General features: G+C 34.1%; 154 protein-coding genes, 10 tRNA genes, 1 rRNA gene and 1 pseudogene (1 of these 166 running past the window's edge). 67 read left to right on the top strand and 99 right to left on the bottom strand.

Features of this window, described 5'->3' with window-relative positions:
* Positions 1-738: 738 nt before the first annotated feature.
* The gene (locus tag EXC55_RS03160) at positions 739-2,052 is read right to left on the bottom strand and encodes a hypothetical protein (protein WP_129623217.1); all 1,314 of its coding nucleotides are present in this window, start codon (positions 2,050-2,052) and stop codon (positions 739-741) included.
* Positions 2,053-2,128: 76 nt separating this feature from the next.
* Between EXC55_RS03160 and EXC55_RS03155 the strand changes: the two genes are divergently transcribed.
* Both EXC55_RS03155 and EXC55_RS03150 read left to right on the top strand, forming a co-directional pair.
* A complete protein-coding gene (locus EXC55_RS03155) occupies positions 2,129-3,502 on the top strand; it encodes a DnaB-like helicase C-terminal domain-containing protein (RefSeq protein WP_129623216.1) in 1,374 nt (457 codons plus the stop codon).
* A gap of 53 nt (positions 3,503-3,555) precedes the next feature.
* Positions 3,556-4,881, top strand: coding sequence for a DnaB-like helicase C-terminal domain-containing protein (locus EXC55_RS03150; protein ID WP_129623215.1), 1,326 nt, complete (start codon positions 3,556-3,558; stop codon positions 4,879-4,881).
* A 412-nt stretch (positions 4,882-5,293) separates the two neighbouring features.
* Here EXC55_RS03150 and EXC55_RS03145 read toward each other — a convergent pair whose 3' ends face one another.
* From EXC55_RS03145 to EXC55_RS03080, 14 genes are all read right to left on the bottom strand, one after another.
* A complete protein-coding gene (locus EXC55_RS03145; protein WP_129623214.1) occupies positions 5,294-9,280 on the bottom strand; it encodes an Mbov_0399 family ICE element protein in 3,987 nt (1,328 codons plus the stop codon).
* Between the two features lie 142 nt (positions 9,281-9,422).
* Positions 9,423-10,184, bottom strand: coding sequence for a hypothetical protein (locus tag EXC55_RS03140; RefSeq protein ID WP_129623213.1), 762 nt, complete (start codon positions 10,182-10,184; stop codon positions 9,423-9,425).
* A 93-nt stretch (positions 10,185-10,277) separates the two neighbouring features.
* Entirely contained in the window at positions 10,278-11,744 is a 1,467-nt protein-coding gene (locus EXC55_RS03135; RefSeq protein WP_129623212.1) for a hypothetical protein, read from the bottom strand.
* Between the two features lie 223 nt (positions 11,745-11,967).
* On the bottom strand, positions 11,968-14,871 hold the full coding sequence (locus tag EXC55_RS03130) for an Mbov_0397 family ICE element conjugal transfer ATPase (protein ID WP_129623211.1): 2,904 nt from the start codon (positions 14,869-14,871) through the stop codon (positions 11,968-11,970).
* A 2-nt stretch (positions 14,872-14,873) separates the two neighbouring features.
* The gene (locus EXC55_RS03125) at positions 14,874-15,404 is read right to left on the bottom strand and encodes a hypothetical protein (RefSeq protein ID WP_129623210.1); all 531 of its coding nucleotides are present in this window, start codon (positions 15,402-15,404) and stop codon (positions 14,874-14,876) included.
* Positions 15,397-15,777 (bottom strand): hypothetical protein, encoded by a 381-nt coding sequence (locus EXC55_RS03120; protein WP_129623209.1) that lies wholly within the window; start codon positions 15,775-15,777, stop codon positions 15,397-15,399. Before EXC55_RS03120 ends, EXC55_RS03125 begins: the two co-directional genes overlap by 8 nt.
* Positions 15,778-15,862: 85 nt before the next feature.
* The gene (locus tag EXC55_RS03115; protein WP_129623208.1) at positions 15,863-16,144 is read right to left on the bottom strand and encodes a hypothetical protein; all 282 of its coding nucleotides are present in this window, start codon (positions 16,142-16,144) and stop codon (positions 15,863-15,865) included.
* Positions 16,145-16,155: 11 nt separating this feature from the next.
* Complete coding sequence (locus EXC55_RS03110; RefSeq protein WP_129623207.1) at positions 16,156-17,163, bottom strand: hypothetical protein; 1,008 nt, start codon at positions 17,161-17,163, stop codon at positions 16,156-16,158.
* Between the two features lie 136 nt (positions 17,164-17,299).
* Positions 17,300-17,980, bottom strand: a complete 681-nt coding sequence (locus EXC55_RS03105; protein ID WP_129623206.1) for an Mbov_0396 family ICE element transmembrane protein — start codon at positions 17,978-17,980, stop codon at positions 17,300-17,302.
* A 36-nt stretch (positions 17,981-18,016) separates the two neighbouring features.
* Positions 18,017-18,490, bottom strand: a complete 474-nt coding sequence (locus EXC55_RS03100) for a hypothetical protein (protein WP_129623205.1) — start codon at positions 18,488-18,490, stop codon at positions 18,017-18,019.
* Positions 18,491-18,524: 34 nt separating this feature from the next.
* Complete coding sequence (locus EXC55_RS03095) at positions 18,525-18,887, bottom strand: Mbov_0395 family pilin-like conjugal transfer protein (RefSeq protein ID WP_129623204.1); 363 nt, start codon at positions 18,885-18,887, stop codon at positions 18,525-18,527.
* Between the two features lie 127 nt (positions 18,888-19,014).
* Positions 19,015-20,673: a hypothetical protein gene (locus EXC55_RS03090; RefSeq protein WP_220096551.1), complete on the bottom strand. Its 1,659-nt coding sequence runs from the start codon at positions 20,671-20,673 to the stop codon at positions 19,015-19,017.
* Positions 20,645-21,745, bottom strand: a complete 1,101-nt coding sequence (locus tag EXC55_RS03085; protein ID WP_129623202.1) for a hypothetical protein — start codon at positions 21,743-21,745, stop codon at positions 20,645-20,647. The genes EXC55_RS03090 and EXC55_RS03085 overlap by 29 nt, the downstream gene beginning before the upstream one ends.
* Positions 21,746-21,768: 23 nt before the next feature.
* A complete protein-coding gene (locus tag EXC55_RS03080; protein ID WP_129623201.1) occupies positions 21,769-22,023 on the bottom strand; it encodes a hypothetical protein in 255 nt (84 codons plus the stop codon).
* Positions 22,024-22,278: 255 nt separating this feature from the next.
* Here EXC55_RS03080 and EXC55_RS03075 point away from each other — a divergent pair, with 255 nt between their 5' ends.
* The 4 genes from EXC55_RS03075 (at position 22,279) to EXC55_RS03060 (ending at position 27,244) form a co-directional block, all read left to right on the top strand.
* Complete coding sequence (locus tag EXC55_RS03075) at positions 22,279-22,647, top strand: PTS sugar transporter subunit IIA (RefSeq protein ID WP_129623200.1); 369 nt, start codon at positions 22,279-22,281, stop codon at positions 22,645-22,647.
* Positions 22,648-22,731: 84 nt separating this feature from the next.
* Positions 22,732-24,063 carry a YitT family protein gene (locus EXC55_RS03070; protein ID WP_129623199.1) on the top strand — a complete coding sequence of 444 codons (1,332 nt, stop codon included), beginning with the start codon at positions 22,732-22,734 and terminating at the stop codon, positions 24,061-24,063.
* 179 nt (positions 24,064-24,242) lie between these two features.
* On the top strand, positions 24,243-25,532 hold the full coding sequence (locus tag EXC55_RS03065; protein ID WP_129623198.1) for a trigger factor-related chaperone: 1,290 nt from the start codon (positions 24,243-24,245) through the stop codon (positions 25,530-25,532).
* Positions 25,533-25,630: 98 nt separating this feature from the next.
* A complete protein-coding gene (locus EXC55_RS03060) occupies positions 25,631-27,244 on the top strand; it encodes an ABC-F family ATP-binding cassette domain-containing protein (protein ID WP_129623197.1) in 1,614 nt (537 codons plus the stop codon).
* 43 nt (positions 27,245-27,287) lie between these two features.
* Here the strand turns inward: EXC55_RS03060 and EXC55_RS03055 are convergent, their stop codons facing one another.
* The gene (locus tag EXC55_RS03055) at positions 27,288-28,982 is read right to left on the bottom strand and encodes a lipoprotein 17-related variable surface protein (RefSeq protein ID WP_129623196.1); all 1,695 of its coding nucleotides are present in this window, start codon (positions 28,980-28,982) and stop codon (positions 27,288-27,290) included.
* 315 nt (positions 28,983-29,297) lie between these two features.
* Here EXC55_RS03055 and trpS point away from each other — a divergent pair, with 315 nt between their 5' ends.
* From trpS to EXC55_RS03010, 9 genes are all read left to right on the top strand, one after another.
* Positions 29,298-30,293 carry a tryptophan--tRNA ligase gene (gene trpS, locus EXC55_RS03050; protein ID WP_129623195.1) on the top strand — a complete coding sequence of 332 codons (996 nt, stop codon included), beginning with the start codon at positions 29,298-29,300 and terminating at the stop codon, positions 30,291-30,293.
* A 54-nt stretch (positions 30,294-30,347) separates the two neighbouring features.
* Entirely contained in the window at positions 30,348-32,093 is a 1,746-nt protein-coding gene (gene thrS / locus EXC55_RS03045) for a threonine--tRNA ligase (protein ID WP_129623194.1), read from the top strand.
* Entirely contained in the window at positions 32,086-32,505 is a 420-nt protein-coding gene (locus EXC55_RS03040) for an MAG3450 family membrane protein (RefSeq protein ID WP_129623193.1), read from the top strand. Before thrS ends, EXC55_RS03040 begins: the two co-directional genes overlap by 8 nt.
* 48 nt (positions 32,506-32,553) lie before the next feature.
* Positions 32,554-35,451, top strand: coding sequence for a hypothetical protein (locus EXC55_RS03035; RefSeq protein WP_129623192.1), 2,898 nt, complete (start codon positions 32,554-32,556; stop codon positions 35,449-35,451).
* Between the two features lie 121 nt (positions 35,452-35,572).
* Positions 35,573-36,292 (top strand): phosphotransferase family protein, encoded by a 720-nt coding sequence (locus EXC55_RS03030; RefSeq protein ID WP_129623191.1) that lies wholly within the window; start codon positions 35,573-35,575, stop codon positions 36,290-36,292.
* A 64-nt stretch (positions 36,293-36,356) separates the two neighbouring features.
* Positions 36,357-36,620: a hypothetical protein gene (locus EXC55_RS03025; protein ID WP_129623190.1), complete on the top strand. Its 264-nt coding sequence runs from the start codon at positions 36,357-36,359 to the stop codon at positions 36,618-36,620.
* 19 nt (positions 36,621-36,639) lie between these two features.
* Positions 36,640-36,957 carry a hypothetical protein gene (locus tag EXC55_RS03020; protein ID WP_129623189.1) on the top strand — a complete coding sequence of 106 codons (318 nt, stop codon included), beginning with the start codon at positions 36,640-36,642 and terminating at the stop codon, positions 36,955-36,957.
* 79 nt (positions 36,958-37,036) lie between these two features.
* Complete coding sequence (locus EXC55_RS03015) at positions 37,037-38,176, top strand: site-specific integrase (protein WP_129623188.1); 1,140 nt, start codon at positions 37,037-37,039, stop codon at positions 38,174-38,176.
* 247 nt (positions 38,177-38,423) lie between these two features.
* Entirely contained in the window at positions 38,424-41,051 is a 2,628-nt protein-coding gene (locus EXC55_RS03010) for a hypothetical protein (RefSeq protein WP_129623187.1), read from the top strand.
* Positions 41,052-41,100: 49 nt separating this feature from the next.
* Here the strand turns inward: EXC55_RS03010 and lepA are convergent.
* The 8 genes and pseudogenes from lepA to EXC55_RS02970 form a co-directional block, all read right to left on the bottom strand.
* Positions 41,101-42,901: pseudogene (gene lepA / locus EXC55_RS03005) on the bottom strand (translation elongation factor 4).
* Between the two features lie 152 nt (positions 42,902-43,053).
* Positions 43,054-44,076, bottom strand: coding sequence for a hypothetical protein (locus tag EXC55_RS03000; RefSeq protein ID WP_129623186.1), 1,023 nt, complete (start codon positions 44,074-44,076; stop codon positions 43,054-43,056).
* A gap of 107 nt (positions 44,077-44,183) precedes the next feature.
* Positions 44,184-50,894 (bottom strand): hypothetical protein, encoded by a 6,711-nt coding sequence (locus EXC55_RS02995; protein WP_129623185.1) that lies wholly within the window; start codon positions 50,892-50,894, stop codon positions 44,184-44,186.
* Positions 50,864-59,332 carry an MICOS complex subunit MIC60 gene (locus EXC55_RS02990; protein WP_129623184.1) on the bottom strand — a complete coding sequence of 2,823 codons (8,469 nt, stop codon included), beginning with the start codon at positions 59,330-59,332 and terminating at the stop codon, positions 50,864-50,866. Before EXC55_RS02990 ends, EXC55_RS02995 begins: the two co-directional genes overlap by 31 nt.
* 106 nt (positions 59,333-59,438) lie before the next feature.
* Positions 59,439-62,912 carry a hypothetical protein gene (locus tag EXC55_RS02985; protein ID WP_129623183.1) on the bottom strand — a complete coding sequence of 1,158 codons (3,474 nt, stop codon included), beginning with the start codon at positions 62,910-62,912 and terminating at the stop codon, positions 59,439-59,441.
* A gap of 369 nt (positions 62,913-63,281) precedes the next feature.
* Positions 63,282-67,130 (bottom strand): hypothetical protein, encoded by a 3,849-nt coding sequence (locus tag EXC55_RS02980; protein ID WP_129623182.1) that lies wholly within the window; start codon positions 67,128-67,130, stop codon positions 63,282-63,284.
* A complete protein-coding gene (locus tag EXC55_RS02975; protein ID WP_129623181.1) occupies positions 67,131-76,358 on the bottom strand; it encodes a hypothetical protein in 9,228 nt (3,075 codons plus the stop codon). It abuts the gene before it with no gap.
* A 385-nt stretch (positions 76,359-76,743) separates the two neighbouring features.
* Positions 76,744-78,231 (bottom strand): phosphotransferase, encoded by a 1,488-nt coding sequence (locus EXC55_RS02970; protein WP_165001870.1) that lies wholly within the window; start codon positions 78,229-78,231, stop codon positions 76,744-76,746.
* A 220-nt stretch (positions 78,232-78,451) separates the two neighbouring features.
* Here EXC55_RS02970 and EXC55_RS02965 point away from each other — a divergent pair, with 220 nt between their 5' ends.
* The 5 genes from EXC55_RS02965 to EXC55_RS02945 all read left to right on the top strand — a co-directional run bounded on the left by EXC55_RS02965 (position 78,452) and on the right by EXC55_RS02945 (position 79,750).
* The gene (locus EXC55_RS02965; RefSeq protein WP_129623179.1) at positions 78,452-78,781 is read left to right on the top strand and encodes a cupin domain-containing protein; all 330 of its coding nucleotides are present in this window, start codon (positions 78,452-78,454) and stop codon (positions 78,779-78,781) included.
* A 233-nt stretch (positions 78,782-79,014) separates the two neighbouring features.
* Positions 79,015-79,089 (top strand) — tRNA-Asn (locus tag EXC55_RS02960).
* Between the two features lie 7 nt (positions 79,090-79,096).
* Positions 79,097-79,172: transfer RNA gene (locus tag EXC55_RS02955), tRNA-Glu, on the top strand.
* Between the two features lie 3 nt (positions 79,173-79,175).
* A tRNA-Val gene (locus EXC55_RS02950) sits at positions 79,176-79,251 on the top strand.
* A gap of 61 nt (positions 79,252-79,312) precedes the next feature.
* On the top strand, positions 79,313-79,750 hold the full coding sequence (locus EXC55_RS02945; RefSeq protein ID WP_129623178.1) for a large conductance mechanosensitive channel protein MscL: 438 nt from the start codon (positions 79,313-79,315) through the stop codon (positions 79,748-79,750).
* Between the two features lie 52 nt (positions 79,751-79,802).
* Here EXC55_RS02945 and EXC55_RS02940 read toward each other — a convergent pair whose 3' ends face one another.
* From EXC55_RS02940 to EXC55_RS02925, 4 genes are all read right to left on the bottom strand, one after another.
* Positions 79,803-81,485 (bottom strand): APC family permease, encoded by a 1,683-nt coding sequence (locus EXC55_RS02940; protein ID WP_129623177.1) that lies wholly within the window; start codon positions 81,483-81,485, stop codon positions 79,803-79,805.
* 225 nt (positions 81,486-81,710) lie between these two features.
* The gene (gene arcC / locus EXC55_RS02935; protein WP_129623176.1) at positions 81,711-82,652 is read right to left on the bottom strand and encodes a carbamate kinase; all 942 of its coding nucleotides are present in this window, start codon (positions 82,650-82,652) and stop codon (positions 81,711-81,713) included.
* A gap of 63 nt (positions 82,653-82,715) precedes the next feature.
* Positions 82,716-83,759, bottom strand: a complete 1,044-nt coding sequence (argF, locus tag EXC55_RS02930; RefSeq protein WP_129623175.1) for an ornithine carbamoyltransferase — start codon at positions 83,757-83,759, stop codon at positions 82,716-82,718.
* A 256-nt stretch (positions 83,760-84,015) separates the two neighbouring features.
* The gene (locus EXC55_RS02925; protein WP_129623174.1) at positions 84,016-85,224 is read right to left on the bottom strand and encodes an arginine deiminase family protein; all 1,209 of its coding nucleotides are present in this window, start codon (positions 85,222-85,224) and stop codon (positions 84,016-84,018) included.
* Between the two features lie 257 nt (positions 85,225-85,481).
* Here EXC55_RS02925 and argS point away from each other — a divergent pair, with 257 nt between their 5' ends.
* On the top strand, positions 85,482-87,110 hold the full coding sequence (gene argS, locus EXC55_RS02920; RefSeq protein ID WP_129623173.1) for an arginine--tRNA ligase: 1,629 nt from the start codon (positions 85,482-85,484) through the stop codon (positions 87,108-87,110).
* A 378-nt stretch (positions 87,111-87,488) separates the two neighbouring features.
* Here the strand turns inward: argS and EXC55_RS02915 are convergent.
* Positions 87,489-87,573, bottom strand: a tRNA-Leu gene (locus EXC55_RS02915).
* 86 nt (positions 87,574-87,659) lie between these two features.
* The gene (locus EXC55_RS02910) at positions 87,660-89,150 is read right to left on the bottom strand and encodes a TrkH family potassium uptake protein (RefSeq protein WP_223211683.1); all 1,491 of its coding nucleotides are present in this window, start codon (positions 89,148-89,150) and stop codon (positions 87,660-87,662) included.
* Positions 89,151-89,420: 270 nt separating this feature from the next.
* Here EXC55_RS02910 and EXC55_RS02905 point away from each other — a divergent pair, with 270 nt between their 5' ends.
* Both EXC55_RS02905 and rrf read left to right on the top strand, forming a co-directional pair.
* Positions 89,421-90,104 (top strand): potassium channel family protein, encoded by a 684-nt coding sequence (locus EXC55_RS02905; RefSeq protein WP_129623171.1) that lies wholly within the window; start codon positions 89,421-89,423, stop codon positions 90,102-90,104.
* Positions 90,105-90,151: 47 nt separating this feature from the next.
* A 5S ribosomal RNA gene (gene rrf, locus EXC55_RS02900) occupies positions 90,152-90,257 on the top strand.
* A gap of 181 nt (positions 90,258-90,438) precedes the next feature.
* On the opposite strand, the gene EXC55_RS02895 is transcribed toward rrf, so the two are convergent.
* Entirely contained in the window at positions 90,439-91,221 is a 783-nt protein-coding gene (locus EXC55_RS02895) for a hypothetical protein (RefSeq protein ID WP_129623170.1), read from the bottom strand.
* 216 nt (positions 91,222-91,437) lie between these two features.
* Here EXC55_RS02895 and EXC55_RS02890 point away from each other — a divergent pair, with 216 nt between their 5' ends.
* The 4 genes from EXC55_RS02890 to EXC55_RS02875 all read left to right on the top strand — a co-directional run bounded on the left by EXC55_RS02890 (position 91,438) and on the right by EXC55_RS02875 (position 95,587).
* A complete protein-coding gene (locus EXC55_RS02890) occupies positions 91,438-92,634 on the top strand; it encodes a phosphoglycerate kinase (protein ID WP_129623169.1) in 1,197 nt (398 codons plus the stop codon).
* A 341-nt stretch (positions 92,635-92,975) separates the two neighbouring features.
* Entirely contained in the window at positions 92,976-93,905 is a 930-nt protein-coding gene (locus EXC55_RS02885) for an RluA family pseudouridine synthase (protein WP_129623168.1), read from the top strand.
* Positions 93,905-94,912: a hypothetical protein gene (locus EXC55_RS02880; protein WP_129623167.1), complete on the top strand. Its 1,008-nt coding sequence runs from the start codon at positions 93,905-93,907 to the stop codon at positions 94,910-94,912. Before EXC55_RS02885 ends, EXC55_RS02880 begins: the two co-directional genes overlap by 1 nt.
* Before the next feature lie 78 nt (positions 94,913-94,990).
* Positions 94,991-95,587, top strand: coding sequence for a ribonuclease HII (locus EXC55_RS02875; protein ID WP_129623166.1), 597 nt, complete (start codon positions 94,991-94,993; stop codon positions 95,585-95,587).
* A gap of 59 nt (positions 95,588-95,646) precedes the next feature.
* Here the strand turns inward: EXC55_RS02875 and EXC55_RS02870 are convergent, their stop codons facing one another.
* From EXC55_RS02870 to EXC55_RS02845, 6 genes are all read right to left on the bottom strand, one after another.
* Positions 95,647-96,807, bottom strand: a complete 1,161-nt coding sequence (locus EXC55_RS02870; protein ID WP_129623165.1) for an MSC_0882 family membrane protein — start codon at positions 96,805-96,807, stop codon at positions 95,647-95,649.
* A gap of 91 nt (positions 96,808-96,898) precedes the next feature.
* Positions 96,899-97,993 (bottom strand): hypothetical protein, encoded by a 1,095-nt coding sequence (locus tag EXC55_RS02865; RefSeq protein WP_129623164.1) that lies wholly within the window; start codon positions 97,991-97,993, stop codon positions 96,899-96,901.
* Positions 97,994-98,004: 11 nt separating this feature from the next.
* Positions 98,005-98,922, bottom strand: coding sequence for a hypothetical protein (locus tag EXC55_RS02860; RefSeq protein WP_129623163.1), 918 nt, complete (start codon positions 98,920-98,922; stop codon positions 98,005-98,007).
* 43 nt (positions 98,923-98,965) lie between these two features.
* Positions 98,966-99,538 (bottom strand): dephospho-CoA kinase, encoded by a 573-nt coding sequence (gene coaE / locus EXC55_RS02855; RefSeq protein WP_129623162.1) that lies wholly within the window; start codon positions 99,536-99,538, stop codon positions 98,966-98,968.
* A gap of 23 nt (positions 99,539-99,561) precedes the next feature.
* Complete coding sequence (locus EXC55_RS02850; RefSeq protein ID WP_129623161.1) at positions 99,562-99,918, bottom strand: YigZ family protein; 357 nt, start codon at positions 99,916-99,918, stop codon at positions 99,562-99,564.
* Between the two features lie 52 nt (positions 99,919-99,970).
* A tRNA-His gene (locus tag EXC55_RS02845) sits at positions 99,971-100,046 on the bottom strand.
* Positions 100,047-100,160: 114 nt separating this feature from the next.
* Here EXC55_RS02845 and mnmG point away from each other — a divergent pair.
* Entirely contained in the window at positions 100,161-102,005 is a 1,845-nt protein-coding gene (gene mnmG / locus EXC55_RS02840) for a tRNA uridine-5-carboxymethylaminomethyl(34) synthesis enzyme MnmG (RefSeq protein WP_129623160.1), read from the top strand.
* Entirely contained in the window at positions 101,992-102,447 is a 456-nt protein-coding gene (locus tag EXC55_RS02835) for a 23S rRNA (pseudouridine(1915)-N(3))-methyltransferase RlmH (protein WP_129623159.1), read from the top strand. Before mnmG ends, EXC55_RS02835 begins: the two co-directional genes overlap by 14 nt.
* Before the next feature lie 91 nt (positions 102,448-102,538).
* On the opposite strand, the gene EXC55_RS02830 is transcribed toward EXC55_RS02835, so the two are convergent.
* From EXC55_RS02830 to EXC55_RS02800, 7 genes are all read right to left on the bottom strand, one after another.
* Positions 102,539-103,513 (bottom strand): hypothetical protein, encoded by a 975-nt coding sequence (locus tag EXC55_RS02830; protein WP_129623158.1) that lies wholly within the window; start codon positions 103,511-103,513, stop codon positions 102,539-102,541.
* Entirely contained in the window at positions 103,453-104,667 is a 1,215-nt protein-coding gene (locus EXC55_RS02825) for an ECF transporter S component (RefSeq protein WP_129623157.1), read from the bottom strand. Before EXC55_RS02825 ends, EXC55_RS02830 begins: the two co-directional genes overlap by 61 nt.
* Positions 104,668-104,838: 171 nt before the next feature.
* Complete coding sequence (locus tag EXC55_RS02820) at positions 104,839-105,357, bottom strand: adenine phosphoribosyltransferase (protein WP_129623156.1); 519 nt, start codon at positions 105,355-105,357, stop codon at positions 104,839-104,841.
* Between the two features lie 178 nt (positions 105,358-105,535).
* On the bottom strand, positions 105,536-107,365 hold the full coding sequence (gene infB, locus EXC55_RS02815; protein ID WP_129623155.1) for a translation initiation factor IF-2: 1,830 nt from the start codon (positions 107,363-107,365) through the stop codon (positions 105,536-105,538).
* Positions 107,344-107,634 (bottom strand): YlxR family protein, encoded by a 291-nt coding sequence (locus tag EXC55_RS02810; protein ID WP_223211682.1) that lies wholly within the window; start codon positions 107,632-107,634, stop codon positions 107,344-107,346. Before EXC55_RS02810 ends, infB begins: the two co-directional genes overlap by 22 nt.
* Entirely contained in the window at positions 107,615-109,228 is a 1,614-nt protein-coding gene (gene nusA / locus EXC55_RS02805; RefSeq protein ID WP_165001868.1) for a transcription termination/antitermination protein NusA, read from the bottom strand. The genes EXC55_RS02810 and nusA overlap by 20 nt, the downstream gene beginning before the upstream one ends.
* Positions 109,229-109,244: 16 nt before the next feature.
* On the bottom strand, positions 109,245-109,721 hold the full coding sequence (locus EXC55_RS02800; protein WP_129623153.1) for an LSm family protein: 477 nt from the start codon (positions 109,719-109,721) through the stop codon (positions 109,245-109,247).
* A gap of 227 nt (positions 109,722-109,948) precedes the next feature.
* Here EXC55_RS02800 and EXC55_RS02795 point away from each other — a divergent pair, with 227 nt between their 5' ends.
* Positions 109,949-110,848 carry a nucleotidyltransferase gene (locus EXC55_RS02795; protein WP_129623152.1) on the top strand — a complete coding sequence of 300 codons (900 nt, stop codon included), beginning with the start codon at positions 109,949-109,951 and terminating at the stop codon, positions 110,846-110,848.
* Positions 110,849-110,973: 125 nt separating this feature from the next.
* On the opposite strand, the gene EXC55_RS02790 is transcribed toward EXC55_RS02795, so the two are convergent.
* Both EXC55_RS02790 and EXC55_RS02785 read right to left on the bottom strand, forming a co-directional pair.
* On the bottom strand, positions 110,974-112,437 hold the full coding sequence (locus tag EXC55_RS02790; RefSeq protein WP_129623151.1) for a cation:proton antiporter family protein: 1,464 nt from the start codon (positions 112,435-112,437) through the stop codon (positions 110,974-110,976).
* A 1-nt stretch (position 112,438) separates the two neighbouring features.
* A complete protein-coding gene (locus EXC55_RS02785; protein ID WP_129623150.1) occupies positions 112,439-113,026 on the bottom strand; it encodes a peptide deformylase in 588 nt (195 codons plus the stop codon).
* A gap of 57 nt (positions 113,027-113,083) precedes the next feature.
* On the opposite strand from EXC55_RS02785, the gene rsmD reads away from it, so the two are divergent.
* Entirely contained in the window at positions 113,084-113,629 is a 546-nt protein-coding gene (gene rsmD, locus EXC55_RS02780) for a 16S rRNA (guanine(966)-N(2))-methyltransferase RsmD (RefSeq protein WP_129623149.1), read from the top strand.
* Between the two features lie 122 nt (positions 113,630-113,751).
* Positions 113,752-114,255 carry a redoxin family protein gene (locus EXC55_RS02775; protein WP_129623148.1) on the top strand — a complete coding sequence of 168 codons (504 nt, stop codon included), beginning with the start codon at positions 113,752-113,754 and terminating at the stop codon, positions 114,253-114,255.
* 143 nt (positions 114,256-114,398) lie between these two features.
* On the opposite strand, the gene EXC55_RS03355 is transcribed toward EXC55_RS02775, so the two are convergent.
* From EXC55_RS03355 to EXC55_RS02730, 10 genes are all read right to left on the bottom strand, one after another.
* Positions 114,399-114,521, bottom strand: coding sequence for a hypothetical protein (locus EXC55_RS03355; protein ID WP_268809116.1), 123 nt, complete (start codon positions 114,519-114,521; stop codon positions 114,399-114,401).
* 479 nt (positions 114,522-115,000) lie between these two features.
* Complete coding sequence (locus EXC55_RS02770; RefSeq protein ID WP_129623147.1) at positions 115,001-116,785, bottom strand: MATE family efflux transporter; 1,785 nt, start codon at positions 116,783-116,785, stop codon at positions 115,001-115,003.
* A gap of 60 nt (positions 116,786-116,845) precedes the next feature.
* Positions 116,846-116,921 (bottom strand) — tRNA-Thr (locus EXC55_RS02765).
* Positions 116,922-117,254: 333 nt separating this feature from the next.
* On the bottom strand, positions 117,255-123,542 hold the full coding sequence (locus EXC55_RS02760; protein WP_129623146.1) for a lipoprotein 17-related variable surface protein: 6,288 nt from the start codon (positions 123,540-123,542) through the stop codon (positions 117,255-117,257).
* A 439-nt stretch (positions 123,543-123,981) separates the two neighbouring features.
* Positions 123,982-125,829 (bottom strand): ABC transporter ATP-binding protein, encoded by a 1,848-nt coding sequence (locus EXC55_RS02755; protein WP_129623145.1) that lies wholly within the window; start codon positions 125,827-125,829, stop codon positions 123,982-123,984.
* Positions 125,830-125,840: 11 nt separating this feature from the next.
* Entirely contained in the window at positions 125,841-127,625 is a 1,785-nt protein-coding gene (locus EXC55_RS02750; RefSeq protein WP_129623144.1) for an ABC transporter ATP-binding protein, read from the bottom strand.
* Positions 127,626-127,628: 3 nt separating this feature from the next.
* Positions 127,629-129,482, bottom strand: a complete 1,854-nt coding sequence (locus EXC55_RS02745) for a M3 family oligoendopeptidase (protein WP_129623143.1) — start codon at positions 129,480-129,482, stop codon at positions 127,629-127,631.
* Positions 129,483-129,686: 204 nt separating this feature from the next.
* The gene (locus EXC55_RS02740; RefSeq protein ID WP_129623142.1) at positions 129,687-130,388 is read right to left on the bottom strand and encodes a phosphate signaling complex PhoU family protein; all 702 of its coding nucleotides are present in this window, start codon (positions 130,386-130,388) and stop codon (positions 129,687-129,689) included.
* Positions 130,389-130,391: 3 nt separating this feature from the next.
* Entirely contained in the window at positions 130,392-131,219 is an 828-nt protein-coding gene (locus EXC55_RS02735; RefSeq protein ID WP_223211681.1) for a phosphate ABC transporter ATP-binding protein, read from the bottom strand.
* The gene (locus tag EXC55_RS02730) at positions 131,204-133,039 is read right to left on the bottom strand and encodes an ABC transporter permease subunit (protein ID WP_129623141.1); all 1,836 of its coding nucleotides are present in this window, start codon (positions 133,037-133,039) and stop codon (positions 131,204-131,206) included. The genes EXC55_RS02735 and EXC55_RS02730 overlap by 16 nt, the downstream gene beginning before the upstream one ends.
* A gap of 88 nt (positions 133,040-133,127) precedes the next feature.
* Here EXC55_RS02730 and EXC55_RS02725 point away from each other — a divergent pair, with 88 nt between their 5' ends.
* Complete coding sequence (locus tag EXC55_RS02725; protein WP_129623140.1) at positions 133,128-134,228, top strand: type 2 periplasmic-binding domain-containing protein; 1,101 nt, start codon at positions 133,128-133,130, stop codon at positions 134,226-134,228.
* A gap of 128 nt (positions 134,229-134,356) precedes the next feature.
* Here EXC55_RS02725 and EXC55_RS02720 read toward each other — a convergent pair whose 3' ends face one another.
* From EXC55_RS02720 to EXC55_RS02685, 8 genes are all read right to left on the bottom strand, one after another.
* Positions 134,357-135,346 (bottom strand): NAD(P)-dependent oxidoreductase, encoded by a 990-nt coding sequence (locus EXC55_RS02720; protein WP_129623139.1) that lies wholly within the window; start codon positions 135,344-135,346, stop codon positions 134,357-134,359.
* Positions 135,347-135,371: 25 nt separating this feature from the next.
* The gene (locus EXC55_RS02715) at positions 135,372-136,496 is read right to left on the bottom strand and encodes an AEC family transporter (RefSeq protein ID WP_129623138.1); all 1,125 of its coding nucleotides are present in this window, start codon (positions 136,494-136,496) and stop codon (positions 135,372-135,374) included.
* Between the two features lie 309 nt (positions 136,497-136,805).
* Positions 136,806-136,889 (bottom strand) — tRNA-Leu (locus EXC55_RS02710).
* A gap of 640 nt (positions 136,890-137,529) precedes the next feature.
* Entirely contained in the window at positions 137,530-139,005 is a 1,476-nt protein-coding gene (gene lysS, locus EXC55_RS02705; protein WP_129623137.1) for a lysine--tRNA ligase, read from the bottom strand.
* A gap of 122 nt (positions 139,006-139,127) precedes the next feature.
* A complete protein-coding gene (locus tag EXC55_RS02700; protein WP_129623136.1) occupies positions 139,128-140,057 on the bottom strand; it encodes a hypothetical protein in 930 nt (309 codons plus the stop codon).
* A gap of 469 nt (positions 140,058-140,526) precedes the next feature.
* A complete protein-coding gene (locus tag EXC55_RS02695; protein ID WP_129623135.1) occupies positions 140,527-145,005 on the bottom strand; it encodes a PolC-type DNA polymerase III in 4,479 nt (1,492 codons plus the stop codon).
* A 177-nt stretch (positions 145,006-145,182) separates the two neighbouring features.
* The gene (locus EXC55_RS02690; protein ID WP_129623134.1) at positions 145,183-146,370 is read right to left on the bottom strand and encodes an acetate/propionate family kinase; all 1,188 of its coding nucleotides are present in this window, start codon (positions 146,368-146,370) and stop codon (positions 145,183-145,185) included.
* Between the two features lie 58 nt (positions 146,371-146,428).
* A complete protein-coding gene (locus tag EXC55_RS02685) occupies positions 146,429-147,400 on the bottom strand; it encodes a phosphate acyltransferase (RefSeq protein WP_129623133.1) in 972 nt (323 codons plus the stop codon).
* A 362-nt stretch (positions 147,401-147,762) separates the two neighbouring features.
* Here EXC55_RS02685 and EXC55_RS02680 point away from each other — a divergent pair, with 362 nt between their 5' ends.
* Complete coding sequence (locus tag EXC55_RS02680) at positions 147,763-148,869, top strand: thiamine pyrophosphate-dependent enzyme (protein WP_129623132.1); 1,107 nt, start codon at positions 147,763-147,765, stop codon at positions 148,867-148,869.
* A 69-nt stretch (positions 148,870-148,938) separates the two neighbouring features.
* Positions 148,939-149,934 carry an alpha-ketoacid dehydrogenase subunit beta gene (locus EXC55_RS02675; RefSeq protein ID WP_129623131.1) on the top strand — a complete coding sequence of 332 codons (996 nt, stop codon included), beginning with the start codon at positions 148,939-148,941 and terminating at the stop codon, positions 149,932-149,934.
* A gap of 485 nt (positions 149,935-150,419) precedes the next feature.
* Here the strand turns inward: EXC55_RS02675 and EXC55_RS02670 are convergent, their stop codons facing one another.
* The 5 genes from EXC55_RS02670 to secY all read right to left on the bottom strand — a co-directional run bounded on the left by EXC55_RS02670 (position 150,420) and on the right by secY (position 156,588).
* A complete protein-coding gene (locus EXC55_RS02670) occupies positions 150,420-151,121 on the bottom strand; it encodes a LemA family protein (RefSeq protein WP_223211680.1) in 702 nt (233 codons plus the stop codon).
* 209 nt (positions 151,122-151,330) lie between these two features.
* The gene (locus EXC55_RS02665) at positions 151,331-154,093 is read right to left on the bottom strand and encodes a cation-translocating P-type ATPase (protein ID WP_129623130.1); all 2,763 of its coding nucleotides are present in this window, start codon (positions 154,091-154,093) and stop codon (positions 151,331-151,333) included.
* A 118-nt stretch (positions 154,094-154,211) separates the two neighbouring features.
* Positions 154,212-154,302: transfer RNA gene (locus tag EXC55_RS02660), tRNA-Ser, on the bottom strand.
* 136 nt (positions 154,303-154,438) lie between these two features.
* Entirely contained in the window at positions 154,439-155,152 is a 714-nt protein-coding gene (locus EXC55_RS02655) for a nucleoside monophosphate kinase (protein WP_318024541.1), read from the bottom strand.
* Positions 155,146-156,588 (bottom strand): preprotein translocase subunit SecY, encoded by a 1,443-nt coding sequence (secY, locus tag EXC55_RS02650; protein WP_129623129.1) that lies wholly within the window; start codon positions 156,586-156,588, stop codon positions 155,146-155,148. Before secY ends, EXC55_RS02655 begins: the two co-directional genes overlap by 7 nt.
* A 380-nt stretch (positions 156,589-156,968) precedes the next feature.
* Here secY and topA point away from each other — a divergent pair, with 380 nt between their 5' ends.
* The 8 genes from topA to EXC55_RS02610 all read left to right on the top strand — a co-directional run bounded on the left by topA (position 156,969) and on the right by EXC55_RS02610 (position 168,596).
* On the top strand, positions 156,969-158,843 hold the full coding sequence (gene topA, locus EXC55_RS02645; RefSeq protein ID WP_129623128.1) for a type I DNA topoisomerase: 1,875 nt from the start codon (positions 156,969-156,971) through the stop codon (positions 158,841-158,843).
* Positions 158,844-159,102: 259 nt separating this feature from the next.
* Entirely contained in the window at positions 159,103-160,110 is a 1,008-nt protein-coding gene (locus EXC55_RS02640) for a nicotinate phosphoribosyltransferase (protein WP_129623127.1), read from the top strand.
* A complete protein-coding gene (plsY, locus tag EXC55_RS02635) occupies positions 160,110-160,853 on the top strand; it encodes a glycerol-3-phosphate 1-O-acyltransferase PlsY (protein ID WP_129623126.1) in 744 nt (247 codons plus the stop codon). The genes EXC55_RS02640 and plsY overlap by 1 nt, the downstream gene beginning before the upstream one ends.
* Positions 160,854-161,003: 150 nt before the next feature.
* Positions 161,004-161,837 carry a DNA adenine methylase gene (locus tag EXC55_RS02630; protein ID WP_129623125.1) on the top strand — a complete coding sequence of 278 codons (834 nt, stop codon included), beginning with the start codon at positions 161,004-161,006 and terminating at the stop codon, positions 161,835-161,837.
* Positions 161,838-162,239: 402 nt separating this feature from the next.
* Positions 162,240-164,654: a phosphoketolase family protein gene (locus EXC55_RS02625; RefSeq protein WP_129623124.1), complete on the top strand. Its 2,415-nt coding sequence runs from the start codon at positions 162,240-162,242 to the stop codon at positions 164,652-164,654.
* Between the two features lie 220 nt (positions 164,655-164,874).
* On the top strand, positions 164,875-165,702 hold the full coding sequence (locus EXC55_RS02620; protein ID WP_129623123.1) for an HAD-IIB family hydrolase: 828 nt from the start codon (positions 164,875-164,877) through the stop codon (positions 165,700-165,702).
* 362 nt (positions 165,703-166,064) lie between these two features.
* Complete coding sequence (locus tag EXC55_RS02615) at positions 166,065-167,546, top strand: hypothetical protein (protein WP_129623122.1); 1,482 nt, start codon at positions 166,065-166,067, stop codon at positions 167,544-167,546.
* A 15-nt stretch (positions 167,547-167,561) separates the two neighbouring features.
* Positions 167,562-168,596: an ABC transporter ATP-binding protein gene (locus tag EXC55_RS02610; RefSeq protein WP_129623121.1), complete on the top strand. Its 1,035-nt coding sequence runs from the start codon at positions 167,562-167,564 to the stop codon at positions 168,594-168,596.
* A 46-nt stretch (positions 168,597-168,642) separates the two neighbouring features.
* Here EXC55_RS02610 and EXC55_RS02605 read toward each other — a convergent pair whose 3' ends face one another.
* The 6 genes from EXC55_RS02605 to EXC55_RS02580 form a co-directional block, all read right to left on the bottom strand.
* Positions 168,643-168,948, bottom strand: a complete 306-nt coding sequence (locus tag EXC55_RS02605) for an MMB_0454 family protein (protein WP_129623120.1) — start codon at positions 168,946-168,948, stop codon at positions 168,643-168,645.
* A gap of 5 nt (positions 168,949-168,953) precedes the next feature.
* Positions 168,954-169,520, bottom strand: coding sequence for an elongation factor P (gene efp / locus EXC55_RS02600; RefSeq protein ID WP_129623119.1), 567 nt, complete (start codon positions 169,518-169,520; stop codon positions 168,954-168,956).
* Between the two features lie 208 nt (positions 169,521-169,728).
* The gene (metK, locus tag EXC55_RS02595; RefSeq protein WP_165001867.1) at positions 169,729-170,901 is read right to left on the bottom strand and encodes a methionine adenosyltransferase; all 1,173 of its coding nucleotides are present in this window, start codon (positions 170,899-170,901) and stop codon (positions 169,729-169,731) included.
* 418 nt (positions 170,902-171,319) lie between these two features.
* On the bottom strand, positions 171,320-171,658 hold the full coding sequence (hinT, locus tag EXC55_RS02590) for a histidine triad protein HinT (RefSeq protein WP_129623117.1): 339 nt from the start codon (positions 171,656-171,658) through the stop codon (positions 171,320-171,322).
* A 2-nt stretch (positions 171,659-171,660) separates the two neighbouring features.
* Positions 171,661-173,022, bottom strand: a complete 1,362-nt coding sequence (locus EXC55_RS02585) for a HinT-interacting membrane complex lipoprotein P60 (protein WP_129623116.1) — start codon at positions 173,020-173,022, stop codon at positions 171,661-171,663.
* An 18-nt stretch (positions 173,023-173,040) separates the two neighbouring features.
* Positions 173,041-175,371 (bottom strand): HinT-interacting membrane complex protein P80, encoded by a 2,331-nt coding sequence (locus EXC55_RS02580; RefSeq protein WP_129623115.1) that lies wholly within the window; start codon positions 175,369-175,371, stop codon positions 173,041-173,043.
* A gap of 254 nt (positions 175,372-175,625) precedes the next feature.
* On the opposite strand from EXC55_RS02580, the gene recU reads away from it, so the two are divergent.
* Positions 175,626-176,123 carry a Holliday junction resolvase RecU gene (recU, locus tag EXC55_RS02575; protein ID WP_129623114.1) on the top strand — a complete coding sequence of 166 codons (498 nt, stop codon included), beginning with the start codon at positions 175,626-175,628 and terminating at the stop codon, positions 176,121-176,123.
* Here recU and EXC55_RS02570 read toward each other — a convergent pair.
* Complete coding sequence (locus tag EXC55_RS02570; RefSeq protein ID WP_129623113.1) at positions 176,113-176,388, bottom strand: HU family DNA-binding protein; 276 nt, start codon at positions 176,386-176,388, stop codon at positions 176,113-176,115. The two genes, recU and EXC55_RS02570, sit on opposite strands and share 11 nt — an antisense overlap.
* A 596-nt stretch (positions 176,389-176,984) precedes the next feature.
* On the opposite strand from EXC55_RS02570, the gene EXC55_RS03350 reads away from it, so the two are divergent.
* Together EXC55_RS03350 and EXC55_RS02560 are read left to right on the top strand one after the other, a co-directional pair.
* Positions 176,985-177,404, top strand: coding sequence for a hypothetical protein (locus EXC55_RS03350; protein ID WP_129623112.1), 420 nt, complete (start codon positions 176,985-176,987; stop codon positions 177,402-177,404).
* Between the two features lie 83 nt (positions 177,405-177,487).
* A complete protein-coding gene (locus tag EXC55_RS02560) occupies positions 177,488-178,921 on the top strand; it encodes an amino acid permease (protein WP_129623111.1) in 1,434 nt (477 codons plus the stop codon).
* Here EXC55_RS02560 and EXC55_RS03390 read toward each other — a convergent pair.
* Positions 178,890-179,222, bottom strand: a complete 333-nt coding sequence (locus EXC55_RS03390) for a DNA polymerase (protein ID WP_223211692.1) — start codon at positions 179,220-179,222, stop codon at positions 178,890-178,892. The two genes, EXC55_RS02560 and EXC55_RS03390, sit on opposite strands and share 32 nt — an antisense overlap.
* A gap of 17 nt (positions 179,223-179,239) precedes the next feature.
* Entirely contained in the window at positions 179,240-179,827 is a 588-nt protein-coding gene (locus EXC55_RS02550; RefSeq protein WP_129623110.1) for a hypothetical protein, read from the bottom strand.
* A gap of 524 nt (positions 179,828-180,351) precedes the next feature.
* On the opposite strand from EXC55_RS02550, the gene EXC55_RS02545 reads away from it, so the two are divergent.
* The 7 genes from EXC55_RS02545 to EXC55_RS02515 all read left to right on the top strand — a co-directional run bounded on the left by EXC55_RS02545 (position 180,352) and on the right by EXC55_RS02515 (position 188,301).
* The gene (locus EXC55_RS02545; RefSeq protein ID WP_129623109.1) at positions 180,352-181,164 is read left to right on the top strand and encodes a Cof-type HAD-IIB family hydrolase; all 813 of its coding nucleotides are present in this window, start codon (positions 180,352-180,354) and stop codon (positions 181,162-181,164) included.
* Positions 181,165-181,172: 8 nt separating this feature from the next.
* Complete coding sequence (gene obgE / locus EXC55_RS02540) at positions 181,173-182,441, top strand: GTPase ObgE (protein ID WP_129623108.1); 1,269 nt, start codon at positions 181,173-181,175, stop codon at positions 182,439-182,441.
* A gap of 237 nt (positions 182,442-182,678) precedes the next feature.
* Positions 182,679-182,752 (top strand) — tRNA-Gly (locus EXC55_RS02535).
* Between the two features lie 120 nt (positions 182,753-182,872).
* Complete coding sequence (gene secDF / locus EXC55_RS02530; protein WP_129623107.1) at positions 182,873-185,455, top strand: protein translocase subunit SecDF; 2,583 nt, start codon at positions 182,873-182,875, stop codon at positions 185,453-185,455.
* Positions 185,456-185,539: 84 nt separating this feature from the next.
* On the top strand, positions 185,540-186,403 hold the full coding sequence (locus tag EXC55_RS02525) for an FAD synthase (RefSeq protein ID WP_129623106.1): 864 nt from the start codon (positions 185,540-185,542) through the stop codon (positions 186,401-186,403).
* A gap of 95 nt (positions 186,404-186,498) precedes the next feature.
* Positions 186,499-186,765, top strand: a complete 267-nt coding sequence (gene rpsO / locus EXC55_RS02520) for a 30S ribosomal protein S15 (RefSeq protein WP_129623105.1) — start codon at positions 186,499-186,501, stop codon at positions 186,763-186,765.
* A 129-nt stretch (positions 186,766-186,894) separates the two neighbouring features.
* Complete coding sequence (locus tag EXC55_RS02515) at positions 186,895-188,301, top strand: HAD family acid phosphatase (RefSeq protein WP_129623104.1); 1,407 nt, start codon at positions 186,895-186,897, stop codon at positions 188,299-188,301.
* 39 nt (positions 188,302-188,340) lie between these two features.
* On the opposite strand, the gene EXC55_RS02510 is transcribed toward EXC55_RS02515, so the two are convergent.
* From EXC55_RS02510 to EXC55_RS02490, 5 genes are all read right to left on the bottom strand, one after another.
* A complete protein-coding gene (locus EXC55_RS02510) occupies positions 188,341-190,047 on the bottom strand; it encodes a type 2 periplasmic-binding domain-containing protein (RefSeq protein ID WP_129623103.1) in 1,707 nt (568 codons plus the stop codon).
* On the bottom strand, positions 190,040-190,879 hold the full coding sequence (locus tag EXC55_RS02505) for an ABC transporter permease (protein ID WP_129623102.1): 840 nt from the start codon (positions 190,877-190,879) through the stop codon (positions 190,040-190,042). Before EXC55_RS02505 ends, EXC55_RS02510 begins: the two co-directional genes overlap by 8 nt.
* The gene (locus tag EXC55_RS02500; RefSeq protein ID WP_129623101.1) at positions 190,872-191,711 is read right to left on the bottom strand and encodes an ABC transporter permease; all 840 of its coding nucleotides are present in this window, start codon (positions 191,709-191,711) and stop codon (positions 190,872-190,874) included. The genes EXC55_RS02505 and EXC55_RS02500 overlap by 8 nt, the downstream gene beginning before the upstream one ends.
* Positions 191,686-193,071: an ABC transporter ATP-binding protein gene (locus tag EXC55_RS02495; protein WP_129623100.1), complete on the bottom strand. Its 1,386-nt coding sequence runs from the start codon at positions 193,069-193,071 to the stop codon at positions 191,686-191,688. Before EXC55_RS02495 ends, EXC55_RS02500 begins: the two co-directional genes overlap by 26 nt.
* 387 nt (positions 193,072-193,458) lie before the next feature.
* Positions 193,459-193,533: transfer RNA gene (locus EXC55_RS02490), tRNA-Trp, on the bottom strand.
* Between the two features lie 379 nt (positions 193,534-193,912).
* Here EXC55_RS02490 and EXC55_RS02485 point away from each other — a divergent pair.
* On the top strand, positions 193,913-194,152 hold the full coding sequence (locus EXC55_RS02485) for a TM2 domain-containing protein (RefSeq protein ID WP_129623099.1): 240 nt from the start codon (positions 193,913-193,915) through the stop codon (positions 194,150-194,152).
* Positions 194,153-194,200: 48 nt separating this feature from the next.
* Here EXC55_RS02485 and EXC55_RS02480 read toward each other — a convergent pair whose 3' ends face one another.
* The 5 genes from EXC55_RS02480 to rpmF all read right to left on the bottom strand — a co-directional run bounded on the left by EXC55_RS02480 (position 194,201) and on the right by rpmF (position 197,025).
* Positions 194,201-194,416 carry a phosphopantetheine-binding protein gene (locus tag EXC55_RS02480; RefSeq protein WP_129623098.1) on the bottom strand — a complete coding sequence of 72 codons (216 nt, stop codon included), beginning with the start codon at positions 194,414-194,416 and terminating at the stop codon, positions 194,201-194,203.
* Positions 194,417-194,430: 14 nt separating this feature from the next.
* Positions 194,431-195,171 (bottom strand): peptide chain release factor N(5)-glutamine methyltransferase, encoded by a 741-nt coding sequence (gene prmC / locus EXC55_RS02475; RefSeq protein WP_268809122.1) that lies wholly within the window; start codon positions 195,169-195,171, stop codon positions 194,431-194,433.
* A 1-nt stretch (position 195,172) separates the two neighbouring features.
* Entirely contained in the window at positions 195,173-196,252 is a 1,080-nt protein-coding gene (gene prfA, locus EXC55_RS02470; protein WP_129623096.1) for a peptide chain release factor 1, read from the bottom strand.
* A 43-nt stretch (positions 196,253-196,295) separates the two neighbouring features.
* Entirely contained in the window at positions 196,296-196,757 is a 462-nt protein-coding gene (locus EXC55_RS02465; protein ID WP_129623095.1) for an L-threonylcarbamoyladenylate synthase, read from the bottom strand.
* Positions 196,758-196,818: 61 nt separating this feature from the next.
* Positions 196,819-197,025, bottom strand: a complete 207-nt coding sequence (gene rpmF / locus EXC55_RS02460) for a 50S ribosomal protein L32 (RefSeq protein ID WP_129623094.1) — start codon at positions 197,023-197,025, stop codon at positions 196,819-196,821.
* 302 nt (positions 197,026-197,327) lie between these two features.
* On the opposite strand from rpmF, the gene EXC55_RS02455 reads away from it, so the two are divergent.
* The 11 genes from EXC55_RS02455 (at position 197,328) to EXC55_RS02410 (ending at position 213,616) form a co-directional block, all read left to right on the top strand.
* A complete protein-coding gene (locus tag EXC55_RS02455) occupies positions 197,328-199,556 on the top strand; it encodes an MYPU_1760 family metalloprotease (protein WP_129623093.1) in 2,229 nt (742 codons plus the stop codon).
* Positions 199,557-199,672: 116 nt separating this feature from the next.
* Positions 199,673-201,868 carry an MYPU_1760 family metalloprotease gene (locus EXC55_RS02450; protein WP_129623092.1) on the top strand — a complete coding sequence of 732 codons (2,196 nt, stop codon included), beginning with the start codon at positions 199,673-199,675 and terminating at the stop codon, positions 201,866-201,868.
* 86 nt (positions 201,869-201,954) lie between these two features.
* Positions 201,955-202,623 carry a DUF402 domain-containing protein gene (locus EXC55_RS02445; RefSeq protein ID WP_129623091.1) on the top strand — a complete coding sequence of 223 codons (669 nt, stop codon included), beginning with the start codon at positions 201,955-201,957 and terminating at the stop codon, positions 202,621-202,623.
* Positions 202,624-202,790: 167 nt separating this feature from the next.
* On the top strand, positions 202,791-204,173 hold the full coding sequence (locus EXC55_RS02440) for an MAG3960 family lipoprotein (RefSeq protein WP_129623090.1): 1,383 nt from the start codon (positions 202,791-202,793) through the stop codon (positions 204,171-204,173).
* Positions 204,174-204,188: 15 nt separating this feature from the next.
* A complete protein-coding gene (locus tag EXC55_RS02435) occupies positions 204,189-204,656 on the top strand; it encodes a single-stranded DNA-binding protein (RefSeq protein WP_129623089.1) in 468 nt (155 codons plus the stop codon).
* Positions 204,657-204,989: an Mbov_0395 family pilin-like conjugal transfer protein gene (locus EXC55_RS02430; RefSeq protein ID WP_129623088.1), complete on the top strand. Its 333-nt coding sequence runs from the start codon at positions 204,657-204,659 to the stop codon at positions 204,987-204,989.
* A 4-nt stretch (positions 204,990-204,993) separates the two neighbouring features.
* Positions 204,994-206,652, top strand: coding sequence for an Mbov_0396 family ICE element transmembrane protein (locus tag EXC55_RS02425; protein ID WP_129623087.1), 1,659 nt, complete (start codon positions 204,994-204,996; stop codon positions 206,650-206,652).
* 1 nt (position 206,653) lies between these two features.
* Complete coding sequence (locus tag EXC55_RS03345) at positions 206,654-207,364, top strand: hypothetical protein (RefSeq protein WP_223211679.1); 711 nt, start codon at positions 206,654-206,656, stop codon at positions 207,362-207,364.
* Between the two features lie 3 nt (positions 207,365-207,367).
* Positions 207,368-209,479, top strand: coding sequence for an Mbov_0397 family ICE element conjugal transfer ATPase (locus EXC55_RS02420; protein WP_408634042.1), 2,112 nt, complete (start codon positions 207,368-207,370; stop codon positions 209,477-209,479).
* 7 nt (positions 209,480-209,486) lie between these two features.
* Positions 209,487-213,158: an Mbov_0399 family ICE element protein gene (locus EXC55_RS02415; protein WP_129623086.1), complete on the top strand. Its 3,672-nt coding sequence runs from the start codon at positions 209,487-209,489 to the stop codon at positions 213,156-213,158.
* Positions 213,107-213,616 (top strand): hypothetical protein, encoded by a 510-nt coding sequence (locus tag EXC55_RS02410; RefSeq protein WP_129623085.1) that lies wholly within the window; start codon positions 213,107-213,109, stop codon positions 213,614-213,616. Before EXC55_RS02415 ends, EXC55_RS02410 begins: the two co-directional genes overlap by 52 nt.
* A gap of 93 nt (positions 213,617-213,709) precedes the next feature.
* Here EXC55_RS02410 and EXC55_RS02405 read toward each other — a convergent pair whose 3' ends face one another.
* Complete coding sequence (locus EXC55_RS02405) at positions 213,710-215,248, bottom strand: lipoprotein 17-related variable surface protein (RefSeq protein ID WP_129623084.1); 1,539 nt, start codon at positions 215,246-215,248, stop codon at positions 213,710-213,712.
* Positions 215,249-215,492: 244 nt separating this feature from the next.
* Between EXC55_RS02405 and EXC55_RS02400 the strand changes: the two genes are divergently transcribed.
* Positions 215,493-217,649, top strand: coding sequence for a helix-hairpin-helix domain-containing protein (locus EXC55_RS02400; protein ID WP_129623083.1), 2,157 nt, complete (start codon positions 215,493-215,495; stop codon positions 217,647-217,649).
* A gap of 72 nt (positions 217,650-217,721) precedes the next feature.
* Here the strand turns inward: EXC55_RS02400 and EXC55_RS02395 are convergent, their stop codons facing one another.
* The 10 genes from EXC55_RS02395 to EXC55_RS02350 all read right to left on the bottom strand — a co-directional run bounded on the left by EXC55_RS02395 (position 217,722) and on the right by EXC55_RS02350 (position 230,563).
* Complete coding sequence (locus EXC55_RS02395) at positions 217,722-219,167, bottom strand: MAG1430 family protein (protein ID WP_129623082.1); 1,446 nt, start codon at positions 219,165-219,167, stop codon at positions 217,722-217,724.
* 2 nt (positions 219,168-219,169) lie between these two features.
* Positions 219,170-219,760: a ribosome biogenesis GTP-binding protein YihA/YsxC gene (gene yihA / locus EXC55_RS02390; protein ID WP_129623081.1), complete on the bottom strand. Its 591-nt coding sequence runs from the start codon at positions 219,758-219,760 to the stop codon at positions 219,170-219,172.
* Positions 219,760-220,191 carry a pantetheine-phosphate adenylyltransferase gene (coaD, locus tag EXC55_RS02385; protein WP_129623080.1) on the bottom strand — a complete coding sequence of 144 codons (432 nt, stop codon included), beginning with the start codon at positions 220,189-220,191 and terminating at the stop codon, positions 219,760-219,762. The genes yihA and coaD overlap by 1 nt, the downstream gene beginning before the upstream one ends.
* Positions 220,192-220,205: 14 nt before the next feature.
* Positions 220,206-221,402: an acetate/propionate family kinase gene (locus EXC55_RS02380; protein ID WP_129623079.1), complete on the bottom strand. Its 1,197-nt coding sequence runs from the start codon at positions 221,400-221,402 to the stop codon at positions 220,206-220,208.
* An 83-nt stretch (positions 221,403-221,485) separates the two neighbouring features.
* The gene (locus EXC55_RS02375) at positions 221,486-222,460 is read right to left on the bottom strand and encodes a phosphotransacetylase (protein ID WP_129623078.1); all 975 of its coding nucleotides are present in this window, start codon (positions 222,458-222,460) and stop codon (positions 221,486-221,488) included.
* Between the two features lie 225 nt (positions 222,461-222,685).
* Entirely contained in the window at positions 222,686-223,126 is a 441-nt protein-coding gene (locus EXC55_RS03385) for an MAG0920 family protein (RefSeq protein WP_408634038.1), read from the bottom strand.
* 288 nt (positions 223,127-223,414) lie between these two features.
* A complete protein-coding gene (locus EXC55_RS03380; RefSeq protein ID WP_408634037.1) occupies positions 223,415-224,140 on the bottom strand; it encodes an MAG0920 family protein in 726 nt (241 codons plus the stop codon).
* A 397-nt stretch (positions 224,141-224,537) separates the two neighbouring features.
* Positions 224,538-225,395, bottom strand: a complete 858-nt coding sequence (locus tag EXC55_RS02360) for a bifunctional 5,10-methylenetetrahydrofolate dehydrogenase/5,10-methenyltetrahydrofolate cyclohydrolase (RefSeq protein WP_129623075.1) — start codon at positions 225,393-225,395, stop codon at positions 224,538-224,540.
* 2 nt (positions 225,396-225,397) lie between these two features.
* Positions 225,398-228,007 carry a valine--tRNA ligase gene (locus EXC55_RS02355; protein ID WP_129623074.1) on the bottom strand — a complete coding sequence of 870 codons (2,610 nt, stop codon included), beginning with the start codon at positions 228,005-228,007 and terminating at the stop codon, positions 225,398-225,400.
* A gap of 102 nt (positions 228,008-228,109) precedes the next feature.
* On the bottom strand, positions 228,110-230,563 hold the full coding sequence (locus EXC55_RS02350) for an MAG1360 family OppF-related protein (protein WP_129623073.1): 2,454 nt from the start codon (positions 230,561-230,563) through the stop codon (positions 228,110-228,112).
* Positions 230,564-230,671: 108 nt separating this feature from the next.
* On the opposite strand from EXC55_RS02350, the gene cmk reads away from it, so the two are divergent.
* On the top strand, positions 230,672-230,686 hold the start of the coding sequence (gene cmk / locus EXC55_RS02345; protein WP_129623072.1) for a (d)CMP kinase. 669 nt of this gene lie beyond the right edge of the window; only the first 15 of its 684 coding nucleotides appear in the window; it begins with the start codon at positions 230,672-230,674; the stop codon falls past the right edge of the window.

Here is a 230,686-nt window from a genome sequence, read left to right as displayed (position 1 = left end):
CAGTTGTTTGTTACATTGAATCAAACAACTGTAGTAACAAACAACCGTAGTAACAAACAACAGTACAAACAGTTGTTTGTTACATTGAATCAAACAACAGTAGTAACAAACAACCGTAGTAACAAACAACAGTACAAACAGTTGTTTGTTACATTGAATCAAACAACAGTAGTAACAAATAACCGTAGTAATAAACAACAGTACAAACAGTTGTTTGTTACATTGAATCAAACAAGCGTAATTGATATATACATAAAAAAAGAATGTTCCAAATACATTCTTTTTTTATGTAGTGTATATATTTATAGAACATAAATATATACACATATTTTACTAATAGCACTATAATAAAGTGCTATTAGTAAAATAATTACATAACAAAAAATATAAATTTTTTGTTATGTATACCAATAAATGTGTTCATACACATTTATTGGTTGCTGACTCAATAAATTGAATCAATTATTGTTATAGTAACAAACAATTTCACTAAAAATTGTTTGTTACATTGAACCAAACAACCGTAGCAAGAACAAATTTTAATTACTGTAACGGTTGTTTCATATATGTATTATTGCTTTTGATTTCTTGTAACATTTATGTTACCTGGTTTCCCTATTGTTTCATTATTGGCAGTTCTAATTTGCGGGCGAAAAATTACCTTGGCGGCATTTTTCGCTGCTTTTTATTAATATTTCTTCACTAACCGCAAAAAAGTTTGAGTTAACTTTTTGCTCGCTAAAGAAAAATAATATTAATGGTTCGATTCGTACTTAGTACTTTTTGGCAAATTGTTTCTCAACTATAGGTGCAAAACGCACTTTTGGTATTTGCCTTAAAATAGTGACTAATGGCGCTTTCGGCATAAGGCGTAACTGCCGGGTTTAATTTAAAAGTATGTTCGATTAACTTAAAATTTTTTAAAAAATACTTTTGCAATGCTTGAATTTTGGTTCGCACTTTCGCACTAAAGCGGTGGTTGCTTAGTGCAAAATTCGTAAAATTGGTAATTTCTTTTAGTAATAAGTTTGCATCTCGCGCCTCAAAGGCGGCGATGATGCGGTGGTAAAAACACAGCGCTGGGCGCATACTAAAAAGTCCGGCAAAAGTTTTTACAATTTTGTCACGAATATGAAAAAGGTCGCACAAACGCACGCCTTGTAAAGACTTGGCAATTTTAGTCACAAATTTGGCGCCATCACCGCAAATTAGTAAATTTACTAATTTGCAATTGTTTTTCAGTTGCAATTGATTAATTAAAAAACGCACCAAAACATTCACATTTTTGGTGCTTTTTGTTAGTTTTTGCACGAAAATTAATTTTTCGTTTGTTTCATTGGTAATATGCGCAATGCGCACAGCCTGGTTGTAAACTTTGCCCTTGCTCTGCACGCGCTGATAAGCGTCGTCAATATCAATTTGAATTGTGGCGCTCTGGTGAAATTTGGTAAGGTAAGCATCAAAATTTGCTTGCTGCGTTTGATAAAACTTACTTTTTTGGGCGTAAGCTCACACATAGTGCGGAAGGCGGTTGTCGCCTGGTTTTGGTTTTCGGCGGGCGATTGGCTGGGTGTGTAAAGGTTGGTGCAAAGTTAGTGCTAAATACTTTTTGCGTTTCAAATTAACCAAAGCTTGCGTGTGGTAATACATAAATTTGCCTTGTTGGGGCTTACTATACATAGTTAAGTTATAAGTTAATTCAAAACCATTGATACTAATGGTACGTACATAACGTTCCCGCACAATGAAAGTGCGGGTGTTTGCATCTTCAAAGCGGCCTTTGGTGCGAAAGTGTTCTTCTAAGACATTAAATTTGGCCACAATTTCAACACCTTGACGGCATAACTGCCAAAGCTCGCTTTGGTTTGTCTTCAATGTGTCATTGTGTTTAACCTCTAAATTGCCCAGCGGTTTAAAATTGGTAGGCTGCTGCGCTAAAGTTTGGCGTGTTAATGCATCTATGTAAGCTGCCCAGGTTGTTTGGTGCTTAGCTAAAAATTCGTCCGCGTAAGTGTGGAAAATGTGGTCTTCGGCAAAGGTAAAAATTGACATAACTTAACTCTTTCTCGTTTAAAATTATTGTAACTTTGAACTTAAAACTTTGGCTTTGGTAACGATTTTATTTGTTATGGCTTCCCTCCGTCCCAAAACTCGAACTTTAAGTTCGCCAACACCGCCACCATTCACCAAAACAGAAGCAAATGCGGCACAAATTCAAATTTTGGCACAGCTCGTGCAAAATTGGCGCTGAACTAAGACCAAAATTTTCACTTTATTAAGTGAAAATGATTTTAGCGACCCGCTCTGCCGTGAATTGTTTGGTGTGTTTAAACAAATTATGGATGCAAATTTAAAAATTAATAGTTCAATCATCACAGAATTTTTGCAAAGAAGCAATAAACCAGAAGCAAAATTTGCGCCTTTGTTGCAAATTATAGAGAATGCGCACGCCCTTAGCGGCAACGTAGACTATGACCTCCAAGCTTTGTTTGAAAACGAATTAACCTTAGCTTTTGAAGAAACCTATCAACATTTCCTTGCTAACACCACTAGTTTGGACTTTGACCAAGCACACAAAAAATTCTCCGCGTTATGAAACCGTTTACAACAATTACAAAACAAAATGACAAAAACCCAAATGGAACTTAGTGCTGAATTAAAAACTTTTAAGGAAAATTTAAACACAGCGCAAGAGCCATTATTAACTGGTTTTAGTTTGTTTGATGCTTATAACCAGGGCTTAGCGAAAGGTTCTTTAATTGTGTTGGGCGCCCGCCCGGGCGTTGGTAAAACCGCCTTTGCCTTAAATTTAATTGCGGCCGTTGCTCACAAAGCCAAAGGGCGCTTAAAAAGGCCTTTGAATGTGTTGTTAATTTCTTTGGAAATGCATCGAAAGGAAATTATGGCGCGTTTGTTTGCACACTTAGCCCAAATTCCTATTACAAATTTTAGCGAGCAAACGTGAAAAAACACTGCAGAAAACAAAGCGAGAATGGAATTTGCGCTTAATTTTATTAATTTGAACTTAAATTTACTCATTGCAGAGCAATCACTGCACGAACAAAGTGATATTGATGCTTTTGTTAAATTCATTCCCTTAATTAACCTAAAACACCCTTTAGACTTAGTGATTGTCGACCACTTACAACATTTACATTATCCAAACGAAACATTGCGTACTTACGAAGTCGGTAAAGCGGTTGATACTTTTAAACAAATTGCCAAAGAAAACCAAATTCCTATCATTTTGCTTTCCCAACTCAACCGGGAAAGCGTGCAGGAACAAACCTTGCCGACTTTAAAACACTTAAAAGATTCAGCCAGCATTGAAGCAGCCGCCGACCAATTTATTTTGCTTTCAAAAAGCAAACATAAATTATCAAATGGTAACTTTGTCGACATTTGCTTTTTTAATATGGCAAAAAACCGCGCCAACGCCTTAACAGATAGTTATATGGTTTTCAATGGTGAAACTTTAACTTTTAAGGAATTAAAAAAATAATTAATTTACGAATAATGCAATGTTATAGATATATACGCAAATAAGGACTAACAATGCCTTTCTTTAGAGATTTATTTCGTTATAAAGTTGAGCGCGCCGTGTTGAGCGTTGTACTTAACAACTATGATTACAATCACTACGCTGCAGAGTTTTCGCCTGCGAATTTTAAAGTTCCAGAGTACCAAGTGCTTTTTGAAATTTTGGAAAAATTATTTGACAATTGCCAAGTATATTCAACCCAAAATATAGTCGATTGCGCGCGCAAACATAATTTCACGAAATTTTATTTTAATATTTATGGCGAAGTAGTTTTGACATCAATTGAGAATGAAGACTATTTTTTGCAAGAATTTGCAAAATTCGTCGTCATTGATAAAATTACAGCTTTGTTTCAAACCTGACGGGAAACTAAGTTTAGTTTTGACTTTAGCCGCAATGTACTAAAACAAACTTTAAATTTGTTAGCCGAAAATCTAAGCCAAGACAAAATTGCCGCCTGTAGCATTGATGAATATTTAGATAATTTTCGTCTTACTTTTCAGAACCAAGAAAAGACAATTAGCACCCAGTGAGCATTGTTTGATACTAACAACCAGGGCTTACGACCAGGTGAATTAATCGTAATTGGCGCCCGTCCGGGCATTGGCAAAACGGCTTTAGCGACTAACCTTATTTTAAACGCCCGCAAAGCAAACAAAACTAAATTAAACATTTTATTTGTTTCGTTAGAAATGACAAAACAAGAAATTTTAAGCCGTTTAGTTGCTAATTTAACGCAATTACCGCTCTGAATGTTAAATAGTAAGAATTGACAAGCAACTCCAACTAACGAACAAGCCATCGATAAAGCTATAGCGTACATTGAAAAACACCTAAATTTGCGTATTTTAGAGCCCACAGCCCAACATCTTATCGACAGTGACTATTTAACTAATGAAATTTTAGAATTAAAAACACAATGAGATATCGACTTAATCATTTTAGACCACTTACAAATTATGAAATTTGATGAGAAAACCATTCGCACTTATGCTTTAAGCGACACGGTGAACAAACTTAAACTTATTGCCAAAAGCTTAGAAATTCCTTTTGTCTTACTTTCACAATTAAACCGGGAAAGTGACACCCAACAAATGCGCCCAACAAGCGCAAATTTAAAAGATTCCGGCGCTATTGAACAAATCGCCGACCAAATTGTGCTAATGTACAAAGAGTTTGAACCTAAGCTAATTAATCAATTACAGCGCAATAAAAAGTCGCAACTCCTTTGTTGCGACTTAATCAAAAATCGAAATGGCACGCTTAGACGTGCCTATATGGAATTTCGCGGTGAAACAATGACTTTTAATGAAGTAGGAATTATGAATGAGATAGAGTAAGTATAGTATAAATTATAACAAATTTTTGGTTTGAAGCAGCGTCCTATACCAATCCTATACTAATACTATACTAATCCTATACCAATCCTATATGAATCCTATACTAATCCTATATGAATCCTATACTAATCCTATATGAATCCTATATGAATCCTATACCAATCCTATATGAATCCTATATGAATCCTATACCAATCCTATATGAATCCTATACCAATAGTATTGCATTCCTATCTTAATACTATATAAATACTATTTTAATCATTTTTTTATCAAAAAAACATTTAAAATAAAACTAATAATAGCAAATAACGCTATTTTATAGTATTAAAAGTAAATAGTTCTAATAGAAATGATGCTTATGATACGGTAATTTAACATAGAAAAAGCTCCTTTTCGCGGAGCTTTTTTGTTATCTAATTTTTCTTACACGTTTTTTACGTCAAATTACAAATAATACAAACGCTGTCACGAATGCAACTGTGCCGCCCACTGAATAACTTACTTTTTTAATAAAGACTTTTTTCGCTATTTCTTCGGGGTCTTCGCCAATGTCTGGTAAGTCATCATTTACTGGTTTTGTGTTAGTGTTAGTGATGTTTACTTTACCGTTATTTTCACTAATATTTTCGATAGGTTCAATTAAAAATGCTTTAGTTTTTACTTTGGCATTTGGATCGAAAATTTCACGAATAAGTTTGTGTAACTTATGACGATTAATTGCATATTGCGTTTCGTTCAATTGGTAAGCATTTGTCATTTTTGCTTTAATATCGGCAATAATTTGTGCTTCTAACTTACTTAAAACATTTTCATCATAAGTTAAGTCAAAATTTACAATGCTTAAGTCAATAAGAAATTGATTATTATCAATTGGTTTTTGATTTAAAGTGTTAGTGATAGTAACTTTTCCTTGATTTTGTCCAAAAGGTTCATTAGGTTTAATGAAAAATTCCTTAGTGATAGTTACTGGCAATTCTGCATCATCGGGTGTAAGCTCATTTACTAATAAAGCAATTAAACCCTTACTAATTGGAATATAAGCTTTTGTTTCAATACCTTTTTCATTTAAGGTTTTAACAATTTCATTATAGATAGCGTTAGTTAATTTTGCTCTGTCATTTTCGGCATAAGTTAACTTAAGATCAATTTCGGAAAGGTCGGTGTAAGTTTTGTCATAGTGGCCGTGATATTGCACGGCAAAACGATTGCTATTTTTCACTTTCGAATTAGTACGGCCTTGAAATTCGATGTTAAAGTTAGCTGGCATATTTTGTTGTGATGCTTGCACTAAAGCGTTTTGTAACTGATTAAAGTTAGTATAAACTATGTCATTAATATCAAAGTAATTAAGGCCGGTGGTGTCCAAAATATGTGTATTTAAGTATGTTTTTAAAATTTCTGTATTTAAAGTGGAAACATTATATTTGGCATTAATGTCTAATGCCGGGAAACTAACTTTGCTTAAGTCATAGATGGTGTTAATTACTGGTAAGGTGATTCTGCACAATGTTTTGCCAAAATTAGCTTCTGTTTCCTTTTCTTCTAAGCTTAAGTCTTCACTGCGGGCGTTAGCATCGCGAATGTTTGCTTCGGGTTCATTTAAGATTGCTTTAATACGCTCTAAAGTGTCTGGGACTATGCGATAGTCTCGTTCGTAAACTAAATGCGGCATTTGTTGTGCTAAAACTCATTTAATTCTTGCTTCGATTTGGTCTTGGCTTACACCAATTAAGTTAATTGTAAAAATGTCAATGTCGGCAAAAATACCGGTTGCGCCTGAACCAAATAAGTCATAACTAATGGTTGTGTGCAATTCTTGATTTATTAATTGCTTCTTAAGTGCAATAGCACTTGGTTTTAATTCTGCCTTTAAGGTAATATTTACGCTTTGGGATTCGTCATTTTTAGTAATTGTTAGATTTTCAAAATTGATATGTTCATAGCTGCGGCGAGAAAGGTTTTTTAGTCATAACCGTTTCGGTTCTTTATTATTAAAAGTTTTAATAAAGCTTTTCACATTATATTTTGGCGCTTCAATTGTTCTGATGTATTCATCGTCAAATTCTAAATAAATAATGTCGGGGTCGGTGTCAATATTTTCCTCATCTTCATTGCCAATATTGCTATCGGTAAAAATAATAGGGAAATTAACACGGTTGGCAATTAACTGATACTTAAGGTTGGGATTAGTCACAATTAAGTCTAAAATTACATTATTTTTACGATAATTGTCAATTGTAAAGCTTTGAATTGCTATTTTATCTTTATGCGCAAAGTCGGCAAAGATATCTTTTGCTAAAGTATTTAAATTGCCTTCATATTTAGCTTTAAATTCATTTCTTGAATATAAATTATCTAAATTGTGATTAAATAGCGGACGAATTCAAACGCGGTCGTTTTCGTTATTTTTAGTTTGTTCTTCTGTATATTGTAAAAATTTCTGAAAATAAACTAAACATTGCTCATAACTTAGGGTTTTTAATTGGTATTCAACTTTTAGTACATTTTTTAAATATGCAAAGAACTTTTTGCCAATTTCTGATTCAAATAATGGCTGCACTTGTTTTGATTTAATGTTATCGGTGAATGATGAACCTATAAGATTTTGGTTCTTTTCATCGTCTCTTTCTTGAATTAAAACGAATTTAAAGGAACTAATAGTGTCTTCGCCTCTACTAACAAATAAGTAAATGCCATTTTGAGAAAAGAATTCATCATTTGATGAAATAAGAAAACTATTTTCATCGCTTGGTATTTTTACTATTCGAGAGTCGTCATTTATTCATTTTTTGGCATAGTCTAAATATAATTCGGTTGAATTATTGATTGAAATTTCATTTAATTTATAAATTTCTATTTCTTTTGTGTCACCGCCATAAACAAAACTACCACCTTTTCCAATTACGGTCGCTTCGGCGATAACTCCTGCTCACTCTGTTTGTGGTGTGTCCACTTTTTTATTATTAAAAATAAATTTTGAACCATATGGTAAACCCGTTTTTTTCATATAAAGTAATTGGCTGGAATTGTGAGCTTTCCCGATATAAGTTGCGTGAAGTAAATTGTTTTTTAGTCGTAAAAATGAGTTATTTAGTGGCTTATCAATATATAAATTTGTTTTGAACCAAATTAATTGTTTTTTAGTTCCAGTTAAAGGATCGATTGTTTCATCATAGTTTGGGTTCTTTAGTGCCGCACCATTTCCATCGCGTTTCACTTCACCGTTTTCGTCTACGAGATAGCGTGATATAAGATTTTTCTGATCAGGATTTTTGTCTGGATTCCAACCAAATCATTTAATATCAACTTTAAATGGTTTAGGTTTATATATTATTGTTTTTCTTGTGATACTTTCCAGGTCTTGAGGAAAGTTTCTTGAACCATTAACATATTTTCTAACTTCCAAAACATATTTGCTTTCTTTTCCAATTTTATCTTTATCTTTTTCGGCTAGGTCAACAAAGAAAATATTGTTGTAAACTTCTGCTTGAACACCATTTACATACAAAACAAAATTATCGTTTTTTGCAGTAAATTTAACTGAAACAGGTGAATATACCTTGTATGTTCCATTATCTAACAATAGATAACTATGATTTGTTTTTTCGTCTGTAATTGTTTCTGCTTTTTTAGGAATTTCTATAACTTTAGGTAATTCTTTTGCTATTTTAATATCGCTTTTGTCGTAAAAATTTGCATAAGGTCCATAAATTATTTCAAACGAATTCGCTATATCTACTATAATGCCTGCGTTATTGGTTTGAAATGCAATAGTTTTTTCCCTTGTTTCAATTGTTGTTGAGTTAGTTTTTTCTTTCAAATATAAGTAAATATTGTTTGCGCTATTTTCTTTTTGCGCAAAAACGACTTCAAAAAAATTGTATTGTGTATTCAAATTTTTAATGTGTTTCTCTAATTTTGTGAGATTGTTTTCTAAACCAAATTGGGCTAATTCTTTTTTTTCATTTTCTGTTTTTTTCGTATTCAAATTTCCGCCTGTATCACTAAATAAACTAATGTCTGCATTCATTTCACTTTTTATACGAAAATATTCTTCTCCTTTTGCATTTCTTTTGAATTTTAAAGGAAAGTTTTTTACTAAATCTATTGATCCGACAGAATATCAGTCACTACCGGGTTCGTTGTCTCGTGTTTCTTTTTTTATTTTTAAATTAACTGTATTGTCAGAGTTTTTTTCAATTACTAACTCTCTGCGTATGTTTTTACCTTCACTTAAAGTTAAATTCTCTTTTCATTTACTAATTCATTTGTTAAAAATCTCTTCGTTAGTTGGTTCGTTAGCAAATTGAATGGGTAAATTTCAATTTCTTGTTGAAATGTTTCCACCTAAAAAACTTTCAAATTTAGAATTGTTTGCTATTAGTTCATTTTTCAATTTTCGGTAATTTTCAACAAAAGAATCAAGGTGGTTCTTGGTGCTTGTTGTATATTTTCAAAAAAGTTCTATTTTTACCAATTCAAGATCTTTAACATTATAAGTATGTGATAAAGGAACAAATTCTATATACGGTTCTGATTTATTTTGTAAGGTTAAAAAAAGTTATTCCTGTTTCGATTTTTTCTGCATTTCGTACCGTATTTTGTCATTCTTGATTTTCAAATAAAAAAGCGTAAACACTAGCTAATACTCTAACATTCCACGCTGTGGTAACAAAATGAGGCGCGCCTCAAGTGTTTGATAGTGTAAGAATTTTGACATCTCTCTCTAAAAATGTTAAATTTTCCAAATTTTGAAAAATATTTTTTATTCTTTGAATTTTTTGATCATAATCTAATTCTCCGACATTGACATCTTTTTCAAGAATATATGTGAATTTTGGAAAAACTATATTTTTCTCGCTTAAAGGAAAAGGTTCTGCTTTTAATATTTTTGCTGTATCACTATTTAAACTTTTGTATCTAACATTAAATTGATTCGAATTTTCAAAGTTATAAATGTTTTTGTAATCATAAGCTGGCGCGTCTTCACCGACTGCATAAGCGGTTTCACCGTTTGAACTATTTACAAACACTCAAATTTTTCCATCTTTAGGTTTTCAGTCACCTCCTCCAATTTTTTCGTCACTAGTTGATTGTGTCAAACCTTCAATTCGTTTTTCTCAAACTTCTTCTCTTTTTAATTTTCAAAATTCATAGTCATTCACCGTTTTTTCTTCGTCAGCTCAAATCGTGCGGTTTTGTTGATTTCCAGTATCTAAAAAATTAGCGGACAAAAAAAACGGAACAAAAGCAGCGCTTGGTGTTAATTTTAAAAAAGTCATAAATTTGTGTTTTTTCATTTATCTCCTTAAAATGACAAAACACAAAAAGCAAACATTTTTTATGTCTGCCACTTGAAGTTTTAATAACGGTACTTAAATTTTACCATTTTTTTAAATTGAATACAAAATTTTAATTTTTGTATTATCACTAATTTTTAATAAAATTTCAAAAACTTTTTGGTTTTTATTGTAAGTTAATTTTTCTATGTTTTGAGAGAAATTGTCTGGTAAGGTAAAATTGAACTTTGTTTCTAAGAATTTTTTTAATAAAACATATTTTTTACTATTTTCTAAACTTGAAAAAATTTTTGCAATATTTTTAATTTCAAATTTGCTTTTTAAAGTTTCAAAATTATATTTTGAAATTTGTTCTTCTTCTTTACTTCCCAAGTATTTTATATCGAGAATATTTGATAAAGTTTCATATCAAAATTCATCTGGTTTTTCAGAAAAATCGTTTATTTTTTCTAATTCTTCAAAATCATTTTCCGAAAAAATTCATGTTTCTGTTTTTAAATCCAAATATCAAGAAAAATTTGTTTCAGGCAATAATTTCAAAATAGAAGACTTTACTTCTTTTGTGCCATATTTTTCGACATATTCATTTTCATAATTTTTATTTAATGAAAAAGTAAATTTTAATAATGTATCATTAATTTTTTGTAAATTTGTTAATTTAAAAACACGATAAAACTTATAAGTATTTGCTCCTTCTGTTACTACATAGGGAAAGTTATAGTAACTAAACAATTTTGAACTTTCATTATATTTTCTTCAAATTGAGTCATATTCCATAATTTTGTGAGTAATTGAGTCATTTGTAAAAAAATAAATTCTATATTTTTTTAAAAATTCTTCTTTTTTTTCTAAAGTTAAAAACTCATTTCAATTAGTTTTAAAAATTTGAATTATTTTTTTGAAACTATCTATTTTTTGTAAGTCTAGTGTTTCTTCTGAAGGAGCATCATTTACTGACAATTCAAATCAATATTCATTAAAGATTTTTTTATAATTTTTTTCTCAGTTACTTACCAATTCCTTTTTAGCGTTTTTGTTTTTCCAAAACTCAAAAGCTGGAATCTCAATATCTTTCAACTCAATATTCTTTTTTTTGAGTTTTTCTTTTACAACCGGAGTTTCGTCGTATTCGTCTTTTCATCTCTCTAACATTTCATTATAACCAGATACTTCGCGTATTCGAATCGATGCTGTTTTGTCTAAGTTTTCGGAACCATATAAATAGTTTGTATCTCAGAATAATGAATACGGTTTAAAAGAAACGAATTTTTTGTGTATTGTGATTATTTGGTTATTATCCGCGTCTACTTCAACAGTTGGTTTTAAGTTTGTTTCAGTTTTTTCTTCTGTTTCGTTTTCATTTAAATTTTCATCACTATTATTCGTATCTAAAGTACCGGTATGATTATTTTCTGTTTCGTTTCCAGTTGTGTTTGTTTCATTGTTATTTAAGGTGTTTGTGTTTTCATTGCTTTTACCGCAAGAAACTGCAAGTAAAGGCAAAGCGCTTATTAGTGTTAAGGGAGTACTAAATAAGGTTCATTTTAGTTTCTTTTTCATTCTTTCTCCTTTTTGTTTTGTGTTGTTCCTTTTTTTAATATTTTTTATTAATGTGTAAAAATTTTTAGTTTTTTGCACATTTTACGCATTAAACTATCAATAACTTAATTATATTTAAGAAAATGCGGCTTTTTTTTTTTTTTTTTTTTTTTTTTTTTTTTTTTTTTTTTTTTTTTTGTATGAAAAAAGCAAATTTCAAAATTGAAACTGCTTTTAGTAATTGTTATGAATTAGTATTGAAATTGCCCTGTTTGAAGAGCAATTTCATTTCGAAGTCATTATAGTAAATTTCGGCTTGAATTTTACTATAGGCGTGGAGTGAAATTAGTGCATTACCAATATCACTATCACTAAGAAACGCCCTGGTGCTTTGGTTTAAACCGCCAGTGTCTTTAAATAGTTCATTAACAGCATTAAGGTCGTTTTGGCGCAAACCAAAAATGAATGAATACTGGCAATTTTGTAAAATGGCTTCGGCTTTTTTGCTTTTTGTTTCGGTAGCTAAAAAGTCGGAAGGATTCTGGGTGCAAAGGAGCATTCCGGCTTGAAATTTCCGCACCGTTTTCGTCATTAAGTACACAAAGTCAAGCGTTGTTTGGTTCTGTGTATTAATGTATTGGTGTAATTCATCAATTACTAATAAGGTGTTTTTGTTCTTATCAATAATTCAATTACTATAAATTTTATTTTGAATAAAAGAAAGCAAAGTATAAAGTCCCAGGGCGGCATCGATGTTGCCGCTGCCGACTAAATATTGGGTGTTAAAAACAATAAAGTCATTGTTTAAGTCAATGTTAGTTTGGCCATTATACATTTTGGCAAATTTACCATTCTTAGTAAAAAGATATTCGAAAGTATCAATGATAGCTAACTTTTTCAATTTTTTGCGGCGCTGGTCGATACCTTCAGGAAAAGTTAAAGTTTTTAGTTTAGCAATTAAGTCACTTAAAATTGGAAACTTAAAGTTGGCGAATTCATCTATTTTTAAGGCATAAACGCCTTGTTCTTCATACAATTCCTTCACGCATTGCGAAATAATCATAATTTGTTCGGTGTCAAATTCATTATTAGCTAACTGAAAGAAGCCTTCTAACCAAATGATATGTTTATTAATAATAGTATTTAAGTCAATTTTCTCACTATCATTATCATAGAATTGAATTTTCACTTGTAAAGGGTTGATAGTGGTGTTTTTGCCGGCGCCTAAGTCAATTAAAGAACCACCAAATTCTAACGCTAAATTTTGGTACTCATTTTGTAAATCTAAAACATAAACGCGGTTGTTTTCACTAAGAGTGTTCAAAATTCATTTGCCGACAAAGGTGCTTTTGCCTTTGCCGCTTGAACCTAAAACATAGCCATTATAGTTAGTTCTGCGGACGTTGCCTTTAAAGAAATTATTGATAATTAAAGGTTCCCCGGAGGTTTTAGAAAAACCAATTAAATTAGTATTATGGTCGTTATTAACTTCGTTTTCTAAAGCTCAACCATTAGTAAAATTCTGGGTTGTGATTTGAATAGAGTCTTTTAAGAAACGATTATTAAAAATTTGGAACTGCGCAAAAGCTTCGAATTGGCGATAGTATAACGGTGTTAGTTGGATCTTCGCACGTCTTGCATTCTTTTTAATTTCGTTCATTTTGACCTTTAATTCTTTTAAATTGTCGGCTTGGGAAAGCAATAAGAACTTCATATTCAATAAAGCATTACCTTGGAGTTGCATTTGCGTTTCAATGTGTTCAACTGCTTCCATTTCTAAATTCATTTTCTTTTGTTCATAGCGTGATTTGTGGGTGTCGGCATTAATTTCCAAATTGCGCATGCTGCGGTCTAATAACCTCGCTTTGCCTTCTTCGGCAACAAAGTCATTATTGATATTAATAATTGCTTCGTTATCTAATAACGGGTCTCACCAGGCTTGCGCTAATTGCACTGGGAGTTCATTCACCATTTGCAAAGCGTAATATTTGTTATCGGCATAAAAATATCACTTTTTGAAAATTACTTTGTCAAAAGCTAAAAAACTTTGGAGTGATTCATACTCTTTGGCTTTGTCGGCCTGCATTTGTTTATGTTCTTTTAACGCCTTATTTGGCGTTAAAGCTTGTTTTGTGCTTAATTTCGCCTTAATGCGGGCTAACTTAGCTTCTTTTCGGCGTGAAACTAAACGTTCACGCTCATAGACTTTTTCGCCCTTAGCGGCTTTTGCTAATTCAATTTTGTTTTGATAGTCTAAAAATTCTAAAATTTCTTTGTCACTGCGCGGTTTTAAATTATGCTGCGCTAAAAAGGCCACTAAGTTTTGGTCTTGCAACACTTCGGCTTCCATATTCAAATTTAAAAAGTAATTTTTGGTTTGTTCTAATTGCAATTCTAACTCGCTAATAGAATTGGCGTGCACAACTATAAAATAGCTGTCAACATAAAGTCCCATATCTAATTTGTTATAGTCATCTAAGCGGTAAGCATAATAATCATTGTAATTATCAATAACGCTTTCGCCTTGAAACCAAAAGATACCATTCTGGTCGTCTCATTCCCTGGCAATGTTTTTAATTTTCCGGTTTTGGTGTTTTAAAAGTTTCGTTTTGTTAGTTGCATAGTCTAACAAAGTCCGGTGGCGAATTAAATTAAAACTTTCACTCTGGGCGTCAAAAAAGTCGGTGATGCGGTTTAAAAAGGTGTTTTGTTCGCTTTCGTCCAGTTCCCAGGGACTTTTGGCTTGGAGTGCTAACACGCCAAAGAAACGGCGTTTGGTGCCAAAAGCGCCTTTGTAATATTCCACATACTTACCGTGGCGAAAGTCACTATAAACTACTAAATGCTTTGCTGTGCCGTTCGTTTTTAAATATTTTTTGCGGTTAAGCATATATTTTAGAGCAATTCACAACACCTTATACAAACGAGCATTGTAATTATTAACTCAAATTAAAGTAAAAGATAACAAAATTCACACACCAAGCAAAACTAAGCCTTTGTAATTTTTGTTAAGTTCCTTTGGCAAAGCAAAAAAAGCAACGATAAAACCAATTAACATAAAAAGCACAAACATTCCAAAGTCGACTAAAGTAAAGTTCCGTCAGATGCGTAAGGCATTATTACTTAATTTTTTTGGTTGTAATTGCATAATTAAAATTCAAAAATTTCGAATAAGTTCTTACATACTTTGGGTTGTCGGCTTGGTAATTTTGTGTTTGTGCCTATATTATAGATGTCAAAGCGTTCGATGGCGGGGTCGATATGGCTGCTATAAGTTGTATTTAAATATTCAAGGCGATTTGTTAAAGTCTGAAAGCGGGGCGCAAACATATCTCAAATTTGGACTTTTGCTTTGGGTGCAATTTGCTTACGCTTATTGATTTCATCGTCATTTAAAGCAATTCAATTTTTGAAAGTCTGTTGGTCAATACGATAAACTAAGTCGTGCAAAAGGTGATATTTAAGGCGTCCGTGCTGGACGGTAAGGGCGTAAAAGCTCGCTTGTGGCGTACGGGGCATTACTAAAGGTACAAAGTAAAAATTGTGTTTATTTTTATCTTGCGCAATAATAAGTACATTGTGGCGATAGTTAGTTTTTTCATAGGTGGTACTTTCTCAAAAGTCACTTTTAAGTGGCAAAATTTTGAATAAGTAAGTTGTTTGGTTTGGCGGTCTAAACATTTGCTGCTTCCTTGTTGTTATTTTTAGCTGCTTCTCGTTGCTCTCGCGCTAATTTTCGCTGCGCACGCGCTAATTTTCGTTGCTCTCGCGCTATGACTTCGTTAATTTCTTCAATAAGAAGTAATTCATTCTTTTCTGAATTTCTTAAATGATAAATTAAAAGGTTTCTCTTTGCGACTGCATCCGTGGTGTCTGCAAAACGTCGTCAATTTGCGTATTCAATGGTTATGATTTTGTGTCTAAATCAGTTATATTCTTCGTTGTTGAGTTGGCGTAAAGGTTCTAACGCTGCTCTTGCTTTAGCGTAACTAAAGTCTGAAATTTTAATGTCTGAAAATTTAATATCTGAAAAATTAATGTTTGAAAAATCCATAAGTTCCCTTTCTGACTATTTTTGTCTTGATAATGCAAAATAAAGCGTTTGTTAGCTTCGGCAAAAGTGTTGCCAAAAGGTTTAGTTAAGTCGAAACGTTTGCTGCTTCCTTGTTGTTGTTTTTAGCTGCTTCTCGCTTCTGTCGCGTTAAGACTTTGTTAATTTCTTCAATAAGCAATAATTCTTTCTTTTGCAAAAATAAAGGTTTTCCGTTTTGGTATCAACCCATGCGCTCTGCTAAGACTTGAGTTTTGTCTTCTATGGTTAAGATTTTGTGTCTAAGCCGGTTGTATTCTTTGTTGTTGAGTTGGCGTAAAGGTTCTAATGCTGCTCTTGCTTTAGTTAAATTTAAGTGTGAAAATTCCATAAATTCTCTTTCTAACTATTTTTGTCTTGACAATGCAAAATAAGGCATTTGTTAGCTGCAACAAAAGCGTTGCCAAAAGGTTTAGTTAAGTCGAAACATTGACGATACTGGCGGTTGGTGTGGGGGTTGATGCTTTGTTCTAAACCGTTAATTAAGCTGTGAATATAAAGGTTGTTGGTATTACGGCGTAAGTAAGGAATGTAATGCTTTTGAATAAAAGGTAACATTTGGACAATTTTGTCACCGTGCACTAAACGATACTTAGAGAGTAATTGGTGCTTGTGGCGTTTGATGAAACTAAGGAAGGTGTCGAGTTTATGGTGCAAGTTAGCATTAATTAACAAACTATAAGCCATCGTGGTTAGAAAAAGTCATTTGTTAGTATTAAGTTTGCATTCTAACTGCTCACTTAAAAAGCGAAAAATATCGCGGTAGAGTCAATGTTTGAGTTCATAAGTCAAAAAACTTTGGCACAAACTTGCTAACACGGCTGCATCAATTGTCGTGTCTAACACAAAATTTTTGCCGGTTTTATCGCTTGGTTGCAAACTCACAAACGCATCACGATTTAACTTTGTTAATTGGTCGTAAAGTAAAATGTTTTGGTCGCTTACCTTGCAAAGAAAAAAGCTATCGCATAGGTATTTACGAAAAGTGGCGGGTGTAAAAATTTGCTTGGCTGCGCACTCCTTTTGCTCTTGGTTAGTTGCATTTTTTCCCAAAAAATTCCCATTTTGAACAATTTGCTTGCTTGCGGGTTTCAATAGTTGTGTGGTGCCGGTGGTTAAGTCAATGGTGAAAGTTTGGTTGGCATCGTAATTAGCATTAAGAAAATGTGCACTAACCTTTAAAATAGCGTCGTTTTTACCTTTGGGGTTAAAAACGTCGTGCAAAAGTTGTTTTGCCTGTGGCACAGTGAAAATAGCGTACGTATTTAAAAAATTAAGAAAGGAGGGTTGTTGTGCGGTCTTTAATTCAGCATCAAAAGCAATTAGAAAAGTGGTTGTTAATGGATTCATTTGCGGTTCCTTGTTTGGTGAATACATCTAAAAAATAGGTCTAAACAAAAAATTTGTGTGATGATAAACACAAAATTCGTGCTCTTAAGGTGGAATAGTGTGTAAGTTTAAAATTGTCTGCATAGTTCCTTTGTATTTAAATGTTAGGTTTAGTGGCTTGTTGGGCGGCGTTAGCCTTAGCTAACGCTTGCTTTAAACGCTCGCGCATTGATTGGGTTTTATTTGCCTGTCCGCGTTGCATTAGTTGTTGCGGTTTGAATGCTTGATTTCGTTTCATTAGGGTTTTTTGGTTGCGTTGTAAGACCGGTTTGGTACCTGGTTTAGCTTTAGTGGTTTTAGTTGCTTTCGGACTTTTAAGGACTTTAAATGACGCAGCTTTGGCTTTCAAATTCGCCACGTTCTTACGCACGGAAATTTCTTCGCCGATTAAGTTAGCTACAATGGAGGTAAACGATAAACACGCAAAGCAACTGCCGATGGTGATTAAAGCTAAAAAGACAATTTTGACTACTCAATATAAATTTAAAGTGTTTAAAAAATCAACTGCCATTTCGACAACAAAGCCAAAAATAATTAAGCTTAGTAACATCGAATAAATAACAATGTTTTTCGACCAAAACTTACGGTTTCACTTTTTGATACTTAAACCATCATCTAATAACGAACCAGCTGCCGAAAACGGCGCGACAAAGAATAAAATCACCAGGTGAAAAATAAATTCCACCAGACGAATAAAGCTCATTATCACCGCGTAAGCGGCACCAATAATTAAGATGTAACCGCTAATGTTTGTTTTGACACCATCACCGGAATTCATCGCGTTAAAAACGTTTTTTGTAATTCAAAAGTTATTTTAGTTTACTTCCGTAATTCACCGTTCGAGTGTAAGCCCATTAGCTTCCCATTCTTTCATATACATTGCTTTAAGTAAAGTGTCTGTTAGCGCCGGCTGGCCGTTACTAAACAAAAAGGCGTTAATTAGTTGTATCGCGAAAGATGAAATTAAATAGAACGCAATGGGAATAGTTATAAGCCAAATGGTGGATAAGAACGCATATTTTAGAGTACTAATAATGGCGGGCTTTTTGCCTGATTCAGTGTCGTGGTTGATAGAACGAAAATAACCTACTAACACAAAACCAATGAAAGAAACAACAACAATAAACGAAAAGACGATAAAAAGCCGCGGGAGACTAATATCACTTAAGGGTTGGGTGGAGGAAATTCCTAGAATAACGCGAAAGGGAAATTCCACGGCCACCTGGTGAAAAAGTCACAAAATTCCTTTTAAAATGTTGAACGCAAAGAAATTAAAGGTTCAAAACATTTGGAAAATGGCATAGTATATTCAATTAAACAACTTAACTCACTTTATCGCTTTTGTTCAAAGCACTTAAGGGGTCTGATTTTGAAAATAACTCAATTACGGTCGGTACAATAAAGGAAACAATTAAGAGCACGCCCACAACAATGCCAAGGGCAAGCACGGAAATTTTGATTTTACGCATATATTTTTCCGTATGCTCCTGGTCGTTAGACATAATTAGTTTTAAGGCAAAATAGATAATAAAACCAATTGCAATTACTAAGCCAATTCCTAAGAACGCGGCACCAAATTTTCAGATTTGTGAGCCTATGCTATAAGCTTGTTTGTTAATTGTTTCAATTCCGATTTTTTGAGTTTCGGTTGGCGATGTTTCTGCTAATTGTGTTATGAAATTCATTTCATCCTTTCTAAAGTGAGTTTGGTGTTAATTTGCTAATGTTTTTCCCAAAAAATTCCCATTTTGGCAAAATTTGTGAATTTGTTTGTTTGCTTAGTTGGAGTGTGTAAATGAAAGCGCACCAAAATTAATGGAATGCTAAAGAATTTAAAAGCGTTTTCACTTTACTCTCTGCTTGTGTTGTAAGCTCGTCAAAATTAGCAATTGTTATCTCTAAACCATCACTTTGCGCTAACGCTTGGTTGAAAATGTTGTATTTGCGCTTTAGACTAAGGCCTTGGCTGTCTTGAAAAAAAGTTTGGTGGTACTTAGTCTTAAGTTCATTTTGCTCTTCCTGTGTGTTTAAAAGCACGTAAAGCAAAGGTAAAGCGACTTCTTGAATTTGGTCTAAGACTCACGCATAAGTGCCTGCAAACGCCAATTGTGGGCTCGTGGGGAAAAGCAATAAGTTAGGTTTAGTTTCATTACTAAGCATTAGACCAATAGTTCAATTTAACTGCGCAAAAGTTAACAATGCATCTAAGTAAGCTTCGATTTTGGCTTTGATGTGTACATCAGTACGTAAATCCTCTAAGTCATAATTAGTTCCTTGGTGTAAAATGTGTTGCATTAAAGCAATTCACTTTTGGGCGATGGCACATTGTAAAAACTGGGCATAAAAGATACTTCACCCTTGCTTTTTGGCGCCATCTTCGTCGTTAAAGTTAACTAACGCATTTTGCGGTGTCTGTGTGGCTAGAAAAAGGTCGGATTCGCTTCAGGAATTTGCAAAAGGTGCATTAAGCACCTGTTCCTTGGCAAACTGCGTCACAATATTTTGCTCATTTACGCGGTAAGTGCCGTTGGAGTCAAAGTCATCTAACGTATACGCGTTGCTATGGTTGGCCTTAAGCACCGCGTAAGGGGCAAAAGCTGCCGGATTTGCTTTGTCAAAGTCTTGTTTAATTTTGCTTAAGGCTTCAATGGTGGCAATACCGGTAAAACCTTGGGAAACAATGTCAAAAAAGTCCATATCGGCAAAGAATTTAATTAAAGGTTCATTGGCAAAAGGATTTTTAACATCGCTGGGGTTGTCGACTTGGTCGGGTAAAGTGTTCTGGGCACTTAAATTAAGATAAAAACTTATACTTTGGTAATAGTCTTGGAATTGCGCCTCTGTGGGTTCATTGGGGTTGTCTTCTGCTTGAGTGTCACAATAAGTTTGCGGTTCATTTTGCGCTGCATTTTCTGCAGCATGTTCGGAATTTTGGTTTGGTTCATTGTTGTCTCCTTGGCGAAAAAAGTTCACAGTGGCTTTAATTTCGTTTTTTTGTTCGCTGGTAAAGTGTTGGTTAAAAACGTGCTCTAAATTTGTTACTATGGACTTAAAGTTGATGCGGTATTGCGCATTTACTCCGTGTTGGTTTCAGATTGTTTCAATTAATGTAAACAAAGGCGTTAGCGCTTGGGTGCTAAGTTGGTTATCTGTTAGCGTAATTGTTGTAACGCGGGGAATTAATTGTGCTAATTCTTCGCTTGAATGCTGCGCTGCCTCGATTCACACTGGCGAAAGCACATAATTGTCTTGCTGTGCAATTCAAAAGTTTTGGTTTTGTACTGTCACTTGGCGCACGATCGGTTGGTTTTGCGTGTTGGCGGATGTGCTGATTGTGTCGCTGCTGCGTCGGGGTGCTAATGCCGCCCCGGCTCCTTCTCTAACGCTAAAACAACTTGTGGCAATAAGTGGCGTAAAACACAAAGGCGTTAACACGAAATGTTTAAGTTTTCGCTTGTTCACTTTGTTCACTGCGGGGCTGCGCAAAGTTAGCAAATAAACGTGCACTTAGCAAATTCTTCACTTGGCTTTGTGCCTCGGCTGGCAAAGTCGCCAAATAGTTATTCACAACTTGTTGGGGTGAAAGCAAAGTTTGAATGCGGTTGTTGGTATCGAATTGGGCGTATAAAACTTTGTTTTGTGTGTGAATATTGTTGCTTTGGAAAAATTCGCTTAGACTTGTAATTGGCTCGACGTCTTTGTTTGCATCGTTTAGCTTGTTTACAATTGCTTCAACCAGGTCGACTAAATGTTCGTTTGGTTTAGCTGCTGGTTTTGCTTTTTTAGCTTTCGGTGGTGTTTGCACAATGTTTAGTTGGGCGGCATAAAGTTTGCTTAGTGCCGCGTGGGCTTTCGGGTTTAGTGTTTTTAAGTGTTCGAAACAAACTTTAAGTTGGGCGCTGTCTAAACTATCACAAAAGATACGAATTACACTTCATTCCGCACAAAGATTAAAACCAAGAGGATTAGTTGTCTGCGGCAAAATTTGCAAATAAAGATAGTTAGTACTAAAGTTGTCTTGCACTCAAAACATTTGCTTTAAAAGTCAAAAGTGCTTGTTGGTGTGGTCTAACTTAACACCGTTTTGTGTGATTTGCGCAAACAAAGTGTCAAAGTGGTGCAAATTGGAACTTGTTAAATATTCTGTAAAGTTTGGTAACGCTTCGTTGTTGTCACAAATAGTTACAAAGTCTGCGCTAAGGTTGGCAAATTCGGGGTCGTTTGTTAGTTTTGGCTTAATTTGTTGTGCGTGTAAGTAAGACAAAATTGCGTTTTGTTCTAAGGGTGGTAAAGCGGCAAAATATTCCTGAATAATTGTGTGCTCCTGCACAAAATTTTGCTTGATGGTGCTATCTTTGCTTTTGGTTTTCCAAAACGTTAAGGAAACTTCGTTACTTGGTAAGTAAGTCAAAATTTCATTTGCAAACAAAAAGTCTTGAATTGATGGCGTGGTGTTTAAGTGGGAATTGATTTGGCTCATTTGTTCGACACTTAAATGCTTAAGTTCGGCAAAAGCGTTAGTTTTTTTAGTTTTTGCTGACATTTTTTAACTTTTTCGCCTTCTTGTTAAACTTCATCACGTTTTTGTTTCACAATTTGGAGTAAATTGACAAAACAAAGAATAAATAAACTAAACATAAATGCTCCGCTTGCTCCTAACACGGTATAAACAGCATACACAATTCCAATGTGTGGACTTGAACCAAAAAGCACAAACATTAAGGAGGCAACAAAACCAATTGCGGTAAGAAAGAACAAAGCAAGCATAACAATGAGTCAGTGTGATTTTTTGAAAGTTTTGTTGGTCTTGAATTTTGTCATAGCATTTCCTTTTGAGCAAGTTATCAAATGTGAGTGCTTAACTAACAAGCATTACGAAAAACCGTTACTTCAAGTGTTGTGTTTTGTATGCTAAATTTGTGAATAAGAGCTTGTTAGTTAAGCACCCGGTAATTAGAGTGCTAAGTAAAGGCTTGGGTCTAACTTTGAACTTAACCCTTTGTTTGATAACTGCTCCTTTCTGTAAAATTTCAAAGTCTGCTTATTCAGACGGTACAAAACTCATATAATTACTTTATGAAATTTAAAGATAAGTTTTTAATTGGTTTGTTAACCGTAGTAACTTTTGGTTTTTGCTGAGTTTATTGAAAAAAACAGCATAAAAAAAAGAACATCCAACAAGTTTCAACAATGGCTTTGCCTGGGTATGTTAATCTCAATGAATTAATTACTTTGCTTGGCGAAAAAGCCAATATTACAGAGGTGGATGCAACATTATCTAATTTAAAATTAGCGATTCAAGATAGACAAAAAGTGAACCTTGAAGCTTTAAAAAATCTGAAATATGTCTCGGGAATAATGGCGGGTGAAACTAAAATCACACTTGTTGTTGGCGATATTGCTCAAAGTCTCAAAAATGAGCTTGCAAAATTGCTCACAGCTTAAAATCAACTATTTCTTTGTAATGACTAGTAAATACTAGTCATTTTTTACTTTTAATTTTTAATATATATTAAAATTCTTTGCATTATGAAAGAGAATCAACAAAAACAAGCTAAGTTTGAACGGATTACAGAAGTCCAACGAGCAAAAATTAAACAGTCATTATTGACTTTTGGCACATTTTATCGTGTTAAAAGTTTGAGATGACAAATTGTTTTTACAGTTCTAATTGGAGCTTTGTTTGGTTTAACTCAGTATTTTGTTATCCAAATTACCGGACTTTATGAAATGGGTGTAGCTGCAATTAGTCAAGCAACAGCACGCCTTATGTATCAGGTTTTACCTTTTAATGAAGTTACACGTTTTATTATCTACAACACAATTTTCTGGTTGCTTAACTTTTTTGCTAATGTGCCGCTGTTTATTTTGGCTTACAAAAAAATAGGAAAGCGTTTTACACTTTTAAATCTAATTTTTATGATTTCAGTTACTGTTGTAGGTTTGATTATTTCAAACTCAATCTACGATTCGCAACATTTATATTTGTTTGGAAAATTAGACGAACATAATTTAATCAAATGAACTAGCGACAACATCGGTGACTTATCAATTTTAATTTATGGTTTATTGTGAGGTGGTTTACAAGCAATCTTTACAGCAATTTTATTAATTATTGATAGTTCTTCAGCTGGTTTTGATATTTTAAGTGTTTACTTATCAAGAAAAAAATTCCGTGATGTTGGTAGCTTTCTAATGTTTTTACACTTTGTATCATTCTTATTTGCTTACTTTTTTGGTAGTTATTTAACTAACGGACTAAAAGAAAATCAATGAGATATGCAACTATTATTTAGTCCTGCTTTTGTTGCGGGATTAATTATGGTGTTATTCAATGGTTGAATTTTGAATATGTTGTTTCCAAAGTTCAAAATGGTCAAAGTTGAAGTCATCACTTCGAAACCATGAGAAATCGTTGACAAAGTTAACGAACTTAAAGAGTATCGTTTTTCAACTAGCGTTAAAGAAATGGTTGGTGGCTTTACACGTACACCACAAAATGTTGTAATGACAACTTGTCTTTACATTGATGCAGCGCAAATTCTAGAAGTAGCTAACAAAGTTGATCCAAATGCTTTTATTATGATTTCTGACTTGAAAAAAGTTGACGGATATATGTATATTACACATTCAGAATACAAATATATTTTGAAAAAGAATCGTAAAAACAACACACAAAAACCACTTGGCGAACCAACAAGTAACACTACTTTAACAGCGACTTTACTAAATCCTGAGTTACCTAAACTCGAAACGAATTTAACTAATGTCGAAACTCAACTTGAGAATTTAAAAGCTGAACTCGAATTAGTTAAACAAGAAGTCCAAAAGACCGACACCGAAACAAAAACAAGCGACTAAATCGCTTGTTTTTAAATTTCTTAACTTATCGTGCAGAAATCACTTTACTTAAGTTTTTTTTCTTATCTTATATAATATAAAAATATCTTACAGACAGACTCTAAACTGAATCTGCAAAAATTTTATGAATATCCTTTTGTCATAGAAGTATTCGCAAAATTTGTATGAAAGGAAGTGTAATGTTAGATCTCAAAGAACCAGAATTTACCAAAAAAATACCAGTTCAACAAGATAGTTTTCAATGAACATATGAACAAACAGCTTGACAAAAAACCCAAACTGATGTCATCACCGAATTAATTAAACACAAACAAAAAGTTACTTCAGAGCAACCATTCCGTTTAGCAGCTAAAGCTGCATCTCTTACCTTTCAGGATGCATTTGTAAGAGAGGTTGTTAAACCGAGTGCAAACGAGTTTAGTATTTTGAATTTTAGAGTAATTGATCCAATTAAAATTACCAAAGAAGAATATACAAACGCATTAATGTATGGCAAAATTAGTTTTAAAGATTGAGAAAAATATTTTGACTGAAAAAACATCAATGTGCCTTTTAAAGTTAGACCTCACGAACCATACGATTTTGTAGTGGACTCGGCAGAAAAATTCTTAAAAAATTATCCGCTTTTCCTTGACATTAAACCTGAAGACGAAATTCAACTCGAAGATAATGTTGAATTACTTTTAAATGTGTTTTCCCCTAAAAAAGAAGTTTTGGAAGAAAATAAATTAATTAAAATTGTTGCTCAAAAATTTCCTAATCCATCGCTTAATGAAACAGTGATTGGCAAAAAAGTAGGACAAGAATATTCAGTAAATGATCCCGACAATAATCACCTTAAAATTGTGATTGTTAACGCCAAGAGAAAACAAAATGTTGAACTTACTGAAACATTATGTCAACAACACTTTCCTGAATTTGGCAGTTTAGAAAACTACAAAAATACTTTGGTAAATGACTTTTTAACAGAAAATGCCGTTAATTTATTAACAGAACACTGAGTTAATCTTTTAGACTACCTTGGCGGACAAGTTTATTTTGATATAGCAGATACGCCATATCGTAAAATTTTGTTCGAAAATGAAATTCAGTGACACAAAGACCATGTTCCTTTAGTTGGAGAATTGCTTAAAGATTATGAAACTTTAAGTTTTGTTGACAAAAGTGATGAAAAAAGTCAACAACTTAAATTTATGTTAGCAACTTTTAACAAACCAATAATTAAACACTTATTATTCGATCTTATTGAAAAAGACACACCAGAATTCGAATTAAGTGATGAGGAAAAAGAAAATTTCTTGCAATGATTCGTCCGTGTTTCACAAGATGATCCTTTTTCACCTGAAATGCAAGCCAGATTAGAAGATACTTTAAGATTCGTTCGTGTCGCTATGTATTCAGCAAAATACAATGAACCTGAACTTTACTACGAACTTAAACACTATCTTAAATGAAAAGCTTTTCAATAACATTTAAGCAAACAACATCCTGTGTGTTGTTTTTGCATTTTTTAAATTGATTTTTAATTTAATCCTACAAAATAGTAAGATTCGTAAAAGGAGTAAAAATGATTGAAGTTCAATCCTTAAGTAAAGTCTTTGTTGACAAAAAACTTTTTGAAAACGTGAATCTCAAATTTACAGCTGGAAATACATATGGAATTATCGGCGCCAACGGAGCTGGTAAAAGTACGTTTTTAAAAATTTTAGCTAAAGAAATCGAACCAACCAGTGGTCAAATCATTATTGAAAAAGGGCGCAGATTAAGTGTACTTAGTCAGGATCAAAATGCCTTTGATGATCTAGTTGTTACTGATGTAGTTATTATGGGTAACACTGACTTACACAAAATCAAAGAAGAAAAAGATGCTATCTACGCCAATCCTGACGCCACAATGGAAGATTACACCAGAGCAGGTGAACTAGAAGAAAAATACGGCGAACTTGGTGGTTGAACTGCAGAAAATGATGCTCAAGAATTACTTTCAGGACTACAAATTCCAAAAGACAAGTGAAATGTTTTAATGAAAGAATTAACAGCTAACCAAAAAATTAAAGTGTTATTGGCCAAAGCACTTTTTGGTAACCCTGATATCTTAATAATGGACGAACCTACTAACCACCTCGACTTGCGCGCTATTAAATGACTAGAAAACTTTTTAGCTGAATATGAAAATGTTGTGATTGTTGTTTCCCACGATAGTGACTTCTTAGACAACATTTGCACACACATTGTCGATATTGATTTTAATGAGGCAAAAGTTTACACTGGTAACTATTCATTCTGAAAAGAAAGTAGTGAACTAGCTCGTGAATTAATGAAACAATCAAACGCCAAAAAAGAACAACAAATTGAAAAACTTAAACAATTCATCGCTCGTTTCTCAGCTAACGCTTCTAAGTCACGGCAAGCTACGAGTCGGAAAAAATCACTTGAAAAAATTACTTTGGATGAAATTAAACCTTCTAATCGTAAGTACCCTTACATTGCCTGAGATCTTAATCGTGAACCTGGTAAAGATATTTTGAGTGTTGAAAACTTAACTTACGTAGATGAAAAAGGTAAAACTCTCTTTGAAAATGTTTCTTTCACCCTTTCTAAAGGTGAAAAAATGGTGTTGATTGGTGAAGATGACATTGCTAAAACTCGCTTTTTAGAATGTTTAATTGGTAAAATTCAACCAACTAGTGGCACAATCAAATGAGGACAAACCATTAAATTTACTTACTATCCAAACGAAAACAAAGAATACTTCCAAGAAGATATCACCATTTTAGAATGAATTTCCAAATGGCCTTTACTCAATTCAACCGAAGAAACTAAAGATGTTAGTGACCAGAGAATGAGGGGTTTTTTAGGTAGAATGTTATTCTCTAACGACTCTGTCTTTAAGAAGGTTAATGTTACTTCCGGTGGTGAAAAAGCTCGGTTAATGTTTTCAAGAATGATGTTACTAGAAGCTAACTTTTTAATTTTTGACCAACCACTAGACCACTTAGACGCCGAAAGCATTGATAGTGTGATTGAAGGACTTAAAAAATACAAAGGTGGTGCAATTTTTACTACTTACAACCGTGCTTTTGTAAATAATGTAGCGAACGTTATTCTTGAAATTGCTCCTGATAAAAGCTTTACCTATCACGGTACTTTAGACGAATACGAAAAAATTATGAATTATTAAATAAAAAAATCGCTTACTAAAGCGATTTTTTGTTTTCTAGAAATTAATTATGTTTATAACCAGTAATTGTAAATTGTCTAGCAGTGCTAGTAATATTGGTAGCTGAATCATAGAGAGCAAGTTCTAGTTCAATTTTGCCAGACATATCATTTGCTGTTTTTCTTAGCACTTTAATTACTTTGCCTGTACCAAAATCAAGCGTTTCACCACTTCGTGCGTACAAAACAACACCTTGATCAAAGTTAGCTTGCGCTATTACAGCAGAAGGGAATAATTCACTTTTGTTTTCAGGAGTGGTAGTTTCACCATCAAAATGTAAGTGATCAGCGTAATAAGCTTTTGCTAATAAGTTGTCTAATTCTTCTCTTTGAGTTTGCACATATGATGTTGTATAGAAGCCATCAAGAGTGTAAACTTGCGAAGAAAATGTTTCTCCATTAGCATCTTGTGCTTGAATTTGAAACGAATAAGTGCCTGTTTGTGTAGATTGCTCACTTGGAGTTGCACCGCGATCATCTTTTTTAACATTAATTAAGGTATAAGTATATTGTGAAAAGGGAACAAACTCACCTGCATTAAGCGTTAAATCAGCAAAGGTTAGATTCAATTCACTTGGTAATAATTGCTTGTTTTTAGTATAAATAACTGCTGCAATTCGTTCAAGATCTTTTTTCAAGTATGACTGTGGTAAGTTTAGGCAATTTTTCAAAACAATGGTTTTACTTTTACTACTTAACTCATTTTCTTTTAAAGTTAAGGTGAGTTCTAAATTGCCGTCACGATCAAAAGGAGTTTTCGTGGTAATAATTACTTTAACACCATCAGGCAAAGTGATTTTTGTGGCTTCTGTGTGTGTAGAATCTCGATAAAAAGTGAACTCCTCCGTTTGCGCTTGCGTAGCAATTTCTGAAGGTAAAAATACACTTTGTGTTGGTGCTGTGGCACCACTTTTTGTTCAAGTCACACTAGCAAAAGTATCAAGCAGACTGTTTAAAGTTGCAATTTTGTTGTGTGTTTCCAAAGTCATTAAGTTAGTAATTGGAGTAGGTAACACACGTTTACTGGTGTCATTGGTGTTCTTAAGAGCGATGCTTACTTCGACTTTCAATGTACCTTTTTGGTCATCTGGGATTAAATTAAGATCGTAAACAAATTGGTCTTTTTGTTGATACGGAGAACCTTTAAGATTGAGTAATTGAATGTCCGCAGGTTTAATTTCACTTGGTAAGTAGTCTGCCGTATTCTTTTGTGCAATTAATTTAGCACTACCAATGCTAAGCAATTCATCTGAAATCAATTTTGCCACAGTTTCGTCTTGAGTTGCTTCTTTTAAAAAACCTGACATTGTAAAAGTGCGTACTGTTGTACTTGTGTTTTTTGTAAATGTAACTTGTACTACTGCAATTCCTTGAATCATATCTGTATTGCTACTAATAATTTTATAAGTAGTTGTAACAGCAGGGTTTTTTAAAACAAAAGGAATGGGTGTAGTTTGACCTTCAGTTTGAACATTAAGTGAAAAATCAGCAACATTAAGTGCGCTTACTTTCGTTGTTGCTTTTTGCGCCTCTTGTGCGTAAGCAAGAGTTAAAGGCGTTGTTTTAATTTCTTCGACAAAAGTTGCTTGTTCAACTCTTTGTTCATTTTTCTTAGTTAATAGCACCGCAGGAACTGCACAAGTAGTTCCAACTAAAATCGCACCTAATGCTGTGGTGAGAAAGACTTTTCCTGGTTTCATAAAGTACTCCTTTAAATTGGTAAATGAATACTATATAAATAAGTAAATATTGATTTATTATATATTAATAAGTATTTTTTAAGAATTTTGCTAAATAAAGCTTAAAAAAATGAAAAACTAACATTTTTTCACATATTTGACTCGAAAAGATGTTTGGAAAAGTTTTCCATAAAATTTTATTTTTCTTTGTTTGTTATTTTAGGTTTTGTTGTCTTTCTAACCTTCTTCCTGGCTGCGAAAAGAGCGAAAAACAAACAAAAACATATTTTTGTATTATTATATTTATTTATTAGCTTATTTTTAAATAGAGGTAGTATGCAAAAACGTTTAGTAAGTGGGATTAAACCAACCGGTAATTTGACTCTGGGCAATTACATTGGTGCTCTGAAAAATTTCGTGAAATTGCAAGATCAATATGATTCGTATTTTTTTGTGGCTGACTTACACGCCTTAACTACAGGCACAATCAACTCTAAAGAGCTTTACCAAGCTCGCTATGAAATTGTTGCTATGTATTTAGCTTGCGGACTCGATCCAAACAAAGCTACAATTTTCTTTCAGTCTGACTTGGTTGAACACGCCGAAACACAATGACTTTTTGTAAGTGAAGTCGCCATTGGCGAACTATACCGTATGACTCAATTTAAAGACAAGAGCCAAAAGTTAGCAAAACAAGACAATGGGACAGAAAAAATTCCAGTTGGCTTATTGATGTATCCAGTGCTAATGGCTGCTGATATTTTAATTTATAACGCAGATGTAGTGCCTGTTGGTGAAGATCAAAAGCAACACCTTGAACTCACACGCCAAATTGCACAACGTTTTAACAAAAATTACAAAACTAAATTCACAATTCCTAATGGTATTGTTCCACCTGTTGGTGCAAGAATTAAATCTTTAACTAATCCAGAAAGTAAAATGTCGAAGAGCGAAGCAAGTTCAAAAGCAACAATTTACTTACACGATGATCCTGATGTAGCTTACAACAAAATTATGAAAGCTGTCACAGATAGTGAAAACAAAGTTTACATTGCCGACCACAAACCTGGTGTAGTTAATCTTCTACACATTTATGCCGCCTTGACAGACATTTCACTTGAAGCTGCTGCTGATCGTTTCAAAGATGCTAATTATGTTGAATTTAAACAAGCAGTCGCACAAGTGGTAAAAGATGAATTAATTAAAATTCAAACTAATTATGCAAAAGTTAAAAACCAAGTCCACGCAGTCGTAACTGCTGGCGCTACTAAAGCTAAGCAAATTTGCGCCCCAATTGTAAGTGATCTCAAAGCTAAAATGGGTTTCAATTAACTAACAATACTAGCAAATAGTTATTTCCGCAACAAAACAAAGGAAGAAAAGAAAATGAAAATTCATGCAGATAAACAACTAAACCATACCACCAGTCACCTTTTAGGTGCTGCTGTTGAACAACTTTATCCTGGTGTTAAACTTGGGTTTGGCCCAGCTACCGAAGAAGGCTTTTACTATGACTTTGAGTTTCCAACGCCAATTAGTAATGAAGAGTTAGCCAAAATTGAAAAGCTGATGAAAAAATTAGTAGCTCGTAATTTAGTGACAATTCAAATTCCAGAAAGTCAATACAGTTTTGACAATAAACCCTATAAAAAAGAACTCTACGACGAATTAAAAGCAGCGGGTAAAGAAATTACTTTTTATGCTTTGCAAGATCCCTTGAATAAAGAAATTGTCTTCAAAGACCTTTGTGCTGGTAACCATACAGAAAGTACAAAAGTAATAAAAAACTTTAAATTGCTTTCGCTTGCGGGTGCCTACTGACGTGGAAATAGTGACAATATTCAACTCACTAGAATTTATGGTACCTCTTGACACAAAAAAGAAGAGCTAGATGCTTACTTAACTTTACTCCAAGAACGTAAAGAACGTGACCACCGTAAAATTGGTAAAGAACTTAAAATCTTTGCTTTTGACCAACTTACTGGTCAAGGTTTACCAATTTGACTAGAAAACGGAATGTATATTCATAACGAAATTCGTGATTTAGTTCTTAAGAAAGACCGTAAGTATGGTTTTACCGAAGTTTTAACACCACACTTTGGTAACGAAGAACTCTACAAAATTAGTGGTCACTTAGCTCACTATAAAGATGATATGTTTGCACCACTCATTGTTGAAAACGAACGTTTAATTCCAAGACCAATGACTTGCCCACACCACATTGTGTGTTACCAAATGGAAAAACGTTCTTACCGCGATTTACCAATTCGTTACTCGGAACAAAGTCAACTTTATCGTTATGAAAAATCAGGTGCACTTACTGGTCTTGAAAGAGTGCGTGGTATGCTTTTAACTGAAGGACACTTGTTTGTGCGTGAAGACCAAATTGACCAAGAAGTTAAAGCGATGTACGAATTAATCAAGGAAACACTTGAAATTTTCAAAATCGAAATTAGTTACATTTCACTTTCACTCCGTGATAATCAAAAAGATAAATACTTCAATGATGACAAGATGTGAAACTATGCTGAAAAGAAACTAAAACAAGCTTTAGATGATTTGGGTGTTCCTTACGAAGAAAAATATGGTGAAGCAGCCTTCTATGGTCCAAAAATCGACATTCAAATTGATACGGCTTTAGGCCATGAAATTACAGTGTCAACGATTCAACTTGACTTCTTACAACCAAAAAACTTTGACATTACTTATGTAGATCACAATGGTCAAGAAGTGCGACCAGTGATGATTCACCGCGGTTTAATCGGTACCTATGAACGTTTTGTGGCAATTTTACTCGAACAAACTAAGGGTAATTTACCATTCTGACTTGCACCAAGACAAATTTCAGTGATTCCGGTAAACAACCTTGAAAATCTTGCTTACGCACGTGAAGTTTATAATGAATTATTTGAACACAATTTCCGTGTAAAACTAGATGATAAGGATGAACGCTTACCAAAGAAAATTAGAGAAGCTCAAATTAATAAAGTTAAATACCAAGTTATTTTAGGTGCTAAAGAAACCGAAAGTAAGACTATTTCTTATCGTGAATACGGTAAAGAAGAAACTATCAACTTACCATTAACTGAATTTATTAGTTTACTAACTCACAAAAAACTAAAATATGAGTAAAAACGCTAAACAACCTAAACAACCAACAACTTACAGTTACAAAGCCTTAACTTCAACCTTATTTTTTATCATTTTCATTATCTTACCCTTAACAGCAATTTATATTACTGGGACAAACGACATCGGTAACAACAATTTAATTAAAAATTTTTGAATTGTTTTTGGCTGTACCTATGGTATAGGATTATTCGCAATTTTGTTAGATTTTCTCTTAGTTAAATTAAAAGTTTTAAACGCACGTTCATTTAACTTTTCCGTGCCGATGGTTGTCTTATTTTGTTTTATGACACCAACTGCCTATGTGTCAGGCTTCCCGTTGTATGCGCGTGTAATTGTGGTGTTTGTGCTTGTAGTTATTGTCACTTTACTAATGAACATTTTAATTACCAAAATCGAAGCTAAGAAAAACTAATTCAACTTGCCAAAAAAACAACTGCAAAGTTGTTTTTTTTATTTTGTTGTGCATGCAAAGTTATACGTTAGTCCTGGAAAAATAACCATACACGAATTCTATAATTTACAGGATGTTGGTGAATATTTAGATAATGAAGTTAATGTGATTAACAACCAAGCTAACAACATTACCTTCACCGCACACATTCTTAAAGACTTTAGAAATAGAGCGCAAATTTTCCTTAACTTGTTAAACATTGATCCAATTTATGGCAAGAGCGGTGAAGTCAAAAATTCACTAAAAGCTTCAACTGATTTGTTAAGAAAAGATCTTGCGTTGTCAGATTTAAGCCAATTCTATAGTTATCTACGTGAATTTGCTAGTGAGAAATTTAGCTTCGCAACACTCAAAGACAATGCAGTAGCTAAAACTGCTTTAGCAAACCTTCTTGCTACTGGCGATAACAATGCGCCAAGTGTGATCAGTGAATCTGTTCCTGAGTCTGGATTAACCTATAACTCAATTTTTGGGCTCAACCAAGTTGTTCACGGAGTAACGAATAATAACTTTAGAACTTACTTAACAAACATTCAAACTAACCTTAACACGCACAATGTGTTAGAAGATACAACGGAATTTGATTTAAGTTTAATTACTGGTTCAGGTTCGATTTCAACTAACACTAACACCAAGTTCCACTGGTTAGATGTAACTAATGACACTAACTTTAAAGATCTTTTCACTTTCTTCTATGGTCTAAAAAAATCACCGCAAGGTTCAGCTATTGAGTGAGAAGTTAATGGTCAAAAAGTTCTTGGTAGTGAATTAAATCCTGCTAACACCAGAATTAAGTTATTAGTAAGAAGTAAAGATAACGTGCTCAACTGGTGAAAATATGGTAGTTCGACTACTCCAGAAGGCACAACTTTTGAAAACGGAACTAACATTAGAACCATTTTAACTAAAGCAAGAGTTGAAAAATTAATTGGTAACCAGTGAGTGATAAGTCAAATCACACCAAACATTTTGATCAAACCACACCTTGCACACATTGACTTAACCAAATTATTTAGCAATTTAACTTCGAGAGTAACCTCAGCTAACACTGCCCAAGTACTCTTTGATTTAAATAACACTTATGACAATGTGAATTGAAGTTCAAGTGAAAACCAAAAAACTTATGCTAAGTATATAGTGCAATCACTTTATGATCGTCTTGTTGCCAGTGAACACAACGAAGGTGACCAAGGGGTCTACCTTAACAAGAATCCTGACTGAAGTAAGGATCCATATTTAGCTTACTCAGAAAGTTCTGTGGAAGTGAAAAATGCGTGAAAAACCTTCATGCCAAAATACCACAACAACTTCTTTAAATTAGAAGGTGAACGCATTATTCAAGGTAACTACCAAATCGGTGCTACCGGTAAATCATTTAGTTCACTTTACCTTGATTATGACAACCAAATTGTCAAAATGTCACCTGACTTCTCTAACAATGAGTTAAATGTGGTCATTACTGTCCCAACTTTCTTTAATTCGTTGCCAAAATACCCATATGCTGTCACCAATGATAGTTTGGCCGCGCTTGCTAAATTCCCAACCAAACCAAATTACGTAGAACCTTGAATGAAATATTTATATGACGATGCTGCCAATGGTGGTCGTTACAACACCGTCTATGCTGCGCAAAATGACAATTTATTGGAAGCCTTAGAATTAAGTAATAGTTCTTGATACTTACCAGACAGAATTGTGTCTGACAACAACTTGCCAAAAGAACAATTTTTATCAAAATTAGCTTTCTTGCACTCACCACTTGCTTCAGATATTAAATATCTTGAAGCGCAACAAAAAATTCTTTACTTAATGGCAAAGTGAACACAGGTAGCTGATGGAAATTCTAACTATGCAATGATGTTGATACCACAAATTTATACCGACACGAGTGAACAAAGTAATATCTATCGTCTCGGTAGTTTTAACACTTTAAGTTATCGTGATAGTTATAGTTACGATCAAGTTGCTGGTACTGGTCAATGAGGTACTGCTTTGTATGGTGCACAAGTGTTCTACTTTAACTTTAAATTCAATGTTAATGCTAACGGTCAACTGGCTGCTTATCCAAAAGCTACAGAAACTTACACCTACTTACCATCTGGTGTGTTCCAAGCTAACTCAATTAGTAACTTCGAACCTTACAAAGACCCTGCTAGTGGTAAATACTTGCGTAGTCGGATTATTGAAAACTCGGGCGCTACTAAAGTTAGTGATTACTTTGGTGTGACTTGAAAAGTGGATTCCCCAGAAACAAAAGGTGGTTTTGCCTTTGATGTTGATGATGGCGGCAAAACAGTAACAGCGAGTGACTTTGTGAAATTTATTAGTTACAACACCATTGTTAATTCAAATCGGCGTTTTGACTACAAAAACACCAATCGTGATGCTGTGTATGCCACTGCCACAACTTGAAACGCTTTTGGACATCAAAACTTTTATAACGATGTTGCTTTCAAACCAGGCGTTCGAAACCAAACACGTCGTCTTAAATTGGAACCAACTCACATGAAAATTATGCATTTAAACAACTCAGGTAATGCACTTATCTACTTAAATGCGCTTGGCGATGGTGTCATCTATCGTTCAACCTTAACAGTTAATAACCCTAACTTAATTAGTGAGAGCGACCTTTTAACTTCAAACACCTCAATTGGAAGTACTTTTGGTTGGTCAAAATACTGAAATGTTGGTAATAACACACCATATGACGGCTTTAATTCCACCACAGAAATTTGAGTCGATGGTGATCACATTTTTGCCGACAGTGTCTTTCCAGCTAATCGTGCTAGCTTCACTGATCAAGGTTACTACTGAAAATGATTACCTTACGAAAACAACACTACTGTAGTCACAGCGGCAAAAAATAGTTTTGTTAAAAGCATTAAATTCAACACTATTGATTATTAATTAACAAAAAACACAATGCTTAACTAAGCCTTGTGTTTTTTTCTGCAAAAATTCACAACTTTTTGCTTAAATTTTATTTAAATATGTTGATAATATATGTCTAACAATTAGAGAGGTATAAATGGAAAGAATTCAGCAAGGTTACACCAACAAATCTTTTCGTGATGGTAAATTTTTTTACCAAGAAAAAAATTACACTGGTTTTAACCATCACCTTGATTACAGTTTGCTTACTCAGTTTTCATTTGTGCCCCGTTTAATTGCTAATCAAAGGGAATTCTCCAAATGAGAATATATTGATGGTAGTGTACCGGAAATGTCGGAACAAAATTTAAAGCAAATTGCTCAACATTTAAATACTTTACATCTGAGCAAACTTAAGTTTCCGGCTAATAACTTAGTTGCTAGAATAAATCATTATTTAGCAATTATTAAGCAAAAACACTTGCCAAGGGCTGATTTACCGCACATTTTCCAACTCAAGACGCAAATTTTTGACTTTTTAGCACAAAACCAAAATATTTGGCCTTTGCACAATGACCTTTGACCTATTAATTTGGTTGAAGATTCACACCATCAAATTTACTTTGTGGATTGAGAATATGCCACAATGGGTGATATTCACTTTGAACTAGCCTATTTTATTGAAGCATCCAAGTTAAATTTACAACAAGAAACATTTTTACTTACACACTTTGACTCGATTAACCAACAAAGATTAATTCAAAATAAAATCATTGTAAATTATCTAGTTGTCTTATGAGCCTTAGCACAAATTCAGCTTCCTTTTGAAATCGAGCAATATCTAAAAAAAATAGATAAATTAAATGAATTGTTGTAAAATTTAAATATTAATTTTATATTTTATTCATATAAATAATCATACTAGTATTAGGAGTAAAAAAATGAGTAACAATTCAGTAAGTTCAGTAAACCAACTTCAATACAAAAAATTAAGATTTTCTTTATCAATTGTTTGACTCGCAGTTATTTTTACTGCTGTTATCACTTTATTTGCTGCTTTATTAGCTTTTGTAAATTTTGAGTCTATAGATAATAAGTTTGTAGCCTTCTTACTTACAACTGCTGTAATATTTTTTGGTTTTATACCAGATCAAGCAAAAAAACATTCCAACTTACTTTGGAGAAAACGCTGCTACAACAAGTAGTGTGGTATTAGCATTAGTTATGATCTTACTTGTGGTTTTAGCTGTTGCATGCTCGATTTTTGTAATAATTAAATATTTTGAAAAATCAAAAGGTAGAAGTATCTTTTCACTAGTGTTAGTTGTTCTCATATCTATTTTTCTAGTATTAGCTTTATTGTCATCAACTATAAATACTAAATTATCGTCAACCTTCTTATTTAGCTATGGTAATTTATTATGAAGTGGTTTATTATTTGTGGCATTACTAATTCAAGCAATTTTAATGGTATACGCAAGAATGAGCAACAAAGAAGAAGCTTACCAATTTGTATTAAGAAAAATTAAAGAACAAAGATAATTTATTCATACAAAAAAAGAAAACATTTACTTTGGTAGATGTTTTTTTTATATTTAAATCAACATACACGGAGAAAAAAATGCAAAGCAATATAACTCATCTTAAAAGATTTAAATTGATCGCAAAATCACTTTCATCACTTTATGTTAAGCAATGTGCTAAAAAAATGCAAGATGATGAGAAAAAGGGAATTCTTAAAGCAAGCACGATTTACAATTACATTAAGAAATTGCGTGTTTTTGACCAAATCGAAATTTATGAAAGTAACTCCCAGCTCCTTAAGTTTCTTAAAAATTTTTTTGCTAACATTAGCAAGGATCAACGTTTACAAGGCTTTAAACCAGTTTTTATTTACTTATACAAACGAATTTTAAAACGATACGATAACTTCAAAAAAATTGAAGTTGAAATTGAAAATATTCTGCGTTACAAAAGTGAACAAAGACTTGCAATCAAACGTTTAGGAGGATACACGGAGTTACAATTTAATATTTTGCAAAAGGAAGCCAAGCAACTTAGTGATAACTTTTGTTTTATTTTTTTTATTTATGCTTATAACGGGATCAGATTAAGCGAATGGGAAAACATTAACTTTCGTCAATTACTTGAGCACGGAGAAACTATTATTGGTACCCTCAAACACAATAACAAACGATATGTGCGAATGCCACAATTTACCAACAAAGCTGAAGCAGAACATTTTCGGCAAATTTTGAAAACGAATTTAACTTACTTCCAAAAACTCAGTGCTGAACAAATCGGCGATAAATTTAAAATGTTTAGTCGAAAAATTAAAAAACAATATGGTGACATTTTTGTCAACAAAACTATTTCTACACACGTGCTAAGACATCACGTTATCACAAACTGAGCTCAAGAGGGCGCCTCAAGTTCAGAAATTAAAGGGCTTTCTGGTCATAAAAACACTACTATTTTGGAAAGTACTTACATCAATTTAAGCCCTAACAAAGTTAAAACCATCTGAAACAAATTTTCTAAACCGTTTGCAGATATTAATGTGCAATTCAATAAATTTATCGAAACCGCCTATGGTATAAACCTAAACGTCGACAAGCATATGCAAACACAAACTAATTATCACAGTCAAGAAAGCACTAACGAAATTTTTACAACTAACAACAAAGATCTCCAGATCATCAAGAATTTGTTATTTAAAATTTACGAATTACTAACGAAAAAAGATTTTTTTGAATCGTAATTTGCAAAAGAAGCGCAATTTCTGCAATTAAAACAAAAACTATAATTTCCAGGACACTGGTGCTTATTTAGAAATTCCAACTAACGTTTTCGACAACGGCAAATTCACTGCTCATATTCTCAAAGACTTTAGAAACAGAGTACAAATCTTTCTTAATTTACTTAACATTGATCCAATTTATAGTCAAACAAGCGAGACAAAAAACTCGTTATTGGCTTCAACTGATTTGCTCCGAAAAAACCTTACAATGTCAGATTTAGCTCAATTCTATAGTTATCTACGTGAATTTGGCGGTGAAAAATTTGTTTCACAATTCCTTCAAGACAACACCATCACAAAGAATGCCTTAACAAACATTTTGGCTGCCGGTGATAACAACGCGCCAGCTGTAGTAACTCCAAGTTCACAAACAGCTTTGGCAACTTACAACTCAATGTTAGGTGGCAATAAAGTTGCTCCAGGCATCACTAACGATAACTTTGCAAACTATCTTAATGACGTAAAAGAAAATCTTGGCACAAAAAATCCTTTAGAAGACACAAGTGAATTTGATCTTAATTTAATTAGTGGTGCTGGTGTAATTTCGACTAACGAACACACTAAATTCCACTGAATTAATGTCACAGGTGATGATAAATTTAAACATCTGTTTTCATTCTTCTATGGTATTACCGGTACGCTAGACGGTACAGCTGTAACCTGAGAAGTTAATGGTACAAAAGTTGCTGGTAGTGAATTAAATCCTGCCAACACAAGAATTAAGTTATTAGTCAAGAGTAAAAACAATGTGTTAAGTTGATATCGTTACCAAAACGGTACAGCTGAAGGGGTTAAAACTAACAACAACACTGTTCGTGAAATTCTTACCAAAGTACGGGTAGAAAAATTAGTTGGTAACCAGTGAGTAGTTAGTCACATCGTACCAAATTTAATCATCAAACCAAACGCTGTTAACTTTGACTTATCAACCTTGTTCGCGAACTTGAATACGCGGGTAACTTCCTCAGCTAATCGTCATTACCTAGCTAATTTAAATGCAGAGTATGTCTTAGGAGAGAATGAAGAATGGACTAACCCACTGGTACAAAATAAATACATTCAAGCCTTTGTCTCAGCAATTTATGACAAATTACCAGTAAACCAAACTAATATTGGCGACCAAGGTGTTTACAAACAAACCGAAGAAAGTCTTGCGACTGGTCAAGATCCTTACCTTGAATTCACCACTACACCAACTGTCAAAGAAAAAGCAGCGTGAAAAACTTTCATGCCAAAATACCACAATAATTACTTTAAGATGGAAGGTGAGAGAGTTATCACAGGTAACTATAAAATAGGTTCAAACGGTCAATCATTCTCTTCATTATGACTTGACTATGACAACCAAATCGTGAAAATGGCTGTCGATAAATATCACGGTGAATTAAATGTGGTGGTGACAGTGCCAACTTACTTCCAAAGCTTACCGAAATTACCTTCTAACGTGCACAATAATGATGTTTACACAATCTTAAGGTTTGATAATGTTGGTGAGCAACCTAAGTTTGGTTCGCCTTGAATTAAAGCAATTAACGATCGCAACAACACCACATTTAATAACCACGCAAGATATAGTTCGCAAACTGATAACTTATTCGAAGCCTTTGAACTTAATAACTCAATTTACTACTTACCTACATGGGAAAGTGCCGAAGGTATTAAACAAAAACTTTCACAAGTTGCCTTTAGTTTGTCACCATTAAGTTCACGTACCAACCAACTTGATGTCAACAGACAACTTGTGTATAATGTTGGTAAATTTGGTTTCCACAACGATGGTTTGTGAAACTATGCTCAAGTGCTCTTACCGATGGTTTTAACAACTTCACACGTCGACTTAAGCGTGTACAACAATTTAGACTTAAGTACTGAATATCGCTTTGACGAATCCACTCGTCAACCACTACGTGGCTCAGCACTTTTTGGTTCTCAAGTGTTCTACTTCAATTTTAAATTTGAAGCTGACGCTCAAGGTAAAATTTATGCTTATCCAAAAGCAACTGAAACTTACACCTACTTGCCATCAGGTGCCTTCCAAGCTAACGCAATTAACAATTTCGATGGTTATAAAGATGCAGCAACTGGCAAATACTTAAGAAGTAAAATGATTGAAGCTTCTGGTGCCGGTAAAACAAGTGATTACTTTGGTGTAACCTGAAAAGTTGATTCACCAGAAACTAAAGGTGCTTTCGCTTTTGATGTTGATGATGGCAGCAAAACTGTCAGCGCGGAAGATTTCAACAAGTTCATTAGTTACAACACTATTGTTAACTCAACTACACGTTTTGATTACTTCAATACTGACCGTAACACAGTGTATGTATCTTCAAAAAATTTATCGGAATTACTTGAGCAAAACTACTTCTATAACTTGTCATTTACCCCTAGTGAATACAACCAAACACGTCGGCTTAAGTTAGAACCAACTCACATGAAGATTATGCACTTTAACAACTCAGGTAACTCGCTAATTTACCTTAATACTTTAGGTGATGGTGTCATCTATCGTTCAATGTTAACGGTGAACAACCCTAACTTAATTAGTAACACCACAACTTTAACTAATAGTACAGCGGCTAATAGTTGGTTTAACTGAGAACGATACTGAGATGTTGGTAATGGTACTGTGTACAATGGTTTCCCAGACGCTACTACAGAAATTTGAGTCGATGGTGATCACATTTTTGCTGATAGCATATTCCCAGACGATCGTTCTACCTACCGCAACCCTGGTTACTACTGAAAATGATTACCATACCAAAACAATACTAATGACATTAGTGCAACCAAGGCAAGATTTGTCAAAAGTATTAAGTTTACGCCAATTCAATACTAAACCAAAGAAACAAAAAATGACTCGTACGCACGAGTCATTTTTAAAACTTTTATTTTTTGTTATCCAAGTTGGTTTTGAGGATGTTAAGAAAAGCTTCTTGAGGCACTTCAACCGAGCCAAGCATTTTCATCCGTTTCTTACCTTCTTTTTGTTTTTTAAGTAACTTTTGCCGTCTAGTGACGTCACCACCATAAAGTTTTGCCGTTACGTCTTTCCGGTAGGCTTTAATTGTTTCCCGGGCAATAATTTTGCTGCCAATAACAGCTTGGACTGGTACTTCAAAGTTTTGGCGTGGAATTTCTTGTTTGAGACGCTCACACAAATCACGCGCTCGCGGATAGGCTTGGTCACGCTGCGTGATAATTGAAAAAGCATCAATTTTATCACCGTTAAGTAAAATATCGACTTTAACCAAATCACTTTCCTTGTAACCAATGACTTCGTATTCAAAAGATGCATAACCTTTCGACAAGCTCTTTAAGCGGTCAAAGAAATCCAACACAATTTCAGCTAAAGGCATTTCGTAAACTAAGCGCACACGGCTTTCGTCGATATAATCAAGGCTTTGGTAAATACCACGTTTGTTTTGACAAAGTTCCATAATGTTACCAATGTATGTGGTTGGCAAAATTAAAGTTGCTTCAATGTAAGGTTCTTCAATTTTTTGAATTTGCGTACGTTCTGGCAAAAGCGATGGGTTGGAAATGCTTTCCACGCTGCCATTAGTTAAATACACTTTGTATTCGACTGACGGTGAAGTAGCAATAATTCCAATTTTATACTCACGATTTAAACGTTCCTGCAAAATTTCCATGTGTAACATACCAAGAAAACCTACACGGAAACCAAAACCAAGGGCTTTTGAAGTTTCTTGTTCTCAAGTAATCGAACTATCACTTAAAGAAATTTTTTCCAAACTTTCTTTGAGTTCCATGTAGTCGCGTGTGTCAACTGGGTAAAAACCCGGTGAAAACCACTGGTTGTTTTTTCTTGTAACCTGGTAAGGGTTCTCAGGCTGGATTTTCTACAGTCGTAATAGTGTCCCCTACGTGAACTTCTTTCGCATCGCGAATAGTAGCAGCCACCCAACCAACTTCCCCTGCTTCTAAGAATGGTTTCTTAGTTTCTTTTGGATTGCGCACACCAAGTTCAGCTACGTTGTACTCAACACCATTTGACATAAATTTGAATTTTTCGCCGACATTTAGCTTGCCTTGAAAAATTCTCACTAGCAAAATCACACCACGATATTCATCAAAGTACGAGTCGAAAATCAAGGCACGTAATGGTTTAGAATCATCAGCATTAGGTGGCATCGGCACGTATTTTTCAATGGCTTCTAGTACGGCTTCACAATTTAAACCGGTTTTAGCTGAAATTGCCACTGCGTGGGAAGTATCAAGACCAATGACTTGTTCAATTTCTTGCTTGGTACGTTCCACATCGGCTGATGGTAAGTCAACTTTGTTAATAATTGGAATGATTTCAAGGTTGTTTTCAAGTGCCAAATAAACGTTTGCTAAAGTTTGCGCTTCGATGCCTTGGGTAGCATCAACAAGTAACAAAGCACCCTCTGAAGCTGCTAAAGAACGAGAAACTTCGTAAGTAAAATCAACGTGACCAGGCGTGTCGATTAAGTGAAAAATATAATCTTTGTATTTGATTTGCACGGCATTTAACTTAATGGTAATGCCTCGTTCACGTTCAAGATCCATTTGGTCAAGAAACTGGTCATCCATGTCGTGCGCACTCACTGTTTCAGTAAGTTCTAAGATTCTGTCAGCTAAAGTACTTTTGCCATGATCAATGTGAGCAATAATTGAAAAATTTCGAATTTTTGTTTTATCCATAGTGTGCGTCCATTTTTCTCTAATTAATCATTTAAATTTAAATTAAGAGTATAAATTAATGTTTATATATTATAAGGTATTCAGATATCTAACTATAAATTAGACCTAAAAGAAAAAAGCAACTAAATAAATTAGTTGCTTCTAGAACAGAATTAATCTGCAGTGACATTAAATTTAATGTTTTTCACAAACGCATTTTTGGTGTTAGCAATATCTTGCGTGTTGTTTTCGTAAGGCAAGTAAGTATAGTGTGAACCGATATTTTGAAAATAATCATCATTATTTCTATTTAATAAACCTAACAAGTGATTTTGTGAGTTTCACAACTCAGTTGTTTTACCAGGTATACCATAATCAGGAGTGCTTGTCGAAATATTGTAAGAATCACGGAAGACAGTTTCAGTATCGAGGTTAGTTGTGCCTGTGTAGAGTTGATTATCCGAAATTAAGTTTGAGTTATTAACACTTAACATCGAACGGTAGATGACACCATAACCATAAGGATTGTCGTAGATGAGTGAGTTACCTGAGTTGTGGAAGTGCATAATTTTCATATGCGTAGGTTCAAGCCGCAATCTTTGAATTCTGTTTTCTGTGCTTCAATTATCAATTACTGTTTGGTAAGGAATTTTAGCTCCACTAGAATTACCACCTGGGTTAAATTGACGGAAGGCGCCATTGTTTTCACTTGACATTTTATATTCGAAACGTTTAGTTGTATCAACTATTACGTTGTAACTAATGAATTTGGTGAATTCTTCTGGTGTCACGGTGCGTTTAGCATCGTTGACATCAAAGACGAAACCACCTTTTTGCGTTGCACTGTTAACTGCTCAGACTGTGTCGAATCATTCTGTACTTTTGGCATAACGACTTGCATCAAAGTTATTGCTCCGTAAAACTTGGCCGCCCATACCTGCGGGAGTTCAGTTGTCAAGGATATTAGCAAGGAAGGCTGCTGATGGTAAGTAAGTGTAAGTTTCAGCATTTTTCACATATGCTGAGAGGTTACCGTTGTTAGCGTCAACGTTGAACTTGAAGTTAAAGTAGAACACTTGTGCACCAAAGTTAGCAGTGGCAAGTTGTTGGTTTTCTGCGCTACCAACATGTCTGTAACTATCAGCATAAACAAGTGAGTTGTGGCCACTTAAGTCGACCATTGTTGAGTCAGTCATAAATGAGTGTGCACTGTCTGAATCAGGTGCGCTGGTATTGTATTCTTTGTGGTAATTAGGAAAGTTAAACTGGAAGTTTCGCAAGTAAGTTCAATCTGGATCAGAAATTACAGATGCACACTGTTAACATAAACTAATTTAACTGTGTCCGACACACGTGAAGCTAATGGCCCCATCATTGAAGCATATTTGCTTACGTAAGTATCTCAAGTTGAACCTTTGTCCAAGGTTGGTGTTGAGTTAAGTTCCGCAGCTTCATAAAGATTTGAAGTGTTCGTGGTGTAAGTGCTTGAACGAGCTAGCGCTGAGTTTGGTTGGTCATACATAAGGAGAGTTCAGTGGTCATTAGATGCTGCTGGCCGACCATTTTGCGCCAAGACTTTGGTAAGTGAATTATTACTTACAGCAGTAGGTCACACAGGGAAAGTATGGAATGTGAGTGGTACTGTTACAACCACACTAAGTTCATTCTCAGCAGCATTGTGTGCTAGTTTGACAATTTGGTTGTCGTAATCAAGATAAAGCGAACTAAACGATTTACCGTTTGCACCTACTTTATAGTTACCTTGGATGATTCTTTCACCATCCATTTTAAAGAAGTTGTTGTGATACTTAGGCATAAAAGTTTTTCAACCCACAGTACCGTTACTTGATTTAAAGTAAGGATCAACGCTAGCATTAAAAGTTGTGTTGGCATAAACTCCAGCATCACCTTCATCTTGACTGCTAAGATTTAGTCTGTCGTAAATTGATTTAATTGCGTAATTTGCATAGTTGGTACGACTTTCTAACGAAGTTCAGTTAATGTTGTCGTAGTCATTGTTTAAGTTAAACAATACTTGTGCACTGTTAGCAGAAGTAACTCTTGAAGTGAGATTACTAAATAACTTGGTTAAGTTAATCATTGATTGGTGTGGTTTAATCAAGACATTTGGTGAGATTTGACTTGTCACTCACTGATTACCAACTAATTTTTCAATTCTTAGCTTGGTAATAATGGTTTTTACTTCAGTTGCGTTTTGGAATTTTTCACCCTCATCTGTACTTGAACTACCATATTTTCACCACTCAAGTTTGCTGTTTTTACTTTTTACTAAGATCTTAATTCTAGTGTTAGCAAGATTAAGTTCGCCAGCAGTTATGTTTGTGCCGTTGGCACTCCAGTTGTATTCACTTTTTTCTGGAGTTTGTTTTAAACCATAGAAGAAAGTAAAGAGGTCTTTGAATTTCTTATCATCAGTAACATTAAGTCAGTGGAATTTGGTATTTGATGTGTCAGAAATTGAACCCGCACCCGAAATTAAGTTAAGGTCAAATTCTGAAGTATCTTCTAACACGTTATTAGTACTTAAGCTAGTACGCACATTTTCTAAATAGGATGTAAAGTTAGTGTTAGTTACACCTGGAGCAACTTTATTGGCCGCTAACATTGAGTTAGCAGTAGTGTCAGCTGCAGTTGAGGTTGGAGTTACTACGCTTGGTGCGTTGTTATCACCGGTAGCTAAAATGGTTGCAAGAGCGTTTTTAGCTGCAGCATTATCTTGAAGAAAGGCAACATTAAATTGTTCAGCAGCAAATTCACGTAGATAGCTATAGAATTGGCTTAGATCTGTCAAGGTAAGATCTTTTCTAAACAAGTCTGTTGATGCATTCAATGAATTTTTGACAGTTGCACTTTGACCATAAATTGGGTCAATATTCATCAAATTAAGGAAGATTTGTGCTCTGTTTCTAAAGTCTTTGAGAATATGAGCAGTGAATTTTTCGTTTTCGAAAACGTTAGTTGGAGTTTCTAAATAAGCACCAGTGTCCTGGAAATTATAGTTTCCAGTGTAACTAAAGTACTTAATAAAGTTCACAATGTCTTGGGCATTGAATTGACCAAAACCATTGGCTACATTTTTACGGTTTTGTAGTGGTGATTCTAAGTTAAATAACTGTGTCAACATGTAGAATGGTGCAAAAGTACTCAAGTTGTGTGGTGCTGTTGCGCCATCAAGTGCTTCTTGGTCACCACTATTAGGTGCTAGTGCATTTCAGACAAAGCCTTGATTTTCAACATCAAAGTTAATTAAACCATTAGTTACAGTTATGTTAGTTGGTACTAAAGCACGTTTAAGGGTACCAAAACCGTGTGCGAAGCCAGCAAAAAGATCCATGATGAATTTCAATGATGATTTCACACTAGTGTTTGCATTTGGCACGTTGTCGACGGCGTCTGTGCCAACCACATCACTTGCAATGTTGTTAAGGAAGGCATCGTGTGGGAAGGCAGCAAGGACTTTTTTGTCGTTAACCACTTTCGTCTTAGTAAAGGCACTAATGTAAGGGTTTAGTGGTGTGTAAGTCTTGTTACCGGCATCGTTTCAAACTTCGACGTTGTAAAGCGTTGTGCGTAAGGTTTTAAGACGTTCCACGTTAGCACGGTAAGCTACTTTAAAGGCGCTCCGAAGTGAACTGGTGAGTTCTTCAAAGTTTCTTCAAAGGTCTTTAATCTTGCTAAGGACTTCACTAATCATTTCCATTCTGGTTTTGAAGTTAGTGTTCATATAGTCACTTTGGTGGTTGATGTTCATCAACTCTTTCACAGCATCAATTGCTTTGTTAAGTGACTTGCCTTTCAGCATTGCGTGTTGGAAACCACCATCAACTAACAAGGCGTAAGTACCATAAAGCACTTTTTCTTGTAATCATTTTGCGTTAATAGTTTTAAGGTCGTTTGCTAACACAAAGTTTTTGAAGGCAGTGAGTGCATTAGCACTTGCTAAGGTTTCATAAACTCTAGTTCAAGCCTCACCATACTTAAGATTTGCTCTAAAGGTTGCATCCGAGGCAGTTGAGAAGTATTCAAGGAATCTTCTTCAGAAGAAGTCATAAGCTACGTTTAAGTAACCTAAGTTAATTGCATAGTTGTTGTCAGTTTTCGCAGTTGCTAACTCATCAAGATAGTTAGGAACTGCACTTTGTTCGCCATTTAAAAGAAGAGCGTGCAAGTCAACTTGCGAACCAGCATCATCATTAATGTTAGTTAAAGGATTCTTGATTGTATCACTTCGTTCGTCAGTTGCAAAACTAAGGAACACTGGGTTGTTCAAAATAGTTTGTGTGTGAACATAACGAGGACTCGAATCATTAGTAGCTGGCTCTTTAAACTTACCATCCATAGTATTACGTGATGATAAAACGTTTGAAAAGTCAAAGTAAAGCGAAGCATAACCACCAGTGTATCAACTTAAGTCTTCAAGGGCAACGTTGCTTGCGAAGTTAGTTAAGGCTGGTTGGGCAAAGACTAAGTTTGGAATGTAAGCATCAGTTGGGGTTCAGTATAAGTCGGTTGTACCTTGGATTGGACTATTTGTTGTTGCGTTTGTGACAGGAGCACCAGCTTTAAAGCTAAAGCCATAACTATCAACTGCTCACCAGTAGTTGTTACGGTTAGGTTGGTTGTTTTCCCCAGTAATTGGTGTGTAGTTAGTGCCTGGAGCAAACAAGGCTGAGTAAGCAGTTTTACCTCTGTGTTCAAGCGCTTCTTGGTTACTGCTGTAATTTTGACTATAAAGCACATCAGTGTAGTAACCATTCAAGTCACGGTGTTCATTACCACTATTAGGTGTTGGGTTTGGATTTTCACCAATACCACTCTTATTAGCACCCATTGGGAACACGTTTTGCAAGTAAAGGTTAGCTTGGTAAACATTAAGTCGTGCGTAAAGAGTTGATAACAACGATTTTCACGATTTCACTTGGGCAACGCTTTCTGGAGTTGCACCAGGAGTATTAGTTGATGGTTGCACCGGCGCAGTTGAACTTGAAAAGTCAGCTGTGCCACCAAAGAATTGAGCTGGGTTTGCAATTGGCGCATTGCTTGTTTCTTGGTCGGCAACTTGACTGTAGAGTTGTGCCAAGACACGGTAGTCATAAGCTAAAGCAGCTGGCAATGGTGAATTGGTTTCACCAAGGGTCACATTGCCATTAAGAGCCGCACTTTGGTCAGCATTAGAACTAAGTAATAAGTCAAGGACTTCAAGGTAACTCTTGTTTGGTACCGCTTCACTGCTGATAATAGCTTTTTTGACAAAGTTTTGAGCAATTTCTTTGGTGTATCTGAAGTAGTCTTCATTGACTTTCAGTGCCATGTGCAACATACGAGCAAAGGCAAAAGTAATTCTGTGAGCTTGTTCAGCTTTTAAGGTTGCAAAGTCGTAAGGTTTGATACTGTTGATGTCAAACATTGCGTTAACTAAACGTCAACCAAGGTAAACGCTTTCAGCGTTGCCACCTTTAACGCCAGCAGTAAAGCCATAGTTAGTTATGACTTCTTGGACATAAGCAAGTAAATTAGCATCATTGTGCAAGGTGGTATCACGACCAAAAAGTGCTTCTAAGACTTGCATATACATTGGTTTTTGCTGTGCGTCGTGGGCAAGCGTAAAGGTTTTGAAGGTGCCATCAGAAAGTTCGGTGGCACTTGTTACCGCAGTAACGCTAGCAAAAATATCATCAAAGTTATTTGCAGTAATACCAAATTTGTCTAACAAGTAGTTAAAGTAGTGGAAACGGTTGATAATCACTTCACCAGAAGTTGGTGTTTTTCACTGGTTAGCATCATCATAGAATTGACGGTACAAGTCACGACCAGTTGCTTGGTCACTAAGAGTAACACCAATCCGTGTGAAGTAACCATTTTCGCCAGTAGCTTCGGCTTTATCAAAACCATCAACATTATTGTCACTAAAGACACGTTTGCTATTGAAAGCAGGTAGTTGTGCGGAGGTTAAACCTTGCGCACTGTAATTAGTTGTAATCGCTTGCGCGTTATCATGCAACGCGTTGATAATAGGGTCAACTTTGTCAATGAGTTGACTTTGAATTTTAGCTTCAAAGTAAGCAGCATTAAGATGTTTGAATTCTACTAAGGTTTCTTTTCAGTTCACAAAGTATTGGTTCAAAGCACTTCTGTTACCTAGTACATTAGTAATGTATTGTTCAATTGCTTTGCCAGCGGCAAAGTTGTTGGCAAAGGTACCGTTGTTGCTGTAGTTCAAACCATTAATGAAGTTCAAGCTAACATCAAGGTAACCATTTTGTTGCACAGTATTGTAAGCTAGGAACATTGGCAACACATAAGTTGAAACTCATTTGGCCATAAAGGCACGCGCAGCAGCCATATTAACTGTTAGTTTACCGTTGAGATCTTGGTATGGAGTGAACTTAGTAAAGTTAGGATTGTCAAGTCAACCAGGTACTAGATTTGGTAAGTTGAGTGCTTTGAGAGCTTCAAGAAAGCGAGCATCTTTTTCAGCAGCTTGTTCTTCAGTTTGGTTAAAGTTTGGATCAATTGCAAAGAAAGCACTTAAAGCTTGGTCGTAAGTTAAACGACTATTTGCATTTAAAACAGTGTAGTTATTGTTGTCGTCAAGTTTGACAAATCTACGCATGAATAAATTGGTAAGGCTACTTTCCAAGTGTTGCATTGTGTACTCATAACCAGCAGGATCAGTCACACCATTAGTAAAGAGTGGTGCTAAGACTGGTTGTGCGGCAGCAACATTTTGCGTTGTTGCGAAGAAGAAGTGCAAGAAGGTTTTTAGTTGTTTTTGCAACTGACTTGCTGCAAAGTAACTACGCGCCGCTGGGTTGTTAAAGTCACCAGCTGCACCACCAATGGTAAGGTTGGCACTAGTTGCTATGGTATCTAACAAGTTTGGATTAGTGTTGATTCCTTGAGCTAAAGCGTCACTGAAGTTACTATTAACCATTCAACCATAAAGTTGTTTGATGGCTTTATTAGTAATTTGTTGTCAAAGTTTAGTTTTAGCATCTAAGGCACTCATGTTGCCAATGGTGGTTGGCACAGTTTCGTCAAAAGCATCCATTTGCACTAACACACTAAGTTTAGCTTGTAAAGCTTGGAGTTGCGCTTTGAGGGTTGGGTTGTTAGCTAAAGTAGTATCGTTAGCAAAATCGTGTTTCAAGAATTGCGCAAAGTTACGTTTCAAGCTGTTTTGGTTTTTAAGTAGTTGTCAGCTTGTCGCTTCCATTGTTTCACTTTGTGGTACTCATACGTAAGTGTCATCAGTAGCCATATCATTATTAGCGTCTGGTGCACCTCAGAATTTGTAGTACAAGAAACTTTGAAGCGCATTTTGAGCGGCAAAAGTTTTTGTTGCTAGGGCAGCAGGGTCAAGTAAATAGTCGCCACTAAAGTAACTAATTAAGTCATTTGCCTTATCTTTGAATGCCGCAAAGGAACTTGGGTCTAATTTTGTTTTATTGTCAACAAAGAATTGACTTGTGTCCGCGTTTTCAAACACATTGAGTGCGTTCTTCAAGTTGTCTTCTACACTGCGTGCATGTACTACTAGGTTATACAATTGGTCAATACTGTATGAGAACGCTGGCATTAAGTTGTAATTTCCTACAACATAAGGTTCATTGTAAGCACGAGCGCGACCGTCACTAAGCAACAACAAGTTGTTGCCGTTAGCAATGGTAGCGATAAGGTCGTTGCCATTGTTGTTAAGTCAACTTCACGCAGTGATGTTACCTAGGTCTAAGTTTGCTAAATTATCTGTAGTTAAAGCATCACTCTTGTGACCAAGGATCTCAAGAAATTTATCTGGACTATAGTTGCTAATGTAAAATTGTCCGTTAATTTCGACAGTTTGATCATTAGTCACATCACCAACAGAATCCGTAATAAAAATGTGTGTTGATTCACTAAAGGTAGCGTTGTATTTATCGAAATATCCTCTATATCTATAAGCTTGCGGAAGATAACTAAGTGCTACAGGGTGTAGTCTTCAAGCCTTAATCATAAAATCATAAACTTTGTTGAGTAAAACTTGATCTTCCTTCTTAAGCAGAGAGTTGAACGGTTGTTAATTAAGTCTTTTCAGAAGTAAATGGTTCTTCAAACTTGGAAGTTTTGCAAGAAGAAAGCAAATCTTTCGTGGTACACGCCCACAAGTCTTTCGGCATCATCAGGCATACGTTCAGGAGAGTTGCTACTTGTGAATAAACGTTCAATGTTTACATAAAATTCTTCAACTTGTTGTTCAAAATCACGATAAAGTGCCGCAACTTCATCTTTGAGTGACACTAAATGTTCATCAGTGAGCGTAGTAAGAGTAGTTGGTAAGTTAGCTTTAGCAACTAATATTGAGGCATCAAGGTTAGCTAAGTACTTGTGATAGTAAGCCTTAGTTTGGTCAATGAGACCTGCCAAGTTAGTTTTGAGAATTGTTTGGTCAGGTGTAACTTTGTAGTTGTTGATATCGAAAGCAAAAGTATTGGCTGGGTTAGTTATGTTAAATTTATTTTTATCTGCAGGTAGAACCAAATTCACTTCAGTCGGAACATCTGCACTTGGATCAAATTTATTCACAATTACTGGTGTGTTATCTGGCACATTGCTAATAAAGCTAGTTAAAAATGTGTTACCAAGTTGGGTAAGTTCTTGACCATTGTTTACAAATCAAAAAGTTTCAATTAAGCGTAAGAAAGCTGAGATTTTTTTGTAAGCAAAGTAATCTTGTTGTTGGTAAGTTTGATTTAAACTACTAAAACCATAACCAGTTGCTTTATTACGATAGAAAGTATCTGGCAACATATCCAATGGTTGTCCAGTCGCAATTGGATATTTAACCATAGCCGATCTTACAAAGTGTTCTTGCATCAAGTTTTCGAAACGAGTTGCATCTGTTTTAACGTTAGCAGGAGTAACATCGCCAATAAAGATATTATTGAGGTCGAAGTTAGCTTTGAATTGCGTAATAGCTTGTTGTATGTAATTCTTAAGTAGTACGACAACTCTTTGGTCAAGGTTAGCTGCAATTCTAGCGATAACTTCACGATTGTATCAACGAGCTGGTAAACCAGAAGTACCAAAGGCAAATAATGGTAGACCGTTCACATCAGTATTTAAGTAAATTTGTGCTAATTTGTCTACTTCAACAAAACTTTGGATGCGTACAAAAAGTGTCCTGATGATTTCTCCAGTAGTACTTTCGAATGAAGGGCCGCTTACGTTAGTAACAGTGTTATTTAAATTTGAAGCAAGAAGTCCATCATTGAAGGCAGGAGCTTTAAGTAGTCTAAAGTTAGTGTTTAAGTTGTTTAAAGCAGTTTGGAAAGCACTTCAGTTGTTGGTTGCTACACCAAATTCAGCTTCAAGGTTGTCAAATAAACCAAAGTAGAATTTTTTGATAAACGTAATGGTGTCAGCAAAATTACTCAAGTGGAAATCTGGCACAGTCACAGTAGCAAAAGTGTTTTCCCGCACCAAAATATCATTGCCTGCCGGAAGGTCGAAATAATCTAATAAATATCAGTATCAACTAGCTGAAGTTAAACGTGGGTTTTCGTTAACTTTAGTGTACTCGTAAGTGTTAGTAGTTGGATTGTAAGCTAAGCCAAAAACACTTTCAGTCACAGCCATAAAACCAGTACGAATTAAAGTAAGGAAACGGTATAAGTTAACAATAAAGTCACTAATTTCTGCCTTGGTAGCAGTTGGGTCATTAGTAGCTTGAGCTAATTTATCGTTAGCTAAAGTCGCTAACCCTTTGTACCAAAAATCAAGCATTTGAGTTGCAAAATTTTGCAATCTGGTAAGGTCGCTAGCACTTAACCAAGCTTGTTTGTCAACTAATGACACTGCATCTGCAAGCATTGCAGCTTGGTTAGCTTGCAAGATCGGTCCAATGTTAAATCATTGGTTCACCGCACGATCCATAGCAATTAAGTTAAGTGCTTGGGTATCGCCTAAAACTTCGTAAGGTTTAAAGTCTTGCGCAAAAATTGCATCTGGATGAATTTTGTGTGTGTTAGCAAGATGATAGTTATCAGCTTTAATAGTGAGTTTAAGGGTTGAACTCTGATCACCAAAGAGTGGTGCCATTGCTGACTGCAAGTTTTCATTGAGTGCCCGGAATTCATCAAGCCGATTGGTAATATATGTATTTGCTTGTTGGTCTGAACCACTAAGTGCGCTCACTAACGCTTCTAAGTCACGGTCAAAAGGGACTTGGTTGGCAACCAAGGCACGTGCTGCACCAGTAGCACCACGGAAGGCACTTAATAAGCGTGATGAGTTAGCCGCTGAAGAATTTGACGCACGGTCAAATTCAGCAAGGTCATAAGCTGCTTGCGCAAGATTAAAGACATACTTAAAGCTTGGACTGTAATTTTGATTAGCATTTAAGTCAAAATTATTCGTGCTATTAAGACCATAGAAAATGTTTTGGTAAAGCTTTAAGTACGCTGCATCGCTAAAGTTTGGATCAGTTGTTGCGGCTGCGTTGTTAACCTTGTTGGCATTACTTAACAATTGTGGTGTCAAGTTGCTTGCCACATTTAAATTCAACGGACCATAAAGTTGGTTTAGTGCTCGTTGCACGTTTTGGAACACAACTAAGTTTTTAGCTTCCGTAGTAGTTTCATTAACTAAAGCTTCTAAACGCGCAATGAGTGTGTGGTATGAATTGATTGAAGTTTGCATTGTCGCAAAGAAAGCTTGAAAGCGTTCTTCATTTCAAGGCGAACTAGCTGCGTTTCAAGTACCATCACTCAAACGCACAATTCCCTTGTCAACGGTTGTAGTAACAGTTTCACCTGTAGTGTAGGCAGCATTAGTCACTTGTGAGGTTGCTTGTTTGATTGCTAAATCAAAGTAAGTTTTGTAAGCAGTCAATAAGCTGAGTGTGGTTTGTTTTGCATTCACAACTTCATTGGTGTTTTGTGTGCTAGTATCACGACCTAAAAGGAGATAATCAATGTAAGTACCTTTAGCTACTTCAAGTGTGGCAAGGAAACCTTTAAGTTTAGCTACCATATCACTTGAGTTAAGTTGATCAGTATCTGCGGTTGTGAATTTTGTTTGTTCAAGAACAGTGAAAATATCTTGAATTTGATGGAACTGAGTTGCAAAAGTGCCATTTTCAAGTCCATTATTTCTTAAACCGCTTGTTAATAACTCGGCAGCACGAATGAATAATTGTTGACGCATTAAACTATATCTTGCGATATTGCTTAAGTAAGTGATGTAATCAGTGAGTTCTTGATTACTAAGTGGAACCTTGACAATTTCTCTAAGATATTCAGCTCGTACGTCTGTGTTGAGATCAACAACATTTCTTGTCATAAATTGCAATTCGCTAGCTGGCTTGCCTGTTTTTCTGAAAAGTTGTTTATCTACGAAAATAGCTAAATCATCAAAGCTAGAAGTTGCTTCTTTTTTGTATGCTGTTTCGAATTTTGCTAATCATAAGTACAACTGGTGTTTTAAAGTTTCTAATGGTGTTTGGCCATTAGTTGGTGGAGTTTGGAACCAATAATCACGATTAAGTAAATTCGTTACATTTGGAACTGATGCATCAGTGTGTGGCACCTGTAAATGATTAGTGTAGTATAAACTCAATAAATTTTCAGTCGGTGAATCAGAAGTGATTAAAAGTGGATCAGGTTTGTCCGTGTTGTAGGCAACGTTACCAATTTGTAACAACGAAAAGTACTTGAATAAAACTATTTTAAGGAATCAATTTTTCAGTAATTTTCCGTTTTCACTTTCTAGAAAACTATGATTTAAATAAGAATCGTAAAGTTCGTCGCCATGTTTAAATCATGACAAAAAGTCACGAAGGATGAGTCTAAAATTATCAGGATCAGGTCAAAAAATAAGTCATTCTTGTGAATTGGCTCATTCTTCTGTTGGCGTTCCATCGCTAAGCACGGTTTTGAATCCAATTTCAGGGTTATTGGTATAAACACTGCTGATGGCAGTCTCAGACATTTTAGAAAGATCAACAAAAATACCTTTTGTACTCTTAAAGTAATCAAGAGCGCTGGTGAATTTCGTATTGTCTTTCTTAGGCAACGCTTCAACGAAACCAACAAGAGAATTATTAAGTTCATTGATTCATGGCGCAAACTCAGAGTCTGGATTATTTGAAAAGTTATTTAATTCGCGGTTATATTCTGCTAAACGATCACGTTTAAATGCTAAGAATGGTTCTTTGACTAATTTTTCATAAGGGACATATAAGTCTGAATTAGTTGTGGCGTAGTACTCAGCTAGTTTTGAGAGTGTGTTAACGCCCATTGCTTCACCGAAAACTTGAGTAACAAGTTGTTTCATTGTTTCGTTCAAAGCAATAACTTTAGGATCAGGATTAGTGTCAAGAAAACGATCAATGTCAGTAGAATTATTAAAAATTCTTCTCTCACCATTAGTTGGAAGAAGATCGTCTGGTTTGTTGTATTTTAATAATTCTAGATTTTGATGTCCTGCTTCACCATAAAAATCTTCTAAGACATGGATGTGAAACTTAGCAAAAGCCGTTGCATTCTTCGAAAGATTCCCATATTGGAAGTTAGCTTTTGCTAACAATTGATTCAAACTTAGAGTTTCACCTGTGGCATTCAAGGCGTTTACATCATTAATTAAGGTGTAATTTCAAATGTATTTAATAAACAATTTGTTTATTAAACGTCAGGTTTGTCAATAGTAGAAACCAATTGTATTTGGTAAGTTAACCAAACGTGAATCATTTGCTCAGTTTTCACTTGCTGCCTTACCAAGTTGGTCTTTAATTTGAGCTCTTAAAATTCTACCTTGTTCAAGGTTTGCAACAAAACCTTGGTTGTAAGTTACAACTTTTTGGTTTGTGCTAATCTCTTGAATAAGTTGACTAATAGTACTACTTTGCTCAGGCGAAACCATTGCCGTAGCATTACTTAAAAGTTGCAATTGTGTTTGCAATTGTGCCTGTAATTTTTTGTAAGTTTGTCAGAAGCTAAATTGAGCGTTTGCAGCTGTTGGAACCTCTTGGTTGTAAGTTCCAATAGCTGTTTCATAAGTTGAAGCCAAAATTGTTTCACTACGTTCATCAAGTTGGCTTAAATTTTGCTCAGCAACATAACTATACAATGCAGATTGTTTATTGTCTAAAAAGACGCTTTCTCAATCAGTTTTGAGATATTGATTTTCACGTACTCAGTTGTGAAGAAAATCTTTGAACGCACTATTGTCAAAGTTGTTTTGTCTAATTTGTTGTGCATCAACAGTATCAACAAAGTATTTAACAAGTGAATCAAAACGTAATAAGTATCGTTTAAATTCGCTCTTAAGTTGGTTTTGGGCTTTTAAATTGTTATATTTGTTAATAAAGTCGTGTAATTGTGCAAAATTAGCATAACCACTAGCCTGGTCATCAGGTGTAATGCCTGCGGCAAAGTTTGACGCGAAGTTAGTACTTAAGTGTGCAAAGTCTCAGTCTTCCAAGTTGTCTAGTTTGTCTTTCAAACCATACTTTTGGTAGTCTGTGTTAAGCACAAGCACACTAATATTTGGTTGTACTTTTTTGTCGTTAGCAAGTTGAGTTGCTGTTTCAGTTCTTAAAGTTTGGTAACTCTTAATGTCACTAACGTGTTGCACAATGTAAATTAAGTATTCCTTCAACAAACCAATTTTGGCATTATCACTTGCCACTTCGGCTTGTTTTGCCTTAATTTGTTCTCATAATTTTCAAAGGTTTACACCAGCTTGTTTAGCAGCATCAGTGCTTCAAGTAGTTACACCTTCACTGGTGGTTTGAAACTCTGTGAGCGCACCAAACACGTTAGTAATTGCTTCCTTAGCAAGTTCAACTAAGTTGGTAAGCGAAGCCATATCGTTAGTAGCACTACTAATGTACTCACGAATTAATTTGTTGGCTTCCACTTTCAAGTTGCTATAAGTTTCCCCTAAAGGTGCCGTTGGCAGATTGTTAATAACTGCTCACACCTTTGTACTAAAGACGCTATAACTTGCGTCATAGTGTGGGTCAAAGTTAGCTGGATCGATGTTATTGTAGTAGTTTTCGACAGTTTTAGCTAAAGAAATTAATTCAGTCGCATTACTTAAACGAGTAAGGTAGTCAGTAATTTTTGTGCGTGTGTTGTCAAGTTTAAGGGTGAGATCAGTTAAAAACGCAGGGTCGTCAATGTAGTTATTTTGTTGCGTAATGTAGTCACCAAAATCACGACTAGCTGTAAGATAAAAGTCTTGAATGTGGTCATTGAATTGTTGGGTAAGTGCTGTGAGTAATTCGTGCTTACTAAGTTCACTTGGGTTGGTCACAGCTTTTGGTTTGAGCAAGTAATAGTAATTACTGGTTTGACCACTTTCACTAATTTGCAAGTGTCCTTGTGTTGAATCGGCGTTCACTAAGTTGCTTAAGAACTTGTGATTAATTAAATCTTGCGCAATTAAAGCACGATAATGTCGCTCAGTTTGCAAGGTTCTGTTGCTAAAGTTAATGAGCATTTGGTCACTAGCTTTCACCTGTGCATACTCATCGGTGAAGTTAGTAGTTACGGTAGTTGTGGTCGTGAAAGGTTTATTTTGGGTGAGTAATTGTTCCAAAATGTGGATTCAATTGTTTTTGTTAGTCTCAAAATTTGGGTGGTTATAAATTTTAACTAACAAGTCTGGATTCGAAAGTGGGTTTGGCAAACTAACATTGGCAGCAGCAACTTCCATTGTTAAAACATTTTTGATGTTAGTTAAGGCTGCATTAAGGGTACGTAAGTAACCCAAGGTAGTGTCCATCAAAGTATTGTTAAGTTGTTGGGCTAAAGCTTGTAAGTCACTCACACGTTGTTTGTTTTTGTCTACAAAGCTGGTGAGTTTTTTGTCACTTACTTGGTGCATTTGGTTAGCTTGCGCAAGTAAATCACCAAGTGTATTCTTAATACCACTTGACATTAATTGTGCTTGGTTAGTAGTGTTGAGTTGTTGGATCTTAGTTCTAATGTCAGCAAGTTGTGCTTGCACCACTAAGTCGTCTTTTAACACATCAGCAATGGCTTGGATTTCCACACCCATCGCGTGAGGGCTAAGTTTATACTTACGTGCTAAAGCCTTAACTTCAGCGTCGTAATAGTCATAAAGTTCTTTGGTAAGAAGGTTTTTTTGTAACCCAGCTTCGAGTTCAACACGGAGTTGGGCAAAGAGTTTGTCAACAGCACCAAGTTCGCTCAAGTCGCTAGTTAACTCACGAGCAAGGGTACTAAATTTAGCAATAGCTTCTGGACTTTCCGCATTACCAGGGTTATAGGCCGGTTTGAGACTATAACGCTCAAAGAGCGCATCTGGGTAATCTGGATTAAGGAATTTTAAGTTTGCTTTAATAGTAGCTAACAACTTAGCTAAAGCTGTTTTTTGGGTTGGAATATCTTGTGGTTGTGCCGTAGCAGTTCAGGCATCAAGATAAGTTTGGGTTTGAGTTTGGACTAAGGTTAATTGTTCATCGAGTAATGCCTGGTCAAGGGCAAGTTGCATTTGGTTCACGAATTGTGCCACCGCATTGCGGTCGCTGGCACTGAGGTCACTTAGGTTGTTGAGTTGTTCGAATAACTGACGGATCGCACTAACTTTAGTTTGTAAAGCCACCAAGCTGTTGGCATCATTGCCTTGGTAGGTAAGTGCTTGTTGGGCAAGAGTTTTGGCAGCAGCAGCAAGGTTTTCTTCGGTAAATGAGTAACTAAGCGCGTAGTTTTGGACAGCAATCACGCTATCGCCAACAAGTTTACGCATTGCTTGTGTTGGCAAGGTGAGTGCTAAGTTTTTGTAGGTGTTAAAGTCGTAGTTAATGTTGAGGGCAGCGTTGGTTTGTAAGTATTTGTCAAGAATAAGTTGTTGTTGACGAAGTTTGTCTTTAAGAATAACATCAAAAAGCGTAATGAATTGTTGGATGAATTTTTGGTTGGTTCAGTGTGCCGCATCATCAAAAAGCGCTGGCGCCACAGCGGTTTCGTTCATCATTGCCGCACGCACGTTGTCTTCACGCAAACGAGCCATTTGCAAGTATAAAAACTCTTGCAAAATAGCTGCCGTGTGGGCATCTAAGCTTTCCACACCTAAGAAGTAGGTTTTTACGTGGGTTCATAATTCATCTTCATACGCATTGACTTTGGCAAGGAAAGCAAGTGGGTCAAGTTGTAACACGCCAGGTGCATCACTATATTCCCTTTGTGTTCAGGTGTCAATAATGGCTTGTTCTTGACTTTGGAGCCCCTGGATGTGGGTGCTAGAAAGATCAAGCAGTGCTGCGTTAGCGGCAAACCACGACTTAAAGTCACTAAAGTTTTGGTAGAGTGAAGTATCACGCGCTGCTTGCTTAGCTTCTTGGTGTGTGGCTAAGACGGTTCCCACCGAAGCCACAGGGACACTCGCACCAAGACCCAAAAGTGTTAACAGTGATCTCTTTTTCATAAAAATCTCCTTTAAAGTTTGGCAAGTTAGTTAGTAGTTACATTTTGTTACAAAACTTTTAATAAGTATGTCTTATTAAAAGTTTGTGATCATTTCGTTATTCGTTTTAACTATTGTTGTCACCGAAGTAGTTACCTGCAGTGTCAATGTCGTTAAGTTTAATTGTTACATCAAAGGCTTTAAGGCCTTTAGCAAATTCGCTTGAACCAAGTGCGAATGGGTTGAACAAGTTCACGTGCGTACCTTCTGAAGCTGGCACAATGTATTGACCAAAGGATGCATTCAAGATAGAGTTAACATTGTTGAATCAACTATCACGTGAGTGTCCGTAACCTTCAGTACCTTGCAAGTTTTGCACCGTACGTGGCAAGGTGTCTCTGAAGGTGCTGTTGTAGTTTCTTGGGGTTAATTTGAAGTTAAGTAAGGTGTTAGTTTCGTAAGTGACAGGACCATCACCAAATTCATTACGACGATTAGGGTTGTTAATTCAACCACCTCATTTGTACCAGTCAGAGTAAACTGATGGTAAGAAGGTCATCGTGTTGTAACGACGGTCAACTAAGTTGAAGGCATAAACAGGATCGTATTGGTTTGCGCCTGTGTGTTTGTCAACACGCGCAGCAATGCTCATTGACCAGTCGAACATAGCTTGTAAGTAAGCCTTAATTAAGGCATTTCTTAAGGTCTTGATGGTACCTTCACTTAACTCGCCAGCATCAGTGATACCAAATAAGTGTTTAATTGCATCACTAAGTGTTTTGTTGGTGTAGCCAATAGCTTCAAACCAGGTACGACCATCTTTAGTTCTTGGGTTTTTGAAGCTCTCAAAGTCGCTTTGTGAACCAGCACGGTTAGCAATAATGAAGTTGACTACTCCGGCGTGGGTAAGACGCACAAAGTTTGGTGTACCAGGACCACCTGATGATAACCAGTTAGCACCTGATTTTCTAAAGCTATTAGCCGTACTTTCGGTCATAGCTACTAAGAATCTTTCGTTGACAGGAATATTACCGTTGTCTTCTTTTAAGTGGACAGTCTTCACAACATCATTGATGTTTACGGCCACACCATCTTTAAGGTATTGACTCATCAATTGGTAGAACCCAAGTGAGTCAGGTGCCAAGTAACGAATTTGGCTCTCACCATTCTTAGGTCTAAAGATGTTATCAAGTGTTGAGTTAGCTGGAGCGTGGTTAAGGTCGTAAAGTAAGGTTGAACCTGGGTTGTTTTGGTGTTTGATACTTAAGTTGTCAGTGATACCAACATAAGTTACCCGACTAATACCATCGACTGAACCTGAACGGTCAATGTTCCGGCCGCTAAGTGAGCTCGCAGCTGAAGTAATTTGGTTAGTAAAGTTGACTGTACCATAGTTATCACCAAAGACATTGTATCTATCTGATGGGATTTCAGTCTTGTTTCCAAGCACAGCACCTCAGAAGACACTACCTTGGTAAACACTATCAGCTGGCACATAACGGTCAATTGGACCAAAAATATCTTCAGTAAAGTTGTTTTCGTCAAGTAAGGTGTCAACAATCCGGTAACTACGGTCATAGTTATTCAAACCAGTTTGTCTTGCCATATCAAGCAAGGTTAAACCTTTTTGTGCACCACGCACTGTACCTGACACGGTGGCACCGGTGTTATCAATATATTGAATTGGCACATCACCAGTGGCTGAACCAAATGGTGCGTAAGGATTGTCACTTGAGTAACCTTGCATGTGGGCATCATACTTACCGTAACCATCATATCTAAACAAACCAGCACGTGTTAAGTAACGGTTAGCATAGAAGTAAGGTTTAAGTGCTTGGTCAAACAACTTAGTGTCTTTGTAACCAAGACCAATCGTATTAGCATAATATATTCAACTAGGAATATCTATACTAGGTCCTTGGTAATAAGGATCAATTGTACTTAAGTGATCTAAGTTGTTAATGTAGTTGTCAGCATCAGGGTTAGCGTCCTTAGATACATATGATCTCTTGAGTGCTAACACACGCAAGTTTTGGTTGTTGAAGCCCATGAAATCATTTTGGGTACCATCTGCTGATATTTCCTTGTAAAGTGCCGTGTAAGTTGGCCGGATAACAAGGTTGAAGTGCATCAAGAACGATGGCAACATTGTGTTCAAACCTGAGAATGAACGGTCAAAGAAGTTTTTAGCATCTGCTGCACTTTGGTAAAGTGAGTAGTCCACTACTGGCACAAAGACGTTGATGTTAAAGAAGTAATCAGTCACACGACCATGGCTATCACGGGTAACTGAAGCATCACCAGGTTTTCAGTAAACAACTTTCTTCCAGTTAGCAGTGTTAGTTGGGTCAAAGTTTTCGTCAAAACTAGTTGGCACTTCCATTTGTTTGAATTTATTTAACTCTTCATATGATGAAAGTCAGTCATTGTCTTTGTCGTGGGTGAATTTAAGTCATGGCGCACCAGCAACTCACAATGGAATACTATCATCAAAGTTCAAGTTAATGTTAAAGTCATTTGCCGAAGTAGTTTTAAGAATTTCGTTAAGAGTTAAACCACGACTCGCACCAGTTAAATCACCAGTAGCAAGGTGACCAGCTTTAGTACCAAGGGCAAATTTTTCTTCATCATTTAAGTCGTTAGTACGCGTGTTAGTACCGTTTTTGTCAACTAATTCGGTAAAGAAGCGTAAGTTACTACGTGTAAGTTCGGCATTCTTGTTTTCGAAAATAGTTTTCAAACGCTCAAACATTGCGTTAGTTTCGTAACCTGAGTTAGCAACATCAAGAATGATGTTCTTACTTTTGTCAGCTTCACGCAAGTTTTCTGCCTTAATTGATAGGGCATCTGGACGTGCTGAAACTTTTAAGTCTTGTAAGTAGAATGACACTGGCGCTTGGTAAATGTGTTGTGCCATTGCGTTGTTTTCCAAGAAGGCTTTGGTGTTATTAGCTAAGTTTGGATTGATGTAGTAATGCAAATCAAACTTCACATCAACGGTTTTACCATTTGGAATATAACGTGGTGTGTATGCATTTAAGTCATATGCGTCAGCGTTAGCAGTGTTTTCCCCGTTGACACCACGGTTGACAATTGAGATGTAAATTGGTAAGCCAGAAGCACGGTTAGTACTGCTTCAAGGTTGACTTTGGTCTTGGAATTGTGGTAACAAGGCGGTTGTAAGAATACCAGTGCTTTTGGCTTGGTTTGCAGTTGCAAGTTGTGAACCAACAAATGGTAACAAGGCAAACAAGTCATTCGAGTTAAGTCTTCTGGTGTAATCCGTACCATTTTGTGAGTTAGTGATAAGGATTTCTTTGGTGTTACCAACATTTTGCAATGAGTTTAAAGCAATCAAGTTAGGGTTGTTTTCCATATTGTCTTTAAACGACCAAAGTGTCATTGGGAATGCTCTATTCACGTAAGTGTCTGGTTCTACACTTGATCAGTCATACTCAGCAATACGTTGTTTTGAGTAATTGTAAATTTCTTTTAATCTTTTGGCCACAGCCGATGCTTTGACATTTGAATTTAACTGAGTGAAAATTTGATTTACGCTTTCACTTTGGTTGGCACTTAAAAGATAACCATAAAGTTTCATTTGGTTATTTTTGTCTTTGAAGAATTCTGAGGTCAAGTATCTTGCGTGACTAAAGGCTACTGATAACTTGTTAAGTAATTCAGGTAAGTCAGCATTACCAACACTGTCGATCCGGTTAAGGACATCATCAAGGTTAGCTAGTTGTTGGTAAATGGTGCTAAATCAAGCATTATAGAAGTCGTTGTAACGAACATCAGCTGGGTCAAGTACACTCGCACCATAAATATCTTTGATGAGATTTTCACCATATTTAATTAAGGTGTTTTGGAAGTAGTCTCTAAGGAAATTAATAGCACGTTGCGCTGTCTTGCTAAGCGCAAGTCTGTAAATTGCAAAGTTGACTAGTTTGTGGAGAGCAAGGTTGTTGTATTAAGTTTGTGGATTTTGTACACCTTCCGTAGTCACTTGATTACCATAGTAAGGGTTGTTGCCGCTAAATGAGTCGGCAGTACGTAAAGAGCTAAAGCTTTCACGGTTAACTTTTCATGAGTTGACATCATCAGTGTGAAGAGCACTAAAGATGGTGTTCAAGTACGCACCAATTTTTGAGGTGCGACCGTTGGCGCCTGAAAGGTACTTACCAGCTTTGAAGTCGGCAAAGACACTAGCTGCTTCGGCTTTACCAAGTAAGGCAGCGCTAAGGTCATTGTTTTCCTTAAGGTCAAAGTAAAGTGGTGAAAGTTTCAAGGCTTGAAGCAACATTGCATTTGTTTCGTTGTTTAAGGCTGTCACTAATGTCGCGTTGTTTAAGCCTGCCACTAACTCAGCAGCACTTTGTGCGTTTGGTAGGCTTCAGTTGAGACCAAGGTTAGAAATTGCTAGTTGGTATGCAGGTCAGTAGTAAATTGGTGAATTTTGGTCAAGGTTTTGGTTAAATCTTTGATTAGTTGTAGCCGTTAAACTTAAACCTTGCGCAAAGAGTGACATCACTTCATTAAGTGTTGGTGCATCTTGGCTTCATAAACGAATGTTCTTGATTTGGGCAAGTTTTTGTAAAGCGGCTAACACGTTTGGATTAGCTTGTGAGTTGTCAGGACTAAGGAAGGCTTGACTAAGGTCGTCTTGGTAAGCTAAAGCCATTCAGTCTCACACAAATGAGTAGTTAAAGCGTGCGGCACTTAAACCATTACGTGTGGTGGCACTAAAGGCTGCTTGCGCTGCTTGGGCAGCTGGATCACTAAGGTGTTCGTTGGTGCCATTAGCTACATAGGTATAGAACAATGGTGCTAAGACATCAAGACGTTCAAGGTCACCTGCTTTGTTGGTACCACTTGAAGTGATTTTGAACAAGTTTGGCTTGAGTTTACCAGTAGTGTGGTCAATTGCAATTGGGAACTTGTCAGTTAAGAATTCATTGTGTTCAAGGTCACTGGTACGGTAACCTTTAAAAGTACTTCAGTTGGCCACAAGGTAGTTGAATCATGGGTTAACTGGTAATTTGCTCACAATTTCGTCAGTTCACTGGTCAACTGGGAGGGTGTTAGTACCAACACCATTCATTGTTAAGCTTGGAATTGGCAATGATTGTGCCATTTTTTGCGCATTTAACATTCAGTTGAGTTCCGAGATTTGTGGTGTATTCACGTTGAACAGGTCACTTAAGGTTGTAGATGCACTCGCTACACCTTCAAATGGTAAGACTTGTTTGTTAACTTTACGCACAATTTCGTATTGGAATTGGTTAAGTTCGTTGTTAAGTTCAAGGAACTTGGTGAGTAAGTTTTGCGCATTACGAAGGGTGAAGTTAACGTTCTTAGTTGAAGCTAAGAAGGTTTGGACTTCTTCAAGTTTAGCACTAATGTTAGCAACATCACTTTGAGTAAAGCCAAAGATTTTAGCTAAGTTTGAAAGTTTTTGGGTGTTGTTAGCTTGGTCGTAAGTTCACATTCATTGGTACAAGTCGTCAAATAAATTCTTGATACCAAAGTTGAAGTCATCAAAAGCCTCTTTGTTGTCAGTTGGGTTAGCTGATGGGTGTTTACTATTAGCGTAAAGGTAGTCAATTGCACTCTTGAGTGTACCAAAACGTTCTTGGTCAGCTACACCCATATTTGCTAAGGAAGCATCAGTAGCTTTAACACCAAGGTAGTTGATTAAGTAGTTGGTAAATGATACCTGGGTGTTAAGTAAACGGTTGTAAGCTCAACGTTTAAGGTCTTGTAAGGCTTCATTAAGGTAAGTGTTAATGTAGTCAGTCACATCAAGTTGGTTGGTCCGGTTAAAGTTGTTTTCACTTGAAGTTTGAATTACTTTCGCTACATCACCAAGGATTCAGTAACCACTTAGATTTGACACGTTGGCTTGGCCTAAGTTAAGTTCTTTGCTATAAAGTTCACCTAAGTTTGCAACCGAAGTAGTGTCTTTGTGGAGCCATTTTTTGGCTGAAGAAGTATCGGCAGCTTTGTCAAGTACGCTGGCAAAGTTAGCAAAGGAACCAAAGGTGGTAAATTGTTTGAAGGCACTAAAGTTGAAAGCACCTTGTGGAGTGACGTTGTCGTAAGTTTTGTGACTTGAGTTTTCGTAGAAGGCATCATCTTGTAACAACTCGCCTTGGGCATTGAAGTTACCAGCATGCACATTAGTTCAACTAAAGTCTTTGTGTACCCGTGCGTATTGGGCATTGGCACCTGGTAAACCGTCTTGGAGACCTTGACCACTGAAGTACTTACTATAGTTCATCTTAAGGAGAATGTTTTGTAAGGCTCACTGGTCAGCACGTGAAAAGTTATAACGACTCGCATAATCGTTAAAGGCAGATTTGGCATCATCTTTTCTAAGCAATAAGTCTTTGTAAGTTGCTAAGTTGCTACCAAAGTTGTAACTGTAGAAACTCTTTGGTGCGTTGTCACCATAAGCAAAACCAGCTTCGGCAATTGCACTGCTCCGGTCAGCGGCAATGGTGTTGCCTAAGTTGATACCATAAAGTGAGTTGAGTAAGAAACTTTGAAGGTCAAAGTAGTTTTGGTTAATGTTATCACGGTCAGTCACAGTGACACTATTAGCAACACCAGGGACGTTGTAGTTAGCTGGTGGCGCAATTAATTTTTGGTAAGCTTGGACAAAACCAGCGAGTAAACGGTCAAGTTGGGTTTGAATGTCACGTTGGGTGGCCATTAACATTTGGAAGTCAACAATAGTCTTAGTTACTAAGTAGTTTGACTTCGCTAAGTTACCAGTCAAGGTTGAGTAAGGGTTCCGGGTCACATCACGGTAAGCGTTAAGTTCAGCTAGTAATTGGTCAAAGTAGTCAGCTGGTAAGTCAAGTAATTGACCAAAGGCTTTGTTCCGCGCAAGGAAGTTAACTTTAAGGTAATTAAGGAAGCTTACTAATTTTTCATCATTGTTAAAGACAATGTCGTTGCTTACGCCTTGCACCTTAATGGTTCAGTTTGACAAGGCAAATGGGTTAAAGGTTGAAATTAACTTGTAGACATTACCAGTGTAAGCATCACGAGTCGAAGCAAAGTATGAAGTTGCTGGGAATGGTAAGTAACCAAAATAAGGCACATTGGCTGCGTTAGTGTTAGTAGTTGAGGTGTGAATATTAGCTTCTACTGGTGTGGTTGGACGTAATGAACCATCAAGACGCATGGTGAAGAAGATGCGTTTGAAGGTGTTAGCTTCAATTTGGTAAGCTTGGGCGTCATTAAGCGCAGCGAGTTTGTCAAAGAGTGCGTAAGGTTTTTTAGCTCACGACGCAGGGTCGATGCCATTAAATCAGGCTGCACTTCAGTCACTAGTAGTGTGGCTGCCATCTTGGCTGCTATTAAGTCCATAACCACTAAAGACTGCATCGTCAAGAGCTATAATGGTTGTTGGGTTGTTAATGGTTGTTGGGTCACCCACCATGTATGCTAAGGTTGCAAGGTATGAGTGTCACATGTTGGCGCTGGCACTAATTGGTGTACCGTCGGCACTAAATTCGTTTCATAACTTCGCATCAAGGTAGTTTTCAAGGACGAAAAGTTTGAAGACAAAAGCGTAAGCATAGCGCAAGGCAGTTGCGCGGTCAACTAAACGTTTGAGTTCACCACGGTTTGGTAAGGTGTTAAGGTCTAATTGCGCACTTGTTCACTTGGTTGCGCTGTCAACTTGACGTTTGATTTCTTCGTTAACCTTAGTCAACTCTTGGTCAAGTTTTCACATGATACCGTAGTTTTCACCACGACCATCTGAGTATGATGGCGAAGCGTTTCACGCAAAAGCAGCTTGTTGCACTTAGTTGTAGAAGTCAGCAAAACTTGTTTGTGAAGTTGTACCATTAAAACCAACACCATACTTGGTGTTCATCAAGAACGAAGCATAAGGTAAGTCAAGTGTGTCGAGACTAGTAATGTTAGTTACACTCGCATCAAGTTTGTTGAGTACGCGTGCTCCAGCGGTACTAAAGACAGGGGTAAGGGCTGTGTCGTTGACACCTGGGTTCGCATAAACTTTTCACACTGGTTTGTAGAGTGTGTATTGGAACTTAAGGTTTTGAGCATAAACTCTAAGCAAGTCAAATAAACCTGGATTGTCAATTGCAGTATCGCCGCTAAGATATTCATCAAGACGTCTACGTGCATCAGTGTCAGCGGTACTATAAACTTCGTCATTAGCACCTGTGTTAAGCAGTTTGAGTGCACTTTGCAAGTCAAGACCATAAAGTTGGTTGTAGTAAGTGAGAGCAGTTGCATCAGTGCCAAAGGCATTAAGTTGGTTGCTAAAGTTTTGTTCACCTAAGTTGGCTGCCACCTTGGTAAGGAAGTTTTGTGCGAAAGCATCATAAGGTGACTTGGTAGCGCGGGTAGCAAGTAAGTCATCATAATCTGAGGATTCACTCACGTTAAAGTCATTCCAAAGACCAGCAAGCGCACTAGTGATAAAGTCTTGCAATTTATTTTGGCCTTGCAATTTAATTTGACGCACAAAAGTTGCTAGGTAAGTACGTGTGTCGACACCATTGAGGGCAATAGTTTTGTCAGCAATTTTGTTAAAAAGATCATTCGCTGGGAAATTACCGTGACTTCAGTAAAGTGAGTCAACACTTGTGTTAGTAAACACGTCAGCAGGTTTAAGTTGGTTAGTTAAAGTGTTGCTGGTAATGTTGAGTAATTTTTCAAGTAAGAACTTCGCAAAGGTAGTTTTGGCAGCATCGTTTTTGAAGCTTTGATGGTTAAGAAAAGCAAAGTTACCGTCAGCATTGGTGTAGAAGGTTTCGAGTAAGTAGATGGCCGCGTCAGCAAAAGCAGTTAAGTTAGCTTGGGCGTGGGTGTCACCGCTAAGGTTTTCCTTGGCGAGTTGACCAGTGTTGACATTGTCACGTGCACCTTCGAAGAAGGCTTCTGGACGATGGTTAGTGTTAAGTGAAGCACCATTAGTAAGTACGCTTGCTTTCGAAGGTCCAGCTTGTTTAGTTGCATAGACGTCTCAGTTGGTGAGTAAGTAGAGTGTTAAGAATAACTGTGTTTTACGGTCACTTGGGTTGATGCTGTTGATATAAGCACTTCACGAAGCACCTTGTGGCGCACTTTTGACATAACCAGCACTATAGAAGAGGTCAGTAATGCGTTTGAGCGCAGCATTTTGAGTTAAGGCTGGTGCAGTTTCGTTGTTTCAAGTATTCAAGTCTACACTGAAGTTGCTTGCGCCAACTAAATCAAGGCCAAAGAGGGTGTAGCTAAAGTCGTTGGCTACTTGGTAAAGTTTGCTTGTGAGCGCATCAACGGCACTAATGAATTGGTTAACTTTCTCAGCGTCTTGGTCAGCACGTTGTGAGTTAGGATTTCACACTTGGTCAGTTTCAAACTTAAGCACTTGGTCTTTGAAAGCAGACATAAGGTCGCTAAGTTTTTGACCATAACTATTGTAAAGCGCGTAAAGGAAGAAGCCGGCGCTAGTGTTAAGGGCACTCTGAGCTTGGTCAACATTGTAACCAAACATCATCCGAAGTAAGTTAAGAACTGCGCTCTTAGTAAAGGTAAGTGCACTTGCGGCGTTAATGTTAGTTTTAGCAAGGGTGTTGTCGTCGACTAATAATCTTGCTGCTAAGTTACTAAAGTTAGCAATCGAGGTGTACGCACGAGCGTATAAAGTCACATAACCATTGGCATTAGCAATTTCTTGGTTCCGCAAGGAAGCAAGAGTGGTACCTTCCACACTGTGTGGCACACCTGGGGTATTTTGACCAGCACTAAGTTTGCTGTAAAGGTGTTTGAACATGCTTTCTAAGAACGAAGCTGAGTTAGCACCATATAAACTTAAAAAGTCAGCGGCAATTTGTTTTTGAATACCATTGATGTAAGTAGTTGTAAGGTTAATTGGGTCGTTGGCTGTGCCGATGTGGTCAAGAGCAGCGTTAGCGCCGTGATAGTTGTTGAGTAAGTTTTGTTTCAAGGTGGTACCTTGTGACAAACTCTCAGCAATCGTAGCTAAACTAGTAGTAATGCTCCGTGTTTGGGCAGCTAAGGTGTTCTTATTCACAATGTAAGTACGCGCATCACGGTTGAAGTTTTGGAGTGCATTTAAGCTAGTTTGTAAGCTACTTAAGGTAAATAATGGGGTGTTAGCATCGAAGGCAAAGTATGAACCAACTCTTTGGGCAAGGTCAAATCAAGTTGAATAACTATAGTCATCAACTGCTGAAGCAACTGCCCCATCGGTACGAGTTTTAAGGTAGTTAAAGGCATTGAAACCAAGGGTCACTTTTGGTGAGGCAGGATTGATTGCTCGGTAGTAGTCGTTAAGTTTGTGTTTTGAAGCACTGTCAGCTGGGTTGTAGTACACACCCGCTGCGTTTCAGTTCGTAGCATTAACCACGGTTGCTTCAGCACCTTGAGCGTTTTTAAGTGCTAATGGTGCAACGTATAAACTTTCGCTTTGGACTAATTCAGGATAAACGTTTAACACGTTCATCAATTCGTGTTCAGCTTGCGCAAGTTGGTTGATGTACACTTTGGCTGCACTGTTAGCTGGTGCTAATGAGTATTGGTCAAGAGCAAAGACAGCAGCACTAAGCTTGTTGTAAACTGCGCTTCAGTCTGGTGTTTGTGGTAAGGCATCAATTTGCACTTTGAGTGCTAATACATAGGTTTGAAGTTGTTTGTAAGGTAAGGTGTTGACATCAAGCACACTACCATAGTGGCTTACCAAGAAGTTAGCTAGTGAAAGTTTTTGTAAGTAAGCTAAAGCTACCCGGTGAATTTGGTCGTTGGTAAGTTGTGCCTGTGCAAAGACAGTACGTACAAAGGTTTCGGCACTTGCATAATCGCTTAAGTAAAGTGCTTGGAGTACTAACTTCGCGTTAGCGTCTTGTTTGTTGGCACTAAAGACAAAGTTAGTGTTAGCTAACGCTGGAATTGCTAAGTCGTTAAGTACCGCTTGTTCACGGGCACTAAGGAGTGTTCACAAGTCCTCTGGCAAGGTGTTAACATAAGCTTGTTGGTAAGCTGCTAGTCACGCGTCAAGACGGTTGTTAAGTGCGACTACGGCTTGTTCAGGAGTTGAATTTGCGTGTGCTAAAGCAACCTTAGCAACTAGTTTGCTAAGTAGTTGGTTAGCTTGTTGGTAACGCGCAGTTAAGTCGGTAATGTCTTGTACTGTTGCTGAATCAATGTAACGATTAGCTTCAGCTTCACCTGGTAAGTCGTTTAAGAATTCACCTGCGGTGAAAAGTTGGGCCTTGAGCTCGTTCATAATCACACGTAACAATGGCACTACACTTTCATCAAAAGTACGCGCATTTGCCCGGTCAGGTTGGTTGGCGTGTTCACTTGAGTGGGTGACTACATAGTTACCAAGAGCTTGGATGAGTGAAGTAGTTTGTCTAAAGTAAGTAGCTTTAGCATCATAGTAAGCATCAAGTGCGTTTTGGAGTGCTGGTAAGTTACCTAAAATTGTTGGCAAGGTCGTAGTGAAAGTTGGTGGTAAGTTAAAGAAGGCACGACCAAACTTAGTCGCAGCTTGGGAAGTCATTTGGGTAATGACTTGCCCTTGAGCATCGGTGAAAGTAGCACCAGTATTCGCATCACTGTGTTGCACCGCGGCGTTAGCTCACATTTTGGCATAGAAGCCTCACAAGTCGTTGTCACTAAATTGGTCTTGTGAGTGGAGTAAGTAACTAAGGGTGTTGCTCCGCGCAATGTAGTCAATGTGGTTGAGTGCCACTGGCGATTGGGCACTGTAAGTAAAGTCAGTGACTAACACTGAAGCAACTTTTTGGTAACGTGCTACAAAGTCGTGAGTGAAGAATTCAAGTTGGTCAAGGAAACCTAACAATTGTTGTGGGTAAGCGTTACCAAGGGTTTCAAGGTTAAGGAAAGCATAAACTGCCGGTGCAGTAGCAGTTGCACTACTTACCTTAGTAAATAAGTCTATAAGTTTGTAAGCGTGTGTGTTAGCAGCATCAGCTGGGTCGCTAACTGTGAAACTAAGTTGGGTTGGTACGTATTCGTTGCTAAGACCTAAGTTAGCAAGGACCTCGTTGCGGTCGGCAGCATTAAGTCAACCACGACTTAATAAGTTGTCAAGTGAAGTAGTAGCTGTCACTTCGAAAATTTGACGCGCACGTTGCACAGCAGCATCAAGTGCCGCAGTGGCGTTGTTCCGTGCCACGGTGAAAGTGTCAATGCCACGGTGAATTTCACCAAGGAGATCGTTGATACTATCATCGCCTTGGTCGATAAGTTTAGCTAATGAGTTAAGTTTTGCTAACCAAGTGCGGTATTGCTTGAGATAAGCTTGGTAAGTTTGACCAAAGAACACTTGGAAACGTGGTAATTCACTTAGTTTTAGTTTCCGAGTGGTGTTAGCATCAGTGTTGGTGATAGTGAGTAAGTTGGTGTACTGGTCGTTTACCAAAGCAGCTTGGTCACTAAGTTCATTGTGCAAGTCGTAAATGTTAGCGTAAGTTTGGAGCGCTTGCACAATTTGTTTGAAGGTGTTGGCTTGAGCTTGTAAGGTGTTGTTTTGGTGCACTAAGGCTGCTAAAGCTTGGTCAAAGTTAGCATAAGGCACACTGTCAGTAAGATTCACAGTGGCAGTACCAAACAAACTAATTCCATCCACAGCGGTAGGTGGGGTGATGTAAGCATTTAGCAATATTTCAAAGTTAACAGCTAAAGCTCGGTTGAAAGCATTGTTGGCAAACGCAAAACGACGCACTGGTGCGTTGTCAAGTTCAGCAGTCATTGGTTGGAAGAGTGCCTCGGCATTTGTGCGGTCGAAAGTGAAAATTGCTCAGTTGGCAAAGTCCATTATGTTGGCACTAGTGAAAGTTTTGTTGTTGTTAGTAAAGTCAAGTTTGGCAGCTAAGTCTTTGTTTCACTTAGTTTGACGGACATCGTTGTTAGCATCAATTGAGTTGCCATCAATGAAACGACTTTGGTAAGCGTTGTCACCTTGGTCACTTAAAGCTGCGGTGAAACGGTCAAAGTTAAGTACGTAAGGTAAGAGCTTGTTGGTAAGAAATTCATTAACACTGTCGCTACTTTGGTACACATCACGAATCAATGAACCAGGCAAGTTAGCATAACGAGTAAGAATAAAGTGACCATAAACCTTGCCATCACGAGTACTGTTGCTGTAAGACTGAATGTTAAAGTAAGCTTTCACAAACTCACCAATGATGCGATCGTTTTGGGTTAGGGTTGTGAGTGAGTCAGTGTTGTAAAGACTAAGGTAAGGAGCAAATAACGGTGCTCACGCGCCGCCATTAGTGTCACTGGCAGCTTCGGCTTTTGCATTAAGCGCGTAGTCTTGAATACCACTAAGACCAAGTCTAAAGCGTATCAAAGTGTCAGTGAGTAATAATGAACGAGTGAAGTAATTGAAGTGTTGACGTTGTGAGTCAGGGTCACTAGTGTCATACTTACCTTCTTGTGGTAACTTGGTTCATTCGTAAGTTAAGGCTTTCTTAAGCACAATGAATTCACCGGCATGGTCAAAAAGATTGGCAAAGTCAATGGTGCTAGTGTCAGCGTTCACAAGGCTGCTTGCTGGTAAGGTGTGGAGTAAACGTAAAATGTTAGCAAAGTAATTGAAAGTTACTTGTGCACCTGAGAGCACAAAGTTTTGTTTTGCTAGTTTAATTTGTGATTCGGTGTTAAGAGTACGAATGGCGTTGTAGTCAATTGGTAAGCTAGTGTCGGCAAGCACAGTACCAGTGTGACCAAAGAGGTCATAGTAAGGGTTAAGTTCATCTTTTGACACTTTGCCATTGGCTACGGCAAAGCCAAGCGCTTGCGTAAGCGCAGAAGTTAAACGCGCATCAGCCACGCCACTTGGATTAACTAAGTCCACAGCCTCACTAAATCTTGTTTGTGAGCGGAAGTGGTCGGCAACTTGTTGTTGAGTTAAGTCAAGACGGTCAAAGTTTAAGAATTTTTCTGCTTGGTAAAGACGTGGTAACAAGTAATTCATTTGTCCGTAGTTAGCTTGTCAGTTTCGGTGGAACTTAAAGGCTTGGACTAACAAAGCAACATTTGACTGGATGTCAAGCATTTGGTTACGTAAGTCAGCAAGACGATCTACACTTTGAGTGTGTGCTTGTTCGTCGAGCGTAGCATCAGTTGCACGTGCACTTTCAAGGACAAAGTCAGCATTAAGTTTAAACAAACGAGTAAACAAGTTGTGAACAAAGACACTGTTAGTTAAATTCGCGTTGGTAAAAGCAGTTTCAAGAGCGGCAAAAACGCTAAAGAATGGGTTGTTGATTTGGACGGTAACTTCGGCGTCTTGGGTGTTAGTGGTTGCTGCTTGGAGTAAAAGTTGGTAGTCACGGTTGTTGGCGCTGGCAGCACTAAGACCATCAAGGGCATCTTGGTTGACACCAACAAAGTTAGCCACGTAACGTGGTGCAACTTCAATTACGTATTTTAAGAAGGCTAAACTTGGTTTGAGTGTTTTTCAAGCACTGTAAGCTTCTTGTTGGGTTGGGGTTGCGTTTGGTCCTGGGTCAGCAACTGGGTGGTTGTTCCGGTGGTAACGGTTCAACGCTTCGATGTACTTGTTAAGTGTCTCGAGAGTTGAATGCGCCATGTTCCGGTAGGCTGCGCTTACACTTTGGTCGTTAGCTTTGGCAATGTCACTGTAGTTATAAAGGTAGCTAAGTTGTTTGAATTGGTACAAAGCAGGTTGGTTCGAAGTTTCAAAAGCTGAGGTGAGTAAGTTAAAGTCAGCATCAAAAGCTGCTTTGTTAGTACGACGGACGTTGATAAGGGCGTTGTAGAAAGGATCGTTATCAACATTTGGATGTGCATCTGGTGAGGCAGGGTCAATGTTAGGATCAACAGCACCGCTGTAGTAAGCACTCTGTGCAAGTTGGTCTTTAATGTTGGCAAAAAGGTTGCTAAGGTTCGTGTGTACGTTGGTAAAGTTGGTTTGCGCGTTTGAAAGTTGTAAGGTTTGCGCGTAGTTAAACAACTGTGTGAGTTTGCTTTGTAACTCAGCACGTGAAGCTGCTGAAGTTAAAGCAGTGTAGTTACGTGCTTGGTTGAGCACTTCGGTGTAATCGTTTTTAGCTTCGTTGGTAGCATTAGTGAAACGATCCAAGAAGGCTTGTTGGTAGTCAAGTAAGTAACCAAGTTGTACACGGTTTAAGTTCCGTAGTTCATTAGCTTTAGTTTGGACTTCGTTTCGTAACCAGGTCACTGTTGCGTAAGCATTGGTGATTTCTTGTACATTTTTTGCTAAAGAGTTGCTGTAAACACGAAGGTTATTATCTCTTGATTCGGCTGCAGTTTCTACACGGTTAACGTTAGCGTTGTCTTGTTTAAGTAAGCCCACAAGGTTGTCGTAATTGGCTTGGCTAGTAGCAGTTTGAGTGCCAAGTTCACGTAAAGCATCTTGGTAAAGTGAATTAAGTAAAACTTGGTCAAAGTAAGTATTATTAAGGTCAAAAATAGCATTCGCTAATTCATCTACGTTGGTTACGCTTGCAACTAGTTTAGTGCTTGCTTGACGCAGAAATTCTGCTTGCGCAACAGTAGTAGTGTTAGTTTCAATTTCATTTGAGTTTAACTCATTAGTAGCATCACTTGCGGTGTTGTTAGCATTAGGAGCAGGAACAACGTGTTGGTTAAGTGAATATTTGTAAAGGTCATTAAGTAATAAGTAAAAACGACTGGCAACATTTAGTTTGACACCAGTGGTGAAAAGATGGGTGTAGGCGTTAGCATAGTCTTCAGAAGTTGAGCTAGGGTTGTTAAGTACCTTCGCTGGAGTAATTTGTTCGCTGTTGTAGAGTGCAATTAAGTCAGACGCAAGTTCTGGTTCATCAATATTTTTACGTGCAAATGCGTTTACTAAGTTTTTAAGTTGGTTTTGGACATCGTCTACGGCAAAGGTTTGCGCGTAAGCTTGGGCTTCAGCGGTAATTTGGGCAACAAGAGCACTAAGGAATTCAAAACCGTTTGCTGGTAGTTTTTCACCCTTAGTAGTGCTTTTTGTTTCAATGGTTTCTGGCGCAAATTTGTATGATAAGTTTCAGAATGCAAAGTTAGTTTTAGCTTGGGCAATAATGTGGTCAATTAAAGTAGTTAAAGTAGCGTTAGTAGCTGCATCTAAGTTTAAAACTTTGATGGTTGCTTGCGCTTGTTGAGCATTAGTGAGGAATTTTTCGTAATTACTGTAGATTTCGCTATTATCAGGTTGTAAGTTTGAAACATCTGTGGTGCCACTGAAAATATTTGCTGCTACGGTTGCATACAACTTGTCAAAAAGTTGTTCGTAAAGCAACACAAGATCACGTGTGAAGTTCTCATCGTTTTCCACAATTGCGGTTAAAGCATCGGTAATAATTGGAGTTAAGGTTTTCAAACTTTGTGCAGATAAAGTTGACTTTTCAAGTTGTTCAGCATAAAGTACATTGTAAAGTTTCACTTCAAGTGGCAGAATTGCTTCATCATTACGATCGATAAGCTCATTAGTTTCATTGATAAATGTGGCGAAATCAGCACTTTTGTCAAAGCGCGCAAACGCTTGTTGGAAAGCTACTTTAATATCACTAAGTTTGAACAAAGCACGATATTGATTTCACGCTTTGGTCAAGAAGGTTTGATTTGCCTGAGCATCTGAAGCGGTTTGATTTCTTACCGCAAGAGACAATTGAGTTGAAGCAACTAACTTATTAAGCGCGTTACGCTGTTTAAGTTTGTCAGTCACATCGCTGTCGCCATTAACAAGCACTTGTTGCGCAAAAGAAATTAACGCTGTAAGTGAACTTAGTTCATTAGTTGCTAATGAAGTTTTGTACGCATTCACAAACTCTTGAGCATTATCAATTGCTAATTTCAACTGCTCAAATTGAGCAACTGAAGTAACATTTTGGTCAAGTCTGGTGATTGAATTAACTTCTTTTTCTTTCGTCTTGAGCATTTGCGCTGCAATTACTCCACCTGCTGTTGCAGGAATAAGAAGTACTCCAGCTGTTGCTGTTACTATTGCTATTGGTTTTTTACTTTTAGCCATAATTTCCTTTCTTGATTCAAGGTCAGAGTAGCCATTTTTGCTACTTAATATTTAATATGTATATTTTAACAAAAAATAAAAAATACGCACCACTTCATACAAAATGAAGGAGCGTATCATAAAGTACTATTTTTAAGAGTTATTCGTTGAATTTACTATTTAATTTTTTAAAATTTTTAGCAAACTTTAGAGACAAAAACACTTATTGGTCATCGATTCTAAACAAACAAAAAAAGGTGAAAATTTCTTATTCAAAACCTCAAAAAATTACTTTCAAACAAGGAAAATACTCTAATTTTTATAAACTAATATTATTCTTGAGTTTAGAGTCTGCAAATTTTAATTTTTATGAATAAAATTTTTGTTTTAAGCCTATAAAATAGAATTATTCGTTAAATGGTACGTCAATATATTTTAAATATTTGTTTAAATTTTCAATATTTCTATCAAATGTTAAAAAATCCGTTTCAGGAAACAAAAACATCATTCAAAGGATGCCATAAAAATTTATGAGCAACTTAAATTGATAGTATAAATCAAAATTAATGTTTGAATCATACGTTAATAAAAATCATTTTTCTGTTTCATCATTCATAAAAACTGAAGAAGAAAAATAAGCTAAATCTATGTACGGATGGCCACTTGTTGTATATTCAAAATCGATAAACCAAATTTTTTTATTTTGATCTAAAAGTATATTTTTTTCATTTAAATCATTGTGTGAAACGCAAACGTTTGGAATATTTTTTAGCAAAAGCATGAGCTTTTCGTATTGCTTTTCTCCCAAATATTTTTTTAATTTTTGAGCTGCCAATTCATTGTTTGCTTTTGCGTAATAATTGCTTCTTTCATACAAATTATTTTTCGGCAAACGTCCTAATTTAGCGTTATGAAAGGCTTTGATATTAAGAACTATTTTTCTTAAAATGCCCTTATCTTCGAAATCTATTTTTTGCGAATCTATGTATTTTCTAATAATTTTCGTCGAATCTTCATATAAAACTTTTGGTACAAAATTCAGTTTATTAAATTTGCTATATTTCACTTTAAACGCTTGAAATTTCGGAACTTTTAATTGCAAAAAATAGTTACTAAAGCGATAATTTTCATTAGACAAGCCGCCAGTGATTTTGGTCATTTGTAATTTTTCAAAATCAAGTTTACTATATTTAATTTCGAATGCTTTTTCGCTTAGTTTTTGACACATATAACGCATTTTATTAAGATCAGAAAGCGACACTTTGAAAACTTTTTGAATATTTTCTAAAGAGAAAGAACAAGAATCTAGTAGTGAAATTAAATCAAAAGCAAAATGATTTAATCTAACTCATTCGAAATCGATGAATTTCACATTCAAGTTATCATCAATTAAAATATTTTGGTTATTTAAATCGCCATGCGTAATATTTCAGTTTTGTTTTTTAAAATAAGAAAGATACTTTTTAAAACGTTCGTCAGTTATCTCTCCATAAGTATTTCAATTTATCGCGCCAATGTTATTGATTTTTTGATTTTGAAATTTTTTTAACTCATTTAAAATTGCTAATTGTTTTTCATCAGTCAATTCAATTTCGTTCAATGTTTTTCCATTAAATCATTTTTTCACAAAAACGCCTTTGTGATAATAAAGATAATCCGGGTCATTTTTTAACACTAATTCTTCTGCGTCATGATTCACAAAATCATTATTTGGAATTCTTATTTGAACTAGTTGGTTATCAAGTTTGCCTTGAAAAGTAAAATTGTGAAAACCACTATAATATAGGCTTATTAACTGAATTTTATTTTCAAAGTGATTATTTAACTCGTAAAAAAGTTGTTGTGCTTTACTGTTTGTTGTTAAGTCAGTAATCAATATTGTTTTCGACGACATATGTCATAAATTATACGTAATGCTGAAACTTCTTTTAGTTAAAAAAATGATCATTTTGTATTATTTTCTTTAAGTGATTTAGAAAATCAATATTGTAACTGAAGTAAAAATAGATAATTTAGTTAAATAGTTTGAAAATGTTAATACTGCCTCTTTTATTTAATTTATGCATTTAAAAAAGTATTGACAGTAAACTTTCTATAATAATAAGGACATACGAATGCTTAAACTAAACAAAATAATTAATCTTGATGAATTTTTTAATGAAAATAAACCAGCTCAGAATTCGGAATGTTTTCTTCCGCTTTTTGAGTCAAAGCAAATAAAAATTGCTGCAATCGCTTCTAATTCTCTTGTTGAAACTGGCTGAATGATAAATCAAGGAATTGAATTTTGTTTACTATACAAAGGTACAGCTCTTTTAAGCGACAAACAAGGGCAGCTGATTCATATGAAAGCAGGTGATATACTTAAAATTGACGCTAAAGCTAAACACAAAATTGTGTCAACTTCACCAGAGGCTTTATGATTAGCGATTTATTTAAATTAAAAGTCAAAATTTTTCTCACAAGTAAACTTTTTTCTCTATAATTAAAAGACACTTATTTGTGTTTTTATTTACTAATCTATATATGTTATAGATATATACATCGTAATTAAAATTAAATTTGTTAATTAATTTAGACCAAATTTACAAGTGCAAAAACTCTTAAAAAAATTTTTAAAAAATATTTTTGTAAAAAAGTTTTTACTCTATAATTAATAAGCAACATTTAAACGAATGCCGATTTAGCTCAGCGGTAGAGCAGCTGGCTGTTAACCAGTTGGTCACAAGTTCGATCCTTGTAATCGGCGCCATATAATTGGTCTGTTGGTGAAGCGGTTAACACACATGGTTTTCATCCATGCATGCACGGGTTCGATCCCCGTACAGACTACCATTTGGAGAGTTAGCTCAGTTGGGAGAGCATCGCCCTTACAAGGCGAGGGTCATGGGTTCGAGCCCCTTACTCTCCACCATTTGATGATTATCACCAGAAATACCTTCAATGGTATTTTTTTATGCAAAAAAGGAGTACAAATGTTTAAAAAAGCAGGGAAAGATGCCTGAAACGTGGTTAAACGTGGAAATATGTTTATGTTAGCAATCGGATTGTTACTTGGAGCAGCTTTTAATGAAGTTGTTAAATCACTTGCTAATGATGTAATTATGGCAGCAATTGCGAACACTTTTAAAGTTGATAGTGTTGCTGATTTAAAGGTTGGTGCAGTTTTAATTGGTAAGTTTCTCGCAGCGTTAATTTCATTCTTAATTGTTGCCTTAATTGTTTTTATCACCTTGTGAGCCATCTTTTTAGTCCGGAACATTGTAGTAGCAAAAAAGGCAACGAAAAAATCGCAAACCCCTTCTGTTACACCACAACCTGATACACAAGAATTAATTCTCGCAGAACTTAGAAAACTTAACCAACACTGACAACAAACACAAACAATTCAACCAGACGCAGAAACAAAATAAAAACACAATCATTGTGCCTGATTGTGTTTTTTTATTAATCAAATAACATAGTTTAAACTTGCGCAGTTGCTAAAATTCTTGATTTTTCAGCTTCTCAATTTGCAAGCGAACCATATTTTTTAATGTGAAGTTTATCTTCAATGATTGATGGACCAAATGAAAGTCCAATGAAAATAAAGAGTACAACAATTGTCATTACACGTGAAACAACTGCAGAAGTGTAATTAGGGTTGCCTTCTTTTTGCAAGACTGCTAAACTAAAGATATTAGCAAAAGGTTCGATCACTTGCATTGAAAGTGCAAGCCAGATAAGAGCCACCGAAGTAGCGGCAAAGAATTTGAATCCTTTGACGGTTTGATTAATTTTAATTTTGTTTGTTTTTTTGTTCAACAACGCCCCGAAAATAGCGAAGGAAATAAATCCAAATGTGAACAAGGCCGTTCAGTTTGACATCAAATCAGCAAAACTATAAAGTTTATGCATTGTCACGCCACCATAAACATCGTAGTATGATACAGTAGGATAATAACCGTATGCACCTATAATAAAGAATAATACAACAATTGGAATTGAAATTGCTATGCTGTAAAGTGAACCAACTTTTGGTTTATTAGAATTTAGTTTACGGAAGAATTTTTGTCAGTATGGTAATTCACCTTGAGCGATTAGATCTTCAACAAAACGTGGTGCTCACATTGAAAAACCATTAATGATTCCAAGCACACCAATTGCAATAAAGATGTTAATTAAACCATAGATGGTGTTACCAGCTTTGACTGCTGCTTGGTTACCTGCACCACCAAACAAGCTAATCATTTGCTCACGCATATTTGTGAATGAACCACCGTTAATTGACATTGAAATTGCAATCACTACATAAATAATTGTAGTAACACCAAGGCCAAGGAAAATAGCAAGTGGAGTTTTTTTAGGTTGTTTCATTTCTGATGAAATACCAGCAGCAACATAGAAACCATCGTATGCAAAGAAAATTGCAGTTAATGAAAGAAAAATTCCAAAGAAAGCACCCATACCACTTACTTGTGAAAGTGTAGCACCTGCTACTGGAGTTAATTCTCCATCACTAGGAATAACAATTCCTGCTTTTACATCTTGTAAACCACCGTGACCAGAAAAAGCAAGTACAAAGCCAATTAAAGCCACGAAAAGTAAAGGAATAAATTTAATTGAAAGCACAATTTTGTTTTGCACATCACCAACTTTTGAGAAGAAAGCTGGAATAGTTAGAAAGTAAACTGTAAGCACTAACGCGATGATTAATCAAATTAATCAATCTACTTGTGTGCCAATTACAGCCGGACTTGCATCTGTGTTGATTAGAGCCCCAAGCCCATCTTGTAGTGGTAAAAACACATAAAGTGGCATAAAGAAGTAGGTTAATGGTAGATAGATGTAAGTCATAAAGTTCTTTGTCGCGTTGTACAAAGTTCGGTTAGTAAAAATTTTTGCTCAACTAATAAGAGATAAGTTGTCATTTTTTACGCTCGCAATTTCAATAAGCGCAAGCGCCATGCAAATAATTGCAAAAGAAGCTAAGATTCACGAAAAAATCGCAAGGATCAAGCTGCTTTGTGAATTACTAAGCACTGATTCTGACTTGAAGAAAATTCCCGCGCCAATTGATCCACCAACAACAATTAGCATGGCAGAAAAGAAGGAAATTTTCTTTTTTTGACTAATCTCAGGAGCATTTTTTGTTTCTTGATTACTCATAATGTTCCTTACTAGACGAAAGAGGGATAATGGTTGCAATTTTCGTCAACAGAGTTGCAACCATCTTTTTGTTAGTTTCTACTGCTAAAACAGTAAATGTAACAAAAAGGTAGAAGTTTAAGTATCGTATGTTTGCGAATAACTCTATGTTATAAAGTTAAACGCAAAATTATTAGTGTTAGCTAACGAGTTATTAGCTTTCTATTTATAAGTTAAGTTAATTGTTTAACCAAAAATAATTTTGGTACCACTATGACCAGCGAGTGCTTCTTCTACTTTATCAAGTGAAGCAATTAAAGCTACATTTGTTTTGTTTGCTTTTACAAAATCAATTGCAGCTTGCACTTTTGGTAGCATACTACCTGGAGCAAATTGATTTTGACCAATGTAAGTTTCTAATTCTGAAACTGTGACTGTTTCAAGTTTCTTTTGATCAGGTTTGTTGTAGTTGACATAAATGTAATCAACAGCAGTAAGAATTACAAAGGTATCAGCTTCCACTTTCGCTGCGATTTTAGCAAGCGCAAAGTCTTTGTCAATAACTCCATCAACACCTTGGTATGTACCATCAGCATTGATAATAGTTGGAATACCACCGCCACCTCCGGCAATCACCACGTGACCGGCATCGAAAGCTGCTTTCATCGCGCTTAAACCAACAACATCAAGTGGTTTTGGTGATGGTACAACTTTACGGTAGCCACGACCAGCATCTTCAACAATAACTGAATTAGGATTGTTTGCTTCAGCATCTGCTTTGGTAGCGTAGAAAGGACCAACTGGTTTGGTTGGATTAGCAAAGGCTTTATCGTTAGCGTCAACAATTGTTTGGGTCAAGTAGTAAAGTACTTGCTTTGCACCAAGTCCAGTTTTAATTAATTCGTTTGAAATAGCAGTTAACATGTGGTAACCAATGTAACCTTGGCTCATACCACCTGCTTCAGCAAAAGGTACAAGTGCAGTTTTAGGATTACTTTTTTTAGCATCAGCAAAAGCGTTGAAGATCATACCAACTTGCGGACCATTGCCGTGACCTACTAAAACTTTGTTGCCAGCTTTGATGAGTTCAGCAACTTTTTTAGCTGGTACTTGCACCAATTCTTTTTGCTCACTTGGGGTGTTACCAAGTGCATTTCCACCTAAGGCAATAACTATTTTTTTTGACATTATAAATTTCCTGTTTTTTTATTTATCACTATGCCATAACGTAATTGGCAAAATGAAATGTAATTAGTAACCTAAAGTTGCTAAAATTACTGCCTTGATTGTGTGCATTCTGTTACCAGCTTGTTCGATTGATTTGTTGTATTTTGATTGGAACACTTCGTCGGTAACTTCCATTGCACCAGTAGCTACTACTGGATATTTAGCGCCAAGTGTAGCTTTAATTTCAGCTGAGAATTGAGTGTGGTCGTCGTGGAATGCTGGTAAGCAGTGAAGGAAAATGACATCTTCTTTCGCTGCTTTAATCATGTCCATATCTACTTGGAATTTACCTAATTCTTGAATTCTTGGTTCAAATAATGAAAAGTCTTCACCAAGTGATACTCACACGTCAGTGTAAATTGCATCAGCATCTTTAGCTGCTTCGAGTTTATTGTCTGAGAATGTGACTGAACCACCATTTCTCTTGAATAATTCTTGACAAGCATCAAAAACCGCTTTGTGGTCTGGACCATTTTTAACAATTTCGTGTTGTGATTTTGGTCCACAAAGCACAATGTGCACACCAAAGAAAGCAGCACCGATAAGCAATGAACGAGCAACATTATTCTTGATGTCACCTGCGAACACAAGTTTTTTACCTTTAAGGTCGCCTTTGAATTCTTTGATGGTCATGTAGTCAGCAAACATTTGAGTTGGGTGTTCTGCGTCAGTTAAACCATTTCACACTGGCACACCTGAGTATTTCACAAGCGCATCAACATCTGATTGTTTGAAACCTCTAAATTCGATACCATCATACATTTGGCCTAAAACTTTAGCTGTATCTTCGATCGATTCTTTTTTACCAAAGTTTGAACCAGCTGGTCCGATGTATGTACATGATGCTCCTAAGTCAGCAGCTGCCACTTCAAAAGCACAACGTGTTCTGGTTGAATCTTTTTGGAAAAGAATTACGATGTTTTTGCCAACAAGTGGTCTGGTGTTAACATGTAAACCTTGTTGTTTAGCTTTTTTAAGGTCAAGTGAAAGGTCAAGCACGTAATTAACTTCTTCTGTTGTTCAGTTAAGCGCACTATCAAGTGAACGACCTAATAAATTTCTTGGCATTTTACTCCTCTATTTTGATTAAAAATTAAGTGAAAATAGTTATATGGAGCAAAATTGTCATAGCAAAATTCTTTCTGCCAAGATACTATAAAAAATACTATCCAAAAATGGGTATGTTTGAAAATATTTGAGATAGTAAATTTTATTTGAACCCTATAACACAGTAGAATTCGCTAAAACAAGTTCGCTGCACATAAAAGCTGTGAAAAATCTACAAAAAGTAATTTGAAAACTTTTTGTGTTTGAAAATTAAAAATTATTCAATGTCTTCACGAACAAGTGGCATTGACATACAACGAGCACTACCCATTCCTAATGATAATTGGTTACCATCGAATGAAAGTACGGTAATACCTCTGTTTTTAAGAGCTTGTTCGGTTTTTTTGTTACGTGAGTAACCGACAACCACACCTGGTGCAATGGTTAAGTAGTTAGTTGCATCAAAGTGTGTTTCCACATCAATGTCAGTTTGTCTAGCGTTTTCACCTGCAACAGGAATAAGTTTTGGTTTTTTACCAATAATGTGTTCAAGCAATTCAGCAAGTGGTTTGTCAATTTCCACAAATTCAATTTTGTCGCTTGTTAAATCAATGTCTCAAGCTTTAAGCACTGAAAGCATATTTGGTGAATACAAGAATGTATCAGTATCCATCATTGTAAGTCAAGTGTCAAGGTGCATAAGATTTGGCATTGGTGGCACATTAATCGCTACAATTCTGGTGAATTTTGCTTCGTCGTTATTTTTAATATTTTTGGCAATAGTCAAGATTGCTTCTTTATTTGTTCTTTCAGAAACACCAATTACTAAAGTGTTTTTGTTGTAAATAAAGATGTCGCCACCTTCGATAAAACCTTCATCGTGTCTGTCGAATCATTGTGGAGTATCTTTATAGTCTTTGTGAACATTAAAGATAAACTGAGCAAAAATTGTTTCTCTTCTTCTGGTTACATACTTCATGTGGTTTAATGAAATACCATTACCGGCTGTAGCAAACGGGTCACGAGTGAAGTATAAGTTTGGCATAGGATCAACAATTAACTCAATTTCACTGTCAATCTCTAAATCATATCTGGTCACACCTGCAACCAAAGTTCTCACAAATCTTTTTGGATCAAATTCCAATGATTTCACATATTTTTGAACTAAAGGTCTTAATTCTGCTGTAAGTTTTGGTTCAGCTTCATCAAGTCATTGTTCAAGGAAAGCATCTCTTTGTGCTTGGGTCGCATGGTTGAAATAAGTATCAGCTACTAAATCTACTAATTGAATGACTTCGATGCCTTGGTCTTCTAAAATTTTGACAAATGCTTTGTGTTCTTGAATAGCTGTATCGCATTCTAAAATACAACTAAATAACAATTCATCAAGGCGAGATGGACAGATACGCCTGATCTCGTCTCCGGGTGTGTGCACTAAAACTTTTTTTAGTTTACCCACCTCACTATAAACGTTTAGTTTACTCATTTTATAGTAAGCTCCTTATTATGATTTATAAAAAGAATTTGCCAACAAATATATTTGGCAAAGATAGTATACTTTTTTTTTTTTTTTTTTGTATGAAGAATCACAAAAAATGCAAAAACTATGTGAAAAGTTCCATTTTTATTTTGTATTTTTTGTGTTGTGATAAAATTAATTATTTTTTTCTTCAAAAACGATTGAATCGCTCTTTTCAGTCCTTATAGTACACGAACGAAATATTTATAGTAAAATTTCAAATTATGAACAAAGTAGCAGTCAAAGAAAAAATTTTAATTGAACTTAAACAAATTGCACACGAACTCGGACTAGAAAAGGAAGTAATATTTACCGAGCCAAAATCATATGCCGACTTTGCCACTAGTTTGGCTATGGGGAACAAAGGTAGAAACCCACAGGAAGTTGCCAAAGAAATTATTGCTAAATTAGAACCAAAAAAAGCGGAACTTTTCATTGGTAAAATTGAAGTTGCCGGGCCAGGTTTTTTAAACTTCTTTTTAAGTGAAAATTCTTTAGTTCAAGGCCTTAGTGAAGTGTTGAAACTTGGCAGCAACTACGGTAGAGGTAACAAAAGCGGCAAAATTAACGTTGAGTTTGTCTCAGCTAACCCAACTGGGTTTTTACACATTGGCCACGCAAGAAATGCTGCCATTGGTTCGACACTTGCAAACATTCTTGAATTTTCTGGCATGACAGTTGAACGTGAATATTACATTAACGATGCTGGTAACCAAATCAATATGTTGGCCAACTCAGTTTTTGCAAGATATCAACAACTTTTTGATCAAAATTTTCCTATGCCTGAAGAGGCTTACCACGGTGAAGACATTATCTGAGCTGCTGAAGAATTTCATAAAAAATATGGTGATAAATTCAAAGGCGCAACACTCACACCTGATGTGTTAAAAATTTTTAAAGATGATAGTTTAAGCTTATTTTTAGCAGAAATTGAGCGCGATCTCAAAAGATTTGGCGTGTGATTTGATACTTGATACAGTGAACGTTCACTTTACAACGATGATTCAAAGATTATTAAAGAAGCAATTAAAAAGTTAAATAATGTTTATGAAAAAGATGGAGCTACTTGATTAAGGACTACTGCTAGCGGCGATGATAAAGATCGTGTACTAATTAAAAGCAATGGTGAATACACATACTTCACACCAGACATTGCATATCACAACATCAAATTCAATAAAACTGGTGGTCAAGACGGTATTGTGATGGACGTTTGAGGCGGTGACCACTCTGGTTATGTAAAAAGAATGCAAATTGCAATGGAAAACCTTGGTCACAAACCTGAAAATCTTATTATTTTGTGTATGCAACTTGTGCGTCTTATGAAAAATGGTGAAGAATTTAAGATGTCAAAACGTAGAGGTACCACATTTTTCTTAAGAGAATTTCTTGATTTAGTTGGTAAAGACAGTGCTCGTTTTATTTTATTAGATAGAACATTTAACTCAAAATTGGATTTTGATATTGAAATTGCAACTAGTAAAACTAACGACAACCCTGCTGTGCTTGTACAATATGCTAATGCACGTGCCAAAACTTTACTTTCTAAATCAAATTACAAACTAGAAGAATTAATACCTGAAAAATACGATTTACAAACTGACGAAAAACTTATCAACACTATTCTTGAATTTCCTGAAGTTGTGCAAAAGTCAGCAGATAAATATTTAACCAACATGTTGACTCAATATTTAATTAAACTTGCCAAAGAATTTAATTCATGATACTCAAACACAGATAAAATCATCGGTAACGAAAATGAAAAAAGTTTACTTGCTTTAGTAAGAGCAGTAAACATTACAATTGAAAACGGTATGAAATTAATTGGTATCGAAATCTTAGAAAATATGTAAATCAATGTGCTGAGGCACATTTTTTTATTGCTGTCGAAACTCATTTTTTCGATTTTTAATCTTTAAATTATTGGGAAGGTAATAATCTTCTTTGTCACTAATACATATATAAAATAGACTTATTTGTGAATTTGATGTTTCTTAGTGAAGAAAAATTTTTCACTTTTTTGAAGAAGTCAGTTTACTCCTTTTAAATTCTGCAAATTATGTTAGAAAAATAAGTTTTTACGTAAATTCTTTAATTCAAGAATTTTTTGTTTAAAAATAAATCTTTTAATTAAGTCAGATGTGCTTATGCGTTTTTAGACGAAAAATAACAATAAAAAATAAATAAAAAACCAGAAATTTTCTGGTTTTACTTACGGCGTTAAAAACAAATGGTGCCCAAGACAGGACTTGAACCTGCACGGATTGCTCCACTAGATCCTTAGTCTAGCGTGTCTGCCAATTTCACCACTCGGGCGTGTAAAATATTTTACACTAAAATTTTAATTTCGTAAAAATTTGTAAAATATTTTTTAAATTATTATTGTGATTCTGACTCGCTTTTTATCCAGTTATGACTTCCTGAGTTAAGTATTCATAACGATAAGTATAATTACGTTTTCGACCTCAGACAAGAATTGAGGAACTAATACCGAATTGTCCAATAAACATAATAAAAATCATTGTAATTTTACTTACGACATTTAAATACGCAGTAACTCCAGTAGTTAAACCGGCAGTTCCGAAGGCTGAAGCAACTTCAAATAAGTAATGTTGGAAGTGAAATTTGGTCGCGTCTGCTGCACCGCCATAATTTGTAGAAGATGTCGAAATGATAAACGTACCGGTTAAAACTAAAATAATGCCGGTTAAAAATACAAGAAAACTATTGCGAACGCTTGAGTCTGCTATTTTTCTCTTAAATGCTCGCACGGATGGGCGACCCATAATTCTGGAAATTAAAGTTAAGATAATAATGGCAAAAGTTGTGGTGCGAATTCCCCCACCAGTTGATGATGGAGCAGCGCCTAAAAACATTAACACAGTAACTATGAAATTAGATGGTGATGAAAGAGCTTCCATCGGAAAGGTTGCAAAACCAGCGCTTCTAGAAGAAAAACTTATAAAAAGTAAAGACCAAACTCGTTTACCGTGTGTGCCATAAAACATCTTAGTATCATTTCAAAATGAAGTTGAACGTTTTGAGGAAACTTCAAAGGCAATTAAAAGTAAGAAACCAACTAATGTCACTATGAAATAGGTTCAAACGCTGATTTTAGTCACTAATTGTCATTGATATTTTCTTTTGTTACCTTGAAATTTATAGCGAAAGTAATTAAAAATATCGTGAATAACTGGATAACCAAGACCACCAATGACAAGTAAAATAACAAAAATCACTTGTAGCGAAATGTTGTAGTAATAAGCAAATAAAGAATTGTCGCCAATAATATCGAAACCAGCATTATTTAGTGCACTGATCGCATGAAAGAATCCATACCTAAAACTAATTCCAATATTTTTGTAAGGCGACACAAATTTGCCAACAGGCGCATAATCAAAGAAATTTTTTGTATCTTCAACTGGGACTAGTTGCTGCGCTTTAACAATTTCTGGTTGGTTGAAATAAAAGTAAAAAGTAAGTATAAAACCAAAAACAATTCAAACAATAAATAAAATAGAAATAGAAATCACAATGATTGATTTCACCTCGCGACTATTCGAAGAGCTTCGTTCTGTGGAAACAAGCTCTAATTCCTTCAAAGCTGTTTTCTTTTTAAAAAACAAAATGTTAAAGATGTAAATCTTAAGTGCAAAAACACCCACGCCACCAATTAAAATCAAAAATGCGATGATAACTTCCCCAAAAACATTTCATGTTTCAAATGTGTTTTTGGTTACTAAACCAGTATCACTAAATGCTGATACCGAGGTAAACAAAGCATCTAAAAACGAAACTGAATTTCACCCACTAAACCGATACGAGTGTGTTATAGGCGCGTACAATAAAAAAGCAGACACAAGTACGATGATTAAATAAACTGTAAAAATCATCCTTACTTTGTTTGTCCTGTGTCGAAAATTATTATATTTTTGAAGTGATTTAATAAGTCAACTATTGCGTAACCTATTTTGCCATTTTCAATTTGACATATCAATATTTTATATTTATCTCAAACAAAAACCATATTTTTTTCTTTTGCTTCAATTCGCTGTCATTAAGATTCGAACAAAATTTGTTAGTTTTGGAATGAAAAGCTAACTTGATGTCAAACTAAGCTTTGCTTTAAATATAGTAAAATATTTGCATCAAAGGAGCAAATTATGAGAAAGTTGTTGCGTAAACCTCAGGACATTTGTGTGATTGGTGCTGGTCGTTTTGGTTCAGCCGTAATTTCACAACTTGCCAAGTCTGAATGTTCTTTACTTTTGATTGATAAAAGCGAAGAAAACCTTAAAAAATTTAACGATATTACAGAAAAAATTGTTATTACTGATGCTACGGACATTAAAGCTCTCAAATCACTAAAAGTTAATGAAATCGACACAATCATTGTTGCTTTGTCAGATAACATTGAAATTGTGGCTACTTTAGTAGAATTAAATGTGAAAAACATCATTGCTCGTGCAACATCAAAAAGACACGCTCTTGTGCTAGAAAAAATTGGTGCCAACATTATTATTGAACCTGAATTCGAAGCTGGAATTAGAACCGCTTTAATCGCGACAAACTCTAATTTCATTAAGTATTCAAAAAACATGCAAGATGCTGGCGGTGGGTTTGTAACTGCTCAAGTTGTTTTACGTAATCACGATTTCTACGACCAAATGATTAAAGATGCAAACTTTCACGAATTAAAAATTTCGGTGGTATTAATTAAACGTTCAACTAATTTCATTTTACCAACAGGTACCACAGAACTCAAAACCGATGACTTACTCACGATTTTAGGAAAAATCGAAGATGTTACGCACGCTTTAGAAATAATTAGCAACGACGAAAATTAAAATAAAAAAATTCTTTGATTTTTAAAAAATCATTTATAATAATATCCACAAGTGCCTATAGCAGAGGTGATCACCTGACCCCATTCCGAACTCAGTAGTTAAGCCCTCTAGTGCCGACGATAGCAGAGATGTGAAAATAGGGCGGTGCTTTTTTTTATTTTTTTTAAAAAAGCATAAAAAAGGAGACAAGCAACATTGGCAATATAACTGTCGGCTGTCTCTTCGTATTCCTCTATTATTTGATTAACGAGTGCCCGGCGGCGGGTGAGGATTATATCCTAGAATTTTTCTTCCACTCGAGATTATTATACCTTTTTCACTGTTAGAATATCCACTATGGGAACATATTGAATTTATAACTTGTTGTGTTAACGTAAACAATTTGTTCTCGTAATTGCTTAAGAGGAACTTCAAAACGCACTGTAATTGGCACAAAAGTGTGATAACGATATTGTTTTGTTGAAATTTGCTTAATACCCAAGGCTATTTTTGATTTCATAAGCGTGTTTTCAATGACAAAATAATCAACATTGACCTTGTTGTATAGTTTGCAGCGATATCATTTGAGACCATAGTTTTTAGTATCGATAATTTTGCCCATCACTTGAATAAAACTAAGCAAACGAGACTTGATATTATAAAAATAATAATCAGGACTTTTAATTCTTAACTTTGATTTCTGCAAACCGAACTTAGCTCAATTTTCTTGCAAAAACGTTTTTAAAAATTTATCAGTAAAATAGGTTAAACCTTTCTTCGAATGTACTGGTTTCTTGTAGAAATTAATTAAAAGTTTGTCGAAGTAAGTACTAAAATCGGGACTATAAACAACTTTGTTATTGGTTTTATTTTTTATTCTTAACCCATAGAGACGTTTAAAAATTGGGTCTAAGTAATGTAAACCCGCCAAGTGTCACAAATTTTCAACTTTGAAACAAACTAAAACCACACCTTTGAGGTTTTTTGTTTTAACCTCTGTTTCAGCAGCTGATTCATTTCTAGTTAGAAAGAAATCCAACTTTTGTTCTTTGCACTTTGTTTCAAAGTGTTTAAATACTGCCGCCACACCCGCAATTAAAGTAGTGATAGGAATTTTTCTTAAAATGTTAACACTCACAGTTCATCTCTTTCGGTTTTAACTTTAGTTTGATTTTATAACTTTTTGCTATGGTAAACCAAAAGATGGGAATTTATTTCAAGTTAACGTGTTTGAGAATAATTGATTTTTAGCTCATTCTCCCCTTTGCATTTGCAACGTGAAAAACTCTTTGTACTAAAGATATTTAATATAATATATGAATTAGTACCTTAGTTAAGAGAGACGGAGATTAATATGGCAAAAAGAATGAATACGCTTGATAGTCTTAAACTTGAAGAAAAGGTGGTACTTTTACGTACTGACTTTAACGTTCCAATTAAGGATGGCGTGATTACTTCTAACAAAAGGATTGTGGAAGCATTACCTACAATTAAATATTTGTTAGAAAAAAAAGCTAGAATTGTAATTTTTTCACACCTTGGTCGCATTAAAACTGAAGCAGATTTAGCGAAAAATACACTTTCACCAGTAGCAAGTGAACTTGCTCGTTTACTTGGCACACCAGTTAACTTCATTGATGAATCAAGTGGTAAATTGTTAAGACACGCTATTATGAGAATGAAACCAGGCGACATTGTCTTAGCAGAAAACACTCGTTTTGAAGATTTAAGAAACAAAGCCGAAAGCAGAAGTCACTGAAAATTATCAAAATACTGAGCTCGTCTTGGTCAAGTCTATGTTAACGACGCTTTTGGGGCGGCACATAGAAAAAATGCATCTACTTACGGTATTGCTGAATATGCTGATGAAGTAGCTATTGGTTTGTTAATGGAAAAAGAAGTAAAAAACTTGCAATATTTAACCAAAAAACCAGAAAAACCTTACTATGCTATTGTTGGCGGGAGCAAACTTAGCGACAAAATTCCTGTGCTTAAATCATTAATTAAAAAAGTTGACAAAATTTTCATTGTTGGTGGTATGGCATTTACTTTTATGAAAGCTGATGGCAAGAAAATTGGTAAATCAATTGTTGACAATGAAAACGTTAAATTCGCACAAGAATTTTTAGCAAAATATCGTACAAAAGTTGTTTTACCAGTTGACTTTAAATGTGCTAGCGATTTTACAGATTCTTACCCAATTGTTCAAGATAACGAAATTAGTGATGATTTAATGGGACTTGATATTGGTGAAAAAACACTTAGATTATTTGAAGAACAACTTCCAAACGCAAAGACAGTCGTATGAAATGGTCCTGCTGGTGTTGTTGAGTTTCAAAACTACAAACAAGGTACAGTGGGAATTGCAAAAATCTTAGGCTCGCTCAAAGATGCTAAAACCTTTATCGGCGGTGGCGACAGTGTTGCTGCAATCGAAAACGAAGGTTTAACTGATTTGTTTACTCACATTTCAACTGGTGGTGGTGCAACACTTGAATTCTTACAAGGAAAAGAATTACCAGCTTTGAAAATTATTAGAAAAAGAACTTAAAAACAAGCAATTGCTTGTTTTTTTTAATAAAAAAATATAAAAAGATGAGTACTTTCCCCAGTTTTGTCTTAAATTCACTTAGCTGAAAAAAATTTTGTTTAACTAATAAAAAGCAGCAACAAAAAGTCTTTTTCAAAAAGTTTAACAACTAAAAATTGAAAGTAAAAAAAAGTAGGTTCTATATAAAATTCTGAAAAACAAAAAAATTTTCATTTTAAGATTTATTACTATAAAATAGGCTTATTAGTAAAGATAAATTTTAAATTTAGCAGTCTTTATGTCTTTTGCAAAATTTTTTTATTTTTATTTTTCGTTATTGCCTTATTTATTATAATTAAGCTATGATTAGAATTACAGTTAACTACAATGAACGCTTGGATAAGTATCTTGCAAATAATAGTGAAATTTCAAGAAACGATGCAAAAGAACTTATCTTACAAGGCGCAGTCAAGGTTAACAATAACGTTGTTACCAAACAAAATTTTCCTGTGAAAGAAAATGACGTTATTGAAGTTGCGTATTTGCTTGAAAAAACAACGACAGTTGAACCAGTAGCAATGCAACTTGACATTTTGTACGAAGATGATGACTTAGTTGTTATTAACAAACCGAGCAATCTCGTTGTACATCCAGCGCCTGGACACTTTAATGACACATTGGTTAACGGTTTAATTCATCATTTTAAACAACTCTCAGATGCAAATGGCGAATTTCGTCCGGGAATTGTTCACCGCATCGACAAAGATACAAGCGGCTTACTGCTAGTTGCGAAAACCAACGAAATTCATAATGCTTTAGGCCAAATGTTGAAACAACATAAGATCAATAGATCATATATTGCCATTGTCGAAGGTTTAATACCGCATAAATTAATGAAAATTAATATTCCGTTAGCTCGTTCGCGCCAAGACCGTAAATTAATTGGTGTTGATGGCGATGGTAAAAATGCGATTACATATGTTGAAGTTTTAAAAACTTTTTATTTTGAAAATCATCCTTACACACTAATTCGTTGTGAGTTGGAAACCGGCCGCACACACCAAATTAGAGTTCATTTAGCTCACATAAAACATCCAATTTATGGTGATGCAACTTATGGTTCAAAAGTTGATGATTTTAATCAACGTTTACACGCTTACAAACTTGAATTTATTCACCCAAAAACACAGCAAAAAATTGAACTCTTTGCTCAAGTACCTCCTGAGTTTGATATTGCTGAATATGATTTTAACGAACTAAAATCACTAGAACCAATTCAAAGGAGTTCATAATGGAAAATAGACCACAAAGAGAACGCAAAAAACATTTTGCCGGTTTGGGCAACTTTTTTGCGAATAAATATAATCGAGACTATGTTCGTAACCCCATTTTAAACATTGAAGAAATGTGAAAACAATACGAAAAATCTAAGTTTAGGTATTTTATTGTTGGCACACTAGTCTTTATGGTTTTAAGTATGTTAATTTACTTAGCAATCTTAATCCTCACACTTGTATTCAAAAACTTGCAAATCAATGACTATATTCTGGAATTAAGCAACTCATCTGACCCAAACCCTGCTCAAACAGCCGCAAATGCTTTTAACACTAACGTAACTCTTACTGGTATTAATGTTGGTATTATGGCAATTGGAGTCGTGTTATACAGTCTTGGGGTTTTTGATAGTTACAAACAAAAAGACTTTTCAAACATTAGAATTTCAGCAACTTACATTTATTCGTTCTTTACTTTAATTAACTTTGTGAATATTGTTTTAAGTCTTGTGAATCGCTCCACAGCATTCAAACAAGCTTACTACTTCTTGGTGCCTTCTATTCTAGTATTTGTTTCAATTGGTTTAATGATTTTAGGTTACTTTTTATTTGTACGCGAAAATAAATACATTAGATTTGCTTTCATTCGGATTCATCAAACCAAAAAAACCGAAGAATTGATGAAGTTATTGCAACAAAATCAACAAAATGGCAATTCAAACGTAAATGACTTCTTTAGCACGATCTTTAATTTAGATCGTCAAAGTCAAGCAAGAGCACAAGAACAAGCAGCACAATTTACTGAAGAAGATGCTCCAAACCAAACAGACTCGAACTCAACTCAACAAGCAGAAGCTAAAGCCGAAACAACCAATAGTGTGGCAAGACAAAAACTTGAAGCTTTATCGGATGAACAATTACATCAAGTTGCACAAAAACTTAACATTTTCGGTTATCAACAAATGTCACGTCAAAACTTAATCGACTTAATCTTAAATATTGTTGATGGTAAGACAACTAATTAGTTTGATTAAATTAACTTAGAATTAATCGAATCAAAACACAAATGCTCCAGCGGGAGCATTTTTCTATATAATTCACATATGCTTGAATACGAAAAGAAACTCTGACAAGAACACAGGTTAATTTTGGGGCTTGATGAGGCAGGACGAGGGTGCCCTGCTGGACCATTAGTGGTTGCAGGTGTGATTTTTCCGCCTAACTATCAAAACCCTCACATTAATGATTCGAAAAAACTAACTCCAAAACAACGCGAAACTTTGTACAACGTTATTGTTAATGATGCTATTGCTTACCAAGTAGTGATTTTTGAACCAGAATATGTCGACCAACACAATCCAAAACAAACTTCACGTAACGGAATGCGGCAAATTGCTCAAAACATTACACCACAACCAACTTTTATTTTGACTGATTTTGAACAAATTCCTAATACTCCAATTCCGCAGGAGAATTTAATTAAGGGGGATGCTCAGAGTATTACCATTGCCGCAGCTTCAATCTTAGCTAAAGTTACTCGGGACCGTATTATGCTGGAACTTGACAAGTTGTATCCGAATTATGGTTTTGCGAAACATAAAGGTTATGGTACAAAAGCGCATTTAGATGCAGTTAATGCTTTTGGTAAAATTAAGGGAATTCACCGTTTAAGCTATAAATTCGGCTCAGACACAAAATAAAATCACATTGCCTCGTGCAAATGTGATTTTTTATTAATTTTGCAATGAATTGAAAATAATTATTTACTTGCCACAACTTTTTTTCTTTTGATTGATCTTCAACCAATAAAGAAGAGAATTGCAAGTGGTAATAAAATTGTAAGAATTACGGCAATGATATAAGTTCAAAGTCAAATTTTGTTACGGTGTCTTTTTTCTGCGGAAACATTAGCTAAAATGGCAGTTGCATCAGCACCTAAAAACATTTCAAAACCTTGACTTCTCTTCTTGTCAAAGATTTTCATAATAATGAACAAACCAATAAGACCACAAATAATTCCAAAAATAATTCAGCATAACAATCTCGTGCTTGTGAAAGCATTATCAAGTCATTTCGGTCAGTCAAAGTTGATTTTTAAAACTTCTGATTCATAGAATCATTGTCCCGATGAATAAAGTCCTCAAACAATTCCTGCAAAGACACCCAAGTAAGTTACTAAAAAGATGACAATTCACATAATATTAACTTCTTTAAGCGCTAGCCTTTTAAGCATACTATTAAAGGCAACACTGTAATTGAGCACATCACTTGTTTCTTTAGCTCTTTTAGCCGACCTTAAAATCGAATTCCATCTTTTTCTTTCAAAAATGTTTTGTAACAAAATTGCAAAGCCAACAAATAAGACAAAACCAGTCAAGATTAAATAACCATTATAGTGTCCCTCTTTTTTAGGGAATAAACTAGTAGTTTGCGTATAAGCCAAAGCAAAGAAAATTGAACCTGCAAGAAAAATTAATAAACCAATTATTAAGCCAATTGTTGTAAGAGTTTTTTCAAATTTAATCGTTTTTTGCAAGCGATCCAAGCTTTCGTTAGTCATATTGATACTTGGAACATTTTGTGTTTGCGGTTGGTTGTTAAATAAATTTTGTGGTGGAAAAACTTGTTGAGTTGCCGCAGGTGCTTGTGGTGGCATTTGTTGTGGTTGCACAAAAGTTGGTTGCTGCGGTTGTTGATATTGCGGTTGAAAAGTTGGTTGTGGTACTGGTTGATATTGCGGTGCAATTGGTTGTTGATATTGTGGTTGATAATTTGGTTGTACTGGTTGTTGGTACTGAGGATTGAAAGTTGGTTGCGGTGTTTGTTGATAATTTTGATTATATTGTTGTGGATTTTGATAATTCGTTTGTTGATAATTATTATCCGGAGATTTAAAGCGTCTTTGGTTTCTGTCGTTCATTTGTTCTCCTTTTAACATTAACAAAAAGATATGTATTATTATAACAATACAAAGCAGACTTTAAAATGTTTTTTGGCCTTACAAAATAGTGCTAATAACTAAATTCTTCACAAGTAGATCTTAAATAAATGAAAAAATTTTTGATTGCTTCCTGTGCGTCTTCTTTACTAGTTTTTGTATACATTTTTTCTACTCAAGCAAAAGGACGTTGTGAACCAATAATAGTATCTTTTTGTGCGCTGTATCTACGCCGTAGCATTTTTTGTAAAATGTTGTTTAAGAAAAAATCACTTGGCTTTACACTATCAAAATTTGCTAGAAACAAAAAATCTACTCGCGCTAGTTTTGAAATTAAATCAGTAAAGTTTTGTTTTTCATTAATGCATTTGTAAATATAGTGTTGCAAATCGTCTAGAAGGATATACGCAACTGTGAATCCCTTGACACTAATTTCGTTACATGATGCTTGTAAAAAATAAAGTAAACTTGGATAATCAGAAGCACTTGAAAGGAAGAAATTACGAGGTGGTTCGCTACTATCTTTTTCTAAAAGTTTAGAAATTGCAACCATTGCTTTTTCACGAATTTGCGTACCGTTTTTGTCAACTAATCGTACTTTTGCATATGAATATTTAGGGTTAGGTGCTGAAATTTCTCGACCAACAATGTTGATGTTTTTAAACAAGGATGTTCAAAAAACACTATTTTTCATTATTTTTTTCTTGAAAACTAAGTTGCTATTTTCGTCACGTTTTATTAAATATGTATATCTTTGATCAATCTCTTTAGAAAATTCGCCGATTATTTCTAAAAATTTAATTGCATTTTGCTCAATTTCTGCATCAGTTATTTGCAAATCTTTGAGTGTTTTTTGTAACTCTTTAAACGACCTTACATAAGAAATTATTTTGTTAATAGTTAATTTATTTAAAAAATCTAAATTCGTTATGAAATTTTGGTGTTCACTCTGATTTGAAAAAACGAAATCTTCTTTTGAGTGGTTAAAAACGTTTCCAATTAACTTCTGTTGCACATCAGCAGGCAGTGAAGTTTCTTGGATTTCAAAATCTGTTTCTGTCAAAGATTCAACCAAAGATTCCTTTTCTGCATCAAGAGTATTTTGTGGCTTTGATTGAAATTTTCGTTTTGAATTTTTATTCAATAATTTATATAACAATTCGTTCATTTAAACTACCTTTAATGATTTTTTAAACTTTCTATGTAATCTTTTCTAAACTGCTCGTATTTAGCTGCAAATAAGCTTTTTTTATTTTTAAGATATCTTAAGAAATCTTCTTCTACAAGATAAAATTCTAAGCGCCCATACTTTGTTTTATATTGAACTATTTTTCACAAAGACTTTAAGTCTATAAAACCTTTAGTAGCGTAAAAAGAAAAAGCTAAAAGATTTGTCAACGGATTATTAAGTAGTCTACCGTTTTGCTGCATAAATCTGTTAATTTGTTCTCAAGGTTCGTTAGTTTTGAAAGTTAAGTAAAACTCAGGAAAACTTTCTTTCAAAATAGCTCGATACAAATTGCCATCGTTAAATTTTTCAATTAAATTATCAAAATACTTATTTTCTAGTAGTCGTTCATAAATTAAGTCAACAGATTTTGTAGTGGCTTCAGTTACACCAAAAATTTCTGCAGATGATAAAGTAACATTTTGGAAATTCAATCACTTTGCTGAACTTTTCTTTTTTTCTTGTAAGAGTAATTTTGTTTTTTCCGCACCTAAGGCTTTAATTAAAAGATCTTGAAGTAATTGGTTGTTTTTAATTTCATTCAAATTTTTTGGTTTTTTTAATAAAAACAGCAATTCTTTCTCATCATCATTTTGGTAAATTTCCAGTAACCCTAGTGTCATCAATTTAAGTCGAGCTATATCTAATTTAGACAACAAAATTTTATTGTTTGTAGCAAGTTCAGCAAAGTCAAGTTTTTTTTCTAATTCTCCGTATTCAAATATCGAGTCATTCAAAATTTCATACAAAAACACCGAAAGAGAACCCATTACAGGTCCATAATAAGTCCGTAAATTGTAAAAATCACTATATTCTAAAGATTTTTCTGCTGCAACTTTAAATTTTGGATACTTCAAAACGTTATTCATTTTGGTGCCTCATCTTTTAATTAATAATATAACTTAAATTCTTTTACAAAAAGTTTTTTAGCAATTGATGTATTTTAAAAAAAGTTGCGCAATTACGTAACTTTGTTGTTTTAAGATAAATAATGTTTTTACTTTTTCTAAATTTGTTAACGACAAACACAGGGTTGTTTAATTTATCTAAATTTTTGATCGTTCAAGCGTTTACTTTTCTGCTTTTTAAATTTTTGATACGTTTTCAAGATGGCGCATCTAATCACAAGATAGTATCGAATAATTGAGCAAAATCGGCATAAGGGGAATTTAAAACTGGCAATTCAGCAAGATCATAATGAATTTGTTTTAAATGCGTAGTCAAGACAGGATAAATTAATTTTTCTAATATGGCTAAATGATAGGGTTGTTCGTTAACTCAAGCTCTTAATTTTTGTCTGTTGATACCTTGTTGATTAGAAATATTTAAACCAATAGTTTCTATTAACAATTTGTATAAAACACCATCTTTGCGGTACTGATCGCGAATAAAATCATCGGCAATAAAAATTTTAAAACCGTAGTTTTTTAATTGCTTTAAAAAAGTTGATTTTCCAACGCCAATTTTTCCTATCACAGCTATCATAATTTATATCTTAGCATAAACAATTAGTCTAACACTAACTTGGCGGCTTCTTTATAAGCTTTTTTAACACCTTCTCATCCCAATTTAATTCCACCAAAATAACGAATTACAAAAACGATTTTATTTCTAATATTTTTTACAAATAACAATTCACGAATTGCTTTACCACCAGTACCTGATGGTTCCCCATCGTCATAACCTTGCGAATGTAAATTTTGTCCGTCAACTAAAATATAACCATAACAAATATGTCTGGCCTTTTTGTGTTCTTTTTTTAAATAAGCAAATAATTGAGCTACTTCTTCTTTTTGCGTTAAAGTGGTTGCATAACTATAAAATTTTGATTTTTTAATTTCATAATAACCTGTTTTTTCAAACATATTTAACCTACACAAGACTTAAAAAAGTATCAAAATAAAAAAAAAAAAAAAATGGGGCGAATGACGGGATTCGAACCCGCGAATGACGGGACCACAACCCGCTGTGTTAACCTCTTCACCACATTCGCCATTTTTTTAATTTAACTTTTTTAGCTAATGAATTATAGCAAAGAATTAAATTCCAAAAAACTTTTTGAATTCAAAATATAATTATTTTCACATTTTAATCAGAAGGGAAAATTATGGGCAAAATTTTAACTTACGATGCAATAGTTGTCGGGGCAGGACACGCGGGTCTTGAGGCAGCTTTTGCGCTCTCCAAAAAGGGACATAACACGGTTTTAGTAACTCTAAACTTGCAAAAATTAGGTATGATGCCTTGCAATCCATCAATTGGCGGGCCTGCCAAAGGAATTATTACCCGCGAAATCGATGCACTTGGTGGAATGCAAGGTTTATGAGCTGACCGGGCAATGATTCAGTTGAAAATGCTCAACCAATCAAAAGGTCCAGCTGTGCGTGCTTTAAGAGCACAAATTGACAAAGAAAAATATAGTCAAATTATTTATCAAGACGCTTTAAAACAACCTAATTTAACACTGTATGAAGGCGTTGTTGAAACTATCTTGGTCAACCAACAAGGCTATTTTATAGGTGTAAAACTCGAAGACGGTTCACAAATTAATGCTCAAGTTGGTGTTATCACAACAGGCACTTATATGGATGCGAGAATTTTGCGTGGTGCTGAAACAACAAAAAGTGGTCCAGACAATGAAAAAACTACTTCCAAATTGAGTGAGTCACTTGTAAATTTAGGTTTTAACTTACAACGTCTAAAAACTGGCACACCACCACGAATCTATTCTGATTCAATCGATTATTCAAAAGTCGAAGAAGAAGTTTTAGATGAGATTAATTTGAGTTTTTCAAGTCGATCAAATGTCAAATTACCACGTCAAATTGCTTGCTATTTAACTTACACCACTCCTGAAACACACCGCGTAATAAATGAAAATTTAACAAAAAGTGCGATGTATTCAGGTTTAATCGAAGGTATTGGCCCAAGATATTGTCCTTCAATTGAAGATAAAATTGTTAAATTTGCCACTAAAGAACGACACCAAATTTTCTTTGAACCCGAAACTGCCGATGGCGCCATTACTTATGTAAATGGTTTATCAACTTCAATGCCTATAGATGTCCAAGCTCAGATAATAAAAACAATTCCCGGGCTTGAAAATGCCAAAGTACAAAAATGAGCTTACGCAATTGAATATGATGCAATTGATCCCTTACAACTAAAACCAACTCTAGAAACTAAAGTAGTACACAATTTATACACTGCAGGACAAATTAACGGTACCAGTGGGTACGAAGAAGCAGCAGCTCAAGGTTTAATCGCCGGTATTAATGCTGGACAAAAATTAGAACAAAAACCTGAAATAGTGATTTTACGAAATCACGCTTACATTGGTGTGCTCATCGATGATCTTGTCACCAAGGGTACAAAAGAACCATATCGCATGCTTACAAGTCGTGCTGAATATCGTTTGTTATTGCGTAATGATAACGCCGACATCCGTTTAGCAGACTATGCACTAGCGACCAAAATGATTTCACAGACTGAGTTTGATAACATCACGCAAAAATATCGCTTAATTGATGACAAAATTGAAGAACTAAAGACCCAATATCTTTCAAGCAAAAGTCCACTTGCGCAAAAATACCAAATTTTAGATGGCCAATCACTTTTAAAAGTTTTAGCTCGTCCTGAAGTAGAACCTAAAGATGTTTTACCTGATTTCCCTTATCTAGACGAACTTACCATTTTGGTGCGTCTTTATGGTTACATTGAAAAACAAAAAAGTGATGCTAACCGCGCTGTGCGTTTAGAAAATTACAAAATTCCTGACGATATTGACTATAGTCAAGTTACTAATATTGCCACCGAGGCAAGGCAAAAATTCAGTGTTATTAAACCTGCTACGATCGGTCAAGCAAGTAGAGTCAGTGGCATTAATCCAGCGGATATTCAAATGTTGCTTTTTTATTTAGAAACAACACGTAAGAAAAATGAGACAAATTAGGCTAATTTATGTGGGTTCCTACACACCGGAATTCAAAAAACTTTTTGACGAATACATACGTAAAATAGGAATCTTCGCTAATGTTACTACCTACGAAGTAAAAGAATTTGCGCAATTTAAAAACATCGAAGAAAAAAAACAACGCGAAACTAAAGAAATTTTAACTACTCTGAACAAAATAGAAGGTGACAACAAAGTGATATTGTTATCACTAAACGGTAAAGAGCAAAGCTCAACGGAATTTGCGCATTTGATTGAACAAAACACGAATTTAACTTTTATTATTGGCGGTTCTGATGGAGTTGTGGAAGAAAATTTCAAAACTTGTACACGGCTTGCTTTTTCCAAAATGACTTTTCCCCACCAACTTTTTGGTGTGATGCTCACTGAACAAATTTATCGCGGTTTTATGATTATTAATAATCGTAAATATCATAAATAAAACTAAGGTTTGCACCTTAGTTTTTTTATACACTTGAGAAATAGTACTATTTCATAGTGTTATTAGTAAAATGAGAAATTAAATAAAATAATTAAGCGGGTAGTTTTTTAGTCATTGCTTCGAAGAAGTGAACAAGTAAATCGTTGCTATAAGCAGTTGCTGCGTCGTTTAAATTCTTTTCTAAACTAGTTAGTTCCTTGTTTATATTTGTTCACAAAGTTACGATTTTTTCGTAATTTTGTTTAAGTGAATTTTCGTCAGGAGTGAGCGTTTCGCCATTGGCAATACGTGCTTCAAAACCGCTGATACCTTGTTTAGCTAACACAACATATTTATCATAAACATTAAGTTTAGTTCTGAATATTGAGAAAATGATATCACTTGAACCAATAGTAGACATTAAACGTTGACGTAATTGTGTTTCAAAAGTTTTAACAGATTGTAGTTGTGATACAGCTGTAGTGCTATAACTTGCATATTTTTCTTTATATTCACGCTGACTTTCATCTAAAGCTGAGGCTACAACGGGTTTAATGTCATAAACTTGAGTTACATTAGTTAGTTCCTTAGCAATAATTTCAAGGTAGTTTCTAACCGTAATGTGGAAGTTAGCTTCAGTTACTTTATCTAAATTATCAATGGTAATTGGAATTACTCCAGATGCAATGTTATAAGCCACAGGTAAAGTCGAACGGATATTAAATTTAAGCTTAAGGTAATCTTGAATGAACATTAATTTTTCATACAAAGTCACGCTTTGTTGGTTTGCAAGAATTTCGGGATCACTTTCTGTTTCAAGTTTTGCTTCTAAAAGAAATTCGTTATATCTATTGTAGTATTCTTGCTCTTTTTGCGCTTGTTGATAGTCAGCAAGCACTTTGTTGTCAGCTTGTTTAGTTTTAGCAATGGCAACATAGTGGTCTGTTAAAGCAATGGCTGGCGCTACAATTGCAGCTGAGCCCAAAATAATTAAAAATCAACTTAAAAAGTTAGTTTTCCGAGTTCTTAAGTCACGAATTTGTTCAAGCGTCGGTTTTTCTCAAAGTAAAGCCTCATCATCGCTCATAAACTCGAAGTCAGATTGACGTTTAATACGTTTTTGAATCCGTTCTTCTTTACGTTTTGCTTTCCGCAGTTGACGTACACTTGGTTTAACTTCTTGTGGTTCTTCAGCAGCAGTTGGAGTGGCGTTTTGTGTTTTGTCAGCAGTTTTACGTGCTTGTTTTTGGGCTTTACGTTCGGCTTTAGCAACTTTTTTGTCAGCTTTGGTGGTTTTTTGGTTACTACTTGGTCGTTTTCATCAGCGTTTACTTCATTTGAAACTGACGCGTTGAGTTCATCACCAACATTAGCTTCAACCGGTGCCTCTTGCTGTTTTTGTTTGGCTTTCTTAGCTTTCCGTTCAGCTTTAGCGTCTTTAGCAGCTTGTTTTGCGATTTGTTTAAGTTCTTTTTTTGATTTGGTTGGTGCAGGCACACCTGTTTCGCTTTGAGTTGTTAATAATTCTTCGTTTTGGTTAGACATAGTAACTACCTCACTTTTGGCTTCTTGAGCGCCATAAATTAGCTCTTTTTTGTGCAAATATTTTTTCCTTAGATACATCACCAGGTGGTAGAGCAAAATACTAAAGAGTATTGCCATTAATGGCTCAGCAATTAAGGTCACTGGGTGTGTGATAATTCACTCTATGATTGGCAAGGTTCCCTTAATTTCAGCAATGGAATTATGAATGTAACGAATCGTGAGTACGAAGGCAATGTTAAGAATAGTTGCGCTTACGGACATCACCATAAATTTTCACAATGCCATCTTGCGGTCAGCCTTAAGTGCTTTGTAAATACCAGCTACTGCTACACCAAGTAAAACCCTGGACAAAATGGAAATATCTGGCATTTGATAAGCTATCGCACCTACAAGCATAGCCGCAATAAAGGAACTAATACCAAAGAACAATCCAGAACAAAGCGCTCCCACAACTCCTAAGTGAACTGTAGCAACAACCAAAATGACTGGTAAGTAAGTTAACGTTGTGGTTGCTAGTGGAATGTAACCAAAATAAATGGTAAAACCAGAAATTAGGAACAATGCAAAGTAGGTTGCGATGAAAACTAACCGTTGAATTGTGAATGAATTAAGCCCAAGTTTGCTCGCTCGTTTGTGCTTTTTGCGCTTACGTATCTCGGCGTTGTCTTGAGTTTTAATACCTAGTTCTTGTGCCATTCAAGCAAACTCCTTCAGAATAATAAAATTTTGTGCAGCAAGAATCTGCATATTGATAATAAATTTTAACTTATTTTATTTAATATATAAGTATCTATATTTTAAATATATCTAAATTAATAAAAAATATATAAAAAATATGTAAAGCTTAGGTCTTTACAAATTCAACTGTTACTGGTGATATTGAACTAGTGAGTGAACTTGGTAACCCTGGTCTTCAAGACGTTTACGTCCGTCTAAGTAAGCAAGTTCAACTAGCACTACCACTTTTTCAACTTTAGCGCCATTTTGTTCAGCTAAACGAACTACTGCTTCGTTCGTGCCACCGGTCGCTAAAACATCATCACACACTGCTACTTTTTGGCCAGGTTGTAAGAAACCAGTTTGTAGTTCTAATGTGTTTTTACCATATTCCAAACCATATTCAATAGTTACCACATCACCTGGAAGTTTGTGTTTTTTCCGTGCCATAAGGAATGGTTTTTTGAGTCGAAGCGCAATGGCAGCACCAAAGACAAACCCACGGGCGTCAGCGCCAATAATAACATCACAATCTTTGCACGCCGCGGCCATTTCTTCGATCGCTTGGTGAAAGGCATCAGCGTCAAAAAGTAAAGGTGAAATGTCTTTAAATTCCACTCCAGGGGTTGGAAAGTCGTAAACAGTTCTAATATATTTTTCGTAATTCACAATTATCCTTAAATTTCAAAGTAAAAATAGCAAATAACACTATGACATAGACAAATTAGTAAACTTAGTTTTTATTTTGTGTCCTTTTTGTAAAAGTTTTTTGCTTGAATTAAATCACAACGAAAATTTATTTAAATTTTTCCAATTTGTCTATGTTGTAGCATTATTCAAAAAATCATTATTTTTTAGCAGAAGATTTAAATGGTACAGGTACATCTTCATAAAATTCGAGAATGTCATCTAGTTGCACACCGTCAAATTTATGAATGTGTGTTCCAAAATCTTTACCAGTTTCCACTTCTTTGACATCATTTAATTCACGACGAAGTGAATCAATCACTCCATCATGCACAATTTTTTTTCGACGGAGCACTTTAACTTTAGAGTGTGCTTTCACCACGCCATCTTCCATCATACAGCCGGCAATAATACCAACTTTTGAGTATTTGAAGAGTTTAATTACTACAGCTGTACCAATTTTCTTCTCTTCGTATACCACTGTACGTTGAGCATCGAGTAAAGCTTGCATATCTTCAGTTGCTTTAAATAAAACATTATAGTAAGCAAGTTTAACTTTGAGTTGCTTTGCACTTTGTTTAATGTTTACTGATGGTTTTTGGTTGAAATTAATTACTAACGCATTTGACGTTTGCGCAATTAACAGGTCATTATTAGAAACTTCACCAGCTTGAGCACTTAAAACATGAATAACTGCTTCATCATTATGCATGTCGTGTAATGCTTCTCTCAGAGCTTCGGCAGTTCCTTGCACGTCTGACCTGATAATAATGTTAATAATTTTTCTTGTTTCATCACCATTTTGTGGTTGCGAACTTTTGTTGAAAAGCAATTTATTTTTGTCAATTTGTGCTTTTTCTTGGGCAAGTTTTTTAGCAAATTTTTCATCTTCAAAAGCAATGAATCTTTCACCAGCAAAAGGAGCCACATTAAGTCCGGTAATTACAACTGGCATTCCTGGTGTTGCTTCTTCAATGGCTTGTCCAGTTGAAGAACTAATTAAATTTTTCACACGACCATAGGCTGAACCAGCCACAATAAAGTCACCGCGGTACAAGGTACCACTTTCAATGAGTAAGGTTGCAGTAGCGCCAACACCACGGTCAATTTTGCTTTCTACCACTGTGCCATAAGGATATCTGTTTTTATTAGCTTTAAGTTCTAAGATATCAGTTGAAAGTAAAATCTGTTCAAGTAACGAGTCAACACCATCACCTAACTTAGCAGAACCATAGATCATTGGGACATTACCACCGTATTCTTCAGTCACAAGTCCAGCGGCAAGCAATTCATTTTTAATTTTGTCAATGTTTTTGTTTGGTTTGTCCATTTTGTTAACAAACACAACAACTGGTACATTCAAATCAAGAGCTAACTGAATGGCTTCTTTAGTTTGTGGCATCACACCATCATCGGCAGCAACCACAAGAATAATTAAGTCAGTAATTTTCGCACCACGCGATCTCATTTGTGAAAAGGCTTCGTGGCCAGGAGTATCGATAAAGGTTATTTTGTTATTTTGGTGTGAAGCTTGGTAAGCGCCAGTGTGTTGAGTAATGCCTGATGATTCACTCTGAGCAACTTTAGTTTTACGAATGTAGTCAACTAAAGTTGTTTTTCCATGGTCAACGTGTCCCATCACGGTGACTACTGGTGGCCGTTTGGTAAGCAGTTTAGGATCATCTTCAAATTTAACTTCGTTTAAAAAGTTCCCAGCATCAACATTTTGTTCCTTCCGGAAGTCAAGACCATGTTCCATACACACTTCAGCAATTTCTTCTTCTTCAAGCACATGGTTAATTTGGTACATCTTCCGTTTAAGCATAAAATACTTGATGAGTTCGTTGGCGCTAAGTTTAATTTTGTTTGCAAATTCACCCAGCGGCATTTTGTTAGTAAAAATAAACACACCGTTTTTAACTTCTGTTTTGGTATTTGATAATTGTGCTTTGACAGCTTCTGTATTACTTAATCTTTTAATTTTACTCATAGATTTAACTCCTTTAACTCTTCATCGATTGTGGTGTAAATTTCTTTTGCGACATTAGTGCGAAAAATGCGGTTGAGGCCCTTAGTTTTGACGATTTTATTTCAATTTTCCGCAGTGGGAAAAAAGTAAACTCCCCGTCCTTTTAGTTGGTTGTTGACATCAAGCACAATTTCCCCAGTTGTTTTGGTGTAATTAAAGCGTAGCAAATCTCTTGTACTATGAAATTCACCAGAAATAAAACACTTGCGTCTAGTTTCAGTCTTCATCATCAAAGTCACTAAAATCAAGTTCTTCGTCAAGACCAAAGTTGGCTAGGTCATTATCAACCTGGAAGTTTTCCAGTGCTTTCTTAGCTCGTTTGTAATTCTCAACATCTTTTTTAGTTTCTTTTACAACTGTTGCAACTGGAGGAACTGGTTGTTCTTCTTTAACTTCTGTAAGTTCTTCATTAGCTTCAGTTTCAGTAAACTTGTTGAATAATTCTTCGAAGTCAAGGTTTTGACTAGTGTTGAAAGTTTCTTGTTCTTCAAGTTCAAAAGCAGCCACATCTTTGTCAAAAGAACTCATATCAACTTTGAGTTCCTGGAAAGGAGATGGGTTTTTGGTACGTGTCTTGTTGGTTTTGACATTTTCCAACTTTTTGCGGCCAACATTGCGGCGCGCACCACTTTGAGTCAATTGTTCAAGTTTACTATGATCGAAGACTAAACCTTTTTCCTCAGCTTGTTGCACTGAAAGCACATCCAGTTGGGTGCGTGTCAAACTCGAAGCTAATAAAACATTAATACCTTTTTTCCCAATTGCAGGAGTTAAGTCTTGGTTTGGCACAATCACATAAAATTGGCGTGGATTGTCATCATTAGGATTTTTTGCAATCACATCAACTACATTACTTGGCGACATTGCATTGGCCACGTAAGTTTTAATTTCTGGACTTCACTGCACAATATCTAATTTTTCACCATCTAACTTTTTCGAAATATTGTTAATTCTTTGTCCACCTGGCCCAATTAAAGCACCATACAAGTCAAAATCAACTGTGGTTGCGTCAGCTTTTTTGACAGCCACCTTGGTTCTTTCCCCCGGACGACGGAATACACCAACAATTTCAATTAAGCCTTGGTTAAGTTCAGGAATATTCTCTATCAATTCAGTGCGCACCATTGCAGGTGAATCAAGTGAAACTTTAATTTGACTTAATTTTGAAAACTCATCAACTTCTTCAATAATTACATCACACTTGTAACCTGGTTGTACTTTCCGTTTAGCACTAATCATTGATGCAGGTAAGTATACAGTTGCTCCATCTTGACAAATTTTGACATTTCATGAACCATCTTTATTTTTCGAAGTAAATTCCACATAAATTTTTTGACCAATTTTTTGCGAATAAGTATTGAAAAGTAAAGTTTTTTGGAAAGTTTTAATTCTTTGAATTAATGACTGTTGCACAATTTTCAACACTTGTTTAACCTCAGGACTTGGTGATTCTGACAACAAGCTTAAGTTTACACGGACTTTGATTTCATCATCAACTTGTGCTTTTTTGTCTACTTTGAGCGCTTTACTTAAAGGCACATTGTAAATCGCTTGGGCATAATCTTCAGGATCAAAAGCTTCATCTTCAACAACCAAAGTGTTAGTGTTGTAAGTTAAAATTTGCTCTTTTTTAGGATCGATTTCAAGCACGATGTTAGCTTCAGGATCAATTTTTTTGTTAATGATATTAGTGATTTCTTCACTAAAAAGTTCTACCATTTGTTCTAATGGTAGTTTCATTGAATCACTGTAAGCTTTAATCGCTCCATACATTTTTTTGCTATATTCTCTTTCAATTTGTTCTGGAGTTTTTTCTTTCTTCATAACCATTCCTTATTTTTTAATTAATTGTTGGAACTTCATCGAGTGAAAAGTAGGTGTGAATATCTTGAATTTTACTTTTAGGTAATTGCGTTTTCCGGAATTGTCCCCTATTGTTTCAACGTACCGTAAACGAGTCTGTGTCCACTGCAAGAATTTGACCAATGTAAGAATCGTGTTTCTCGTGTGCTTGTTTTAAACGGAACAACCATTTCGTCTCACTATCTTGCGTATTTTCAAACCAGGCAGACATTTCCTCCACACTAAAGACTGTTTGAAAGCCTTTGGATTGTACATCAACAGCTTCAAAGTTAAATTCTGAACGATATGTTTCTAAAAAATCATTAATTTGATTTGTCCATATCACTACTTGTTCGGAGTCGTGAACATCAAGAACAATTTGTAGCAAAGTCAAACCAAGAGTTTGGTCGAAAACAACGTCAACTTTGGAGATTACACTTCCAAATTTATCTTCTAACAATTTCTTTCACAACATACTACTCCTCATAAAATAACAAAGAGTTGCCAGAAGCAACTCGTTGTACTACTATTGCACAAATTATAACATAAACACAATGATGACTATTTGTTACTAAGTTCTTACAATTTGATTTGCAGCGCCAAAAGTAAGCTAAAATATCATTAGCTAAATAACTCAAACCACAAATAGTAATTTACGTTTTGAGTCTATAACATAATGTTAAAACACACAAAGGAAGTAAAATGGCAGTCGGTATTGTAGTTGAATATAACCCATTTCATAATGGCCACATTCGCCAATTAAATTGAATAAAAAGTAATTTTCCTAACGAAAAAATTATTGTGGTTATGAGCGAAAAATATTCTCAGCGTGGCGAAATAATTGTTGTTCCTTACAAAGTACGCGTTAAATTCGCTAAAAAATACGGTGTCGACCAAGTCTTACCACTTACTTTTGAGGAAACTGTGCAAGCTGCACATATTTTTGCGAAAAATGCCATACAAAAACTTTATGCTGCTGGCGTGGACAAACTAGTTTTTGGTAGCGAAAGCAACGATGTTACCAAAATGAAACAGTTAGCCGCAAACATAATTACACATAAAGCGACTCTTGACACAAAAATTAAGCATTATATTAAAGCAGAAAAATTAGGTTATCCAAAAGCATATGCATTGGCAACTAAAGATATTTTTGGCGAAGCCTTCGAACAACCAAATGATATTCTGGGCATGGAATATATTAAATATATTCTCGAAAACAACTTACCTATAGATATATTCACAATTAAGCGTAACGTTGAGTTTCATTCACTAGAAACAACTGAGCACTATGCTTCAGCCACTTTTTTGCGTGCTTTAATCAAACAAAAAGGTGATCTTAGTCCCTTTTCACCTTTGCCAAACAAATTTCGTGATCGCACAGATAAGTTTTATCGTCAATTTCAAAAGATTTTAACCAAAACACCTATCGCAAAGTTACAAACGATACCTTTAGTTAGTGAAGGAATCGAAAATTTACTACTTAAAAACGTGCAAATTGCTACTTACGACAAATTTGTTGATACTTGTACGTCGAAACGTTATACACGTAGTAAAATCAAACGAATTATGGCTTGAATTGTTGAAAAGAAATGAGCAAAATAGTCTTTTGTATATTTGCGATTTTTTAAACTAATTTGGTTGATAATATTTTTGAAAGACATATTTTTAATTTTGAAAATTTAATATAAAAAAATTGCATTAGTGTGCAATTTTTTAATTCTTTACTATTATAGTCCACTTAATAACTCAAGTGCATTGTCGGGAATTGAATCAGGTAAGTTTTCGTCCGCGTTAGCGCTTGGAGTTGGAGTTGGAGTTGGGTTTAAACTTGTACTTGAGTTTGAATTCGCACTTGTTGGTTCGTTTTCAAGTTCATAACCGAAAATAAGTTGAGTAATAATTTTGTACATAAAGTAGTTATATCTATTAGGACTACCTTTAAGTTTACCTGCATTACCTTTAGGCACTTCAGCATCTGGATCACGCAACACTTCGTAAATAGTTTTACGTAAGCTTGCGTATGATTGACCTTTAAACTGTGTGAAACTTATGTTCGGTTTTTCGGCATTAAAGTTTGTTTCGTCAACTAATTTAAATTTGATATCAGTCACATCTAAAGTGAATTTTTCGATGGTATCAGCTAATTCATCTAAAGCTTTTTTAAATTCTTGGCGTATATTTTGCAGTTGTGATTTTAACACCAGTAAAACTGTCTCGAGCAAACTAGTTGATTCAGGAGTTTGTGCTAATAAAGACATTGTTTTTTGCACGAACTCGATGTTTTGTGCCTCTTGCGGGCTTATAGTTTTATTTTGTGCATCATCTTCTAAGTAAGGATAGAAAGTAATTTCATATTGACCATTACTTATTTTGGTATCAATCAAACTTTGAATGTTACTTAAATCATAGTTAGCTTTATTTTGAATGCGTTCTAAAATTGCTTGAAAACCACTTTTAAGTCGTTCGACATTTGTTGCGCCATTATAAATTGCTTGCGCTGCTGGCGAATATTTACTAATACCTTCCATAGTACCAAAGCTCATCACTTTTAACATTTGGTCATTAATGCGCACAAAACTACCAGTGTGGTTAACAAATGAACTTGCATTAGTTGCTAAAACTGCTACAGGAAAACCCGCTAATAAGCTAATACCACCACCCAATAGGCGTGAACGGAAAATTTTACCTTTAAGTTTTTTAATTTTAGCATTGTGTAAAACGTATTCTTCGTTCGTATTGAAAACAACTTTTTTACTGTTTTTGACTTCATTTTTTCATTGTTTAAACTTGGAAACTTTTTGTTTTTTGTTACGTGAAGAACGCACAATTAGAAAGGCAATTCAGAAAATAATTTGGCCTAGGAAACTAAAAACACCAAAGGCAACTGTGAAGGCAATGAAAACAATTAATTTTCTTGTCAAAGAGTGAAATTGTAAAGACATCGAGTCGACGGTTATATGGAAAGCATTTAACAACTTTGTTATCAGTAAACCGGCAAGATATTTAGTAAATAAAATTGCAAAAACCAAGGCAAGAACATAAATAAAAATGTTTTTCAAACTCCTAGTTAAAGCAGTTCTACCACCAAGAAAGAAACCTCAAACGAACTCTACACCAAGTGTAAGAAAAAAGACTACAAGAGGAAGTCATCAAAATGAAACATTGCTAGTGAAATTAAAAAATGCGTTCATACTACTTCTCCTCTTGGAATAATAAAATTGTGTCAGGTTTTGCTTCTCACACATCGCCTTTTTGGCGAATGTGGTCGATGAACAATTTACCTTCACAATGGTCGAATTCATGTTGAAAGACAATTGCGGGATAACCTGTTAAGTCATAACGTTTTCATTGTTTATCGAAATATGAATAAGCCTCAGCCACCACACGATATTTGCGGTGAACTAAGCCATCTTGTTTTGGTCAATCTGGTTTTACACTTAAGCAACCTTCACCACTAGCTAAGGCGGTGTCAGCATCACTTGTAGCGATAATTTTAGGATTGATAAAAACGTCTCTTAATGTTTGTGATGCTGTTGTGCCATTGTAGTTAGCATCACCAGTGTTAATGTAAAACACACGCTTGGGAATACCATACTGGATTGCGGCCACACCCACAGCAGGTTGCAGACCATGATCACCCTCTTGTTGACTTAAGTCGACATGATAAATCATTTTTTGGACTAACTCTTCATCTTCAGGTGTTAAAGGCCAAGGCACCTCTTGCGACTTGGTGCGCAAAATTTGATTAGGTAAAGTAACTAACTTAATCTGATATTTCATGCGTTTTATTATATATCAAAACTTAGTTACGGATTTTATCTAATATATAATAAATCTATGCTTAGAATCATTTCAGGAATCCATCGCTCACGCAAATTAGAACAACCTCCTTTAAGTATTACTAGGCCAACAATTGACCGCGTGCGTGAAGCAATTTTTAATTCTATTCGTTCACAAGTGCCAAATGCGCTTGTGTTAGATTTATTTGCTGGTAGTGATGCCTTCGCACTCGAAGCAATTAGCAACGGAGCAATGAAAGCAGTTTGTGTTGAAAACCATCCGCAAGCTCTTAGTGCAATTAAAACTAACGTTGCGAATTTAAAAATCAATAACTTAGAACTTGTTAACACAGATGTTTTGTCATTTCTAGCCAAGGGTGGTAAAGAATTTGACATTATTTTCTTAGATCCACCATACGAACGATACGAATTACTCAATAGTGCGTTACAAAATATCGTTGATAACAAATTTTTAACTACAAATGGTTTAGTAATTGTAGAAACTAATGACCAAATGCAGGTACAAGTACCAGAGGGTCTCTTAGTCCGCAATACTAAAAAATATGGTAAGGTGTTTGTGTTGTACTTAGCGCAAAATAACTAAAAATTGTAGTCAATTGGCAAAAAGTGCAACTTTGCTATTAATTTGTACGCAAATATTCATTTATTCTATAATTTAAAACGAAAAGTTTTGATATATCCAACACTTTTTTAAAAGGAGAAAATATGGAAAGAACAGTTACTTTAGGTCACTTACCACTTACTTTGCACGGGAAAGAAGCTGAATTAGGACAACAAATCAACTTAGTTGGAGCTAAAGCAGGTGGTTTTGTACAAGAAAAAGTGGCAAGAAACCACGAATTTGCCGTTTTGGGTGTATTCCCATCAATTAACACTAATGTGTGCGATTTACAAGTTTTAGAACTTGGTAAACTTTCGGAAAAATACACAGATTTTGACTTCTTCACTTTTTCAGTTGATTTACCATCAGCTTTAGGTGAATATAAAGCAGGACACCCAACTGGTAGAGTTGAATTATATTCAGACTACTACAACAGAAACGTTGGGGTACAACTTGGTGTTTTAATTAACGAATTACACTTGTTAGCAAGAGGTCTTTTCATTTTAGATAAAGACAACAAAGTCGTTTACAAACAAATTAATGATGTTGTTTCAAGCCAAGCAGATTTTCCAAAACTTGAAGCTGAACTTAAGAAATTAAGCAAATAACTAATTCAAAAATCAAAAACACACAAAATGCTTGTGTGTTTTTTATTTATGACTATGTTTAAGTACTATTTATTAAATTTGAAGTTATAAATAATTTGGATAAACTTTTTTGTAACAATTTGTTGTTTAGACCTATGTTATTGTTAAATTTCTAAATTAGCAACCATTTTCTTGTTTGTTTCAAAATCTTTGAAGACTTTTTGCGCTAAAGCATAACTTACATTTGCAGTTAACTCTATTGCCAAATTGTTTGTGCGTTTGAACATTAAAATCTTTATATTTTTCAATCAGAAAAAAACTTGTTTGTTTCTTTATTAGCATAAATTAGATGATTGTGAAAAAAGCATTAATAGTTAAATTTAAAAGTAAGGCGTTATTAAAATTTTGATCTATAAAACAATAAATAATGCACTTAGGTTGCTAAAATTAGCTGAAATTCAAAGTAAAAGACAAAAACGTCATCGTTGTAACTTATCATTTCTTTAATCAACACTTGTCATTATGCGTGTTGCTGGAAACAAATGCTTTAGCATTTATTTCATTAGTTTTTTCTGCAGTTAGTTTCTTTTGAAAATGAATAATAAGAATACCGGTTTTCAATAACTGATGATGCAATTTATGCAATTCGTCATCTTTTTGCATTCTTAGTCTGCATATAACGCAATGCAATTTATTGGTGTAATTTTTTTCTGTTTAATAAAAACAAAGTTTCGTTATGAAACTTTGTTTAACAGAATATAAATTACTAATAACCCTGTTTAGCTTCGTAAAGCATTGCACTTTCAAAGAATTTGTGTTCGATTTTCCTGCTTCAGGAAAGTTTTTGGTCATTTATTTTTGGCAAGACTTTGTAAATATATCTACGCGATAAAAGTAAAAGTGTCGTCGAAGCAATTAAAGAATTAAGTAAGAAGGTTCCCATTAAAATTCAATTAGCAAGATACTTATCGCCTTTACTATTTCACGCTCACATTGCAAAACCAAAACCAAGTGGAATAATAATTAAGAATGAAACAAAGTTTTCAAGTGCAGCAGCAAGCAACGACTTTTCAATGTTGTTAGTGCCTTGAAAGGCCAACAATGAACACACTGAAAGCGATGTAGTAACAATACGAAGTGTCATAATTTGTATAAATTGTGCGGTTGCCGCTCTCATTTTTTCGGTAACATTCAAGGCTAAAACTCACAAGTTGCCAGCGGTGCCTAAAATAAATAAGTAAACTAGTACAGCATAAGTAATTGACACTACGATAGTTCACAAATAAACTTCTTTACATCTTTTGAAATCGCGGCGTGTGTAGTTGTATTGCAACAAGCTCCGCGCACCATCGCTAATTCCAAAAACTGAAATTAAGAATAAAGTAATAATTGGGGTTGACTTAGCTCAATAGAATTGAAAGTGGCCTGGGTCGGCAAAATTGGGTTTGGTAATCAAAATATTGAGCACAAAGAACGAAAATGAGACACCGAACGAACGAATAAAGCCGCCAAGCCCAAGTAAAAAGGTAGGTGCGAGCAGTTCTTTGGCAAATTTGAAACGAACCACTTGGTTCATAGACATCAGCATTTCTTGTTTTTTGTGCTTGCTTTGAATGTAAATTACGTAACAAAACACATTGAAGGCTCAACCGATTAAGGTTGCTAAGGCTCCTCCTAAAATTCCAAGGTGAAACACGATAATAAAGAGCGCGTCAAGCGCAATGTTGATAAGGTTTGCCACAATTCCCACACCCATGGTGTAAGTGTTAAACCCTTCGGCGCGAATGAAGAATGACAGTAAAGTTACTAAGCCTTGTAAAACAGTACCACTAGCATACACATAAGTAAACTCTTTAGCTCAATCAATGCTAAGTTGGAAAGCCGCATTGTAGTAGGCTTGCAGTTGTTCAACCTGGAAAGTTGTAAAACCATTTGCCAAAGCAACTGCTTGGTCAATTTTAGTTTGCCCAACTAATAATTTAAAAATTCCCGAGACAATAAACACAATTACTAATAAGGTTGCAACTAATGATAAAGCAATTGTTACTCAAAACATTGTTGCTCACATATTTCGTGCAGCATTGTGCATTTTTTTGGACAAACATTTTGTGTAGTAAATTGAAGCACCAAGTGGTACTAAAAACACAATTGAGTTTGAAAAAATTAAGATAGGTTGAGCGCCAGCGTTAGTTGCTGACACAATCGAGTTGGCGTTAATTTGAACAATTTGCGCCACTCCACTAATTGAGTTGTACTTTTGCAGCAAGTCTAGATAATTTTCAACCGAGTAAAATGAACCTTGCAAATAAGCTGAAAGTTCACCAAGCTCACTGGCGACTACTCCGTCACCTGGACGCATTACGACTTTGGTTCGAGGCACAAATTGTTGGATAAATACTTGGTCGACAAATGAGTACAAACCAATCATAAGTGTTATTAATAAAGATGGTACGGCAACGATCCAAATCGCTTTACGAATCGGCGTGTGAGCAAAAAGTTCTTCAGCACGATCTCGACTTTTTTGCAATTTCTGCTCCTTGTTTTGTTGCATCAAACCTCCTTTGCAAAATAAAAAACGTGTAAACACGTTTAGTTGGTGAGATAACTCAAATGGTGCCGACAACAGGACTTGAACCTGCGACCCCATCCTTACCATGGATGTGCTCTACCTGCTGAGCTATGACGGCTTAAGTTCAAGTATTATACAAGAAAATTTTAGAACTAGTATTAATTTTCTTTAGTATTGTCGGGACATTTTTTTATTCTAAAATAAAATAGAAAGTAAAGTAAGTAAATTCAAAACTTGTACAAGCAAAAATGAAGTCTTTAATAAGTTTGAGACCAAACACAAAATTGCTTGTGCTCTAGCGTTTATCTAGTTTTTGTTTAAAAAATGTTTCTATACTAACAAGCATAGAAACATAATGATAATTTGTTGGGGCAAAAACAAGTTTCTAAACACACTGTAAAATAAATTTGTGTTTTAAACTATTGCTCTCGTTAGGCGTAAATTATTAATCTTATGATCACTCAAAATTATTGTAGTAATAGTCTCTTGTTGACATATAAATCTCTTTGTGCTTTCTGTAACCAGCGTAATTAATATTTAGAGAAATTCAACGAATAATAGAGTGAGTATAACGTGCATAGCTAAGTCCGGTACCTTGTGTATGAGTTCAACTGCGTCAGGTAACTGCTATACCGTTATACGGAAAATTATCAATGAATTGTTGCAAATTAAATGACTGTTCACCATCTTTAACATAATCTGCAAATTTTCAGTTTCATTCGCCAAGGTCGTTTTGTATCTGGTTTCCTCAAGACGTTCTTTTAGAGTTGCCTTGGCCAAAAGTACCTCAATTGTATCAATCTTTAGTTGCATAGATATATTGTCTCTCTGCTTTATATGTGTCGTGGTCTCAATATACATAATCAAAAAAATAGCTGCTAGCAGTACTTTTTTTAAAACGACCAGCCTCTGAATCAAATCACATAAAAGTGTCCATGAGTCTGTTTAAACCGAGTAAACTACCTCAGTCATATCTTCAGTTACTCGTGCGTTCACTAATACCTAGTTTATTTTTAGTTGCTTGGTCAGTAGCTTGTGTTGAATAAATGGTAATTTCTATTGTGATTCAACCATTAATCAATTGTTGAGGAGTGTAAGGAAGAACTTTTGCTTGCAATTGTCACGTACGACCATATCTTGTGAATGAATAACTATCTTTATTACCAGAAAGTCAAATGTTGTTTCTGCCGGGGTTTTCACCAACTCAGTCTCAGCTAAGGTTTACTTTACGCATAAATGCTTTGCCAGTTCCTTCGTCAGTTGGTACAAAAGCAAATCTGGCAGGATTTCTGGCTTCATCGTTTCAGTTTAATCTAAATTTACTTTTGACTCAATCATCATCGATATAGTTAATAATGAAGTTTTGTGTGTGGGTACGACTATAGTTACCGATTTTATAATCAACAGTAGTAGTCGCTTGCTCAGCACCAGTTTTGGCATACCTAAAGGTGAAGTAATTGTCACCAAGGTTTAAGAAGTTGTTTACGTCAGTAATTGCACGCGCAGCTTCGTTACCTGAAAGACCTCGCGTACGCACTTCAAAGTAACGGTTGTCTACTTCGGCATCATACACAGCTCTACCACCGTGAAAGGCAATCACATGATTTACAATGCGGTTAAATTCATCGACTTTTAAGTAAGTATCATCTAACCACGAAGATTCAACACTAAGTAGTCCATACTTCGCATGGTCACGGATTAAAGTGTATCTAAAGTGCAATTCACCACGGTTGTCATCTGGGTTAATCGCATTAACACGAACTGTCACGCCTTGGTGAGCTGTTTCAAAGACTTCATTGTCACTGGTATAACTTTGTCATCAATCTACTTTGTTAACTTGTGAAGCAAACATTTGCTTGTTGGTAAGAACTTTACTACGCGCTTCTGTTCTAGCAAAGTGCAATTCCGCAGCAAGAGCATTAAGTTCTTCGATGAGATTTTGTTTTTCGAGTGCTTCTTGCTCAGCAATCACTTGCGCTTGAGTCTTAAAACCACGTAAGAGTTGGGTAGTAACTGGTGACTCATAAACTGTTGCGTCTGTGTCAGTGAGTTGAAGTTTGTAATCAAGCACGACTAAACCTTCTTCACTTGAGTCGGCATTAGTTTTAACATTTCAGTCAAAAGTTACAAAAGTTGGCAGACTTGCAAGTCAATTTTTGCCTTGGGCAGTGTAGAACTTAAAGGCATCACGCTTCGTTACAGCTTCTGCAGGGACAAAGTGATCTGCAGCGTATTGATCTTCAAAAGCAACTGTGCGGATTTGACTTTGCAATTCGGCTAGGTAAGCAGTAGCGGTTTTAAAGCCAAATAAGTCAAAGTGTTTGGTTAACTCAACATTGTTGAGTTTAACTACTAAGTCAAAACTAAGCTGACCAGCACCAATAAGGTAAGTTACATTAGTAATTTGGTGTTGTGCCCTGCCACCAAGTGTAAGGTCAAGCGGACGGTTAGTGGTCAAGTCATGGTCAGTTTCATAGAACCAAAGTTCCTGCTTAAGGTTTGGGCTAGTAGCAGCCTGTAAGGAAATTACATTTGGTACTTTCACCCTATTGTCAACTTTTGAAATTCAGGTAGTAAAGTTAATTTTGTTGAGTAAGTTTTCCACTGTCTTGTAATCAAGTGCATCTTGGTTAGTTTTAAAGCCAGTCACAGCTGGGAATGCGCGTTCAATTACCACCGTGCCTTTAGTCAAACACACATAAGGAGTTAGTGTACCTTTGGCATCGTTAGGACGTACAATTTTTTCGATTGTCACACCATTGGCTGGGACATACGCAATACCAGCAGGGTCGATTGCATTAATTTGGTCAGCGCTTAGTACAATCTCGCTTGGAAGCGTAGTAGCTTTGTTAACGCTTGACCCAAGTATAAGATGAACAGTTTCGATTTTGGCTAACTCAGTTAGCACATCGTTAGTGTTAAGTACAGCCGCCTTGCCAAAACCAGTGAGATCTTCGTTAAGACGTACATTGGCACTTGCCTCCTGAGCGCCATCTTGGACACTCGCAGTCAAGATGGTAGTAATCCGCAAGAGACCATTAGTATCATCTGGTGTAATCTCTCTAGTGACACTCACATTCGCACTTGGCACAAAATCGTTGTCAAGAACATCTAACAACTTAAAGTCATTGGCGTGGCCACTAACACTACTTGGCTTCAACTTAGTAAGATCTTGGTTCTGTGGATTAGTGTAAATCGTGCCTTGAATTCGTGCTTTTTCACGGTTTAAGTAGTCAGCTAAAGTAAGAAAACCAGTGATGGTGAGGTCGTTGGCACGCACTAATTCTTGATCATCTTTTTTGAGCACAAAATTTGTTGTGTAGGTACCTTGTTGACTGGCTGGTTGGTCTTTGGTTCAACTAATAGTGATTCCAAAATTGTTGTAAAGCTGTTGTTGTGTAATCACAGCACCATCATGCATTACCAAATTAATGTTTGTTTGGTCAACATTTGCTGGCAAAAGATTTGCCTTATTATCGTAATCGAGGGCATCAATGTTAGCCATCACACGATCAAGCAAGTTTTGGTCTGCAGTTTGAAAGTTACCAAGCAACAATTTTTTAGTTTTGGTTATACCGTGGTAATTAAAACTTAAGTTTGCAAGCACAGTTCCTAAGTTGTCATTAGCTTCATAGGTAGTTGTCACTGTCACTGCACCATCTGCTAGGCTTGAGTTTGCTTTTACCAAAGCTAAACTACTACTGTGTTCATTAACAACTACTGAAGGTAACGCGCTGTTTTGTGCTGGTGCACTCGCATTATAAGTTACACCTACATAATTATCAAACACAGCTGCTAAAATTGCTTGGTCAGCTTGGGCTTGAGTCTGGAAGCCATTTACATCAATTACTCTTGTTGTTGTAGCGCTTTGACCTGCTTGTGTTGTAGTGAGCTCAACTGTAAGTTGCAATTGACCAGTTTGATTGTTTGCACTAAGTGACTTAATACTTGTTTGTACTTGTGGATAGGCAACAGCAAAATCTTGGTTAGTTAGTGTAAGCAGTTGCACATTTTGTGATGTTACTGCCGAAGGTAAAAGTTGACTTTTGGCTTGGCTGTTAGTTATATTAATGTCTACTTGGTTTAAGTTAGCAGTTGCATAGGCAAGATGTGACTGCGCTAAACTTGGGAAACCACTAATAGTTACTTCTCTTTGCGCTTGCACATTATTAGCTGCAAAAGTAAGGAGAAAAGTCGCCTCAGTTTTGCTCTCATTGGTTCTTAACAATTGGAAGTTACTAAACAATTCACTTTGTAATTGTTGTGAATTATCCCCACTTTGAGTAGTAAAAGTAAATCTTTGTTTTGCAAAGAGTTTTTGTTCTTCGCCTTCAAGTCAGTTAATAGTTTCTTTATCTTTGTAGTCGATGGTCAAACTATTGATTAGGGTTGACAAGATTTGAGTGTTACGTTGTTGCGTAGTTTGAAAACCGCTTAAACTAAAATCTTTAGTAAAGGTAAAACCTTGTTTGCTTAAAGTTAAACGTACCAGTAAAGTGCCATTAGCATCAGCGCTAAAGAATTGAGTTTGTGTTTGAATGTTGCTGTCGGCAAGGTCTAAACCTGTAAAAGTTAAGTAATTAGCTCAGTCAGCTTTAGCAGCAACTTCTGATGGGAGAAAAGCAGTTTGAGCTTGAGTACTGCTTCAGCTTACAGCACTAATTTGGTTCATCTTCGTTACAAGTTCACTGGTGATCGAACCTAAGAAACCATTAATTGCGTACTTGATCTGACTTTGTTTGCTATTACCATCTTTTTCAGCAACTAAAAACGCATTGATGGTGCCGTGCACAGCGTCAAGTTCAACCTGAGCAAATTTAAAGTTAATCTCACTTGCTGGTCTGAGTTGTTGCTGTTGATTTCAGAAAATAAGTTTATTTACATCAAGATTTGAACCTAAGTTAGCACTTGCATCAGCAGCTAGCACATGGCTTTCTTTGCCAAGATAATCAAGACTAGTGATTTCGTTTAATAAGAGTTGCAATTCATTGCTTGCGCTATTTTTAAACTTTAAAACAGTGGTTTGTTTGGTTGCAGATTTGTAAGTTTCGCCTTTAGTAAGGTAGTAACTTAGCGTGATGAAACCACCATCGTCGTTGGCAGTTTCTACTGTCATATGTATTTTATAAGTGTCTTGATTAAATACTTGTGTTTTAGCTGCATCAGTGTAGAAAACAAACTTTTGACTAGCATCACTTCGTTGAATGAATTGTGAAGGTAAAACATCTTTTTTGTTTAACAAAGCAGCATTAACGTCTACTTCTTGAATACTTGTTAGTGCAGTGGCAATTTGATCTTGTTCAAAATGAGCAACATTGTACAAATTAGTAAAGGGTACTAACTGCGTTTTTTGGGCACCGTCAAGTGTGAAAGTAAGTGCAACTTGTAGTGAACCATCATCATCTTTTTGGTCTGCAAGTTCTTTGTCAATTTGAATTTGAGGATTTGTTGGTTGATAAGGTGCATTTTGTTCTTTATCTCACAATTGAACTTGTTCCAAAGTTACTTGTGAAGGCAAAGTGGTTGCGACGTTAACTAATCTCACTTCAATTTTTTTGAGTTCATCACTAATTTCAAGGTAATTTTTGTAGTGTTCAGTAAGAAAACCACCAACCACGAAAGATTTTTCCGACATGGTTGCTAAATTACCTTCTTTTCAAATTTTGACCAATCCTGCCACACTACCGTTGACATCGTTAGGAACTAAATTTGCAAATTCAAGCTTAAAACCTGCTGGTAATACTAGTTTTTGTTCTTGGTTATGTACATCGTAAGCTTCGAAAGCATCACTTTGCGCAATGGCAACTGATGGTAAGGTTTGACTTTTGCTAGTTTTATCAGCAAAATCAATTATTGCTTCGCTTAGTAAGTTCAAACTTGTCACTTTCGCAGTAGTTTTTAAACCTGTAAATGAATATGTTTGTGACTTTGAGCGTCTGGTTGTATCAACAGTATCAACTAAAACAAGTTGTACATTGAGTATGCCATCATCGTCACTAGGCTCAAATTGAAACTCAGGTTTTGCTTGGTCGTCAAAATGACCCTCCGGTAATAAAATTAACGTTTCATTTTCGTTAATACCTACTAAAAAGTCATCTGCTTGCGCTTCTGAAGGAAGTAAGTTTGCTCTAGTGATAGCAGGCTTTAATACGACAGTGAGCCTATCAAGTAAGTTGTTGAGTTGTCTCACACGTTGTTCAGAATCAACATCAACAGTTGGGTCTACTGGTTGAATACTACTTGTATCCGGAACAAAAGTAATGTTATTAGCAATTATTCTTCTCGACGCCAATAGTTGCTGTGAGTTAGTTTTATAGAGGTTTACACTAAAAATAGCAGAACCTTTAGTTTGAACGCTAAAATCATTATCTAAGCTAATTTGTACAGTGATATTATCAAAAGGAACTTCAAGTTGTGTTCCTGCTGCATTAGCGCTAAAGTCTCAAAGTTTAAACGAACTTATGTTTTGTTGGGCTTCAGTAAAGCTAATTTCAATTGGTTGACTATTGAAAGTGTTTGTGTTTTCCTTGTCATAAGTTATACGAATATCGGTAACTGATAACCAATTGGTAACTTCAGTAAGTAAAACTTTTTCCGAAATAGTTTTTGAATTTTGTGCCTCTCCACCAGTTTGCGCTGATGGTTTAGTTTTAACGTAAGTCACAACTCCAGCAGGAGTTGCAGTTCCTAGAACTGTTGCGGCTGCAATTACGGCTACGGCTGCCTTTTTTAGTTTCATAAACTATCCTTTCCCCCACTAGACGGGAAGCAAATATATAAATAAATATTTTTTATTAGTTTATTATTTATATATGTAATGTGCAAAAATTTTAATTTGCAAAAAAAAAAAAAAAAGCGCTCTTGATTCAATTTAGGTATATTCGCAAACTATTTAAAATGCAATAAACTCTATAATAAAGGCATATTAGAATTTTATGAAAAATTAACATATTTATTTTTTTAGCACTTTTTTTTAGCTAAATATAAGTAATTTTACTTGTGTATTTTTGCCTAAAAAACTTTAATTTTTGCGTCCCAAAATCTTAAGTTTTAACAGTTTAACAAGGCTGTGTTGAAGGTACTAAAAAGGTTATTTTTAAGTAATAAAAAAGACAAGAAATCTTTGTTCTTGTCTTTTGTTAATTAAGGTTTTTTGTCTGTCTATCAATACCTTAATTTTAATTAAATTGTGTTTGGTAAAGATTTCAATAGTACCCTTGTCGTGCCATTAATTCTTGGTGATTACCTTTTTCAATAATACGACCGCCTTCCACAACTAAAATTAAATCTGCATTCTTGATTGTACTAAGTCTGTGGGCAATCACAATCGAAGTTTTGTTTTTCATAATTGTATCTTGCAATGCAGTTTGAATAATTTTTTCGGTGTTTGAGTCAACGTTGCTGGTAGCTTCGTCTAGAATCAAAATCTTTTTATCACCTAACACAGCGCGTGCAATGGCTAAAAGTTGACGTTCACCTTGCGATAAGTTGGCACCATTATTTTCTAAGACGGTGTCATAACCATTTTTTAGTTTGAGGATGAAATCATCTGCCGAAACTAAACGAGTCACTTCTCGCACTTCTTCGAGTGTTGCCTCTGGCTTAGCAATTTTAAGGTTGTTTAAAATAGTGTCATTAAACATAAAGGAATCTTGGAGTACTACGGCCATAATGTCACGCAAATCGTGTTTATCAATTTGGTTTAATTCAATGCCATCAAGGGTGATTGAACCTTGATTGTAGTAATAAAACTTAGATAATAAGCTAATAATAGTGGTTTTGCCAGCGCCAGTTGGGCCAACAATAGCAATGGTTTGGCCTGGTTTAGCATAAAAAGTTGCATCGTTAAGTTGGTATGTTGGTGAGTTTTCATTGTATTTAAAGAACACGTTTTGGAAACGAATTTCACCTTTGGTGCCTGCAGGCAATGGCACAGTTGGTTGGTTGCTATCAGGAGGGATCAAATCAGTAATTCGAAACACACGTTGTGAAGAAGCATGACCAAGTTGTACTGTTAAGAAGAGCAACATCACTTGTTGAATCGTGCCATTAATAGTGAACACTTGGGAAATTAGCGCTACCACAAATCCGGCGTCAGCTTCTTTGTAAAGCAAACCAAAGGTAGGCACACCGCCAAGTTTAAACACTAGTGCCAAGATAATGGCAATAATAACAGTAATATTTGAAGCAAAAATAAATCAAGGATCAAATATTCTTTGGTAAAAGTCGCCCACAAAGGAATGTTTGTAAATTTTGTGCGCAATCGTGTTGAAATCGCTTTGGGCTTGAGCTTGGTTGTCGAGAGTTTGGGTAATTTTGGTGTTTCGTAACATTTCTTCCACATAAGCGTTAATTTCACCAAAAGCCGCTTGCGTTGCAATCATCGCTGGGCGTGCTTTGCGAATCATCAGAATGGTTACTGCTAAGAAAGAAACGAGCGAAACCATAATAATTAGAGCTAGAATTGAAGAAATGAAGAATAAAGAAAAGAGTCCGAAAATAATTGAAAATAAATTAGCAAAGACTTGGCTCACTAACTTAGTAACTGTGTTAGAAACATTACTAATGTCAGTAACTAACGATTGAATTAAGTCACCTGCCATTTCTTTGTCGTAAAAAGCAGTTGGCATAAAAAGCAATTTATCCATTGCTACTTTTCGCATTTGTGTGGCTGCTTTGTACGAAATGTTGATAAAAATGCGATTTTGGAAGTAGCCCGCAACAGCATAACTAAGAAATAAAACACCCATCACAGCAATGTAAATTGCAAATCTAGTGACATTGAAGGCTTCTAAACCTACAATGGCTGGTGTTAACGACTTAGTAATTACTAGTCCAGTCAGTAAGGTGGCAATAATTAAACAAGCCGATGATAACAGGGCGACAAAAATACCGACAATCACCATTCTTTGGTCTTTTTTCTCTAGAAAAGAGAAAAAGCGTTTGAGTAGTTGTCAAGTTGACATTTTTTGTTGTTTACTCTTGGTTTGTTTATCGCGAGTAGTTGAGTTTAAATTTTTCGCCATTTTGCTCCTTTCTATTGGTCTAATTGATTTTGGTGAATTGATTTATATAATGGTGAACATTGAATCAGTTCTTCGTGAGTGCCTAAAGCTGTAATGGTGCCATTTTCTAAAATCATAATTTGGTCAGCAGTGCGCAATGGACCAATTTTTTGTGAAATTAAAATCAAAGTGCAGTCATAATTTGTACGCACATTTTCAATCACTTTTTTGGTAGTAATATTATCGAGCGCAGAAGTAGAATCGTCTAGAATTAAAATTTTTGGTTTCCGTAACAACGTACGAGCAATTGATAAACGTTGTTTTTGGCCACCAGAAAGGTTTCGCCCGCCTTGTACAACAACATGATCGAGTTTATCTTCGAATTTAGTTACAAATTCTCAGGCACAAGCATCGCGCAAAGCTTGTTCAAGTTCAACATCGGTGGCATCTGGTTTTGCTTTTAATAAATTCGAACGAATTGTACCGGTATACAACAACGCTTCTTGGTAAACAATTCCAACGACATCATGAATACTTTTGGTTTTGGCATCATTAAGTTCTTGGTCGCCAATTTTGATAGAACCATATTTATAAAGGTAATTGTTAATTAAAAGATTTACCAAGGTAGACTTACCAGCAGCTGTTGGTCCAATAATACCAAGTGTTTGACGATACGGTAATCTAAAGGAAATATTTTTCAATGTGTGTTTGTCTTGCGTATCGTAGTATTTAAAGCTTAAGTCTTGTACGGTTAAATCGTAGTTTTGACTAATTTCACCGCCTTCAGGACGAATCACATTTTCTGGTATCACTTCAAAGATTTGGTTGATTCTACCAGCTGAAATTTTGGCTCTAAAGAAGGACACAAGAAACATAACTGTCATCATAATACCAAAACTAATGTTGTAAAGATAATCGATAAAAATATTTAATTCGACTAAAGTTTGGTTTGATGCTGCTTGTGCCATTGTTTGTTTTGCGGCAATTGAATAAATTACTAAAATCAATAAATTGATGATAGTCAAAAACACTGGACCTAAAGTTGCAAAAAGAATTTCAATTCGATACATAATTCTGTATCAAACTTGGTTGTTTTTGGTAAATGCTTCTTGGTGTTGATTTTCTAAGCTATAAGTTTTAATTACACGAATACCGTTGATGTTTTCTGTGATGTCTTTAGTTAACACTTCGACAGTTTTTTGTGCTTGTTTCATTCTTGGGCCTGACATTTTACCGACAATTAAAATTAAAACAGTAAGCACAGGAATCACAATCACAACACCGGTTGCCATTTGCACATCAACTAGGAAAGCTAAAACTGCACTACCGATAGTTAGAAAAATACCACGAACTAAAATGGTTGAACCATTAACTAAAAATTCTCAGAAAATTCCTACATCGTTTGAAACACGAGTAATAATCGATTCGCTCTTTAAGTCAGCGATATTTTTGAGTGAGAGTTTTTGAATTTTTTCAAACAGTGAAATTCTAAAAAACTTACTTGCTGATTCAGAGGCATAAATAACAACTAAATTTCCTACGAAGCTAAAGATTATGTTAAGTACAGTTACCAAGACTACGGCAATAATTAAATAATTACGAACGAGCAACAATGGCGCCGGTTTAAAGTTAATAAGACCATCAAAAAATGTTAAACTAACTGTTTCATTACTATTTTCATTAAAAATTAAGCGAATAAATTGCGAAATAATATTTGGAAAAATAATCGCGCAGATAACATTAAGGAAAATTAGAAGTGCTCCCAAAAGAAAACATCACTTAATTTTGCGGGGTAACATTTTAATAAGTTTAATCATTATTTATTCTTTTTTCCTTGGACGTTTTGGTTTCGAAAATAGTTTTTCACCTAACTTAATATATTCATTAATCATTTGTTCAAAATGTTGGAAGCCAATTTCATAGAATGCATCACTTTTTAAGTCCACACCTACTTTTTTAAGAATTTCTAGTGGATAATCATTTCCACCTTGTTTTAAAAAGTTATCAATGTAGTATTGCAAATAAGTTTCGCCTTTGAGTTTGTAGTTGTGGAAAAAGTAACTTGCTACCAATTGTCCTATAGCATACTTGTATACGTAAAATCCATAGTAAAAATGCGGTACATCAACACTAGCTACTAAAAATTCAGGTTCGTATTTTAGTTGTTTTGGTTTTTCAGTATATCTTTTTAAATTTTCAAAATAAAGCGTTGAAATTGATTCGTAGGTTGGATTAACTTTGTATTGTTCAATACCTTGGTAGAGATTATATTCATAGTTAGCTCAAATAATTTGGCGTTGCACGGTACCTATTCAACCGCGAATTCTTTCTTCTAACAATTGAAATTTTAGTTTGTCGCTTTGCGTTGCTTTTAAAACGTGGTCATATAACATTTCTTCGTTGAAAATTGAAGCTATTTCTGCCAAAAAGATTGGATATTGACTGTTATAAAAGTCATTGTTTTGATCAGAAAAATATGAATGCATCGAATGCCCTAATTCATGTGCTAAAGTTTCCACCGAACCAAATTGACCATCAAAATTCATTAAAATGTATTTTTTGTCAATGCCAAAATGACCACCAATTGAATATGCGCCAGAAACTTTGTTTTCAATAGTCATATAATCGACTCAACGATCATAAATTGCTTTTGAAACTACATTATAGTATTCTTCGCCAAATGGTTTTAAAGCTTCTAAAACTAAAGCTTGCATTTCTTCAACACTATAATTGCTTTTAACCTTTACTAATTCGCGTGCAGAATCATACTTTTGATTATACTTTTCCCCAAATGCGCTTTCATAAAACTTCTTGTGAGCTCTTCTGTATTTAGCTATAAGAGAATTGAGTGATGAGATTTTAGAAAAGAGAATTTGGAGTAAGTCATCGTCAACTTTATCAGCATTAGTCAACATATTTATTGCTGACTTATATTTTCTTGTCTTAGCTTCTACATTCAAAGAACGAAATTGTTGGAAAAGCAAATTTGCCAAAGTGTCTTTATGTTTGAAAATTGCTCTATTTCATGCTAATACAGTGTTTTTTCTTAGTTCGCCATCAGCGCTTTTAAGATATTTAAGTCTCGTCGCATGATTTAAAGGAAGTTTTTTACCTTTTGCGTTTACAACTGTGCCATAGTCTGTTTCGCTATCTGATAGCACAGTAAAAATATCTTCTAAATTTGGTTCGCCAGTTTGAATTTGTGTTAGATATTCTTCGACCTTATCATCTAGTTTGTGTTCATAATTTTCTAACTCAGATTCAATTATCTTTTTGTATGGAGCTAGTACAGGGTGATTAACTCACTGTTTTAATTTCTCAACATTTTGGAAAAATCTAACTTGTTCTGAACCAAACTTTTGATTAAATTCTTCACTCAATTGGTTCAACTTAACTTCGTAAGAACGATAAAGTGAGCTTGTAAGTTCACGGTTGAGGTGATTAGAAACATAATTGTAAAGTCGATTTGATAGCACGCCGGCACGAGCTGCTAATTCGAATGACGCAGCGTAAGCTTCAACTGTATCATATTTACTATCTTTTATCGCTATGAGATGTTCATTCAAAGTTTTTAATTCATCAAGCAATTGTTCAAAAGTTTTATTTTCTAAAATTGCTTCAAGATCAAATTTATACTTGTCATCAACATCAGCGACTTTTTTGTATTGCTTCATCATTCTCCTTTCTTAAATAATTACGAATATAGTTCTACAACATAGATATATTCGTTAAATTGAAAAAAAATTTTGCACTTGACTTTTTTTGTAATTTAATTTTGCAAAAAATAGAAAAATATTACATTAGAAAATGCAAAATTTGTAAATTATTATATATGAAAACAACATTAATTAAATTTGGCTAAAACAAACTTTTAAGATTTAAATTTGCTCGTTTTGACTAAGTTTTTTTTGGAAATATTCTGGTTCATTAATGAAAACTAAATTTTCCAAAATGTTCTCCATCCGCTCTACAATTCGGTAATGTGAATGCAATTCGAAAGATAATTTGATAATGATTTGAATGTTAATTTTTTCTTGTTCAAGTTTCAAAGCTAACTCTTCAATTTTTTTGTCACAAAAAACTTTGTAATCATTTTTTTCTTTTTGAAAAACTTCAAAAAATTTACTTGCCTGTTTACGACGAGCATATTTAAGAAAATTATGAAAAAGTTCATTTAATTTTTGATTTAGTGTAACGGCAATTTCTAAAGTATCAGTACTCATCATGTGGTGATACTTGGTAAAAAATTTACCTAAAAAGAATAAATAATCATTAATACGTTCGATATCGCCTAAAGAATTTAACACACAAATATATCAGCGCAAATGATCCAACATTGGTTGGTCTTTTGATAAATCTCATAGTAATTCGTTTACGTTATCCACTTGCACGTGATCACTAAAATTTTCCATTTCCGTTAAAGTTTTCATTGCATCATGAATAGTTTCATCCTTAGTTCGTGCTTTTTCAATTAAACTAAGAACTTGGTCGTGCATTTTAATGGAATGCGAAATATACGAATAAAAGAATTCTTTTAAGTTTTCTTCGCTTTTCTTTAATAAACTATAGTTGACAGACATTTTTTAACCAATCTTTCCCATAATGTAATCTCTAGTTTTAGAGTTTTGTGGATTTGTAAACATTTCACGTGTTGGTGCTTGTTCAATCATTTGACCTTTTAAGAAGAAAACTGTTTCATCTGCAACACGTTGTGCCTGTGCCATTGAGTGCGTAACGATAATAATGGTGTAATATTCTTTCAAACTAACAATTAAATTTTCGATTTTTTGCGTTGCAATCGGGTCAAGTGCACTAGTTGGTTCATCCATTAAAATTACTTTTGGCGCAAGCGCGATCGTACGAGCAATACATAAACGTTGTTTTTGGCCACCTGATAATTGGTCAGCGCTTTCTTTTAATTTATCTTTAACTTCATCATAAAGCGCAGCTTTTTTTAGCGCATCTTCAACACGTTGGTCAAGAATTTTTTGGTCGTAAATACCAATGTTTTTTAATCCTAAGGCTATGTTTTCATAAATTGAAACTGGAAAAACTATTGGTTGTTGAAACACCATGCCAACTTCTTGACGCAAATCGATATTACTAAGAGCTTTAGTGTCTTTTAGATCAACATAATTATCATTATGTCAGTACAAGATTTTACCTTCATAACTATTGGATTTGTCTTCCACATTAATTCGGTTAAAAAGTTTGAGGAGAGTACTCTTACCACAACCTGATGGGCCTATGAAAGCAATTGTTTTATGCATTGGGAGTTGTAAATTAATTGCAAAAAGGGCTTGCTTTTTTTTGTAGTTGTACCAAAAATTTAAATTTTCAATTTTGAAAATTGGTTGTGTTGTTTTAGCAAGTGATGCATTTGTTTGCATTGGTTTTACGTTTTTTTCCATAATATAAACCTCTTTCAACTAAAGTTAAAATTTTTAAGTTTAGGTGTTATGTAAGTTGAAACATAAAAAAGAAAACTAAAGAACAAAAGTGAAATAAAAGCACATTCGTACATAATTGCCACTGCGTTTGCAGCAGTACTATTTAACTGCACTACCATTCTGGTTGTAATAGTTTGACCAAAATAAGTAAGACAAAAACTTGGTGAATTGTTCATTCCGGTAGTGAGTAGAAATGGTGCTGATTCGGAAGCGATTCGTGCAGTCATTAACACTCAACCATTGACTAAAGATGGCCAAATTTTAGGCAAAATAATTTTGTAAATAATTTTCGCTTTTGATAAACCTAAAGCTTGCGCACTTAGTTTTAAATCCTTATCAATTGACGCAAACGCAGTTTGGATATTCTTAATGGCAAAAGGTAAAATGAAAATACCTATGGTACAAATTCCAGCTCATAATGAATGTGAAGTTTTACCACCAGCACTAAAACCAAAAAGTGAAATAAAAACTGTATAACCAAATAAACCAAATAAAATTGACGGCATTGACGCAAAGGCATCAATGAAAGAATAAAAGGCATTTTTGATTTTGGTGCTTGTTAAATATTCGCTCACATAAACAACTACAAAAAAGGCAACTGGCATAGCAAAAATTAAAACCAATAAACTAATTACAATTGTATTAGCTAACGCGCGGAGAGTTGAATCGCCCGCGTTACCAACAATAGTGTTACTGTTAGCAAGAGAATACTTAAGGCCATTAATAAGAACATCTCCAACAATTCAAAGGGAACAAATAGCAACTAAAATTACTGCCACTAATTCACTTAAAAGATGATATCAGTGGTAAACTCTATTAATTACTTTACGATTTTTAATTTTCGTTTGCAGCTTTAAAATAGCTTTATTGGCAAATTCTAATTTGATTTTTCGACGCGAAGTGATAATAGCATTAAAACTTAAATTAACAATTGTGATGATAATAAACAAAATGAGACCAAGTGCAAACATTAAACTTCTGAGTTCATCACCACCATTTTCAGCAAAAAAGTTGGTTGGTAACAAAGCACCAACTGTTTTAAGCGATGAGGTTAAAGTGGCGGCAAAACCTTTTTGGTAAAAAGTGAGATAATTTTGCGATTTCAGAATAAAAAGTAAAGCCACCGATTCTCCAATTGCTTTGGCAAAACCAAGTAAATATGCTCTTCAGATATCAGCTCGAATGGCTTTTTTTACGATTTTATAAGAAATTTGCGAATTATTAAGACCGAGTGCCTTTCCAGCAAATTTTAAATCTCAGCTAATGTTTTCTAAGGCAACTAAAATTGCGTTTGTAATAGTAGGAAAACACATAATTGCGAGCATTAAAATCGCATTAAGCAAATTGGTACCACTACTTAAACCGAATGCACTCTTAATTCACTTTGAAATGACCATTAGTGCAAACAAACCAAAAATAACAGAGGGAAGGCCGCTAAAAATTCTTAAGAAAAATTTCGTTCTTAAGTAAAACTTTTGATTTTGCACTCTTAAATTAAGCCAAAACGCTACTCTTAAACTAACTGGACATGCAATTAAACAAGTTAAAATCACCACTAAAAAAGTAGTTACTATTGGTAGAATAATACCACCACTAAAAGCACCATTAGTTGGATTAACAGGATTAAAAATTTGGCCTTTGTAGTAAGAAAAGGCATACCCTGAACGATAAATAATAAAGAATAAGAAAACAATAAATAAGGACAAGCAAACAAGCACAACAGTAAGCGAAATGTGCTTATTTACTGCCTCGTTTTTTTGATTTTTCCTGTGCTCTTTCATTTGTTAAGAATAATAATAAAAAAACTTTATTTTGCAAACAAAAAGTCTAAATTTACTAGCATAATGCAAAAATATTTATAATTTGTGCATGATGAAAAAACTTGCTCGTTTTGGCCGTTTCTTAACACCATTAGTTCTAGCTTCACCAGTTGTTTTAACTCTTTCATGCAGTTCTAAAGTTGTGTCCTTTAAGGGTTCAACTAGTATGTGATCATTTTTAAACGATCTTTCGAAAGTTATTTACAAAAATGATCGTTATTTAGCTGATATTGAATCACTCGGTTCCTCAGCAGGAATCGATAATTTAGTGAATGCCCGTACTGATTTTGCTGCTTTATCAAAAAATCCTGTTGGCGAACATAATTCGATGAGTGAAGAAAATAAAGCTAAATGAAAAGCGCAAAAAATCAAGACAGTGCCAGTTGCACAAGAAAAAATGGCGTTTTTATTACAAGTAAAACCAGCTGACGTTAAAAAACATTTTTTCTTTGACCACACAAATTGACAAAAAATAATTAATGCTTTTGGTGGTGATTATCAGCTTATGATTAATGATTTACTTGCTGAAAACGAAAAACTACCTGAAGATCAAAATTACCCAATTGCTGTATTTTATAGAGCTGGCGGTTACAATGTAAGTGGTAAAGCAGAAACTTTTGTTAAAGACAATCCTTATGTCAATGAAATTGTGCCAAGTCCGAATGCGCAATCATACTTAAGAAATACTTTGGGTAATACTAAAGTAAGTATTACTAATTTAGACGAATCAGACGCCAAAGCAATGCCAGACTTTTTAAATAGTAATGCAACAAGTAAAATGGCTTTTTTTAGTTATGGTTTTTTAGAAAATAACAAGTCACTTTGACAAAAACCAAATTTTGTGCTTGTTCAGCAAAAACAAGAAACAGTTTTAGTTAAACCTGAAGAAGAAACTTACGGTTGAACAAGATTTTTCTATTTATCTTTTTCATTATTAAATAATTTACCGAAAAAACTTAGTTTGTTAACTAGTTTTTTAAGCCCTACAAATAGAGTTAAACCTGAAATAATGAAAGTTTATGCCAACAATAGTTTAAGTGCACCAAATGCAAATTTGTTGAAAACAATTTTTAATTTAGAAGCTGATGACGAACAAAACTGAAGCGAACTAGCAAAAGCCGCGAAAACATTAACACCCGATTATCAATAAAGTATTTTTTTACCTCGTTTTACAAAATGAATTTTAAAAACAATTTAAATTTTTGCCAAATTTTGCAATAAAAAATAACGTGTTTCAAACGTTATTTTTTTGTCTTCAAACAGAATTAAAAACAAGAACTAAAGTTTATTTTTGCACTCTTGACCATTTGCCAATTCTTTTAAGTTTTGGTAAGAAATTTCCACCATATTAGCAACAGCTTCATCAGTGTAAGAACCAATGTGTGGGGATGTCATCACTGTTGGGAACAAACTGATTAATTCTTCAATAACTGGATCGTTAATTGCGTCAAGTTTTTTACCAAAGAATTGTTTTTCGTTATTGAAAACATCTAAACCAACACCAGCAAGTTTTCCACTCTTGACCGCAGCAAGAATTGCTGCTTCATCTTGCAGTTGACCTCTAGCTGTGTTCACAAGAATTGACCCTTGTTTCATCTTGCTGAGAAATTCAGCATTAATAAATTTATCGTTTTGCCCTTTAATGTAAGGCACATGCACTGAAATAATGTCAGCTTTAGCTAAAAGTTCATCAAGCGGTAAGTAAGTTAAAACGGTTTTTGCCTTGTCATTAGGATAAGGATCATAACCTACAACAGTTGCGCCTAAACCGCGAAACATTTTTGCAGCTTCAAAACCAATTTTACCGGTGCCAATAATTCCCACTACCGAATTTTTAATTTCCTTAGCAAATCCGTGTGGAGTAATTGTGTAATCTAAGTTTGCCGCAGCTTTAGCAGCGAAATAAATACTCTTTCTTGATAGAGTTAAAGCCATTGATACTGCAAGTTCGCTGATAGCTGTTGGCGAGTATGATGGTACACGTGCACTTAAAATGTTATGCGCATGTAAAGCTTCCACATCCATGTGGTCAAAACCAACAGTTCTAGTGAGAATGAATTTCACGCCAAGTTCTTTGGCACGAGCAACTACTTGAGCATCAATTTTATCGCTTGCGCGACAAATAACTGCGTCAAAACCTTTAAGGATATCAACGTTTTCTGCACTCAAACTTTCTGATCTTAGTTCTAGTTCGTAACCAAAATTTTTGTTAAATTTTTCAAAAATTGGCTTTTCTACGGCTCTCACACCGAAACAAATAACTTTCATTAATATAATTTCCTTTTACTATAAATTAAAGACCGTAAACTGCAGAAGCAACCGCAACTCAAATAGGCATTAAAACAACTGCTAGAAGCGTTGAAAGGGCTGAACACTGTGCTGCGTATTCTTCGTGCACTTTGTATTGCATTGCATAAGCAATAACAACAGTAGCCGGTGGAGTAGCTGCAAAAATAACCATTGCCAAACCACTTTGAGCTGTAACTTTTCCAATTTTTACTAATGGTCAAAAGATCAAAAAGATGACAAGTGGTAAAACAACTAATTTCACAGCTGAAAAAGTTCAAACTTTTCAGTCTTTTGCAGCTGCTTTGATGTTTGATGTAGCAAGTGTAATACCAATTGAAAGTCAAACGAGTGGACTAGCTAACCCGCTTAAGTAATTAATGGTTTTGTGAATATAAGGCATTGTTACGTCTAACTGGAATCAGCCCGCTTCACCTGGTTTTATTATTCCAGTTTTAGAATCTTCAAAACTTCTTGCAAAGTTAGCAGCAAAACCTGACGCGCCAGGAATTAATTGAGTAAGATATAACACAAGACCAAGAAATGTTGCAATAACAATTGGGTTTAAAAATGTTGTTTTAAGCGATTTTTTAATGTTTTCTTTATCAAATTTCAAACCACTTACCATCATAAAGCAGTATGAATATAAGAAAATACGATATGGAATAGTTCAAATATTCGCAGAAGTAGTTGCGTCTTTAGCCATAACATTAATAATTGGTAAACCAAAGAAAGTAATTGAACCAAAAATAATCATCATTCAACTAATTAAAGCTTTCGATTCGCTTTTGGCTACTGTTCCATCTGGATTTTTTTTCATTCTACTTGGAATAATGCGACTTCCATATTTTACAAATAAGAAAACTGCTAAACAAAGAAGAATATAGAAAGCAAATGAAACACCCAAAATAATTCCTTCATTAGTTAAGTCAGCAACTGTAACTTTTTTCATAAAACCAATAAATGCTACAGCGGGAAGCGCAATCTTAAGAACGACTGCGTTTAAAACTTTTTTAAATTCCACTTTAAGCACTTTGGTTTTAGTGAGTATAAACCCCAAACTAATAATAACAACGGTAGCAACAATTGCCCCCCAGAAGCTAGTATTAGTTAAAACTTTTACAAAGTTCATATAAAAGTACCTTTCTAATAATTACGTAGAACACAATTAACATTTCAAAAAAAGAGATAATTTTAACAATTTGTTGATTGCACAAACATTTTATAAAATTTGTCGTTAAGTCTATCATAAAGACACAAACGCAAAATTATTAAATGTGAGAATTACAGAAAACTGCAGTTTTTGTTGACAAACTTTGTGAATTTGACTTTTTCAAAGTAATCTGCCAACGCGCCTGTGTTATTGCGTTATATATAAAAAAAACAAGATGTTTTTAAACACCTTGCAATTTACTAAAAATTTGGTAATGAAAATATTATCTGGTGCCCAAGACAGGACTTGAACCTGCACGCCTTGCGGCAGTGGATTTTGAGTCCACGGCGTCTACCATTCCACCACTTGGGCAGTGATGAAATTATAGACTAAAATCAAAAATTTCGTAACATTTACTTGTAAGAATTCAACGTTTTTAAATGTCAATTCTTATTTTTAACGCTTAATTGAATGTTAATTTTTAATAGTTATTTGTCTACAAATAAGTTTACATAGTAAGGCATAATTTGAATTTTTTATAATTTAATTGCAAAGAAAACACACTCGCTTGCTTAGAGTGTGCCAGTGATACAATTAAATTTAATGATGCTTTAACAAATACCTGACTAAATCTCTACTACATAATGAAAGCATAATTGAAAAATTTAAAGAACAAATGCAGAAATAAAAAAGTTACAAAAGGAGCTTAAGTTTAACTGTTTTTAAACTACAAGCTAAAGCGCAATAAAATACGCGTGATATGAATAAAATTTTATACTCTTATTTCTGCAGTGAGTCTGCGCTAACACAACCACGAATCAGTTCGGGGTTTTAATTTAAAAAACAATTCAACATACAAAAGAGGTTGTTGGCTAGCTAAGCAAACCAACTTGTTCTATTTTTTAGAAAAGTTGCGAGCTAAAAAAATAGAAGTAATAACTTCTATTTTTGAAATACAACATATTGTTGCGTAATAATTTGTAATTTGGAAATTTGTGCGAGTTAATGAGCTTTAATTTTGTTTAATTCTTTTGAGTGTAGGGAATAGTAACACATCACGAATTGAAGATGTTTCAGTAAGCAGCATAGTTAAACGGTCGATCCCAATTCCGGCACCACCAGTTGGCGGCATTCCGTATTCAAGTGCAGTGACAAAATCATAATCTATATCACTAGCTTCGTCATTACCTTTTTCTTTTTCGTTAAGTTGCGAAATAAAACGATCTAATTGGTCGATTGGGTTATGTAACTCTGTGTAAATGTTGGCATATTCTTTAGTGTTAATAAACAATTCAGCACGTTCTACATACCTTGGATCTTCAGCTTTGAAACTAAGTGGCGAAATTTCAATTGGATGCCCGACTACAAAAGTTGGTTGAATCAAAGTTTTTTCAATTAATTCTTCAAACAAACCATTAATAATGTGTCCTAAAGTAAAGAATTTTTCTAATTTCACTTTGTGTTTTTTGGCCACTTGCACAGCTTCTTCGTAACTTACATTCCGAAAGTCTACACCGGTTGCTTGACTTACTGCATCAACCATATCAATACGTCGAAATGGCGTACTAAGGTCAACTTCAACACCATTGTTCATAAATTTTGTTCGACCCATTTTTTGACAAATGAACTCAAACAATTTTTCAATTCTGGCCATCATACCTTCAGAATTTGAGTAAGCTTCATAAAATTCTATACTGGTAAATTCTGGGTTATGCGTAGTATCAATTCCTTCGTTACGGAAGATGCGACCAATTTCATAAACACGGTCAAAACCACCTACTACTAATTTTTTAAGTGGAATTTCAGTCGCAATTCTTAACACAAAATCTTGACCTAAAGCGTTGTGGAATGTTTTGAAAGGGCGTGCTGCTGCGCCTGAAAGATAATCGTGTAAAACAGGAGTTTCAACTTCAAGATATTCAAGATTATTAAAGTAATCTCTAATTCATTGCACAAGTTTACTTCTAGTTTTAAATTTTTCGCGTGACTCAGCGTTCATAATTAAGTCTAAGTAACGATGACGATAACGTTCTTCCACATCAACTAAACCATGGAATTTTTCTGGTAAAGGTTTAAGTGATTTACTTAGTAATTGCAAGTCTTGTACCCGCACACACACTGCGTTTGTGTGTGTTTTCATTAGTGCACCAGTCACTAAGATAATATCACCAAAGTCAAGACTTTCAACTAAAGGTACTAAAGCTTCATGTTCTTTTTTGTTGAAATAAACTTGAATTTGACCGTGGTAATCTTGCAACACAATGAAAGGCCCACGTTTGGTCATAATACGTCCAGCTACTGTTTTGACTACTGGTGAGTGTTCTAGATCTTCTTTTGTGTGATCTTGGTATTCGTTAACAATAGCATTGCTGTAAGCGATTTTATCAACAAGATTATCTGCTTTTTGTCAGGGATTAATGTTATTGGCGGCATAAAATTCTAATTTACCGCGTCTGACCACTTCTTGGTCGATCATTTTTGAACTCATAGTGAGGCTCCTCTAATTTGATGAATTGAACTCTATAAATAAGTGATGAATGAAAATTTATAATATAAGAAATAGCAGTCCCGAGACTGCTATTTTGCACTTGAAAGCTAACTTTGAATTAATTAGTCAAGCAACAACGGTAAGGTTTGTAGTGTTTCGAGTAAGTAAAGATCTCTGACTAACTTTTCTGAAGCACTAGCAATATCAATTTGTTCGTTATTTGCTAATCTAAATAATCTAAAATCAGTTTGAACTCAACTGTAAACTTTTTTCTTTGCGCTGTCGATAAAGAAACCATAACCTCTATTTCAAAGGTCTAAAGCTTGCATTGTTTCTACAATTTGCTTGTAAGCTTCTTCATCGATAGTGTCGGTTTGAGTAAGTAAACGATAAGGTTTGTGCAAACGGTCTTCGAGGTCGTCTTTAAAATTAAATCTAAAGTTAACTGGGAACTTTTCCCCTAGGATGTAATCTTGTTTAAATTTCTTACTCTTGATGTCACCTTCTAAGAAAAGAAAGGTTTTTTGTTCTTGATTCTTAAGATTTTCAACAACAACTGCTTCTGATTTTCATAAATCAATTTTGTTGATGTCTTTATTAATAAAAATTTGATCGTAAGTGAATTTAACTTCTTGCGTGTTTGATAATGGTGAAATTCTAACAGTGTCTCTAACTCACGCAAGTGGTTTCTTAAATTCTTGGCCAACATAGTGTAAGTTGTCAATTTTGAACAAATCATACATTATGTCATCGCCTTGGTCAAAAGCTAGTTTCTTCTGCTTGCCAATTTGAAAGTATGCCAAAGCTACGAAAACTGCAACTAATGTGAATGAACCAATCATCACGCCTAGCAATGAATAACTCACCACTTGCGGATAATTCGGATCTGTACTTTCTGGCATTCCATACTTCGCATAAATTATTAACGCAAAAGCAGCTAAACCAATACAAGAGAAAATAACAACAAGAATAATCCAAGCTAAGAACCGCTTATCTCTTCAAAACGCTATTGATGGTAAATTTTTTTTGAATTTTGGAGTTCTTGTCTCCATAAACGTTTGATAGTTTTGAAGCATATTACCCTTTCGAAAGTGCATAAATGTTATGCTCAACTAAACTAATTAAGTCTAAAATTAATAATTGATATTATATATTAATGCCTTATTTTGCTTTGTAATTTTTTACACAATAAGTGCTAAAAAACTGCAAAAATTAGCCGTAAAATGATTTTTAAAAATTAATTTGAAAGCAAAAAAGTTGTAAGTTTTAAGTTACAAGGAAAAAGTTTTTTACTTAATGTCAAAATCGAGCAAAAAAATTGTTGTTTAAACAAAAAAATGGACCACTTTAAAACAAATTATTTCTTTTTCTTTTTAACTTGATTTTGCAAATATCACTATGTTAAAGACATATACAAAAAAATAATTAGACTATTACGAAAATGTTAATTTATTAAATTACATTTAAAGTTACAGCAAATTTAAAAAACCAAACAACACAATTTAGTTGCTTGGTTAGTAATTACAAAATATTTAATTGCATTTGGTTGGTTTGATCTAAATTTTCAAAAACATTCATTTCTTCAAGTTTTTTAATCAATGATGAATTTGTTAAAGTTCGTTTAGTGAAATCTTCAATTGACTTAAATGGTTTTTCTTCGCGTGCTTTGACAATTGAATTTGCCACTGCTTCACCAAGTTGTTTAACAGCATTAAAAGGCGGGATTAAGCAACCACGTTGATGGTCTACTTTTCAAGTTACAGCTTCTGAATTTGTTAAGGAAACATTGTCAATGTAATATCCTCTCGCGTAAAGTTCTTGACAAATTTCAAAAATTGGTAATAACTTTTCATCAGTGGTACTAATTGAACGATTTTGCTCATCCCGTTTAATTTGGTGTAATTTCATTTTTGCCTTGGTGCCGAACTTCATATCAACCATATTGTCCAAATCAAGTACATCAGTCCGAATTGAAAAGTACACAGCATAAAATTCAAGCGGGAAATAAAGTTTGTAATAAGCCGTTCACCAAGCCATTTGAGCATATGCTACCGCATGGGCTTTAGGGAACATGTACTGAATTTTTTTCATACTTTCAATTTGTCATTGCGGTACATTATGTTTTACAAGCAATGCTTCATCTTCAGCACTAAGCGTTTTCTTAGCATGCCGCACTTTTTCCATAATTTCAAACGCCTGTGAACGCGGTACATTTAAAGCCATTAACTTTACCAAAATATCATCACGACAACTCACAACATCACTAAGTGTTAGGTTATTTTTTAAAATTAAATCTTCCGCGTTGTTTAGTCACACATTAGTTCCATGCGACAAACCACAAAGCGAAACAAGATCAGCAAATGATTTTGGTGCAGCAACAGTTAAGATTTTTCGAACAAACTTGGTGCCATATTCAGGTAGTCCCAAAGCACCAGTTGGTTCATTGTCAATTTGTTCCGATTTAATCCCCATTGGTTCTGGTGAACAGAATAACTTAATAACATCAGGATCATCATAAGGAATCTGCGCAGTTTTAAACTTGGTCATTGTTTCCAGCATCTTGAAAATGGTTGGATTATCATGTCCTAAGATATCAAGTTTCAATAAATTGTCATGAATTGCCTTGTAGTCAAAGTGAGTTGTTTTTCAAGTTGACTCAGTTTCACCTGCTGGGAAATTGAGTGGTGTAAAATCGTAAATTTCTTTTTCCTTTGGAATAATGATAATGCCGCCGGCGTGTTGGGAAGTCGTCCGCTTAATACCTTCGATTTGTTTGGCTAAATAATTAACAAACAATTCATCAGCGTGTTCACCAGTTTCTTCCATAAATGCTTTAACATAGCCATATGCTGTTTTCGAAGCAACTGTTGAAATTGTTCCAGCTCTAAACGTGTTGAATTCGCCAAACAAATTACGTACTTCCTGATGAATTTCACCTTGCACATCACCTGAAAAGTTAAGGTCAATGTCAGGTACTTTTTCTGCGTTAAACCCTAGAAATGTTTCAAAAGGAATCAATTGCCCATCACGATGCATTAAGACGTTACAGTTCGGGCAGTTACGTTTTGGTAAATCAAAACCTGAGGTAATTTTCGGCAAATTAGCTAATTCAAACAACTTACACTTTTGACAAATATAATGAGGCGGTAAAGGGTTGATAATACTAATATCACTTAAAAAAGCAACAAACGAGGAACCAACTGAACCACGTGAACCAACGATGTAACCACGGTCAGTTGACATTTTAATAAGAACGTGACTAATTCAATAAATCACCGAGTAACCAAATTTAATGATTGGTTCAATTTCACTTTCAATTCGTTGTTCAATGAATTCTGGTAATTTTTCGCCATAAAGTTTGTGTGCATTTTCGTAAACTAACGCACGCAACTTGTGGTCTGAATCATCAAATTCAGGTTTAAAAAGACCTTTTTTGATAACCTCAACTTCTTCACACAGGTCAGCAATTTTGTGTGTGTTTGTAATTACAATTTCTTCAATTAAAGCTTCATCCTGCAAAAAAGCAAATTGTGTAAGCATTTCTTCTGTAGTGAAAAAGTGCTGTTGTGGAATTTTTAACTCATTTTGTTTTGCTTTTTCAAAGTTAAATAAATAGTGTCTTGAGTTAGCGATACCTTTTGCATAGACAACTATTTTATAGATATATTGGTCGAATGGATTCAAGTATTTTACATCGCCAATTGCCACCACAAGTTTGCCTTTTTGTTTTGCTGTGAGAATGATGTCTTTCAGTGTTGAATGAACTTGATCTCAAGTCAAATCTCCATATTCAACAAAATGTTTAAACACCGCAGGTGCAGGCACTTCTATGTAATCAAAACGATCTAAAATCGCTTCAAAAGTGTCTTGCGATCCATAAAAATATTCTTCAAGCAGCCTACCGCGTAAAGCGCCTGAACCAATCAAAAGATTTTTTGTTTCTTGAAGATCATCTCAAAATAATTTAGCTGAATCTCAATATTGATCTGTTAATGCTTTGCTTACTAATTTAAATTGTTCTTTGAGTCCTTCATTATTTTTGCAAAGTGTACTTACTTCAAAACCACGTTCTTTTTTTCAAGCATCCTGTGAAACTAACTTAGCTAATTGATCAAGTGTAGTAATTCCTTTTTCTTCTAAAATACCAACCAATTTTACTCACACATTAGCTAAAACGTTGGCGTCATAATCAGCCCGGTGAGCTACTTCGGCTTGATATTCAACATCAAGTCTTTTCGCTAAGGCATTCAAATTGTGGCGTTTGTCATTTGGAAACAAAATTCCAGAAACTTTCAATGTGTCAATAATTGTAAATTCGGGAAAAGGTTTCTTGTACTCCAAACATTTTTGTTTTATGTAATAGTAGTCAAATTTTGCGTTGTGGGCGATAGCAATTTTGCCATTCAAATTGTCATAAATTTCATCAAATGCTTTGTCAATTGTAAGTCCGCTCAAAACATCTTCTTGCTTAATACCGGTAAGATTAGTTGTAAAAACTGATAACGGTTCTTTAGCTTGAATAAAAAATTGGTTTAGTTTTTCAATTTTCAAATTGTTTTTAATATCAGCTCACCCATACTCAATAATTTCACCAAATCTAGCATATAAGGAAGTGGTTTCAATGTCAAAAGCAACATAGGCAAGCTCACGCAAAGTTGTTTTTTCAAACTTTCTAGCACCCCAAACAGCTTCATGGCCACGTTCAATTGTGGTAAAAGATGTTCCCATCAATGGTTTTACACCTAGTTTTTTTGCTGTTGTGTAAAACTTAGGATAACCTTGGCAACCATCCAAGTCCATAATGGCAACTGCTGGCATCTTAAATTCAGCCGCTTTCTTAATAATATCCTCAGGGTCGATTAACGCGTCCATTGTGCTCATTTTGGAACTTACATGTAATTCGATTCTTTTTCTTTCCGGAGGCATATTGTCCATTGGTCGAATGTTGGGGGTTTCAAATTCACTAAAAGAATCACCATAAATAATTCTTTGTTCATTGTATTGACGAACTTTAATAGCAAGTTTGCCTTTGACAGAAATTCAATTACCTATTCGTAAAGTTTTTTGCTCAGTTTCGGTTAAAGCTTCTGATAAAAATAATTGAATTTGTACGGCATTTTGAAAATCAGTCAAAGAAATAATGTATAAATGATTCTTACCTGAAGAGTTATTAAGTTTTTTGTATTCAAAGTCAAAGATTTCACCTACAACTTGCACAGGCGATTTATCTTCTAATTCTCAAATTTGTTTCAAATTAATTTCTTGGTAAGCAATGTTATCTCAACGCTTTTTAGTAAAAGTTGGCGAAGAATATTTATCTTTTGCAGCAGATTTTACTTGCGCATTTCTTTGCTGTTGACTAAGAACTTTAACTGCGGCTTCGTTAGAAATTGTGTTGGCTGGTGTTTCATACTCAGCTTCGCCAGATTCAGTGGCTATCATTTCAACTCTAAGTATTAAATTTACAAATCCGCAATTATGTAACTCACTTTCTAATTTATCGGTTACAGCTATAGTGTCATTAACTAAATTTTGATCAGCAACTTTAAAGATCATACTGAATTTATCAGCATTTTTTTCTAGTAAAACAAGTGGTCTACTACTTAAGAGTACCTTTCATTTAAAAAAACTTTTGGTCTCAATTATATTTTGTAAGTAGTCGCCGATAAGAGCTTTTTGATAGAGTTTTTCGTCAAATTCATACTTAACCGAAATATCAACTGCTGTGGAAGTGGAAAAAGTATTTCTGAAATGTATAAACTCATCAAAATGCATTTTGTCACAAATTTTAATCTTTGCGAAAAGAGATTGATCTGGATGCATTTCAAGTTGCGTAATTTCAGTATTTGGGAACATTTCATTCAAGTTAGTATTTAAATGACGACAAAGTTTTTGAAAACGTTGTTGTCTTGTTTTTTGGTCTGCTGATGCAGCAATGTTTGGCTGTTCACTTGTAGTTTTTTCACCAATAGTAAGTGAAGTTTGTGCATCTTTTTCCATCAGAACTCCCCCTCATAAACTCTATAAAAAAGAAATTTCTTTATAAATTTTAAAGAAATAATTTTGAATAAAAAACTTTTTTGAAATTTAAAAATAAAGTTAAATTTATTTTTACTTTAGCACTATATTATAGCGTTATTAGCAAAATAAAAGTGCCACACGAGCACTTTTATGTTATTAGTGATTTAGTAATTGTTTCACATAACGAGCAATAACAATTTCTTCATTGGTTCTTACTTTGTAAACTGGAATTTTTGAATCAGCAGTTGAAATCAACTTGAAGTCATCATATTTTGCTAAGTTTGCTTCTTGATCTAATTCAAAGTTAAATAAACTTAAACCATCAATTACTCTTTGACGAATAATTTCATCATTTTCACCAATACCAGCAGTGAAGATTAAAGCATCTGGTTTACCAACTTTATTAAGGTACATTGCTACGTAATCAACGATTCTAGCTACAAAGATATCAAGCGCAAGTTTAGCATCAGGATTAGTGTCATACACAGCGTGTAAATCACGTACATCATTACTTACACCACTCACACCTAACAAACCAGATTTTTTCACTAACATGTTGAAAACTTCGTCTTGGCTTTGTCCTTCAATTCTAGTTAAGTAATCAGTAATACCAGGATCAATACCACCACATCTTGTTCCCATTGGCAACCCGTCAAATGAGCTAAATCCAACTGTAACATCAACTGATTCGCCGTTTTTAACAGCACAAATTGAACTACCAGAACCAAGGTGGGCTACAACTACATTTGGTTTAGGAACGCTTAAAATTTCTTTTGCTTTTTCCGCAATGTAATTGTGACTTAAACCATGGTAACCAAACTTTTTAATATTAAATTTAGCTGCTCATTTTTTGTTGATTGGGAAAGTGGCATTCACAGTTGGAATTGTGGTGTGGAAAGCAGTATCTTGTGCAATGATTTTCACTACTTCTGGCAAGTGTACTTCAAAACCAGCGATCGCAGCTAAAGTTGCTGGCGCGTGTAAAGGAATAAATTTTGCTGCTTCTTCAATGCCTTTTTTAACTTCAGGACTATAAACTACAGGTGAAAGAAAATCGTGGCCTGAATATGGAGTACGGAAACCAATTGCACTAATATCATCGAGTGAATCAATTAGTTTAAGTTCTTTTCAAGAAGTAAGTAATTCTTGCACAGCCACAGTGTGGTTTGGTAAAACTACTTCTTTTTCGAATTTTTGACCATTACCATACTTAATAATCACTTTACCCATTGGTTCGGTAATTCGTTCGCACAAACCATTAGCAAAGAGTTCAAGTTGGTCGTATGAATAGAAAGCTCACTTAAGTGATGAACTTCCAGCATTTACAACTAATATTTTTTTCATAGACTCCTATCTGATAGATTGATTCGTAAAATTAAATTAATTTTGTGAATGGGAATTTTTATTTAAATTCGTATGCTTTAAGGATGGTAATTGAAGTCACATCGATGACATCTTGTACTTTTGCACCACGACTAAAATCGTTGATTGCACCATTAACACCTTGCATAATTGCACCAACAGCACCGTATTGACCTAACCTTTGTGCAATCTTGCAACCAATGTTGCAGCTTTCCAAGTTAGGAAAGACATACACACCAAGTTCTTGTTGTGGCGCGCTTGGGAATTTGTGTTTTCTCACGCCTAAGTCATAAGCTGAGTCAAATTGCATTTCGCCTGGAATAATGTTCAAACCTTTTTCTTGAGCAAGTGCAACTGCTTGTCTAACTAAGTCTGGGTTTTCGCCTGAACCTGAACCATTGGTTGAGTAAGTAAGAAAACCGGCAAGGTCGTTCATATTCATCGTTTTAGCAAATTCGATTGCGTTGTTTGCAATATCAACTAATTGTTCAGCGGATGGTTTTTGTACAGTTGAAGGGTCAGTGAAAATAAGTTTTTCATCTTCCTTGTGCATCACAATTACACTTGAAATGGTTTTCACACCTGGTTTTGGACCAATACATTTAAAGGCAGCTCTTAAAATGTCTGCAGTTGAATAAATTAAACCACCCACAGCTGCGTCGATTTCTTTAGTTCTAATCATCATCGCACCAAAGTATGGACGTTGGTCAAGGTTTTTACGGCAAGTCGCAAGGTCTTCCTTACCTTTTCTAATTTCAACTAATTTAGCTGCATATTCGTCTTTTTTTGCAGCTAATTCACTCATCACAAGGTACTCTAAACCATTATTTAACACTTGGTCTTTAGTTTCAACTAAAAGTACAGGACGTGCTAATTTTTCTTGTTGTAAATATAAAGCAGCTTCTTTTGAACGTTCATCATCACCATCGATGAAAAGCACTGATAAAACTTGTTCTTGGGCTTTGGCTCTTAACATTTCGTTAATGTGTAAACTAAACTTTGAAATACTCATAAATGTTTCTCCTTCTTTGAGTCAAATTTAACAAGAAATCTTGAATCTTCAAAATATGAAAAATTATATATGTATGTGTTTTGTTTCCCGTTTTTTATTCTAATTTTGCGGTAAAAAGGGCAAAAATTGTGATAATTTGTGTGAAAAAAATGGTTCTCTGCGTAATTTTGAAACCAGCATACAAAGTAGCACGAGAGCAACCTTTTAGTTTTTCGTAAAAATATGAAAAACTCGAACAAAAAAGTCAATAAAACATTAGTTTTAAACTCTCTACTTTATAATATAAGTGCATATTAATGACAAACATTACTTTATGACATTATGTGCAAATTCTTATAATATATTATAAAAAGGAGAGATGAATGTCATTCAAATACATCCAAGCTGGCAAAGTTATGTCAGATCCAAAAGAAATGATTCGTTTTCTTGATGTTGATGGTAATTTAATTAACAAAGATTACAACCCATCAGATGCAGAAAAGAAAGAATTGTTAGATTTGTACAAAATAATGATTAGAGCTCGTCAATGAGACCTTTATGCATTAACACTTCAAAAAACTGGACGTTTAGGAACATTTGCACCTAACTTAGGTGAAGAAGCTTGTTTATCAGCTTTAGGTTACTTCCTTAAGAAAGATGACTGATTTGTACCTCACTACCGTGTACTTGCTGCACAATTAGCTCGTGGTATTTCAGAAGAAAATGTATTCCTTTACTGAAGAGGATCAGAACTTGGTTCAAAATTTGCGAAAGAACTTAACACACTTCCAATGCAAGTTGTTATTGGTTCACAAATTTCAATTGCTGCTGGTGTTGCATACGCACTTAAACTTAAAAACGGTGTACACAACCAATCAATCGCTTTAGCAACAGTAGGTAACGGTGGAACCAACGAAGGTGAATTCCACGAAGGTCTTAACCTTGCATCAGTACGTAACTTACCATTTGTTTTAGCTGCAATTAACAACCAATGAGCTATCTCAGTTCCAGAACACAACAGTTACAAAGTGCTTACACTTTCACAACGTGCTCACTCATACGACATTCCAGGTATCCGTGTAGACGGTAACGACTTACTTGCTTGTTCAGCTGCTGTTAAAGAAGCTTACCAATGAGCAAGAGAAGGACATGGTCCTGTTCTTATCGAATTCGTAACATGACGTCAAGGTCAACACACCACTAGTGACGACCCTCGTGTATATCGTTCAAGAGAAGAAGAAGAAAGACACGAAAGATGAGAACCAATGCACCGTATCGAAAAATTCTTATTCGACAACGGTCTTTTAACTGAAGAAGTTAAAGAAAAATTAGCTGAAGACGCTGCTGCTGAAGCACGTGCTGCTTACGACGCATCAACACTCACCCTTGCTAAAGAAGGTTTTGAACACGTTTACGACTACACCTACGCTGTATTGCCTGAAGAATTAGTAGCTCAAAAAGAAGCTAACAGAAGATTTTTAAAAAAATAATTTAAGTAATTAGTTAAAAATAAAAATCTTTTAGCTAATAATGATACTTACTTAATCAAAGGAGAAAATATGTCAAACGAAAAAATTTCAGTAAATAACATAGGTGCAGTTACCAACGCACTTGATGTGATGCTTGAAAGAAACAAAAATGTTGTAGTTTATGGTGAAGACGTTGGTTTCGAAGGTGGTGTGTTCCGTGCAACACAAGGCTTACAAGCTAAATACGGTTCAGAAAGAGTTTGAGACTCACCAATTACCGAAGGTGCAATTGCTGGTTCAGCTATCGGTGCAGCTATCGCTGGTTTAGTACCTGTTGTTGAAATGCAATTCTCAGGTTTCTCATTCTTAGCTATGTCACAAATGTTTGCTAACGCTGCACGTATGAGAAAAAGATCAAGAGGTAACTATGGTGTACCTATGGTTCTTAGAATGCCATGTGGTGGTGGTGTAAAGGCTCTTGAACACCACTCAGAGTCAATCGAAGCTCTTTTTGCACACATTCCAGGACTTAAGGTTGTTATGCCTGCAACTCCTTACGACACCAAAGGTCTTTTAATCGCTGCAATCGAAGACCCAGATCCAGTTGTATTCCTTGAACACAAGCGTGACTACCGTGCTTTCAAACAAGAAATTCCTGCTGGTTACTACACTGTAGAAATTGGTAAAGCAAGCGTTGTTGTGCCAGGTGAAGACTTAACAGTTGTAACTTACGGTCACATGGTTCACGAAACTTTAGCTGCGCTTAAGTTACTTGAAGAACAAGGTAAAGAATACTCAGTTGAAGTGATCGACCTTAGAACTCTTAAACCACTTGACACCAAGACCATTGTTGACTCAGTGAAGAAGACAGGTCGTGTGTTAGTAGTAACAGAAGCTGTACAATCAGGCTCAATCGCTGGTGAAGTACTTGCACGTGTAAACGAACACTGCTTTGACGACTTACTTTCAGCACCACGTCGTTTAACAGCTCCTGACGTAACAATTCCTCTTCCAGCTCTTGAACCATTATTTATGGTTGACAAGGATAAAATTGCTACTGTTATCGATGAAATCTTAGCAGACTAATCATTCATTTCTGTTATTAATATAATCTTAACTTTTATAATGAATAATAGATTAAGCTACCGGTGGGGGTAGCTTTTTCTTTGCTGTGAGGGTGCTTTAAAATTTAAAAGGAGAGTTTGCTCACTTGCGCACATTAAAATTACAAATCATTCTATCACATAGTTTGCTATGTAAAGTAAAGAGCATAATTTTAAGGACGTTTGATTATTGTGCACCAATTTTGTTACAAGGATGTTGCAACTAATTTAGTTTCACAAAAGAACCAACGCACAGTTAACTTTTAATGCTATGTTGTAGTCTTCAATTGCAAAGAATGAAAGTTAAAAGTTTTACGCAGTTCAACATTTACAAAGTTAGTGTTTCTATTTTGTTTCATTTAGCAAGTGAGGTTTGATGCGCTTTTAAAATAAAAGTTAGATAAAAAAACACAAGCCCGAAAACTTGTGTTTTTAGTTTTACAGCAATTACAACACTTGGTCACAATTTTAGTTTAATGACATACTTACGTCTTGTCTTTCTTTTGACGCTGCTAAGAAAAGAGGTACAGTGGTGTATTTTTTCTTTCAAGCAACATAGTTAGTTGGGAAAGTTGAAAGTTGAATGTTAAATTCGTTAGCGTGGGTATTGTACAATCTTCTTGAAGCAGCAATTTCTGATTCTAAGTAGCTTGCTTGTTCCATTAAGTCTCTGGTAATGCTTGAAGCTTTTAATTCTGGATAGTTTTCGTGTACAGCAAGTAAACGTGAAAGTAATCCATTCATACCAGCTTCTAATTCGTTACGTAATTGACCAGCTTCACTTGAACTAAGATTTCCGCTGCTAAGTTGGCCAGCCATTGAACGGAATTTAGCAACATTAGTCATAATGTCTTTTTCGTGTGCAAAGTAACTTCTACCAGCATCCACTAATTTTGAAAGTGTACCGAAACGTTTGCTAAGTTGCACGTCAATTGAAGAAGCAGCACTGTTAATTTGGTTTTGTTGTTTTAACAACACATTGACAGTCTTAAAGACCATGTGGTGAAGTCAGTAAATACCTAAAGTAAGCACCGACAAAATCACAAACATTACTTTTTGTGCTTTTGAAATTTCGGCACCACGAGTTCCAGTCGCAGCAACTGGGTTGTAGCCTAATTTTTGTTCTTCGGTGAGGTTGTTGGCATTATTTGGTGATAAAAAATTGCCCATAAATTTTCCTTTCCAAAAGTTAGTTCTTTTCAGAATTAGTGAGAGAACTATAAATTAATATATAAATTTTAATAGTTTTTTAGTTTCTGGTGACAAAAAACATAGCATTTTCCACTTCTTAGTAATTCTTTGCAAAATTTAGTGAAGCAGTATTTGCTATGTTGTAGTTTCTTAATTATGTTAATTAATTATGCTAATTGTTGTGCATTTTAGAATTTAACTTGTGCTAGGTTTTGCATTTGCACAGTTTTATGTTTAGTTCAGAAATAAACAATCACTTTATAAATTTCGTTGTAAATTGTCAAGGTGAGCGCGAGAGTTAAACCAATCGCTAAAATCAATGGGTAGTAATACACGTTATCAACCATCCGGAAGACACTCGAAAGGTTTGGTACCAACACCACAAGTAAGACACTAAAGACTGAAGTACCTGCGGCAACAAACACGATTCAGTTTTTTTTCAAGTTGGTTCAACTAAAGATTGTTTTGGTACTCATTAAGTTAATGCTATTAAGTGAAGCGCCAATGCCAAGGGTGAGAAACGCGGCTGTTGAAGCAACTTTGAGAAATTCAAGACCTGTTAAGTTTAGTTGTGCAGCATAAACGCCGCCAAGACCGTAAGCTAACAAGGTGAAAAATGATAACACACAACCTTGGGCGAGCAAGTTATAACCCATACCCCGCGCAAAAATACTTTCTTTCTTCGAATAAGGACTGCGGTTCATCACGTCTTTGTCTGAATCAATTAAACCAAGTGCGATGGCTGGTAAGCCATGAGTTAAGAGGTTAATTCATAAAAGTTGTGAAGCTGAAAAGATGTAAAAACCATCTGAGCCTATTCTTTCTTTAAAGGCTAAGTAGAAGGCAATTAAACCAACTAACATAACTAATACTTCTGATAATGAAGAAATGAGCAAGTTTAAAATCACAATTTTGATTTTGTCAAAAATCATCCGTCCATTTTTAATTGAGTTGACAATAGTATTAAAGTTATCATCAACTAAAACTAAGTCGGCTGCTTGTTTAGACACATCTGTACCAGTAATTCCCATCGCACAACCAATATCGCTAGCTTTCAATGCAGGAGCGTCGTTGACACCATCACCAGTCATAGCCACTACTTTTTCGTGACTTTGTCAAGCATTGACAATTCTTAGTTTGTCGCTTGGGTTCACACGAGCATACACGCTAATAAGGTGAACTTTGCTAGCGAGTTCAATGTCACTCATCCGCGCTAATTCTTCCCCACTGACTGTTAAATCACCTTCTTTTCAAATACCAAGATCTTTGGCGATAGCTTGAGCTGTGTGAATGTGGTCACCAGTAATCATTACAGTTTTCACGCCCGCTTTTTGCGCAACAGCAATGCTTTTGGCCACATTGGCACGTGGTGGGTCAATCATTGCAATCAGACCAACAAAAGTAAGATCTTGCTCGTCGTCGTAACTAAGTTTTGTAGCAGTAGTTTCACGCGTAGCCACTGCGAGCACACGGTAAGACTTTTGTCCAAAGTCGCGATTAATTTGTTCTAGTTGTGCGCTCTCAAGGTTTTTACATCTAGCTAAAACCACATCTGGAGCGCCTTTAACAATGATCAAGTTTGATTTTGGATCAGTATCGGCAGTGTGGTTTTCTTTTTCCACTAACACTGACATTAATTTCCGATCACTATCAAAAGTTAAGGTGTCTAAAATTGGAGTTTTGGCTAGTAATGATTCTTTGTAGATACCTAAGCCATAGGCATATCAAAGTAATCCAGTTTCGGTCGGGTCGCCAATTTCTTTAAAAGTATTTGTGTTTTGGTCATAACTAATAGAAGCATCGTTGCACAAAGTTAAATAGGTAGCCAAAATGTGAAAATCACGATCAGCTGCACTGCCTGTTGTTTTACTAAGTAATTTATTGTTGATGTAACCATCCACAACAGTCATTTTGTTTTCAGTAAGTGTACCTGTTTTGTCACTGCAAATGACGTTGACTGAACCTAAAGTTTCCACGGCTAAAAGGTTTTTGACTAAACCATTTTGTTTAGAAATTTTACTTACACCAATACTTAGTAAAACAGTTGTAAAAGTAATTAAGCCTTCAGGAATTGCAGCCACAGCTAAACTAATTGCCGTGACAGCACTCGAGGTATAAACATCTGGATTGCTTCAAGTGTTAAGCACAATATTATTTAAAAGAATATAAATAATAAAACTTATAAATAGCAACACAATACCTGATCAGCCAAAAATTTTGCTTAGTTTATTAAGTTTAAGTTGTAAAGGAGTCAAGGTTTTGTTTTGGCTTTGAATCATAGCGTTGATTTTGCCAAGTTCAGTCCGAGTGCCAGTTTCTTCAACTAAAACTTCAGCCTTACCGTTTGTTACATAAGTTCCCGAAAATACTAAGTGCGTATTTTGCGCAAGTACTTCATTTTTTGGTGCATCAAAGTTAGCTTTTTTATCTACGGCCACTGATTCACCTGTGAGCGAAGATTCAATTACGCGTAAATTGAAAGCATCAATGAGTCGCCCGTCAGCACTAATTACATCACCAGCATTAAGTAACATCACGTCACCTGGTACCAGTTGTGTCGCAGGAATTTTAATAATTTCTCCATTCCGTCGCACAGTGGCATTGGTTTCGTTCATTGCTGCCAGGGCTCGCACAGCTTGGTCGCTTTTTACTTCCTGGTAGGCACCCAAAGCACTATTGAGTGCAATTACTAAAAAGATGATTCCCGGTTCAACATATGACACAATAATCTCTGTTGTGGTGCGAGTAGAACTATGAACGTGTTCGAAGATGGCAAGTCCCAAACTCACAAAAGCCGCAATCACAAGTAAAATCACCATTGGGTCAAGAAATTGTTTGAAAAATGAACCAATTCAACTTACTTTTTTAGGTTTAACTAAGGTGTTTTCACCAAATTCAATTAATTTATCTTCAACTTGAGCCGAAGTTAAACCGGTTTTAAAGTCAGTCATAAAACTCCTTTCTGTGCAAAACTAAGCAACAAGACTAGCTAAGTAATTTTGCTCCACTTACACTATTGAGCAAATTGTGCACGAAATTTTAACACAAAACAAAAAAGATATAAAAAAATGGCGGAACAGAGAGGATTTGAACCTCCGCGGGAGTTGCCTCCCCTACAGTCTTAGCAGGACCGCCTCTTCGACCACTTGAGTACTGTTCCACGGTTTCATAATTATAACTTAAAGTTGTTTTTTCAAAAAGAAAAACAAAATTGCTGAGTACTCCGTTTTGATAACAGAAACAAACACAATTGCAAAGTAAAACTGCTTGTTTAACAAGCAGTTTTAAGGTTTAAATTATAAAGTTTGTAAATATTTAAGAATTTCGTTTTTAGTAGTTTGCGCGTCTTTAGAAGCGTCAAAAGTGTGTAATTGTTGTGTTTGTTTGTAATAGTTTAAAAGCGGTTGTGTTTGTTCGTGGTAAACCTTTTGCCGCACAATGATATTTTCTTTTGAATCATCTTTGCGCGTTGCTAATAACGCGTCGCAATTATCACAGTGGTCACCTTTTTGTGATGGCATTGAATAAATATTGAAACTTTTACCACATTGTGGACAAAAACGCCTGCCACCTAACCTTTGCAAAATAATTTCTTCACTAGTGGTAAGTTCAATTACTTGATAGTTAAAACCACTAATGTTATTGAGAAAATTAACTTGTTCAAGTGTTCGCGGATAACCATCCAAAATTACGCGTTGGTTTGCCGCCATTAAAGTATTTAATTTTTTCCGTACCATTTCGTTAGTTACTGAATCTGGTACATACAAACCATTGTCAACATATTCACGGGCTTTACGACCTAATTCGCTGTTAGCAGCCATTTCTTCACGAAAAATGTTACCAGTTGACACGTGAACTAAGTTTTGTTCGCTTGCGAGCAAAGCTGCCACAGTGCCTTTGCCCACTCCCGGAGGCCCCATAAAAACTAAGTTAGGTAAGGGTGTTTTTACACAATTGCAAGGTGTGTCGTTAGTTGTATTTTTTTGAGAACGACAAGCAGAAACTATCATAATAAACCATCTCCATCTTTACTTTCTGAACCTTTTTTGGCAAAAGGATCAGGTTTGCTAAGTTTGTCAGCAGCTTTGTTTGAAAGTACTTTTTGCTTTGATAAACGTGAACTTTTAATTCTAGCTTTGTACTGTAAGATTGTTTCAATTGATACAGTTACCAAAATCATCATTCCAGTACCACCAAAAGAAATAATAGTTGGGAAGTCAAGGAGAATAATTTGCAAGTATTGCATTGAAGCAAGAATTATAAGGTAGAAAGCACTAAAAGTACATAATCTTAAAACTACACCAAATAAATAATTTTCTGTTTCTTCACCAGGTTTAATTCCTGGAATAAAGGTTGAATTTTTAGCAAAGTCTTCAGCAATACGATCAATTCTCGATTGTTGGAGACCCATCAAGTAACTAAAGAAGAATGTAATTACCACTAAAAGTGAAAGGCCAAGCGCACTGGTGAAACTTAGATTTTTCTCCATTCAAACTTTGGCTAAATTAGTCTCAGGTAAGATACGAGCAATCATTAAAGGTAATGATAAGAGCATTGTCGAGAAGATAATTGGCATAATGCCACCAGGGTTAAGTTTGATTGGTAATTTACCCATTTCATTGACGTTTTTGCTCCGTCCAGCACCGATTTGTTGAATTGGAATGTGACGTTCAGCATTATAAACTAGTGCTATAACAAAAATTACTAGTAAATAAACGAAAATGTAAGTTAAGAATTTAAGGGCACCAACAAAGGTAGAAGTTCTACCACCATCACCGACAAAGTAACTAAATGCTCCTCTGAATTGAGCTGGTAATTGGAAGGCGATTCCCACAAAAATTAATAGTGAAGTACCATTTCCAATTCCTTTGTTTGTAATTTGTTCCGCAAGGTAAAGCGAGAATAATGAACCACCCATTAAAATTAATGGTAAAAGGAAGTAAGAAGTTAAGCCAGTTAAGGCACTATTATTTGCAAGCGGCACAAATTCAATAAATGGATTTTGTCCGGCCGAAAGCGATGTTGTAAGCAAAATTGCTTGTGGATAAGCAATTAATAAAGTTAAGAATCTCGTAATTATGTTGAGTTTCCTACGACCATGTGGTCCACTTTGTGTGAGTTTATGAACTGCTGGGAATGCTCTTGTTTGTAGCAGCGACATAATCAAAGAGGCATTAATGAAAGGACTAATTCCTAGAGCCATTAGTGAAAAGTTTCTAAGTCCACCACCACCAACAAGGTTCAAAGTGTTTAAGAAAGTATCATTATCAACTACATCAGCGGTTTTAATTATTACGAAGGGAGCTGTAATTGTAGTTGCTAGAATGTAAAGAATTAACAATGTGGCTGTAAAAATGGTCTTTTTAGTGATTTCTTTGTTCGCTCAAAAGTTCGTTCATTTTTGTCGAAATCAGTAAAAAGCTTTAACAAAACTAATTTTTTTCATAGCCCCTTTCCATGTGTACATAAATATTTGTTAATTATATATTAATACTAAATTCAATATCTAATTTTAGGTTTCAAGATGTGTCTTTACTATTCGACAAAAAAAGAATAAAAAAATTTGTTTTTAGAACTATTTTTTAGTAGCATAGAAAAATTTCGAAGTGCAAAATTTTTATTTAGTTTATTTTTTAGAAAATTTAAAGTTTAGAGCTATAAAATAGACATATTTGTTAACTTTGTGTTAGTAAAAATAAAATTTTTTTCAAAATAAAACTTACCACAAAATTTAGTTAAATTCGAAACTTTACACGTGTGATAATTTTTTCATAGTTTTTGTGTTTTATTTTTTTGTTTTAAATTTTTTGTTTTACTATTTTTCGTATGAACCATAAAAAATTAGTTATTGTCGAGTCACCAAATAAAGTGCAGACAATTAAAAAATACCTTGGTAAAGGTTATGATGTTGAAGCCTCTGTTGGGCACATTATGGTGCTAGCAAAGTCAGGTGTAATGAAACTTGGAATCGATCTTGAAAAGTGAGAACCAAGATATATTATTGATAAAACAAAACAAAAAATTGTAACTGAACTGAAAAAATTAGCTAAAAACGCTTCTGAAGTTTACATTGCAACTGACCCTGACCGTGAGGGTGAAGCCATTAGCGATCATTTAGTCAAAGAGCTTAATATTGAAGATAAATACAAAAGAATACGTTACAACGAAATTACAAAAGAAGCAATTTTAAAAGCAATTGAACATCCAAAGCAAATAGATCAGGCTTTAGTCGACGCACAAAAAGCACGCCGTATGTTAGATCGTATTATTGGCTTTAGGCTTTCAAATTTGGTTAACACCAAGTTAAAAAATGCGCCAACACATCCCAGTGCCGGTCGTGTGCAGTCAATTGCACTCAAACTAATTGTTGATCGTGAAAAAGAAATTGAAGCTTTTGTGCCGGTGGGTTACAGAAAAGTTACTGCTGTAATTGATAATGAAAATACTGCATCAATTTATATGGAGAACCACCCCAGTGAAGAACGCGATTGAGTCTATCTTGATGAAATTGAAGCAGTTAAAGCGCAACTTAGCAAAATGCCAACCAACCAGATGGTTGTTACTGACATTAAGAATCAAGAACGTAAAGTTACCGCTATCACACCTTTAAAACAAGCCACACTTTATCGTAAGTCACCTTTTAGTTCACTTATTACACAGTCCACAGCCCAAAAACTTTATGAAGGTTTTGGTGACGGTGGTTTAATTAGTTACCCAAGAACTGATAGTACTAGATTAAGCGAAACTTTTGTACAAGAAGCTCAAAAATACATCCAAGCAAAATATGGTAGTGATTTTGTTGCTCAAAACATCAAAGGTGTTGCCGGCGACCAAGATGCTCACGAGGCAATTCGTCCAACTGATATTCACTTGACACCTTTGATGGCCAAAGAAAAATTTGACTTAAATAACTATGAATTCGAAATTTACAAATTAATTTACGAAAACACTTTGCAGGCTTTAATTAAACAACCAATTCGTGCGACTAAAACTTACACCTTTGAAAAACATGATTTAACATTCAAAATGACAATTAGTAGAGTTGTCTTTCCTGGGTACTACGTAGTAAAAGCACCTGAACAAGATTTACTTGATCCTAACTACGAATTGAACCAAATTATTGATGTTGAACGTTTTGTTGTTTCAGAGCACGAAACTAAACCACCAGCACGTTATACTGAAGGTTCGCTAATTGAAAAGTTAGACGAAATCAAAGTTGGTCGCCCATCCACATTTGCTTCCACAGTCAAAATTGTGTTGGATCGCGAGTATGCTGAAAATAAAAATGGTGCGTTGCAGCCAACAGAATTTGGCAAGATGGTACTTGAAAAGTTAATCGAAGGGTTCCCCACCATTATCAATGAAAGTTACACTGCCAAAGTTGAAGAAGATCTAGATAAAATTGCCGAAAACCGTGCGATGGTGCCAGAACTAATGGAAGATTTTTATCAAAAATTTACAAATGCTTACGAGCAAGCACAACAATTAATGCAAAAAAGTGAAGTGCCACTTAACACAATTGATGAACTTTGTCCTGATGATGGTGGTACATTAATGATTAAAAATGGTAAATTTGGTAAATTTATTGGTTGCGCCAACTTTCCAAATTGTAAATTCACTAAAAATGTGCCTAACGCAAAAAAACCTTTTACTAAACGCTTCTTTGACTTTAATACCCCTAAAAATAATGAAAAGATTTAATTAAGCTAGTTTGAATGATTGCTAATGTTTTTCTCTTTAAAAAGTTTTAAAACTCATTCTCATTTTTAGTTCAAAAATAAAACTGCAACTATTGCTAATCTTTATTTTAAAAAACACTGTACTTTTGGAAATTTGTTGCAACCCGCAAGTTTTAAGAACTAACATTAAAAATGGAAGTTAAAACTGGAAATTCACTTGTTCTATTTAATTTAAGTTAAAATATAAAAACCAATTTTTCAATTTTTAAAAGAAGGTTGATATGAAACAAAATTTAGATAAATACATTGCTTCATGTTTTCTTAAAACAACACAAGTTTTAGAAAAATTTAATCCTAATAATGTGATTAAGTTGCAATTTTTCCAAAGACAAAATGATGCCATTCTTAGTGGGATGGACGAAGTTTTAGAATTACTTCAAACACACACTGACACAAGTAAATATAAGATTAAATATTTACCAGAAGGATCAAAAATTGATGCTCTTGAAGTTGTGCTTGAACTCGAAGGTAATTACCAATGATTTGGTAAATACGAAGGAATGATTGACGGTATTTTGTCAAGAATGACCTCACTAGCAACTAATGCTCATCGTTGTGTTAGCGCTGCCAAAGGCAAACCTATTATTTTTATGGGTGACAGGATGGATCACTATTTAATGCAAGAACGTGATGGCAAAGCTGTCAAACTTGGTGGTGTGAACATTATGTCTACTTGAGCGCAAAACCACGAAAGCAATACGAGTCCTTTTGATTCAATTCCACACGCAATGATTCAAAATTTTGGCGGTTCGCTTAAAGACGCAATGCTAGCTTACGCAGCAACTTTTCCAGATGATAAAATTATCGCTTTAATTGACTATCACAACAATGTAGTGGCTCAAGCCAAAGAAGTTTGAGAAGCACTTGGTGACAAACTTTGAGGTGTAAGAATTGACACTTCAAAAAATATGAAAGACCATATGTTTGATAATGTGCCTGACGATATTCAATATTATGGTGTGAATGTCACACAAGTAAAAAACTTACGTAATGCACTCAACAAAATGGGGGCTAAAGACCTAAAAATTGTTGTCTCATCAGGTTTTGATTACAACAAAATTGCAGCTTTTGAAGCTGCGAATACACCAGTTGATTTTTATGGTGTAGGTCAAAGTTTGTTTAAATTAATTTGTTCATTTAGTGCTGATGCTACTGTTTTGAACGGCTTAGCTGAAGCTAAAGAAGGAAGATCATATCGTCCAAATCCAAGGTTAAAGGAATTTAATTAATGAACCAGGTTACGTTAGCTGTTTTTGCGAATTTAGCACTATTTTGTTTAGGATATTTGTTATTTGGTTCACTCAATACCTCAATTATTTTGAGTCACAAGTATCGTAATGATGATATTCGTAACCACTTTAGCAAAAATGCTGGTGCGACAAATAGCCTTCGAGCATATGGCAAAAAATTTGCTCTAACAGTCTTTTTAATTGACTCGTTCAAAACTTCGCTGCCAGTGATAATTTTTGCGACTTTATGTAATCATGTGTTTCCAACTTATGCTCATACTTACAAACTGTTTCCTCAACTAATTGGTTTTGGAACAGTTGTGGGACACTGTTTTCCAATTTACTTTAAATTTAAGGGTGGCAAGGGAGTCGCTTGTGCAACTGGCCTTCTGCTTTCAACTAACATCGTCTTATTTTTAATAGCAGCTGTAACATTTTTTTGTATTGCTTTTACCAAAAAAATGGTTTCACTTGCTTCAATAATGTCAGCTGTCTCAGTGCTTCCCTTTGCTTTGTTTCCTTGAATGGTGCAAGGAGAGTTAGGCTGATGATTGAATGTAAAATTCTATTCACCAGGTTTTCTACCAAATGAACCTTGATGATTTATCAATGGTCTTGTAGTTTTATTAGCGGCAATTTTAGTTATTGTTATGCACCACAGTAACATCAAACGCCTTTTGCAAAAGAAAGAAAAACCACTTAACTTAAAAGAAGTAGGCGTTAAAAACAATAATCAAAACTAATAATTTAATGCACTTGCAAAGAGTGCATTTTTAATTTTAATTTTGCAAATAGCCCTATGACATAGAGACTAATTTAAAATTTAATTTTCTTTTTAAAAGTAAAAATAATCTTTATTTATACAAAATTTCGTAATTGTTAAAATAATAACTATGAGTGAAAAAATGCAACCTTTTGTGAAATGAGTTGGTGGGAAACGACAACTTTTAGACGAACTTGTAAAAAGAATGCCAGCAAATTTTAATAGATATTTTGAACCATTCGTTGGAGGCGGAGCACTATTTTTTAGAGTTTGTCCTAAAGATTTCATCATAAATGACAAAAACTTAGAATTGATTACAACTTATAAATGCTTAACGAATGAAGAGTGCTTTGAGTCATTATGCAAAAACCTTGAATATCATAAGTTAAATCATAGTGAAAAGCATTATTTAGAAGTTAGACATCTGGATAGAGAAAGAAATTTTGAAAGTTTGCCAAATGATGTTAAGGGTGCAAGGCTTATCTATTTAAACAAAAGTTGCTTTAATGGGTTATACAGAGTTAATTCAAAAGGTTATTTTAACGTTCCCTCAGGGAAGAAAAAACAAGTTAATATTGGAAAAACACAGAACCTTGTTAACATTTTTAACTATTTAAAAAGAAAAGAATCACAAATTTTGAATGTTGATTTTGAAGTTGCTATTGCTTCAGCAAAAAGTGGGGATTTTGTATATTTTGATCCTCCTTATGATGCTGATGAAAGTCTGCTTTTTACTTCATACACCAAAGAGGCGTTTGGAAAAAACGAACAAATTAGACTTTCAGAAGTATTTAAAAAACTTAACAAAAAAGGTGTTTTTCTAATGATGAGCAATAGTAACACAAAACTTGTAAATGATTTATATTCGGAATTCAATATTCAAATAGTGCAAGCAAAAAGATTGGTAAGTGCAGACAATAAAGGAAGAAAGAACGTTGAAGAAGTTATCATCACAAATTATTAATATTACAAACATATTTGCGATGATGTTAATTCAAAAATTTTTTTAAAAAATAATTTAGAAATTCTAGCAACAATAAATTTTTCAATACTCAACAATATTACTTGAGTTAAACTGAACTTTACGTCGAATATTTATGTAACACATTTCTTCATTTAACTGAAAAAACTTTCAAACAACAAATAAAGCTTACTAAGTGAATTAATTCTTATTTTTATGAAATTTTTCACTATTAACAAATATATCTTTTGCCAACATATTTTCGTTAAAAAAATACTTTTTTTGTATTTTTAATTTTTGCATTTTTGCACCAAAACTTGAAGATTTGGTGATTTTTCGTGCAATTTTTACATTTAAAATTAATATATAATTCTTACGATTTTAACTCCTCATGAAAGGAAATTTATGAGTACAAACTACGATGCTAAAAAGTATTTGGCTAAGGTACACGCTTGATGAAGAGCAGCAAACTACCTTTCTGTTGGCCAAATGTATTTAAAAAATAATCCGTTATTACAAAGACCTTTAGCTGATGAAGACATCAAAACTTATCCTATTGGTCACTGAGGCACAATTCCTGGACAAAACTTAATTTATGCGCACTTAAACAGGGTGATTAATAAGTATGACTTAACAATGTTTTACATTGAAGGGCCTGGTCACGGTGGTCAAGTGATGATTTCAAACTCATACTTGGATGGTTCATACACTGAACTTTACCCAGAAATCACAAAAGATGTTGCTGGTTTAACTAAATTATTCAAACAATTTTCATTTCCAGGTGGTACTGCTTCGCACGCTGCGCCTGAAACTCCTGGTTCAATTCACGAAGGTGGTGAATTAGGTTACGCCTTATCACACGCTACTGGTGCGATTTTAGACAACCCAGATGTCATTGCTGCAACAGTAATTGGCGATGGTGAAGCTGAAACTGGACCTTTAATGGCGGGTTGATTTGCTTCATCATTCATTAACCCTGTTTCAGATGGTGCTGTGTTGCCAATCTTGCACTTAAACGGCGCTAAAATTTCGAACCCAACAATTTGAGCAAGAAAGAGTAACGATGAAATTACGCAACTTTTAGCTGGTTTAGGTTGAAGTGCAATTTTTGTGGAAGCTGACGCGAATAAACCAGAAGCAATTCACGCTGAAATGGCGGCTGCTTTTGACAAAGCAATTGAAACAATTCAAAAAATTCAAAAGAACGCACGTAAACAACCAGCACACAAGGCCACTCGCCCTGTGTGACCTGCTCTGATTGTGCGTACACCAAAAGGTTGAACTTGTCCACATGAAATTGATGGCAAAGTTTATGAAGGATCATTTCGATCACACCAAGTGCCTTTGGCAGTTTCTTCAGAAAACCCAAGTAAAAAACACTTGTTAAGAGATTGACTTTTAGCTTACAACCCAAGTGAATTATTTAACGAAGATGGTTCATTTAAAGAAGAATTCGCCGAAATTGCGCCACGTGGTAACAAACGAATGGCAATGAGCCCAATTACTAATGGCGGCATTTTACCAAAAGCCTTACACTTACCAACTTGAGAAAATTTTGCTCTTGATGTCAAACCAGGTCAAATCAAAGCTCAAGATATGGCAACTGCTGGTACTTGATTTGCCGAAGTTATCAAAAACAACCCTCGTAACTTTAGAATCTTTGGTCCAGATGAAACTAAGTCAAACCGTTTGTTTGATGTTTTAAAAGTAACACAGCGTCAATTCTTAGAAAAAATCGACCCTGCTTTGGACGAAGATATTGCACCATCAGGTCGTGTGATTGACTCACAATTATCAGAACACCAAGCAGAAGGTTTTCTTGAAGGTTACGTACTCACTGGTCGTCACGGAATGTTTGCTTCGTACGAATCATTCTTACGTGTAGTTGACTCAATGCTTACACAACACATGAAGTGGGTGGCCAAAGCACGTAAAGTACATTGGAGAAAAAATTACCCATCACTTAATGTGATTGCAACTTCAACAGCCTTCCAACAAGACCACAACGGTTACACACATCAAGACCCTGGAATTTTAGGGCACTTAGCTGACAAAAAACCAGAATTAATTCGTGAATACTTACCTGCTGACTCAAACACTTTACTTGCTGTCCTTGACAAAGCCTTCCAAGAACGTGATGTAATTAACTTAATTGTGGCTTCAAAACAACCACGTGAACAATGATTTGATGTGAAAGAAGCAAAAATTTTGGTAAGAGACGGAGCTAAAATTATTCCTTGAGCATCAACTTGCACACTTGACGATGAACCAGATTTAGTGATTGCCGCTTGTGGAACTGAACCAACTTTAGAAACTTTGGCTGCAATTTCATATCTGCACGCAAAGTATCCTGAACTCAAAATTAGATACGTTAACGTTGTGGACTTGCTAAGATTACGTCATCCATCAGTTGACCCACGTGGAATGCAAAACTTTGAATTTGACGCCTTATTCACTAAAGACAAACCGATTGTGTTTGCTTTCCATGGTTATGAAGGTTTAATTCGTGACATTTTCTTCTTAAGAAACAACCACAACTTGTATATTCACGGTTATCGTGAAAATGGTGACATTACCACTTCATTTGATATTCGTTTAATGAGTGAAATGGACAGATTCCACATTGCACAAACAGCTGCTAAAGCTGTTTACGGCGAAAAAGCTCGTTTCTTTATCAACAAATTACAAGAAAAAATCGAGAAACATACTGCTTACATTCACGAACACGGAATCGACATGGATGAAATTAGAAACTGAAAATGAGTGGGTGTAGATAAAATTCCACATAACCCAGAATTTGACGAACCAGAAACCAAATAAAAAGTAAAAACACAAAGCGTCTGAGGACGCTTTTTTTATGACTAAAATTTCCTTTTTCCTTGGTCATAACTAAGTTTGAGTTGCAGAACTGGATTTTGCCAATAGCATTGTGTCATAGAGTTATTTTTGTAACAAGCACCTTAAATTAGAACTCTAGCAACGTTCCTAAACCAACTTCGCTTATTCCTGACTAAAAAAGGAAAAGTTATATAATTCTTCAATGAACAAATTAATACAAAAACCTAAAATTATTTTTATTGATTTAGACGGCACAACCCTTGACAAGAGGGAGAATGGCGAAGTTTCGATTAGTCAAGAAAACATCGATGCTGTCAAAGAATGTACCAAACAAGGAATTGAAGTTGTAGTCTCAACCGGAAGAGGCGACGTACATTTTACTTGAGAACTTAGCAAAAAAATGGGTTTAACAAAAAACATCATTTTTTGAAACGGTAGTAAAGTAGTTAAAAATAACGAAACTATTTTTGCGCGTGCTATTGCACCAACCACAATTCAAAAAATGTTTGATTTAGCAGCCAAAAACGGCATTACCACAATTATCAATTCTAACTACAAACAAAAAAGTTATTCAACTTGTCTTTTTTACAAAGCTGGAATTCTCTTCCGTGGCGCAAGTGCCAAAAAATATAAAGATTTTAAGAACGATGAAGATGTTTTTAAATTAATTTTTTGACACATTAGAGGTGCTAAACTTAAAAAATTTTATGAAGCATTATTAGCAAACTTTTCAAACGAAGTAACAGTTTCTTATGCTGGTGTTAAAAATAATTATTTAGAAGTAACTGCCATAGGTTGCTCAAAAGGCGAGGCAGAAGAATTCTACGCAAAAGCAAGTAACATTGAGATTAAAGATTGTATGCACATCGGCGATTCAATGAACGACCATACTACTTGTGGTGTAGTTGGTAATGTCGTAGCTTTAGCTAACAGCGTGCCAAAGTATAAAGAAGATGCTGATACCATTAGCCCTTATCCTTGCAACACAGGTGGACTTGCTAAGACTTTGAAAAGTTTAGTGTTAGATTAATGCTTGCTTTTATTCGTTTACAATTTAAAATTTATTTTCGACAACTTTCATCTTACGTAGTTCCACTGATTTTTGCTTTTATTTATATTATTTTAAAAATTGCGTTTGTGGCTTTCTTACCTAGCGCTGAAGATGTAATTAAATTGTTTAATACTGAGTGGTTCAACGCTTATCAAGCACTATATTCATTAATTTTATGTGTTTTTTTTATAGCGACAGCAGGTGCAACGGTCTTTTACCGTTATCGAACTGAGGGAATAGAAATTCTCCTTTTTTCCAAACCACTTTCGCGCACAAAAATTTATTATGCAAACATTTTAGTTACTTTTATTTGCAGCGTATTATCCTTACTTATAAGCTTAGTGGGAAACTTGTTTAGTTTTTTAGTAGTACCACAAGTCAAAGAACAAGCTTGAATTGACACTGCAAAATTGTTGGCAGCAAGTTTACTAGCAATAATATTTTTACTTGCCTTTGCTTCTATTGTGCAATTGTTAGTAAGCCTTAAAGTGTTTCAAATGATTATGATCACTATACCTGCAATTGTGCTTTTTGTATTCAGTTTCATTCGCGCTACAGCAATATCATCGGTTTATGTTCAAACCGAAAATGCTGCAGTAATTAATATGTTTGTTTTAACTAACACAAACAATACTGACACTCAAAAGCAAAAAGAAATTTCAGCAGCTAATACAACAAAAAATCTTTCTACACTTAATTTCATTCAAGATAATTCACAGTATTTTAATTTATCTCCAATTTTACCCAACGACAATAATTTCGCTAACGTTAACGAAGCTAAAGAAGCTTGACAGAAATCAGCTTACAAGGTACTCGGTAAATTTAATATTTTTGAGGATTTTTTCAAAATTTATATCCATAATAAAAAAAATATTAAAGAAAGAATTTCAAAGAAAACTTTTGAACCAATTGAATTCATTAATCAAAATGGTGAATTCAACGCTGAAGTCTTAAAAGAATTTGGAATTGACCCCAAAAATGCAAACATTTTTAAAATTTTTAATATTAATTCGCTTAAGCAAAATTACTTTCTAAGTTTTGTTATTAACTTTGATCTGATTAGAAAAACATTAAGTGAGTTAAATAATTTAACTCCTTCCACAACATCTAGAACTTGGGATCTTTTACTTAGATCTTATTCTTTAACTGATCTGTTACTTTCTTATACAAATATTTTGTACTCAATTAATGAACTTTTAGAATTTCAAAGCAGTCAATTTAAACAAGATTTAAGCACAATGTATGACAAAACAAGTTTTAGTTCCTCAGTTACAGTTAACCAACAAACCTACAATGTAGTATCATCGGAAGAATTGTTTAAACTATTAGAGAACTTAGTGAATTCGAATGAATTACAAGAATTGGCACAAAAAACTGCTGACTTAGTTTTTTCAGAAGCAGGGTTGAGTCGTTTGGGTAATTTTAAAACGCTTTTAACTAAACTCACGCAAGACCCAACAAATAGCATTGATGAATTCCAAAAAACGCAGTTCGTAGCCAAATTTGATGAATTGAAGCAAAATTTTTACAAAACTTTTCTAAATTCATTAGCAATGAAGATTGTTTTAAATCAATTAAAAACTGATAATTTAAATTTTGATTTTCAAACAATTAAAAATAGCGTAGACACAAACAGTTCTTTGCTCAAATACTACCAAAATTCTTTCATTTTGCCAATTGTAACTGATAACAATATTTCCAGATTTCGCATTCACGAGGAAAAAGAAGAGTCATACATTCTACTTGTAGTCAAACCGCTGATTTTCTTTACTTTAATGAGTTCAATAGGTTTAATCATCGCCAGAAGGAAAAACTATAATTAGAGTGAGAAGAATAAAATGAAGAAAAAAATCAAAAATTGTTATTTAAACTGAAAAACCCGATTTGAAAACGCAAAAAAGCATCGCCAGAAAATAAAAAGCGCAAAGGAACTTGCGGCTGCAGATACGCTTGTTGACGCGGAAGCTGCTATTCAAATTCACCACTTGACTATGCCCTTTAAGGTTAAATTTGGCACTTATAAATATGCTTTGGATGATGTAAGTTTTACTATCAAAAAAGGTCAATTTCACGGTTTTATTGGCGACAATGGCGCGGGTAAAACAACAACAATTCGGTCGATTTTAGGCTTTTATTCTAATTATATTGGCAAAATTTTCATTAATTCGGAACTTGCCCAATTAGAAAAAACAAAATTAACAATTGGTTACATTCCTGAAGTTGCGCTTTTTCCTAAACAACTAACTATTCGCGAATATTTAATTGCAATGGCGAGAATTTCTAAAATTCCTAGCAAAGATGTTATTCGCAGAGTCGACGCCTTGCTCGCAGACTTTGGCTTCAACACAAGTGAATTTAATAAATCGCCAAGCCAAATGTCTTCCGGACAAAAGAAAAAAATAATGTTAATGCAAGCTTTACTTAGTAATCCAGATATTTTAATCATGGATGAACCCGTTGCAAATTTAGATCCTACTGCACGTAATGATTTTTATCAGTTAATTAAAAAGTTAAATCAAGCTGGGAAAACTATCTTTATTTCGAGTCACATTTTGCTTGAACTTGAACAATACATTGATAGTTACACCATTTTAAAAGATGGCAAAGTGCTTGAGAGTGGTATTCTTGCCGAGAAAAATAAAAATATTGAATATAACTATATTTTAGAGTTAAATGATAACAAACAAATTTTAGGTTTTCTACACGCTCGCCAAATTCAGTACAAACAAAACGAAAAAAATCTTGAAGTAAAATTAACTGACAGACAGAAATTTAGTTTACTCGGTTACATCGCTGTCGAAAAAATTGAATTGATTAAATTTTCGGAGAATAAATTCAACATTGACCAAGTATTTTTTAAAGGTTATAACTAAAAATCAGACCTAGTTTGGTCTGATTTTTTTATTAAAACTTGTTTTATTAATCAAAATAGCCGCAAAAACAAATTTTTAAAGCTAAAGGCTTCATTTCTAATAGAGAATAAAATCTCTTATAGAATTCATTAGTAAATTCATTCAATGTGTTTGCTAAATTTTGCCCGCGTTTGATTTTAAGATCAATAACAAACCCAGCATTGTCGTTATTTTTGCTATAAAGTATTTCTGGTTTGCCAACTAACTCAACCACTGGTAAATCTGCCACAAGTTGGTCTAAGAATTGGTAAAAAGTTGATTCAACAACAGTATATGCTTGCTTGATTGAATAATTTACTGTCACATAACTCATAACAATTATTTTCCTTTACCAACGTATTTACCGGTTTCACTTGAAACAACAATAACATCACCTTCTTTAATAAACATCGGTGCTTCAAGTTCGAAACCTGTTTCGACAACAACTTTCTTTTGTGGGTTGGTGGTAGTGTTACCTTTGACAGCATCTGGGGCTTCAGTAACTTTAAGTTCAACATTAACTTCGAGTTCAATGTCAAGCACTTCTTCTTGATACTTACGAATTTTAACTTGCGCGCCTTCTTTAAGAAAGTTAAGTTCTCACTCCACATGACTTACTGGAATTTCAATTTGTTCATAAGTTTCATTGTCCATTAAAACAATGTTTTCACCATCATTATATAAGTAGTTCATTGGTCTTTTGTCAATGTGTGCTTTGGCAACTTTATCGCCACCGGTGTAGCTTTTAATAGTTGTACTGCCAGTTCTTAAGTTTTTAACTTTTGCCTTCACATTTGCTTGACCACGACCTTGTTTTGAGTGCTGTGCTTCAAGTACTACAAAAATTTCACCACCGTCTTCAAAAGTAATGCCTGGCTTAAATGTATTTACATTAATTACGTCCATAAATTTCTCCTCACATCTTTTACAATTAAATGTTTGCTATTTGATTTGTTAACTAAAATTCGACCCTTTAATTTTGTTGATTCTAATTAAAATAATATTAATTTTAAAATAAAAGCACTTTTTTCTTAGTTAAAATTTGCCAATTAAGACTATAAATAAGTTAAATATACAAAAAAATAATTACCCAAAAGGCAATTATTTCTGCTGATTATAAACCGAAAAATGCTTTTAATTCACTCACTTTATTCAATCTTTCCCAAGGTAAATCTAAATCATCTCTACCGAAGTGACCAAAGTAAGCTGTTTTACCATAAATTGGTTTGCGCAAGTCTAACTCGCGAATAATAGCAGCTGGACGTAAGTCGAAAAATTGATCGATTGCGCTCAAAATCTTTTCGTCTACTTCTGATGAAACTAACCCAAAAGTGTTAATTGCGATGGATGTTGGTTTTGCTACGCCGATAGCATATGAAATTTGCAATTCAAGTTTTGGAACAATGCCAGTTGCCACGATATTTTTAGCAATTCATCTAGCAGCATAAGCAGCGGAACGGTCCACTTTTGTCGCATCTTTGCCGCTAAAAGCACCACCGCCATGTCTTGCTGCACCACCGTAAGTATCAACAATAATTTTACGTCCTGTTAAACCACAGTCTCCTTCAGAACCACCAATTACAAAACGACCAGTTGGGTTAATTAAAATTCGTTCTGGTAACCCAAAACCATATTCTTGAAGTACCTTAGCAATAATTTCAGTTTTAATAAAATCCTTAAATTCTTGTTCAACAAAATCTTCTGTGTGTTGAATTGAAACCAAAACTGTGTCAATTTTAGGGTGTTTTGAATCGGTGTAATCAACTGTTACTTGCGATTTCATATCGCTTCTAGCTCATTTAAATTTGTTGTTTGCTCGTAATTCTTCAGCTAAACACAAAATTTTGTGTGCCAAGGTAATAGCCAAAGGCATATATTCTTTTGTCTCATTAGTAGCATAACCAAACATAATGCCTTGGTCACCGGCACCAATTTCGCCATCTTTTTGTAATACTCCTTGCGAAATATCAGGACTTTGTTCTTTGACAACATTAATTGCTATTGGTAAGCAGTTTTTTGAATTTTCAAGTTGTGCTTGTGTGTCTCAGTTAAGACCAACTTGTTTGACAACTTTTTCAGCAACTTTAAGATAATCTACTTGTACAGTGGATGCAACTTCGCCACCAATTACATACATTTTACCTGTTGCCATAGTTTCAATTGCAACACGAGCATGTGGATCTTGCTTGAGAAATTCATCCAGAATCGCATCAGAAATTTGGTCACAAATTTTATCAGGATGACCCCGTCCAACTGATTCACTAGTAAATAAAATTTTATGTTTCATAATTCTCCTTTGATTGATTATGAGACATAAAGAATTAATGATTTGAAAGAAACTGTTGTTAATACATTCACATGTTAGATTTACAATCTCTCGTTATCCACCTTACACTTAGCAGGTTGGCATGCTTCATAGCTAACTAAGCTCCACAACTCTTTATGTCTAGTATTTTGTTGCTATATGATAACAAAAACTGTGCTTTAAAAAAATAATTTTGTAAAAATTTGATTTTATTTATGTTTGAAGCTATGTTATAGCCATATTTGTTAAAAAGCGATAGTTTGAACGAATCAAAAGCAAAGATAGTTATTTAAAACAAAATTTAAAGTAAATTTTGTCGCTAGGACTATAACATAAGCAGATTGGTAAAATGCAGCGTTAAAAAAAGTAAGTTGCTTTGAACTTACTTTTTTTAAGTTTGTTATTTCATTGGGACTGCTTTTTCTTTTAACGGAATTACATGAATGTGAGTGTGGAAAACGGTTTGGTCAGCCATTTCGCCAGTGTTAATAATAACTTTAAACCCAGGAATTCCCTTGTCAAGCACTTCGCGTTTGCCCAATTTACGAGCTACGTTGAAGACGTGACCAGCGGTGTCATCATCCATTTCGGTAATATTTTTACTTCATTTTTTCGGAATCACAAGGAAGTGACCAGGACGAAATGGGTATTTATCGTAAATTGCTATACATTTGTCATCTTCATAAAGAATGTCAGCTGGCAATTCACGATTAATAATTTTTAAGAATAAATCACTCATAATTACTCCTTATCGATTTCAACATATGGAGCTGTTTTTACTTCTTCAGGTAAAGTGCCAATTACATTTTCTTTAATGTGAATCTTGTAACCTAAGCGCACAAATGCTTCTTGCGCTGTTTTGAAAAGTGCATCATCATTTTGGTAGTAAATGTATGACAATTTATCAATTTGGTCTTTAAAAATGGTGTTGGCAAAAGAAAGTACTGTTACATCACCTAATTCAGCATTTTCTTCTGAAGTTTTTGGCGCTTGTTCCACACCTGCTAGTGGCACAATTTGGTTAAGGTAAGCAATTTTTACCGTTGTAGTGTTTGTGGTTTTATCTTTAACGTAAGGGTTGTATGAAGTATAACCTTTGTCAGGATCGTTTGAAATTTGAATTAAAGTTGAACGGTTAGGATCGTAGTAACCACGAGTTAAGAAGGCTTTATTTTGCGAGTCGGCAGTAACATTTTTGAGTTGTTCGTAGTCTCAGTTTAAACCATAGTCACTTACATTTGTGCGGAAACCAACATAACCAACAAGTTTGGTGTCAGGTGCACTTGAATCGCTAACTAACAAGTTAACACTTTGTGGTGTAAGTTGTTTTTGGTAAGCATCGGTATCTTTAAAGTATTCGTTGAAAGTCACCGGTCCAGAAATGTTACCAGTTTTTTGAATAAAGAAATCATCAGGTGTGCCTGGGTCGGTGGTGGTTTTTTCTCAAATTTGCACCATACGCTTGGTTAAGGCGTATTTATTTAAAAAGTAATTAGTCAAACTATATTTTGGGCTCGCTGTCACTACTCAAGTAATTTTTTCTGTGTCTTTTGACATTTTATTTAAGGTTTCAAGGTCAGACACACTGAAATATTTGTACACAGCTAACATTTTCAATATTTCGAAACGCACATTTGATTCCGGTGTTTTTCAGTAAATTCTAAACACGTTTTCTGATGGTGTGAGTAAACTTTGTGTTTTGTCAGCTAAGGTGCTTGCATCGGTTGGGTTGACATTACCCTTTGAAATTAAAGTGTTATTAAGTTCTTGGAAAAAGTAAGTGTTAGTTGCAAGTTGTTTTTCAGCATAGAAACGAAACGCCTTGTAAGCATCATTAAATAAAGTTTCACTGTATTTTTCAGGTTCAACTTCAAACGCTTCGTTGAGTTCTGCTTGCGTCATAGTTGTATTAGTTGGTTTGTAGAGTTCTTGAATGAGACCTTTAAGTCAATTTTGTTCAATTAAAGTTGCTACTTCGGCTTTTTTTAACAATTCGTCTTGTTGTAACTTTGCGATGGTGTCAACGGTGTTACCACATGAAACTGCAACCACTGGTAGAGCTGCTGTGGCAGCAAGAGCAGAAAATTTTCAAAGTTTTTTCATTGTTGTAGTACTCCGTTTCTATCTTTCTTTAAAAGTTACTAAGAGCTCTTTTAACACATCATTAATGATTTGACCAGCTGTTTTTCTTGAACCATCTGGGTTAGTTTCAGTGTGAGTGGTAATGTATGTTAAGCCGTTGCTTTGTTCAAAGCGGTCGTCAGCACCATCTTTGGCACGTTGTGTCATTCAAGCATCAACATTTTTAGTAATTGCAAGTGCTTTTGCATTAATTGAAGCCTGCATCATTTTCTTATTCAAGTTATTAACATCGTCAATTACTGCTTGTGTGTAATTAGTATTCGCTAAGGTGTTACCATTGTCATCAAGCGCATAACTATTAACTTTTGATTTAAGGAATTGGTGGAAGTCTGCATTCTGTAACACAGTGTTAAGCACATAATTTCTTTGACTTAAAGTTTGGTTAATTTGTTTTAAGACGTTGTATTTAATTGAGTTACTGAGCGTGCTATATTTTTTCTCAACAATAAAGTCACTAAGAATCATTTTGAACAAGTCTTTAACTAATGCGTTTGTTTCGCCTTCAAGTTGAGTTGGGTAAATGAGCGTTGTACCGGTCGAAGTTAACATTATTTGTGCACCGTCAAGATCTTTGAGTTTGTAGAAAGTTGAAATTTGTTCTTTTTTACTTTCTTCGGTAGCATCTTGTTTTTGGAATAAAGCAGCAAGTGGTTGCGTCACTAATTCGTCAAATTCTTCATCAGTAAGTGCAAGTTTATTGGTTGAATTATTTGCTTCTAACGCATTTTTAAGTAATTCGTTGTATTCAGTTACGATTTTTTTCTTATCTGCATCAGAAGTTGAGTCTTCGAATTTAGGAAGCGCACTTGGCACTGGGTGGTTGCTTAAATCGTCAGCGTATTTTTTCTCTCAAGCTTTTTTGTACACATTTAGCGCAATTTCTCTAAGTTTGCCAAAGTAATCAACTTCTCTTTCCGCAGAATCAGGTTGCATAGGTGAGTTTGGATAAAGTGCTGCTTTTAATTTTGGCGCCAAGAAACCGTTTTGTGTAGTTTCGCTGGCGGTTAATAAACTAGTGAGTGAATTAAGACCTGGAGAACCAAAGTTGTTTTTAATTTCGGTTGAGTCAGTTGCAATGTATTGTAAAACATCATTATAGATAGCAAGATTTGTTGGTAAAGTTTCTGAGTTAGTAACTGTGTTTTGTAATTGATCAAGATAAGTTTTCAATGGTTTAAAGTATTTTTGTACCATGTCAAAACTAAAGTTAAGTGTGTTAGCAAGTTCTCTGGTTGTTTCGTCATCAAGATATCTTTCAACTGGTCATGCGTAAATTAAGAATTTAAAAGCACTTCTGTCAACTTTTCAAGTGTCAGTGTTTTTAACTTTAGCTACTCCTGGCAGAGTAAATTGTGTAAAAATGAAAGGATCATCATTGTTTAAGTAATATTCTAAGAATTTATTCGCATTTCTTTCTGATTCAACAAAACTATCGGTCATAAAACCCATATAGTCATCGTTATACTTGAAGTAGTTGCCATCGATTTCGCCAGTTGCTGCATCTAGTTGTTCTTGCGTAATTTCTTTAAGTCATGGAAAGACCTTTTCGCCACGGCGAACTAAAATTCTTGACGAATCAATTTCACCATTTTCGTCAGTTTTGTAAATATCATTTATTGCAACACGGTCTACTAAGGTCTTGACACTATTGGTATTAAGTCTAAATCTACGCAAAGCATCGTTTTGAATTGCTTGATAAACTTTATTTTCAACTGCTTCTTCAATAGTTTTTGCATTACCGTAATTTTCAACCAAAATTTTGTTAAATTCAGTTTCTCAGTTACTAATACCAAATTTCTTGATCGTGTTTTCTTTTAAATCTTCGATTTCATTTCTGTACTGAGTTCTTAATTCGTCCAAACTTTTAAGTCTAAGGTTGTTAACTTCTTCTTCTGTGCTTGCACGTGAAGCGTTGTATAAACGTTGGTACTCAACAGATGCCTTTGCTTCTTGTTCATAAAGATAGTAAATCGCGTAACGATAAACTTCGTTTAGTTGCGCTTCGTTTTGTTGAGTTTCAGTATTTTTTAATGACTTTTCAATCGAACCAATTGTGAAGTTATTGTATGCACCACTTGGGTCTGAAAATTTATAGTAGACAGTATTTTCTGACAAGGGATCAACATAAGTTGTTTTGGTAGTGGTTACAACAATAGGAACTGTAATTCCAGTTGCAACTACTGTTGTAAGGCCAGCACCAAGTCAAATAAATCTTTTTGCTTTTCTTTTTCTTGGTTTAACTTGCACACTATCTTGTTGTGCATTTTTTTTGGTTAAACGTTCAAAGAAAGATTCTTTTCTTTTGCCCATTTTTTCCTTTCATTAAATAGTTTATGAATACTAATACAAATAAATATTTAGAATTATATATTAAAAAGAAAAAACGAAAGTAATGAAATTTAGCAAATTAACTCCTTAACTGATAATTATGAAATTTTATTATTTAAATATTTCTATAACATAGTAGTATTCGCTAAATTGTTTTTGAAAAAAACTTGCAAGTGAAACAAAAATGAAACTTCTTTACTGAGTTTTTTTGTCCCGAAAAGAAGATAATAAAATTTATGTTTAGTAAAAATCGTGGAATGCTGTTGGAAAGTATTATTAATAGAACACTGCATTATTATGAAAACAATAATTTAGCTTTTATTGAAAAGCAAATTGTGCCGATAAAATTTAAAGGCGTTGACAATGAAAGCAATTTACAAAGCGCTCACATTTATCGCAAAAGTACTGTTGATTACATTGGTTGTTTTCGAGGTAAATTTGTGGCATTTGAAGCTAAAACTACGGAAAGTAACGTAATCGAAAAAGCTAATTTTAAAAAGCACCAAATCAATTATTTACAAAAAATTCACAATGTTAATGGTGTAGTTTTTTATTTGTTATTTTTTGGATGCGCGAATGAATTTTATTTTCTTGATTTTGCTGACTTTTTGAAATTTGAGGGAAAAGCAATTCATTATAATGAAATTAAAAAAACAGGTTTTAAACTTGACCTGCTTTTTCCTGGAATCATAGATTTTTTGCCAATTATTGAAAATAAATATTTTAGAAATTAACAATATCTTTTAGGTATTTTGAAGGAGTGAATTTAACAACACGTTTTTGTGGCACATCAATTACTTCATTTGTAAAAGGATTAAGTTTTCTTAAACCGCTTTTATACTTTGTTTCAAAAATACCTAAATGTGAAAGAAGCACTTTTTCTTCAGCAATAAGCTGTTCTTTCAAAACGAATAAAAATGCTTCAAAAAACTGATCCACAGTTCTTACTGGTTTGCCGAGTTTTTTTGCAACCTCAGTAATAAATTCTTTCTTAGTCATAAAAGCCTTTCCAATTTTACTGATTTGTCCAATATATCTATATTATAGTCTTTTAGGGAAATAATGAGATTAAATTTTTATTTTTTAACAAAGAAAAATTTAATATTAATCAACTTTATCTTATTAAAAGAACTTATTAACTTAAACTGCTGTTTCTGAAATTAAGTTTGCAGCAATTTTTTCTTAGTTATTAGTAAATAATAAAATAACTATATGAAAATTTTAAAAGTTTTTGCAAAAAGACTAAAATTCACCATTTTTTTCTAAAAGTACTAAATTTTGCTAGTCTTACTTTTCAACATAAAGTGTAATTGAAAAAATAGTTTCTTTTAAGTAACAAAATTTATAAATTTTTCAAAAACATCTATTAAATAGATGTATTAGCAAAAATAAATTTAGAAAAGATTGTTTAAAAATTTCGATTTTAAAATTATTTTAAGTTGAAAAAGATTTAACTTAAACATTAAACAACAAAAACTGAGGTCTTGTTTTTTGAAATTTTCGAGACATTTAATTTAAATATTTATATATATTGATATTATTTATATTATTTATACATATTTTAAAGAAATTTATCTAATAGAAAGGAGAAGCATATGAATACTGAAGCTCAAGAAACGCAAAGCACTGAAGTAAAAGCTAAGGCAAAAAAAGTAAAGCCAGTAAAACCACCTAAATTACCAAAAATGCCTAAACTAACTAAACCTGCTAAAGAACCAAAAGTAGAAAAAGTTAAGACGAAAAAAGAAAAAGTTGCTAAAAAAGCTGAAGTTACAGTAGCCAAGGTTAAAAAAGAGAAAGTTAAGGTAACTAAAGAACAAAGAACCATAAAAGTTAAAAAACAAAAAAACTTTCATTCTTTTCAGCAATTTTGATTGTTATTGGTACTTCGGTTGGCGCGGGTATCTTCTTCAAATCGGCTAGTGTACTTAACAACTCGCAAAACAGTTTTATACTTGCTATTGTTTCGTGAATCATCGCTTCACTTGCGGTTATTGCAACGGGAATTGCTTTAATCGATATTGCTAGTGTAGGCAAAAAAGATAACTTATCTATCATTGGATGAATTAGACACTTTAATGGCGAGTTGGCTTTTAAGGTGTCAAAAAACTTTATTACATTTGTTTATTTACCAATTACACACTTCTTCTTGCCTTTTTATGTCATTTTACCTTTACAAGATGGTATTGGGGCAATTTTAGGACAACCTGCCTGAATTATTGGTTCAAACTATGACTGATTGATTTGAATTGCCGTTGCAATTGTAATTAATATTTACTTTATGTCAGTGCCTACACTTTTCTCAAAAGTTGGTGATTGACAAAACAAAATTGCAACTGTTATTAAATTCATTCCACTTTTATTTGTAATTTTCTTAGGAATTGGTTTAATTGCAACAAATAATAGTGGTTTAGATCAAGTTTCATTCACAATTGATAAACTTGCTTCTAAATCTGTTTATGCCGGAGGTACACTCAAACAAGTATACGGACTTGGTGCTGGTTTTGGTGGTTTTATCTCGGTAATGGCAATTTTCTTTACATACGATGGCTTCTACCTTGCAGCTGGTGTAAGTTCAGAAATGAAACGTCCTGAAAAAACTCCATTAGCACTATTTTTTGGTCTTGGTATCACAACTGTAATTTACATTACTATCGCTGTCTTTATGTCACTTAATGGTGGTGATTTCTCAGCGATGAAAGCATATATGGCCAAAATTATGCCGGAAAATGTTGCGGCCATCCTGTTTGGTGTGATTAACATTTTAATTGCAATTGGGGTGCTGGGAATTATTAATAACTTCGCGATGTGAACGCCGCGTTTAATTGAAAACTTGATTTTACACGGTGAAATTCCGCTTTGAAAAAAATTTATTGGCAAACTTAATTTCAATTCTCCAAGAGTTGGTGTAGTTTACTCATTTGTAACTGTCTTTCCAATGTTTATCTTACTTACTGCAATTGGAGCTTTAGGTTATATGCCATCTCCTGCTTTCTCAGTTTACAGTAACGAAATTGGTCAAAATATGAGCAGACTTTATGCTTTTAACGACTTGATTTCAAACTGAACATCATTATTTATTTTTGCCTTTGTAGTTTGTGTGCTTTTTGGTGCAATTCGTAAACATAAAGAAACAAGTTACGAAAAAGGTGAATTTAAAATTAAAGGCTTTAAAATTTATGCTTGATTCTCACTTGTTGTAGTTTCAATTTCGTTATTAGTAGCCGTAACAACTCCATTTGTTGACTTGATTTTAATGGCTTTATGAGATAAACATCTTGTAATAGAAAACTTGATGAATGCTGATCCAAACTTAACAGTACAAACAGCAACACTAAAAGCACAAGAATTATTCAACTTTAACTTAATTTCACGTTGTTTAACAGTTGCAACCCTAATCTTCTTCTTTGTTGTAAGTTTCATTCCTTCACCGATTGCAAGTGCTTACTTCAAGAAAAAATTTGGTTCACTTGAACGTTATAATTACGAAAAAGAAGTGATTATCAAACAATACAAACATCTTTACGCATAATTCATTTTAAAAACCATCGCTCGATGGTTTTTATTTGACCTGTTTTTTCAAAAAAGCTCGGGTACAAAGAGTTCACATCAAAAGAATAGATGTATTCACCCGCTTTTGTTTCATACTTTGGAAAGATAACATTAAAAGAGGTGAACCCGCCAAAATAACTTACTCTTTGTTTGATATATTGTTCCTCAGTAATAACATTCCGGTACTTAAACGCTAAGTCTCTGTTAAAGTTAGTTTGTAAATAACTATCAAAAGCAAATTTAGAAAAACCAGGAATAGTTACACCTTTAAACTTCTCAATAAGTTCTGGTGCAAGGTTTAAGAGACGAAAGACTTCGCTTTCGTTTTTTCAATATGTTTTTTAATTTTTGGCATTACTAATAAGTCTTTGCTAAGATAAATTAGCTCATCCTGATAAGAGCTTGTTTTTAGTTCACCGTTAGAGTTACGATATTGAAAGTATCAATTAGTTTCTTCACCTTCTTTAATTAATTCTAAGTCTCATTTATCATAGTCGATAATTCCTTTTTGTTCATGTTCTGGTGAAAGTAAGCGGGTGTAATTTTCAATTTTTTGGTTTTTATCTCATTGTCATAAGTCAATAATACGAATTTCTCAGTCTTTAGTACTATATTTTACTGAAATGAATAAGTCTTTGTCATTAATAAGCTCTTTATGTTTAATTTTGAACCCCAAAGACTTATCTTGCATTAAGAGATAAAATTCATAGTTAAAAACCGTCACGTCATACGTGGCGTTATAAAAATAGATATCATAGACCACTTGTTTTTTGTATGAATGGTCTTTAATTCATTTAAGAAAGTCAATGATATTAGTAAAGGAAAGCGCTCTGTCTCTATTCTTTCAGTCCTTGACTAAAAGACCCAAAAGATAAAGACGGTTCACCACTATCTCCTTTTGTTCCGTCTCATCATATATTTTTTGTTTATAAGTCTCTGTATCACAAAAAACACTTACACGTTTTTTCATACTGTAATCCTTTTTTGTTATAGAAATGTTTTAAGAAATTATATCAAAAAAGGAAAACGCATAGCATTTTCCTTAAAACTAATTATGTTAAGACTATAAGTAAAAACAAATCCATAAACTGATAAAAAGGAGTCTTAAACAATACAGTATTTTAATTTCGATAATGTTTTAACTTTACCAATAAATAAAGAAAGGAGGTTCAATTAAAACAACCATATTGTATCACAAAGATAGAGAAAACTGATGTTAGCTTTTAAAAATTTATTTTTTGCCTTCTTTACGCAATTAAACAAACGATTTTTTCTATTTTGAACACAACTCAAAATTTTTTACAAGCAACATTGTAGCCAAAATCTAAATGTTCGCAGTAAGTGAAATTTTTCAGAATACTATTTTTATATTATAATTAAGAGCTTTGATTTTTACGAAAAGGAGGTCAAATGGCTAAACTTCCAATAGTTTTTAGCGATGTCGACGGAACAATTTACGAACGCGATGCTTATGTTTCAAATTTTAATTTAAGCGTTATTAAACAAGATAACCTTAGTTTTAACATCGCAACAGGCAATCCAATTTGTCCACGTATGCTCAAACTCGCAAAACTTACAAATGCAGACTACATCATTGGTTCATCTGGCGTCCAAATTTACGACTATCAAAATAAAAAGTTTGTCTATGAAAAATACTTAAATCCTGAAATCGTCCAAGAAATCTTTGATCTAATTAAAAAATATAATGTCTCAGCAGCAGCTTGATCTTCTGAAGTTTTTTATGTTTTTCGCGAACAAGACAAAGAATTTTTAAACAAGCTTTACTTTCGAGCAGAAAATTTTGATTGAGCAACCATTTATGACCCAAATCAACCCTTAAAACCAATTGCTAAAATTGAAGTATACTTTGAAGATACAAACAATGTTGACTTACTAATTGAAGAACTTAAAAAGGTAGAAGTTAAAACAATTATTACACACATGAATGTTGAAATTATTTCCTTCCAAGCCTCAAAAGGCCGTGGTATTTATTGACTACTCGAAAATATTTTTCAAGGCACTTCACCTGATGAAGTTATGGTGGTAGGTGATAGTGAAAATGACTTCTCAATGTTCAAACGCTTCTATCATTCTTATGTAATGGACAACGCAAAAGAAGAAGTAAAAGAACGAGCAAACAATGTAACTAAAACTGTAACTGAACATGGGTTAGGTTACGCAATTTTGGATTACATTGCAAAACTAAATGGTAATTTAGAGTAGGGGTAAATGTGGCGCGTTTTATTGACCAAATTAAATTAACTTTACAAGCTGGTAAAGGTGGCAACGGGATGATTTCATTTCGCCGCGAAGCACATGTTGACAAGGGCGGACCTGATGGCGGCGACGGTGGACGTGGCGGAAACATCTATTTTGTAGGTGACGAAGGAAAAAATACCTTAATTTCTCTTTATGGTAACAAAAAAATTGTTGCTGAAGACGGTGTCAACGGTGGGCCAAAAAATATTTACGGTGCAGCTGGTAAAGATACTTATGTAAAAGTACCATTGGGCACAATTATTTACAACAAAAATAAAGTTGTTGCTGACATTATTGAACCAAATGCGCCATATTTAGTTGCTAAAGGTGGTATCGGTGGACGTGGAAATGCTAAATTTAAAACTCCACGTAACACAGCGCCTCGAATCAGTGAAAATGGTTCAAAAGGTGAAACTTTTGAAGCTAACATTGTGTTAAAAGTTATGGCTGATGCTGGTTTTGTTGGCAAACCAAGCGCGGGAAAAAGTACACTTTTAAGTGCTTTATCAAATGCAAAAGCAAAAATTGCTGAATACGAATTTACTACTTTAATTCCACAATTAGGTTTAGTTCAATTCTACGATCATTCTTTCACTATTGCCGATTTACCCGGTCTTATTAAAGGTGCATCACTTGGAAAAGGACTTGGTATTCAATTTTTAAGACACATTGAAAGATGTCGTGTCATTGTTCATATTATCGACTTTAGTACTGCAGAAAAAAATCCTATCGATGATTATGAAGTAGTTAACAATGAACTTAAAAGTTATAGTTTGAACCTTGAGAAAAAACCACAAATTGTGGTTGCAAACAAAATGGATAGTCCACTTTTTGAACAAAAATTGCAACTCTTTAAACAAAAATTCCCAGATGTTGTCATTGTGCCAATTAGCGCGCTAGAACGTAATGGCTTAGACGGACTCAAAGCTAAGCTTTGAGAAACTATCCAAGCTCACAAATTTACGCCAATTGAAGAAGAACAACCTAACGAATTAGTAGAAATTACTCTTGAAATTCCGTACAAAGTGACCAAACTTTACCATGGTTTTTACGAAATTTCTGGACCGAAAGTGCAAGAACTTTACGACAAAATTCCACTAAATTCTTACGACAATTTGTTACGTTTCAACAACAAACTTAAAAATTTAGGGGTTTGAGACGATTTGTTAAAAAAAGGTATCGAAACCGGTGACACAGTACGAATTTTTGACTATGAATTCGAATGAGATGGTAATTATTAGATCAAGTGTTGAACTTGATTTTTTTATTAAACAAACTGCTAATAAAAAATTACTCCGCTTTTTTAACAACGCTTTCATTTAATTTATATTCAATTTAACGTTTAACTCTATAATGTAGTATTATTTGTTAAAAATACACTAAATTTTCTGTTTCAAATTCTTAAAAATTTTGTTTTTTTGCAACTAAAAAGTTTTTTAAGTATGTTTTTATGCTATACTTATTTGGCTTTTATAGACGGAAACGTAATTTAATGGCAAAATATCAGCTTGCCATGCTGACTATGGGGGTTCGATTCCCCTCGTTTCCTCCATTTGATTAACTTCACCGCAAGCACTTTCAAGTGCTTTTTTTATTTCTTTAGTCGCCGTTGCTTCAGAATTTTGACTATAAATATAGATAATTTAATTTTTATATATAATTAAAATCGCTTATGCATAAAATTAAGAATTTTTTTAAGAATGTGTTTTCTCCTACTAACTGAAAGAGAGTAACCATTGCCGTAATTACCTTAATTAGTGCTATCTTAGCGATTGTCTTTGGTAGTACGTTTTATGTGTCGAAAAATGTTAACAAGTCAGTGGAATATGGTGGTGGTGTTGAATTTTTAGTTCAAGTTAAAAATTTGGACGGAACTGAAAACGTCACACAAGAATTCACCAATAACGTAGCTGACCAACTTGATAGTAGACTAACTGGTGGGGTTGCTTTTAACGGTGTAAATGTACAAACACAAAATGATGGTAAGATTACCATCACCAAAAATGGTGCTTTAAGCGATGATGAGCGGAAAAAGTTTGAAGAACTCATTACTGACAAACCAACCTTAGTGCTCACAACACTCGATATGACACCATTGTTTATCAATGGCCAATTTAACGAAAACCAAGAAAAAATAGACTATGCAAACATAAGCAAATTTGTACCACCACTCAAACCTGCTGGTGCTTCGGCTGAATATATTCAGCAAACTGGTGGTTATGAAGTTAAAGTTGACTTACTTGACAATGATGCGCAAATTGCCTGGTCAAAAGCAACCGAATACGTTGCTTCACGTGCGCCACAAAGCACAATTTTAATGTGATTAAATCTTGATGAACTTGTTCAAATTGCCAAAGATGAATTCCCAACGCAGTGAAAAGAAGCTCAAGAAAACCCATATAACTTTGTTTACGTGACCAATTCACCATTTTCGAAAGATGGTCAAAGCTTTAATAGTTTAAAAATCCACGAAATTAATGGTGAAAGTTACTTGATTTCGCAAGGTCGTGTGAGTGGTCCATTGACTGGTGAATCATTCACCATTAGTGGTCAAAACTTTACTGAGCAAACTGCGAAAAAACTTGCTTCCAACATTAATTTTGGAACTGCGAAATATGAATTAGATTTCTTATCTTCTAACTACATAAACCCTTCCACAGTGTCTGGTTCGTTTGAAAAAGCACTTTTAGCTGGTGCAATTGTATTTGCACTGATTGCAATCTTTATGATTGTTAACTACGGATTGTTAGGAGCACTAAGTACCATCTCGATGGCACTTTATATGTTCTTAACCTTATTAATGTTCACAATTTTACGCGGTGAATATTCACCAGTGACAATTGCTGCTTTAGTAATCGGAATTGGTATTGGTGTTGACGCCAACATTATCTTATTTGAACGGCTCAAGTCTGAAGTTTACGCGGGCGAAAAACTGATCAAAGCAATGAAAAATTCCTCGCGGATGTCAATGTCGTCAATTATCGATGCGAACTTAACTACGCTGATTGTTTCCTTTATTCTCTTCTATTTTGGTACAAGTACCGTTCGTGGTTTTAGCTTGTCACTAGTCTTTTCGGTGATCTTTACTTTAGTTGTAATGCTCTTTTTAACCAGATGGCTTGCTAACTTAATCGTAAGGACAGGTTACTTCAACAAACGTTTATGATTACTTGGAATCAAGTACAAAAAAATCAATAATTTAAAAGCTAACGCTCGTTACCGTCAGTTTGATTATGTAGGTAAAGCTAAGTGATTTATCTTAGGGTCAGTGCTCTTTGTAGTAATTGGCACAATTATCTTTGTTACTATTGCTGCACCTCAACAAGACGTGTGAGCTGGTTTCAACCGTTCGCTTGAGTTTCAAGGTGGGATCAACATTTCAATTGAAGGTCAAAATATCCACCTAATTACACAGCCAGAAGCCCAAGACATTCACCAGTGACTAATTGATAATCAAGAGAAACTTGGTATTCAAAATATGGCTGATGTCTTGACTATTAAGGCTACTAACTCATCAAATACTTGATTTAAACTTGACATTCAAACTTCACAAGATTTAACTAACTCAATTGATGGTATTAAAGCCGCAATTAAAGAACAATACCCTGACTTAAACGTTTGAAGTTACGGTATTAGTCCGCTGCAAGCACAAAACTTAGTGAAAAACGCTTTACTTGCTGTGGGTATTAGTTTTATTGGTATTATCACTTACACCCTTGTGCGTTTGAAATGAACTTTCTCAATTGCGGCGATTGTTGGTTTGTTGCACGATGTGATTCTTACTGTTGCTTTCATTGTGGTTACTCGTTTACAACTTTCACCAATTTTAGTAGCTGCCATCTTGTCAATTATTGCCTTCTCAATCAATGACACCATTGTTGTTTTCGACAGGATTCGGGAAAAAATTCATACTACTTCCTTCACAGGTGTTCTCACAAAAGCACAAGTGAAAGAAATCGCCAACTCGTCAATTGTTGACACAATTAAACGTAGTCTCTTTACCTCACTTACAACCATTCTCGCTGTGCTTGTCTTGCTTGCTTTCAAAGATGCAACTGCCTTTAGTTTCAACCTAGTAATGATTTTTGGTTTAGCAATCGGAGCTTATAGTTCAATCTTTATTTGTACCTGGTTATGAACTAAACTTGAAACTAGACGTCAAAAAGGTATTCAAGCCAGAATGGATAAAAAATACTGAAAACTACCAGGCCCAGACGAACAAGTCTTTGTTGGTATTAATGATTTTGTGGCCTAATTAAAAACTAAATATGCGTGGGCAACGCATATTTTTTTCAAATTCACACACACTATACTCACGTTCTTTGGGAGGTTGTTTGCAATGGCGTTAACAATTTACGAGCTTTCTCATTTACCTCAATTTAACCAACCCATCTATATTTTAGGTTCATTTGAAGCATTCCACCTAGGCCACTATGAACTGTTAAAAAGCGCGCAAAGTTTAACTGCCAACTCACAACGTGACCTGGTGTTAGTCTTTTTTGCTGATTGCGAACATTTGCCAAAAAACCAAACTATCTTTTCTGATTTAAACTTTCGAGCACAAGCTTTTGCTGACTTAAATTTTGAGCACGCAATTGCACTAAATTATCAACACTTAGCGCATTGAAATCCACAGGAGTTTATTGATGCGTTAGTCGCAAACCAAACTAACGTTGACTTTGTTTGTGGTGAAGATTTTCGTTTTGGTTTTAGAGCATCTGGTTCACCCGCAACACTAAAGGATCGTTTTGGTGCAGATAAAGTTCACGTGGTATCACAATTAAAAGTTGCAAACAAAAAAATTTCAACGACACTACTTAAAGAGAGTTTGGAACAAGGCGAAATTGAATTAGTGAACAACCTAAATATGTACAAATATGGTTTTAGTGCAAGTTTCACCACTACTTCTGAACAAGAATTTTTGGTCACTAAAGCAGACGATTTAGTTAACCTCAAGCATGGTGTTTATATTGTCAACGTTGAAATTGGTGAGTTTGTTTACTATGCTGTGCTTAAGTATCAATACAACACGCAAGCGTGAATCAAATTTCTCGATTTTAACTTTAATATAGATATATTGGTTAATTGCACAATTCAATTTATTAAGGCATTGCGTTTTTTTGACACAACTGCAGAAGTTATCACAAAGCAGGATTTAATTGAAGCTAAAAATTTCTTTATAAGTATTACAAAAACAAAATAAATATGCTAATATTTATTAGCATTATTTGCAAGACATTTTATGCTTGGTTTAAATGCAAATTTAAGCTAGGTTAAAACATATTAGGAGAAAAAAATATGATTACTAAAGCTGATAAAGCTAAATTGGTTGCAAAATTTGGCAAAAACGCGAAAGACACAGGAAACACTCTTGTACAAGTAGCAATTTTGACAGCAGAAATCGAAGATTTAAAACCTCACTTCCAAAAGAACCCTAAAGACAACCACTCAAAACGTGGTTTCTTAGCAAAAATTAATCGTCGTCGTGTGCTACTTCAACACCTTAAAAGCGAAGATTTCGATGCTTACCAAAAAGCATTGAGTGAATTAAATCTTAGAAAATAATTTCACAAAACCAGCCTCGCGCTGGTTTTTCATATTTTTATATTTTTTTCATAGACTTTATTTCTTAGCTCTCTTAGTCAACTAACAAATAAATTAAAATAATTAAGTAAAAATAGGAGAAATAAATTTATGAAGTTTAAGAAATTGATTTTAACCGGAAGTACAGTTCTCGCTGGCGCTTTACCGTTCACAATGATTGCTTGCAACAATAGCAAACCAGACCAAGACATTAACGCACAATTTGCTAGTTTGTCAAATGATGAAAAAAAAAGATTTATTACTGACGCTATTAGCGAATTTGAATTAGAAAACGACGCAAAAGCTGATCTTATTAACACCATTTTAAAAGATGCTGGTACTTATGGCGCGGTAATTTGATACATTAAATCTGTGGAAAGTTATCTCGGTAAAGTTCAAGCATATGAACAAGCAAAATTTGGTCTAGACAACCTTAGAAAACCTGCTGATACAGTTTCAACACCTGAGTCAACTGATTCAATTGTTCAATTCGACTGGAGTCAAAACTTCAACACAGCTCAAAAAGTTGACGACCCTGCATCTGACAAAGTCATTCCAGTTGTTTTTATGGATATCGATGAAACTGTCTTACAAAATGATTACACTGAAGCATACGCAATGCTTAATGGTGGTTTCAAAACTGAAGTAAAAGAAACTTTTGATGCAAAAGGTTTCAGACGCGAAGTGCCTGGTGCTGTTGACTTTATTAACTACACGCAAGAACATGGTGCTTTGGTAATGTATAACTCAGATACTAACTTGTCAAAAACAACTCTTGAAGGTATAAAGAAGAATCTTAAGGCTTTAGGCGTCAAATACGTAGCAGACTTTCAATTCTGAATGCGTGGCGCAATGCCATATACACCGAAAAACGCAGCTGACCTAACTGATGAAAAAACAAAAAATCTAAGTGCTGATGAGGCTAAAGCGCTTGCTAAAAATACAACTTTTACCAAAGAATTCAACAAGACACCTTGAAAAGCATGAGAAAACTGAAAAGTTGCTGAAGCAATTGGTCGCTCGATCTACAAAAACGACAGAATGAACGCTGTCGACAACAACACTAATGGTTGAGATTTTAACCAAACAGATAACAAATCTGGTAAAAATGTAAAACTTAAAGTCGTTATGAAAATCGGCGACAACTTTAATGACTTCTTTGATCGTAGAACTAAGGGACTTTCAAATGAAGACAGAAAAAAAGTGTACCTTGAAGAAACAAATGGTGCTCTTATGAAACTATTTGCTCTTGGTGGTAGCAAAGGACTTAGCTTTGACTATGAAAGCGCACAAAAAGATGATTTTGACGACAAGAATAAGTTAAAAGATCCTAAAAAATTCTGAAAGAATCTTAGTTATAATCAAGCATACGTAATGATTCCTGGCAATGCAGAATACGGTGGTTGAGCTGAACCATATGGATATGGTGAGTTCAAAAAATTCTACGAGGCTATGAAAAAAATTGCTGAGACCCCAGATTATCAAAAAGCACCAACTGACAATAAACCTATTCTTTAAACAGAAAGCAATAAAAAAGAACCAGAAAGAGGTTCTTTTTTATTTTTTTATTTTTTGACTTCAATAAGCTTCGATATCAGTTAAAGTTCGTGCACTAACTGGTTTAATGTCTGAATGTTTTACAGTATAAGTGTACTCATTGGTTTGTTTTTCAGGAAAATGAATTGGGTCGGTGGTACCTGGCATTCAAATTGTATAATGGCTTGTAATGTCAAATAAGCCTTGAATATAGTGTGATTCATATTCTAAAGCTTGCTTTCATTCTTCTGGTGTTAATTTGTTGCCTTCGTGTAAAACTCAACTTGTTTCTGGATTAATTTCTTCACCTTTTGCCCGTGCTTCTGCCTCTTGCGCCTCAGGATCAATATAACCAGTAAAATAATTTTCTTTGACATAATTAATTAATTGTTTGTAAGCCGGCGTATAACCAACTGTGTCAAAGTTCACGTAAGCAAGATAATCTTCAGGATTTTCATCTTCGCTATTATCGCTCCAGTCAGCGTCATCAATGCCATTAATGAAGCTGTTTTTTGCTACTTCATAGGCCTTTTCGGTGAATTCATCATTAATACCGTTAACAATAATAAAACCATCAACAAGAACTAAGTTATTTTTAGGGCGCAAGTAACGAATTTGACCATCACGAGCATTTGAGTGGTTGTCATTAGCAAAATAAGCATCAAAAGCATCGCCGTTGTAAATAGTACCAAAGTCAATTGCTGTAGTTGGATCACTAATTTTGTCAACTAACTCACCACCACTACCAATGAAATTAATGTGTGGATCTTGGAGCGAATAACCAGTAGCACTTTCAATTAAATCTTTGTACTGATCGATGAGTTGTTTAAATGATGAATATGAGGTTTGACTTGAAAAATTATCAGCTTCACCAGTTTGATAAATATCAGTGTAGTTGTTGTTCGCATCTTTTTTAAAGGCAGATCCGTAAACCATATTGTCACGCACCGCATCAGTTGCTTCCATATTTTCAAAGCCATTTGCACGTAAAACTTTGAGAATACTATAAAGTGAAAACTCACGCCCGTTTCATTTAGGATCATTTTGCTGTTCAGTAGAAATTAAGTCACTGATAATTTTGCGGTCAAATTCGTAAATTTGCTTAAAGTCCATATTAGCATCATAAGCAACTGAACCCTTGTTTTTGCGATTTAAAACTTTAGCAGGATTGTAGGCTACTACCATATCTTGTACAAAATACGGTACAAAGTATTGTCACAAGTGACGTTGTGGTCCATCATATTTTTTACCAGTGTCATCGACCGTTAAGTCTTTATCATAGGCTTGTAAGTGTTCTCACACTGATTCGCTGTACACGCTTTTGAGTTTTTGTGCTACTAAATTATCGTCTTTGGTTTCTTCTTCACTGATAAGTTGTGGGAAAAGTTTATGGAAATTTAATTTTTGTAACTGACCTTTTTGAATTAAAGTCACAGCTTGCGAGTCTGAACCAATTCCTGCCACAGCTTTTCTAGTTAAAATTGCGTTAGTGAACTGATTCAAAGTGTCAAATTCTTTAAAGTCAAAGTGTTTAGAAATAACATCTCTTACTTCGTCAGAAATATATTGTTTGTAGTTGTAAAAACTAGGTTTAAAGGGAGCGCTTACTTTGTATGAAAGAGCGCCAATGAGTGAAGCGGCAGTAACAGCACCTAAAGCTGAATAACCTACTGTTTTGGTGAGTATTTTGCTTTTGACAAAATTCGTAAAACTCTTTCATTTACTCATTGTGGCCACCTTTTTTCTGTGCATTTTTAATTTTTTTAGCTTTTTTGACTAAATGTGCTTTTCTTCAGATGTAAATTGCGTTGCCGGCAATAGTAATAAACATTAACACTGAACCAAGCGCTAAGGCTCACACTTGGAATTCACCTTCGTAAAGTTTGGTACCTAAAGTTGATGTGTTAGTGATTGTACGCAAAATAATAAAGTCATCGAACGAAAGAATTGCAGCAACTGTACCCGCAAAAATAATTACTGGTAACATGTACACAAAATAAGTTTTAAATCATGATTTAAATTTGTTGTAACCTAAATCTTGCGAAGCCTCGAGTAAAGAACGATTAAATTTTTCGCTGCGAGGATACATTAGAGTTACACCGTAAGGAAGTGCCATGATGGCGTGGCCAACGATTCCTCTAAATAAACCTTCACTCGTAGCAGCAAGTGATCCAAATAAAATTGAAAACACAAGTACTAAACCAATGGCAGTAATGTTGTCAGGGTTAATTAAAGGAATATTGTTAATACTTTTAACTACAGCACCGTATTTTTTGTTACGTTGTTTTCACATTGCATAAACTGTCACAAGTGAAATAGAAACCACCAAAATCGCGGTGCAAAGCGCAATAATAAAACTATTTAACAACGCTGTGTCGCGTCCGTCGGCAAACAAATTATTGTAAGCATCATTTGAAAAGGAATTAAAACTAAAACTAAGAAAGCCCTTTTCACTAGGTTTGTTGAATGAAAAAATTACTGCAAACAAAAGGGGAATGTAAGTAAAAATTAAAATCAAGTACACATATGAGTGTTTAAGAAAGGCAAAAAATCTATTCATATTTTCATCCTCTCTTGTTAAATTTTGAAATTAACTTTGGTAAGTATTGAATCAAAGCGTAGGCGCCAATGAAAATTGCCGACACAATAAGCACAAGCGCACTACCACGCGCCAAGGCAAATTTATTTGACGCTACTGAAAAATCATTAATCACTGAACCAATCATTTGGAGTTGGTTTTTATTTGGCAACAACTTGTCACTAATTACAAAGTTGGTTGCTGAAGAAAGAAAAATTAAACCAAAACCACTAATAATTGCTTTGAGTGAGTAGGGAATTACTACTTTAATTAAAGTTTGAAATTTATTGTAACCTAAGTCTTCACTTGCTTCCAAAATGTTGTTAGGCATATCACGAAACACTGAATATAAAGGCATAATCATAAATGGTAAGTTAAGGTAAGTTAAAGCCAAAACCATAAATCATTCGGCATTCAAGGTGTTTTCGTCAGCCACTATTGAGAGGAAAAAGCCTCTAATTGCATAAATACGAGCAATGGTGAAAATGATCATTGGACTAATAATCAAACTCATTCCATAAATTGGTAAGTAAGGATTTTTGCTCCGTGCAATTAAGTACGCATAAGGAAAACCAAGGAACAAGCAAATAATTGAACTTAAAATTCCAATTTTTAAACTACGTCCGATTTTTACTCAGGTTGAGTTATCTTTAACTAATGACCAAGCATCAAAATCATCATGCGCAGTAAGAGCATTAACTAAAATTAAAATAATTGGCAAGATGATGAAAAAGATTGCAATAATGGCAAAAGGAATTAATAAAGCTAAACGACGATTTAAAGCGAGTTTACTCACCAGTTTGGTGGTTTTCATCTTTAGTGTAATCTCACTTTTTGTCTTTGTGCATTAGGTGAATCGAATCGATTGTTCAGCTTAAATAAACTTTTTCGCCAACTGCAAAGTTTTTTGCAGTTTCCACATAAATTATGTGTTTTGATGATAATTGAATTTTTAAATAGTAGTAACTACCACGGTATGAAGATTCGAGAATAGTACCAAGTAAGCGGTCGTTTTGTTCACGATTTGTATCCAAAACGTCAATGTCTTCCGGACGAATCAACACATCAACTTCTTGTCCATCTGAAAATTCTCTCGCTTCGTGAATAGTTTTGTAAGTTTTATTATCAAGGAAAGTTACAGTTCCGTCAGCGTGAAAAACACCATTGAAAATATTTGAATCACCAATAAAGTTTGCAATTCACTTGTTAATTGGGTAGTCATAAATTGCTTTTGGTGTGTCATATTGTTCAATTTTTCCATCACGCACGATTGCTACTCTGTCCGAAAGTTCAAGGGCTTCGTCTTGGTCGTGGGTAACAAAAATAAAAGTAAGACCAAGTTTACGTTGGATATCTTTCAATAAAATTTGCATCTTTTGACGAATTTTGGCATCAAGTGCACTAAGAGGTTCGTCTAAAAGCAAGATGGCAGGCTCGATAACCAATGAACGAGCAAGGGCAACTCTTTGTTTCATTCCACCTGAAAGTTCGCTGATGGCTTTTTTCTCGCTACCTTCAAGACCGACTAAATGCACAATTTTTGCCACTTCATCGTTAATTTCTTGCTTAGTAAGTTTTCTAGTTAAGTATTTTTTCTCAAACTTTTCGGTTTGTAAGTTTGAATAGTATTCTCAGTATGAATATTTAAAGTCTGATTCGTCAAGTCATTTTTGACGTTTTTTGTATTGGTAGCTAGTTGGCTTGAACTTTGACATCTCTTGCAAGTATGTTTTTTGAATGACATCAAGCTTAGCCATTTCGGCTTTTGCTCTTTCTTTTCACATTGCTTGTTTTTGTTTTAATAAATCATAAAGTTCAGGAGCAATGGTTTCTTTTGGTTTTCTTTTGAGCATCAAACCATACTTAATGTTTCCTTCAACATTTAAGTGAGGAAAAAGTGCATAGTCTTGGAAAATGGTTGAAAGATCACGAGCGTGAGCTGGTAGGTCTTTAATGTCTAAACCGTTAAATTTAATTTCACCACGAGTTGCTCATTCAAAACCCGCAATCAATCTAAGAATAGTAGTTTTACCAGAACCTGAAGGTCCAAGCAAGGTAACAAATTCACCACGGTTAATTTTTAAGTCAACATGGTCAAGCACTAATTTATCATCAAATTCTTTAACAACACCTTTGAGTTCAATAATGTGTTGCGAATTAATTTTCTGCGACATATTTCTCCTTGTCTTGTAAATAACTAAAAGCAACTGCACAAGGCAATCGGTTGATTTAAAAGCAACAAAAAAATAGTTAGAATAAACTAAAAAATAAAAAATAGCTATTTCTAATTATTTTAAAGGGGGGACTCTATCAAAAATATCCTGGGTATATTCTACGGCGTAAAAATGCAACGAGGGAATTTTATCCACGTTGAAATAAGATAAGATTTGTTTTGAAATTCATTTATCTTTTTTTCAATACTTTGCAATTTTCATGTTGCAAATTATAAGACATAAAGTTTCAATATTAATAATATTTACATATAGCAATAAAGTTTTTTTGTGCATATGTTGTTGACACGAAAATTTTGTGAAATTATGTCAAAAAAGTAATAAAAAAAATGGCAGGAGTGACAGGATTCGAACCCATAACACACGGGGTTGAAGCCCGTTGTTCTACCGTTGAACTACACTCCTACGATTTACTGATAAATTATATAACAAAAAACAGAAAACTAAGTCATTAAAAAATTTACAAAAAATTTGAAATTTAGCCCTATACCATAGATATATTCTTAAAATTAACACAAAAAAACTAAGCCTTAAAATAGGTTTTCAAACTAAAAATTTAAAAAAGAATACAAAAAGGCAATTCAATTTTTTTTACTTGTGTGTTGAATGTAAAATTTACGCAAAATTAAACACATTTTCATTAAAATTTACGTTTTATGACAAAAAAGTGAAAATTTTTCATAAATTACTCGTTTTTTTTTTTTTTTTGCTAGACATCTTTCTTAAATATGATAGTAATGACATCATTATTTAATTTATGAACTTTACTATTTAAAGGAGAAAAATGTCAAATAACATTGTTAGAACCCAAGCAGTTTCAAATAAAAGCAGATTACTAAATTTACTTCTTGCCATTTTCTTTGGACAGTTAGGGATTGACAGATTTTACGTCGGAAGAGTTGGATTTGGATTAGTGAAATTATTAACACTCGGCTGCTTTGGAATTCTCTGATTGCTCGACATTTGTTTAGCTGCAGCCGGTAAAACAATTGATAAACATGGTGGCGCAGTTTCTAAATGATAGAAATAAAAAAAATAGGCTTGTCCTATTTTTTTAACATTTTTCTTCGCTTTATTTAGTCGTCTTTTTTACTAAATCTACAATATCTTGCACCGATTGAAGTTTAGTTAATTCTTCATCATTAAATGTAACTTTTAATTCATTTTCCATATCAAAAATTAATTCAGCGATATCAAGCGAATCGATTTTTAGTTCTTTCAAAGTTGAATTAGGAGTAACTTTAGCTTTTGTTTTAGTCTGAATTTTCGCAATAATTTTTTCTTCCATAAATATTCTCTCCTTTAATAGTTCTTATCTAGTTTAACAAAACGATTTTTACCATTTATATCTTTGATTATTTTACAGTCAATTATTTGTTGCCATTTGTTGCTATGCAATGGATTAATTTCCATTAAGAGTTTTGCATAAGGATTATTTGAAAAATATTTTTTGGAATTTGCAAGAATCTTTTCATAGATATCTCACCCTTTTTTTGCAGCAAACAAAGCAATTAAAGGTTCATTGTTTCTAACGCTTTCTTCCACAGTAACGTCATTTTTGTCTAAATACGGCGGATTTGCTATTATTAAGTCAAAATTTCCTTTAATCCTATGAAATAGGTTTCTATGTAAAATTTTAATTTGACGAAAACTTTTGCCAAAATTTTTGCGCGCATTGTATCTTGCTATTTTTAAAGCTTTTTTGCTAATATCCGTCATCACAACTTGTGCTTGAGGAAATTTTTTCTTCAATGAAAAACCAATAAAACCCGAACCAGTGCACAAATCAAGAATTTTTGGTTGTTTTATGTGTGGTATTGACCTTATTATTTCTGAAGCTAGATAAATAAGTTCTTCTGTTTCATATCGAGGAATTAACACGTTTTGATTAACTTTGATTTTGACGTCAGTATAATCTATAAAACCAATGATGTGCTGAATTGGTTTGTTTTGAGCTAATAGTTTTAGTTCTCTTTGACTAACTGTTAAGGGCAAATCATATTTTGCTTTTTCCTTTAATAAAAGTTCTTTGGATTCTTTTAATTTAGATAAGTCCAGCTTCTTTAATTTTTTGATTTTGTTCTTCCGTAAGTAACGCATCAATGATGTTTTGTAATTTTCCTTCCATTACTTGTTTAAGTGATGTTGAATAACCGATTCTGTGATCAGTGACACGATCTTGAGGATAGTTATAAGTTCTAATTTTTTCGCTACGATCACCTTGACCTGCTAATTTACGATAACCGGCTTCCTCTTCGTTTTTCTTAGCCATTTCAAGATCGTAAAGTTTAGATTTTAACACCGTCATTGCCGTTTCTCGGTTCGCAATTTGACTACGTTCATCCTGTGAAGTAACAACAATCCCAGTTGGAATGTGTGTAATTCTCACAGCTGAGTCAGTTGTATTAACTGACTGACCACCAGCTCCACTAGAGCGATAAGTATCAATTTTTATGTCATTTGGTTTGATTTCAATGTCGACTGTATCATCGATTTCAGGAATCACAGTTACTGTCGATGTGGAAGTATGAATTCGACCGGAACTTTCAGTAACAGGAACACGTTGCACACGGTGAACACCGCTCTCAAATTTCAATTTTGAATAAGCATTTTCACCCTTAATCGAAAATATGATTTGACTAAAGCCACCGGCGCTAGCAGCTGACGTTGAAACCACTTTAACTTTAAAACCTAATTCATCACAATATTTTGAATACATTCTGAATAAGTCACCGGCGAAAATGTTAGCCTCATCACCACCTGCGGCCCCTCTAATTTCGACAATTACATTTTTGTCATCATTTTCATCTTTAGGTAGAATTAAAATTTTTAATTCTTGTTCTAGAGTTTCAATTTTGACTTGATTTTCCTCTAGAATAGTTTTAGCAAACAATACTTCCTCTTCGTTTTTTGAAGAGAGCATCTCTTTTGCAGTCTCAATATCATTTAAAATCGCTTCATATTCATTAAATTTCAAGGTAATTTCTTTGATTTTGTTAATTTCTTTATTAATGCGAGCATACTCTTTGATGTTATTAATCACGCTCTCTTCATTTAATTTTTCGTTTAAACGATTATACGAATTACGAATGTCTAATAAAGAGTTATATATTGTTTTTTCCATAGTTTATATTATATATAAGGACTTAGCTTTAAAGTTGGCAACTTTAGCGAATTCACTCATTGGTGTCTAAGTTAAAAATTTGACTTGGTTTGTCGCTGTGCGTGCAATCAAAAGAATAAACATTATTAATAAAAGGAAAAGTTTTTTGAGCTTCATTTAAATGAATTGGAGCTGACCCCGAAATATTGGCGCTTGAAACATACATTGGACCATTTTTGATTAAAAATTGACACAATTTTTCGCAGTTTGGCATTCGAAATCCTTGGTTATTCACAATTATTGAATATGCGCCTGGCCAATGCTTTTGTGCTCACTCTGTAGCGTTTTGATTTCATTGCGGAAAAATTTGTGCTTGTGCTAGCGAACCAACTAAAATCATTATTTTCTTTTCTAAGGGGCGGTGTTTGGCTTCATATAATAAAGTTAAAGTTTGTGAGTTAACCGGCCCACCAATACCGCAAACTGTGTCAGTATCGCAAATAAAAATCGAGTCTCATTTATTCATTTTTGTTTCCTTTGTGTTTAAAGCAATAAAAAACATATCTCTTCGATATGTTCTCAATTAATTATTCACTTTGTGAACGTGCATCAAGACTTTTGTACCCTTCAACTTTTTCACCCTTGTAATATCCACATGAGTAGCAAACAGTGTGTTGTTGAATCATTTGTGAACATTGTTTACATGAGATTAAGTTTTGTACTGGTAAGCTATCGTGTGTACGTCTTTTACGTTTACGTTGCTTAGATGTCTTACGTTTTGGAACTATAGCCATACTTTCTCCTTCTCTAAAATTGAAAAGTATCAAAATGTTTGTTGCTTATCAAAATATGTTTATGTATTATAGAGCAAAATTAAAAAATAGTTATTAAAAACTATAAAACTTTCCGCTCGCCTTTAATATGACAAATTTTACCTAAAAATTGCAAAATCAAAAAGAAAGAACTACGTTGATAATTTAGTCAGTTACTTCAATAATACTATTTTATAGCGTTATTTAAAGAATTCGTCCCTTTAAGAAAATCAAAAAGAATTTTTTATTGAGTATAATTCATTAAATTTGAGGTGAACTAAGTTATGAAAAAAAATAATTCTAAACGATGAATAATTGGGAGCGCTGTTGTCGGTTTAGTCGGAATCACGGCTTTAGTAGGTTATTTCGCATTCAAACCTAATCAGACAGTTATTACTTCTGCGCCACAAAGAAACATAATAGTGGAAGCACCATCAGAACAAGTTTTTGATGAGAAACTCGAACGGGTTTTTACACCATTTGAAGATACACTTGAACTCAACACCTTGCCTGATCCTATGACTGTTTCGCCAAGTGATTTTTTAAAGCTAGACATAGAAACAATTAGAAAAGATAACTTGCTTTCTAATCAAGTAGAAAAACTAATTTCAAGCCTTAATGAGCAACCAGAAAAATGATTAGCAGAACAAAATTTTCTTGAGAATCCTAACGAATATCAATTAACTTATATTGATCCTCTTTTTGGAATTAAATTTGTTGAATATGCTTATGGCATAGGTGTAAAAACTGAATTTGATGTTGAGCAGTCGCAACTAAAACTTGTACGTGCACCAAGATTTACCCTTGGAAAAAATGGCTTAGCATTATTGGCAAATCACTTTTTAGCAAAACAAAGTTTTGGTCCCGAAATTGCCTTTCTAGGTACTATTAACATTAATAACGCTAACCAAAAACAAAAAAAGGTCTTGATTGAATATTTCCCTGAATCAAACAGTATTAATGTAAATATGGCAGCATGATCGGAAAAAGGGTTTTCTTTGCGCGAAAAAGTACAAATTGCTCAAGAAATGCTTTTTAGTACTTATATGAAACATTGAACAAACACTTATGTTTCAAATCTCGATTACAACCAAGAATTTACAGCGTTGGCTGCTGATGGGCGCAAACACAGTACTTCAAAAACAGATAATTATTTATCCACTTTTGTGAATGATTTTAAAACACTTTTAAATTTTAGCGATTCGAGCCAAACTGATTTTGTTATTGAAGAGCTTGATGGCAAAGAAGTATTTAATAACAAAGAAGTCAATGTCGCGAATTTCATTGGCAAAGCCAAGATAAAAACGAGCGATTTATTCATCTTAGCAAATTCTACCAACTTAACTGAAGTAAATAAACTTAGAGAAGAACTTAAGAAAATTCAAAATCAAAATTACATCGTAGGTTTTTTACCATATTTAAAGCCTAATGATCTTTTACCAAACACCTCGTCCGCTCCGTGATACGTTGAAAGTTTTTACAACGAAATTCAAGACGGTTATAGTCAAACGTTTTTAAATTTTGTTTATTTTTATTATTTATTTTCCGAATTAGTAGGTCGAGAGTGAAGGAAATATGCTTTCGTTCCCTATTACAAATGAGACGAAACTAGAGGCAAGAGCAAAATTCACGGCAATTACATTAGTGAAACAAATTTTTATGGTTCATTTTACAAAAAAAATGAACCATTGTTGCAGTTTGTTCCAATTCGCAGCGCTTTTGCCCAAGATTGGTTCAGAACTACTAGCAATTTAAATCTTAATGATCCAAAAGCCCACACAGTTGATAGAGCTTTCTCAAATGACATTTGGTTAGACCTTAATTCAGATCAACCTAGTTATTTAAAATTTTACAAATTATTCTTAAACACAATGGGATACGGAAAATTGATTACACAAATTGGTTCAACTACACATCAAAAATTTGTGGAAAATAATGAATTATCTAAGAAATATTTAAAAGCAATTGACAAAATTAAATTAGCCAATAATTACAAAAAAATAATTGGTTTTTTACCAAATTTAGATTACACAGGTTGAGTTTTTGTTAACGGTGAAACTAAAAAAGTTGCCAAAATCAAATATTTACCTTTTAGTAATTTTAACGGCTTAAACAAACCAGCCACTAATTTAAGTAATTTTGAAATTATGACGCCAAGTTCTGTTTTAAGTGAACTTAGTAATGGACAACAAACCAAAAAACTTGCGCCATATGTAACAGAAAATTTTGATCTTAATTTACTTACCCGCACTGATACCAAAATGGCCTTGTGAAAAGACCTAAACCAAAATAATTTAGTTGAAGACAACGAGTTAATTTATGACTTTGCCGCTAATTTCAATTCTTTTGCGCCAACTAATCCTTTGCCTCAGCGTACAATTTTGGATAGCAGCAATACTTTTATGAACCAGTTGACACCACTACAATCTGTTTGGACAGTAAAAGCTATTCCAAATGACCAGAGTACAACTTACACTTTAAGCTGAAAAAATGAGAAATTAACTTCAAATTAAGCGACTTGTTTTACAAATATTCTTATAATATAGGCTTATTGCTTAACTAAAGATAATTTCGCTTCTTTTTTTATTTAAATTCGTAGCAATTTTTCAAAAGAAAAATGGAGGTAAATATGAAGAAAAAAATTAAATTATGACCATTTCTTGCTGCTCCCATCAGTGCACTTTCGCTTGTTTCTGCTAGCTGTAATGTTTTCTCCTCAACTGAAGCAAGTAATCAGGAAGTTCTAGCTGATGGGCTTGTCAAAGCATTTGAAAATAAACTCCAACTTAATAAAGTTGTTGATGATTATAAACTAAATTCAAGTGACTTTTTGCCACTTAATTTAGAGGACATTGAACACGAAAATATTCTTAGCAGTGAAACCAAGCAACTTATTAACAAACTTAATCAAGACCCACGTAACTGATTAAAGTTAGGTAAGGTTGAATATTCTGAAAATAATTTCGCCGTGACTTACACCGACCCAATTTTCAAAATTAAATGAGTTGATCATGTTTACCGTGTGCGCACAGAACGCCAAGCTGATGGCAGTGTAAAAAACGTTGCTTACTATGCGCTAGGTTTTTCGGGATTAATTTTGCTTGCGAACTATTTTTATGCGCTTCAACCTTTTGGACCAGAAATTGTTTTTCTTAATCTGGTAAATGTGAACTATCCTTATGCTTTTACCCCAAATGTTGCAGGATTGTATTTACCTGCGATGCAAGTGATTAATCTCGACGCAACTACTTTTACAGAAAAAACTTTTTCACTCAAGCAAAAAGTAATTGGACTACACTCTACACTTTACCACGAATACACTCACCACTGATCTAATTCTTATGTGGAAATTGGTGACCTCCAAGATAAAACTGTGGCCGCCAACACTACGTTTGAATATAACGACTTAGCTAGCGCTACTGCGCAAAACGTCAAAGTTAGCAAATCATACTTTTACAAAGACTTCTTTGACAAATTCAAAACATATTTACACTACGATGATTCAACTGGTTATGACCCCACCTACATTGAACGAGCCAACGGTAAGATAGCGCGTTATGGTAACTTTGATGTCACCAACGACAACTTTATTGGTAATGCCCGTGTGTCAACTAGCGACATTTTTGCTTTAGCTAATACCACCGACTTTGCTACTTACAAAGAAATTTACCAACGTTTGGATGCGATTGCGGAAACTAATGCTGATGGTGAAAAAGAAATTACTTTTACACCATCAGATGATTTAGAAACTGAAATCGACACTTTTTTTGGGCCAGCACCAGTTAAAGTAAAGTCACTAATAATTGGGAAAGCCAAACTTGATTCTTTGAAATATTACTATTCATTCGAAGAATTAATTCCTCGTGAATGACAAAAATATTCTTACATCCCAATTTACTACGATGCTACTGACACTAACATTAACTGAAACAACAAGGAAGGCAGCACGTATAAACCTTACCAAAACTTCTATGTGTCAGGATATGTTCAACCTTCACCTAATAACAACGGGTTTGAATATTTATATACCAACAACACTTTCGTTACCGACTGGGGACGTACCTACCCACTAGCAGCTACTAGCGAACATACCGCTGATCCTAACACACGTATTTTTGCTAATGATGTGTGAATTCCAGTGGCCGCTGATCAAGAACCTACTTACCGCAAGTTTTATCGTTTGTTCCTCGAAACTATGGGTTACGGTAAAGTGATTGCGCAACTAAAATCTAAAGCTGACTTCAAAGTCGCTAACAAAACCACCATTGCTTCTGGTTATACTGCTGACTATACACCTAGCATAGTGAGCCAGCTGCGTTTCACTGGTTACCTTGATGGCACTGATTACAGCGGGTTTGTCTTTAAAGAAGCAGATAACAAGAAAACTACTGTCAAAATTAATTATTTACCATTTGTCAACTTCCGCGGTCTTCAAACGCCGGCAAATACCTTTGCGCCCCACGCTAGTTTGCAAACTTTATTGCCAAGCGATGTTTTATCTAATGGTCGAGATTTTGAAGTTAAAAAAGTTGCAACTTATGTGACAGACTACTTCGACCGCAGCAAAATTAAAACTGATGCCCAAATTTACTTGTGGAAAGATACCAACAACAACCAAATTGCTGAAGACAACGAATTGATTAGCGAGCTTAGCGATACCTATAATTCCTTCACACCAACATCACCATTGCCTGCACGACCACTGACTAATTCTGACCGCAACTTATGAATTACTGATGAAAGCGAATACAACTACGAATTTATTACACGCAAAACTCCTAACAACACTTACACCTTGTGGTGAAAAGACAATCTCATAAGCTAAAACACAAGTTCTTAACATTTTGCTTTTAGGCAAAATGTTTTTTCATACTAACTTTTAAATTGCATTTAATATAATAGAACTGCGTTATGAACAAGCATGAACACAGCACGACCGTGCCGGCAGTGCAACCAAAAACACGTAATCAAACGCCACGGCAAGGTCAAATTATTAATGTGCAAGCTTATAAATATGATGGTCTGCTTTATCGCCAGTGAAATGGTGTTAAAGTCTTACGCAATACCGATGACCACTATGTCTTATTTATGTACCGCACAAAGATTGCTGAAGCCCACAAACGTAATTGACTTTATCTTGACCCTGTGCTTTGGTTTCTTCCTAAACAAGAAATGGCTAATGCGTTAGTCTTACTTAAGAGAAACCAAAAATATATCTATACTAACATTGCTTCAGCACCACTTTTTGAAGATAATACACTCAAATTTATTGACTTCGACATTGATATTAAAAAGTATCCGGGCAAACAACTCGAAATCATTGATGGTGAAGAATTTGTGGAGAACACAAAAAAATATTGCTATCCTCCCGCTTTACTTAAACTCCTAAGCAAGGCACTTGACCAAGTAATCAAACACAATGTGAATAACGAATATTATTACAATGATTTAGTGATTGATTATTACGTTGAATTAGCTAAGAAAGATAAATTGTTTCCCCTACAACATAAACATCACGCGCAACGTCGTGTCAAAACGATTAGAAAACGAGATTATAAAGTTAAAAAACGTTGGTGATAAACACTCGCAAGGGTGTTTTTTTATTTCCCGAAAACTTCCCATTTCACAAGTTCTCGCATTTTTTAGTTTTCAATAAGTGCGTAACAAGATACGCAGAAAGAATTTAGAACAAAACATTGATGCAAGTGATCCGGAAAATTAATAAATGGTGAAGTAAACTCTGATTAATGCTAGTGTGCTTATGCACATTTGTTTTTAGCTCGTGTGAAATCAGAACTCTAAAACAAGATTTAACCGAAAAAGTAACTTCCTCACTCACAGACACATTAAATCACAACATCAACTTTTGACCTCAAACTAAAAAAACTTTCGAACCACAAACACCGCAAAATAGTCTTTTTGAAATGAACAACTTTTATTTTCCCGGTAGTGTGACTTATGCAAATAAACAAATTAAATTTGTTGCTGAAGATCACTTTGACAACATAAAAATTACTAGTGATGATTTGTTACAAACTACAGTTAAGCTAAATACAAAGTTGCCAACAGCAAAAGATTATGACATCCCTGATATTACAAAAGTTGAACTTCCTACTTTTGTGTATTTTTCGCAATTTGTACAAAAAATTGACGAATTTACTGGCATTAAAACGAATCAATTAACAAATCATCAACGAAGAAATGTTTTCCGGAATTTACGAAATTTGTTGGCACAAAACACTTTTATCCAAGCATTGGAACAAAAATCAGGTTTTGCTAGTCAAAAAGTAGAACTTTGAAAACAAAATTTTGCTCAGCACATCATTGACACAACTGCTGAGTTCAAAAGTTTTGGCAGACTTAAGTCAGCACAGCACGCAAAAAGAACAATTTTTGATTTTGAAGAGATTACTGCATACGAACAAGATGCACCGCAATTTGAGTTAGATCCAAAACTAAAAACGTGAAGTCAGCTTTGACGAATTAATCAAAACTTCATTTTTGAAAATAGACATCTTTCTCCTTATTATCTTTTTCATTTTAACTTTGTCAATAGTTTTGATCACAAAAAATACGCGCTTGAACCTGATGTTGTAGACTATCTTATTGCTAATTTTTTAGCTATGTGAAAACTGGAAGTTTTGCAACTGAAAATTTTGTCTACTTACATCAAATTTGTTAATTTATTTTACGACTACAACGTCAAAACTGACTCAACGTTTATATCTTATTCACAATTCCAAATTATTCAAGATTTAGCTCGATTTGCGCTTGAATATCTCAATGGGCAAAACCTGCTAAATTTTTCAATAAAACTTGATAACAAGACAATAGCTGTACAAATTTTTCCAGGTGGCAAGCATTATCGTTATGAGACTGACTTTAGAAATTTTTACATTTGGGTTTGAAATTTAACAAAAAATTGCATCATTCCGTTTTTAACGCTTAAGTTCAACAGTGTTGCTGAACAAATGTTTAAAAACTTTCCTATTGTTCAATCAAATATTGTTCTTGAATGAATTTTGAAAACTACTAATTTAAAAAACAATGGCACATTCTGACAAACAAATGCTGAATTTAATAAACAAAACGAATTATTAAGACAACAGTTTTATGCCAAGTTGAATTAAAAGAAAGGAGCTTTTATGAATAAAGTATTACTAACAGGAAAAATTGTATCAGACAAATTTTATGAAACCACATATAACAAAGGCACTGTTCTTAAATTTATTTTAAATGTTGCAAATAATTACTATTTAAAAAATAATAACAATGTTGAAATCACATTATTTGGTAATTTAGCAAATAGATTTAAAGCCAAAGCAATAGAAAACGATGAAATAGAGGTTTTAGCAGGACTTAAGTCCACAAGTTATGTTAACGCAGACAATGTACGAAAATATTTTTATGAAATTGTTGCTAAGGACATAATTTTTTCAAAAGATCACATTCCAAATAAATATTCACTTAAACAAGAAGAAAATCTGCCAAAAGAGAACGTGAACCTATTAAAAAATGAAACAAATTCAACTAATGAAACTGTGACAGTTGAATCTAATTTCAAGCTGCCAAGTCTTGATGAAACTGTGGCTCAAGAAAGTGAGAGTAAGTAAATGCGTGCATATGCTTTAGCGTCATCAGTTGCTAAAGAACAAGCAATTAAAACAAACATCAATGCAATTTTTTCTAAAACTCAAGAATATATCAATATTGTTTTAGGTTCGATTGCAGGCGTGCTTGTTGTTGTAATCGCAATTATTGCGGCTTGAGCTTTCTTTAAAGCAGGAAAAACAGATAGCGAAGAAGAAAGACAAGGACAACTTCGAAAAATTAAATGAATTGGTATCTTCTTTATTGCCGTCATTATAATTTGAGCAATTTCACCAGCCGTAATTGCATTATTACAATCCACTTGAGGTGTAAGTACCCCAAAACCAACGAGGTAGTTAAGTGTTTGAGTGACTTTTAAAATTGCTTGGCAACACCATTGCATCTTTGTTAAACACAATGTTTCAAGATGCAATACTAAAAGTCGGTTATAGCACTTTTATGATTGGTTACATTCCGTTAGTGTTAATTCCTTTAATCTTAATTGGTTTTATCGTCGCAGCGTTCAAAATTGTTGCAATTGGTTTACCACAATATTTGTTATTTGGAATTGATCTTAACGGAAAATTTAGTTTTGAAAATCTGCCATCAATGTTCAAACGATTAACGGTAGTAGCTTTGCTAGTGTTTGTGGTTTTATTTCTTTTCAGTGCGGTACGTTTGCATTTTTACAACGAATTAAAGGAACAAAATCCGATTAAGATAGCACTGAAAAATTCTGTTTTTGCCACGGTTTGAATTCTGGCGTTGCCTATTTCAATTTATCTATTGAATATTTTGGTGTCATTACTTTTAAATCTCGTGCTGGCAAAACAAGAATTTAACACGAGCGCATTAATTTTTAACACTTTGTATGATAAAAACGCGTTAACAACGCATATTTCTGCTGAAAATTGAACACTTTTTCAAAATAATAACTACCAAATACCTATTAGTGGATACGCATCGCTTCCTGATGGGGAAGCCATCAAACTTGTTTTTTTAGGTGGTTTAATTGCAATTCCAAGTTTTGTAATTTTGTTAAAGGGACTTCTAACCTTAGTTCAAAAAACATTTCAACTTTTCTTTTTATTCATTATTGCTCCATTTGTTGCTTCTAGCGCAATTGGCGATGATGCAAACAAGTTAAAAAGATGACAAAGAATGTTTCTTACAAAGACATTAGTAATCACAGCTTTTTTGCTAGGGTTCGAAATTTACTTTTCATTTGCAAACCTTTCTTACACTTGAATCAACAAAAGTTATTCAAATGACTTTTGACTCCGTTATGCTTTGGCGTGAGGTTTAATTGTTGGCGGACTTAAAGCGACAACAATGTTAAATGCTGAAGTTGCCTTACTACTAAACGAACATTCGAAAATAAAATCGACAATTTTTGAAACAAAAACCGTTTTTAGTAATGCTTGAAGTATGGGTTTTAAACATTGAAACGATGACCAAGATAACTTTAGTATACAATCACAAACTAAAATAAATGCAAGCGATGAAAATAGTAAAACTAATAAGTGAACCGCACGTTTTAACAGAAATAATTTAAAAACATTCAGACAACCACTGTCTCTTGCTAATAATTCAGTCATAAAACAATTTGTTAATACTGAAAATCAAAAAGTAATTTCAAATGTTAATAGATATCAACTTTTAGTTGAAAGATTAAAAAACAATAGTCCTCAAACCAAACAAATCATTAATTTAAAACAAATTACCAAAACAAATCAGACAACAAATTACGCGAATGAAAACAAAGAATCGGCAGCAAAATTTGTGGAACTTATGAATAGGCAAAAAGATTTAAATACGCTGCTTCAAAATAAAATCTCTAGCAAAAAAGAGTTTAAGAAAAAAGAAGCACATGAGAGTAGAGAAGCAGAAAAAACTTTTGCGCATATTTTTGCCAAAAACATTAATCAAGCAAAAATTGTTCAAAAAACTTTAGAAAAACTCCAACATAAAACTTTGCAAAATAACTCTAAGGATTCATCAACAGTTTTAAAGGAATAAGATGTTACAACCAAAAAATATAAAAAAGACCAAAAGTAAAATTTTTAAGAACTTAACAATTTTAGACTTTGTTATTTTGCTGGTAATTGTCATTTTTTCTTTACTTGTTCCTACTTCACTTGTGCCAAAAACTGCTCCTGTTTACCTGAAACCTTTGCTAATGGCTCTTCTTTTTGGTGTAAGTAGTATTTTGCTAATTAAAATAAAAAAATACGACCAAAGAGTTTATATGTTTCTTTTTAGAATGCTTTGTTATTCAGCTAAAAGAAAGTCTTTTGGTTCCATAAAAAATCCAACTGAAACATTAATTCCTTATGCTGAAATTCTTGAAAACACTTTCGTAAAGACGAAAGCACTAAAAGGCGGAACTAGATACTTTTCTGTTATCAAATTTAAAGGCAAAATCCCCTGAAGTGAAGAAAAAGCAGATCAAATTTCATTCTTGAACAAATTCATTGAAATTTTAGACGGCACGAGATTGCAAATTTCTTTTATAAGGCAACGAGAGTTACGTGATTATTCGAAAAATTTTTTAAATTTGCAACTGCATAAAAACCAGAAATTTGACTATTTAGAACAAAAAAATAGTTCATTGGAAGTTATGCAGAATTACACAAAACTTTATGAAGAAAAATTTGCGGACTTCGATACTTTAGATAGTCAATTTTACGTAGACACTTACTATCTTGTAATTTATGAAAAAAGTATTTAAGAGTTAATAAAAACAATTGAATACATAAACGGAAACTTACAAATGATGGATTGTGATCCTGAATTATTAAGTGAAATGAAATTACTAAAATTTCTCGCGAAGTTGAATAATGTTGAATTAGATAAAGAGTTAGCACAAAAATACCTTGAACAACAAAATAAAGTTGATAATTCTCAACTTACTCGTAAAACCACTTCAAATCAGAACTTACATATTCACAGGGATCCAATTCTTAAAATTAAAAATTTTTTTACACACAAAAATGAAAAAAATATCAACCAAGAAAAGCCGTCATTTACAAATAAAATCAAATTAGAAACTTTACTTAAACCCAAAAAAGTTATCTTCAAAAGCAATTACTTCATTAAAGATGATAATTATTATTCAATTCAAACAGTGAGTGAGTTGCCAATTAAATTAAGCGATGGGTGAGCCTATGATTTATTTCAAAATGAAAATCAAATTGTTTGAAATTTAGGAGCTTACACAGTCGAAGCACAAGCATATCTCTTAGATAAAAGCACGAAGGCAACTATTGACAATAGTTTCTTAATCCGTTCCAAATATAATCGTAAAAGTTCATCTTTACAGCTTGAGTCGATAGAATATTTAGAAAACCAACTTCAAGTAGATGGAAATGTTTTATTTGATAGTCATTTTATGATCATTAACAAAGCGAATTCCTTAAGAGAATTAAGACAAAATGAAAATAAAATGTTACTCAACTGCAAAAAAGCTAAAATTCAACTCAACTTTTTACCTTTTAGACAATTCGAAGCGTATGCACAAAGTTGTTTAATAACAACAAACAATTTAAACGAACCAATACAAATGAGTTCGCACAATGTTGCGTATGGTTGACCATTCGAAAACGAAAGTCAAAACGATGGTAACACTTCTATAATTGGCACAACAATGAATACTGCTGAGCCAATTATTGTTGACCGTTTTTATAAAAAGAGTCAAAGAAGAACAAATTACAATTGATTCACTGTTGGGTCAAGTGGAAAAGGGAAAAGTACTCAAAAGTCAAAACAGATTATTGATTTACTTGCCGAAAATACTAATGTTTACATAATCGATTTACAAAATGAATATAAAGATATTGGCAAAAAATTTGGAGCAACACTTATTGATTTAGGCGCCGGCGTGCAAACTTGCATTAATCCGCTACAAGTCCAAATTCAATTTTTAGAAGATGAAAAAATTAGTCCCAAATTAATTATTAACAAACATATGCAATGATTAGAAGGTTTTTTTAAATTAGTCAATCCACAATTTACTATTGATCATTTAATCATAATTTTAAAATGCGTAAAGGCTTTATATGACAAAAATGGTGTTTACAAAGTAACAAATGTTGATGACTTGCAACATTTAAAATATCCAATCATTTCAGACCTTATTTCTGAATTAAAAAACTACACTTATATTGATGATTTCGAAAAACAACGTAAACAAATAATGGTCGCAGATATTACTGACCAATTAGAATTTCTTTTCGAACACAACGGTAAATATCAATACATTTACAATAACTCTACAAATATTGATTTAGATAATGAATTTATTATTTTTAACACAAAAGAATTAATGAGTGCTTCAAAAGAAAATGGCAGTGTGGGCACATATGTTTTACTTTCACTTCTCCAAAATCTTATTTACAACAATTATGTTAAAGATCCGAACAAAAATACAGTTATTTTTATTGATGAATTACATCAATATATAGATGTTGACAATCCTATCACTTTAAATTTCATTTATAAAATGACGAAAACGGTGAGAAAGTTTAATTGCGGAATGGATTTAACAACACAAAGTCCTTCTGACTTTCTTGGTTCTAGTCACATTTCGAAAAAAGCAGAAAGCATTTTGCAAAACTGTCAATATTCAACTATTTTTGGATTGAAACAAAAAGATTTAGAAGCAGTTGAAAAAATGTATGAATTTTCAGGCGGATTAAACTCATCAACAATCAGATTTTTAAGTGATGGAAATATCGGTAATTCATTAATTAGTTTACATCTTTATTCAAAATTAAAAATAGACACTTACTACAACAACTTTGAAAAATCTTTATTTTTTAAAAAGGGAGATTTCAAAGAAATATAAGGCAAATATGAAAAAAATTAAATTTAAGAAAATTATTTGACCATTGATAGCTACTGCATTAATACCCGCAACCGTTTGTACAACTGTGAATTCAACTAAACAAAATAAACAAATAATGAACTTTAAATCACAGGCAATGTACTCAAGGCCATATTATTCACCAATTGAAACTGATACTTTAGCTGGCGGTATTTGATACGGTAGTCCTTTAAGAAAAAGTAAATATGAATTTCCAGAGCAATGAAAAGAAAAAATGTTAGATTTAAATAATCATGAATACATTGAAACTAAGAATTTTAATAACATTAGCGTCATTGCACAAATGGATAATAAAACAAGAAAAATAGTACTTTATTTTGCGCCTTATTATTCGCCAGTTTGATCAGTGTACCAATCACTGACAGTTGATACTTGACGAGAAGTAAGCAACAAATGAAATGGTTCGGCAGAATTTGAATTCACCATTACAGCAAATAAAGTAACTGACAAAGTTAAGTATCATCAGTTATACAAATTGTGTACTTTGATTAATAAAAATTTATTATTTTTCAATAACGACGTGATTTCAATTAAAATTAATCGACTTGTTGAAAAAAGAAATCTGGATGGAACAAGATATAACTGATTCTGATTATCCAAAAATGGCGCCGAAGAAAGTACTAATGTAAGAATTAAAACATACAATATTTATCCAAACAAACAAAACCCAAACGCAAAATACGAATGAGAATGAAATAAGTTTTATCAAAGTTCTAAATTAGAACGAATTGTTATTGAAAGTGACACCGGTGGAGATTTATATACTCCAGTAAGTGCTGGTTCGGCATTAAGTAGTAATCAAACAAAACTTGAACAATATTTAGATAAAATAAACCGCGAATTAGGTAACAATTTAAAGTTAACTTATACGAAAGAAAGCGGTTCAGTAATTGATTTATATTTAAGAATAAAATCAACTGGCCAAAGTAGTAAGTTATACAACAATTTGCAAATAGAATTCGCGACATCTGATAACTATAACAAACGAGAATTAGGCAAAAGGTTAATAATACAAAAAAATAAAATTCCTGCTAACCCAACAAATTCTTATCACACCGGACTAATCGATGATATTGAAACCAAAATTGTAAATTATGAAGGAATTAGAGAAGGCGAAATACAAAACGGAGAAGTTTTTGATATTACATCAAAATTTTTTGCACCTGTAAAAATAATTTTTAACACCACAAATGCCGAAAACGAATATATGCTTGTCAACGGAAAAAAGATTGAAGTATATAACAAACAATTTGAAGCTGTTTTAACTGACAATAGACAACATACAGCAGATAATGAGCGAATTTGAAACGAAAACATTGTCGATCGAACGCAAATTCAAACCATTTTTAATTCACACAAAAGAAACGAATACCTTGTAGAATTAATTCAAGTTGACCCAAACAATAAGAAACTTATTTTGAAACATTACAAAAAGATTTTTGTTATTGATTCATTGAATCCAAAGATAGATTTCAAATGATATGGTTGAGATCCGGATAGAAATTCAAATCAAAAAGCATTAATTGAAGAATTTATCAAAAATGATGATGGCAGTTTAAAAGTTGACCAAAACGGACAAAATATACGTAATCCGTTATACGATCCGTTAATAAATAAAGAAACAGGTACAAAAAAAGAATTAGTATTGATTAATTTTGATAAGTTTCAAAATGGGCAAATGTTAAAAAATACAGATACCAAATTTTCATATGAAACTTTTAAAGCAGCTGTGCCAAGTTTGGAAACGTTTTATAAAAATACAAAACTCCCTGCAAAGACAAATTGAATTTTACCTTCAAGTAATACCTCAAACTACGTAATTGCTGAAGCCATCGTTTTAAATAAAGGGGGACTTAAAAAATTCCCAAATAAGCAAAAATATCTTATTTTTAAATTAGCAAAAGACCAAAATGATTCGTTGTTTTTCAAACCAATTAATACCGCAAATCCGGTCAAATGATACGAAGAACAAATAATTAATAATTCAGATAACAATGATCTAGAAAATGATTTCTTTTCTTCTCCAGGTTTGTGACTTTTTGCAAGCAAAGATACTAATAAAATTTCTTCTTTTAAATTAGTTTATATAGTAAACGAACAAAACTCAAATAAATTATTTACAGAAATTTATAAAGAATCTAACAACGTAATTTCTCCTTTGTTTTCTACTATTGAAGGACAAAAATTTTACAATTTTTTGCGTGATGAATTGGGACACACAAAAGATGATATTACTAAATTTTCATATGAACAAATTTTGGAATTTTATAAATTGTACGTATACAGCAAAAATTTAAAATGGGAAAACAAAAACATTTCTATAATAACGCCTATTATTAATAAAGAAGAACTTAATAATAAATTTACTAAAAGTCAATTTCAACATGACTACGTGGATGCAGCGAATGGCTTTCAAATTTTTGCAAATAATTTTCTTTTAGACTTTCCATATAAATCGTATGCAAAAGTTCAAAAAATAAAACTTGCTCAAGATACTAATGAAAGAAATTTTGTTGAAGTTAATTTTGTATTAGATACCGTAAAACAAAATTATTATTTAAGTTCTAATGTTGTGCGATTCCCAATTTTATTTAAACCAGAACCTTTGATTGAAACAGATCAACCTCAAGAACATACAACAAGTACTGAAAACGAACCCATTTTTCCAGTTGAAGATTTACCGAAACCAATAGAATTGGTTCTAAATCATCAATATTTTATTGACCAAGCTCATTTGTTGAGCAAAGATAAATTTAAAGAAAAAATTCTTGAAGAAAAGCAGCTTTGATTTTTAAATTCAGACAATGACCTATTTCAAAAAATTGATTTTAATTTAACAGAAAACGATAATAACTTCAAAATCAGTGCAAAGTTTAAAGATGAAAAAAATATGACGCAATATTATTTTTCACCAACTAATGAATTTATTATTAATATTTCAGAATTTGGAACAGCTCGAACTATCGAAGAAAAAACTGAAATAGATGAAAATCCTGAAAACGAAGATAAAAAGCAAGCAATAAGTATTTCAGTATTTGAAAACATATCAATTCCGTCAATTAATTTAAATGGACTTGATGAACCTGAAAAAATAATTGAATATCTTAAAACTAGCGTAAAAGAATTTATGGAAAATTTAGTTGAAGGTGAAGATTATGTTTTTAAAAATATTGATGAAGTAGCTGTTTCGCTAAGTAAACCACAAAAATATAATAATAGCGATGTACAACCTAAAGTCGAAAAATTAATAATCTCAGCTGCTGATGGAAGAATAGGACTATTAGAAGTTGAAATAATAAATTTTGTAAAAAATATATTTAAAGACACCATTGACTTAAGCAATCTAGAGTTCGAAGAATTAAATGTTGAAGCCACAACTAAAGAAGTGTTAAAAAACACCATTTTAAACAAAATAAAACGTGAATTAAAGAAAGAAAATATTGTTCTTGACGATGATGTTTATATTTCTAATTTAGAGCAGGGCGTTAATAAATTGAACGTAGGCAATGGAGAAGTTTTTTCATTCGAAATTTTGCCTTTAAACAAGAAGATAATAAATAGCGCCAATATAAACATAAAAATACTGTTGTGAGAACTTTTGATGAGAAAACAGATCAAAATAATGATTCTCATCTGATAGATTTGAGCGAAGTAAAAAATAAAGTTTTTAAATTTAAAGAATATACATTGTCTGCATTAAAAGAAAAAATTGTTAAAAATATAAATGATTTTTTAAAAGATGAATATGACCTGCAAGTTGGCCAACATTACACGTTAAAAACAGATGAAATAGCTCAAATTTTGCAAGCAAATAACTCATCAAATAACGAGATTCAAAGCGGCGAAATATATATTTATCCTATTACAAATGTAAGTAAAAATCAAGCAAAAATTACTTATTTTAATGAAATTGATGAACAAGCGGAAAATGATATTGAAGTAGCACCTAAAACCAACAAATTGGAAAACGAGATAAAACAAGAACAAAAAAATAAAATCTTGAAAATTGCCTTGCCTATTGGTATTGTCTCCGCTTTAAGTCTTGCTGCTTTAGCTTGATTTATTAAAATCAGATATTTTAGAAAAGGTATTAAGTAAAAACATAAAAAATAGAAGTGTAAAACTTCTATTTTTTGTAACACTGCTGCTCTTTGGTGTTTTCTAAATTGAAACTATAAATTAATTTAAAAATTATTCAGTTGTCTCTGCTGTTTTAAAACCAGTAGATACTTCAAAGAATTTGGAAATTTTTGTTTTTTGGTTGGCTTTTAATGTAACTGTCACTTTAATTTTAACTGCATTAGGTGGCACATCTTTTTGATCTTCAACTTTTTCATAAGAAAGGTCATAAATATTATTTGAAACTGTATTTAATTCTACAAATTCTGGAGCATCCATATTTTTATCGTGTTCAGGATTTGCAACAAGGAGTTTGAATTTAGCTTCAGTATAATCTGAGTCAACTATATGAGCTATATCACTTGCTTCGCCAGCGTATTCAACTTTTGTTGTTGATGCATCAAGAGCATCTTTAATCTTTGCAGTTTCAGGATCAAGAGCAAAACCAGAAACTTCAAGTTCAATTGCTTTTGAGTTTTGCGAATTTTTAGTTAAGTTTAATGAAACATACAAGATACCAAGGTTATTGTCAGCTTTAACAAAAGCAAATTTTTCTTTTACATCTGTTCTCAATTCACTTAATGTTTTTCCGGTTTGACTAGAATCACTTTTTTCAACATAAACTGTTTTAAATTTTTGACTAAATGATTCAAAACCGTTGACTAGCGAGCTTGCTGTCGGTCTGTTGCTTTGATTTACTCAGTCGGGATTTTCTGCTTCTCAGTCAATAGTAGTTTTCGGCTGATAAGTATCTAAAATACTATTCAAGTCTTTCACAATTAAATCTGCTGACTCAACTGGATCTGAAGTATCTTTTTTAAAACCACTAACTTGTTTAATTTCTGAGGTTAATTGTTGATTTTTGTAAGTTACTTTGACTAAAACATTGAGTATACCTTCTGAGTTATTAAAGCTATTTTCTAAATTTTGAGAATCTTGTAAAAGGAATGAAACATCACTTACTTCAGGATAAACATCATTAATTCGTTTCATTTGTTGGTTTGCACTTGGCACATTTAAGACGAATTTATCTTTATAACTGTCAAAATTACTTGCCACTGTTTGAGCGGTTAAAGTTTGTGCTAAGGCTGAATCGGTGAATATAACTTCTGCACCGAGGAAAATTTTATCTTCATCAATATTTGTAACTTTTTGAAAACCTTCACCAGAAATTTCTCTTGATTCTTTTATTTCTTTGTCATTAACTTTTTGTGTAACAGTTGCAAGCAAAGTTAATCTTCCTAAAGTATCATCATAAGAAAGCGCTTTATTACTTAGAGGCGTAAATTTAACTTCAATATTTTTTTCCTCACCAGAAAAATAAGATTTTAAGTCCACATTCTCAGCACCATTTTTAATAAAAAAACCTAATTTGCTTTTATGTTCATCAAAATTGTTCACAATTTCGCTTGGTTTTGGCATTGATGCATCTGGATTTGCGGCATCATAAAGTAAAACAGCTCCATTATTATTAACAATTTTCTTTAGTTTTTGTTGCGCTTCTTGTAATAAACCATCTTCGCTAGAACAAGAAATTGCAGTTAAAGAAGTTGCTAGTGTGGCAAAACTAACAAATGAACCAAAAATAAGTTTTTTCTTTCCTAATTTCATATCTCCTCCAAGAGCCGATAAGAACTACATATTATTTAATAATATTAACATTATATATTAGTATATTAAAAGAAAAATAGATGTAAATTGCTCAAAAATAAATAGAAAATACAATGAATAACGCCATATGATTATTTTCTTTGTAACTGAGTTGCTGTTGAGTTACAGTAAAAATAATCTACAGCTGTTTTGATTATGACAATATATAATTAAGCAACTTTATTAGTCCCAAGGAGGGAACGATTTGAATATTTCAATCACTAATGTTGCAACAAAACTAGAACTTAAAGAGTCGCAAGTGGAAGTAGTATTAAACTTACTAGCCGAAGGGGCGACTGTGCCTTTTATCGCTCGCTATCGTCAAGGTGTAACTGGCGGGCTAGATGAAGAAATTATTCAGGAAATTAATTCTTTATATGTTTATGACGTTGAATTAAACAAAAGAAAAGAAGCCATTCTTAATATTTTGGCAGAAAATAAACTTTTAACCCCTGAATTAGAAGCAAAAATTAACGAAGCTCAAACTAAAGCTGAAGTTGAAAATATTTATGAACCATTCAAAATTGGTAAAAAAACCAAAGCTACAGATGCTATTGCCTTAGGACTTGAACCGCTTGCAAAAAGAATTTTTGAAGAAACTGATCCTAACTTCAATCCTTATAAAGAAGCAGAATTATATTTAAATGAAAAAGTTCCTAATGTTGAATTTGCACTGGAACAAGCCAATTACATCATTAGCCAATGAATTTCACAAGATGTTGACACCAGGGCTTTCGTCAAAAAAGAAATTTATAATTTTGGCAATATTGAAACAAAATTAAAAAAAGGTGCTGAAGTAGATGATCCTAAAGAAATCTTTAAGATTTATTATGATCATAAAGAAAGAATTGCGTATGTACCAAACCATCGAGCGCTTGCAATGAGTCGAGGCGAAGACAAAAAAATTATTTCTTACTCGTTGACTTTCAATTTAAATAGAATTTCTTACGAACTAAACAATAAATATTTTAAAAACAAACGCACTGGCAAATTAATTACTGCTGCCATTAATGATGCGCTTTCAAGATTAATTTTGCCTTCAATTGAAAGAGAAATTAAAAGTGACTTGTTTGAAAGAGCACAAACTGAAGCCATTAAAATTTTTGCGCGCAACGTTGAAACTATGCTGCTTTGACCAGCTGTTAAGAATAAAAAAGTACTCGCTATTGACCCTGCATTTGTTAACGGTTGTAAAATCGCTGTCTTGGATGCCAACGGAAATTTACTTGAAAAAGCTGTTATGTATCCAAATGAACCATTAAAACAAACTGTAAAAGCAACTATTTTAATGAATAAGTTACTCGATAAATATCAGAGTGACATTATTGTTATTGGTAATGGTACTGCTTCAAGAGAAACCGAAGAATTTGTTGCTTCGATTATTAGGGAAAGAAAAACCAAAAATCCTAACGAAGAAATTAAATATGCTGTGGTGAGTGAAATTGGAGCTAGTGTTTATTCAGCTAGTGAAATTGCAATCAAAGAATTCCCTGAGTTATCTGTTGAAGAAAGATCAGCAATTAACATTGGCCGTCGTTTCCAAGATCCACTTAATGAATTAGTTAAAATTGATCCAAAATCAATTGGAGTTGGTCAGTATCAACATGATGTTAACCAAAAAGAATTAAACCAAGCTTTAACTTTCAAAGTAGATAAAGTTGTTAACTTAGTTGGAGTGGATGTAAATAGTGCCACTGAAGAAATTCTTAAATATGTGTCTGGTCTTAACAAAAAAGTGGCCGGTGCCATTGTTGCTTTTAGAACAGAAAATGGTTCATTCCAAAATCGTGAGCAACTAAAAAAAGTAAAAGGTTTGGGCGCTAAAGCTTATGAACAAGCTGTTGGTTTTTTAAGAATTCATGATTCAAAAACATTCTTTGACCGCACAGCAATTCACCCCGAAAGTTACGAATTAGCCTACAAAATAGTGGAAAAATTTAATCTAGATTTTGATTCAATTGATCGTGAATTATTATTAAAGCAAGATCCAGAAAAACTTGCGCACGAATTTAATTCGAACAAATATGATATTCAACAAATTTTAGATGCTTTAATGAACCCAACTAAAGACATCAGAAGTGAAAAAGAGGGGTATAAGTTAAAAGATAATTTAGTTAACATCAACGATTTACAAGTTGGAATGATTGTTGATGGTAGTGTCTTAAACATTACTGATTTCGCTTTGTTTGTTTATATTGGTCTCAAGGAGTCAGCTTTTGTCCACAAGTCGAAAGTGCTAACTGCGCAAGGAGCAGAAATTGGTTCGCTCTATGAACACTTTAGTATTGGGGACAACATTAAACTAGAAATTATTGAAATTGATGTTGAAAAAGGTAAAGTTAAAGGTAAGATTCAATTGTAAAAAAGAAAAACACAACTTGGTTCTTTGAGTTGTGTTTTTTATTTGAATTTTTGAAAGTAAAGTTAACAGTTTTTATAATGTTGGTGTTGTGTTTTCTTTTGCGAAACCACGAACAGTAATAGTAGTTTGATACGAAATAAGACCTGTACTATCACTTTGTGAAGAAGGGCGAATCATAACTTTGAATTTAGCTTCACCAGTGTTAGGATCATATGAATAAAGTGGGTAACCAGAAACTTGATTGAATGTTGCACCACTAAAAGTATCAGTAGAATAACTAATTTGGTATTTTTTAGAATTTGCAAAATTCTCTTTGAAACGAAGATCTACGTAAGTGTAAAATCCATGTAAAGTATTCTTGTGTTTGTCACCAGCTGGAATTTGACTCACGAATGGAAATTGTTCTTGGTTAGTTGGATTGATTTTGCTTAAATCCGCACCTTCAAAAGCAACGATTTCAACTTGTGAGTTTAAGACATTTTTTAATTCAGTAAGATTAAAGAAAATATTTTGTGTGTGCTCACGAGTAAAAGTGTAATGTGTGGTCGCATCTAAATTGTCACTAGTTGCAACTGGAACCACTTCATAAAGATAATAGTGCAATGTTAAATAGTCGGGGCGCGCTTCATCGTAAGTAACTCAAATCGCACGTGAGGTGTCCAATTGGAATTTCTTAGCATTAAAACTAGGCGAGCTATTCAAGTTAAAGTATTTTTTAAATTTTTGGTGGCTTTCTTCGATCTTTGTTTTGTTTTCCTCAGTCGCCTCAATATCTACACGAGGTAACAAGTAATTATCGACTGTCTGACCTTCAACAGTCGTGGTGGCTTTGTAGTTATAAAAGTCTTGCACAGAATTCATTGTTGGCAGTGTTAAATCTGTTTTTACTACTGGTGAGAAAAGTGGACTAAGAGCATAGGTGGCTGTGACCGGCCAGTGTGGTACTTTTTGTCTTTCAATTTCTTCTTGCTCAGAGAGAGTAGCAAAACCGTCTAATTTAAAAGTGCGTTGTGCTCAGTGTGCTTGCCGTTCTGCCACAGTATCTTTGACATCGACATCAATTGATTCCAGACTCACTTGCAAGAAGAGTTCTCTAGTTTTATCGTTGGCGTAAGAACGATAGTAAAAGCGATATTTGTTGCTGTAATTAATAAGGGGAATCTTGTCATCGCTCACAAGGGCAAAAAGGGAATTTCGATTCACTTGGCCGCCGGCATTGGAAACTTTGAATTGGTTTGACCAAAAAGCTTTGTCTTCACTTGAAGAATACTTTAAGTTAGGGTCGAGTTCAGTAGGTTTGGTAATTTGAGGAATGTCATAAGAAGCGTAAGAATATGTGCTTGGTAAAACTTTTTTGCTAAGCATATCTGTACCAATGAAGTTGTACTGCGCTAAAATTGCGTTCGCACTCACTGTGTGTTTTTGGTTGTTCACACCGACGCTCATACTTGCAATGGTAGCAAACGCAGCCACACCAATAAGTGAAGCAGGAACTCAAGCTAATTTACGTTTTTTCATAACTATTTCTCACTTTCGTAAAGTAAATTTTCAATGTGCAGAACCAATTTGTTTAAAGTATGTGGCTTATGACTGGAAACAAAAAATTGTGGTGTTGTTGGCAATAAGAAGTTTTGTTCTAACATTGCAGGAGTGGAAGTAACTAATTTGTGTTTGGCCGATTGATTCAATTTATCTATTTTAGTATAAACTAGAGAAATTGGTAAATTTAAGTGGTTCAAAAAGGTAATCACTTGGGCATCAAGTTCAGTAAAACCAAGTCGGGAATCAATGAGCAAAATGATGTGTTTAGGAATGGAAAGATCTGCTAAATAAGTTTCGATCATTTGCATCATTTGGATTTTGGCGCTTTTGCTCATTTGCGCAAAGCCATAACCTGGCAAGTCGACTAAGAGCTTCCCGTTGTGATCACTAAAATAATTAATTAACTGTGTCCGCCCAGGTGTTTTTGACACAAAAGCTAAGTTCTGCCCAACAAGGGCATTGAGCAGTGAGCTTTTACCAACATTAGAACGGCCTCAAAAACAAACTTGCACACCAGGCCTACGGAGAAAATTCTCGGCTGAATTGGTTGATTTTTCAAATTTTCACATTAAAGCAATCCTAATTTCTTCTTATGACGTATCAGTGTTGATGAATAATTGATCGAATCGTAATCTGGAATGATTAAAATGGTTTCTAAGTTAGGGTTAACTGCTTTATTCCCGGCAGCTAACTCAAGTTCATAACTATAATCTGTGTCATTACGCGCGGAACGTAAGATGAATTCTATGCCAAGGTTTCTGGCAACATCAGCTGTGAGCTGATTTTTGTTTTGCAGCACAACAACTTTATCACCATAATGAGTAAGTTTAGCTTGCACCGTTGCAAAACGTTCTTCTAAGTTATCAAGGTTATTTTTGTCTGGGTTAAACGAGACTAATACCACCACTTGGTCAAAAAGTTTTAATGCCTTGTCGATGATGGCATAGTGACCTTCGTGGATGGGATTAAATGAACCTGGAAAAAGGGCGATTTTAGGCATTTTGAATAGACGAATTATTTTTTGTTAACAAGCGCTTTCGCGTATTGGGCAATTAGTAATTCTTCATTGGTTCTAATTGCAAAAATTGGTACCTTACTGTTAGGTGTTGAAATTAATTTGAAATCGGTGTATTTTTCTTCATTTTTTTCTGGGTCTAATTCAAGGTGAGTAAAGTGAAGTTTGCTAATTACTTCTTCACGTAACTCTTTTGAATTTTCGCCTACACCTGCGGTAAAGACAATCGCGTCAATTTTGTTTTCAAGTTTGTTTGCGTAATTTGCTACGTAATCAACAATTTTTTGCACATAAAGATCATTGGCAAATTTTGCTTGTTTATTGCCTTGAGCAATAGCAGCTAAAATGTCACGTGAATCGTTTGAAAGTTGTGACACACCAAGTAAACCTGATTTTTTGTTAAGTAAATCGGTCACTTCGCCAACGCTTAAACCTTCTTCTTTGCATAAAAAGTGAATGATCGAAGGGTCAATGTCACCTGAACGTGTGCCCATCATAATACCAGCTAAAGGTGTAAGTCCCATTGAGGTGTCAAATGAAACACCATCTTTGATCACGCAGATACTTGCGCCTGAGCCAATGTGTAAGTTAATTACATTCACCTTATCTTTGCCAACAAGTTCACGAACTTTGTTTCTAATAAAGTTGTGGCTAATGCCGTGAAAACCATACTTACGAATTTTATGTTTTTCGGTAAGGTCAAAAGGAATTGGGTAAATCGCGTTAATGTCTGGAATGGTGTTGTGGAAAGAAGTGTCAAAAGTAGCAGTTAAAACTGCTTTAGGCATTTCTTGTTGGAACGCACGAATTGCTTGTAATGCTCCTGGGTTGTGCAATGGTGCATAAACTACACATTTTTCAATTTTTTCAATGGCATCATCATTCAAAACAATACTTTCTTTGAAGTAAGTGCCACCATGCACAACTCTAAAACCAACAACTTCAATTTCTTCTGGACGAGCAATTAAGTTGATTTTTTTCATTAAAGCTAAGGTTTTAGCTACCGCAACTGCGTGATTTGGTAAAGCTGGAAATTCTTCATAAACTTTACCAGCGAACTTAATTCTAATAATTCCGTCTGGTAAAGTAATTCTTTCTGTTAATCCTGAAGCAATTGGTTGCAAAGTATCTTTTTCAAAAAGTTGTAATTTAATTGAACTACTACCTGCATTAACTACTAAGATTTTTCTACTCATAAATTCCTCTTTCAAAATATTCAAATTTAAGAAAATGTAAAATTTTTGAACATCAAAAGTCCAAAAATTTAAAAATTTAGATTTTAGTTGTGTGCTTGAATAGCTGTTATTAAAACAGTTTCCACAACATCTTGGGTTTTGGCACCACGTGAAAGGTCGTTAACTGGTTTGTTTACTCCAGTGATGATAGGACCAATTGCGCCATAACCGGCATAACGTTGTACTAATTTGTAACCAATGTTACCTGCTTCAAGGTTTGGAAAAATTAATGTGTTAGCAGGTTCATTAAATGATTCCATTTTGTATTTTGAAGCACGTACGCCTAAATCAAGCGCAGCATCAAGTTGAACTTCACCGATTGCCTTTGTACCATTGTACTTAGCGTTGAAGTCAAAAGTTGCTTCGTGCACCAATTCAGTTCTTGGGGTTTTTGCGCTATAGTTTGTTGAAAATGAAAGGAATGCAATTTTAGGATCAATGTCAAATGATTTCACAAAAGCTGCTGCGTTTGTTGCGATATCAACCAACATTTCTTTAGTAGGGTCAGGATTTACTGAAATATCACTAAAGAAAGCAAGTTTTTCATCTTGGTGCATAATCATAACTGATGAAATAGTTTTAACTCCCGGTTTTGGACCCACGGTTTTGAATGCTGCTCGTAAAATATCAGCTGTTGAATAATTCAAACCACCTACCACAGCATCTACTTCACCGTTTAGTAAAAGCATCATCGCATAAAATGGACGAGTTGATAATGCTTGTAATGCGCTTTCATCACTTTCAGAAGCTGGTTTACCTTTTTCAGCATCTTTTTTGTTTCTCAATTCTTTGTAGTCGTTAGCTAAAGCTTTAAGTTTGCTTTGATCTGCAAAAATATTGATAAATTGATTGCTTAAAACATCTTTGTCTGTTTCAACAAGTAAAGAAACTTCTAAATTTTTATAAGCTGCCAATTGTTTAGCTGCATCAATTGCTCTAGGATCAGCACCGTCAATTAAAACGATTTTGGTCTTAGGTAATTCATTAACTTTTTTAGTTACTAAATTAATAAATGACATTTTGTCTCCTTCGTCGTTTTGCATAATCACAATTTTGCGAATATTACTATAATATAGATATATTCAAAAACAAGGTATGCTTTAAAATTAGTAATAAAATACTCACTTATTATAAATTGCTTATATTTTAATACAAAAGCACATTTTAGAAAGAAAAGAAAGTACCAAAAAAGTCTTGCTTTTTAAAGAAAAATGACTGCTATTAAACAATCATTTTTTAATGTTTTAATCAAATTTGAGATCCAAATATTTAATGGCATCTCTAGTGAACATTTCTAAATTTACTTTCTTATTATCAATAAACACATTGTCAAAATCAGACACTAAAAACAAATAAAATAATTCACTTTTGTTTTCATCTGAATCAATGAAAAATTGATTATCGAAACAAAAATATTCCACTGGTTGGATTTCAAATTTGTTAAATTCTTCGTCTTTATTTTCATCTCTTCTTTTACCAATAAAACAGAATTTATGTTTTTCCATAAAACTTATTTGAATTGATTGATCGTAGTTTTTTGAAAAATTATTTTCTACTAAATTTTCGTCTGGTAGTAATTTGTTATTTTCTTGCCAAACTTGAAAACGTACTTTTGCAATACATAGTTCAAAAAATATACCGACAGTACAAAGTCAAAGAATACCAAAAAAAGTGCTAACAAACAATAAAGATTTCTTTTTTCAATATAAAGCCAGATAAAAATACTACAGAAAATACCAAATATAATTATCAGAAATAACTCAATGAACATATGAAACTTTAACTTTTTTCGAACAAATGTAAAGTATTTTTCATTAAATTTTATTTTTTTTACAACTGAAGTTTCTAATCAAAAAAATGTAATTTGTCCTAAAATTAACGTTAAAAATGGACAGAATGTCTTTAAAACTCAAGCAAATACATCCGCAATAATCAAAACTTCCTCAATTCTTTTTTTGTTTTTTACTATCAAGCTAATTCAACTTTAAATCTAAATATTTAATAGCTTCTTCTCTAAACATTTCTAAAGTTGCTTTTTTGCCATCAACAACTAATTTCTCAATATTGCACACTAGAAACATATAAAATAAGTCGTTTTTGTTGTCTTCAGATTTAATGAAGAATTTGTTATTGTATTTAAATCGCTTTGTTGAAGGCATCATTTCGTAATCTTTAAATTCTTCATCCGTTTTTAACAAAATAAATTTATGTTTTTCCGTCAGATTTGTTTGAATAGATGAATCGTAATCTTTTGAAAAATTGTTTTCCACTAAATTTTGATCAGATAATAATTTGTTGTTTTCTTGTCAAGATTGAAAACGAAGTTTAGTCTTGTATTGATAGAAAATTAGGTAATAACCAAAATAAAATCCAATGCAAAAGAAAACGCATGCAGGTAAATAGCAAACTACTTTTAAACCTATTGGTAAATTTGCCGAATCACTCGTAATTATTTTTTTAAAAAAAATATATTCTTTTTCTGTTGCGAGTCAGATAAAAATACTGAATAAAGAAATAGACAAAATTACAATAAACACCACAATTGTTATGTAAAAGTTTAATTTTCTACGACAAAATAAAAAATATTTCTCGTTGAATTTCGTTTTGTGATCTGTAGATGTGTCAAGCCAAAGAGTGTTTATTTGTTCCGAAATTAATCTGTAAATTGGAAAAAGCTTTTTAAAAATGAGGTCTAACATAAATTATCCTAAATTATCAAGTTTTGTTTTGTTAAGAAGTTTTCTTACATATCATCCTTTTGTTGATCTATGCACTTTTTGCAAACCTAACAAGTGAAGTTCTACTTTTGATAATTTTAATAATTGATTTAATGTTTTCGTCTCTTAACAATTTCATAATATTTATCTCCGTTTAAAAACTTATAATATTGCTTATAAAGAACACTTTTAAAAAATGAATAAAAAAAATAACAGAATATTTTGTAAATTTATACATTCAATAAAAACAAAAAAGACAAGAATTTGTTTTTCTTGTCATTTAATGTTCTGTTATTTTTTTATTTAATCAAATTTTAAATTTTAATATTTGCTAACTTCCTCAGTAAACGTTTTCAAGGTAACTTTTTAACATCAAAAATTAAATTCCGATTTTGTGTTTAATAGCTTCTACTAAATTTTTGAAAAGCGAGACCACGGTAAGAGGTCCAACGCCGCCTGGCGCTGGCGAATAACCTTGCACTCAACCCTCGAGGTCAGTAGTGTCTAAGTCGCCAAACAACACTTTTTTACCGTCTTGTTCAATGTAAGTGGCACCAACATCAATAATAATCGCGCCTTCTTTAATGTGTTCGCGTTTGAGCATTAAAGGATCGCCAGCTCCAGTAACGATGACATCACAAACTTCAATACCTTTAATAGTTGATTTTTTTGAATAAGTTGAAACAATTGCGCCCATTTGTTTCATAATATGGGCAATTGGTTTACCCACTAAATGTGAACGACCAATAACGCCAACACGTTTGCCCTTTACATCTATGTTATAGTAGTTTACAAGTTCTTTCACCGCTAAAGCAGTGGCAGGTGTAGAGTGAAAATATTTTGTTTTGTCGTTATAAAAATTAAATTCGTTACGATTGCTTAAACCGTCAATATCTTTTTCAATGCGAACTGAATCTAGAATAATTTGACTTGGTAGCGAAGTTGGTAAAGGGAGTTGCACAATAATGCCATCTGCTTCTTCATTAATTTCGTCGATTGCTTTGAGCAAGTCTCGTTTAGTAATTTCAACTGGGAAGTGATAGAGTTTGGCTTCAACATTTACTTCAGTTGCTTTTTGCATTTTTTTCTGAATGTATTTAGCAGATGCTTCATGTTCGCCAACTTGAATGATCGCAAGTCGTGGTTTACGACCTAAATCATGTGCTAGCACCGTGAATTGTTCTCTCAGTTCATTTGTGATTTTTTCCACAATTTCTTTGCTTTTATAGATTTGCATTTTTATTTTTCCTTTGGTTTGGATTCTGTTGCTAGTTGAGTTTCATAGTTACTGAGAGCTTGCTCAAGATTTTCTTTGACGTACTCAAGTTGGTCACTGTTATATTCGATTTTACGTTGCTCAGCGTGAATTAGTTTTTTAGGAGCTTTAAGTAAAAAGTTGTTGTTACTCAAAAGTCGTTTGCTCCGTTGAATTTCGTTAGTGAGATGTTCAACCGATTTTTTAAGTTGTTTAATTTGCTGTTCACGCATTTGGCGATCTAACAAAATGTACACGTAACCACCCTCTTCAGGATCGTATTCAGCTTCAATCTTCGCATGCAAGTAGTCTGAATTTTGAACTCACTCAGCATTAGCTAATTTTGCACAAACTTTCTTTGCAATCTCGTTGTTCTTAATTGAATATAAATCTGGTGTTCGTGAGTAAAAATCATATTGAATCACTGTATTTTTACTTAAGTTGAATTTTTCACGAAAGTCACGAATACCTTTGACTGTGGAAATAATGTCGTTAAACAAACGGTAAGTTGCTTCACCTGCTGAATGCTTGCGCACAATCCCAGCTGTTTTGAAAGTAACTGCCGTAATTTCTTCGCCATACATTGTTTGGTACAAGTGATCAGTAATAAAAGGTAAAAATGGATGTAACAAAATTAATAATTTCTTAAAAGTGGCTAGTAACTTGGTTTTGTTGTAACCAACTTTTAGGATTTCAACATACCACGAAGAAAAATCTTGCATTACAAAGCGTTCAAGTTTACGACCAATCACAGTGAATTCGTATTTTTTCATTAAACGTTCTACTAATTCGTAAGTGTGTGAAATTTTACGGTCAATTCAGGTGTCGGCAAGTTCTTGAATTTCATTTTTGGTTGAATTTTCATCTAATTGTTGAATGAAACGTGCAATATTTCATAGCTTGTTGCACAAAGCAAAACCGCGTTTGACACCTTCCATTGAAAAATTAAGGTCTAATCCCGCAGTAGAATTAGTAATTAAATACCAACGCAACGCATCAGAACCATACTCAGCAATTACTTCCATTGGATCAACACCGTTATTAAGCGACTTAGACATTTTGCGACCATTTTCATCACGCACTAAACCATGAATTAACACATTTTCAAAAGGTGCTTGGTCAGTAAATTCTAATCCAAAGAAATACATGCGTGCTACTCAAAAGAAAATAATATCGTAACCTGTAACTAGTAATGAAGCTGGATAGTAACGTTGTAAGTCAGCACTTTGCTCTGGTCAACCTAAGAACGAAAATGGCGCTAAACCAGAACTAAATCACGTATCAAGTACATCTGGATCTTGGGTTCAGCCTGCACCAGGACTTTCAACTTGGACTTTGATTTCATTATCCTTGTATCAAGCAGGAATGCGGTGGCCTCACCAAAGTTGCCGAGAAATGTTTCAGTCGTGGACATTTTCCATTCACTTTTGCAACACGTTTTTAAAACGAGGTGGAATGAATTTCACGCCGTTTTTGCCACGTAAATGTTTAATTAAGTTTTTCGAAAGCACATCCATTTTGACAAATCATTGTGGCATCACTAAAACTTCAATTGGAGTTTTTGACCGTTCTGAGTGCCCCACTTGCGAATTAACTTTGCGAATTTTTTCAATAAAACCGTGTTTTTGTAAGTGTTCTTTCATAGTTTGCCGTGCCACAAAACGATCAAGACCGTGGAAAGGTGAATCAGGGCAGTTAATCTTGCCGTCTTGATCAATAGTTTCGTTGATTGGCAAGTTATGCTTTTGCATAATTTCAACATCAGCTTCCGCGTGCGCTGATAATTTCATTAGACCGGTGCCAAATTTAGGGTCAACGTATTTATCAGCAATCATTGGCAATTCTTTGCCAGTTAACGGATGAATGATTGTTCATTTTTTGTGGTTGTATCTAGTATCAGTTGGATTGTACACAACAGCAACATCACTCAACATAGTTTCTGGTCGTACGGTGGCAATTACTACAAACTCGTTACTATCTTTAATTGGATACTTGATATATAACATTTCTTGTTTAGTAGTTTCCGTGTAAACTTCTATGTTCGAAACCGCAGTTTTAAGTACTGGATCTCAGTTAATTGCTTTGACATCACGATAAATCAAACCTTTGTTGTAAAGTTCGATAAAAGCTTTGTTTACTGCTTGGTTTGATTTTTCGTCCAAGGTAAATCTTTCCTTGTCGTAGTCAAGGGCAAGTCCAAGGGCAGCTCATTGTTGTCTAAATTTTTGTGCGTATTCTTCTTTTCATTCTCAAACTTTCGCAAGAAACTTTTCACGACCTAAATCGTGACGCGTTAGACCTTGTGTCTGGTAAAGCACACTCTCAACTTTACTTTGTGTTGCAATTCCGGCATGATCCATTCCGGCAACATAAAAAGTATCAAACCCATCAAAACGTTTGAATCTAATAATGGTGTCCTGTAAATATGTATCAATTGCGTGACCAATGTGCAACATCCCAGTTACATTAGGGGGAGGTAAAAGAATTGTGAAAGGTGGTTTGGTATGGTCGTGCTGCGAATAAACTTTGTTTCGACTTCGTTTTGCACTTGTTGCTGGTTCAATAGTTTGTGGTTTATATATTTTGTCAATCATAACGGTGTCCAATCAAAAAAGTGATTATTTTACTAAAAAATAAAAAAAATGTATAAAAATTATATACATTTTCATTTGAAAACGGCATAATTAGCCTTTAATTTAATAGATATCTTGCAAAATTTCAGTACTTTCAGCTTCTTTAGTTTTAACCTCTAAACTATTATGTGCTTCTCACTGCTTAGCAAAATTTGTGGTTCAATCTAATCAGTTGTAATTAAATTCATATTCCGAATTGTGCAAGTCTGCAATCATAAACATTGTTTCGTTAAAAGGGTTTTCTAAATTGTTGTCGATATTCTCAGTGTTTGTGTCTTTAGTATCATCGCTTAGAGTAAAGTCAATTTGATCAGTTTTAATTTTTTTGTTTCAAACTTTGAAGTTTGCTAAATTACCTATAACATACTGGTCGTCGTTAACTTCATAAATATCATAGAACAAATAATCATCAGCAAAACTATGCAATAAATCCTTACTATTTTTTATATTTTTTAAACTTGGATATCTTAATCAGGGGTTAAATGGATTTGAAATTAAAGTTTCATAATTGCCAAATTCAATTTCTTTTTGATCGACAAAAACGTAAAGTTCAGATAAATTTAAGTGTTTCATTAAATAAGTATCATTTGAAATGAAAATGCAACTCATTCCTGCGTCAGTAAGTTTTTTAGCAAACGCATTTAAAAAAGTTTTCTTCTCATTAAAAAATGTATCTGGTGCTGAATCAATAATAAAAACGATTTTCTTTTTCTCAATTAAAATCGAACTAAAGTCGATGTTTAGGGCGCCAATATAGTCTAATTGGTAAAATGGTGTAATAAATTTAATAGGTTCAATTCCTGAAGTTGACGTAATTTTTGAGAGTAAAAACAGTTGTCTAAGTTGAATTTGTTGATCAATTGTTAAGTCTGTTTCTTGTGTGACAAAATCACGCAGTAAAACTAATCAGTTAAAAAGTAAACTGACACTTTCGATGTATTCATTATTTTCTTGAATCACGTCTGACAAACTCTTATTATTCAAAGTTTCAAAAGGAGTTTGGCAATGTTCATATTGAGTTTTTAATCGATTTAAAATTATGTTCAGTCTTTGTTTTGGTTCTTTAAAAAGGTAACCTAAGTTATCAAAGTCCAATAGAAATTGTTTGTTTTCTTTAGAAAATTTTCGGTATCTTTCTTGAGCTGAATTTACTAGAAATTCTCGTTCAGCTTTTAACTCAGAAATTTTAATGCTAAGTTCACGAACTTTTGGCGAATAGTCGTTTGTTATAGAGTTATCTACAAAATGTGATTGTATATTTTTTATTTCTTTTTTTGCTGTTATTACTTGATCTTTGATTTCCTCAGTAATAACTTTTCAGCTTGTTAAAAAGCCATATAAAGAAATAGAAAAATTATTTTTTACTATTTTTTTAACATCTGCTTCAAAATTCAATGATGAGTTTAAAGAAACAGTTGACAAATTATTAGCAATGAAAAACTTGATTTGCATATCTAAATCTTCTTTTAGTTTTTCAATGTCATCAACTTCTATTGGTCCAACTAACAAACTGCGATCAACTTTAGTAAATGATTTTAATAATGCTTCTTTTACAGTTGCTAATTTGTATAAAGTTTTAAAAGATTTTGTGTCTTTTGGGAATTGATACATTCTAGCAAGATCATTCAACAGACTCTTCGAATATCATTTCATTAAGTAGTCTAATTTTTCAGAACTCGCTTGATTTCAAAGTTTCAAAATTTTTTCTAACTCAAAAATTTTCGATTTAGCATCTCTGATTTTAAGTTCTAGTTCTATTTTTTTCTGACCATCTTTATTTAGTTTTTGTACTCAAAATAATTCTTTTTCCAGTTCAGTTATTTTTTCTTCATTTAAGAAGTCTCTTGTTTTACTTAAAATTATGTCGAAATACATATAGAAAACATTTAAAACACTAAAAATATGCGTCATCACTTTAGTTAAAAATTCCTTTTGCTCGTTTTTGAATTCATATCAAACTTCGGCAATTCTTTTTTTGCTAACTGATTGTAAGGCTTGAGAAATATTAAATTCAAATTTTTCCAGATTTGGTTTAAACATCATTAATTCTGTTTTTAACTTATTTATAGGTTCCAACATTAATTGGCCTAAAATGTTTTTAACAAAAAACTTTTGACTGCGGATTGTTTCGTTAATTTCAAATGAATTAGAATTCGTTTGATTCACAGTTTTTGACAACTGGTCAATATTATTTAAAATAGGCAAATTTTTACTTAAATGGTAATTAGAATCTAATGACAAAAAAGCTAAATTTTCCAAAATTTTAGCGTTGTTAAAGTTAATTTTAGTTTGTTTTTCAACCAAGTAACCATTATCAATGTGGTTATAAAAAGTAATTAAATTACCTTCATTTTGCAAAAATTTGTGAAAAGTTTTACCTAACACTAAATTTTTATCTTCAAGAGATAAAATACCTGAAAATTGATTTTCATAAATGTCCAGTTTGGGTATAGAAATTTGGTTATTATCAAGCGAAACATACGAATCTTCAATAGTCAAAATTTTTTTTGATTGCATAATAAAAGTATATTAAAAAGAGGTTAAACTTTCTCTTTTTTGGTTCAATTTTGCATCCGCTTTATTTTTTATAATTTAAAATATAAAAAACCCTCGAGGAGTAACTAAATGAAAAAAATTAAT

The sequence above is a fragment of the Mycoplasmopsis columbinasalis genome (assembly GCF_900660705.1).
Classification (GTDB): domain Bacteria; phylum Bacillota_I; class Bacilli_A; order Mycoplasmatales; family Metamycoplasmataceae; genus Mycoplasmopsis; species Mycoplasmopsis columbinasalis.
This window is presented reverse-complemented; position numbering and strand designations above follow the sequence as displayed.